A 230686-nucleotide genomic window follows, 5' to 3' on the forward strand; every position below is an offset into this window, starting at 1 on the left:
CAACATCATAATCGAACCAGTAATCGCTATCCTGGTGCGCGTTCATGCGGGTGATAGTCTCCAGGTCGATGCGGCGTCCTCCGCTTGCGCACTCCTCCATGAAGGCATCTGGCCATGTGGTTCGGATTCTGTCCCAGTATGCGTAAAGTCCCTCAATGTACTTCATCTCAGTTATGCCCTGGCGGTTCGGGGCATCGTTGAATCGCCAGAATGGAAGCGGATCCATATTGAAATCCTGACGGTAGACGCGAAATCCGGGCAGATCCATATACCCCTTCACGATGTCGAAGAAGTAGTCCTGCACATCTTTCAACCCGAAGTCGAGTAGATAGGTACCGTTCGGACCTGCCATGGCTCCCAGTACCCATTCCGGATGCTCTCGGTGGACGGTAGTATCTGCCATGACGCGCTCCGGCTCAAACCACAGGCCGTAGATCATGTTGTTATCTTTTGCAGCCTGTGCCACCGGATCCATCCCTTGAGGATATGCATCCTTGCGAGCATCCCAGTTGCCGGCACCCATTGGCCAGCCACCCGTGAACCATCCGGCATCGGTCATCAGTGCTTCCAGTCCGAGTTTGGCGTATGCCTTGATAAGGGATATCTGATTCTCCGCATTGCACTCATTCAGCCATCCGCCGCCGCGGGTAAAGCATGTGTTGCAGAAAGGCGTCGGGGGACTCGGTTTCCCGTTTCGAGGTGCCGAGTAGTGCTTGTAGATGAGCTGCCTGAACTGGGCATTGCTCTCCAGGGTGTCTCCCTGCCATTGGAAGACGAGGATGCGGGGGGTACGGACTCTCTCCCCCGGATGCAGGATGAAGTTGGTCTTCTCGAGTCCTGCCGTCATGTGGAGTGTCTCGTTGTCAACCGTCTCAATCCGCGATGCCCATTGCCCCGACCATCCAACCGCAACGATGATGGAGCCATCGCCGGTTTCCACCTTGTAGAACGGGAAGTCTTTGTTTGATGAGCGTCCACCTCCTCCACTGAGGGTTTGTGCGCCGTTATTGTCTAAAGGCTTGATACTCACTTCATAATCGGTGGGGGTGGATTGTGCGCCGTTTGTGTAGTGGAAGATGTATGGCGTCTTGGGTTTCATCGGCGACTTCATGCCGATATCCATCGCCTGTAGGTCACTGATGATCGGCGTATCAGACATGCCGGTGTTCTCCACATAGAGAAGCCATTCTGCCGCTGGGTAGTCGCTGAACTTCACAGCCTCCCAGGTGAGTCTCAATCCGGTAGATGCGTCGGTCCATGTGGTGATGAGTTTGGTTCGGTCTGCATCCAGCTTCTCCGAATGGGATTCTTTACTCCAGGTCGGGAGCAGGTCATCGCTGGATTTACCGCCATATGTGAAGGAGAACGGATATGCCGAAAGCGCCGCGGGGATGACTCCCTGTTTGATGTCGTCGAGATACAATTTGGATCCCTCCTGTGTGGTGATATATGCGTCAGCCCAGTCGGCGTGATCCCATGCAGGGCCATCTCCGCCATCGCCGACCAGCAAGTCGAGGATCTTGGCACCATTCACCTTGACATCGATGCGCTCCGGCTCTTCACCGACCTTCAGCACACCGGTCTTGTGCAGAACCTTGCCGTCGACTGACACAGCGAAATCCACAGAGCCGAGTCCGCCTTGTGCTGGTGATGTCTTGTTCACGCCGACCATTGCGCTGAAACCGGTAATCGGGATCGGCGAATAGATGCGAATCTGGCTGAACGAGTGCGTCCCAAGCCCGCGTGTGAACTCCCGTGAGCCGATCTTCAGCGGTGTCTTGACCACCGACTTCCCAACTTGCAGAGTTTCGTAATCCTGCCGAGTGAGTTGCAGTATCGGAGAATTGTCTACCCTTGGGATGTTATACGGTACCTTAAACAAGGTCTCCGTGATCAACTTCCCGGCAGATGCCCCGGTGACAGCGGAGCCCATGATGATTGGAATCAGAATCCCCGCGAGAATAAAATGCTTCATGTTTTTCCTCTTTTGTTGTTGATGAGAGCCAGTAAAAGTCGCTCCTCGGAAAGGTGAGGTTCTAGCTGCCTCTCAACCTGCGAAATGCGCCTTGATCTAAGTGATATAGTAGTGATGGCGAAGCTCCTTCTGAGCCGTATTAGTGATGACTGAAAACCCATATCATGACATTCAAAAACCCCGCGACGATAATCAACATTCCGACTATCGGGATGCCGACTTCCCAATCACCAGGTTTCCTTGGATGTTTGGGTTTATACCAGGCAAACGCCAGTTGCGTGACTCCCGGCAGAGTGTTCGTAATGAGAGTTACAAGCATAAAGAATCCTGGTTTCTCTTGCATGATCTTCATTTCGGACAGCCATTCATAGTCCGCTCCCAACCCGGCAACCAAGAACAAGATACCAAACATCCATCCGTAGGGAATACGCTTCATGATATTAGTCTTCATCGTATTCGACCTTTCTGTCATGCGGGTGGTATTCAAATTTAAAATCCATCTGCATGAACTTCACTATATCTTTCTCATGATGACGTCATCTGGGACAAATAGGACTTATAAGACCTATAGAATCCAAACCACCTCAGCCAGTCACCCCTTAAGCTCTCAGCCTTCAGTCTTCAGCCTGGCATACCACCCCAAAATCTCTACAGACTAAACCCCTAACAACCTCTTCAGCGCCTGAGATGCTCTTCGGAACTGGTCTGGGCCGCTGAATCCATACATCTGGCCGACATATGCCAGATGTGGTTCCAGTGACAGGAATCCGTTGTAATTTCGGGCACGCAGATCTGCAAGAAGCTCGGGGATGAATCCCTGTCCTTCACCTGCTGGAGTCACGATCGGCTTCCCTGCCTCTCGAGTGGCGTCTTTGATATGGACGTGCCGCACGTATTTTGAAACCAGATCGTATGCTGCCGGATAGGGTTCCACGCCGACGAATATGTAGTTCGCAGGGTCGTAGCATGCCATCAAGCTGTCCATCCCGACACTCTCGATGATGTCGAGGTTCCGCTCACCGGTGTCGCCGTAGATGCCGGATTCGTTCTCATGCACCAGTAGGACATTCTCCTGCGTGGCGATTTCAGCCATCGAAGTCATCCGGCGCATCACTTCGTCACGATGCTTCGCGGGGTCGTCACCTTCCGGGATGTAGAATGAGAAGACGCGCACCATATCTGTATCGAACGAATGCGCCATCCTGACGGCTATCCTAAACCGTGTCAAGTGCACGTCGAAGTCATCCAGCACACTGACCTTCCCAATCGGGGAGCCGATCACCGCAATCCCGATGTTGCTCCCCTTGATGGTCTTCTTGATGCGTGAAACTTCATCATCAGTAAAGTCCAGCACATTCTTTCCCCAAACCCCTCGAAGTTCGATGTGTGTTATTCCTTCTGACTTTAGAACATCGACCTGCTCATTCAGGTCGGGCGATATTTCATCGGCAAATGCAGATAGTTTGAACATAATTTTCACCTCGAATATACTATAACGGAAAGAGGATTGTGTTTGTCAAGCAAATCTTGAAACATGAATGCTTTATTTGACGTTATAATAGAAGGAATTCACTGAAGAAGCGGTGAATAATGCAATAGGAATCTACAGGAGGTTACCAGATGAGCAGAAAGATGATACGAACGATTCTACTATCGGTTACGCTTACCGCAGTATTAGCGGCATCACAGGTTTCAGCACAGTATAATTATACTAACAGCAGCAGTAGTGATAAAAAAAGCACTGCCAACATTTTCCTGGCGAGTGACACAAAAACAAATGAATCCGGTTATGGGGTGTCGCTTACATTAAAAGATGACCCAACCGCCGCGATGACTTATGTGCATTTTGAAAATTTTGATGTATTTCAAGTATCAAAGTCTCAATCAACACACTTGGGTGGATTTCCGGTAAATGTTGGAGTAGTTTTGGGTTATGCGAACAATCGAGTCGACAACACACCGGTTTTAGGCATTGAAGGGATAAAGCCACTTGCGGCAGGTGACAGTGCAGATCGTCCGAATGGCTTGCTTACAGGTATGGAAGCATCTGTGAGTCTTGGCAAACCTACGGGTGGTTTCTCTATTGACTTACGGGCAAGTTCGATGTCCAAAAATGCTAATCCGATAAAGTGGATTTCCGATCCGGATCTGTTATGGGTAGGCGCAGGAATTACTTTAAAATATTAACTGTAAATTGCATGTTGAATTGAGGGAGAGGAACTTGTTTCCTCTCCTTTTTTTTCGTAGAAGCAATCGATTTTCATTCTTTTATACGAGTATATACCTGAGACTGATTAGCATGTGCGGCAGCGCTGGTAACGCCTCGCATTTTCGAGTTCAGGCATAAAAATAACCTGCACTAGATTTTTAGCATCCAGTGCAGGTCAGATTGTTTACCTAAAACGAATAGGAACCGCCTATAATCGCTTTTCCATCTAGTAAAGCTGCATCAACTGTGAATGCATCTGAGATTTTTGCCGATGCGCCAACTGACACTAAAGATCCATCTTCTGCGCCAAGTCGGTAAACGCCGCCTCTCACAGTATATTTACCATCATTGAGTTTATATTCACCACCTAAACAGAATGATACATCCTGATTAGAAGCATTGAATAAATCATATACATCTGCTGTTAACACCAGTTTGTCAGATGCGTGATATGCTATACCAGGACGAACATTACGTACCCACTTGATTAGATCTTGCCCTTCTACTTTTTCTGTTGGTTCATTTACATCTTGAATTAATATTCCCCAACTGGTTTTATCATTAATCTTCTGCAGGAATGAAATATCAATCCCAATACCGCCATCAGTTTTTATTGTATTATCAGATATTGAGAATCTGGTGGAATGTTTTTTGATATTGGCGCCAACTGCTATTTTATCGCTTATTCTGTAAGCAACTGATCCCTGGATTAAGAACTGCTGCATTGAATCGTCTGCGCCATCAACGAACTTGTTGTATCCTATAATGTTTACTCCAACTGCGTATTTCTCTCCGGCAGGTTGCGCATAGGAAAGGTTGCTTTTATAATTGATTTCATCGCTAAGAATTAGCATTCCTTTTACTTCTTTCTTTTCAAGAAATGCTAATCCGGCAGGATTCCAATATGTCGCATCTGCATCATCTGCCAGACCGATGAATGCGCCTCCCATTCCAAGCTGCCGTGCGCCTACGCATGAAATTGCAGGCTGCATAATAACTAATAACAACCCTAACAACGCTAAACAAATAGTGATTCTCTTCAACTTACTCTCCTTTTTTATTATATGCACATGAGTGATATGCCTGTTTAATGGATCGCCCTGCGAATATTATATATTTGCATCAGAATAATTCGGTTTTCATTAGATTATTAGTTTACAAAATCATGTCAGGTGAAAATCTGTTTATCTATATAATAACCAACTGATATCTAAACTATGGTTTCAAGTAATTTTTTGATAAATCATTCTATGCAGCAATATATTATCACGATTCAGAAAAATGTCAATTGATAATATGTGAATATTTTAATAATTTATTGGTTAATTATACATAAATACCATGTAGGTGATTCGATTAGATACGAAAATGATTTAAATGCTACCTTAGAGTATCTTTCACCCCACTTCGGGGATTCTTAATATCCAAAATGCTATTTTGGACAGGTATGACATTCGCTGCCGCGAACACTCAGCATGAGACGGGTGGCTGATATCGCTGCTGGAGATATTTACCTCCTCAGTGAACACACACCTGTAAAAACCAACAATATTTGCACCTGAGCATCCCTCGTGGTAGAATACCTCTATATTGAATCAATGAGCGTATGAATGAAAACAATCACAATTGATCTGGATGAACGAAGCTACAATATCCATATAGGAACAGGTGCGCTAGATAATGCCGGTTCTATCATTGCAGAAGTATGCAATGGAAAAAAAGCGGCGGTTGTAACCAACACTGCAATCGGTAAACTGTATGCGGAACGATTGACCGGCGGTTTAGAGAATGCGGGTATCACTTCGAATGTTATCAGCGTCCCTGCCGGTGAACGGTTCAAAACTTTGAAGACGGTCGCAAGGATCTATGAAAAGTTCCTGGATGAGAAAATCGACCGCTCATGTATGGCGGTTGGTCTTGGCGGCGGCATTGTTGGTGATATGACCGGTTTCGCGGCCGCGACATGGTTGAGGGGGATTGACTTCATCCAGGTTCCGACATCGCTGCTTGCACAGGTAGATGCCAGTGTTGGCGGGAAGACCGGTGTTAACCTTTCAAGAGGGAAAAACCTCGCAGGCGCATTTCATCAACCAAAGGCAGTAATCATCGATGTATCGGTTTTGAATACTCTTCCACCCCGAGAATTCCGTTCCGGCTTGGCGGAGGTTGTTAAACATGGTATAATTCGTGATAGAAACTACTTTGAATATATTGAGAACAATCTTAACAGCGTAATGAGCCTTGATCCGGTTGCTCTTGAACATATTGTATCTGTGTCATGTATGATAAAAGCTGATGTAGTTCGACAGGATGAGCGTGAATCAGGACTGCGGCGTATATTGAATTACGGACATACTGTTGCACATGCTGTAGAGCGATTAACAGGTTACCGCAGGTACAAGCATGGAGAAGCAGTCGCAATCGGGATGGTAACAGCATCATGCGCGGCAGATATTATCTATGGATCTAGTACCGGAATGACTGACAGAATTGTAAACCTGCTTAAGGCGATAGGATTACCATATAGATGTCCGCCGGATGTAAGCCACGATGATATTCTTGCCGCAATGGGACTTGATAAGAAAGTGTCAAACGGGAAATTGAATGCGGTGATTTCGGTTGAAATCGGAACAGCGTATGTTGACGATTCTATATCGCAGAACCAATGGCTTGCCGCACTGGATCGTCAATCGCAGCTTTAGTTATCATAAGATTTTTGATGTTTCTTTGGAAGCAATGTGAATGAGTAAAGTAAAAAATAATCTAAAGATTGATAATACTAGCCGCAAATCATCAACAAGCTACATATGGGATGCTTTGATCACCTTCTGGCTGATCATCGTGATGATGCAATATATCACCAGATATTATATCTTGATACCGGACGTAGATTACAGCATCGCATACATCATAATGATGATTGTAACGGCTGTATTTGCTGTTGTTAAACTGGCAGCGTATGTCATATCAAGAAAACAGGATCGCGGCAAATAACTGATTTGCCCGGAGGTAATGAATTGGTTGGCGAATTGCTAAAGTATCGATACAGGATTCTAGAGAAAGAAGCAGATGAAGATCTATTTTCTGTATATAAATGCGACGATTTAATCGGCAAACGCACTGTAACCGCAAAAATACTTATTCCGCAATATGCATCCAACCGTGCCTTCGTCGACCAGATATTGAAAGATGCACAATCGCTTGAAGAAGTGATTCATCCCGGGATAGTGCGGACGTTTGATCATGGTGAAGAAAATGGTAGAGTTTTCATCATAACGGAGCATGTAAACGGCATTACTCTTGATGCGCATATCAAGAAAAGCGCGCCATACCCAATCCCTACCGTACTGGATATTGCATCAGCTATTTGCAGTGTTATCGATTATATGCAGAATCAGGGCTTCATCCATGGCGATCTAAGACCGGCGAACATTATGGTTACTTCTGAAGGGCAGATAAAGATCGCAAACTTCTGGCTCAGTAAAGCTGCCGCATCATCCCAGACAATAAGAACAAATCTCTTGATGCGTTCGGTACATTATATGTCGCCGGAGACAGCCTCGGGACAAACTGCTTCAACTTCATCTGATATATATTCACTTGGGGTGATAGTGTTCCAGCTGATTACGGGTAAACTGCCGTATGAAGGTGATACTCCCATGTCAGTCGCGATGAAGCATGCCGATGAACCAATTCCAAATATCAGAGTATTAAGTCCCGGCATATCTAAAGGCCTCGAATCGATAATCATCAGAGCGATGCAGAAAACTCCGGCAGGCAGATATAAATCGCCCAAAGAGATGCTCAGTGCGCTGGCAAATGAAAAGAATCCAAAGAAAACGTCGCTTACATCAAATAATAATAAGATTTCTCCTAAGATTGAACCTGAAGATGATTCAGATGAATATGAATATGTTACAGATCCTCCTGCGCTGCTTATTATTCGAAAGACATTACTCATACTTGTACTCATAATCATTGTTGCCGCAGCCGGAATTGGTGCATATTTTTATACAAAACCTGCTGATGTAATTGTACCGGATTTGGTCGGAAAAACGGTCGGGGATGCACAAGGGATCGCATCTCAATCGGGATTGAACGTTACCACCAACATGGAGCAGTATAATGAGAAATTCCCGGAAGGAACCATATACTTCACCACGCCTTTAGCAGGGAGAACAATTAAAAAAGGCAAAGATATTGAAATATGGGTGAGCAAAGGATCGAGGTATGCACAAGTTCCTGCTCTGGAAGATACACCTCTCGAAGATGCTCAGAAGAATATCATACAAGCCGGTCTCGCTGTTGGTGATGTAACTGATGAATATAATGATAAAGTACCGATGGGCAATGTGATCAAACAGAAGCCCGCATCAGGCACAAAACTGGATAAAGATTCAAAAGTAGATCTCATCTACAGTCTAGGACCTAAAACTCCTGATGAAACATCAAGCACAATTGAGGAAACACCTTCTACAAACGGTGGTTCGGATCAGTCATCAGGCAAACCAAGGTCGTTTGATGTGAAATTCAAAGTGCCGCCCGGATCAAATCAACAAAATGTAGAGATCGCTGTTGTTGACGATTATGGTGAAAACATCGTATTCACAGAAGTAAAAGCACCTGGTGATGCTGTAGATCAGACAGTCGAAGGCGTAGGAAGTAAAATAAAAATTCGTATTTACATAGACGGCAAGTTAGTTAAAGAGGAGCGTAAATGAAAATTCAGATATCACCGTCCCTTCTATCGGCGGATTTCAGCAACCTTGAACGAGATGTAAGAGCAGTAACCGCCGCAGGAGCAGATAGTCTTCATCTGGATGTTATGGATGGCAGGTTCGTGCCTAACATTACATTCGGCATACCTGTAATCAAACGGCTGAGAGATAAAACTGATATCCCGCTGATCGCACATCTGATGATCGTGCATCCTGAAGATATATTGAATGAGTTTGTGAAAATCGGGTGCGATTCAGTCGTGGTGCATGTTGAAGCATCAACACACCTTCACCGCACATTGCAGCAGATTCGTGAGGCAGGAGCAAAAGCTGGAGTTGCATTGAATCCTCATACACCGTTATGCATGATTGAAAATGTTATGGACTGCCTCGATGAAATCTTGATTATGAGCGTCAATCCTGGATTTGGCGGGCAGGCATTCATCACATCTGCGCTTCCAAAGATCAAAGCGGCAAGGCAGATGGTGGAGCAAAGCGGGAGAGATATCGATATATCGGTTGATGGGGGTGTAAACCTGGAAACATGTTCGCTCGTTGCATCAGCCGGTGCGAATGTCCTCATTGCCGGATCATATGTATTCGACTGCCCAACCGGCGTCGATTACGCGATTAACACCCTCCGTGAGAAGTGTGAAAGCTGAGGCTGTTTGAAAAAAGTGCATTTCCACAGAATGAGTAGATTAGGTCATTAGCCGTATAACACACCCGTCAAGTGCTGAGTGTTCGCCGCAGCGAAAGTATCGAAGCATGGAATCTATGTCACTAGTAGTACCCTTCGATACAATCTGCCTGCGGGCAGATCACTCAGGGTAGACGGTTTGAATTCATAACAAAAATCTACACCTAATTTCGATTTACTTGCATGATAGAAAACTGATAAACAAGAACCTGTATGAATCAGAAGGTGATCCAGATGGCCGAATATGAATATGGACGCATGACAGTGTTGGCACACGCGCTGGCAAAGGCTGGGATCGACAATGAGATCGCTGCCCGAATCATGGAGGGCGGCGAGAAGATCCTCAAGAGTTCTTCGTCAAAGAAGAAGGCTGAATGGATGAAATCCGCCATGGACCGCATGGATATGCTGCTGGATGAAGAGACACGGCATGCCGTCCGTGAGGGTTGTGCGTGCTGCCTCAAGGGGAAGCGTCAGGAGATCACCAAAGAGATAGCGGCGAAATATGAGACGCTTGATGAGCGGATTGCGGCCTCAAATGAAGCCAAATATGTTTTCGGTGATAGCGTGACCATGCTGGATGACGGGCAGATACTTGTGCGGTTCGCTCCTGAAGGCCTCGAGAGCTACCGATGCGTCTGCATCCCTCAGGCTAACGGACCTGTCTCTATCACCTACTGCTACTGCTGCGGCGGGCATGCGAAACATCACCTTCAGACAGCTCTTGGATGTAAACTCTCGCTCACGGTGCGGTCATCGGCTCTGGCCAGTGAAGGTAAAGAATCGTGCACGTTCCTATTCAAAATTGTCGAGTAAACCGCCGAATTGAATTCACAAGATATGGGTTGAGTGCCTTCGAACGCCATCTTTCGATACATCCGTCCGCCGAAGGCGGAATACTCAGGATTAAACGGGTGCTCTTGTATCCTCCACCTTATATTCAAAGTATGCCTATGGGCTGGAGGTCTTCTTGATTCCTCGATCTGCATTGTTCTCAATTACATGCGTACTACTCTGCCTATCGTCTGCATTGAGCATGCCCACTATCAGCTACACTGCGCTGTCAGATGCCGCGCAGAGATCAGGACAACTCAAGCTGTATGACAAGGTGCCGATGAAGAACGGCTCCATCGCTATCGGTGACTGCCGTCTTGATTATGCGATTCCGGCAAAGTCTCGTGCGTATGATGTCATTCCTATACACTACAAACTCTCCCAACCGGCAGCATCACGCCGGACTGCAATATCGGTAGTGGCATATGAAAATACTGACAAATCGAAGAACACTCCGCTGTATGATATGTCGATCCCCGGCGATCTCAAGGTGAAGATAGAGTATCTTGGCAGTGTGAGCGCCGATTATCAGCGTGACAAATACATCCCGCTTACCGCCGATCCCAAGACACCCATCAGTCCATTCCCCCCATTTAAACGAGATTCTATGGTGCGGTCGTCAACAATTCGAGAGGCTCATCTCATCTGGTTCAAGGTGAGAATCACAAACACTGGCAACACCATCCTCGATCCTGAAGGGTTCGGTGCAAGCTTCTCGCAAACCACAATCACAAAGCTGGATTCCGCCGGCAACCAGGAATGGGTGAACGGCACGGTTAACCTCTTTGAGCGCCAACTGAAATATATATACCCGGGTGAATCTGTTGAGCAGTGGGTAGCGTTGTGGTCGCCTCAATTTGGGGAATACAACCTCGGACTGAAGGAGGGAAGCTACCTTCTGAGGGTCCAGATGCTCTACCGATATCATAAGGAGTACAACTGGGGGACAAACATCTGGGCGGGCGGGGAGTTTGCGCGGCTCGAGGTGCCGATTAGGGTGACCAAATCCGGCGGATATACACCGGTTAAAAGCACCTGCACAATCACCGATACGGGCGAGAAGATGCCCGGATATGTGAACACCTTCGAAGAGTTCATGACATCTTTCAAAATATTTGAACCGGTTGAAAAACCGCTAACACAGCAGGGAACCATCTATCTGCAGGTTGCCCCATGGACGAAGAAGGTCGTCATTAAGCTGATGCAGACCAATCCTCAGCAGATATCGGTTGCCAAAATCCCAGTCTCGATTTCTGATGAAACCCTGGATGTAAAGTATAACCCCAAAAATGTGATGGTGATTAAAGAGAACGGACGTGAAGATCCGGTGTTTGTAGTTCAGGCGATGCCGGGGATGCGAACCGGATTCCAGCTTGGTCCTTATGTTGAGAAGGATTTGATGAAACAGATTCGTGAGATGAAGTCGCTTGGTGTTAACTTGATTGCAAACACAAGCGGCGGATGGTGGACCGGGGAGCTGACCGATCCGAAGAGCTTCAACATGTGTGCTGCCCAATACAAGTACTTCTATGACGTGCTGGCTCGCGAAGCAGGAATGAAACTCGAGGGATGGAGCGTATATCCGCCGTCAGGTGAAGGATGGTATACAAACGCCGAACCTCTTCTGGGTAGGAAGATAACATATTCGAAATCCTCAAATGCATCTGGTTTTAGTTCCGGCGTTGATATGGGCGATCCGATTGCGCCGGAAGTGCTCGCTGCATGGGTGAAATACCAGTATCAGCGATGGGGCGACATGTGGTTCAAGACATCGGATGGACGCGTTCCCGTTGATATTGAAGACTCATGGGGCTGGCTGAGGGACGACATCAACACCAGATATGCATCCGGACCGCTGGCTCTCGATAAATTCCGCAAATGGGTAGCGCAGAAGTATTCGAATATCGAGAATGTGAATACTGCATGGAAATCCACATACAAGTCTTTCGATGAGATCGACCCGCAGGCGAACCAGGGTATAGAAGGCGATGGCATCAATTATGGAACCGGGGTTTTCAACAACCCGAACAATCCCTTTCATGACTGGAGCACCGCGACAGAGGACTGGGATACTTTCCGCACTGAGCTCAGGATGCAGATCCTTGAGGAATCGCTCAAAATCATACGGAAGACAATCCCCGGAGCCGAATGGTGCATCCGGTCTGAAGGCGCGAATCTGCCTATACGCGGCGATGGGAAATCGGATGATATGCACTGGCGCCATGTCTACTACTCCCAGCGCAGAAACGCTATGGTCTATGATGTTGCGAAGAAATCCGATGCACTTGGCTTCTACAGCGACTACACGACCCTTCCATACACCGAAGCCGAGTGGCGTCAGGCGATGCGCGAGATGGTGGGCGACGGTATCATTCCGATGTTCCTGCCTCAGTTCGACCACATGCGCGACATCCTGCTCAACCAGTATTATGGCAGGGAATACAAGATGCACTACAACCTCGATGCACCCAGCAAGGGGATGATGATCCACTGTCTGACGGCAGCATATCCCTGGTGGAAGGCGACATATGAGGAAGGCGGAGCACCCGGCATCATCTGGTCGGACTACCTGTGCGACGGTTTTGCGACCGAAACCCAGAAGCGTGAACTCAAGCTTCTGAGAGAACATTTCAATTCTATGAAGCTTAAATAATTGTAAAATATGTATAATAGCAATAAGCCATACTTTTAGATTACCTAACTGATTAATTCAAGGAGATTTTAATGGATTTTTTACACAAATTCGACAAATTGATGGTAGAGATCGATACATCAAATTTTGCATCTACACCTGCATGTAAGCGATTTCGTCATGAACTTCATTTCGCACGGATGTTCAGTGATCTATTTGCAGATACCAGAGATCAATGGAATGATCTCATCATCAATGCGATGAAGAGTTTTACTAAGACAATCGCAAACGGCGGCAGTTTTGATCTGGACGGCGCAGTTGCACAGGCGGAATCAATAATGGCGCCGATTGGGAAAGCTGCTAAGGAGTATACAATACATTGTTGCGGTCATGCGCATATAGATATGGACTGGATGTGGCCATTTCCGGAGACAGTCAGCATCTGCCATGACACATTCTCTACTGTTGATAAACTGATGGATGAGTTCCCGGATTTTAAATTCAGCCAGAGCCAGATATCTGTTTATGAGGCAATGGAGGAGTATTCACCTGAAGTTTTCGAGAGAATCAAACAGAGGATTGCAGAAGGCAGATGGGAACCGGTTGCAACTCAGTGGGTTGAAGGCGATAAAAACATGGCATCCGGCGAGATCATATGCCGGCATCTCCTTTATTCAAAGCGCTATATGAATAAGAAGTTTGGCATTCCTTATGATCAGGTGAAAATTACATGGGAACCTGATACATTCGGTCACGCCTGGACTTTGCCGTCTATACTCTCCAGAGGCGGTGTTACAAGATATGGATATGGTAGAATGGCTCCTGATAAGTGGCTGTTCTGGTGGAAGTCGCCGGATGGGTCAAAACTCCTGAGCTTTTTCTACAATAAGCTGCCCGGATTCAGCGTAGATTTACCAATCGATTATATCTCCACATCGCTTGCAGATTATATCAAAGAAAATGGGTTGAAAGACTTCCTTGTGTTTTATGGAGTGGGAGATCATGGCGGTGGACCTACCCGTCAGATGATTATGAAAGCGCTTGAGGCAGATTCGTGGCCGATATTCCCAGCTTATAAACTCTCAACAATGGATGACTACTATTCATCAGTAGAGGCTCAAGACCTTAGCCATCTATTTGTTCTTGATGATGAGATCAACTTTGTCTTCGATGGCTGCTGGACATCAGAGAGCAGTATAAAACACGCAAACCGCGTAAGTGAAAACATAATCCCCGAAGTTGAGGCGTTATCACTGATCGCAGGTCGGTTGTCGGATTTCCAATATCCATCGGAGAAACTGGAGAAAGCCTGGCGCATGGCAATGTTCAATCAGTTCCATGATATCCTCCCTGGATCCGGAATACATGCTACATATCGCCGTGCAGAGGGTCAGTTCCAGGAGATACAATCGATCACTGAGATGATCCGAGCAAGAGCACTCAAGCAACTCGCTCGAAAAATTGACACCAGCAAGACATTCGGGATTGAACTGCCATCAGGAGATCAGGGTTCCGGCGTTGGACCTGGAATCGGTGGAGGCGCAGGTGATCTGGGTACAATGGGCGGAGTTTCAGCATGGGGTGCAGGGTCTGTCGCAGGCGATCCATTCCTGATTTACAACCAGATGCCGTTTGCCAGATCAGAGATGGTTGCAGCACGTGTCTGGAACAAAGAGATTCCTCATGATATGATCACTGTTCGAGGTTCAGATGGTTCATCGGTTGCTGGGCAGGTTATTGAGACCGGCAATTACTGGCTTTATCATAATTACATCACCGTCCTTTTCCCGGCAGATAATGTTCCCGGCATGGGATATAAAACATATATCATCGAACGCGATCCGTCTCCGAAGAAGCCGGAAGGAGTTAGTTTTACATCACCATCAGTGATGGAGAACGAATATCTAAAAGTTGAATTCGATATGAATTCAGGCGGAATCGTTCACCTAATCGATAAGGCTACCGGATATGATTATGTGCCTGATGGCGAGATGATGGGGATACTGGAATACTGCCATGAAGCCACAAATCCAATGTCATCATGGACCATCGGACCGCTTATGAGTGTTACTAAACTTATTGATGAAGGGAAGCTTATCGATAGATGGCAGGGATTTGATCTGCCTTGTGATGGAGGGTTACCGTTCAGCTTCGGCAGGACAGAGAATCCATTTCCACCAACCGATTACTCGCAGAAGGGACCGTATAGATGCTCTGCGAAATTTGGCCGCGATGTAAAGGGATCAAGAATCTGGGTGGAAGTTGGATTGAATGCCGGAAGCAGAATGGTGGATTTCCGAGTAATTGCAGACTGGCGTGAGATAGGTACTCCTGCATTGGGTGTTCCTATGCTCAGAATGGCATTCCCTGTCCAGATATCAGATTCTAAAGGCGCATATGAAATTCCATTTGGTAGTATTGAACGCAAACCTGATGGCAGAGAAGTCCCGGCATTGAAATGGGCGGATCTTTCAGGCGAGAAGATCAATGCGGACGGGCAATGCGGTATCACTATGGTAAATGCCGATAAATACGGTCATAATGCCGATGGAAATACGCTGCGGTTGACATTGATCAGATCAAGCTTCAATCCTGATCCTGTACCGGAAGTTAAACGACATGATATTAGATTCGCCATTATTGCACATGATGGATTGTGCGATGTTTCTGATGCGATTAATGAAGGATCGGCATTCAACTTGCCGATGTCCATACTCAGCACGGATATCCATACCGGTGATCTCCCAGGCGAAATGGGTTTTGTCGAAGAGTTAACGCCAAATGTAAAAGTCGCCGCAGTTAAGAAAGCAGAAGATTCAGATGCAGTAATCATAAGGCTGTTTGAATCGGATGGAATTGATACTGAAGGTGAAGTCCGGATTTCAAATCTGGCAGTCACTAACGCATCTGCTCAGGAAGTAGATATCATGGAATGTCCATTACCTGCATCATCGGCGAAGATGGATGGCGATATTCTGAAAGTGAGATTACCGGCACATGGGATTGTAACAGTCAAGATTGGCTGATAGAATGAAGATTATCAGATAATGAATTCGTATATCCTGATGATTAAGGTATCACGCCATTATCAGGAATATTAATAAGTGACAGATGAATGTAGAGACTGAAAAACTATTTTCTTGACTTTAATGTATTCAGTTAGATATACTCAATTTGTTCAAAAACTCATCATTCTGATATAATTTAGCTAGCAACGAATAACAGGAGGCGCTGGAATGACAAATCAGGTAGATTTAAAGGCATTATGGGAGAAAGTTGAAGATAATGTAAAACAAAAAGTCATTCATCCCACTCTTTGGCGTACACTTGAATTAGCAGTACCGGTTATCATCGAAGATAGCTTTTTTGTAGTTGGATTTACTCCAACGAATTTTAATATGAGCGGGCATCTTACAGTTCCTGAGCATAGAAACGCGATCGAATCTGCTCTGGAGGCATACAGTGGAACAAGGCTTTTCCTGAGAGTTATCGAAGGACAGACAGTAGCTGACTGGAAGAATGTAAAAATAAAGGAAGCTGATGCCGAACGACTTGCTGATGCAAAACAGAAGAAGCGCGAAAAAGAATCTGCAATCACTAAAACATGGGAAGGATTGTATGAGCAGGTCGGACGAGGTTATGCGAATCTGCCTCTCAGGCAGCTTCCTCAAGCCAGAGCGAGATTTATCGAATCTGTGATTGAAGATATTTCAGATGCAATGGATGATCTGATTCCTGAAGGCGGCCAAGTAGATGAGCTTACAGAGAGATCGCTTGCGAGAGTAATCGACCGAGCCGGTTCATTGACTGACGTTCCGCCTGCGATGATCGCTCTTGAGTTGAAACGATTCCGCGAGAGAAAATAGGCGTTTATCAAAAAATTCAATCAGTGGATAGATTCAAAAAGAGGGGCTAACGCTCCTCTTTTTTTGTTTGCCTGCTTATTCATTATTATTGCAATATGCACATTATTGAAGTATACTAAACACGTGAAGCCTGTGGTTCACGGGATTTAAATGCAGGAGGGCATTAGTTTGACTACAGTAACATCTGAAGAAGTAAGAGATGGTCTTGGAGAGTTAATCAACAGGGTTCATTATCTTCATGAACGATTGAAAGTTACGCGTCGAGGCGTTCCTGTAGCCGCGCTGGTCCCTTTAGAAGATCTGGAGTTTCTTGAACAGGTTCTTGATATAATCGAAGATACTCGAGACCTTCCTACAATCAGAGAACGCCTACAGCGATTCGAGGAAACAGGTGAGGGTATCTCCTGGAAGCAGATCAAAGCGGATTCCGGTTTATGAGTTACGAAGTGATCTTTGACCCGGACGCTGCCCGGGAGTTCAATAAGCTGCCTCATGCACAGAAAAAACGCATTGGAGAGCTTCTTGACGATCTTTCAGAGAAGCCAAGACCATCAGTATCTGAAAAGTTGACCGAGGTAGATGCATATAGAATTCGTGTGGGTGATTATCGGATTATATACGCCATCAGAGATGAATCTTTAGTTGTTCTTATTGTTAAGGTTGGAAATCGCAGAGATGTATACAAAGACATCGGTATTATCAATAAGCGATTGAAGAAATGATCGATAACAATGAAACCGTATTCCATTTATGAATAACTCTAAACGAAGGATAAGTGTTTGTTGTATCGCACTTATCCTTCGTTTAGATATGAACTGCTTTTAATGTCAATTGGTCTGAGAATTGATCTGCAATATTTCACAAAGATTTATTTTTGATCAGCTCCAGGCGCTCTTTCAATCGAGAAAGGTATTTCGGCGCAGGTTCAGGAAGAGCAAAGAGTGGTTTATCTCTTGGCACAATCCTCGCCAGTTTCGCGAGTGCCATATCTGCCGATTGTATGTTGCATTCATAATTGGGCAACTGCCGTTCTTTCGGAAGCTTTCTCTGCCAGTTGCTGTTGTTCTCAATGAATCGAAGAATCTGTGCAAGCGATGCCCATGTAGAGTCATCGGCAACGCATTTGGCATATTCATCGATAACCATCGCAGGTGTGGCGTCAGGATCGTTGCAGAACCTGCCGAATGCGTAGGTGTTCGGAGCTTTTGCCAGATATCCGGCATAACTCCAGCTCCCCATGATCCCTGTCATGCCGATTGCACGCATCTCAGACACCAGTTTATATATGTAACGCGTTTCTGACTGGGGTAAGGGTAGAATAGATCCATCCGGACCGACATCGCCGTCATCTGCTTCATCTAGAAGGAAGTATGGCCATGCCCAAATGCGGGTGGTCCCTTTATTTTTTAGCATCTTTACATCGTCTGCCGTGGGGAATGGTTCCGGATTAATTCCATCTCTGCTGTAGTTCCGCAATGCCATCGCCCGGTAGTAGTTATGACCTGCCAACTCTACTCCGATTTTTGATCCGATAAAGTCTTTCTCGTTGATGATGATTTTGGTAAGCTCTGTTTCTTTCAGCCACCATTCAGATGAACCGCACCCCAAGTCGGGATACTGCCACATTGTGATCGCCCATGGATTCACATTGAATACGGCATGAGGTGCCTCACGTTTTACAACTTCATGAACTCGTTTCGCCATAGTGATCCAATCCTGAACCGTTGCCGGACCCAGGTCAGACGGCACACCGCCGGGATCTCCACCCAGGAACGAGAAACTGTCTGCATTGTGGAGCGCTTTGACGGTTTTAGCTAAGAACATCAATCGTTCCTGCATGGCTGCTTCATCGCTTGGATGAAATTTTGTTCCTATGCCGCTTGGTTCAAGATCTTGAGGGCCTTTCCACTGGCGGATGTTCGCGAATAGCAGCACATTAGTTTTAAATCCATCTTTCTTTGCCTTATCTATACCTGCCGCCATACCCTTGTAGTAAGAGTCATGCAGATTGAGGTTGCGGCACCACCCCAAATCGCAGAACTGGAGTGTGTTTATTCCACATGACTTCCAGAACGCATGCTGGTCCGGAGTATCGGTCCAGATGTAAAGTCCAACAGTATCAAATCCTGATTTCTTGTTTGAATTGCCGATTTTAGATTCAGATCCCAAAACAGCGCCTCCTATAATAATTAGAAACAGTAAAACGAAAACAAAACGATTTATCAAAATACTTACCTTCTTAGATAATGTAGTTGCTTCGGTAGCTTGCTCCCGAAGCCTCTGATACCAGAACAGATTTTAACATGGATAGGCAGGATTGACAGGATACGAGACATCAGTTGTAAACCAGGTAACTTGTCCCGATGCTTTATAGAACCAGCCTTGGTGTGTTTAACCAGCTTTAGTGCGTTGAGCTTCGGGAGCGAGCTGCCGAAGCAATTGGGTCTTCTATATAAATATCCGTTCATGAGCGGTTCTCAGGGCTCTCACGGTCTCATCTTCAATTATATCGCCTGCCTCACCTACCCAAAGATGAGAGATATGAGTTGTCGGAGCGGCACCGTCTACCATACAACCGATTAGATTATCTACCTCGGATGTTGTTTTCCCTTCAACATCCGGCGCATTGACGATCATTGAGAAAGGTGTATCAGGAAATGCATCCCTGATTGCCTTGTAGTTGCTTCCTCCGCCGATATCAAGGCTGTCAGGTGTCAGTTCTTTGTACAACTCAATGTAGTTGTCGAACACGCCGCAGTGGTGCAGGTGGAAAGCCGCGACCTGGCTTCTGACCCATTTGTCGACCGGTAAAATGACTTCCCGATACAGTTTAGGTGAGAACATAATTGCGGGACAGTTGCCGTAACCGAAACTGATATTTTCCAGTGGAAATTCAACTGGTGCAACAAACGCTGATAGCTCTTTATACAGGCGGAACTCTGTCTCAGCTATGACCATCAGCACATGCTGAGCTGTTTCCGGTTCTGCGGCACATGCCATCAGGAACTCCTCGCCGAACACATTCACGGCTACATTAATCGGGCTTCCGGTGTTGATTCCTCCATGACAGAAACCGTATTTCCTAATCAAAACTTTCGCTTCTGAAAGAGATCTCTGAATGACGGGATTCGTATTGAAATCAGGAACCTGTAGATGCCGCATATCTTCAATGGTTGAATTCAATGCAATCGATGCAGGCGCCTGGTCTGAGTGATAAGATATCTCACAGCCAAACAGAGCTGGCATGAAGTAGTTCCCATATGCATCGCTGAACACAGGCGCAGGTCCCGGATCAGCACATCCCAATCCAACGTCACTGAATCTATCATATTGAAGACGTGTCATTTCACGATTGCGTTCCACCCGACTGATGGGGTCATCCCATGTTTCAGCAGAGAAGTCCATTCCGTAATAACGGTTGAACCATGTTGGGGCAAAAGTCACGATAACCGGTTGAATCGATCCTGCTTGTGAATTATGCATAATGCATCAGCGCCTCATAAAGGATAATTACCAATACGGTATAATACCATAAATTTCCACAGAATAACACAAGAAAATACATAAGACAACTAATGGCAATTAGCGCAAATAGGGATTATATATCGAAGAAGTATCCGTAAGCAAAAACACTCAAATTAAGACAGATTTTTCTCAATCCAACGAAATGAAATTCACATTCAAGGGAAAACTATCCTAAAAAAGGGCGATATTTGATATTTTATGATGGTTTGCAGTAATATATATGAGTTCTGCATATAAATACGGCGGGGTTTTATACCTGTTCGTAAATGAATTATTTTTTCGGGGTGGTCTGGTTGTACACCAAAGAGCAATTCTGCAAGTTAATTGATAATACATTCTTAAGACCTACAGGCACAAAAGAAGATATCATCAGATTTTGCGATGAGTGCAGGAAATATCATTTTGCGGCGGCTGTTGTTTTTCCGTTCTGGTTGCCGTTGGTCTCTAGCGAGCTTGAAGACAGTGATGTAAAAGTATGCACACCGATAGGGTTTCCATATGGCGCCATATCTCGTGCATCAAAAGTTCATGAAGCAAGGAACGCCGTTGCTAACGGAGCTGATGAACTTGATATTGTAATTAATGTTGGCGCCTTAAAATCCGGTGATTACGACTTTGTAAGGCGGGAGATATCTGATATCGTGAGCGCCGCAAATATATCCGGCATGACACAAGATGCAAAACGCACACTGATCAAAGTCATCATCGAAACCCCTTATTTGACAGACCGCGAAAAGATCATCGCATGCAGGATCGCCCTTGAAGCAGGAGCCGATTTCATTAAAACATCTACGGGTACCGCACCCAATGGAGCGACAGTAGAAGACATCAAACTGATACGCAGCATTACAGGACCGGCAATCGGTGTGAAAGCAGCAGGCGGCATAAGAACGCTGGATCATGCGATCAACCTCCTCGACTCAGGCGCCAACAGGCTTGGAACAAGCGCAGGAGTTGCGTTGGTACAAGCTTACAAGCCGGATGAGATATTGAAAACATCAAGATAGATTTGAAATAATTATCTTGTTTGAAACGGGTGCGACCGAGTTTTGTGGGTAGTAAGAAATAAAGGAATCTCCTTCTATAATGGAGAATTATATTGTAGCCAAACAAATAATTCCAAAGGAGATTCCCAAGGCTATGATTACACATGAGAAGCATAACTCCCTTCTTGAGGCGGTAAGAGATTTTGCGATTAATCATCTGAATACGACGGATATAACCACTGCCGAGAACGAGATACAGAATATCCTGCGAATCATCGGCAATACTATGATGCAGGAGGTAGCGGGGAAGATGAGTGGGAATCCCACATATAGAGGAGTCAGGATAAGTTGTGAATGCGGGAAAGAAGCCGATTTCAAGGACTACCGCAAGCGTTGGATAAGAACGCTCCATGGGGATGTGGAAGTGTTTCGGGGATACTACCGGTGCCGCGAATGCCATCGCACATATAATCCATGGGATATAGAGCAGGGACTGAATAATAGAGTATGGAGTCCCAGAGTGAAGGCATTTGTGGCAACTGTCTGTGCCGATCTACCATATAAAGCGGCTATGCATCTGGTGGAATTAGCCACAGGACTAGTGATAGAAGAGAGCAGCGGAGAGGAGATAGTGCGTGATATCGGCATTAGACTCCGCATTGAAGAAGAAAAGGCAATCATCGCAGCGGTAGATACGGGCGAAGAAGCTATTACTGATGCATCTCTAGACAGGCTCTATATCGGTATCGATGCTGCAAAAGCACACACAGATGGAGCCTGGCATGATATCAAGACCGCGGTGATATATGAAGGCAAAAGACTTGATGGCGCTGAGACAGACACCGTAAGCAACTCACGGTTTATAGCTGCGCAAGAGAAGAGTGAGGATTTTGGCAGACGGATATACACAAAGGCGATGCATGCCGGATATGACAAGGCTCGTGAGTGCGTGGTGTTGGCTGATGGAGGTGAATGGATATGGAACGAGGTAAGAAATCACTTTCCGAAAAGTATTAAGATCCTCGACTACTTCCATGCCTGCGAACATATATACAGTCTTGCCGCAGAGTTATATGGAGAGGGAAACCCAAAGGGGACTCGCTGGGCAAAGGAGCACTGTGAGAAATTGAAGAATCAGGGTCCCAAGAGCCTGCTCAATGCAATCAAGCGGCGTAAACCCAAAGATGAGTCGAGTCGGGAAGCATTACGCTTGGAAGGCGGTTATTTCAGAAAGTATCGCAAATACATGAATTACCCGGCATATAGAGCAAAAGGCATGATGATTGGCAGCGGACCTGTAGAATCCGCCTGCAAAGTAGTGGTGGGTCAAAGAATGAAGTTGGCGGGAATGCGGTGGACAAAGGATGGTGCTGATGTAGTGCTGGCCATAAGAACGGCGCTTCTTTCCAACGAGCTTGAGCGCATAGAAGCCGCTTCACGAGCAGCGTAGACCGTGTTCTACCCACTTTGTGGAATTCCACCCGTTTGAAACTCACATCTTGACACATTAACATATTTTTCATATACTAATCGCAGATCAGGCGGTCTTCAATTTTAAGAGGATGCGGCCGGGCGGTATGCAGCAGGAATCAAAACCCTGTGGGACAGTATAATGTCTCGCAGGGTTTTTTGTCGCATATTACATATCAAAGAGGTTTTTAATGACAGGTTCAAACCGCAAAGCGTCTGTGGCGATGCTCTCTATCATCTCAAATACGTCGCTTGTCATATTTAAGATAGTAATCGGTGTTTTCATTGGGTCTGTATCGGTTATTTCAGAGGCAATCCACTCAGGGGTAGACCTTGTCGCTGCGATTATCGCATATTTTGCGGTGAAAACATCGGGGAAAGCGGCTGACGAAGACCACCCATTTGGACATGGCAAGGCTGAAAACATATCTGGCACTGTGGAAGCTCTGCTGATATTCGTGGCTGCTTTATGGATCATTTATGAAGCGGTCCATAAGCTGATGAAACCAACAACCATCGAAGCGGCTGGATGGGGTGTGGGTATTATGCTGTTATCAGCGCTTGTGAATCTATTTGTATCATCACGTTTGTTCAAAGTTGGCAAAGCGACTGATTCTGTGGCGCTGCAAGCCGATGCTTGGCATTTGCGTACCGATGTATATACATCGGCAGGAGTAATGGCCGGTTTGGCGATATATATGATTGCCAAGAAGATATTCCCAGATGCCGATATAAGATGGATCGACCCTGTAGCTGCGATTGCTGTGGCGCTTCTTATCATAAAAGCAGCATATGATTTAACTGTAGAATCTGCTCGAGACCTAATGGATGTAAGTCTTCCGGTAGAGGAAGAAAAATGGATCCGCGATTATATGGCAGGCAAAGCAGGAGTCATCTGCGGATTCCATCACCTTCGCACACGCAAAGCCGGATCAAACCGGTTCATCGACGTTCATATCACTGTAGAAGCAAATATGAGCGTTGAGGAATCACACGCGATCTGCGAAGATATAACCGAACATATAACAGCACATTTCCCGGAATGCAGCGTGCATGTACATGTAGAACCGTGCAATTACACATGTACAGATAACTGTATAAGCGGATGCATGATGGGTAAAGAATATCGGGATAATAAATATCGGATTGGTATTCTCAAATAAAATGTCAGAACTGGTTGAGCAAATGTTTTGAATTATATATAATTGCGGTAGACAGAGTAAAGTAAGTGAAAGTAAATATATCAATGGAGGCAATTATGGATAAGCAGGTTATATTTGGAATAAAGATCAGCAACCGGATGAAAAACGTACCTCATATGCAGACGATACTCTCAGAATTTGGATGCAACATAAAAACGCGGCTTGGGCTCCATGATGTCTCAGAAACAAGCTGCTCTCCAAACGGACTTCTCATTCTGGAACTGCATGGTGAAGAAGAATCAATCATAGCAATGGAAGCTAAACTGAGAGAAGTTCCTGGTATTGATATCCAGAAGATGGTTTTCGATAAATAATTCAGAAATAAAAATCTTTGTAAAATAAAAAAGCCGGATACATTTTTTATTGTATCCGGCTTTAGACATTTATTTGGAAAGTATTACTCGTTGTTTACGGTATACTCTTTGTCTACATATACTACATTATCTGCACTCAGCCAATCCAGACTTACAGGACTCAACAAGTTTCTTAGTTCTTTGTTCAGAGTACCTGCTCCTGCAGCAGATGGTGTAATATCTACATGCAGATTTGAGTTCACCACAACCGGCAATCCAAAGTCTTTTGCAATTGATCTCAGCTCTGCATAAAGGTTGTTGTCAGTTTCAATCAACTGTCCCTGATTCAACAAATCAGATTGTGTTACATTCTTTGATGGAAGGAATACAAACTGACCATACTCATTACTATTTGTAGTCCATGTAATCAGCAGGTTTACAGTATCTGATGATTGATCAACTATTACCGGTATTGTAACCGATGAGTCATTAGTGATTAATCCCGTCCATGAAGGCATATCGCTCTTGATTGTGTCGATGTTGTATTCATTATTAGGCGCTATGTAAACACTAACTCTGATTGACTCTATCGAACTGCTGTTAACAAGAGCATTGTTGTTCTTGGTCAATTCGATTTTATACAGAGTTGCGTTCTGTCCATTCTGAGTACCGCTGATAGAAGTCCATACTGCATTCCGAATCAGTTTGCGTGACATCCACTTCTCTTTATCAATGGCGGACATGTCATACACAGAGGTCTGTGCTGCATCATTCACTGATGTGTCGCGGCTTGGCATTGTAACAGGCGCAAAATCAGGCCTGAATATACCTGCCGCATATCGATATGTATCTTTTGGCACGCTTACCAACAATGCTGTGAGAATTACTCCCGCACATACAGCCGCTACCTTACGCGATGCCCGTAACTGTCCAACAAAGTCGCTCCACTTCAGGCTGTACAGACTCCGTTTGGCATTCTGCTTATCGTTCTGGGCTTGTGCCAGTTTCAAAATCACATTATGTCTGAAATCGGCTGGCGGATCTATATCCGGCATTGTATTTAACGCAGCCCACATGCTTTTCAATCTGTTATATTCATGTTTACATGCCGCACATGAATCTATGTGACTGCGTACTGTATCAGTCAGAGCATAATCAATATTACCCTCATATAAATCAGAGAGCAGTTCTTTTGCTCTTTCGCACTTCATTTATACCATCTCCCCGGACAACTGCTTAATGTTACAGATACCCATCTTTTAACTATACAAATTTTATTCATCAGTTTTTGGACGGCGCTAGACGTCAAAAAGTTCCCTTACACCATCTAATTTTTGTCTGAGAGCAAGCCGCGCTCTGTTCAGTCTCGATTTCACAGTGCCAATCGGCAGATCTACAATCCCTGCGATCTCCTCGTATGATAAACCTTTGGTGTGGAACAGCAGAACCATCACGCGCTGGTAATCCGGAAGCTCATTGATTGCCTGCTGAAGGGCGGAATTACGCTCGGTCTCTTCAAGCATTTCAAGCGGATCAGGCGCGGGATCTTCATACTGCCTGGCGACGGAGTTTTCTTCCAGCTCAATATATTCGTCAAGCGGGATATTGACATGGGTCTTTGTGCGTTTGCGCTTGTCGAGGTATATGTTTGTTACAATGCGGAAAAGCCAGGTGGAGAAGTTTGAATCGCCTCGAAACTTGTCGATTGCCTGATATGCTTTGATAAATGCTTCGGCGGCAATGTCATTGGCGTCATCGTAATTCTGTGTCATACGGTAGGCGTAACTGTAAATCTGTTTCTCGTAGCGGCGCACAAGATCATCGAAAGCCGACAAGTCACCCTTCTTCGATCTTTCTATTAACAGAATGTCTTCTGATTTTGTACTGCCTGAGTCTTTAGGAGCGAACACGAAGCTGGTCTCCATTCGATCTGCTGACGCTAAATTGAATTCACATAAGTCCAAAGATAATTATACTGTCATATGATGAAGATTAGTTGATGTTTTTTGAAAAATTATTAATGAATAGGTAGACTCTGGGTTATAAACCGGCTTCTTTGATGACAGAGTCAGATATCTCCGGCACAGGCGCCAGAAACTCGTTTATGATATCTACAAGCAAGTCCGGCTTTGCTGCTTCAAACCTGAGTGTTATTACCGGTTCAGTTACCGATATTCTAGCTAAACCCCAGCCGTTAGTGAAGTTGATTTTCACGCCGTCGATTCGTGAAACCATCTCATCTGGGAATCCGGCTGCGATCTTCTCGATTACCGCCTTTCGGTCCCCATCATATGGAAGCCTGATATCAGGTGTAATGGCATACTCCGGTATAGAATCCGCGAGATCTGAGAGCGGCAATCCGGTTTCAGCCAGATATCCTGCTAACTTGAGGGCAGTATACAAACCGTCATCGCCGCCGTGCAATTCCTTATAGAAATAGTGGCCGCTGATCTCACCGCCAAAAAGCCCTTCATCTCGAATCATACGAGTTTTGATGAATGTATGCCCCGATCTCTCTGCAAGAGGTATTCCGCCTGCTCTGCTTACAGATTCCGGAACTATTGATGAACACTTCAAGTCGTATACAATCTTTCCACCCGGATTATCTGCCAGCATCATCCCGGCTAAAACAACGATGCACTTATCAGCAGAAAGCATCCGCCCCTTACTGTCGATAAATGACACACGGTCGCCGTCACCATCAAATGCTACACCCAGATCGGCACCTGACTCCACAACTGTTGATGTCAGGACCTTCAGATTCGCGGCAACGGCAGAGTTTGGACTGCGGTTAGGAAATGAACCATCCGGCACACAGAATAGACTCTCTGTAATGTATCCAACATTCTTAAGTATAGATGGCGCTATTTCGGAGAAACATCCATTACCGCAATCTACAACAACCTTAAGTGTTCCGGCATTCGAAGGTTTGGGTGATATAGATGCTATATATTTCAAATATTCCGGGATGATATCATACGTTTTCAATACGCCGATGTCATCTGGAAAAGAACCTTCGCGAACGATGGATAGGATGTTCTGTATCTCTGCTTCAGTGATTGGAAGCGAACCCAGTGCCGGCTTAAACCCGTTGAACTTTGGAGGGTTGTGCGATGCAGTAACCATTACGCCGGCTTCGATATTCAAAAGAGATTTAGCATAATAATACACAGGAGTCGGAACTATTCCCACATCAACAACGTTTGAACCACTTGCCAATAAACCTTTGATGAGAGCCTCTTTTAAGGCAGGCGTGCTTATACGCACATCACCGCCGACAACAACATCTTTGCTGCTAAGTATGGCCCCCATTGCCCTGCCGATGAGGTATGCATCGTTATCAGTGAGGTCTGTACCGTATATTCCTCTTATGTCGCATGCTTTGTAAATACTCATTTTCTTCATCTGCATTATATCATTTATCTATATTCTTTCCAATGATGTTATTTTGTTGAGGCAGACATTTGACATACAGGCTGGAAAATGATATAATTCCTCTGCTTTTGTTCAAAAAGCGGGCTCGTAGCTCAGCAGGTAGAGCAACGCCCTTTTAAGGCGTGGGTCGTGCGTTCGAGTCGCACCGGGCTCACCATTTTTCGTGAGTGAAAAAGGCGCTTAGTCATTTTGATTAGGCGTCTTTTTCAGTATGCCGGGTATGTGCCCGATCTCGGAGGCAGACGGGATATTCGCCGTCTGCCCTCATCAATCTCACACCCAGGAGCGGTCCCGCATGGATTCTACAACCTCGTTCACCGCGATGATATGCGCAGCAAGACGATGGCTGACATTCTCACGGCTTACAGTTTCGATCATCTCTTCAAATGCACGGGTGAGTTGTTTCTCAATCGCAGCATATGTTTCAGACCGCTCTGTAAGACTGCCGGATTTCGCCTGCCTCCACTCGATGTATGAGGCAATCACACCGCCTGCGTTTGCCAGGATGTCCGGTATCGCCGGGATACCGCGTGCCTGCAGAATACAGTCGCCTTCACGGGTTGTGGGATCGTTTGCGGCTTCTACTATCAGCTTAGCGCCGGTGTTTGATGCCACGCACTCCGTAATCACATTCTCAACAGCGGCGGGGATAAGTATATCTACAGGGAGAAGCAGCAGTTCATCATGGCTAATCTCAGGCAGCGATGCATCTGCAAGCGTCTTCATCGCCATCATCTCCGCGATGGGGAGTCCATCTTCCATATAAACTGCCTTGTTGACATCTGAGATCGCAACGACCTTGGCACCCCAGTCATTCAGGAATTTGGCGGTCCATCTTCCAACATTGCCGAAGCCTTGTATCGCCACACGTAACTCCGACGGCTGTTTCCCAAAGATGCTGGTTGCTGCCATTCGTGCGCTGGTTGCCACTCCATATCCGGTTGCTTCCTCACGACCGGGGAGACCGCCAATCCGCGGAGGTTTACCCGTCACGCATTCTGGCATGTGTGTGCGTCCATAAATGGTTGCCATGTCAGATGGTGTGGTACCCAGGTCAGGCGCCGGGATGTAGGCTCCGTTTCGCAGGAACGGCTCAAAGATGTGCACGTATTCTCTGATGAGAGTTCGACGCGCTTCTACGGGGAGAGTCTTGGGGTTTATACAGATTCCAGATTTTCCTCCGCCGAAAGGGATTTTCGCAAGGGCGCACTTGTATGTCATCAACTCAGCGAGTCTGCGCGTCTCCTCCATGGAAACGTTCTCAGACATGCGTATTCCACCCTTTGCCGGACCCCTTACCGCACAGTGAAAAACCACATAGGTATCGGCCTGTATGAGGCCGCCTTCCCATTTCAGGCTGAGGTTCGCGTAATGCTCCTGCTCGCTTTTGCCGAGGAGTTGCCGCGCCTCAACCCCGATGTCCGCATATTTGGACACCAGTTCCAGATCTACAACGCTCATTTTTCCATCTCCTTTGATGATTTGCATCTACATTGATGCAAGCAGCGTTTATTCATTGACATGATATTCATATCAATCCTGTCTTTCACAATATCAGGGTTTTGTAAATCCTCCTAATATTGATCTACTGTATTTTACACCAGATACTATCCCTGATGCCATAATCGCCTTTATGATGTCGACCAGCACAAACGGCGCTGTACCCATCAACCAGGCACTTTTCAGAGATGTGATCCATGTCCTGTTATCGGTTATACCCACCCATGAGGTCAGCCATAACACTCCGAATAAGTGGATTACAACAATTCCGGCCAAACCGGAAATAAGATATCCAAAACGTGATTTACTTACCATTCTTTCAGAGATTAATCCTACTGTGTAAGCGCTTGCAATGAAGCCGATGAGGTATCCGGCAGTCGGACCGGCAAGTATCGCAGGACCGGAAACCACTCCGGCAAAAACCGGGAGTCCGGACAGACCCATCATCAGATAAGCAACCTGGCTGAGAGCACCCAATCTGCTGCCGAGTGTCAATCCTGCAAGGAGGACAACGAACACTTGAAGCGAGACTGGCACGGGGGTAAACCACAAGTTTACATAAAGTTTCGCACATACCGCCGTCAACACTGCAAAGAATACAGTTGCCAGCATTTTCATCCGTGTATCTGAGACTGAGACAGTTATATCTCTGCCATATATAGTCATTTAGTTCTCCCTGAAATCATTTCATTTTCTATATTAATGATACATTATGAATGTTTCACTGTCAAATCATTCAGGGTTATATCAAAAGCTCTCAACAACACCTTCAGAAGTATTTCATCGCTCATTGTGAAATCTAATCGTAATCTAAGAGAAATACTAGATTAATTTGAGAGTAACGATATTGAAATGTGGATAGAGCATAATATAGCTGTTGAACACGAATTGTACTTTCAACAAATAATTGAAAAGTAGAGGACTAATTGAAATGAAGAAAACAAAAGTAATTTTGATAAGGAATACAAAAAAACAGGAAACCCAGAAATAGTATCCCTCAAAATCCTGTTTTAAGATTTATTTAGTTTATATTAGAAAAAGGAGGAAATCAATGAATCCGGAAGTTAGTAGTGAGAGAGTTAACAAGTTAGCCAGATTAGGCGCTCGTATACGCGACCCGGAATGGAGGCGTTATGGATACGCTCTACTTGGGGGTAAACTGATTGGAGTAATATTGTCATTAATGGCAATAGTAATAATTGCATCACTTATCGGTGGATCTGCAGGAGCAGCTTCTGATCCGGTAGTAAAAGCTAATGAAATAGTAAATCCATTGAACACTGTCTGGGTATTGATCTCGGCTTTCCTGGTTTTTGGGATGCAAGCCGGATTCACTATGCTTGAAGCTGGATTCTGCCGATCTCGTGAGACGGTTAACGTATTGATGGAATGTGTTGTAGACACTTGTCTTTGCGGACTCCTCTTCTATGCATTTGGATTTGCATTCATGTTCGGTACGGGAAGTCCCTGGATTGGCAAAGAGTTCTTCTTCCTGCAAGGAGCGCCTGATACTTATGGCGCAACGGGAGTATCGTTCCTGGCATTCTGGTTGTTCCAATTTGCATTTGCTGACACCTGTTCAACGATTACATCCGGTGCGATGATTGGACGAACGAGTTTTGTTGGAGACTTGATCTATAGTGTGGCAGTATCCGGATTTATTTATCCAATAATCGGTCACTGGGCATGGGGTCCTGATGGATGGCTTGCTCTTATGGGAAGCGCGGGTAATTTCTTACCGGCATTAGGTACAGGTTTCCATGATTTCGCTGGATCAACTGTTGTACATACAATCGGCGGATTCATAGCACTTGCAGGGGCAATTGCTCTTGGACCAAGAATTGGACGCAAGTTCAGGAAAGATGGCGGTGGACCTTTTCTACCACATGACTTAACGATTGCATGTATCGGCGGACTTCTACTCTGGTTCGGATGGTACGGATTCAACCCTGGCAGTACGCTTTCCGCGATGGATTTCAACGGCATAGGCCGAGTAGCTGCAAATACAACGCTGGCTGCCTGCGCAGGAGGTATGGCTGCAATGTTCTATGCTTATCCTATGGCAAAAAAATGGGATATGGGTTTCACGGTCAACGGATTCCTTGCTGGTCTGGTAGCGATAACTTGTCCATGCTATTGGGTATCACCCGGAGCTTCGATAATAATCGGTGCTATTGCAGGTATCATCGTAGTAGCAGCAGTCAATCTGCTTGAATGGCTTAGAATTGACGACCCAATTGGCGCTGTACCGGTTCATGGAATCTGCGGCATCTGGGGAACGCTTTCACTTGGATTGTTTGCTTGCGGTAAGTATGGTCTTGCGGGTCCATTTGGAGCAGACACCTCCGCACCGCTTAAGGGACTTCTATACGGCGGAGGAACAAATCTGCTGGCAGCCCAAGCAATTGGCAGTCTGGTAGTAACTGTAACTGTTTTCGCAATTGCTCTAGTAGTTATGTATTCTGTGAAGGCTATTGGTCGTCTCAGAGTATCCAAAGAAGGTGAACTTGATGGACTCGATATCCATGAGCATGGAGTTCCTGCTTATCCGGAGTATGCTCTAAATCATTGGGCTATACCATCAGCAGTTCCAACGATTCCCGGATATACCGAGAGTTCGATAACAACGCCGGTGTCGAAAAGCAAGAACTAGGAATTGAAAGCAAAATATAGAGTAATGAATATCTGAGATTCAGATTCCGAAATAGTTAGGTAAGATCAATGGAGGATCATAATGACAAAGATTGAGGCAATTGTGAGACCAGCCATGCTGGACGCGGTGAAAACCGCTCTGGATGATCTGGGATTGCATGGAGTAACAGTCTCCCATGTAATGGGAAGCGGTAAGCAGAGAGGTAGAACCCAGCACTACAGAGGTCAGGAATATGTAATAAACCTGCTGGATAAGATCAAAATCGAGACAGTAGTACCGGATGAAATCGTAGACTCTGTTATGAATTCAATCGCTGATGCGGCAGGTACGGGTGAAATCGGAGATGGCAAGATATTCGTCTACAAGGTAGATAATGCAATGCGCATCAGAACCAAGGAAACCGGTGAGGCCGCCATCTTATAGGAATGAAGGTCCGAAAGGACATACATAAAGACTGGGTTGAAAACAAACCCCCAGGTGGATATAATCCACCCCCATGGATTATATCTTGTGTTGCAGAGCAGAGCATCTTACAAGCGAGTAATCGCTCTGTGAGATGCTCTGCTCTTTTATGGTGTTATGTCATTCACAATTATTATTAACGTCAATACATAGATTGCTGATATGGCTTTGATGACCTGCATCAGAGCTGCAAATGCACCGTCTCCGCGTTCCATGCTGACACCTCGATCTCCATCTCGGAGATCGGCTTTCTCACTTGGGATGACATCAGGTCAAGGCCCGTCATGTCGGTGCGAACTAATCCCTCTACCGTGATCTTCTCGCCCGGACGGAGCCACAAATAGTTGTCCGACCAGATGACGGAGTGGGTATCCGGCGCGAGGTTCAATTCTACCGGGTATGCGGGATTCGATCCTGTATTATGCACTTCAATCGTGATCAAAGCTTCTTTATCGGAAAGCGCATGCACCGCCTTAATGGATGCCGAAAGGGCGGCAGGCACACTCTGTATCTGCGGTTTGAGCCATGGACCTTCAGGGGTCATCGCGCGTGCATCATCAGTGTGTATGCGGAAGTAATACATTTGCCTCGAGAGCCTCTTCCCGTCTTCCGCATTGAGTGTGAGCTCCAGGAAGTAGAATGACTTCGGAATATCAATCGACGATTTCCATGTGATATCTGTCGATTTGCCGGGATTTCCCCCCGCGGGGATCGTCGTCGTCCAACTCCTCTCCAGGACCGGCCGCATCTTCGAGTCCAGAATCCTGGCAGTGATCTTTGCGCCTGTAATCGGTTTCAGCGTGCTGTTGATGGCGCACACCGATGCCCGGAACTCATCACCAGGCTTCATGCTGTACCAGCTACCCAGAAACATCTCCCCCGGTTTGGTCCAGTTGGTCCTGATATTCGCCAGAACATGGACCGGCTCATGTGCGCGTTTCATGGTGTAATAGGCGGTCTGCGGCTGCCCGAACCAGTCGATCACATGCCACGCAGACGTCGGTGCCTGCGGATTGAATCCCCAGAAGGTTTGCCCGCCCACCTCAGGGAACCGCGCCCGCATCTGTTCGGCCGCGTATGCATTATTATCGGAGCGGAAAGCCTGCTGACCTTCCATGAATTCGGGTATCCCGGCTTTTGACAGGTCGACATACCACGACGCCGGAGTCCAATAGAACGGCATCAACCAGCTCCACTCAAGGAACTGGTCGCGGAACATCGGGTGCGCCTCCCCGAATTTGGCGAAGTCATAACCCACCGGATTCGAATCTAGCTCCTGCTCCGGCAGAACTCTCTTGAGTTGGGAAAGATTCGAGAAGCCGTAGCCGAAATGCCACTCAGCCGCGAATCCGAGTCCGGGTTGGTCGTAGTTGGGGTAATGCCATGAATCGCCGCTGGTCGATGACATGCGGAATGGCCGGTCGTCGTATGAAGCGAAGACATCCCGCGCGACGCCCAGGACCGCCATCATCTCGTTGCGGTACGGTACATACTCGTTCCCTCCGCAGTAGAGTGCAAGACATGGATGTTGTCTCAGTCTGAATGCCGTTTGGGTAAGCTGCTCCCGCCATGTAGAGAGCGGTATATCCGTCCCTCGGGCTCCGCATACATGGATATCCTGCCACACAAGGATGCCGTTCTCGTCGCACAGGTTGTAGAACTCCTCATCTTCATACAGCGCATTACCTCCGTTGAGCCTGAAAAGGTTGATGCCCGACATTGTCGCTGCTTTGACGCACCACTCCTGGCGAAGTTGCTTATACGCGAACAGACCTTCAGATGTGTGCCAGTTCGTGCCGTTGATATAGACTGGGACGCCGTTCACCACGAACAGGTAGCGGTGAGACTCGTCGGAGAGCTTCATGGCATCATAGACAAGCGGTTCTGTCGCCGGATCCGCGCCGAATGTGCAGCTCTCGGCTCTTGGGGAATCCGCAGGCTGGGGGTTGCGTTTGAGTTCGATGGTGCGCACGCCGAAGCGGGTGGAGATTCGGTCGAATTCTTTACCATCTTTTAACAGAGTCAGTTCAAGGCGGTACAGTGGTTGGTCGCCAAGTCCGTTCGTCCACCAGAGCCGCGGATTCCTCAGATTGATCCGCTGCTCCCAGAACGAGGTGCCTGATGCAACAGGTTGTGCTGTATTCGTCTCCCACATAGTCTTCGATGTCGTCAGGTCGATGATTCGCGCGCGGATAATTCCGTGGAAGCGTTCATCTGCATTGGTGATCATCGCCTGCGCCCAGAGCGATGCCTTCCCCTTGCCGATCGATTCGGTTCGCACATAGGGGGTCTCAACATACGCCTTGCCTGTCGATACGATACGAACAGACTGCCACATTCCGATGGTTGTGCACTTGTTCCCCCACAGGTTCCAGCCGTTGAGCGCCAGCGGTTTCATGGCTGGACCGGTATCATGGAAGAGCCGTATGAGCAGTTCATGCTCTTTGCCGGGAGTGAGCTTGCCGGTTAGATCAAAGGTTGGACCACCGAACATCCCCTCGTGATTGCCGATGAACTCGCCATCGAGCCAGAACGCCGCCAGATAATCGACTCCGTCAAACCGAAGCCTGATCTGCCGGCCGTTCCATTCCGCCGGAACCTTGAATCTGCACCGCAAGAACCAGTCGGTGTTCTGTATCCACTGAAGCTGTTTGTAGTTGTCCGCCCACCATGGATTGGGTGTCTTTCCTGCCAGATAGAGCGCATACTGGATGGTATTCGGCATCTTCACCGTGGTCCATTCGCCGTCTGTCGGAATATTTGGAGTAACAGAGAAAACCGATTCTGTCTTGGCCAGCTCCCAGTCGCCGTCAAGTCGTAGTTCACCCGATCCGTGCCTGTCCGCTACGGGAATCGATGTGTATACGCGCGATCCCATCTCTCTGCGCGAGCGAATCGCGTCCATATCAGGTCCGCTTTTCAATATCGCGGAGTAGCTGGCGATCAACCAGTCTCTGACATTCGCATCGAGTGGAGTCCAACCCGTGTAGTGGATGACAACTCCCTTTGATATGCTTGCGGCATAGAGGCAGGAATGCCCTGCCAGGTTATCGACATATGAATAGACAGGGAGAGCAGTCTGATCAATTGATCTGGTATAGGTGACAACATGCGATCCAAGGTTCGGTGATGGGATGCCAGCCTTCTCACCGGCCGGCGTCAGTTTCAATATACGGCCATCAGTTCCGGGATCGCTGACAATCCGCCAGGTGAGTCCGAGGAAGTCACGCTGACCTTCACCCGCTCCAACACCGACAGCTCCGGTATTCACATCGCGCCATCGGTAATGGGATGCCCCCATCGGCATGATGTATATGCCGCCGGATCGAACATACTCCGTGATAGATTTTGAGATAATCCCATTAAGATACCCCTCTTCAGGATAGCAGTGGTCGGTAGGGATCATGATCGCCTTGTACTCCTTGAGCTTGCCTGCATCCCTGAGCACATCCGCGCCGATAATCTCGGCTTGTATCCCGTGACCTTTGAACAGCGAGACGATCGTTCTGCTCTCCCAGTCGGATTTCCACTCCTTGATGAAGTCATCCTGAAGTAGGAGATGGTGATCGACTACTCCGACCTTTATTGGGATCTCAGCGCTGTTTACACTAGTTCCCATGCAGATCATCGCTGCAGCTTGTGCCAGAATATGTAAATGCATCAGTTTCATGATTCCACCTGTTAATGCTATGATTGTCACTGTCTATGAATGACTGGATCTCTTGACTCGCCATATTCTAGGACTCTCAGCATCAATTGTCAACGAATGGCAGGTATATTGCAGTTCTCCAGTGTTCAGATTAGAGTCATCCTTTGAAGTTAGCCGGATTTCCTGATAAACTATGAGCAGCAATCATTCATCTGAGGTTGAAATGAAAAGGTCTATCCAAATTCCGATACTTGCAGTTATCTTACTTGGCATGTCCACATTCGCCAGAGCCGATTTCACATTTGTGCAGATCACCGATACCCATACAGGACCTGCCGAAACCGTGTTCAATGCCCGATTCAACGAAACCATCAGGCAGATACAAGGCATCAAGCCTGCATTTGTTATCCACACCGGCGACGCACTTCAGGGATGGTCAGTCGAGAGCGCGAAACTCTTCAATAGTTTTACATACCGTATCCCTTGTCCCACATATATATCACCGGGGAACCATGATATCCCTGAGCTACAAAAAATCGGTGCGGAGAAGGCGTCCGCGCTGGTAACTGCCTGGAACAGGGCAATCGGTCCCGACAGGATTTCGTTTGTATACGAGAATTGTGTCTTCATCGGTTTGGATAGCAACCTTTGGAATACCGGATATGTGGAGGAGAAGGTGCAGCTACAGTGGTTGAAATCTGAACTTCGGAAGTCAAAGAAGAGGCGGATTTTCATATTCGAACACAGTCCGCTGTATCTGGATACCCCGGATGAGAAGAATGGCAACTACTTCGCAGTTGATAATCCGGTAAGAGATGAATTACTTAAGCTTTTCAAAAAGTATCAGGTTGAAGCAGTGATTACAGGTCATTATCATCGTATGAATTCCACCGTATTTAATGGAACCAGTTTCCTTACGTCACCCGCGATCAGCTTTTCGTGCGATCCTGATCAGGGATTGACCGGGTATACGGTTTTCAAAGTTTACACTGGTGGATTCTCGCATCGTTTCGTGGATTTCCGTACGGTTGGTTCACCTCCTGATTTTGGAGGTAAGAAATGAGTAAGAGTGATTCATTGGCAGATCCTCAATGTAGTATTGACATGCTTCGATTCTGGGAGTTGCTCGCAGAAGGCATATGTGCCGGTCGTCAGTTGATTACCACTCTTGATGAGATCCGGACAACGCTACATCCAGAACCGATGGGTGACGCAGCGGCATTCCTGATTGAAGGATTGGTCTCGGGTATGAGTCTGTCTGCATCGATGAAACGATGCCCAACAGTCTTCAGTAAGGCTCACATCTGTCTTGTTGAAGGGGGAGAACTTGTTGGTCGCCTTGACCTGCTGTTAGAGTTGATCGTCGTTCTGACGCGAAACTGTCCGACATGTTCAAATTTGTCTATACAGGGAGAACAGTAATGAAGACTATGATATTCACCATTGTCACTGCCGCCGCAGGTATGATGTTGATAGGCAACTGTGAAGCTGCAACCCAAAAGAACATCAAACTGCACCCTGAGAATCCAAGGTATTTCCTCTTCAGAGGCAAACCAACCGTGCTTATTACATCGGCAGAGCACTACGGTGCAGTGTTGAATCTGGATTTTCCGCAGAAACCGTATCTGGATGAGCTGAAGCGAAGCGGGATGAACTACACACGGATATTCAGCGGCGCTTACGTCGAGAACCCTGAAGAGTTCAGCATACAGCACAACACACTCGGATCGCTTCAGGATCGTCTGATCTGCCCCTGGGCGCGGAGCAACCAATCCGGATATGCTATGGGTGGGATGAAGTTCGATCTCGATAAGTGGGACGACGCCTATTTCGTTCGATTGAAGTCTTTCATTAAGGAAGCGGGACGGCGCGGCATTGTTGTAGAACTATCATTTTTCAGCCCGTTTTACAATGATGGCATATGGAAGATAAGTCCTATGAATATCGCAAATAACATCAATGGGATTGGTAACGCCGGTTCCGAAGAGGTTTACTCCCTGATGTACGATGACCTGACCAGACTACAGGAAACCATGGTGCGTAAGATCGTCACTGAGTTGAAGGATTTCGACAACCTGTTTTATGAGATATGTAATGAACCGTATTTCCATGGCGTCACCCTCGAATGGCAGAAACACATCGCCGGGGTGATTGCCGAAACCGAGGCTGGATTCCCCGCGAGGCACCTGATCGCCCAGAACATCAACAATGGCACAGAACGCGTAACCAATCCCGACCCGAATGTCTCGATCCTCAATTTCCACTACGCCTATCCGCCCGTTGCCATAGCCGATAACACAGCATTTAAAGGAGTCATCGGCTGTGACGAGACTGGGTTCAAAGGGCAGGACGATAGTCTCTATGTAGAGGAAGGCTGGGAGTTTATTCTGTCCGGTGGAGCGCTCTATAACAATCTCGATTATTCGTTCACAGCAGCGACACCTGATGGATCAGAAAAGGTCGTGGCTCCGACGCCAGGCGGAGGCGGAAAATCGCTTCGAGCAGGGCTGTCAGTGTTGAAGAAGTTCATCGAGAGTTTCGATTTCACAAAAATGCATCCAGACATAAGCATACATCCTAGTAATACTAATGATAGCATAACTGTATGCGCACTATCAGAACCCGGATGCCAATATGCCGTCTATATACGCGGAGGCACATCAGTAGTTCTATCTATGATTTTACCTGAAGGCAGATATAAGGCAGCATGGCTTAACACGAAAACCGGAACAGGTATATTAACCAAACATTTCACTCATGCTGGAGGACCAATAGAACTGAACTCACCGGATTATGAAATCAATATAGCTTTAAGCATAAAAAGAGTAAATTAATACCCTCTCATCAATCTTAAGAAATTATCATTATCGATTGCTCTGCTTGCGGCATCCTTATAAGTGATGCGGCCGTCTCGATATGCATCAGCCAAGCCTTTATCCATGGTACTCATCCCATATTGTGAACCGGTCTCCATCGCTGAGTATAATTGATAAGTTTTGTTCTCACGGATTAGATTACGAATCCCTGCTGTTGCGATCATGATTTCGGTAATCGCGCATCTGCCGCCTCCGATACGAGGTAAAAGCTGTTGGGCTATAACTGCTTCAAGCGTATTAGACAATTGAACTTTTATCTGCTCCTGCTGATGCGGCGGGAATACATCAACTACTCGATCAATAGTCTGAGGAGCATTTCTTGTATGTAGTGTCGCAAATACAAGGTGACCTGTTTCAGCTAATGTAACAGTAGTGGCAATTGTTTCCAGATCACGCATTTCGCCAACAACCAGCACATCCGGATCTTCCCGTAATACGGCTCGTAATGCGCTGTTGAAAGAATAAGTATCGCTTTTTAATTCCCTTTGATGCACCATGCATTTCTTGTGCTGATGAAAATATTCGATCGGATCTTCAATTGTTATTATGTGCAAATTCCGCTCGCTGTTGATTAAATCAATCATGGCGGCAATTGTTGTAGATTTACCGCATCCGGTTGGTCCTGTAACCAGAATCAATCCACTGTTTTTTCTGGCAAGTTCCTTTAAAACTATCGGCATTCCTAATTCTTCAAGTGTTGGAATGCCATCATGTATAACACGTAAAGCAGCAGCGATTAATCCTCTCTCAAGAAAAACATTGCATCGAAACCGTCCAATACCTGGAGCGGCATAACAGAAGTCAAGTTCATGAGTATGTTCTAAATTCTCAATCTGATCAGCAGATAATATACTATAGATCAGACGTTGCGAATCATTTATGGTTAGCGGGTAATAATTTGTTTTACATAATTCGCCATCTACCCTGATCATTGGAGGCAAATTTACAGATATATGGAGATCAGAAGCTTCCTTCGAAATAGTTAAATCCAACAGATCACTAATATTAATATCATCAGCATGAATCATTTCAATAGACGGTTCATCAGTAATCAGTTTAGTAAGATCTTCAACACCCATGATATATCCTCCACATTAAACTATGTTACTATTTCAGGTGATATGTTCGATTATTTCTAATATTGCGCCTTCATTATAACAGCTATAGATTTTAATGTATCCATTTTCAGTAAAAATTAACCAAACATTTTATAAATTTTAAACATATAGAGAAACGGTCACCAGCTTTTCAGTGACCTGGATTGTAAAACAGTAATTACAATCCGCATTAAACTCTTAAATATATACTGCTTATGATTTTATAAAAATTTCTGATTTCCAGATTTTATTCATTTGCTATTTTCAAATAAATAAATATATTGTATATCTATACCATACAGCGAAAATCATAGAATATGATATAATCGAATCAAAGCTAATCAGTAATCCTGCCATAATCTGATTTTAACGAATTCATCTTCTTTTGAAAGAAAGGTAACCTAAATCGCTATGAGCATGAATAACGATCAACATTGCAGCATTTTACAAAACATCGCACGCAGAGTGATGATAGAGCGAGGATTGCAGCCGGATTTCTCTGCTCAGGCGCTTTCAGAACTGAAAAAGATTACAATCGCTGCAACAGCATCAGATGAATCCATCATAGATCTTCGGAATCTGCTCTGGGCATCAATCGATAATGACGACTCAATGGATCTTGATCAGCTCACCGTCGCTGAATCGATGGAAGACGGCAGAGTGAAAGTCCAAGTTGCAGTCTCCGATGTAGATGCGCTGGTTCATCTTGGATCTGCAATTGACGAAGATGCAGCATTTAACACAACATCAATATACACAGCCGCAGTAATTTATCCCATGCTTCCTGAGAAGCTGTCGACCGACCTTACATCTCTGAGTCAAGGCGAGGATCGGCTTGCGGTTGTTGTAGAGATGATTGTAGACAGAGACGGAAAAGTCACCGACTCCGGCATATACAGGGCAATCGTACACAATCAGGCTAAACTCGCCTACAACAGCGTCGCGGCATGGCTGGATGGAGAAGGCGAGATACCTGAACCCATAACAAAGGTAGAAGGATTGGCTGAGAATCTTCGTCTGCAAGATGAGATCGCACAGGCGATGAAGAACTATCGCGAAGTCAACGGCGCTTTGAGTCTGGAAACGATAGAAGCCAAACCCGTCTTCGACGGTGAACAGCTAAGCAACCTGGAAATAGAAACAAGAAACCGTGCCAAAGAGATAATCGAAGACTTCATGATTGGAGCAAATGGCGTAACAGCCCGTTACCTGTCTGCACAAGGATTCCCGTCTATCAGACGAGTTGTCCGCAACCCGGAGCGATGGGACCGCATTGTTCAGCTTGCAGAAACGCATGGATACAGTCTTCCGGATGATCCAAACTCAGCCGCCCTTGAAGCATTTCTGGTAAAGGAGAAAGTCAAAGATCCATTAAGATTTCCGGATCTTTCTCTAGCCATCATAAAACTCATGGGCAATGGCGAGTATATGGCGCAGTTCCCGGGACAGACCGCACCTGGGCATTTCGGATTGGCGGTGAAAGACTATTCACACTCTACTGCACCAAATCGCCGTTACACCGACCTTATCACTCAGCGATTATTAAAAGCAGCTCTTAAAGGCGCTCCGGTACCATATAAAAATGATGATCTTGATGATCTGGCAAGACACTGCACAGAACAGGAAGACATCGTGAATAAAGTTGAACGGCAGATCGCCAAATCCGCGGCGGCTCTTCTGCTTCAGTCAAGAATCGGAGAACGGTTCAATGCTCTTGTTACAGGCGCTTCTCCTAAAGGCACATGGGCAAGGTTGATTGATATCCCTGTTGAAGGAAGGCTGATGCACGGGTTTGAAGGGATCGATGTCGGCGACAAGATACGCGTTGAGTTGATATCTGTTGATGTAGATAGAGGTTTCATCGATTTCAGACTCGCAGGGATGCCGAGACACTAAGCGTTAATAGGACAAAATACAATGTCTTACGGGAAGAAATATGCTGTCGTTGGAACAGGCGGCAGGTCAGGCATGTATATCCAGGCACTGACATCTACTCATAAAGATGATGGACAGCTTGTCGGCATGTGTGATTGTAATGCCGGCCGTCTTTCTATGATGCATGACTGGGTCAAAAACCAGGGGCTTGATATCCCAATATATACGCATGACCAGTTCGACCGGATGATATATGAGCAAAAACCTGATTGCGTGATTGTAACCACCAAGGATTCTGCTCATGATGAATACATCTGCCGTGCGATGGAATTCGGCTGCGATGCCATCACTGAGAAACCGATGACTATCGACGCCGGGAAATGCCAGCATATCCTGGATACCCAAAAAGGAACCGGTAAGAAATGCATCGTTACATTCAACTGCCGATACTCACCGCTTCACACCCAGATCAAGGAATTGTTGATGTCCGGCATCATAGGCAAAATCGTCTCCATTGATTTCCATTGGATGCTTGATACCAGTCATGGCGCCGATTACTTCCGCCGATGGCACCGCAACAAAGCGAACTCAGGTGGACTTCTGGTTCATAAGGCTACCCATCACTTCGACCTTGTTAACTGGTGGATAGAGTCAGTTCCTGAAACCGTGTATGCAACAGGCAAAAGGAGCTTTTACACTCCGCAAACCGCCAAAACATTTGGATTAAGCAATAGATCGGAACGTTGCCTTGACTGTCCGGAGAGCAGTAAGTGCAGGTTCTATTTGGATATGAAATCCAATGAAGGGATGCGCCGTTTATATCTGGATAATGAGCAGTATGACGGATATATCCGCGATGCATGCGTATTCAGCGATAAGATCGACATCGAAGACACTATGAATCTGACAGTCAGGTATCAGAACAAGGTCACTATGAGCTACTCATTGAATGCTTTCATGCCATTGGAGGGATACGTTATCACCTTCAACGGAATGAAAGGCCGCCTTGAGCACAAATATGAAGAGACTGTAAACATCAGCAACGATGATTCTCTTTTGGGAACACTCAAGAAAGAAGGCTCGTGGATACGCGTTTACCCACACTTTGAACCAGCTTATCAGATTGAAGCAAGCATAGGCGTTGGAGGTCATGGCGGGGGAGACGAACGGCTCCTAGACGACCTTTTTAATCCAAACCCGCAAGATGATAAATACATGCGTGCTGCCGACTACCGGGCAGGCGCCTTTTCCGCCCTCACCGGCATCGCAGCCAATACATCGATTGCAACAGGTAAAGTAGTCCGAATCAGCAACCTGGTTGAGGGTCTAGAGCTGCCTGATTACCCATAGTATTGGGATTGCTGGTAGGGGACGCTCGCTGAGCGTCCCGAAAGACTAGCTTGCAAGGCTGGTTTGGTAATCATGAAGATCAGGCGGCATGCGTCACATTGCGGATCGGAACGGCATCCACTCCCTACCCTATATTAGCCAATCTAGAGCTTCGCGATACTGGTAGGGGACGCTCGCTGTGCGTCCCGCAAGACTATCTGGTAAGGTTGGTTTGGTAATCATGAAGATCAAGCCGCATGTGTCACATTGCGGAGCGGAACGGCGTCCGCTCCCTACCGAAACCAATCCATTTTTAAATTAACATTAACAGTTAACGAAAGAGGCAAGATGAAATCCATTATGTTTACCATTATTCTCATAACAGCCATCTCCACAGTGACGAATGCTGAAGGCTTTGATGGCAGGAAGTGGAAAGTATCAACCGGTAATCTGAGTGTCACATACATCCAGCACTCGCCGATTGGGCATCTGCCGCAGCCGGGATACTATGAAGAACCTCCTTCTGTTGAATCACTGAAAATACTCAAAGAGAACGGTCTTACTGCATATGAGGACTATGTCGCATGGGGATCGGTTGAGCAGGAAAAAGGCAAATGGGATTGGACACAGCATGATAAGGTCTGCGATACCCTCAAGAAAGCAGGATTGAAATATGTAGTCTACAACTGGACACACTTCCCTCCTGTCTGGCTCCGTGACAGCGGAGAATGCACTCTGATGCGTTGCGTAGAACACAAACAGAATACCAACTACCTTTCGATATGTGACCCGAAAACAATCAGCTATTACGACCATTTCTACAAAGAGTTGGCAGCGCATTTTGGCGACAGAATTGATGGCGTTTATGCCTGCATCCTGGGTCCATATGGCGAGGGCAACTACCCGCTCTATGTGCCGGATTTCATCGACATGGGGCATTGCCATGAGGGTTATTGGTGTGAAGATCCATATGCCCTTTCGGCTTTCCGAGACGCGATGAGAAAGAAATATGACTCGATATCAACTCTCAATTCGGCATGGGGAACCGACCTCGAAAGCTTCTCGGATGTCCGACTACCTAAGGAGATTGTACCCGGTTTCACCCCAACACCAGAAGCATTCAAGACCGGTGCTGACCGGCGTAGATGGCTGGATTTCATTACTTGGTATCACCAGGCGATCATCGATTTTGCCGAAGAGTCAATCAAGACTACACTCAAATACTTCCCGAAGGAGAAAGTCCGCACTAAACCGGGTGGAACCGCTCACGGCGTCAATCCTGTTGCATGGGGAACATACTGTCCGGGATATGCGAAGATGGCAGCGAAATACGAGATCATGATGCAGCCTGCCGATTGCATCGGTGCATATTTCGGCGACAAATGGCTTGGAACAGCATACAGGTTTTATGGCGTTCCCCTTTCCACCGAACCAGCTGGAGGCGTAGAGAAAAACATCTTCGTCCGCAGGATGTTTTCCGATGCATCAATCGGGGCGACACAGCTTTTCACTTATGAATACGAACAGCATGCGCCGGAGATTAAATCATACATCCATCTTTTCAATGGAGAGTTTGCCAAAACAGAGTTGGCATTCCTCTGCCCTACCACAAACTACCGATTAGGCGCTGATCTGGGACCGACACTCCGTGCGTCATATCCGCTCCGCGAGCTTACAGACTTCGATGTGCTGGATGAACTGCTAATCCAGGATGGAGCTTTAAATAAGCGATATAAAACCTTGCTGATAACGCAGGGAGATTTCATCGACCAGCCGATTCTCGACAAAATTGAGAAGTGGATCCGCGCGGGTGGAACTCTCGTCATATGCGGTTCCGAGCCTATCCGAAATGTTGAAGGTGATGCATGGATTCTCACCAAATCAGAAGTTTTTGCAGATGGACATAAAACGAAAGTCGGAGCGGGAAATGTAATCCGATTTGCAAAGATCCCGACTGATAACGCCGGTTTCGAAAAGCTGTATCAATCTTTCCACCTGGAACATCCCATGGACGGCAAGTTCGATGGACTTGTTACAACAGTGAGAGACAGCGGAATCATGCTCTACAACGGTTCTGCGCAACCGTTGACCAGAATAATCAGAAGGAAAGAAATCGTCGTCCAGCCTAATTCAATTGTAAATACGGTTGGAAAGCTGTAGAGATTCGATCTGTAAGAAAAACAGATTTGAAATGAATATACATCTCATCATACAGCATTGTCATTCCAGGTTAGATCCACTAGCTTCTCATAGACCAAAGCAGATAACTCATGTAACAGATCTCTCGATTTAAGAATTGAACTAACGCCTATGTCATTCCGGGCGCTGACCCGGAATCTATGAAGGGCAACACTTGAAATTAATTGCATGAATAATGTAATTCTGTCCGAATATTTTAGATATTATCCTTAATTACTCGCATATAATCTAATTACTCATGCATCTTTCTATGGATTCCGGGGCGGCGCCCGGAATGACATTGTTAGATATTAGAGGAATGTTTGTGGAAGAATTATCACAAATGGAATCTGCTAGAGGAAATATATGACATTTCGTGAGCGATATCTTGAATCTCTGCTGTTCGGGAAACCGGACCGAATCCCACTGATGCCTGGCGGTCCGAGAGAATCGACGCTGCGTGCATGGCATCAACAGGGACTTCCAGAAGACGCCGATCATTATGATACGATGCTCCAAACTCTGGGACTTCCGCCATCAGAGATCAACATCGCACATCCGGGCGTTAACTTTGCGATGATTCCGACCTTCGAAGAGAAGGTGCTGGAACACATCAACGGCCACTACATCATCCAGGACTGGATGGGGAATATCACCGAGATATCAGATCAGTTCGACTACACATATATCAGATCCGCAAAAGATTTCGTAACCCGCAAGTGGCACAAGTTCCCGGTTGAAACACGGGACGACTTCGAGCGTATGAAGGAACGTTATCAACCTGATGCGCCTGAGAGATTCCCTGAAAATTTCGCCGAACGCTGTGCGTCGATAAAGAAAAACGATTCGCTGGTATTCATGACCGTAACTGGTCCATTCTGGCAGCTTCGAGAGTGGTGTGGCTTTGAACCGTTGTGCATGATGTTCATCGAAGAACCTGATTTTGTGCAGGAGATGATCAACTTCTGGAGAGATTTTGTCTTGAGCGTTATGCAGAAGATGCATAGGCACATTACCCCGGATCACATAATTATCAATGAAGATATGGCATATAAAGCTCATTCAATGATTTCGCCGGCTATGACCCGCAAGTTCATAATCCCGGTCTACAAAGAATGGGTTGCAGAATTAAAATCCGCCGGATGCCAATGTCCGTGTGTCGATTCAGATGGCTATATCGGGGAGCTTATACCCATCTGGATTGAAGCAGGAATGAATGTCTGCACGCCGATAGAGGTCGCTGCACACAATGATATCGTCGCCTACAGGGAGCAATTCAGAAAGAAGATGGCGTATACCGGCGGCATCGATAAACGCGCCATCTCGAAAAGCGGCAAAGCACTGGAAGATGAGATTGCCCGTGTAATTCCACCCTTGTTGAAAGAAGGCGGATTCATCCCAGGTTGCGATCACGGCATTCCATCAGATATATCCTGGCAGAACTACCTCGACTACTGCCGTCTGCTTGCCCATCACTGCGGATACATTTAGATTCCGACGCATGTTGAAACATTTTCGGTTTATCAATATAATTGGATTGGCTAGTTTAACAAGGAAGAAAAGTTCATGGGTTGCAGGGATGCAACAGGAGACAATTAATGTTGCTCAAACAGGCTCGATTAGATAATGTTCCTGAATCATCGAGAATAAAAAAATTCCGAGGAGTTGATCGATCTGTAGATGCACTGGCTGTTTTCGGCTCAATTAAAGATTTAACGCCGCTTCATGAATTTCGAAATCTGCGCCAACTGTTGATGAACCGGATAAACTACGATCAGTTGAAGCAAATCTCTAGCCTAGAACAACTAGAGAGATTGAGTGTATATTTGTCGCCAAGCGTTACAGACCTTTCGCCTATTGCCAAAATGAGTAATCTACAGATTCTTTCTCTTGAAAGCAGTTTCAAGGATGTTTCTCTTGAACCTTTACGCCTACTTACAAACCTTCGTGTGCTATCTATCTCAACGTTGATGAGTAAAGCCGTGAATGGCGGGACAGGTTGTTTCGATAGTTTTGATCCTCTTGGCGATCTGTGTAATCTTGAATATCTGGAGCTATTTGCGGTAAAACCACGTGAGTTGGGACTTGAACCACTCACTCGCTTGAAATCATTAAAAGAATTGGAGATTAATAATCTTTATAGTTTAGAAGATTATGCGCATCTCGCCGTTGATCTTCCAAATACGAAGGGATTATTTCAGACGCCATATTATCAAACAAAACTCGATGCTTGGAAGTGTAAAATGTGTGGAGGAATCGACTATTATGTTCTCTTTGGTACCAAACGTAGAGCATTTGTCTGCATACGATGCGAGAAAGATAAACTGGATAAACATCTATTACTTTTTGAACAATTTAAACAGAAATTCAAGATGACATCAAGCGATGTTGCAATATGAGTTAACACATATACGCCATCGCTGGCTAGGTCTTTGACCCTTCTACAGTTACATTGATGATACCTGTCAGCCAACATCTAGAAGATAGGTTCCCTCATGATATGCTCGATAATCTGCTTTATCTAGAGGTAACCTTTCTATAAATCTTTTATTATTATCTGGGACAGCTTCGGAAACAGTTACCGAAGCAATGGAGTTATCTGAATCTGCCATCTAAATTTATATTTCAGGAGTATCACAATTGAATGTGAAGAAACTCGGCATCACTAGAAGATCAATCATAATAGGATTTATCCTGGCTGTGATACACACATGCTGGATCGTATATGAAGAGACCGCCCTTGGGCATACAGGCGCAACTGCCAATATGCTGTTATCATCTGTGCTGGGCATACTCTTCTTTATATTGATTTTAAATTCAGCGTTCAAGCGATTTCTTCCATCATTTGTGTTGGCGCCCAGTGAGATGATGGTCATATTTACCATGACTACCGTCGCTGCCACTATATCCGGAAACGACTTGCTTCAGATACTCCTGCCCAACCTGATGTACCCGTTCTATCTGGGTGCACCAAGTATGGGATTCGACAAGTTCTTTCAATATATTCCACGATGGTTTATGCCGCAGGATAAAGAGTTGATCACCGGATTCTATCTGGGCAACGATGACTTCTGGCGATTCTTCCGTCCCGAGGTATTCAAGGCATGGGCTGGACCGCTGCTCTTCTGGTCGCTGTTCCTGTTCACGCTGGCATTTACAATGTACTGCTTCGGATCAATATTAAGGCGGCAATGGGTTGATCGTGAAAAGCTGACATTCCCTATTATCGAGCTGCCGATGATGATGGTACGCGAAAACGGCATCGGTTCATTGTTCAAGAATCGGTTGCTGCTGGGTGGGTTCGCGGTTACATCGCTGGCATTGTCATTGAACTATATGTCGTCCATATATCCATCTATCCCGTGTATTCCACTCGATATCAGGAATATCGGCGCCATGGCATTCACTAATCCGCCGCTTAGCGGAATGAATCCTATATGGATAGCATGGTGGCCTTTTGCGATTGGTTTATGCTACCTGATGCCTCTTGATGTAGCATTCAGTTGCTGGTTCTTCTATGTGTTTATCAGGCTTGCATCGGCATTCGCAACGGCACAGGGATGGCGTGATCCAACCGCTGGATTTGCACCAAACCAGTTTCCTCATATCTACCACCTTGCACAGGGAGCCTGGCTTGGGATGTTCTTTGTGGTAATGAGGAGCGCAAAAGGGCATATAATTGAAGTCTTTAATGCTGCATTCAGTAAAAAGAAGATGCCGGGAGATGAACGCGAACCACTCCCATATAAGACGGCAGTCTTTGGAGCGCTTATCGGATTCCTGCTTCTCGTAACCGCCATGACAGTTTCGGGGATGAGGCCGATGATCGCACTGTTCATCTTCACAGTATATTTCCTGGCAGTCATCGTCATCGTTAGGATTTACTCGCAGATTGCAGTCCCTATATTCGAGCTCTCTTTCTACCGATCAATTGACCTTGCCACCAACTTCAGCGGTACAAAGATGTATAATCAGAGGGAGTTGACTCTTCTCTCAGACCTTCACTGGATCGACCGTACCTACAGGTCTCATCCAATGGGACATGAAATGGAGTCGATGGCATTTGCAGAAAAACAGGGCGAAAACATGCGCCTCATGTCCAAAGTGGTTATGCTTGCCCTTGTAACCGGAATCGTGGTAGGGATGTTGACTACCTTCCAGATTTACTACCACAGAGGAGCCGCCACTGCCAATGTCGCCAACATGGGACAGGTGTGGGTCGGCGCTGAAGCTTGGGGTCGGCAGTTCAACTGGGTGACAAATCCAAAACCACCGCAGTTCCAGGATATACTAAAGATCGGTATCTCTACCACCATTGTATTGTTCCTGGCGTTTGCCCGTAATGTCTGGTTCAGCTTCCCATTGAATCCGATCGGATATGCGCTTGCCTGCAGTTACGCTATGGAATACATCTGGAATATCGTGTTTGTTACATGGTTAATAAAGCTGCTGGTCATGCGATACGGCGGATTGAACCTCTACAGGAAGTCACTCCCGCTCTTCTTTGGGATTGCCCTGGGGGATGCGGTTACCCAGTTCGTCTGGGCGTTGATCATGACCGCTCTCGGTGTTAAAGGCGCCACTCCCTACGGCCCACGAATGTGGTAGCCAGTGATGGGTATGCAGAAGAACCAGATAGATTTGTCATTCTGAACGAAGTGAAGAATCCTGTCCAACGCAGAGTTCGCTGTAAAACGGGATCCTTCACTGGCACTCCTAAAAAACAAGTCGGAGATAGAGGAGGGAGGGCGAAGCTCCTGTGAGCTTGGGTGTAATCATATGCCTTTGTTCTCCTTGACGTCTTTCAGGTTCGGCAGGAGCCTCACCCTCCCTGTCTATAACCATACATCTGTTTCTTACTTAAATAACCGCGGTTGACTGATCAAGATGACAACACTGGTGGTTGTGCGGATACAACTTCTCTTATTCCATCAGACATATAACAGCGAATGGCACATAAAAAATGAGATAATAGACAATCCTGTATCAAGAGGAATGCCTTATGCGTATGACTCTCCTATTATTTATAGTTTTTCTCATATCCAATATATTATCCGGTAGTCCTGCGGAAGCACGATCTGTAGATAATCATCCCTCTGTAGGAGCCATCCGATGGGATGGGTGGTTCGCCGGCAGCAGTTGGCAGAAGAATCTCCAATCGAAGGAGTGGCAGAATCGACTGCCATTCTACACCAAGACCGGTGCAGATGGCATCATCACTGTCATCGAAGATTCGCAGGAAGTCATGGATAAGGAGATCGTCTACGCAAGCCGTGCAGGGATTGACTACTGGGCATTCTGCTATTACCATCCCAAATCATGGTCAGAAGCCGACTCCTACAACTACGGCTGGAAGAGATATCTTGCAAGCAAATACAAATCCAAACTGAATTTCTGTCTTCTGCTTCAATGGGGACATCTAGGACCAAAAGATGAATGGGATGAAACCATCAAGCGGTTCATTAGCATGTTCAAAGAACCCACATATCAGCGAGTGAGTAATGGCAGACCACTCATCTACTTCTTCAACTGGGATTATATGGAGAAGCAATTCGGCTCGATCCCTGATGCACGTAAAGCGATTGACGAACTCCGGACAGCCAGTCTCAAGGCGGGCACCGGGAATCCATACATCGTGGCGCAGGTGTTCGCGGCTGCGGATGGGACGAAGTATATTGATGAGTTGGGCTTTGACGCCATCGGGGCATACAGTGCTCCCATGGGGAACGAACATAGAGAGTATTCATATTCCGAACTGGCAGATTCTAACAAATGGTATTGGAACAGCTTCAGGGCAACCGACAAGAAAGTTGTGCCGCTTGTGAATGCAGGCTGGGACGGACGCCCACGCGACTACCCAGGCGGATGGTATGCATCGCCGAAACCTGTCGAACTGGCACAAAACCTGCGATCCGCCTTCGATTGGCTTAAACAGAATCCTGATGCCACTGACGCCGACACGGTTCTGATATATGCATGGAATGAGACAGACGAAGGCGGATGGCTTGTTCCGACCTTATCAGAAGGCACGAAAAGACTTGACGCAATTCAGTCGGTGTTGAGCCGATATAAGCGCTAAATCATTGACGAGAACAAATTTGGAGTTTGTATTGAAGTTTACATGTATCTATAAAATAATCATATCTATCGTTATCACACTCCTGACACTTACATCATTAACATATGCAGCGGGATATCCTGTGCCTGAGCCAAAACCTGTAAAGGGAGATACCCTCGTTGGTGCTTATTATTTCCCAGGCTGGAGTCAGGAAGACCGATGGTATTGCCTCGCCGCCAACGATGCAGTTCAACATCCGCTGCTCGGGTACTATCGTGAGGGCAATCCTGAAGCCGCGGACTGGCACATCAAATGGGCGCTGGAACACGGCGTCGGGTTCTTCTCATTCGATTTCTACACCGAAGCCGGAAGCCAGTTTATCGAGACGGCGCTTGATGATGGATTCCTGAAGGCGAAGTACATCGACAAGTTCAAGTTCTGCCTTAACTGGTGCAATCATGCTCCCGCCGAAATGATGACAGCCAAAGAACTGGAACGGTTCGGCGACCTGGTGATCAAGAAGTATCTAGCGCATCCCTCATACCTGAAGATCGATGGGAAACCCGTGCTGTTCATCTTATCAGGGTATTCATTCGTGAAGAACCTGGGCATCGAAGGCGCGAAGAAGGAGTTCGAGAAGTTCGAACAACGATGCAAAGATGCCGGATTAAAGGGACTCTACCTCGTATCCTGCGAGGGTTACATCATGGGTGAAGATAACCTCAAAGATGGTTTCGCTGCCGGGATAGACACCTTCTGCCTCTACAACTACCCATACGCCGGAACAAAGGTGACCGGTCCGGGCAAGCATGAGGAAGCGTCGTATGCCGATCTCGTGGATCAAGGCACCGGTCTCTGGACGCATTGGAACAACCTGTGCAAGGGAGCCTTCTGGCCGACCGTCATGCCCGGCTGGGACAGGCGCCCGTGGTGTAAAGATGCCGACCTCCTTCGAACGGGAAGCACCCCGGCGCTGTTCGAGAAGTCGCTGAAAAGCGCGCGTGAGCATGCCAACAAAGACAAAGTTGTCATGATTGAGGCATGGAACGAGTGGGGCGAAGGCTCCGTTTTGGAACCGAGTGTTGAGTGGAAATTCGGATATCTTGACAAAGTCAGATCGGTGTTCGCGCCAAAAACTGGTTCGCACAAGGATGCCGATCCCAAGTCGATGGGTCTGCCGCTTCCGGATTTCGATCTCAGGTTCCCGAATACCGATACCTGGAAGTTCGACTACAATGCAGATGGGTGGCATGGAGCCAATACTTCCACAATAAGCGTTGAAGGCGGTGTTCTTTCATTCACAGCTCTCAATGGCGATCCTCAGATCAACAGCCCGATATCATACCTGAAATGTAGCCTCTATCCCAAAGTCAGGATTCGTATGCGTGTTGAGGCACCGGCAGACACGGGGGATAAGAGCATCGGGCAGATATTCTGGTCAACCATCAAGCAGGGACTCTCGGAATCCGCGAGTGAGAAGTTCGAGGTCATCCTTGATGGCAACTGGCATGAATATACGATCAACCTGAGAAACAATCCGATGTGGAACGGCACGATGGATCAGTTCAGACTCGATCCCCTCGATGTGTCCGACGCGAAGATTATAATCGATGAGATCCGGTTCTTGAAGGCTAAATAAATTTCTATTCTATTATATTAACTTAAGAAATCAAGACTAAGAACCTCACCTTTCCAAGGGGAGGCAGGTGGGGTGCTTTTGGGTATCGCATATTGCCCGGATTCACATAGGATGTGCCAGAATCTGATATATGAAGTAAGATATCTATCTCTGGCAGGCCCTCATCATCTTGATTCTTCTCCCAATTCTGGGCGAAGAAGAAGTCTCCAGGAAGTCGTTGCGATGAATGCGGAGAATATTGGGTAATGAAGCATCTCCCCTTTCTCCCAAAATTGGGAGAAAGGGGTTGGGGGATAGAGGGCAAAGCAGAAATATAAAGAAACTATCGTCTATCAAACTATCAACTAAGGACTAGAAAAATGCATCAGAATTTGAGAAAAGTATTCGACAAGACAGTAGAGATATTCGCCGATGACCTGCGCGTGATCGGCGCATGGATTGGGGGTTCTGGGAATGCGGCAACGGAGGATGTGTATTCGGATGTCGACCCCATCTTCATCATCCGCGATGAGGACTTCAACACCTTCGATGTGGAGATGCGTTCCGTATTCGAACCGCTTGTCGATGAGATCATCCTCTGGTGGCCTGAGCGCGGGAACAACGATATGGTGAAAAACTATGCCATCCTCTTCAAAGCGCCTGAATTGCTGCAATACGATATGAACATCATGCGGGAGTCGGCATTCAGCTCCGGATGGTTGGTCAGCACTCAGCCTGAGCAGATCCTCTTTGACAAGACCGGCATCCTGCGCCAGGCGATGGAGAACCGCATTAAGTCTGTGCACAGTCCGGAAAAGCTGCTCTACAACATTGAACTGTTCTGGGTTTACGGCTACATCATCCCGAAATACATGCTGAGGAACCAGACCTTCAAGATCGTCTACACGCAGAATGTCTTCTTCGAATGCCACCTCGAGATTCTGCACAACCTGATGCCAGAGGTGATCTGGGACTGGTGGCCAATCAACGTCCATAGGCTGCTCACCCCGGAGAAGCAGGTGGAAATGCATCGGTATTTCGCGAATGCAGATCGGGAGTCGGTAGCGAAGGTGCTTCCCGCTGAGCTCGATGCGTTCTCTGCCGATGCGAGGGCGGCATGTGCCAAACATGGCCTCGCGTACCCCGACAAACTCGAATCTGAGGTGCGCGCTTTCATCGAGAAATCCGGTTGTCTGGGATAGTGTTGTGGTGCGGGCGGATGATATCCGCCCCTACATTTTATTGATCCTCGAAAAATAATCCTCTTATAGATGAAACAAATTCCAATGATATGACAGTCATACATGTATATAATCTACACAACACCACCTTGGGAGGCTTGTATGAAGGCATGTTTACGTATCATTTTGGCAATCATTTGTATCTTTTCGGCAATGTGTGCTCAGGCAAAAATGAGTATCCGATCTATGTATGACGGTTCGCAGATCATCGAACTGGCGGAGATCAGGCAGCTCACAACACTTGACGATGGAATTGTCGAAGGTGCAGAATTCTCACCGGATGGCAAATCGATCGCGTATGCCAGCGCAATCATTAGTAGGTCAGCCAGTACCGACGACTTTGATGCTCAGGCACGGATTGTTGCAGTTCCATCCACAGGCGGACGTCCAACTGTGCTTCTCAATACGGCATTATCTGCCAATGGAGTCATCCCGCCAAACAAAGATGTGATCATCCCGGGTGGTCTTGCACAGTTTGTATGGTCGCCGGACAGTCGATCTATCGCATTGATTGTTGGTTTATGCCGTGACACGGTTGACAACCAATGGCAAGCGATCTTGATGGTAAACAGGAATGGAAGCAGACGGGGTTTGATTGATCTGCCGAAAGGTACATATATCATGGGACGGCTTGCCTGGTCCCCAAATGGCAGGAAAATTGCTATCCTTGTACAAAATCCGTCTAGAGATCCCAAAGAAAAACCTGCAAGAAACATCATATTATACGACACCATCTCAAATGTGCCGCTGATTCAAATTGACACCCCAAGCAATATTATCGAACTTGAGAAATTCACCGATGATGGCAAAGGACTTATCTGCCTGATGCATCAGGACAAGAAAGGTCCGGCGCGTGTAGAAGTGTCGCTATCCGGGGAGCCAATGAAACTGCTGGAAGAGAAGCTTTCACCAGATAGATTATCTCCTGATGGCGCATTCAAGCTGATTGAAAATAAACCAGGTATCACAATTGAGCAAATATCACCCAGGAAAGAGATATCGCTTTTACGAAAACCTGACTCTCATTTTATAGACTGGTCTCCGGATAGCAAGATGATCTCATTTTGGAAAGATATGGAGATCAAAGATGACTCTGAATCACGGAAAGACGGGTTGCCGGCTTTATGGATAGGACTCACACAAGAAGGCAAATACAATCATATGTATGTCACATCATTAGATAGTTACCCGCAAGTGAAATGGTCTTGCGATGGATCTATCCTCGCTTACATATCGCAGGATCATCTCTACACAGCCAGGCTGACCGCCCGTCCGGCGGACATGACAGACAAGCGCGATCTTGGCATTCCACTCTCTGAAGATGAGATGAAAATGACACTTCTTTCCAATTCCAAACAGATTGGAACTTCCATGCAGATGTATGCTGCTGACAACGATGGCAGACTTCCTGATGCGGCGACATTTGAGGATGATCTGACTCCGTATTCGAGGAATAATGACATCTTCCGGTCGCCAAATGGCGGGGCAGACTTGTATGAATATTTCCCCCAAGGGAATCTCAACAGCATCACAAATCCGGCAGAAACCGTGCTTCTCACCATGGACGCAGGCTACGGGTGGCAGGTTGATCTGTATGCCGATGGACATGCGAAGTCAGTACCGAAAAATTAGTGATTGCTGATTAGGGTTGAAGACTGAAGGCTGAAGGAAAGACAGGTAGGGTGCCTCTGAATACAATGCCCTTCGGATTTACGCTTCAACTCGCGAACAATGTCATCCCGGACTCGATCCGGGATCCAGGAAACGCTGTAAAAGAGTCATGGATAATCATCATACAATACTGTGGGTCAATCATCTATAAAGGTGCTTTTCTCGTAATATTATTCAAATACTTAGTGATAATGGCGAAATTATGGTTCTGTTTGTTACCTTCCTGGATTCCGGGTCGATGCCCGGAATGACATTAAACATGATTTAGTATTGGATTCCGATGCCTGAGCTATCATCGGAATCCTTCTGGACTCCAAGTGACTCTCCTGTAGAACTAATCTAATCTCAGCAAAACACCCCTCTTCCCAATATATGGAAGGAGAGGTGTTTGATTATCAATCAAGATTTAGCGGGCGGATGATATCCGCACCTACATTTTGGCGATATCCTGGAGTCTGATTTTAAGTCTGGCTATGTACTTTGATGCCGGTTCCGGAATTGGGAAGCCGGGTTCCATATTGGGAACTACATGTGAAAGAGCAGTCAATGCCTCATCTGCGGTCTTGAAGTCGCAATCGAAGCTCTTGATCCTGTATTTCGGCGGGATGCTTGATTCCCATGTGCTGTGGTTCTCGATGAACCTGAAGACCTGCGCCATGTCATGCACAGATCCCTCATCCGCGATGAATCCTGCATAATCATCAATCACCTGCTCTGGTGTCAGTTTCGGATTCTTGCAGAATTTGGCAAATGCGTAGGTGTTAATCGCCTCAATCGCAGTGTTGCTTCCATCGGTATTGCTATAGATGCCATTCAAGCCGATCCTCTGCGCATCCGATACAATCCTTCGCAGATATCTAGTCTCTGCCTGCGCCGGATGCCCTTTTACACCGCTGTAGCCGGTATATCCGTCATCTACCTCGTCAATCAGGAAGTGGGCCCATCCCCAGAATCGTTTGACGCCGCGGGATTTCAGGTTCTTGATATCAGAAGCAACCGGGAACACTTCAGGTGTTTTTCTGGCATCTTCATAAGATTTGAATGTAAGAGATCTGTAGTAGTTGTGAAGCGGGAACTCAACGCCGCAATATGGACTGATGAAGTCTTTCTCTGCAAGGACCATCTTCCCATACTGGACTTCCTTCTCCCAGAACTCTACTTTGAATGCGCTGGTATAGATATCATCCCAAGCCGCGATAGCCCAGATGTTAGCATTAAACTTGGCTTTGGGTGCGTTTTCCTTCACCATCGCCTCGACTTTGCGTCCCATCTCCATCCACGCCTTGATCCCGGCAGGACCGAGTTTAACCGGCGAACCACCCGGATCTCCTCCGAAGAAGACAAATCCATCTGCGGATGACAGTTTCTTGATGCCAATCTCTATATCCTGTAAACGTTCCTGCATCTTCACCGGATCGGTGGGATCATAAACTGATGGATATACCGAGTAATTCGGATAGCACGCAATGTTGGAAAGCTCGATGACATACACTTTGAATCCTGCTTTTTGGGCATCTTTGATACCTTTTTGGATTCCGGCATATATTGCATCATGCCTTTCTTTGGGTTCTGAAAAAGCATGGTCGATGAACTGAAGCGTATCATATCCGCAGGCTTTCCAGAATGTGTAGTTTTCCGGAGATGGACGGAAGGCATATAATCCCACCATCTTAATCGAGTTACTGGCATCTACAGTCTGACCTATCGATGCCAGAAGTGCACACGCACCAATAATCCCAAGCAATCTCATCATTTATAATCCTCCCAAATGGTAAAATGTTCATATGTTACATTATTACGCAATTATTACGTATATTCTACCATTCAAACGAAATTTCCTTTTGTTTTTGTAAATATTTGTTACTTATTTTGACATTTTACCATAATGTTGTTTGAACAGATCAAAGAAAGTGTAAAGATCAGCAACCTCAAATTGTTCCTCAGGATGCTGTTTCGCAAACAGATCGATGCATTCTTTCACTTGTGTTGGTGAAACCCAAACAGATCGGAAGTAGAAGAAACCCGGTTGATCTTTCGGCCTGCTCTTCACCATCTGGTTGATGACATCAGCGGTATTCTGCGGTGAATTAGGATCAATGTTATTTAAAAGCTGAGTAACAGGCATCCCTTTCCATACATGAGGATCCGGATGTTTACCAGATCCGCCATGCAGATCCATTACGATAGTCGCAAATCCATCAGGTGAGAATTTGGTGAATGCGTCCTTAACATCATCTGTAGGTTGATCCCAATCCAGAACCATTCCGGATATTGTCATATCCGTCTTTTTGTAGAATTTAAGGTTGTGCTCTACAAAGAGAGGCAAGTATTTCTTCTGAATCCTGTTTGGATTGAAATATCCCGCTGCGCTGGCATCAGCAACAAAATTATCTTTAGGTGAAGCGGTTTCGTAGAAATACGATATCAGGTCAGGATATGTTTCAATCAGGTTGGGATTTATACCCCATGCAAGCGGAAGGTCGCCTCTTGTCTTGTCATCCCAGTATTTGGGATAGAAATTGTAAAGCGGATATGCCGAATCATAATCAGCCATCAGTATGGCGATATACGATTTATTTTCGAGTTTACGTTTTACAGTCGGTCTAGATTGTTTCAACTGCTTCATTGGAGCATGGCAGTGGAATGACTGGTTATAACAGAGTTCGGTTGCTGTATTCTGATAGCAGTTGTAAGGAGAGATCAGATATACTGTTTCCCACTCTGTCGGCACCGGATCATGCTTGCTGGGATGTCCCGGCATATTGCTGTATTTCTGGAAGTTGAAGAATCCGGCAACTTCCGTCATATGCTTTCCTGCCGATTGTTTAAGTGTCGCGGCGAGAAGCATCTTGTATGTGGCAAGGTCTGTTCCCATCGGCTGATTGGGGTCATCACCGGGAACTTCGTCACCCCATGGAGACAGGTCGTAAGTGAAGGCACGGTTCTTCACTGCCCAGTCACGGACTATCAGGTATGTCATATTTCCCGGTTTACGGTCATAGAAGGCATCGGTATATAGGCACAGGAAATGTGGAGAACACTTGCCTGTATCGATGTATTCCCGGATTGCCCATCTGTAGGCATCATTCTTCGCGCTGCCTGTCTCTTTGCCTGTAAACATTCCGCGAAGGTCTTTGATGACTTTCAGATTCCACTTCTTCAGGTATTTATCTGCCATTGATGGACTGAAGATCACTGCATCTTCAACACCGGCGATTGTAGTTGCGACATTGATGGTCGCGGGAACTGCGGGATCCCATATGACAGCGCCTTTCAGCTTCTTTGCTGCCAGGTTGTAGACCGCGTCCAGATCAGTGATAGTCTGTCGCTTACGACCTTCTAGCCATCTGCCGTCTTTTGACATGATATTCAGCCAATATCCCGGTCTGCCATACACATCATTGTTGATATAAAAGATCGGTTTGTCTCTGTTGATGATCCCCTGCATTGAAACTAAAGCAGCGTATTCATCATAATCTTCAGCATTGCTAGATTGTTTTGTCATATTGTAGACATACATCATAGTTTTACTACCTCCTTTATCAACATTGGCGCATGACGCAAAAGAAATTGAAAAAACCAGCATTATGATGGTAAATCCAAGTGATCGAATTATGCTTCTTTGCATGTTTTCTCCATTCTGAGTATCTGTTGTCATAACTTCTCCAATCCTGCTATCTACTGTGAGATATACGGCCATTCACTCTACAATCTTCCAGATGATAACACGATCAAAGACTAGAGAGGCGTTCCCTGTCCAACTAAGGCGGGATTCGTATGCGCTGCCCGGCAGATTATAGTCGAAAATCAATGCAACTGACTTGTATTCACCAATCGGGAGTTCGTCTGCCTTTATCATCTTTGAAGCGCCAATAGGATGACCACCCGATACAATGTCGGCTTCTGCCGCATCACCTGATCCTTCACCAGTGCGTTTGACTCTGAATAACGCCAGATACCGGCCTGCATTAAGCGATGAATAAGGCCCATAAGCTAGAAAACCAGGCTTAGAATCACCTTTTTTCGCTTCTAGAGAAGTCGATCCATCACTGTTGGTAATCTGTTCACCGGTGTTATGAGGCAAAATATCAATCCCGGAATCACTGATAAACTGCAGCTTTGTATTCTTTGGGATGACGCCTGATATCTCCTGATTTAGCACTCGTCTTACTTTCGTAACTGATTGCCTCAAACCAAAAGGACCACGCGCTTCTACAGTGATCTTGTCTGAAACTGCGTTACCGGATATCACGACATTTACTTCTTTTCCTGGAGGTAAATCTGCATTAGCCGGAGTAACCACAGCATCTTCCAGCCCTGTTACAGTGAAAACAGCTTTCATCGGTTTGGATGTTACATTTTGAATTGTGTAGTGCGTATCAAAACGGGAACTGTATCCCTCAAGAAAAGCTGAAGATGCAGGAAGAGTGGTTATCACCTGATTATCAGAAATCCACTTTTCATTATATCGTTTGAACAGATCAAAGAATGTGTAGATATCGACAACTTCAAACTGTTCTTCAGGATGCTGTTTCGCAAACAGATCAAGCGATGCCTTCACTTGCGCCGGAGTTACCCATACACATCGGAAGTCGTAAAAACCCGGTTCGTCTTTCTTACGCTTCTTTACAGCGTTGTATATCTCACCCGCTGTGTATTCCGGAGAATTAGGATCGGCACCGAGGAGGTTCACGATCGGCATCCCTTTCCATACCTGCGGCTGAGGAGGTCGTCCACCGCTTCCGTGCATATCTGCAACTATGGTGGCATACCCATCCGGCGAAAACTTAGAGAATGCATCTTTTACATCGCTGCTGGGTTGATCCCAATCGAGAACCATCCCTGAGATCGTCATATCTGTCTGCTTGTAGAATTTCTGGTTGTGTTTTACAAAGAGCGGCAGGTATTTCTTCTGGATTCTGTTTGGATTGAAATATCCCGCAGCACTGGCATCAGCAACAAAGTGATCATTTGGCGTAGCAGTTGAATAGATATAAGATATGATGTCCGGGTATGCCTCTATCAGGTTCGGATTGATCCCCCAATTGAGAGGAAGATCGCCTCTTTCTTTGGTATCCCAATTATTAGGAAAAAAATTATATAGTGGAAAAGCTGAATCATAATCAGCCATCAGTATGGCGATGTACGACTTATTCTCAAGTTTATGTTTCACAACGGGTCGAGATTGTTTCAATTGCTTTACAGGGGCATGGCAGTGAAACGACTGGTTATAAGAGAATTCGGTTGCAGTGTTCTGGTAGCAGTTGTATGGTGAAATCAGATAGACGGTTTCCCATTCTGTTGGAACCGGATCATGCTTACTCGGATGTCCCGGCATATTGGCATATTTCTGGAAGCTGAAGAATCCGGCGACTTCAGTCATCTGCTTGCCTGCCGATTGCTTGAGCGTTGCGGCGAGAAGCATCTTGTAAGTGGCAAGGTCAGTCCCCAACCGCTGATTAGGGTCATCAGCAGGAACTTCATCACCCCATGGGGAAAGATCGTAGGTGAATGCCCGATTCTTAACCGCCCAGTCGCGGACTATCAAGTATGCAAGCTGCCCGGGTTTGCGGTCATAGAAAGCATCGGTATAGAGGCACAAGAAATGCGGAGAACATTTGCCTTTATCGACATATTCGCGGATTGCCCATCTGTAAGCATCATTCTTCTTACTGCCGGTCTCTTTGCCGGTAAACATCCCGCGAAGGTCCTTGATTACTTTCAGATTCCACTTCTTCAGGTATTTATCTGCCATTGATGGACTGAAGATCACTGCATCCTCAACACCGGCGATTGTTGTGGCTACATTGATAGTAGCAGGCACATCAGGATCCCAGATGACAGCGCCTTTCAGTTTCCCGGCAGCCAGTTTGTATACAGCATCCAGGCTTGTTAAGCTCTTGTGTTCGCGGCCTTCAAGCCACCTGCCGTCTTTCGACATGATGTCTAGCCAGTATTTTGGCCGTCCATATCTATCATTGTTAATATACAGAATCGCTCTGTCTCTGTTGATGATCCCCTGCATTGAGGCCAATGCGGCGATCTCATCATAATCATCAGCGTTAGCGGGTTGTTTTACTATATTGTATATATACACAATGGGTTTACCGCCTTTCTGAGTCTGGGCGCTGCCGCACATAGCAGGCAAGATGAATAATGCTTGAATTACAATGGTTAATCCTAATAACCGAATGATGCCTTTATACATTATTTCTCCATTCAAATTGATTTTCTGAATATGTATTTGATTAAGAAAGAGTCAACTAACAGGTTTCGAAGAAAGGTAATATGATTTTCGATATCTACCTCAAATACTTGTCGATTTGTTCGCCTAATAGCTTTTCAATATAAGGAGTCACTTTCCAGAAGTCTTTCAGTTCTTTATACTCCTGGACCGAAGGTTTATGACCCGGCTTCAGCTTTTTCTCAGCTCTGATCATGATATTTTTCGCTGAATGCTCAGGATCGACGAACTGAATCACATCTGTGCTGTATCCCATGATTCTGAGCACAATCGCACGGAAAGAGTCTGTAATGATATCGGCAAGACGCTCCTTAAGGATCCCATGCCGGATTATGGGTCGGAAGATTTGAGATGAGATCTGTGTATTAAGTTCATGCTGACAGCAAGGCGCAGCGAGGATCAACTTGCTTCCCCATAGTATACCTTGCGCGATGGCATCGTCAGTGGCGGTATCACAGGCATGCAGACTAAGGACTACATCCGGCGGCACAGGAGGCACGAAATCGGCAATCCGCATAGTCCAGAACTCAAGTCCCTGCCATCCCAGGTTATCACGAAGTTCAATGCACTTCTGAGTCAGCTTCTCATTGGCTTCAACCCCTGAAACCTGCACATTCAATCCTCGAACCATGTTCAGGTAGTAGTATGCCGCGAAGGTGAGATAAGCGTTCCCGGATCCGCAGTCAACTACATGGATCGGTTGCTCAGGAGACGTAAACTCCGATATGCTTCGATCTAGAATCAACAGGAATTCGTTGACCTGATGGAATTTACCCTGCATACCGGGACGCACATGACCTTCTCTGTTCATGACTCCCAGTGTGTAGAGTAGTTCGTCCGGGACGCCATCTGGAATTGGAAAAGCTTTTTTGCGGTCGTGAGAGAGGTCCTGCGGTTCTTCATTACAAGAAGGTTTTGAGGTTGATGTCAACACTTTGCCTTTATCAGTGATTCGGATATTCGTATCTGATGAGGTTGTCATCAATGTAATCTGGTTGAAAGGGATTGCAAGTAATTCATCCAACATGGCAACTAATTCGTCGCCGAAGTAATTCTTCACAATCACTTTTTTGGTGTCATAATAAGAAAATTGATGCTTTCTTCGGCCTTTAATCTCTACAGGACGAACTGCCACCTTAATCCATGGGATCATGTCGTTTTTCTTGCTGCTCAAAACAAGTCTGATAAACCCACTGTCTTTCAATACCGCATCTCTGATTGTGTCTTTATAATCGATCAAATTCTCGTTGCTATTCTTCATATATGATTACATTATCCTGATAATATTTTTCACTCATATACATGACAGTATATCTATGAATGGAGTTTTCACTCATATACTGTCATACACATCGGCTTTCATACTACGCGAATTGCAGATTCACGTCAACAAGAATTCATGTAAATATTGATGTTAGCAACAAATATACAGCATGATGCGGCATCACACTTGGGCTCCGTCCGGCAGCTCATCGATTGTCAGCACAAACTTGATGCGTTTACCGGCACGAACTGCTGTAATGGGAAGTTTATCGCCGACCTTTAACTTATCAACAATCGCTTTGAAATCCTCAGAGTTCTTCACAGGTTTTCCACCGGCTTCTACGATGATATCCGCCGAATACAATCCTGCTTTATCTGCGGCATAGCCTTTGTATATCTGAATGATTACCCCATCTACATATGATATCCCAAGCCTGTCTGCCAGTGCCTGCGACATATCGATATAGCGGAATCCGACCCATGGACGGATGATTCTGCCATTCTTTATCAGTTCAGGAACGACCTTGCTAATTGTCTCTGCAGGTATCGCGAATCCTAATCCTTGGCCATTAGGAACGATGGCGGTATTCATCCCGATTACATTGCCATTGATATCGCATAACGGCCCGCCTGAGTTGCCGGGATTAATCGCAGCGTCAGTCTGAAGCAGGTTTTCCATCTCTCTTCCATCCGGTGCCTTAAGTTGTCTTTCGGTGGCGCTTATGACTCCAACTGTCACAGTATTCTTGAAACCAAATGGATTGCCGATTGCAATCGCCCATGAACCGATTTCAGGTTCACCGCCATTCATCAACTTAGCAACCGGAAGATTCTTCGCAACGATCTTCACGATGGCGATGTCAGTCTGCCTATCTGATGCAATGAGTTTCCCTGTATATGATTGTTTATCCGGCAAGGTAACAGTAATCTGATCGGCATTGTGGATAACATGTTCATTTGTAACGATATATCCATTTTTGCTGTCAATTATGAAACCTGATCCTTGGCCTTTTTGCGGTTGAGGATCACCGAACATAAAATCGAACGGAGATAAGTCGTTTCTATCTGGCTGAGAGACTGTATCGATGTTCACAACTGCCGGACCGACCATCTTCACAGCCTTCACAACTGTATTCTGGGAATCTATACTCACATCAGGGACAGCGCAGAAAACTGCAGTGGTCAGAGCCAGAATGATTATAGCGAAAAAAATTGTTTTGTTCCGTATCTTCATATCATCTCTCCATCAGTTATATATAACCTTTTTACGGCTAATACCGCATCATAGTTTCATCTATCTGCGAAAAAAAAGGCGGTATCGAAATCTATCGATACCGCTTACAGAATGATGGAGGCTTTGGTAATAAAAATTACCCTAAAGGTTACATGATATTAATACCCGATTTGCAGAATTAATGAAACATTTCCAAGCAAAAATATTATAATAATCGAATTGTAAGATTATCATTAAAACACACTATCCTCCCATAAATAACGCAATAAAATTAACAACAACCTTGAGAAACCAAGCCAGGAACCTCACCTTTCCAAGGGGAGGCAGGTGGGGTGCTTTAAGGTCTCATATGTCACCATGATTTTCACAGAAATTGCTCGAATTGTTAATTGCAAACAGACATTTTCTGTACGGATGGCCTCATCATCTTGCTTCTTCCCCCAATTCTGGTGGAAGAAGAAGTCTCTAGGAAGTAATGGCGATGAATTCAGAGGTAATTTTACGACCTGAATTCCCCCTTTCGCCCAGAATTGGGAGAAAGGGGGATAGAGGGCGCACTAGGAATCGAGCATGGCTTTTCACGTCTAGTTTCGGGAGAAAGGTTTATTGCAACATTAATGATATTTCTACTTGACGTTTGGATATCAGTGTATTAAGATATATACATTCAGTGTATCAGTGAAAGGGTATATTAAATGAGATTTGCTTTCAAAGATTCTGACTTGGAAGAGATATATGACACTGGATTTTCTCCAAAATATCACCCTAACTTGATACACTCATTTTTTAGAACTGTAGCTAGAATTGCAGCTGCAATTGATGAACGCGATTTATATGCATGTAAATCGCTGCATATAGAAAAGCTGAAAGGCGGTCGAAAAGGTCAGTATTCTATGCGATTGAACGATCAATGGAGGTTAATCGCCATCCCAGAAATTGATGAGAATGGGAAATATATTATGATAATTGAAATTTCAGATTATCATTAAGAGTTTGAAAGGATATTAAGAATGATTATTCATGATGATTTCAATGCTGCAATACCTGTCCATCCGGGAGAAATATTGCTTGAGGAACTCATTGAAAGAAAATGGACCCAAAAACATCTGGCGGAGTTAATTGGCAGACCGATGCAGCTTATAAGCAACATTATAAACGGACATGCCGGCATATCTGCAGAGACAGCCCTTGATTTTGCAGATGTTTTTGGCACATCAGCACAGTTCTGGATGAATCTAGACAGCAATTACCGTTTATCCATAGCTCGCAGAAAGCGTTTGAAGACGGCATAGAATGTGCCTCAGAGTTAACACCGGGATCCCTGTGTTCTATCTGCCGTCTTTGAACCATTTATCAATCACGGTTTGGGCAATCTGATCGTCGCTTATACCGCAGAGTTCTCGAACCATCGGTTGAGCGCCGTGTTGGATGAAACGATCTGGCACACCGATCAGCTTCGTGCTGATGTCAGACAATCCTGCATCTGAAAGCATTTCTAGGACCGCGCTGCCAAACCCGCCTTGCAGCGAATTCTCCTCAACAAGCAGAAGTTTTCCGCATTTTGCTGCTTGTGATATTATAAGATCATTATCCAGAGGTTTCACATATCCGCAGTCTATCAATGCTGCAGATATGCCGTTCTCCTGAAGCAGTTTAATGGCTCTGAAAGCGATTGATACAGCCGACCCAATTGCAGCGATACAAACATCATCACCTTCTGCAAGAAGCTTTCCCTTACCGACGACCGGTTCTGATTCCTCAATCTGAGGCAACCCATTTGGTTCAGCTCCTCTTGGGTATCGGATGGCAAATGGACCGTTATGGTTGAATGCAAGTCTGAGCATTTTGCTTAGTTCCGATGCAGTCGACGGAGCAGCAACAACCAGGTTCGGGATGTGGCGCAGGAATGACAGATCGAATACGCCGTGATGCGTTGGACCGTCATCACCAACCAGACCGGCGCGGTCAATTGCAATCACGACAGGCAGGTTCTGAAGGCAAACATCATGCACAACCTGATCATATGCTCGTTGCAGGAACGTGGAGTATATGCCGATAACCGGTTTCATCCCAGCCGCCGCGAGTCCGGCTGCGAATGTAACTGCATGCTGTTCCGCAATTCCAACATCAAAGAATCGGTTTGGGAATTTTTCGGCAAACTTGCTTAAGCCGGTGCCATCAGACATAGCGGCAGTGATCGCCACAATCTGCTCATCCTGTTCCGCAATCTCGATCAACGTTCCGGCAAATGCATCGGTGAAAGATATGCCGTCCGACTTCTTCTCAAAAGTACCATTAGTTACTTCAAACGGTGGTGTACCGTGAAACATCCTAGGCTTGTTTTCTGCATGTTCATATCCTTTGCCTTTTGTAGTTAATACATGAATCAGAATCGGGCCTTTGATGTCTTTTGCACTGGCGAAAATCACAGAAAGGAGTTCGATATCATGTCCGTCAATTGGACCGAGATATGTAAATCCCATCTCCTCAAATACGATTCCGGTTTTGGCGCCGATAAGGTGGGTTACACCATGGAGGATTCCTTCAGCAGTTCTGGAGAGGGTTTTACCGCCCATCGGTAGGTTCTCTATGACGGTTTTCGCCTTATTCTCAACTCTACGATAGAGGGGCTGCATGCGGAGTTTGCTCAGGTGGGTTGAGAGGGCTCCTACATTTTTAGATATAGACATCTCATTGTCATTCAATATGACGGTTATATCAGTGCCAAGCTGTCCGGCGTTGTTCAGCGCCTCAAATGCCATTCCACCTGACAGGGCTCCATCACCGATGATCGCAACTACATGCTCATTGCTTTCCTTCAAGTCTCGCGCTTTGGCAAAACCTAACGCCGCCGATATAGATGTGCTGGAATGACCTGTACCAAAACAATCGAAATTGCTCTCAGCTCTTTTCGGGAATCCACTAATCCCGCCGAACTGGCGCAGTGTGCAGAATTGATTGAATCGGCCGGTGAGAAGTTTGTGCGCATAACACTGATGTCCGACATCCCAGATGATGGCATCTTCTGAAGGGTCATATACCTTGTATAATGCAGTCGTCAGCTCTACTACACCAAGGTTAGATGCTAGATGCCCGCCTGTTTTAGACACCTGTGCGATTATACATTCACGGATTTCGTCCGTGAGCTGCACTAACTGTTCTTTTGAAAGCCGTTTTAAATCAGACGGCTGGTTTATCGTTTCAAGTATAGCTATTTCGATTCACCTTCCGATTCAAACAGGGTTTCCATCTCTTCCAGTTGATCAAGCCTGTCGATATCAGCTCCGATTTCAGGGTATGGACTTCGAATCGCTTTGAGTCTGGCATTCATTGCGCGTCCAGCCGCCTTTTCTATCTGAGATAGATTCAAAGCGCCTCTCCAGATAGTCTGGGCAACAATCATACGCAGCAGCGTGCCAATCCCTATTACTTTTGCCATCTTTGAGATGCTCTTCCGTGCATTCATGACCTCCCGAAGCAGATCGGCGTTCTTATCGATAAAATCGGCGTTCATCATAACGATGTTCCCGCCGGTAACAACACCTTCTGCAAGCTTCACATACGTGCGTTTCACACCGGGGAACCGGCGGTCGTTGTCTTCCTTCAGTATGTAAGGATAATATAAATCTGCATCTATGCCAGCGCATCGAGTGATAAAATCATCAACTGCTTCTGATGTAAGGAACGGGATGTCTGATGTGGCGATTAACACCCGACCATCAGGTGAATCTGCGGCACATGCTTTGACTCCTGCAATCACATTCTCAAGCATACCCTCATTCGGCGGGATCGTCTCTGTTATGCAATCACACAGCGTTTCACCTACTACTCGGATTGTGCTGACAGATGAAGCTCCTGCGAGAGCATCTACAATGTGGATGATCATCAGTTTTCCGGCAAACGGCAGTTCAGCACGATATTCGATATCATATTCCTTCTGCATTTCAGGATCAACTGTACCGCCTGCGAGAATTACAGCCGGAATTTTAACATTTGTCGCCTTGCTGTCTGACATATATACCTCAAGTTAGATTAATTCTGAGTCAGTTTCTGTATCCGGATGAATCGTATAAGCAGTGTATACATCGCCATATTCGTTGAGTTCAGATGAAGCATTTACAGCTTCTGATTCGCTGCCGAATATACCGAATACAGCCGATCCGCTGCCGCACATAAGCGCGCCTTTTGACCCTAGATTTACCATCTGACGCTTGATTTCTGCAATAACAGGATGCTTCTCAATCGACGGCTGTTCCAGATCGTTTGAGATCAGAGCAGGTAATCGATCCCAATCTCCTGCATTAAGGTATTCTATCATACTGTTTGTTATCAAGATATCCGGTGCTCTTGCAATACTATCGTCTCGGATCTCATCAAGTCGTCTGTATGCCCATGCTGTGGATATGCCAAACTTCGGCTTTACAATTACCAGATGGCAAACCGGAATGGGAGGCAGGATTTCAATATGCTCGCCTCGCCCACCAACCGATACTGTTCCTCCATATATGAAAAACGGAACATCCGATCCAATTCCTGCGCCTATATTACATAATACCCTCTTTGTTAAGGGTTCATCATGCATTATATTAAATGCAGCTAAAACACTCGCCGCGTCGCTGCTTCCCCCACCCAGACCGGCTTGATGGGGAATCTGCTTATCAAGAGTAATCTCGAATTCCGGCATAATACCCGTTACGGCGCAGAATGATTCTGCAGCTCGATATGCCAGGTTCCTGCTATCGGATGGGATCTCCTTATCGCTGCATATGAGACGAATACCCGGTTTACCTCGACGCACAGTGATTACATCATGCAGGCTGATAGTCTGCATCACGCTACGAAGTCTATGATATCCATCAGCTTCTACACCCAATATATCAAGTGTAAGATTGATTTTCGCATATGCATTTCGAGTTATTTCAGTGTGTATATCCATTGTATATCAGTATATTCCGCAGGCAGATGACTGTCAAATATGTGCAGTCAGTATACCGGATGATTCACGAATCACACTGAAAATATTTCCTGAGATTAAACTCCTCATATTTTATGATTGTATGAAGGAATAACATTTGATACGTGGAATATATTTATCAGTTAATACTTGCAGGATATCAATTTTCAACATTTGGAGGACATCAACACATGGATTGCAGCGCACACCAAGGGACTCCCGCCATTACAAACTGCGCAATATGCGGCAAACCGATCTGTATGCAGTGTGAACGTCGATTAGGCATTCAGATTCTGTGCGAGACATGTATGACTCGCGAAAAAAACCGGCCTGCCGGAAATACAGATCAAAATCAGAATATTACAGTTACACCGGAAACAATTGTTGTTAACCAAGCTCCGTCTGAGATTGTGCAGCCTAATATCGGAATGGCAATTCTGTATGGATTGATTGCGGCTGTAGCCAGTGCATTCATTTGGGACAAAATTGTATTTTTCACGCATTACAAGCTAGGCCTGGTAGCAGTTATAATTGGGGTAATTGTTGGAATCGCCGTCTTGAAAGGCGCTAAAGGCGGACACAGTAAAGCACTTCCCATAATCGGCGCCGTTTTAGCAGGATTCGGCATCTTACTGGGCGAATACCTTCTGTTAGGCGATCTGCTTGGCAGCGAGGTTGCAAAAGACACTGTAAACGGTAAGCATCTTTCATATTCTGGGCAGCTTCTGGTTTCCATGTTTATCTTCCCAAAATATCTATTCGGCGGCGGGATGAGTCCAATGAGCTGGGTTTTTATACTAATCGGTATTTATGAAGGGTGGAAAATTCCATCAAGAGCAGCAGATGGCGCATTCAGCAGCGAGAAAAAGTAATCAAACACCGGAATGTTTATCGAGCATTCAGATACATATACAATGCATGGAGTTCACAATATGCGAATTAGAGTTTTAGCATCTATAATTATGATGGTTGTCATCGGAACCGCCGGACTACATGCATCAGTATTTCCAAAAATACCTGATGTGATCCTCGGTATTAACCAACCGGGACCATCAGGTATTCCAACAGATATTGAACAATCCAAATCTCCATGGCGTCTTACAGATGCTGATATCGCACTGTTTAAGGGGATCGGAGTCAATACGATCCGCATCCCTGTCTATCCAACTAACATCGGTCTTGACGGTACAAAACTGACATGGAAGCGCGGCGACAAGTTTGATGCCGCAGAAGCTGATAAGTGGACGGTCGACTGGTCGCTCCTTGATGCAACACTTGATCAGTTCCAGAGGAATGGGATCACTCCTTATATCTGCCCTCATCCATATCCACTTGCAAACTGGATGACCATCTACATACCTGAAGATGCAGATCGATGTCTGTGGTTCACCTCATTAATAGTGAAGCATGTAAGCGCAAAATACGGAAACAATGTGATTTACGGCTGGTATGAAAACATCTGGAAGAACTCTATGGAACCCTGGTATTCCGGCGTATACAGATATACGCTTAGTTCGATGTTTCCGGCTGAATGGCATCGCATGTTGAAAAATATGTATAAAGGCAAGATAAAGTCGCTTAACCTGGCATGGAATACGCATTACAAATCATTTGATGAAGCGCCTGTCTGGGATTTGGGCACGATACGCGGCATCCCGGCTGACGCATACAATAACAGGCGGACTTACGATCTCAGAACCGCAATCGACCTTCTTTCAAGAGAACGATTGTTATCATGGCGCACACGGTTAAAGCAAATCGCACCCGGAGCGATGTGGGCTGGGGCATGCCTTCACGATGGTTTCGATGGATACTACGACGCTCAGACTGGCAATCCTCCTGCATGTAACTGGGGAATCCGCACTCATGCCATCACCAGCGATGTGCTTGCGGCTGACAATTATCAATATCCGCAAAAAATGCTGACGGCATATCGCACTATTGCGAAGATAGCGGCATCTGAGAAAAAGTCGTATATGGCGGTAGAGATCAACGGGCAATCACCAGCAGCATTTGAGGCGATGATGAGTGCAAGCGGATCAATACGCGGCGCGCTTGTGTGGTGCGGCAAAGAAGACGCATTCGGTCTCATAAAAACGGATGATTCGACCAACAAAGCCAGCCTGGATGCAGTCAAGAAGCTTTTCACACATCTTAAAGACCGAAAACCTGAACAGACGCGGTACATTCCCGGAACTGTATATGTATACTTTCCTGAAGAAACGTACCGAAGCGCGGTCTTGAAATCCAGTCATCTTGATGCATACGATCATGTGTGCGACACCCTCTCTCCATCAGTCTTTGAGCCGGTGTTCACGTCTGAATTGCTGAAACTGCCTGGTGACGCACCGATCTATGTCCTGGAGAAATACCTTCCGACTAAAGCCATTAAAGCAATCAACCAACTAGGCAGCAGAATCATATGCCCGTATTCATACTTCGTCGATGAGAACGGCAGAAGGATTGAGCGTAGTTACGTGCCAAAGGACTTTTATGCCGATCTGCAGAAATCGAAGTATGGCGCTGAACTACTCGATGCATTTATGAGGGTTGAAGAAAAAGAGTTTAATGCAGCATACAAAGATGAAGGCGCAAAAGCATTTACAACATCAGAATTTAAGAGTGAGAATGAGATAAATCCCGGCGCATTGTATAATCCAATGGATCTGATAGACGGCGATCCTGTTGCAAGCCGCATAGTATTCGCAGACAAACTGCAGGATGAATATATCGATGTTGAACTGCCGGTATCAAAACTGGTATATGGCGCATTCATGGAGACCGCATTTGAAGATGCAGGCAGACGACTGGCAAATGTGACGATTCGTGTATCGGATGACGGCAAGTCATGGCAGGATGTATATACAACATCCGCGATTAAATCAGATAGAATCCATATCCGATTCAAACCGATGATGGCTCGATTCGTGCGGTTTGATCTAGGTCAAAGCACTGATGCCATCGGTACCCGCCTGATGGAAATCGGCGTTCTGGGTAGGTAGTTATTGAGCAACCAATCGCGAATAACCGCAGTTATTTCGGTAAGAAAAAACCTTGGCATGTGACAGGGAGGGTGAGGCTCCTGCCGAACCTGAAAGATGTAGAATGGAACATTTGATGTATAATTACAACCCAGGCTCAGCAGGACAGGCTGTCCGAAAAGGTAATAATTATATGTAAAAAAAGAAGGATATATCAAGAGTGGTGTAGAATATATAATCATACATTTACTTGGAGATATGCCTGCAATGAAGAAGACAAGAAAGATATTTAAAGACCCTCTATCACAAAAAGACCAATACATGCTTTTACCGTTATCGGTGAATGATTTTATAACAGAAGACTCAGAAGCAAGAATCATTGACGAGATCATAAATAGCATGGATCACAGTGAACTGATTGGAAAATACACTGGTGGTGGGGCTTCGGCATACAATCCGATAATGCTACTGAAGATATTGATATATGCGGGCTGCAATGGAATAAGAAGCAGCAGGGTGATAGAGAAACTGCTCCATAAAGACTTGGAATACATGTATTTATCAGAGATGAGCAAGCCCAATTTCAGAACCATATCGGATTTCAGGAAAGACAACCTTGAGGCACTGGAAAATGTATTCAGAGAAACAGTAAAAATGAGTATGAAGATGGGTATTGTGCTGCTCAAACATGTTTCTGTAGATGGAACAAGGCTGGAAGCGAACGTATCCAAAGACAACTCGTTCAATAAAGAGCGTCTTGAGAAAGCATTGGAACGGGCTGAAAACAGAATATCAGAGATAATGGCTGAATGGGATGAAGCAGATAAAGAAGAAGATAAGCTCTATGGAGATAGTAACGGCAGGGATATCAAAGATTCATTAAGGAAAGCGGAAGCCCGAAAGAAGAAGCTTGAAGAGATAAAAGCGGAAATGGAAAAGGAAGGTATAAACACGATCGGCTGGACAGATAAGGACAGCAGATTAATGAAGACCAAGGGCGGGGTCCGCGCAGGATATAATCTGCAGGCTGTAGTAGACAGCGAATCTCAGATTATAATCGCAAACGAAGTAAGCCAGGAGTCGGCTGACAATGGATTGCTGCCTGATATGTTGGAAGAAGCTAAGAAGAACACTGGTGAGAAACCGGAGATAGTAACAGCAGATGGCGGATATTACAGTCCAGAGTCATTAAAATACGCAGATAAAGAGAACGTCGACCTGTATATACCCAATAAGCGAGGGCAGGAAGAACAGAAGAACAAGTTCAAATATGATGAATCAAAGGACGTATATATATGCCCCGCAGGAAATGAGCTAACATATTACAAAACAAGGAAGCGCGGGGATTACACCTGCAGGTTATATAGATTGAAGTGTGGAAGCTGCCCTCTCTCAACCACCTGCGAGCATGCGAACAAAAGCAGGAAAGTAGAGAAATGGGTGAGACTGGACGGGCAGTTGCAAGATGCAATGGCGAAAAAGGTTAGTAGCCCGGAAGGCAAAAAGATATATAAGCAGCGAATGTCGATAATTGAACCGGTCTTTGGGAACATCAAACATAATAAAGGCTTCAACAAGCTGAGGTTAAGAGGGCTTGATGGAGTTGATATAGAGTGGAATCTGGGTTGTATATGGCATAATATCGGCAAAATATTGCGGTATTGGGCCGAAAGGAAGGTATTATTGGGAATATGAGGAAGAAAAGAGCAAATATACAGGCGAAATTCATAAAATATCGCTCTTGAAGCGGAAAATCGCCTGTTAATATTTGATGCCCTTGTTTATCTTGGCAAAATTGGGTTGAAAAAAAATTGAATCCCAAAAGTCGCCAGATTCCCATTACCTTTTCAGACAGCCTGAGGAGCTTCGCCCTCCCCACTCTCTCTCCGACCTATTTTTAGGAGCTGAAATATAGATATTTACATTCAGATTTGATTATCACCGCGAAGATCATGACGATATTTGATACTTTGAAGCACCCCACCTGCCTCCCCTTGGAAAGGTGAGGTTCTTAGTCTGGTCCTTTGAAGTTAATTGTGATTTCCTGGTACACATTGACACCTCAACTTCTTTTCAGATAAACTATGATATAATTAGAATCGCTATATCTATGTTACAGAGGGCACAAAGAAGATGCTTCTTATATCTAGAAGATCAAAACTTACCGGGCTTGTACGCATTCCCGCATCGAAGTCACATACAATCAGAGCGATTGCGGCTGGTTCTCTGGCAAATGGATCGTCCATAATCAGAAATCCGCTGATATCGGCTGATACAACATCCGCCGTTGACGCTTATAGATTATTCGGAGCCGGCATAAGTACCGGAACTGATCTACACATTGATGGCTTATCCGGTTTGCCTGTAACACCCAATGATGTGATAAATGTCGGCAACTCCGGCACGTCACTGTATATTGCGATGGGAACGGCAGCCTTGAATAATTCGTGGTCGATATTTACCGGCGACGAACAGATCCGCAACAGACCAGCAGGTCCTCTTCTAGAAGCCTTGACCAGTCTGGGGGCAAAAGCATTTTCAACACGAGGTGATGGACGACCGCCAATCGCAATAGCCGGTCTGTTACAAGGTGGAAAAATCACTCTGGATGGAAGCAAGACCTCCCAATACCTGACAAGTCTGCTGATGAACTGCCCACTAGCAGGCGGTGAAACTGAAATCACTGTAGATGGCGCGGTTGAGGTGCCATACATCAACATGACGCTTCAGTGGCTGGACGACCTGGGTATTCGATACGAACATGAAGGATACACAAGATTCATGATTCCAGGCGGACAGACTTACAAATCGTTTGATAAACGTATTCCGGGTGATTTCTCATCGGCGTCATTTTTCCTGTGTGCAGCCGCGATAACCGGATCAGAAATTGAGATATACGGTTTGGATATGAATGATACCCAGGGTGATAAGGGTATAATCGATATATTAGTCAGTATGGGTGTCAAAATCACACCGATTATGAATGGCGGAATAAAAGTTTCAGGCGGTTATCTCACCGGCGGAGAGTTTGATCTGAGCGATATGCCGGATACGCTCCCCGCACTTGCGGTAGTTGCATGTTACGCGGAAGGAACGACGAGATTAGTGAACGTCGCACAAGCCCGGTTGAAGGAAACCAACCGTATCCGTGTTATGCGCGAAGAGCTTACCAAGATGGGTGCGCTGGTTACGGAACTCCCTGATGGGCTTGAAATCGTGGGATCTCCACTTTATGCGGCAACACTCAGCGGTCATGGAGATCATCGCGTTGTAATGGCACTGTCAATCGCGGGAATGGGGTGCGATGATTGGACTCAGGTAGATACCGCTGAATCAATAAATGTTACATTCCCTAATTTCGTTGACCTTATGCAAGGAATTAATGCAGAAATCGGCAAAGAAATAGACAGGTTTGATCTTTTTGGTGGAGGTATTGGTTAGTTGTTAGGAAACACTTACGGACGGTTATTCAGAGTTACCGCATGCGGCGAGTCATACGGTGATGCTCTTATGGTGATAGTTGACGGCGTTCCAGCCGGACTTTCAATTTGCGATGCAGATATTCAGAAAGAACTGGATCTGCGGCGGCCGGGACAATCGCCTATCGATTCTCCACGTATGGAGACAGATCAGGTAAAGATCGTCGCCGGATTGCTTGAGGGGAAGACGACCGGCGCTCCGATTGGGATGGTCATCTACAATGTAGACCGCCATGACATCCATGTTCAGCAGTATAAGGATGTAAAAGACCTTATAAGGCCCGGACATGCTGAATACACATTCTTTGTAAAATACGGTGAATTCGCTGATTGGTGCGGAGCGGGTAGAGCAAGCGGCAGAGAAACCTGCATGCGCGTTGCGGCAGGAGCCCTCGCGAAGATCATCCTTCAGAGCGAAGGAATCGAAGTCGTAGGATACACAAAATCGTGCATGGGCATCGAAGCAAAACCGATGAGTTTTGATGAGATAAAGGCAAAGAAGCACAGCAATATGATCATTTGCCCGGATGAAGAAGCCGGTGAGAAGATGATCCAGAAAGTGCTTGAAATCAAAGATGAAGGCGAAACCGCAGGCGGTATCGTAGAGATCATCGCACGCGGTGTTCCAGCCGGACTTGGCGAACCAGTATTCGACAAACTGAGCGCATGCATCGCACATGGACTGATGAGCATCGGCGCAGTAAAAGGTCTGGAGTTTGGCGCAGGTTTCGAGGTTGGATGTATGAAAGGCTCAGAATGCAACGACATCCCGTACCTTGATGAAAACGGCAAAGTCCGCTTCAAGACAAACAAGGCAGGCGGATTCCTGGGCGGGATATCGACCGGCGAAGACCTTGTGATGAGGATCGCCGTAAAACCAACTCCCACTGTCTCAGTCGACCAGATGACGGTTGACATGGAGGCAAGAGAAGAAAAGATGCTTGGCGCCATCACCCGCAGAGATCCCACGCTGCTTGCACGTTTGATCCCTGTTGCAGAATCGATGGTAGCTATGACGATACTCGATCACTTGATGATGTGGCGCGGCTATGACAGCGTCCAGAAGTTCGAACATAAGTGGTAATATTCCTATAGAAATCAGTAAATGAAAACGGATGCTTTCTTAATAGTAGAGAGCATCCGTTTTAACTTAGTCTGTTTGGTAGAATATTTTTACAACACGATGACCGGTTCTATCTCTTCCATTTCAAAACACTTAATATGTTTGAATAGTCGTCAGTCCACACCGGTTTGTTGGAATGATATATCGTTGGCGACCACCGAGGATCATTTGCAAGCGCAAGAAAATCTGATGACTGTCTAGCAACAAGCAGCCAGCACGATGTAACTTTACCTCTTATTTTATCTTCTAATGACACATTGGAATCTTGACCGACTATTCCATGCAAACCGGAATCCTCAACCAGATTGCTGAACACAGGCACAAGATCTAGATATCGATTAGATAAATGGAAGATGACTACTCCATGGTCTTTCAACTTAGTCAGATACAATGCAAGTGCCTGTTTGGTAATCAGATGCATCGGAACGGAATCACTGCTGAATGCATCAAGGATGATCATATCGTAACTCTTAACAGGCGCATCAGCGATGGAGAGCCTTGCATCTCCTAATACGATATTCACATCAGCGCCGCGAGCTCTGGCGTCAGATACATATGTGAAGTAATCCGGATTCAATGCAATTTCTTCAATGCTTTTGTCAATCTCATAGAATGTGAAATGCTGGTCTCTGTTTGCATAAGCAGCAGTCGTACCCGAGCCAAGTCCAACAACAGCTACATCTTTCAAAGTGCCAGTGCTGTTTAAAGCGCTAAATGCCTGCCCAAGCGGTCCGGATCTAGTGTAATATGTCAAAGGCTCACTGCGGTATACAGAATCTTTACTCTGCATACCATGAAGCGTAGTTCCATGTATGAGCTCATCCATATTGGTGTATGGATTATATCTTACACGCGCAACTCCGAAGAAACTCCGTTCCTGATAAAGGGTCTGCCCGTTGATTATGGGACTTAGTTCAATAATGATCAGCAGCATACTCAAAATAACGCCAAATCTAAATGGCTTCTTAACAGTTAAGTAACACGCAATACCAGCTATACCAAGAGTTACTGATACAAATGTTGAATCATACGAATATGCATGTTTCATAGCATATCCGAGAGCTATCATCAGTGGTATCGATATACCGATAATCCACACCGAATCCATATATGTTACCTGGAGCGCAGCTTTCTTCTCCGCTTCAGTAGCATTCGGACGCGGGAGTAGAAGGACTACACAAGCAAGCACCAGAACGATTGGATATTCAGCAATCGATTTAAACACTTGAGGGGCAAGGAGCGCATTAAACATCCCGCCAAGCATTCCTCCAACAGACATCAACAGATAGAATTCGGTGAGATGTTTTGATGAAGGCCTGTCTATAACCAACTCTCTGTGGCATGCAATCGCGGCGATGATAAACGTCGGCATTGGGATGATGATCATCCATGCCAGATCAAGATTCACTTTTGCAAGTCCGACTGTCTGGATCAGCACGAGGATCGGCAGGAGCTGAATCAACCACTTTTGTGGGATATATTCACGCCTTGAGAATGCGATAACAAATGAGAGTAGATACAACCCGAGTGGAACAACCCACAGCAGTGGAACTGATGCTATATCGGTTGTCAGATGAGTGGTAACACCAAGCATAAGGCTTGATGGTATAAACGCCAGCAGCAGCCACCTTAGCCGCCTACCGGTTGTAAGTGGAATTCTTGAATTGGGTGCATCCGAATCGTTTGCATCATTTTGTGTAGATGATACCGGCATGGCAGCTTTCTTCTGAATCCCCTTCCATACTGCAAATCCGCACAACGCAGTCAAGATTATCAGAACCTCATATCCATATTTCCAGATTAGATTCTGTGTTGAAATATGGAGATTCGGTTCCAGAAATGCCAGATATCCAATGAGTCCTGCAAAACTTCCGGCGTTACTTGCCGCATAAAGGAAATAAGGATCTTGACCTGCGGGATGATCGGTATATGTGAACCATCGCTGTATCAACGGCGCGCTTGTTGATACAATCACAAACGGGAGTCCGACTGTCACCGTCATCAGCATGAGCAGCCAGGGGATGGGATTTCCGCCTTTTGGAGGCTGCCATCCAAGCGGAAGCACAATGGGGAGCAGGAGGAGCGGAATCACAAATAAAGCAATATGTAGAATCACCTGGGTACGCGGTTTCAATTTAGTCGCTGAAAGGTGAGCGTATGAATATCCTGCCAGTAGCGCGATTTGAAAAAAAACGCTGCATGTATTCCATACTGCCGGAGTTCCACCAAGTAAAGGGAGTACCATCTTGGCGTATAATAGCTCCATCACGAATAACATACACGCGCTTAAGAAAAGAGTTATAGAAAACAGGAAAAGCATTATTCCTCCAGATATTAGTACCAGCCGTATTCGTAACCGGCTTCATATAAAGCAACGACATTCTCTGCCGGACCAACTGACTGTATATTGTGGCATGGTGCCAGGATATATCCTCCGCCATCACCCAGTATTCTGATGTTATCCTGCACTTCCTGACGCACTTCGTCAACTGTGCCGAATGGAATTGTGTATTGATTATCAACGCCGCCATGAAACGCAATCCTGGAACCGAAATCACGTTTCAGACCCTCGCGTTCCATACCCGGACATCGCCATTGAATCGGATTCAGCACCTCGATGCCGGTTTCTACCAGATCCGGTATGATCTCCCTTGCCGCTCCGTCGGTATGATGGAAGACAAATGATCCATGCTGCTTTGTAAGTTCCATCATCTTTTTCATGCGGGGAAGCAGATACCGGCGGATATGTTTCGGCGAATACATCAATGTTGTCTGTCCACCCAGGTCTTCAGCTACATAGGTAATGATCACTTTTCCGGGAATAGTCTCGAAGATTCGGAGAGTATCTTGATATGCCAGACTAAACAGCTTATCCAGACAGTAATCCACAATCTCAGGATTCTCAACCAGATCAACAAAGGCCTGTATCTCGCCTCTAAGGAGCTTATAGAGAAGAAACGGTTCAGAGCCCCCTCCGCGTATAGGCCGATGCTCCTTGCCTTTGACATCCTCAGGAAGATGCGAGTAATCCCAGTGATCAGGATCAGGCCAGACATAGCCGGCTTCTATCTCTTCTACAGAGTTGAAATCTGCCAGCGGAGAGCTTATCGGTTCACTGTATACACCGGTTGCATACTCAATCTGCCGATATTTTATCCCCCAGATATTGCATCCTTCTTCCGGCGGTGGACCAATATATCGACCCATTACCGTATGAGGTATATCGATATGCAGTTTAACAAGCATTTCATCGAATGTGCAGTTCAGATGTGTAAGCAGTTTCTCAGTTGCTTCACCTGTTCCCCAGTAATCCATCGGAACTCTGTCAGGTATCCTATGTGAGATCACCGCCAGCCATCGCTCTCTAGGACTCATTGTATCTTTTTTCATAACACTCTCCTGAAATGCAGATAACATACTGATTTATATTAAATATTTAAGACAAACAATCCTCCATAACAATCGGGATTTATGAAACCGCGAATACACGCGAATTTACGCGAATTGAAATGCATATGATATGAGGACATGTAGATATCTTGTTGATAAATCCTCAGGGAGCTTTTCATATCACAAGTACACCATCGTTTCTATCATTCGCGTGTATTCGCGTTCATTAGCGGTTAATAAAAAACACCGGATTCAAAACTTAATCGCAACTGGTGCACGTCCTTCACTGAATGATCCTGCGATATCATATTTGGGTTCTACAACCATCTTCCCGGTTTTATCGATAAATCCCCATCGTTTTGATATACAAACCGCTGCCAACCCCTCATGGAATTCAAACGCATCATCATATTCCGGCTTTATCACCCATTTGCCAGATTTATTAATATATCCAAATTTGGATAACTTGCCTCTCTTATATAATGGCATAACCGCTGCCAATCCTTCAGAGAATCGCCTGCTTTCCCGGAATTGGGGAGGTATGACCATTTTACCTGTTCTATCGATATAACCCTGACCGGTATCTGTCTGCACTCGTCCCAAACCCTCTGAGTATGGATATGCCAATTGAAATGTTGGTTTAATTACTATTTTCCGGTTTCTGTTCATATATCCGCACTTTAGAGAATGAAGATCGATTATAGGAACAAATCCTTCTGATATAAACACCTGACTAGAAATGCCGCTAATTTCAGATGAAGGTATTAATTGTTCAAATATTTGAAATGATGTTGTGGAATTAATGATAATTTTCTTTGGCAAGATCAGTTTCCCTGCTTTGTTAATCAAACCAGCATCAGTCAATGCAATTCCATCATTAAATGGAGTTGTCCTGTTGCTTCTGAGTTTTATCACCAGTTTACCAAGTTTATTAATATAACCGGCTTCTGATGTAAACGGTATTTGCTTTATACATACCGCAGCTAATCCTTCCGAAAAGCTACTTTCTTCAGATCCGCTAGATAATTCATATTTATACCCTATTTTTAGCTCACCTTTTGGATTTATATAACCGATTCGTATACCATTGTCTCTACTATTACTTTTAGCTGGTTTGATTCGAGTTGAAACAGCAGCTAATCCTTCATTGAATGATCCTGCTGATATGTATTTTGGTTTAATCACATATTTTCCGGATTTGTTTATATAACCAAACAATTGCTTGTCACCAGACTCAATCTCTACCGCTGCCAAACCTTCTTTAAATCTACTTGCCTGAGAGAATTTTATCTGAATCACCAGTTTACCGGATTTATCGATATATCCCCAAAATTGTTTGTGGAACCCAGATGACTCAACGGCAGTTGCAGGCTCCTCGTGATTCTTAACCTGCTGTATATATTCTGCTTTATGAATGCTGCATGAAATCATGAATTGGGGTAAGATAAGTAACAGCAAAGTCAAACAGATTTTTCTCATTTATATCTCCATGTGATTGCGGCATTGGTCAGCTTGATATAATATCTATGTTAATATAATACATGATCTTATATTATTCCTCCTGTCATTATCTGTAGTAACTAATATTTTCCTACCAACGATTTATCATATGTAATTCAAATATCATAAATATATCTGCACTTCCGTCATTCGCGTGTATTCACGTTCATTAGCGGTTAGTAAAAGAAAAAACAAATTTATGTAATCTGCGTAACAATCCCACGTATGAGGTGTTGTCTTTTGGAAGAATATGTGTTATTCTTGACGATATGATGTCAAATATTACCATTACATCATCAAAACCTTAAAATACAGAAAGCTTGTGTAGATGTGAACAACGGCGATTTCATCACAAATGACCATGAACAACATGAGTTGACTAAGATACTGAGAGCGCAAGCCCTCAGTATCATAAGCACAAACCTGGATGACGTGCAAACACATAGTCCTCTAAATCTTCAACAAATCATGGAATACTCCCGGCCTTCACTTGGAGGAACGGTCCACGTTGGATTATACCGCACCGCAAGGCTACTGGCGTTTCGTGAAGTCCTGGGTGACAAGATATCATCATCTATACTGGCAATCTCCGGTAGATCAATAGCCGAAAAGATGGAGATCGGCAGCATCAAGGATATGTTCGATATACTCGAAAGCATGTCGATTGGTAAACTGAAACTCGAAACACAGTCAAACGACCTGGTGGTTATATCGGCTGAAGAATGCGCCACATGTTCCGGATTGCCGAATGTCGGCACCCCGTTATGCTGCTTCGAGGGTGGATTCATCGCAGGTGGTTTGGGGAAGATCAGCGGAGACAGTTTCAAAGCGGTTGAGACACAGTGCTGGGGATTGGGCGACACCATCTGCAGATGGCAGATATCCAGAATGGATGGCAAAACAAGCGACGGATGTGAATCTATGCAACCGCTTGATATGATAATCGCACTTGCAGATAAGGCAGCGTCATCAGTAGACGCAGCCATTGCAATGCGAAGTAAAAATCTCCAGTTGCGTGAAGCAAACAAACGAATACAGGAATCCGATCAGTTGAAGAAAGACCTTAATGACATGATTGTGCATGACATGAGGGTACCACTGACAGCGGTTATGGGTTCACTTGAGATGCTATCCAATATGATAAGCACTAATCCATCATCGCAGGAAACCAAGCTGATAAGAATCGCCCTGTCAAGCAGTCAGATGCTGGTGAATATGGTCAGTGATCTTCAGGATATCAGCCAGATAGAAGGCCGGAAATTGAACCTCACTCTGGCGCCGGTATCACCTGTATCTATCATAAGACAAGCGATAGACGGGACAGAAATCCTCGCAGGTAAGAAGAGATTGAAAGTCGTTACCGAGATATCTGAACCGCTTCCGGATATATCAGCAGACAAAGATCGATTAACACGTGTGGTTATCAATCTGATCAGCAATGCGATCAGATACACTCCTGCGAATGGTGTTATTATAATAAATGCGATTCTCGACAAAGATAATGACAAAGTGCGAATAAGTGTGAAAGATACAGGCGAAGGTATCCCGAAAGAATACCATGATCGGATTTTCGATAAGTTCTTCCAGGTAGAATCAAGCCGGGTTAGACGTAGAAATACATCGGGACTTGGATTGGCTTACTGCAAAACTATGACTGAAGCACATGGCGGAACGATTTATCTTCAGAGCGAAACCGGAATCGGAAGCACTTTCACCATCGAGCTTCCGCCATGCGCTTAGATTCCATTATCATTACTTCAAAAGCGCGATTACTTCAATCTCAACATTCACATCTTTCGGCAAGCGGGAAACCTGTATTGTAGATCTTGCAGGCGGATCGATATTGAAGTATTTCGAGTAAACCGCATTCATTGATGCAAAATCATTCATGTCAGCAAGAAAAACAGTTGTCTTCACCACATCCGCCAACGATAGGCCCGCTTCATCAAGAACACCCCTGATATTTGATATCACTTGTTCTGTCTGCAAGGCAGTATCACCCTGAATCACATTGCCTGATACTGCATCAACAGGGATCTGTCCGGATAGAAACAAGAATCCGCCTGCTTTTACAGCCTGCGAATACGGTCCAATAGCTGCAGGAGCCTTGTCAGTTTGAATTATCTCTTTCATTTCAGTCTCCATACCTGGTTTTTATGTTGCCTAATTCTAACTCAATGCACCTTTTGGATTCAACTATCAACCGAAAATATCGAATATTTCGCCAAATATTCCTTCTCGTTTGCGAGGTTTACCTGTCTTTGGATCGATCTTCTCATCTTTTCGTCTATACCGGTCATCATCATCGTCATCATCATGATCATAATGCTCTTTTTCTTTATGATCTCTGAAACGATCAGCATCTCTATCAACAGATGTAGTTTCAGACATGCGCCTTTCATCACTCCCACGGTTTTCGGATCTGTTGCCGTTCGCAATTTCCAGGATTTTATCCAGTTCTCCACGATCTAGCCATATGCCTTTACAGTCAGGACAAAGGTCAATCTCTACACCATGTCTGTCAACCGGTCTAAGTTTTGTATCACATACAGGACAATTCATAATCTATCTCTCCTTTGAAATAGCAAAATTATTAGGTTTGCTTTATTAAATACGGAATTAGATTTGAATGTGTCACAAGTTTTTATTTCACATTTTGTTATAATGATTTTCAGATTTTGATTTGATTTATTAATCCTCAAAGTTTTTTCATTGATACAACATAAAAATGAAATATTATGGCTATATATGTTATAATTGAATCTTCCACAAGTGATGAAAATAGTTGTAACTTTTTGATAGAAAAACAGTTTATATATATAGAAGAGAAATACACTCTAGATTAAGGAGGTTCCCGAAATGAGCTGTCATGAAATCGAAATACTTTTCTCTGCATATATAGACGGCGAACTGCGGGATAGTGATACCCAGATTATCAAGTCACACATCGGCAATTGCGCTGAATGTGCGAAGAAGATAAAAGAAATTCAACAGGTATCATTAATCGCCTCAACCATGCCTGAGGTAGATACACCGGCATCGCTTAAAGATAACATATTAGCCAAAACAGTTTACCGGCAAACATTCGCAGACAGATTGGTTGCAGTATTAAGTATAAATCGCATACCCAGGCTTGCAGGGGCATTATCAATACTAGTATTAGCAGCCGGCTTCATATGGATGTATAACCCATCAACATCGGACACAACGGTAAATGTATCGCCTGGTATCGTTCAATCAAACTTAACGCCAAATGTTATAAACAAATCAAATAATAAGACACCATCTGTGAATAATTCGCAAAAAACTATACAAATAGCAAAAATCAATCAAAATATTCGCGAAAACAAGATAATTAGTAAACAATATTCAACTTATAAACGTAAAATGTATATGAACAAGACAAATGTAGCCGCAACTATCGATGTTAAAAAGACCGGAAAAAAGGCTGATGTAAAAATCGCCTCGTCTACAACGGCAAAGAATTTAATGGATACTACAAGTATTCGTAAACAGAATACCGATAATGTAATATCAGACAACCCAATTATTGTTGCATCTGACACTAAAAAAGATGATACAGCTAAAATTGATATCGCAGTAAACGAAAAACCAAGTGAGCCTGAGATCAGAACCGCTAAGATACTTACAGCAGAGCGTGAAAACAGATTAGCTCAAGAAAAAGATGCTCTTAAAGAGATGCGCGACAAACTAAGATCACGCAACCTGAATCGAAGATACAGCGACTTCCATGCCCAGGACCTGGACGACAGGACGATAACTGTTCAAATAGCCAGTATGCGATTCTAGAATATTAGATAAATACCGCCCGAAGGCGGGGTGATTATAATGAAGGCGATAAAATTCATATATACCGGATGCATGACAGCAATACTTATCATGGCTGCTTTTAGCTCTGTATATGCCCAGTCATCACTTTTACAGGGTGATACCGGTGCAGGACTTACATCGCTTTCATCAACAGGATTAAAAGAACGTGGAGTCCCAGCAAGCGACCTCATCAAGGGAAATGGCGGCAAATCCGGGTACATGCTTAGTCATGGCGGAATTGTAGATGCCAGCGAAACAATCAGTGTCGGCGGAATCATGAAGCGCCGTAACAGCGATTATTCCATTGACTACCTTTCAGGTACATTAATGTTTGCAGAAGCAGTCCGCTCCGCAGATATTATCAAAGCAAATTACAGATATGTACCAGGCAAAGAAGGCCAGCGCAGCTCGCTTGGAATACCATCACTATCCTTCAGACTCGGTTCAAAGAATACTATTGGTCTAATGTATGCATCAAACGCAGCTACAAACAACCAGGCTTATGACATAATGACCTATGGGCTGAACATGAAAACCAGCCTTGGAAAAAAATCCAGCATGACCAACATGATGTATATGTCATCTGCGCAGGATTCAGGACGCATGTCGCTCTTATCGGCATTAGCTCCAAAGAGCGATAAACCCAAATCAGATAACATGTTCGTTCACGATTCATTGCTGCAATCAGGAAATCTATCAGTTAAACTGAACTATCAGGATGTAGGTAAAGATTTCAGCGGATTTACCGCCCTCAGACAGCAAGGTGCAGCTCCTGGTGATATACTCAATCAGCTTGAAAAAGAAAAAGGCCTCAAAAGAATGGGCTTGCAGGCTGATGTGAAAATGGGTGCGAAAACAACTACCGGTTTGGGATTCAGCAGGATCTCCGACACAGGTGGAGATATACTTAAACAATCACTCAATATCGGCAACGATAAGCTGAAATTTAATGCTAATTTACAGAAAATCGATAAGGGATTCACAAGATTTGCCGACCTTGCCGAGGGTGAACGCGGACAGTGGGCTAAAGAGCAGGGAATGAGCAGAACCAGCATGCAGTTGAGCATGGCGCCAGGTAAAGGGTCGGCAGCAAATTCTGCATGGAATTCACTGAACATGAATACCATAAGTGATCAAAGCGGACAGCTTTCAACAAGAAGCCTGAATTTCTCAACGAAGAAATTTTCTATAACATCAAGCCAATTATCTGTAGATAAAGGGTTCAGTCGACTGGCATCACTTTCAGATGCTGAACGAACATCCATGGCACTTTCAATATATCAACAATTTGATTCAAACGCCACGGCAGCGAATGTAAACGATCAAGACAGAGCGCAAATCCTTACAGAGGCCGGTATAGACCGCAAGAACACCCGTATGAATCTAAATATGGGAACTTCTGCAATGCAGCTTGGAATGTTGAACATCAGTGATACATCAGGCGGCATAATCCGGCAGTCGCTTTCATTGACTGGGAAGAAATTCGCTATATCAGGATTCACGCAGTCGATTGATAAAGGCTTCACCAGACTTGCATCGATGGCGAATGTGGAGAAAGCTAATTTCGGTAATGAAACCGGTATGAAGCGAACTAATCTGATCGGCAGCTTTACGGTAAATCCTAAACTTCAATTATCAACATCGATGTCTAAAGTGGCATCAGATAATGGCGGACTGACGAAGTATGGACTGAGCCTGACAAGCGCCAGACTTACAATGTCTGCCAATTACATGAACATGGACAACCAGTTTACCCGCATTGCAGATCTGGCTGATGCTGACAAAGGCAAACTAGCTACCGAACAGGGAATGAAGAGATACGACCTGACAACTCATCTGCAGGCAACCAAAAATGTAATCATTGACAGTTACCTGTATGACGCGAAGAACTCCATCACTGAGATGTTCAGACGCCAATTGTTGAACAGCCTGGTTTACAGTCCTGCGAAAGGTCCGAGAATAACAGCTTTAATGGATCAGTATTCAAACGGATTGCCAACAGTTGTTAGCGGATATTCACATCAGAAATACACATATGACCAGGTGCTTGGAAAAGGGAAGTTTACACTGAGTGCACTCCGTGATTCACTAACTAATACTACCCCAACCACTGTAGAAACAATAGAAACATCAATGTTGCATTTCAATACGGATCTGCAGAAACGAACATCATTTATTGGCGATATGAATTCAGTTAAGAACACAAATGGCACATTTACAGACACTCAGACGCTGAAGATGAATACAAAGCTGAACTCCAAGATGGCGTTTATCGGAACACGGTCAACAATTAATACAGACAAGATGTCGATTGCAAGTCAAGAATACGCTGTAACCGGAAAAGTTATGAAGCAGATCAATCTCGCTGCTAAATTCGGCGATACGCTTGTAAACGGTATTCAAGCCGCAAAAGTACGCGAACTTAGTCTGAATCCTGACGCGCCTAAAGATTATGGCGCATTCAAAAAAGTCAATTGGAAACTGGGTTATGGACAAGTGCAAACAGGCGGAAAAGTTCAGACTGAGAGTCAGTCGATAAAAATCGATACCAATTATCTCAAACATCAGTTAGGCGTCGAATACACAAGCGGTATAACAAATGCAGGAGTACCAAGTATCACCCGAACTGTTAATATCGCGAGTAATCCTAACCCTAAGAATAAAATCAATTACAATTTCGCATATAAGATGCGCGATACAGGCGCACCTCAAAATGTGTTGATTCGGAATTATAACGCAGATTGGCAGGTAACTCCTTTCGCCAAACTGATTTACTGCTATAACAGCAAAAAAGAAAATCCGGATGGAACGATTAATCCTGCAGACGCTGAAAGCATCAAACTTACAACAGCAGTAACCAAAACTTTAGGACTTCAAGGCCAATGGGATCGTGCATCTGATTCTAATACAAAGTACGATAAGAACACTCTCAGTCTAGGGATCGCAGGAAAATTATCGGCAAAAGGAACCGTTGAAGCAGGATATGGATTCGACAATGTTCTGGCTAACGGCATTAGAGCTGATTCAGTAACGTACAGACTGAAATACGATCAGCAACTGGATTCTGATCATTTCCTTTCATTATCAGGGTCGTATACAGATTGGCAAGGCGCAAAACCAGCCGCAGTAACAACTGATGATGTAGTATATCAGATTGATTTCAAGACGGTATTCAATTAGAAATACGATCTAAAATTGTTTCACAATAAGCGGGATGTTTACCAAGACATCCCGCTTTAATTTTAACTATCATTCAATTCTGTGATTGGAGAGATATTTGTGATAAAGATCAGACTTTTAATTCTAACTATTTTATTGGCGCTTTGCATAACTACAACAGTCGAAGCAATGGGTAGATGCCCGAAATGTCTTCGCCAATACAGCAACTCAGCCAGTTTCTGCATAAAAGACGGAAACCGACTTAAAGCCCCATCTACAATGAAGTTCATTCACAATAAACGAATTCAACATCGATCAACACTAAGACCCGGCGTTAAAATCGGCGATGTTCGGACCAATCCAAGAGATAACGCTATGATGGTCTGGGTGCCAAAAGGAAAGTTTTGGATGGGAAGCACCGACGCTCAGATAGCCAAAGTGTTAAACGAAGCCCCCACCCTCGTACGGGAATGGTACGATAATGAGCAACCACTGCACACTGTGTACCTTAGCGGTTATTGGATATACAAGTATGAAGTAACAGTGGCACAATATCGGAAGTTCTGCACAAAGACCGGACGACTGATGCCGATAGCACCGGACTGGAGATGGATCGATAGCCACCCCATAGTCAATGTCAGTTGGCAGGATGCTTCCGCCTATGCGAAGTGGGCTGAAGCTTCATTACCTACAGAGGCTCAGTGGGAGAAAGCCGCACGCGGTACAGATGGACGTATCTTCCCTTGGGGCAACCAGTTCGACACTTCGAAATGCAATGAATCATCCAAAGAACTGCTGAGAACTCAACCGGTAGGAAGCTATCCAGACGGTGCAAGTCCATATGGATGCATGGATATGGCAGGTAATGCATGGGAGTATTGTTCTGACTGGTATTCGGCAGACTACTACGCAAAATCGCCATTCCGAAATCCAACCGGACCAAAGAAAGGGATAGAACACAGTTTACGCGGAGGTTCGTGGTGGGACAATATGGTCAATAATGAACGCTGCTCACGACGGGCCCGTATCTTGCCAGCAAGCAGCGATTATCACAGTGGATTTCGTTGCGTAAGGGTACGGTGAGATCAGTCATCTTTATTCCATCATAAAGTATTATTGTTTCGTCCAGGAGTCACATTCTGGACGTTTTTTTCACATTGCACCATCAATTCTCACTATGAAATACATGAGAATGCAAACACATCATGCAATCATTGACATACGTATCTTGCATGATATATACTTTCGAGGTGAGACTGTGATATAGTCTGGAGTCTCATCCTCATCCAAATATGATGCCGCAGACCAATATAATCAATATTTGATTCTGACTGCGGTAATTTCCTTTTTAATGGCTTAAACGCCATATCTACAGGATGTGATTTACCAGACAATCATTATATCAAATCATCGATGCAATGTAGCGCCCCTGATTTCCAATATGATTAACAACAGAATACTTACACCATCATGAGCATAAAACTGATGGTTTATTCGCAATAGGAGGGATGATAATGAAAGTAATAATCCTGGGATGCGGCCGCGTAGGTTCCACACTTGCAGGAAATATGTCGGCTGACGGTCATGATGTAACAATTATTGACAAAAGAAGCGATTCATTTCGACGGATAAGAACCAGTTTCAACGGATGCACAATAGTTGGCAACGGCACAGATAGTGAAGTTCTGAAGAAAGCCGGGATCGAAAAAGCTGACGCATTCGTAGCCGTAACAAATGGCGATAACACTAATATCATGTCGGTACAGATTGCGAAAGTAACATTCAAAGTACCTAAAGTTATAGCTCGAATATATGATCCAATTCGAGCATGCGCTTATCAGCAGCTTGGAGTTGAAACGATCTGCACAACAGTTGTAGGCGCCAGGTTAATCAATGATTATCTACTTGGCAAGGAATGGGGTATGGCGGCAGATTACTGTATGGTAGAAGATATACAGAGTCAGCTTTAATTTTCGACAATTTTCTTTAGAATGGAGATAACATATGTATGTGATAATAGCCGGCGGTGGTAAAGTTGGACATTACCTTACGAGAGCGCTTGCAGATGCAGGACATGAAGTTTTGCTTATAGAAAAAGACCGGGCACGTGTTGACTATCTGGCAGAAGACCTGGGTGAGGCAGTTACATTCGGAGACGCATGTGAAGTCCGCACAATGCGCGAGACTGGCATGGAGCGGGCGGATGTAGTCGTCGCAGTTACCGGTGATGACGAAGATAATCTGGTTATATGCCAGTTATCTAAGAGCAAATTCCAGGTGCCAAGAGCGATATCAAAAGTGAACAACCCGGAGAATGACGGCATATTCAAAGCGCTTGGTATAGATACTACAGTGAGCAGCACAAGGATTATTTTCAATCTGATAGAGCAGCAGATCGAAACAGATCTGATCATCCCTCTGGCACCTCTTCAGAGGGGGAATATTGAGATTGTGGAGATCGACCTTGGTCCTGACTCCCCAGTTCTTGGCAAGAGAATCGGCAACATAGGACTTCCGGAAAACGCCCTGGTAATATCAATCGTCCGGGAAGGTCATGCAATATTGCCAAATATTGATGTAGAGTTCAAAGAGGGCGACAGTGTAATTGCACTTGTGAATGCTGATATGGAACCTGTACTCAGAGGCATATTCGCAGGCAACTAAACATCTTCTTTCATATGGGAGGTTAGATGAAGAAACGCAAGATCATCATTGTTATTGCTTCGATAATTGTTCTTACGATTATAATATTAGCAATTCTTTTGTTTCTGCCTTCATCTGAAGTTGGAAAGCCTGTTGTATTTTCATCAGATGATGAACGCACCCAAATCGCAACGACGCTCAATCAACATGCGATTTTATTTGAGAGTGCCCTGAGAAATCGGACAGCAAACCATGCATCACTTGATATTGATGAACGTGAACTGAATGCCTATATCCAGACATCGCCTGATATACAAAAGAAGATCCAGGATATCGGCGGCAAAGACGTTGTTGTGAAACTCCATAAAGACCGTATACTAGTGGGAATGAAAGTTCCGTATAAAGGAGCCATGTTTCCTTTATCAGCGATAGTCAATATACGGCAGGATTTGGGTAGAAAATTGATTGTGGATGTTACTGATGTCAAAATCGGTAGCTTTCCGGCACCTGAATCTCTGATAAACGCAGCATTAAGTAAGTCGATTAAGAATGGCAGCGTAGATCTACCGCCTGGAATTACAGACATAGAGTTTGGTGAAGGGAAAATCACGATGCAGGCAAATCCTGCCAGCATTCCTATGAGATAAAGCTTATTATAGTAAAATCCATATATTAGCAAAGAATTTAAAAAGGCGGGGGTTGATAATTTAATCAATCCCCGCCTTCACATTTCACATAACTCTACTTCGGTTTATTACTATCTTTACCTTTCGCTCCTCGTCTGCGTTTGACCTTTGAGTACTTTTCTCTATGTTCGCTATCTTGTGTGTAATCATAATTGTAGTAATAATAGTAGCTGTAATAGCTGTTATAGCCCTGCCGTCTAATCTCCATCCTGTTGAGTACAACACCGATGAGCGGCGCGTCAACCTGATTAAGGGCTCTCATAGCTATCTGCAGATGCGGTCGTAATGTTTGATCCATCGCGACAAGTAAGATCAAACCATCAACCAGTGTAGAGAGAACTTGGACATCACTCAAACCAACGCATGGAGGACAGTCAACAATTATAGTGTCATACATATCCCGAATCTGTTCGAAAATTTGATGACTTCTCTGAGAGTTAAGAATTTCGGTCGGGTTTGGCGGAATCGGGCCTGCAGGAAGCAGGAACAGATTTTCAACGCTTGTTTGCACAATCGCATCTTCCAGTTTGCATGTATTCGTAACTACATTGGTAAATCCAATATCCCTAGATACAGCTAACTTTCTATGCGCCGATGGACGTCTGAGATCGCAGTCTATCAAAAGCACTCTTTTGCCATCCATTGCCATCGCAACCGCCAGGTTTGTGGCTGTTGTCGATTTACCTTCACCTCGCCCCGGACTTGTAACTGCCAATAATTTAATCTCTCTATCAACCGATGAGAAAGATATATTGTTTCTTAGGATTCGATAACTTTCAAGCAGCAGCGAATTTCTATCGATATCACTGATGATGTTAGTTTCGCCTTCCGCTATCTCAGGAATCACTGAAAGAGTAGGAACCCCGGCAATCCGTTCTGCGGTAGCCTGGTCATGTAATCTAATATCGAGTTTCTCAGCGATAATTGCTACTGCTACAGAGAGCATACATCCAAGCAAGAAGAACAATACAGCATTTTTGGACTTATTTGGATATGTAGGACCTGTAGGCGATTTTGCTGTTGATATAATCTTGCCATTCTTCAATGTAGAATTTTGACTTAGTAAAAGCGTGTAATATTTTTGGGATATTAACTCATATGTATTATTTAATAAAGAAACTTCCTGCATCAGATTAGCAAGTTTACTTTGCTGTTCAGGTAACGCGGCTAACTCTTTCTTGCGGCCTTTGTATATAGAATCCATCGCGTTTAATCTTGCAGTATTTGCAGCAAGCATTGATATAGAGTCGGAATACTTTGCGGCTAAGGCACCATATATAGGATTATCAGACTCAGTTTCAGAACTGACTAATTTTTCAGCGATCTCTTTGAGTCTTGATTCTTCTGCCTTAATTTCGCCGTTCAGTGCTATCATCTCATCAGATGTAGGACGATATTCCTGCATCATTGATGCTCGTTTACTATTCAATTCATTTAGTTTAGCGATAACACCCTCAAAATCTGGATTGCGGGTTATCGTGCTGCTTGAAATGATCTTTTTCGACTGGCCGTTTAACTGAGTTTCAATATTGCCAATCTCTTTCTCATTTGCAGCTATATCTACTTTTACAGTATCAGTATCTGTCTGAAGTTTAGCCATATGTTCTGCAATTGCAGAAACCTGGGTTGATGCATCGATAATGCCGTTTCTCTCTTTGTATTTAGAAAGTTTTTCGTTTGCTACATCTAGAAGCTTTCGGAATTTCTCCATTTGAGAATTGGCATTATTCATAGCCTCTTCATTAGCAGACTGGTTATTATCTAAATCCTCTTTAAGATATGAGTTTGCGATATTGTTAGCAAATGCCGCAGCGGCAATTGGAGTATATGCCATAGCGGTAATTGATATTACATCCGTGTTCTTCTTTGAATCGACTCTATATGACCACTCTGGAGCATTCTTTTCCGAGGTGAATCCGTCATACAGCATCTTGTTATCATCGGTGCCGTTCTCAATTGCATAACCTGCTGCCAGGTTTTCGATTGAATCAAGATGCTCATTCTTACTATAGATGAGTGTTGCTACATGCTGACCGTTTTTGCCTAATAATTCATCACTGATCAGGTTGCCTTTTGAATCTTTGGTATGCTTCTTCTCTACAGTGCTATCCGCAACCAGATTACCGTCTAGATCATAAACTCTCTCATAGAACACTTTTCTTCCATCAGTGGTAATGATTTTTTCGCCCATCCGCATACTATGATAGGCTTTATCTATAAGGTCATGACTGGAAATAATCTCAACTTGTGTGTCAGTTGAGCGGCTTTTAGTAAGAGCTTGAAGATCATTTAGAAGGGGAATGCTGCTGCTTGATGCTGAACCGCCAGTATTGCTTGTTACAACTACAATTTTAGCAGTTGTCTGATAAATATGGGTTCTGGTCAGCGTGTAAATAGCTCCTAACATCAAAACTATTAACATTACAGCTATCATCAATCGATATCTTCTGAAGAGAATTCCTATGTATTCCTGGATATCAATTGTCTCGTATTCTGCGCCTACAGCGTCATCATGTACGACAGTTGTCTGAACTTGCTGATTCGTATTCCCGTTTTGTTCTTTTCGCATATTTTTTACACCACATTAGCTAATAATTTGATTACTATAATTCAAATGGATCTATACATTAACTACCAAACAATTATATTTACAAAGATAAATTCAAAAAGTAAAATAAGAATAAATATATTCGCCTTATGGCAAAATATTAACACTATTGTATTCTGATTGTCAATAAAATCTTATGTCAGAAGTATTGTAATGCCATTTACATCTAAAGACTAATTTTCCCAAACTCTCAATCCATGACGGCTAAGATATATTGTTATATTCCGATATAGCTTGTTTTCCTGTTCGATCTCTTTAATCAGATCACGTTTTGTAAAGCTCATTGAACCACACAGTAAGGTGATTGAACCGCCGTCACCGCCTGCACCGTTGACCTTCCATCCCACAGCACCATGATCTTTCGCAATCTCAATGATCTTTCGAGCATCTTCACCAACAAGTGCCGGATTGAGATTCTGTTGGGCTTCGGTGTTCTGGATCATAGATTGCCCAAGTGCCAGGAAATCACCTTTGTATAACGCATCTCTTGCTATTGGAGCAGTCTTCCGCAAATCGCACATCTTCTTGCAATCCGGACCTTCATTCTCCAAATGTTTGATAACCTGCTCATGCACTCTAGATGAACTGTGCGACTTCCCCAGGTATATCAGAACAAGTCGTCTTTCCAGTTCCCACCAGATCGAGTCAGGCACATTGATCTGAGATACACTTGCATAAGGATAGTCAAACATCTCAATGTAGTTGATACCGCCGTATGCGGCGCTTAACTGATCCTGTATGCCGCATTGCTGATTGAGCATCTCTGTTTCAACTTTATGAGCCAGATGCGCAACCTCATGCGGAGTCAGACGTCCCGGAGTAAGCCGGTCTAGAGCCCCAATTAAAGCTACCGTAACAGCCGCGGATGTTCCGGTAGATCCGCCGGCAGGTGCTTCAGAGAAAATTGTTACGCTGATAGATATATCAGTTGGCACATTCATCTTCTCAATAGCCGCTGCAATAAGCGGATGTTTATCATATCCGAGCCGTTCTCTGTTTACAATGTATTGTTCGCCATAGTTTTCGGCATATATCGATATATCAGGTTTACCATCCTGCAGAGGCATAACTTCAATCTGCACCTCGGCATATGGGTATACAGCAATATTAAAAATATTCCCGTATTTGGCGAACCAGGTATCAGTCCACCCGCCGTTATCACATATGCGAATAGGAGCCACACTGTTAATAATTCTACGCATGATCTCTTTTACACCTGATAATATTCTCTATACCAGCTTATAAACCTGGAGATTCCGGTTTCTATGGAAGTATTCGGTTTGAAACCTACATCTCGAATTAACGCTTCTACATCAGCAAAAGTTGCCGGGACATCACCGGGTTGAAGCGGAAGCATATTTTTTTCCGCGGTTTTACCCAGACATTTTTCGATAGTTTCGATGAAATGCATCAAATCTACCGGGCTACTGTTCCCAATATTATAAACTTTATACGGTGCGCTGCTCGATCCGGTTGAAGATGATTCGGCAGACCACTGCGGATCGGGTTGGGGTATATTATCGAGAACGCGTATTACCCCTTCTACTATATCATCAATGTATGTGAAGTCACGCTTCATCTTGCCATAATTAAAGACATCGATTGGTTTGCCTTCAAGAATCGAACGAGTGAAAAGGAAGAGTGCCATATCCGGCCGTCCCCATGGACCATATACCGTGAAAAACCGCAATCCTGTGGTAGGAAGGCTGTAGAGATGGCTGTATGTGTGCGCCATCAGTTCGTTTGCTTTTTTAGTCGCCGCATATAGGCTCACTGGATGGTCCACATTGTCATCTACACTGAACGGCATCTTAGTGTTAGAGCCGTATACTGAGCTTGATGACGCATATACAAGATGCTCAACGTTATTATGCTGGCAACCCTCGAGGATGTTTGTGAATCCAACCAGGTTAGAGTTAATGTACGCATATGGATTGATGAGCGAATATCGAACTCCGGCTTGTGCGGCAAGGTTGATAACCCGTTCTGGTTTGATATCGGCAAAAAGCTGAGTAATAGCGCTTGTATCTGAGATATCTACCTTATGAAAACTGAATTTATCTCTTCCGTTTAACATAGATAGACGTGTTTCTTTGAGATTTACATCATAATAATCATTCAGGTTATCAATCCCGATAACCTCATCGCCGCGTTCAAGCAGACGTTTTGTTGTATGATAACCAATGAAACCGGCTGCTCCGGTAAGTAAAACTCTCATGTACAACCCAATCTATCAATATATTTTCGGATGTCTATTTGTAAAAACGATTATCTATTAAAAGTCTGTACTGATATTATAACACAATATATAAGCAATATCAGTCAACTTTTCGTTATCTCAAGCCCTGTATCAGATATATATGGCTCAACAAATCTTGATAGCTTATTCGGCGGGGAATCCAGCAATTGTTTTCGAACTCTTCGGGCGGCTTCTTCATCTTTCGCAATCATGTAGATGTATCCGCCGCCTCCGGCGCCTGGCAGAGCTGCGCATGACAGGTAGTCAGATACACTATTGATTATAGACTCCACTTGAGGCGGATTTGTTCCAGAATCAAGAGCTTGTTTTAGTTCCCAGCAATGGTTTATAGAACGGCAATATGAATCCCAGTCGTTTTTCTGGATGCAGTCAAAGGTATCTATCGCATGATCACCGATGTCTTTCAAGATGCTCAATTGCCTTCTTGAGTTCAGGAACATCCCTCTTACAATATCTTGAAGGATATTCTTCGCCATACGGGTCAACCCGGTATAATACAGCATCGATACGTCTTGTGTGTTACGATTTTTAAACATCATATCAGGAAGCCATTTTAGTGTGGGATTCTGGATAATCCCCGGAACCGTCTCACTCAGTTTTATACCCGGAAACACCCCGCCAACCTGGTCCTGCCATCCGCCGCCTGTTGTAAGCATCTGTTCAAGGGCAAGTGTCCGTATAATGATATCATGTTTATTCCAGCCTGATCTGCATAGTTCATTAAGCGCTCCAAGTATCGTTGCCGCCAGGATGCTGCTTGTTCCCAATCCTGAACCTGCTGGGATTGCTGACAGGAGTGATATTTCGATTCCGCCGCCGAAATCACTCAACTGACTTTCTAAATTGGGGTACCGGGTTCCTGTATGGAATTCGGGTAGAAATCCAACGATTGCCAAAGCTGCCTTCGCAAGGGCAAACTCGCTGCCGGGCTGGGCAAAAGTGCGGATATCATCATAATCTTCAATCCTCTGGTCGACACCCATATCGATTGACCGTATCACGATTTCCATCTTTTTGCTAAGTTTTGCGAATACCTGAACCGGTGGCTGGCCATTCAGGTTACAAGCCAGATTCACAACCCGACCACCATGTTCGATGCAGTATGGAGGCGTGTCGGTCCACCCGCCGGCGATGTCTATTCGCACCGGACTTCTGCCCCATACAATCTGATCTTGCTGGATGCCGCATACAGGGATACTCATCGGAGTGGAAGTCGCAGAGATTATCGACTCACGAAGTTCTTTGAAAGCATAACTCTCAAACTCATGCCAGTTTGTATTACCCTGATATCGACTAAAATAAGCATGGAACATATTTATGTGAATGGACTTTAGAGCATTTGTGGATTTAGCTTTATAATCGACGACATCATCTGTATGAGAGATCGTTTCTGCTGTATCTGCAAGATCCAGCCTTGAAAAGATACTGCTATCAGCATTTCGATAAAGATATGATATGGCTGATTGCCGATATTTAGATTGCTGTTCGATAAGGCGTTTCACATTGGCGCCGGATCTAAGATCCTCAGACGACATTTTTTTACAATGCATATAGAGATCAGCATGAACAGCATCAGTCATTGGTTCAGAAGATATCAACCAGTTAATGAATTTGCCACTGATATCTTTATACTGTAGAACAGGAAATATACGAGCGGATATGATATCTCCAGCATCGATGGCGTTGTACGAAAGCCCATGATTATCGAGCCAAGAAGCAATCGGATTGCCCATGAATCCGGTTGCTGGATCTGCGGTATCACCTCGGAATTCATCATCAATATGATAAAATCGGATACAAAATTTATCGTCATAAACAGGTACAATATCGAGACAGATGCCTTCTGCTAACGAAATATCCCATGAGTTTACGGGGATGCCGGTAATCACATGTTGATTCTTTATGTGCCATGAATTGTTAATGGCTGAATTCTCAATCCACAGAGTATGATTGGCGCTGGATCTGTCAGCAATACGATTCGGTGTATTGAGGATGAATTGATCCGGATGGGCGTTCGGATTCCATCCTGATGCCATCCCTCTGTTCTGGATAGCCGTCATAGACTCTATCAGTTGCCTGCTTGTACCAAGATGATAGAATTCCGGCGACGGCAGCGATACTACGCGAGATTTAAGCTGTATGATATCATCATCAGCCTTATGTGGATGATTGCCAAGAGATAATCCAAGTCCTGAATACAGTTCATATTTATCCGGGAAATCATTGGTGAATTTCTCATTTACTGAATCCCACCCGCATTTAGACATAAGCGTCATCACAGCGTTCTCTGAGAGCAGCCATATACCAGTATCAACCAGAAAATCATACTGATCCACTAACTGTTCAATCTCAGATGAATCCGGTTTTTGAAGGAAGAATTCAACATCAGAAGAACCGATTTTATTAGTGAAGAAGACACCGAAGCACTCTGCCTGTTGAGGTGATACAGTCATTCCCATGGCGATTACATCGGCAGGTTGAAGCGAAGGGATGTCTTTACCAAATTTTAGCAGCACATCACCGCTTGTTACCATTGCGACGATATTATCAGGTATATGGTCCAAAATGCGCTGATAATCAGGAAGTTGAACATCAATGAGTGTTTGGCGTAGAGACTCCCCGATCGAGTTACGCGAGACAGGCATCGGTATGAATGGCTTCCCTACCGGCGAATATGCCGGAAGGCGTCTGCTCTGTCCACCGCCGTGGACGATCAGCTTTGTTGACATATGTAGCCAATCAATGAATGAGATATCCGGGTCTGTCTGCCTCCAGCATTCAGCCAGGAGGTATGCTGTGCCGCCGCCCGATCCCAGTTTCTTGCCGGAAGGATCGCTTGCAGTGAACCATTCAGCCTTATCCGGAAACAACTCTTTAAACTCGGAATTAAGAGCTTCAGGCAGCGATACCAGAACCTCATGTTTTTTATTATTCATCCATACCATCCGGTTCAAACATTCTAAAATGTTGTCTGTGCGAGAGTCTTTTTACCCCACCTGCCTCCCCTTGTAAAGGGGAGGTTCTAGTCTTAGTGCTTATGGGAATAGAGACCTGCGTTATGAGTTTTACAGTGTTCAATAAACTAGTTTTTTGGCTCTTGAACTAATTTTTTGAACATAATCTTTAAAAGTTGCCCAGTCAAAGAACCTCCCCTTTATAAGGGGAGGCAGGTGGGGTACAACTCAGCTGCCTCCAGTCTCAATATGCTTCGAAATATCTCTCAAATTATCTAATAATATGCTTTCCATAAGCAGCCAATAGACATCTATTATACATGAGCTAACTTCATATTGACGAAAAGTTTTCCATCAAACCTGTTGTAATACGATGTCATAGATTGACCTAGTGCGAAGGTCTTTTTACCCCACCTGCCTCCCCTTGTAAAGGGGAGGTTCTAGTTTTGGTGCTTATGGGAATAGAGACCTGCGTTATCAGTTTTACGGTGTTCAATAAACTAGTTTTTTGGCTCTTGAACTAATTTTTTGAACATAATCTTTAAAAGTTGCCCAGTCAAAGAACCTCCCCTTTATAAGGGGAAGCAGGTGGGGTACAACTCAGCTGCCACCAGTCTCAATATGCTTCGAAATATCTCTCAAAATATCAAGTAATACGCCTTCTAGATTATCTCTCACTTCTTCATTTTTATATCTTAGAAAATGTATCGCGAAATTCTCGATGTAATTTTGTCTTCTTATATCTTTCTTTGGATTATCATCTTCACCATGACTATCACCATCAATCTCAATAGCAAGCTTAATAAGTGGACAATAGAAATCTATTACATATGGACCAACTCCATATTGTCGGCGGAATTTCACACCTAATTGGTTTCGATTGATCTTGCTCCAGATGATTTTCTCGAAATCATTGATCTTTGATCTCAATGTACGTCTTAAAGATTTTCCATCAGACCTGTTGTAATATGATGTCATAGATTTGCCTAATGCGGAGGTCTTTTTACCCCACCTGCCTCCCCTTATAAAGGGGAGGTTCTGGTTTTGGTTGCTTATGGGAATAAAGACCTGCACCATGATTATTTTACCACGTTAGGAAAACTAATTTTTTTACTTCAAAGCTGCATTTCAGAACATATTTTTATCAGTCACCCAGCTAAAGAACCTCCCCTTTATAAGGGGAGGCAGGTGGGGTAAAACTCAGCTTCCGCCAAAAGACTAAAACTAACATATCAAGTGCTCAACATATGAAATCGCAAACTAGAGACTATTTTTGTACCACTCAAAGGCTGATGCTATTCCATCACGCAATCCAATCTGCGGACTCCAGCCAAGAGCTTTGATTCGTAACACATCCAGAAGTTTTCTTGGGGTTCCATCCGGTTTGGTTGAGTCAAATACTATCTGTCCACGGTAATCAACAACATCAGCGATCATCTCGGCAAGTTCTCTTATGGTGATATCTTCGCCGGTTCCAACATTCAAGAACGAATCACCGCTATATGTCTCCATCACATGCACTGCCGCCGATGCCAGATCATCCACATGAAGGAACTCACGCATTGGCGTTCCTGTGCCCCATATCACGATTTCCGATGCGCCATTCAATTTGGCTTCATAGAACCTGCGAATCAACGCCGGCATTACATGTGAGTTTTCAAGATCGAAGTTATCGCCCGGACCATAAAGGTTTGTCGGCATGAGAGATACAGTATTGAAGCCATACTGGAATTTGTATGCATCGCACATCTTCATCCCGGCAATCTTCGCGATGGCGTATGCATCATTGGTTGACTCAAGCGGTCCGGTCATCAGGTACTCTTCCTTGATCGGTTGAGGCGCCATACGAGGGTAGATGCACGATGACCCAAGGAACATCAGCTTCTCTACGCCATTCCTGTATGCGGCATCTATCACATTTGTCTGGATGAGTAGATTATCTCTGATGAAATCAGCGGGAAAGGTACTGTTTGCCTTTATTCCACCGACTTTCGCTGCGGATAGAAATACGTAATCCGGTTTTTCAACGTCAAAGAACAGATCGACATCGGCCTGGATTGTGAGATCAAGTTCATGATGAGCTCGATGAATCGTGTTTGTGTAACCATCTGCAATGAGTCTGCGCAATATCGCCGATCCAACAAGACCTCTATGTCCTGCTACGAATATTTTCCCATCTTTACGCATATTATCTCTTCTTTCTGGCTTCTAACACGATTTTGTCATTGTGTGCGATCTCCAGATCGTTTTCTACCATCATTTTGATTAATTCTTCAAATGAGACTTTTGGTTCCCAGCCAAGGGTTTCACGAACTTTGGAGTAATCACCTTTCAAATAATCCACTTCCGCCGGACGGTAATATCGAGGATCTATCTCAACATACTCTTTCCAGTCCATATCCAGGATCTTGAAAGCAAGCTCAACAAGCTCTTTTACTGTATGGGATTTCCCGGTTGCCACAACATAATCATCCGGCGTATCATGTTGAAGCATCATCCACATAGCCTCAACGAAGTCACCTGCAAATCCCCAGTCGCGGTAACTATCCAGATTCCCCATGTAGAGCTTATCCTGAAGCCCCATCTTGATTCGAGCGGCAGCCCTGGTAACTTTCCTTGTGGCGAAAGTCTCTCCCCTACGAGGAGATTCATGATTGAACAAGATACCGTTGCATACAAACATGTTGTAGCTTTCACGATAGTTTACCCCATACCAGTAGGCAGCAACCTTCGAAACAGCATATGGACTTCTAGGATGAAACTGCGTATTCTCGCTTTGAGGCGGAGGCGCCGCACCAAACATCTCAGATGACGATGCCTGGTAGATGCGGACATCCTGGCCGGAGATATTTATGTAGTCACGCGCGGCTTCAAGCAGTCTTAGAGCGCCGGTTGCCACTATGTCGGCTGTATATTCCGGCTGATCGAAACTGACGCGCACATGAGACTGTGCACCGAGGTTGTATATCTCATCCGGCTGGACTTTCTCAATCACCCGCCTAAGGTTGGTTCCATCTGCCAGATCACCGTAATGGAGGAAAAATTTGTTATCAGGGGTATGGTCATCAGTGAACAGGTGATCTACCCGTTCAGTGTTGAATACTGAAGAGCGTCTCTTAATCCCATGGACTTCATAGCCCTTATCAAGAAGTAGTTCTGCCAGATATGAACCATCCTGGCCTGTTACGCCGGTTATTAATGCTTTTTTCATATATATTACCTGTTGTTGTTTATTTTAAGCCGATCAGACAGATTTTACTTGTTTCCTTTGGCTGTAAATATAGTTGTAAATGTTCGTATAACGATAATAAAATCGAACAGGAAGCTGACTTTCTTCGCGTATTCAGCATCGAGTCTCACTTTAGTTTCAACACTGATATCATCTCTGCCGTTGATCTGCGCCCAACCTGTAATACCCGGTTTCAGCCATTCTACATCACATTGCTTTCTGAGATCATTTACATCAGTCTGAGTAGGAAGTGCAGGTCTTGGTCCAACAAAACTCATCTCACCTTTAATGACATTGAAAAACTGAGGCAGTTCATCAAAGCTGCCCTTACGCAAGATTGGTCCAAGTTTCGTGTATGGATCTATTTCAAGTTTCTGAATCTCTTCTGTAGGAAGCACCGGAGCATCTATCTTCATTGTCCTGAACTTGTATATCGTGAACGGTTTCTCATTCACACCAACCCGCAATTGCCGATAGATAACAGGACCACGTGAATCAAGCCTGATCATCAGGGCAATCAGTAGCATTGGGATACCCAGGATGATCAGCAATATAACAGCCATGACAAAATCGATTATGGCTTTGATTATTAGATAAAGCTTTTTACTTGTTTTATGCATTATTATTTTTCGTTTGTTTGAGATATGCCATCGCGATTTTCTCTGCGGCGGCATCTAAATTGAATGGCGGAGTATAACCGGTTGCCTTGCGGAATTTATCTATAGAATATGAAACTGTAGTTGTAAGCGTATGAAGTCTTCCTCTATCCAACAACGGAGTTCCATGTCTTAATGAAGCTGCCGTTTCTGCCAGTCTTGCCGCAATATAAGCAACAGCATAAGGAACAGGAATTATCTTTACATTTATTCCCGCTGCTTTTGCGATTGAGCGAACGATTGATTTAAGAGTGTAGGATTCAGAATCACCGATGATGAATATCTGCCCGTATGTGCTGTCCCTGCCGATGCACAACTCTACACATCGAGCAATATTGCCGATATATGTGAATGGTATCTTTGCGGAACCACCCATAGGAAGCGGAACTGTCTTTTTCGATATGATACGGCAGAGAGTGTTAGCTAATCCACGGCCTTCGCCGAATACCGACGTCGGCCTAAGAATCGTTATCGGGATATCATTCATGAATCCGGTCAGGATTTTCTCGCCTTCGAGTTTACTTTCGGCATACGGCGAGTCTACCGGCTTCATCATCTTCTCGGTGATACCTTCGCCTTCAAGGCGTCCCATTGCCGCTACACTGCTGATATGTATCAGTTGTGCGGCTTTCATCTCTTTACAGACTTCGGCAAGGTTTCTAACACCATCGACATTAATGGATTGGAAAAGCGCTCTTCCATGTTCGGTTGTATCAGTGGCGTTTGCATATCCGGCGGCGTTGATCACCACATCACCCGGTTGAATAACCTGACGCAAGCTGTCAGGATTGGTAAAGTCAGCCTGTTCCAGCGTGGGTGCGATGATATCCTGTTTAATAAATTTCAACAGGTTTGATCCAACAAATCCACATTCGCCAAATAGTATAATTCTAATGGTAATATTCCTTTGAGTTTTTTAATAGTTCTACACAATGCCTGGTAATTCAGCTTTCACACGATACTTTGCTTGCACCCTCTTTTGGTAAGTAATGCTCAATCTATAAACGATGTCATTCCAGACTCCGATCTGGAATCCAGGAGGGTAACATACAGAACCATATTTCCGCCATTATCACTCATCTACAAGTGATTTCACGAGTAAAACCGCTTATACGGGTTATCCAACAAGTATTGTCTCTACGATGATTATTTAAAATTCTTTTACTGCCTTTCCTGGATTCCAGATCGAGTCTGGAATGACAATACGCGTCAATTGAGACGTACATACACACAGTTTCACCACTCGTTCACATTGTCTCATCAAACCCATTATCATGCTAACATGCAGGATTTTCATTGTCAATTAGGCGATGTTATCGTTAGCTTTCAGTATACTGAGAAATGTTTCATGATACTGTTCTGCGATTTTAGGCAATATATATTTCTCAAGGAAGATGGATCTTGCATTTTTACCCATATCACTACGAAGGGTTTCATCTTCATAAAGTCTTGAAAAAGCATCAACCAGCGCTGACGGATTTCCGTGATCTACCTGGATGCCGCATTTGGCTTCATCCAGAACCATCGCAACTTCAGAGTCTTTACTCAACAAAGCAACTATGGGTCTACCTGAAGCAAGGATGTTATACATCTTGCTTGGAACTCCCAACCCTTCCATTCCGGGTTCAAGCGATATTATCGACACATCGGCTGAACAGAGAAGGTCGCCCAGGTCTTCCGGCGGCACATGAGTAAACATGCGGATATTATCAAGCTTCATTTCCTCAGCGCGGGTTCTGATGTAATCTTTTTTTGCACCTTCGCCTACAAAAGCGAAAGTGATGTCTGGATGTATTTTTGATAGAGTAGATGCAGCATCGAGTAGATCATCAAAATTCTGGAATTTGCCAAGGTTTCCGGCATACAGAATGACGAATCCATCGAGTGTGTTCTCTTTGCGGAATTTCGTGTTGGTGTCAGTTGGAGTTACCGTATCAGGATCCGACCAGTTGGTGATTACTTCGATTCTGGATTCAGGCAGATGATACGCTTTCCCCAGATACTTCTTCATGCAGCGCCCCAGAACAACTACTCTATCGGCGGCATGAAGCCATTTATTCTGAATCAACCTGCTTAATCCGGCGATCAAGCCGTCAGCCGGTAAAGAGCCCAATCGAACAGGTACATCCGGATGCAGATCATGTATCAGATATACAAAAGGTGTATGTTTGAAAAGTTTTGTCCACCATGCGGCTTCGGCAAGCATCGGCGGATTTGTAACAACGAAGACGATATCGTACTTGGTTCTGAAAAGCAGTTTCCAGAATGCTAGTTTGGTAAACAGTATGCCATATAAAAGCCGCTTTACCGTAGATTCCTGTTTAGTAGGAGGGCAGTTGATTCTTGTGATGCGTATACCGTTCCAATCCTCTTTCGGTATGCAGCATTCTCCACCTCGATAAAGGTTCTTGCTTGTAATGACATCAATATCAACATCCTGATAATTATCTTTTAGATATCTACACAAATTTGACAGCACTGTTCCGGTGCTGCCCATGTTATCAGGATAGAAATATTCAGATAGCAGGCATATTTTCATATTGGGTCTTTCAGTAACTGGTTATGTTCATAATCCTGGATAAAACTTCTTATTGTAGTCCTAAACACTACCAGATCCAGCGTTATTAGATCTGGAAATCGCTGATTCATATATAGCCATCAACTGCTTATAATTTATCTCTGAAGTATAATGATTTAAATATTGATTATAGGCAGATTCAGACATGACTAACCATTCTTCATGAGATAATCTGACTACTTGCTCTAACTTACTCTTTAACGAGTCATTATCTCCGCTATTAAAGAAATATCCGGTAACATTATCTTCAACAATATTCAAGAATGGACCATGATTGGGAATAACAACCGGAATCTTTGATGCAAATGCTTCCAGTATTACCATTGGGAATCCCTCATACCAGCGTGAAGGTAAAACCAGAAACTGACTTTCATTAAGCAGACTTCTAACTTCATCATGAGGAATAAAACCAAGCCATTCGATATTTTCGCAATTTTTACTCAATTCCTCTAGTTTTGATCTGTCAGGCCCATCGCCGATAATAATCAGTTTGTAATCTCCAGGATCCATCTGCATCCATGCATTAATCAGCAGATCTACTCCTTTGTGAGATTGAATGCGTCCAACAAAAACAACTTTGTGTTTTCTATTACCAGACATATCAGGCACACAAATATCAGAGATGAAATTCGGTTTAACAAAAAGATTCGTCACCGGCAGATAAGTTCGAGCAAAAACTGATTTTGCGAAATCACTTAGAACTATGATTGAATCAACTTTTCTATTAAATGTTTTTAATGCTCTATGAAATAACTGAGACGCAATTATAAATATGGTTATAGTAAACGATTCTGCGTATTTACAATTATGCTTTATTGCTGCAAACGGCAAATGACCAACACACAACTCACATGGTTTGCCATCGCGAAGCAACATAGCGTTTGGACAGATCAAACGATAATTATGGAGCGTCATAACAACAGGAACACCAGCTACCTTAGCAGCCCACAATATACTTGGACTCAATAGTGGGAAAAAGTTATGGACATGTATTACATCGGGGTGAATTTCATTAATGATTTTTTTTGCTTTTGAATATGATCCGGTAGACCAGATGAAACCCATCAACGCTAGCAGTTTTCTTAATGGTGATGCATTTTTCAAACCACCAGTGTTTTCTTTCCATTGATACACATTATGACCATGGTTACGCATCAATTCAAATTCTGCATCGAGAACGGTATCTTCACCGCCACGCCCAGACATATATTCATTGTGGATTTGTAAAACTTTCAATAACAATCCCCTATAAGGTTGGAACTGGCTGCTATACTAAATGTCAATCTTTTCGATGCGCATATCTAACTGCATCTTCAAAGGCAGATGCCATATTAGCAAGATTGTATTTTTCAGATATCGTCTTTAGCGCATTAATACTCATATTACTTAGCAATGGAAAATTTACGAGCATATCAATTATCGTATTTGCAAAGTCCTCAACATCGTCAGAACGAAATATTCTACCGTTATAATGGTCTTTGATGGCTGAGAACTCTGGGCCATGAGGCTCGTTGTCTGCAACGATGACCGGTATTCCATAACCGAAACTATGCATACAACTCAATCCGATACCACCTGGTGATATTGAGACTAATGATGTATTGAATAGTTCCGACAATGATTTCTGATCATACAACGCGCCGATAAATTCAACTCGATTGCTTATATTAAGGTCTGCTGCAAGATCGATAAGCGTCTGTTTCTCGGGACCATCACCTATTATCGTCAAAATTATCCGCTCATCCAGCCTGTCAACAGCCTTTGCGAATGCCTGAATTGCCAGATCGACTTTTTTCATCTTGATGAGTCTGCCAATATACAGGATTCGGTATCTATCGGAAGTAAATTCCTGCCGCAAGCTTTCAATATCACTCATATCAATCGAGTTCCAAGCGATAAATACTTTTTCCCTCGGTACACCCCATGAGATAAATTTTTCGCCGCGTTCAGCATCATAAAGTATCAGCGCAGATGATTTCCTCAACGCTGCCAGACGTATTTTCCTGCTTAGTGAAGATTCTCCATGACCAATTCCATGCCCCCACCATATCCACTTTATCCCAAACAATCTTGCTATCGGGTATGCTAGCATACTTGATATAGCTCTTATCTCAAAACATGCGATTATTGTATCATAACGCCTGCTCATAATGGCGCTCAAAAGTCCAAATTGGAGATAGAATGGATATTTTGGAGAGTAAAATAGGTTCTTCAGCTTACGAGTTCTAAAATTTATACCGCTGCTTATGCTTTGGAGAGATGCATTTTTATCCGCTTCACCATATGCTACCGTTACATCTATATAATCAGATGCGGCAAGCAGCCGGAAGAATGGTTCTCTGTAATGAGGCACAATTGGTTGTATAATCAAAACTTGTGGCTTTTTATGTTTCATCGTCATTTATCAGAAATAGCTTTATTCGGATTGTGCATCTCCGATTATAGTATTTTCTTTCAATCTGGATTTTACCACTCGTGCCGGATTACCTACCGCAACAGAATATGGAGGAATGCTTTTGGCCACCACAGCGCCAGCTCCAATTACACTTCCTTGCCCGATTGTAACTCCCGGTAGAATGATGACTCTTTCACCGATCCAGACATCATCTTCGATGGTAACCGGTTTTACAACATCAAATCCTTGTTTCTGCATTATTATTGTGGGATCATCAGTTTTATGATTGCGAGTGTGAATCAACACATCCGGACCCATATTCACATACTTACCGATGATAACCGGTCCAATTAATTTAGCTCTAACACCTATTCCTGAATAGTCGCCTATTTCAACCTGGAATCCAAATATTGATCTTGTTTCAATATTAACATTTTTACCACATTTTGCCAGAAACCTTGATGCAAAGAATACACGTATGCGCTTGCTCAGTATACCAATCCACCTTATCGAATAACATGATTCAGGAAGAAATCTTACTGTCATATAACACATTCGGAAGATATATTTTTTCAATCTAGTCATATATTCGTCCTATTATCAGTTTATACTCTTGTGCAGAGATTGTCTTATTTGATTGGCACACTCAATGCCTGCTTGTATAAATCGTAAATTTCCAGCGGGTAATTTTCTGCGTTAAAATGCGATTCCATATGTATTCTCGCCGCTTTTCCCATGTTACGATATCGATCGATATTTATACAGCAATCCTGCATAGCTTGCTGCCAAGTGATTTGTTCTCTGTTATCAAGCAATATCCCTGTTTCATTATTAATAACAATCTCTGGTATTCCGCCAACATTAGTAGCTATTGTCGGTAGTCCACCTGCAGCCGCTTCCATTACTACATTTGGCAACCCCTCCATCAAACTCGGCACCAGGAGTACATCTGCGCTACCAGTTGTTTTTGGAATGTCATCTGGATCAACAATACCAAGTAATCTTACGCGTTCTGGGTGTTTCAATGTAATCAGCCACTGTTTGTTTGCTGCATCATCTGATTCAATCCCTGCAAGAGTTAAGAATGCATTATGCTCTACAAAAAAATCCTCATTAGCCTTCCAAATGCTTTTTATTAACTCTCCACCTTTGTCATTGCGAATAACCGATAGAAATCCTCCAAGAAACAAAAACTCTATCTTGTTAAAATCTATACGCTGGTCTTTATCAATTTTATTAAAACGATTTAAATCTACGCCTCTGTAAACAGTCCGCATATTAGGAACATTCGGGTAGAGCTCACGAAATTTCTCAAGCGTGTCCTTGCTTACCGATGCAACCGCATGAACATTACGTTCCCATCCATTTAATGCCTTATTTGCATGATATTTTTTGAGAAATATGTTCACATCAGAACCCACAAGCTGTACGAGATGATGCTTCCCGGCTGATTTGCAAATTTGGCTGAATAATATACCGGTTTGTATAAAACAACCTACTGTATGAATTAAATCGAAATCTGCAATCAGTGGTTTAATGAATCTGATAGATGCTTTTGAGAGAGCATATGAAATCAATTGATTACCCGGAACTTGCGGGATAGACAGATGAATCGTAGGGATGCCATGAATCTCTGTCTCTTCAATAAATTTCCTACCTGGTTTCATTGCTCTCAGATTTATCAGTTTTATATCTGCATAATTCTGCAATTTCTTGAAGCCAGCAACGGCGAAATTTCCGGCATATGGTTTTGATGGAGACCAAAACGTGCCCACTCCTACAACTCGCATGGTTATTTCGTTTCACGTTCCTTTAGATTTGCGTATATCTTGAATTATAACAATACTGGATAGCGCAAATGCCAATATAAGCCATAATGTCTTTTTCTGAAAATTATTAGATGACATTCCACATATTAGCACTGTTGTTGCCAACATTATCGGTAAAGGATCATGAAGTTTGGTTGCTGCAGATATTGAGTTTTTTACACAACCCCATACACCGAAAATCCATGGTATACCGCCCAGAAGTCCAACTTCCAGGATTACCCAAAGCAGTATATTATGCGTATCTCTTGATTGTAAACCTAGCCTTGATCCCAGTTCTCGAGTTAAGGCTACAGATCCCCATCCATATATAGGTTTTTCGAGAAACATATCTGATGCAGCGTAGAAAATATCTGTACGTTCACCTGTATCATACGTTTGAAATGTTAAATTCCACCGATACTGGGCAACATCAGAAAACTGGTATACTGCGAAAATTCCTATTCCAACAATAAGTATCACTGCGATTTGTTTTATCAATGATGTTTTGTTTTTTTTCAATACAAAAGATGAAAAAATAAACCATACAAAAAGTCCTGATAAAAGACCAACCAGACTGCCTCTTGAACCGCTGTTGATCAATGCCCACATGCAGAATGGAGCAGAAATTAATGAACCAATAAATACTAATAGATGGTATTTTTTTCGCTCAAGCCAGATAGACAAGAACATTATGATACTTATAGCCATTAACTGCCCGAATTTATTTGCATTTTCACCAAAAGCGCTGACACGATCTCCATAATCTGTTTCAATATTGGTAGTGGCTAAACCGAAGAATGTTAATATTGCAAGAAGACCACAAGACAACCCGAATGCGGCAATGAAATCTTTACGTAAATACTCATGTTTAAACAGATCATATGTGATGAAGGTCATCGCAATCATCTGTAGCATAGTAAGTAGAACCCTGTATTGTTCGCTGTAATCTACAACATTTGTGAAAGTGATTCTAAGCGTTACGAAAAAATAATATACTGCAAAATATATTAAAGCTTTGGGTATTTTACCATAACGTCCTTTGGTAACAATATATGAAGCAAACAGTATCATGCCAATGATTCTAGATACCGTTGATCCTTTATCTGAACCCAACACATTAATAGATTCAAAAGGGATAGCAAATAAAAATACGATCAGAAGTATTTCTACAATCCAAGGAATCTTTTCTGTTTTTTCAATTTTTACACTCATAATTTGGTTATATTAGTTAATTGTTTACGCATGTTAAACCTATATTGTAAAAGGCAATTATAAACAACTCTCTTATTTTCTACATCTCTTAATTACACCTTTTGCTTTGTTGATTATACACCAATTTCGCAATCTGTGTCTAATGAATTCTGAAAACGAAACATACCCAGCCTTAAGTTCTGCATCATCAGGATATTTTTGGCCTTGCAATATTAGTTTATTATATATATCAGTATATTCTTTTACGGCAATATTAACATCAAGATTCTCTTTGATATATCGAACAGAAAAATCAACCACACGTTTCCGATATTCTATATCCTCTAATAATCTGCTAATATCTTTATGCAGCATCATCACGCCGGTTTCCAGCGGAACAGCAGCCTTATTATTCCTGCCTGAAAAGTTGTAATAAGCAATATCGTCTACATTTTCTGCAGATACAATTCCTACATACCCGTTTTCTCCACACACGAAAGTAGGGATTCCTAACACCATTGGTTCATAAGCTGAGCGTCCAACACCTATGGCAAAATCCGCGATGCCGGTATAATCAGCTCCTCTGATTGCTTCGTCTTGTACTGAGATGACCAGATTTGTCCCTGCACGGGTATTGATTTCCTCAAACAAACTGGAGATTTCATTAAATTCATCATATGAATTAATTGTGCCGATGTGTATGAACCGTATTTTACATCCGTCGTTATACAATTTTTCGACAGCCAGTGCGCCTATTTTAATACTCTGCGCATATGAACGATTTACTCTGGCTATACGCAAGACAATCTTAACATCATCAGGGATATTATATTTATGACGAAATGTATTGTAGAGTAATTCGCTATTTGAATCTACCCTGTAATCTGTTGTAATAATCCTTGCCGGTAGAACAACGATGTCATCTTTTTGCAGCGATGAATTTGCAAGAGCCGCATCTTTGAGTTCATTGGAAAATACAACCAAGGGACTGATGTTGATTAGCCTTGTGTGAAGTTTTCCTCCGCATATTGTCAGTATACACGGTATACTGAGTTTCTTGCACGACATAACTGTCTCTGCATAGCCGGTAATAGCAAATGAATGGATCACATCCGGTTTTACAGTTTTAATCTTATCTGTAAGTTGTATATAATCGCCCTTAATTCCACGCTGGATCTTTATAGATTGGAAACCTGCTTGATCAACTAAAGAGTTGTTTTCAGTAGCATCTAGAAAAAAGGTAATGCTGTTACCGGCAGATTCCAGCGCCTGGGCGATTGTGATCGCTGAGCGTACATGGCCTCCTAATCCAGCATACAACAATACTATACCGATTTTCAAATTAGTCTCCTACTTGTATTATTAGAATATCATTATGCTAAAGTTGATCAACATGAAAGATACAGATTCTCAACTACTCTTATTCAGCATTCCACCGAATCTGGCAAATATCTTGAACTTTTTCAGAAACTCAAAATCTGATGTTTTGTATGTTATTAGAGTCTTAACCGGTACCCCTACAACCTTCGCATATGCGGGAAGGTAAATGATTGACGCCAGACTGTAGCTGATCGTAGATGAGTAAGATGCTCCTATTGCGCCATATTTCGGAACCAGATAAATATTCAACACAACATTCAAGATAACTGCCGGTATCATAACAAGTATCGAAACCCAAGGCTTGCCTTTACCCGCAATATCCATTCCTAATACTTTATAGATAGTGAAGAAAACAACACCCGGCATTAATGTTTGCACAACCAGAGCCGATGTATCAAAAGCTTTCCCGAACATCAACGGCACAATAAATGGAGCAACGATGAAAAGCGCTGTGCCTGCTAAAAAGACGGCAATGAAAGAGACTCTGAGCAGTTTGCCGATCTTTATCGAAAAAGCATGATCATCTTTAGCATTTACACTTTTTGAAAATATAACCGTTCCCAACGCTGTAGGCAGGAACCACAGCAATTCTACCATTGATACGCCGGTGTTATATAATCCTATCTGCACTTTATCAGTTAACCGCTCCATAATCATTATATCAATTCGATAATTCATCTGCATGACAAATAGAGAAAGCGCATAGATTATACCAAGACTGAGCATCTTCTTGATAATTGCCCAGTCAAATCTCAGACGAATATTTTTTACACTTTTCACTACCATCGATACTGCATATGCCGCTGTAAATCCGGTTGATACAATTACGGCTATCAACCCGCCGATTACTCCTGTTTTAAGATACCATAATAGAAGACAAATCATCGCAAGATAGAAGAGCTGCGATATCCACTGTACCCTGTTGAATCTACCAATCTGTTCTCTGCCCAGGAAATATGCGCTTGAATAAGAAATACAGAGCTTCACTGGGATAATTAGTATCGCTGTTAACTTTAACGGAAGAGTAAAATCAGGGTTATGCAGCAGCGTAAGTATCCCAAAACATATCCCCATACCGGTAACACTGGTGAACAACAAAAGGAAATAGATTATACCAATAATAACATTTTCGCTGTGTTCTTTTTTACCGATATAATACACCGCTGCCTGACGGATTCCCATTTCAGCGATTGAAAATATTGCCAACGGATAGACCATCAATGCGGCAATAAGACCTCTTCCGCCCGGACCCAGATTACGGTTTAGGACTATACCAGCAATCATGCCTATAGCATAGACTGTCACTTGTGTAATGAACACACCTGTAGCATTAGACAAGAAGCTTTTTTTTATTGCCATTCTAATTGCTTACCACTTTCATCATAAATACAGGAATCGCTTGTTCCGAAAAATTGTTAACTTAAATATATTCATCAACTGACTGTAGTTTTCTTCTGCAAAATAATGCGTCAGATATTGTTCGTAGGCTGCCCTGGATAATGCAAACCATTCCTTATGTGATTGATCCCAATATTTGAAATGCAACAATGCTACTCAATACTTGGGCAGTTCCGGTTTAGCTCCCCAAGATGCAGCCGGTCTGGTCCATCACCGGCAATAATCATTTTGCAATCACCCGTCTCCATCTGCATCCAAACGTCAATCAGCATGCCAACACCTTTATGGGATTTAATACGTCCGGCAAATGAAAATTGTTTTTCTGTTCACATTAATTTCATGAACTGTATCAGAGATGAAATTGGACTAAATATAAGCTTTATCAGCGGGGAAAGAAGTTCGGACTATGATCGATTTAGCAAATCCACTAAGTATGATTACTCCATCAGGTTTGCAGATCTATGCAGGGATGATATGCACTTCTTTATCGAGCGTGACATTAAACTTGTTTTGAACTACCTCGCTGACATGATCAATCAGTCTGATGATATCATCTGCGGTGGCTGTTCCTTCATTTATGATCCAGTTCGCATGCTTGGGACTGACAACTGCGCCGCCTATACGGAATCCTTTCAAGCCTGCCTGCTCGATATACCATCCGGCTCCGAATTCACCTTCCGGACGTCGGAAAACACTGCCGGCATTCCATGTTCCATGAGGCTGTTTTGCCTTACGTCCCGCGATTATCTCTTTATGCCTCATTCGGATATTAGCCGGAAGGTCTCGTTTTTCACTGGCAAATTCGCCCTTCAACGCCCAAAGCTTCCCAGATGACATGCACGTGTGTCTGTAGTGCATGTCAAGATCAGATTTGCTTTTTACGCATATTTCACCTGTTACGCAATCTAACAATGTAGCGCGAACCAGCACATTACGAATTGATGGTCCGTCATGTCCACCCATCCCTGCGTTCATCACCATTCCGCCGCCGACTGTACCGGGTATACCAACAAGAAATTCGAAACCGCTGATACTGTTATATTCAGCCAGATGTGAAAGCGCAGGAAGCGAACACCCAGCCTCAGCCGTAATCAGTCCGGATTCGGTATCTATCTCGGCTTTACGGAAATATCTCTTCATACAGACCGTTATGCCTGGGATACCAGAATCCGCTACAAGGATGTTAGATCCATAACCTACTATGGTTATTGGGATACCCTTATGGGAGGCAAAATTGAATAACACGGAAATGTCATCAATTGATTTCGGTTCAACCAGATATTCTGCCGGACCACCCACATGCCATGTAGTGTACCTGTACATTGGTACATCGGCATGAATGTTACCGGAGAAATCCGGAATAATTAAATCTTTATACATTGCAGATTTTTCCGCCAAGAGCTCTTAGTTTATCGGCAAATTTGTCGTAGCCTCGTTCAATCTGCCATGCGTCAGATATAATGGTTTGGCCTTCTGCAACAAGAGCGGCAAGAGCCAGTGACGCACCGCCTCTAAGGTCGAGAGCTTTAACTTCCGCCCCTTTGAGTTGTTTTCCGCCTGTTATTGTTAACATGTTGCCGTCTATTTCTGACACCAGACCCATCTTATTTAACTCAGCCACATACCTGTATCGATCGGAATATCTGAGATCGACGATCTTGGATACGCCATTAGCACATGCTCCAAATGCAGTAAACAAAGGTTGGATATCAGATTTTATCGCCGGATAAGGACCTGTAGTAATCTCAAATGGATAGCACCGTCCACCTCTTACAATGAGGCTGTTTTCGTTACGGTAGAATCTGGCGCCGCTTTCTCTAAGGAATACAAGAGGTACTTCAGTATCTGAAACTGGGAAATTGTGGATTTCTATGTCTCCGCCGCTGATTACAGAAGCTATCAACCAGGTAATTGCCTCTATGTTATCAGGGATAATGGAATGATTGGTTCCGCGAAGTTTTTTAACGCCTGTAATCTCAATATGCTCTTGACCATAAACATTGATCTTTGCACCCATTTTCTTCAAAAAACCTATAAGATCAAACAGCTCCGGCTGGATGTGAGGATTCCAGATACGCGTAATTCCCTCTGCAAGGCATCCACATATAATGCCATTTTCTGTGGCACCGGTAGACCGCATCGGAAGATGAATATCTGTACCTTTCAAACGACCATCTGTCTTTGCGAAGAGCATATCATTCTCTTCCCACACTTCAGCGCCCATAGCACGAAGCAGCATAACATGGAAGTCGATCTTCCTGTCACCCAGCTTACATCCTCCGGGTAACGGAACAGCCCCCATACCGGTTCGGGTCGTCAGCGCGCCTAGTATCAGAAGAGTGTTACGAATCGAACGTCCATCCCAGTTCAATACAGACGGTGTATCAAAGACTTGTGTGATTTCTACTTCATCTTCTTTTACAACGCATTCTTTACCAAGATTTTTAAGCATCTCCAGATGAACCTGCGCATCAAGCAGATATTTGGGGTAATTCATTATATTGACGCGTTCATCAGTTAGGATCGACGCCGCCAGAAGCCGAAGAATACTATTCTTCGCGCCGCTGATGTAAACTTCACCTTCCAATCTGGATGGTTCGATGACATAAGACGATGCTTCATCAACGTTAACAGGCAGCAATTCCTGATTATCAGACATTATTTCCCTCCACTATGCTTGAGATGAATCTATTCAGCAGAATCATACCACCTGCGTTTGTTACGCCGCCTGATGCTGTGTCAGATGATCTCGTCCAACCTCTCCACATTACAAGAGAGCCATTATATATTCAGTTTGTTAAAGTTTGTAAACATGAAAGCCATCAGGTATCAGGCTGTCATCTATAGCAGATTTGATATCTATAAACGCACCATTGGGTTTCAGCTTATCGAATATGCTCTTGATATCCATTTTCATATAAGCCTTATGAGGAACAGCCAGAATCAGTCCATCCAGGTCATGGATTTCATCAAGTTCAACTGTGCGGATGCCGTATTCATTGAAAGCTTCTTCATGATCGACAAGTGGATCGTGGACTTCAGGAGATATTCCGTATTCTTTCAATTCATTTACAATGTCAGGTACTCGGCTGTTTCTGAGATCGGGTACATCTTCCTTAAATGTAAGACCTAAAATCCCAACCTTCGCTTTTTTCACAGAACAGCAATCAGCTTTGATCAACAGTTTCACCAGCTTCTCGGCGATATACCTGCCCATGCTGTCATTTATCCTGCGGCCTGCAAGGATGACTTCCGGCCTGTAACCTAACTCCTCAGCCTTTGTAGTGAGGTAATATGGGTCAACACCGATGCAGTGCCCGCCAACAAGTCCGGGAGTGAACTTCAGGAAATTCCATTTGGTGCCTGCCGCTTTCAGAACATCATTGGTGCATATACCCATAAGATCGAATATCCTTGCTAGTTCGTTCATCAGCGCGATATTCAAGTCTCTCTGGGTGTTTTCTATCACCTTTGCCGCCTCTGCCACTTTTATGGAAGGCGCTTTGTGTATTCCTGCATCAACAATTGAGCCGTATGCCGAAGCTACACGATCAAGGGTTTCTGCATCTTCACCGGATACGACTTTGATAATCTTAGTGAGTGTATGTTCTTTATCACCGGGATTGATCCGTTCAGGCGAATATCCCAACTTGAAATCTATGCCCTGTTTTAACCCGGATTCCTCGGCTATTATGGGACCGCATATCTCTTCTGTTACACCCGGGTATACAGTGGATTCATATACAACAACAGCGCCTGGTTTAATGACTTTGCCTACAGTCTTGGATGCGCTGCGTACCGGAGTGAGATCAGGTCGGTTCGCTTTATCAATTGGAGTAGGAACTGCTACTACGAAGAAAGTTGCATCACGAAGGTCGTTGATATCTGATGTAAAAGTTATTGTGGATCTGCCAAGGTCTTCTGCTGAGCTTTCTCCGGTTTTGTCGATCCCTTGTTTCAAAGCAGTTACCCTGGATTTGTTTATATCAAATCCTATCGCACCCGGGAATTCAGCAGCAAATGCCAGAGCAACAGGCAAGCCTACATAACCGAGTCCAACAACAGCAACTTTTTCTTTCATTTTTTATCCCTAACTATAATAGATTTTAAGATACACAAATATTCATTCATGTGTCGATTTTATAGATTAACGCTATTAGATTAATATTTCACAGACTTTCCCATATTCTCATAAATACTATCATTCACCATGTCTATTGTCAACTTTGAGGGCATTTCGAGGATCGTGAGCAAGGTTTCCAGAGTGGAACGGCACGGAGGCATGTTCCCTACGTCTCGATATATCAATATGACTCATATTGATATACCTAATGGCATCATAATGTTGATTAGAACAAGGAAAACACCCCTTTCTCCATCAATCGGGAGAAAGGGGTGTGATGTAAAGCAATCTACGTCTACACAACTTCGCCATTTAAGACTCGAGTGAAAACCATCTCGCTGTCAACTGAATCGACTTTGATTGTGTCGCCGTCATGGAACTCACCCTCAAGGATCTTCATCGCAAGAGGATCCTGTATCCTTCGCTGGATGGTTCGCTTCAATGGACGCGCGCCATATACAGGATCGAATCCCTCGGCGGCGATTTCACTTTTTGCACGGTCTGTAACATTGATGGTGATTTTCCGTTCTTCAAGCCGTTTCCGCAGATATTTGAGCTGGATATCAACAATCTGCTTGATGTGCTCCGCGCTGAGCGAATTGAACACAATAATTTCATCCAACCGGTTGAGGAACTCAGGCCTGAAGTGCGACCTCAAGGCATCCATAACCCGGCTGCGCATCTCGGTATCATTGGTTCCTGTAAACTCCTGAATCCACTGCGAGCCGATGTTGGAGGTCATGATAATCACCGAGTTCTTGAAGTCCACCGTGCGTCCCTGGCCATCTGTCATGCGTCCCTCATCCAGTATTTGAAGCAGCACATTGAATACATCCTGATGCGCTTTCTCAATCTCATCAAACAGGAGCACGCTGTATGGCCGACGTCTGACTGCTTCTGTGAGTTGTCCGCCCTCTTCGTAACCCACGTAACCCGGAGGGGCGCCGATCATCCTTGCTACGGAGTGTTTCTCCATATACTCGGACATATCCAGGCGGATCATCGCCTTTTCATCATCAAACAGGAACTCTGCAAGCGCTCTCGCCAGTTCTGTCTTTCCTACTCCTGTAGGCCCAAGGAAGATGAAACTTCCTATCGGCCGATTGGGATCCTGCAATCCTGCACGAGCCCGCCGAACCGCATTAGAGACTGCCGATATCGCATCGTCCTGACCGATCACTCTCATCTTCAGGCGTTCATCCATATGGACGAGTTTCTGCATCTCGCCCTCAAGCATCCGAGAGATCGGGACGCCGGTCCACTTGCTCACTACCTCTGCGATGTCCTCCTCGTCAACTTCTTCTTTCAGCATCTTGCGGTCTTGTTGAACTTCGGCCAGTTTGGCGTTTTGATTCTCAAGCTCTTTCTGCAGACCAAGTATGACGCCGTACCTTAGTTCCGCCGCCTTCTGCAGATCGGCTGATCGTTCTGCAGCTTGTTCGTCAATATGCGCCTGCTCTATCTGTTGTTTGATCTGCTGAATCCGCTGGACTACCACTTTCTCATTCTGCCAGTGCGCCTTCATCTCTGAGCTCTGTTCCCGAAGATCAGCCAGTTCTTTCTCCAGCTTGTTCAGGCGTTCAATAGCAGCTTTATCGGTCTCCTTCTTCAACGCTTCCCGCTCGATCTCCAGTTGCCGGATACGCCGTTCGATGGTATCTATCTCTATCGGCATACTGTCTATCTCTATCCTGAGCCTTGATGCCGACTCATCAATTAAATCAATCGCCTTATCCGGAAGGAATCTATCGGATATGTAACGATTGGACAAGAATGCCGCCGCTACGATCGCTGAATCGTTTATCTTCACACCATGATGAACTTCATACCGCTCTTTAAGTCCTCTGAGGATAGCAATTGTATCTTCAACATCCGGTTCGCCGACGACAATCGGTTGGAAGCGCCGTTCAAGTGCAGCATCTTTCTCTATGTGTTTGCGATATTCATCAAGAGTGGTCGCCCCTACGCATCGAAGTTCGCCTCTTGCGAGCATCGGTTTCAGCATGTTTGATGCATCCATCGAGCCTTCTGCCGCGCCTGCGCCTACTACTGTGTGCAGTTCATCAATAAACAGGATGATTTCGCCTTCAGCTTCGGTGACTTCTCTGAGAACTGCTTTCATACGGTCTTCAAACTCGCCGCGGTATTTGGCTCCTGCAACCATCGCTCCAAGGTCAAGTGCGATGACTCGTTTGCCTTTAAGTCCTTCAGGCACATCGCCGTTTATGATACGCTGGGCAAGACCTTCCACGATAGCTGTCTTTCCGACTCCCGGTTCACCTATTACAACCGGATTGTTTTTGGTCCTTCTTGAAAGCACTTGAATCACGCGTCTGATCTCATCGTCTCTGCCGATGACCGGATCAAGTTTCCCTTTGCGTGCCATCTCGGTCAAGTCGCGGCCGTATTTCTCTAACGCCTGGTATTTTTCTTCAGGATTCTGGTCGGTTACACGTGCTCCCCCTCGGACTTCCATCAACGCTTTATATATCTTGTCTTTTGAGGCTCCCATTTCACGAAGTATGGTGCCTGCCTCGCTCTGAACTTCTGATATCCCGATTAGAAGATGCTCTGCGCTTACATACTCATCTTTAAGCCGCTGCGCCTCTTCCCATGCCAGATCAAGCACGGATTTCATAGTGGTCGACATATACAGTTGTCCACTCACGCCTGATATTCTCGGGACTTTCTCCAGGACTGCGGCAATCCGGCTTTTAACTGTTGCAGGATTTATCCCGATCTTTTGCAGTATCGGTTTTACAATCCCTTCATCCTGGTCCATTAGAGCTAGAAGCAGATGGTCGGCGCTGATCTCCTGATGTCCGTTTTTATCAGCCAGGTTCTGAGCCTCCATTACGGCTTCCTGGGCTTTTATCGTAAATTTATCCATTCTCATTTTAATCACACTCCTGTGATATGAATTTTCATATCCTGGATTTCTAAAATATAACACTAAGGCAATCATACTACTTGATAGCATTATTGTCAAGTGCTGCTGGAAAGAAAATAATTCGTCTGCATTAGTATACCTTTGAGACGGTAGATTCAATCATTCATAACGAAGAAATATGTGTCTTTAGTGAAATATATTCCATCATATCTGTCATCATCACAGGAAATCACTCAGCTTTGCATATAAGCTTTTCATAGAAGGCAGATTTTTGTTATAATTGTTACAATACATTAAGTTCACGATTTTCCACAGCAGGAGTTAGAAAATGATAATAATTATGCAAACCCAGGCAGCGCCTGATCAGGTTCAAGCGGTTGAAGATGAAATAATCAGGATCGGCATGAAACCGTTTATGAATCCGGGTGTAGAACGAAAAGTTATCGCGGTCCTCGGAGCTATCGATGCCAAAAAGGCAGATCTGGTTGAGCATTTTTATTCGTTTCCAGGCGTGGAACGCGTGGATCTTATCTCTCATTTATGGAAGCTTGCCTCCAGAGAATATCATCCTCAAGACAGCGTGATTGATGCATCAGGTGTGCTGGTCGGCGGGGTGCAGGCGGTTGTAGTAGCAGGACCATGCAGCGTGGAATCTGAAGCGCAAATCATAGACATCGCATTCAAGGTCAAGGAATCCGGCGCAACGATGCTCAGGGGCGGCGCATTCAAACCTCGGACGTCGCCATATGCATTCCAGGGACTTGGCGAAGAAGGCTTGAAGATGCTGGCAAAGGCGCGCGAAGAGACAGGTCTCCCCATTGTTACCGAAGTCATGGATACCACCGATGTCGATCTTATCGCCGAATATGCCGACGTCATGCAGATAGGCACCCGCAACATGCAGAATTACTCGCTTCTCAAGAAAGTCGGCTCTATACGAAAACCGGTTCTACTTAAACGCGGTCTTGGATGCAAGATACGGGATCTGCTGATGTCTGCCGAATACATAATCTCTGAGGGAAACCAGGATGTCATCCTTTGTGAGAGAGGTATCACTACATTTGAGGATGCCACCAGGAACACCACCGATATCAATGCGATACCGGTGTTGAAGTTATGGACACATCTCCCCATCATGCTAGATCCCAGTCATGCTACCGGCGACTGGCGATATGTGGGATCTGTGGCAAAAGCGGCAATTGCGGCAGGAGCAGATGGAGTCCTTCTTGAGGTGCATCAGGATCCTCGACATGCTCTCAGTGATGGACCACAATCGCTGCGTCCTGAGCAGTTCACCGAACTGATGGGACAGCTCAGAAGAGTGGCAGAAGCAGTAGATCGGACGATTTAACCAAAATCATTTGCACTGAACGGCTCAATCTATATTCGTAGTCTTAAATAGCATATTGAAGAAGGATATTAGATATCTGGCATCTAACATTCGTATTAATTGGTAACACATACTATTAATACGAATGTTTTTTGCAATTAGAGATGGACGATGACAACAAATTTATCTGAGCCAATCTACAATATCAGGGCAAGAACCGCATACGAATACCAGGCATCTCTGGCAGTTGGTATTCCTATGGCATTGATCCTGTTCCTGGCAAAAATCCTGGTTCCATATGGCACAAAAGTATTGATGACATCACTCTGGGTTGGGATCAGCTTATCTGTTGCATCAGTCCTTCTTTTGGAACCATGGTTCAAACGAAGAAGAATGCTAGAAATGCGGCCATTATTGATAGAGCGATGTAAGCACCTGTATGATAGAGACTTATCACAAGCCACATTCGTTGGAGTATCTTTGAATCCAACCCCCCAATCATATGGCGGAGACACCGTATTTGATATTGGATTTATCGTTGTTGAAGCTGATAGGATATACTATTATGGAGATAGCATGCACTTTGAGATCAGCTATAACGATATCATTAATGCAGATTTATACACACAAGATAAGCACAAACTGAAAAATAGCATTTCAGGCTATCCAAATATCTTAGTGACATGGCGAAAAACACCTGTATCTCATTGGCATCAATTTCTGATAGAGATACGCGAACCGGTTTCCAAACCGAAACAAAGATCAATGGCAACATCTATGATTAAGAATATCGAAACATATAAACAAAACATTACCTCTGAACCAGAAAAGACCATATTACCGAGTTATTTAAGTTTGAATGAGATGCCAGATTATGCAATTGCACATTTTACCCACTCATGTCTGCTTAGCATCATAGTTATAGTTGTGACTGCTGTTGTTATTTCAAGTCTAGTGATATTGTTATATGGCAAACTCTACTCCGAAATCAAAAGTTTATATTTTATTACAAACATTACGGTACTTCTCCTAAGTAACGGCATAGATAAATTTCTTCGGTTTGGCATCTTACAAAATCCGAAGCGAAATCAAAATGCTCCGGATGATTCACATCACTGAAAATTCATCATTGCGCGTCACAAGTATAAGATGCATTTAACAGGATTATCACCGAACTTCTATCTTCACAGGATGCAGATCAACCAGCACAGATACACTGCCATTCTTCAACCCGTTTATAATCACTGACTGGTGCTCCATCTGCGTATATCCTGGATTTATCGGATATGCTACGCATAGTAATTCTGGCTTTCAACCCAGTTCCATTAGGAATCTCGCTTCCAACAAGGGAGACATAGTTTCGGCCTGCTTCGATTTTCAGATGGTTTCCTCTGAAGAAGACGTTTGATATGCCGATTTTATCTAGTTCTGATGGAATGGCAGGCTTGATTTCAATAATGCCGTCTTCTTTAGAATCAATTCCCATGAACGCGTAGAACAGGAATTCTGTGCCCAAACTTGCATCCGACAGGAACTCATGATCAAGCCCTAGACCTCCGGGCATGGGACTCTGCTGCTTGCCACGCTCCGGGTGTCCGTCATAATACTTTCGAAAAAAATCAAAGCCTTCTCCGCCGGCAGATTTCACGTCCGGTGAACCACTGCTGAACCTCTTTTGTTCCAGTATATGCCGCATCTATCTGCTTCTGGCTTCCATCGCTGATACGAAGCATCAGGTCGAATAACGATGTAAGCGGTATGGCGCCTCCATCCTGTATCTGATTGCCGAATTCACGGGTCCACATCAGATCAGGAGTGGCCTCTCGACCTCCAATCACCCACGGCCAGAAGAAGTAGTCCTTGTTTGCCAGTGTGGTTGTTCTGGGTGCGAACCTCCAATGATAGATGTCCTTTCCGGTGGAGGTATCGCCAGCCACAATCCGATCTCCATCAAGCCATGAGAGGATCGACGTGCGCTGCTTTTCCGTCCCTATACCGAACGCCAGCGCAGTGAGATTGTGATGCAGGAATCCGAAATCGTGCTTCACACCGTTAATGTCGATGTTTCGCACGAATCGTCCGGTTTTCTCATTCCAGAAAGATCTTTCGATGCGTGATTTCACATTCGATGCGAGTGATTTCAAGGATTCAGGAGTCTCGATATAAGATATCTGAGACATGTTATTCGGTGCGATTACCTTCACATCCGGCACTGCAATCTTCTTCTTTTCAACAACCCGCTCAAGTTCCGACATCGCTTTGAGTGCCTGATAGTAGTTGTAGCTGCTTTCCAGATCGAAGCGTCCTACTGGAAGCAGATCCCAATAGCAGCCGATCAATCCATGTCCGGGTTTATCTCCGCCTAATCCATCATGCCCCACAAACCAGTCGAAGTTCAACAGTTTGTCCTTTTTCCCCTGTAGATGCTCATTCATAAAGATGATCGATTTCCGCAGTCTGGGCATCATCTCCTTGAGGAATTGATCATCGCCGTTCCACATGTAGAACTTGTATGATGCATTTATTAAAGTTGCGTTTGTCGTGCTCATTCGGACATCATAGGATGCGCGGACATAGTTGATCGAGACATCATCACCGATGCTGTCATCGCCGCCAGGAACAATCTTCAAGCGAGTGATCCGATGTCCGCCTTTGTCCCACTCCTGATGCAGATACATCGGGAAGTAGAGCGCGTATCGAGCTTCGGAGCTGCTCATCCACGGCGAATAGTCAGCAGCAAACGACTTCGGCGGCATCACGGAATAATCAGCAGTCACCATGCGCGATTCGGAGAAACGGGGATTGGCATCGGTAGTCCAATATATCTTCAGTCCGTCAATACACTTTGAAGCATCTTCACCCGGTTTTGGCTTGTATGTGATATCCAGCTCAATGATTGGGATCTGAAACGAATCACAGTCGAATTTCGGCGAGATCAGCTCCGGCTTGGATCCGGTTATTCTCCCAGCAAGACTGAAATCCGCATATCCGGGTTGAAGCTCCATATCGTGCGATGTCCACTTATCGCGGAAACCATCGTTGATGTCGTTGAACTCCCAACCGGTCGGCTGGGTGACAGTTCTGTTCCAGTTGTATTTCGGCCACGGCCAGCCGAATGTGGGGATAGAACTCCCCATTGTGTTCTTTGCCTCGGGATATGGTCTGGCACCCCATGTGTAACCATACTTGTCGACCGCACATGTAACCAGCGTCGAAAGCGGCACATCAGATGGACTCCCGCCCTGCCTGGCCAAACCCATCGCGCCTCTGTCGATCCATGGCAGCATCCACCAATCCCACTCAACCACCCACATGTGATTCACTGCGCCAAGCATCACACCATCATTATAAACACCGCTTTTATCGATGCTGAGATGCCTCATGAAGTATTCATTTACAAACTCATCATATGAAGAATCAGATGTGTAGAACTTTGGCAGATGACTGAGATCAGGTTCGTTCTGAGCATTCCTGATTTCAGGCATATAACCTGTTTCGGCAGATGACGAGTTCTGCATCATGACAGAGCATATGACAATAAGAACTGCCTGCATCAGCATACCGGCACATTTCCTGGGGAACAACAATAGAAAACCTCAAGCCTGTAAATTCGAATATCGCCTAATCTACCGGGAATGTGTCGTATCCGGCGCCTTCTATTAACTCTTTGATTTCATCCGGTTTTATCCCGGATTCATCATACACAACGGTGACGATTTTGCCGGGAATGTCTACATCAACAGAAGATATCGCCGTTGAGACGCTCAATGCGCGTTTGATGGTCTTTGCACACCCTTCACACATGATTTCAGGCGCGTTGTATTTGATTGTTTTCATGGTGCATATCCTTTCATTGGAAAATATCTCACATCCAGATTATTCAGCATGTTCCCATAAGCATATGAATATGAATCATATTGAAACGTAAGGAACGTGCCTCCGTGCCGTTCCGCTCCGGAAGCCTGGGTATCAACCTGCGGAATGCCACGGCGGGCATTCCCTACCGGCAGATGCCAAGGCTGATTTATAAATTCGCAAACTGAGTGCTGATTACAGCCATCCACCCTCATTTGCCGCAACCTATTGGGTTCATGATTATGTAACGCATGCACGAAGGGAACGGTCGCCGTGCCGTTCCGCTCCGGAAGCCTGGGTATCAACCCGCGGAATGCCACGGAGGGCATTCCCTACGTTCTCTATCAGAGTTTTGTCGTCATTTGGTTGAAATGTCACTCCAACCTGCCATCTGATATCTCGGTTCTGCCATTCTGTATATTGTGTATCTGAATCTTCTTACCCAGATGGATTTTCAGGGTGAACTCACCATCAGATTCAACCGTTAACCGTACCGAATCATCTGCGGATTTTCGAGCCTCGCAGATCAATGATACTGTGTGATTCCCAAAATGCAGGTTCTTCATGCCGTGACGCTCGACCTGACGGATATCCCAATCGATTGTGTTCGACGGCGCATCCGGCCTGATTCCAAGCATCTCTTCGATGAGGAATGCGATCGGTGCCACACCGCCCCATCCCACAAACGAACCCATACCATACATCTCGGATTTATCCGGCGCCATGAACTCAGTGATGTCGTTCTTAGCTTTGAAAACGGTCAGGAACGCGTTGTAATATCGGGATGCAGAATAATACGCTGCATCATCAAGTCCTGCACGATGCAAGCCTTCCACTGTTACATACTGCACAGGAGGCCAGACCGCTCCACGCCAGTATGCGCCGGTATCCTTGTTATACCCAAAACTATCGGCAGAAAGCGATGCAGTCCCGCTCAATCTGCAGAATTCCGTCTTATCCAGGATGTGTTCTGCAAGGTAACCAAACCGCTCTTTAGTTGCGATGCCTGTAAGCAGAGGCCAGAATGAGTGCCAGTGTTTACACAGATGCCCATCCGGCGTCAGGGTGATCGGCTGACCTTTCACATTCAAATCGTTGTAGAGGCGAAATCGTTCATCCCAGAACAGATCGTTCGCCAGTTTCGACAGAGTCTTGTATTCCCCATCGAACCATGATGCCATATCCGGTCGTCCAACGATTTTCGACATCTTCGCCATGATCTCAGCAGACATCCCCTGCACACAGGTGGTTGAGATGAATGAGTGCGCATATTGATTGCGGGTCAAGTCATCAGACTCATTTAAGCCGTTTGTCCAATAGGCGCCGTTCATCCTGCGTTGATGCAGCATATACCACTCATATTGCTTCACCAGAGGGAGGTAGACCTTCTTCAACCTTTCGACATCGCCGGTAACCTCATAATACCGCCACTCCGACCAGGCAAGCAGCGGAGGATTTACCGGCCATCCTGACAGCACTTCCCAGTTGTTGTTGTCTGTTTCCCTGCAGATGAATCCGTTCTCATGCTGACGCGCATAACAGTTATCCAGCGATGTAATAAATGGATATGCCGTATCTCCATATCGCGCGAACTGCAGGATGAAGGCTGTATCCAGGACCATCGTGCTGCCCCACCCCGCCCAGGTCGGCATTCCGATAACGTTTGAGACTGCCAGATTATCTTTACTCGGAGGCGCATACAGCCATGTGGAGAATAATATATCCCAAGCAGACCAGTACATGTCGATAGAGTCCTGATGTCCATCCCAGATTGGAATGGGGAGTCGGGATTTGGCCTGGATGAATGATGGAGGTGCGTCATCGAACTTTTTCTTTGAAAACCAGGGAGAAATCACCGCAGATCCATCTGCTTTAACCGGTGCCATTTCCACCCAATGAGCATTTGGGAACATCCCGGCGAATAGAACGTTGTTGTCGGTAACTTCTGCTAAAACTGGTTCAGCGACACTGAATGTCGATTCTTTAGATTCGGCTACACAGATGCCTTTGCCGTCAACCGCAGCGACGTTCCATACATATGATAAACCAGGTTTCACGGCAAGACGCAGTTCTGAATCAATGATGCCCTTCGCGGTGATAACTGGTTTCCGTTTGCCGGATTGTGTAACAGTTACATCATATGAGGCGGCTCCATCAATAGCATCCCATTTCAGGATACATGTCAGCGGAGTTTTAATGACCGTCTTATCCACAGGCGAGACGAGAGATATAGATTTCAGTTCGTCTCCCTTTCCATAAGCCAACGAGATAGTTGAAGCAGCACACAACAAAATCATAAAGTATCGCATGAAATACACTCCATTGATGCAGTAATGACCACATATTCCTTATTATCCGGCATATTATGCGTATTATCAAGTAGTATTATACACTTTTTGTTTTGGTACAATTCAACACATAAATCAGAGCAAATAATGCCTGTATAACTGTATTGATCATATGTGGCTGCTATTGTCTGCTTTCATACTCTCTGAATACCAGCGAACTGTAGCATTAGTAACTTCTATTGGTAATCGATTCAGATCATACAATCCGCTTCCATCCATCTGGAAGCAATCGCCATTGATCAGTCCCTTTGAAATACCCGCTAGACTCTAAATCACTAATCGTACCAGCATCATAAAGCATGATTCCCATCTTGTCTGCTGTTTGCCGGCAAAGACTTCTGGTATCTACAACGTCAATCTCAGATAAACTGATGAAAACATCGGAATATTCCACACCTTCTAGAGTAGCAATCAATTCGTAGTTGCTTAATTCGTTCGAAACGACTTCTGGTTCTGCATGAACTCTTATCCAAAAGTGATCTAACATTTTAATTACATCAATTCCAGATTGACCCCCATCTATTATAGTCCGCTCAAGAATGCTAGAACATTTCTTTAATGATATTAAACTCGTGACACCTGCAGGCCAAGCACCAGTGAGCCAGTGCATATCGTGTATAAGCGATCCTTTACCTAAGCATACGAGATCGTCTTGGGACTCAATGATCTGAAATCCGATATTAAGTGCTGCTTCAAGTAACTTTTGGCGCCCACTCCTTTTGCCGCTGTAGACTATAATAACATAACTATCTGGTTTTACTAATTGCGCTACAATATTCTCAGAAAACTGCTGATTGCCCATCTGGAGTAGACCAGCAGGCATAATACGCGTATGTTCTCCAGCATTACAATCAGTTTCAATGTAGCCGCTACTAATGACTAGATCATTCTTTGAAAATCGGTAGTCTGCTTTTGAACATGATGAAATCGCACCGCCAGCATGCACCCTTGATGAAAGAGTCGGTGATTCTATGGCAAATACAATGAATTCTTCCATATTCCAGTTAACCTCCAAAATACGAACTCCACGGAAATGTAATTTCCTGCTCCAAAAGTGAGCATATCGATTATTTCGAGAACCCGCTGGTATTCCTCTAAGGCAATCATGTGTCCAGAAACTATTACACCATCAAAATTCCAATGCAATGCTCCTTTGCAAAGGTCCAATCTGAGTTGATATTTTCCAAATAATTCCCATTCGTATTATACTATACTATTATATACCTTTGTTACAACATTTTAGCTTCCTATAAGATCAATCAGTTCGAAAAACATTGCATTTTTCATGTTTACACAACAAAATTCATGGTATAATCTCTCAGCATTAATATTTCTTCATACGACTTGACCAAACATGATGCACTCTGTATTATTAATGCAGTCTTCATTATTTATTCACAGAAAATTCACGGAGTCATTACTTTATCAATGAATTGTAACAACCAGTTGTGCTTAACTCGTCTCAATAAAGGCGAACCGATTATTCAGGCTGACCCGGATAGTTGGGATAGCCGATTCACTCTTAACCCTACAGCTCTATACCTTGAACGTTCACCGCACAATGATGAACTTATCAAAGGTCTGCTGGATAAACACTCGATAGATGATCCCCTGCTCGAAAACGGCGTTGTTGTAATCTTCTACAGAGGCATACCGATTGATGTACCGGGATTACCTTCGTGCAGATCGGCAGTTGGATTATCGGTATTTACTCCTGATCTTCATTTCATCAAAAAATTCGATCATCCTGTACTAAAACCGTCAGATGATCCAATGGAATATGATTATAACGGCGTTGAAGATCAACGGATAACAAGAATCGGTGACACATTTTACCTGCTATACTGTGGATTTGTAACATACCCAAACGGTGATTACAAAGTTCAGGTGTGCATGGCTGTGTCTGAAGACCTGATAAGCTGGCAGAAACTGGGTCCTGTTAAAGGCGATGTAAACGTCTGGCCAAATAAAGATGCAGTCCTTCTGCCGGAACCGGTGGATGGACACTACATAATGATGCACAGACCATGTGCCGGCAAACAGAGCGATTTCAGCATATCACTCGCTATCAGCGACTCACCGACCGGCGTGTGGAAAGACTGCGGGATGATTATGAAAGCTGTTCAACATCCGCTTTATATTGAGTCATGGGTAGGGATGGGTTCAACTCCGATAAATCTAGGCAACAACATTTATCTGGCTGATTATCACACCGGCAACTATCTGGCATCAGGCGCGAGAGATTATTTCGCGAATTACGCCCTGCTGGATTTCAACAAATTCGATATCGCGCATCCTGAAAAAATTGTTGAATGGCGGACTGAAGCCATATTGTTTCCCGAAACAGATTACGAGGTGGAGTCGCCCTGGCCTCATGAGCAGCGGTTGAATTGCGTGTTTCCATGCGGCAGTTACGAGTATAAAGGCGATATATACCTCATATATGGCGGAGCAGATGCCTATGTACTTGCAGCGAGGTTGAATAAAGAGGAATTACTCCACCATAATGAGGAGTTGCTTTCAAGCGACAGCCGTCATGTATGGGCAGCAGATTATCTGAGGGAGTTCTACACCCGTTCCTGATTAGTCACTTACCAGTCAGTTTCTAATCAACCATCATAGAATAATTGGATAAGCAGTTCTAGGCAAAGAATTCACTACCGCCCCATAGAGAACTCTGTTGATTCCGCAATCACCTTGAGAAACCAAGCCGAGAACCTCACCTTTCCAAGGGGAGGCAGGTGGGGTGCTTTTGGGTATCATATATTGCCACGATTTTCATAGAGATTAATCATATTGTTTATTGCAAACAGAAATATTTGATGTATGTAAGGGCGATTTGTGAATCGCCCTTACATACATGTTTTTCGTATTTACTTTACACGTCCTGAGCAGCCAAGTTCATCCATCCAACGGCCTACTACTTCACTTACCGCATCTCTGGCTTGAATGAGCGCCCATGCATACCACAATCCTGGTTTCCGATCATCAATCGCTTTCAGATATGCACGAGCCAGTTCGCTTGCTACATTGACTTTACTCACACCCAGGTCGATCGCCTGATGGAGCTGATCTGCAGGAGTGCCTGATCCGCCATGAAGCACAAGCGGAACTGTCACAACACTTCGTATCGCTTTTAGCCGCTCGAAATCCAATACGGGTGCCTGCCGATACATCCCGTGACCGTTGCCGATCCCCACCGCAAGAGCATCAACACCTGTCAGATGCACAAACTCTGCTGCTTGAGCCGGATCGGTAAGCAATGCATTGTCGTTTACTTCAGGTGATTCGTCATCTACGCGTCCGACGGCACCTAACTCGCCTTCTACAGTGATGCCATATGGTTTTGCGATCTCTACAACCGCTCGTGTAAGTGCAACGTTTTCCTCATATGTGTCGCAATGCGACCCATCTATCATTACTGATGGGAACCCGGCATCTATACAGCGTTTCACCGTGTCTATGTCTGTTGCATGGTCAAGATGAAGACATACGGGAGAACCTGCCTCATCAGATAATATATCAACCATCCGCGCCATCATGTTTGGACCGACGAGATCCAGCTCCCATGGTCCACAGATCATCATGATGGGTGATTTCTTCCTGCAACCCTCATCAATTATGGCTTTAGCAGTTTCAGAGGTGCAGTAATTGAAGGCTCCTACCGCATAATGATTTTCCTCTGCATCTTGCAGCATCTTTGTGATATTAACAAAACTCATCAAATACCTCGATTTTCTATTTTGTAACCCAGTAGTCCTTATATTCTACGCAAGCACTAAGCAACGCGTCAATGTTCTCAAGCGGTACATCCGGATACATATCGATAGATAGTATCAATCCGCCTTTTGGAGAACCAAGTTTCGTCACCATCTCAGCGATGTGATCCTTAACCTGTGCAGGCGTTCCAACAGGTAGGATGTACTGCCGATCGACGCTTGCCACGATGCACATTTTGCCCTTAAGCCGATCTCTTGTTACATCAACACCCATGCAGTTTATCTGCATGTTGAAGGCTGTGAGTCCCGCTTCAAGGAATTCCTCCCAGAGATCGACCGTATGCCCATCAGAATGCTGAGTGGTAAGCGCTCCATACTGCTTGCACAACGAATACATCTTTGTATAGCCGGGTTTGAAGTACCTGCGGAATGTCTCCGGACTGATCATGCACCGATCCTGACATCCCCAGTCATCACCAAAACCGACCAAATCGACAGGAGATCCAAGTTTCAGCGCGTGTTCCAGATACTGCAGGTTGTATTGCAACACCAGATCAACGATTTCATCGATTTCGGGAGAACCTTCCGCCATATCAGACAAGGCGTTCTCCATACCACGGATGAAATGCACTCGCTCGAAGAAGCGCTCTCCGCCGATTGTCACCATCTCGCCTGCTGCATTTGCCGCACGACATGCCCGCGCGAATGCTCCCCAGTTATGCATCCCGCGTTCATTATACAGAAGAGGATCAGGTGCCTTGTAATGCTTCAGATTCCTGATATCATCCAGTGGATGATTCATAATCTGTCCCTCCATACCATGCCGGATGCAATACCACAGGCATCCCCAGTTATCGAGGCACTCTTCATATTCCCGGTTAGCAGGACCCACAAGCGCGGCGAAATCGGTTCCTTTTTCCGGCAGCCACCAGTGAAGCTCGGGGTATCTGCTCATGACATCGATAAGCGCGTCGCCGTATTTAATCCATGTAGCCATGGAGAATCCACCCCACATCGGGACCTCGCCGGTGCCGTTCAGTGTAAGCGTATCTCTCAGTTTTTGTCCGTTGGTTCTTGTGTCAATCGGCATCTCAACTCACTCCTATGATCAAAAACTAGCAATCTGTTGTTTCATATATGAACGCAATGATCACATAATGATTTTAGATTATGCATGAATCATCATTATAATCACCACATGCTCATATATTCGCCAAAAGCCAGGGAAATCCTTCATTGATAAAAAATACGCATATGAGTTTAATATTCTACCTTCTATATTGTTGCATTTTATCTGCATGTTGTCTGAACAATGATTAGAATGATTGAAATGATTTTTATAAGAGACCTGAGTGATGAGACGAAAAACATGTAATCCAATCCTATCATTTAGATCACAGTTTAGATACTAGCATTGAAAACACATTCTATAAGTTGACAAGAAACATATAAAATGGTAATTTATGAATATGAGGAGGCGATTTATAATGCCTGTTACACCGCGTAAAACAAAACGGGTGAGTATACCTATAGATGATTACGAATTGCTGCAGAAGATAGCCGCTCGAAAGAAGACTTCTGTATCTTCAATATTACTGCAAGCAGCAAAAATTGAAATTGCTGAAGAACGTGAATGTAAAGCTAAAATGCTGAGTATCATAGGTATGGGTGATGGCGTGAATGAGAATGGTTCTACGAATCACGATGAGATTCTCTATGAACGCTGATTATGTATTCATTGATACCGGTGCATTTATCGCATTGAGCGCAACAAGAGACAAATATCATAAATCCGCTGTGAAGATATATTCAGAGTTATTAGATACCCATTCAAATCTGCTAACAACAAATCATATACTTGACGAAGTATATAATTATCTACTTTGGGATAATACATTGGGTCATAAAGCAGCAGTGAAATTCGGTAATATGATTTATGATGTATCATCACCAGTTTATCTGGGAACCGAGATTTGCGATCTTCCCATATCTGCTAATCTAATAATAGTTTATTCTACCCATGAGATTGAAAAACGTGCATGGGAAATATTCAATCAATACAATACGGCAGGATTTTCTTTCACAGATTGTGTAAGCTTTGCTGTAATGCAAAAACTCGGCATGAAGAAATCATTTTCATTCGACCATCATTTCGATATTTTGAGTTTTGAACGTTTATAAAGACAGTTCTAGAAATCCTTTCCCCCATTGATACTAACTCTATTCCTCAAACCCAGAAAGAATCCCTCTCCATGTTCTATGAGATCAGCTTTTTCATATGTATGCTGCAAGACAATCTGTAAGACTTGAAGGTTCCCCATACCGCCTGGGGGCAATTCTCGATCAGAAATGTGGAGAGAATATTCATCTCTTTGATCAATAGACTCGTTACCCGAGAGCATCTCCTTGCGTTTATCAACTGACAGCAATGGCACTTCAGTTCCATCTAATATCACTTTGATATCTTCAAGTATCAACTCCGGTGAATATCTGCCACTAATCCCTTTATCTGTCAATGCTGATAAAACACAAGATAATGACATTGGCAAAAAATCCATTTTTACACCCAGGAAACCTCGCCACGCTCGCAATTCATATATCTCCAGTTCACCTATTCGAAGATCCAGTTTCAGATCCTCCTTCGGAAAATAATCATAAATCCAGCATTCCAGAGAAGTTTTCCCATAACCGGCATCATAAGCTTGTAGAGCTCGGATATGAACAGATGGAAGCCAAAGATTATACATTCCTTCTTCATCTGTCATAGTTGCCACTCCCTCAAGTCCGATTGCATGTACGATAGACTTGACGGGATTGCCTGCGAAATTCGTCACTTTACCAGATAGATGATATTGATGCAGGCTCACTGTTTCATCGAAACAAACAGCATCTTTCTTTATGCTTAAATTGACTCTGCTAGGATTCATCAGAGGGGATTCTAGATGCCAGATCTTTTCGATACATCTTTCAATCAATAGCACATCAGAATTGAATGAAATAAGTTCGCGGTCATCAAAATCTAAGATGGAAGCAGTTAGATTCCAAGCTCCAGTTTGTGGAATATTTTCAATAGAGACTACCAGTGAAGGATATGATTCACCATAATCAGTGGTTCCGTTATCAGCATGCATCCATGGTATCATTTCACATTTGGGATTGTTACCGAGATATGCGTTGAATACAGGACGGCGGGAGAAAGATTCTCTATGAACTGATTGAGGATTATCCATGATATACACTCCACAAAATTTATCTAGACAAATTCAAAGCAACAAACTTGATATTCAAAAAGCCCTGCTCCAAACACTGGGAACAGGGCTTTGTATTGGCTTTATATGCGGATGACTTAGCCTATCGTGACTTCGGTCTCTTTGTCGAAGAGGTGGGCTTTGTTCATATCGAAGACGATTTCCATCTCCTGGTTCTCAACAGCCTTCGTATCTGAGTCAATCGTCGCTATCATGGCGTTCGTGTCGCTTGTGAGATAGACGGTTACAACTGAACCCATCGGCTCGATTACATCAACCATTACTTTTATGGTGTTCTCTTCGGTAGGGGTAACCATTGAGCTGATTGCTTTATCTGCGATGTCCTCAGGTCGGATACCGAATACAACAGGTTTGTCTACATATGCGTCGAAGCACGGTTTGCATTTATCTTGAGGTATCATGACTTTGAAGCTGCAGGCATCTACGATTATTCTACCGTTCTCTTTTTTCAACGTTGCGTTCACGAAGTTCATTGAAGGTGTACCGATGAATCCGGCGACGAATACATTTGCCGGTGTGTTGTAGAGGCCCATCGGTGAATCTACCTGCTGAACGATGCCGTCTTTCATGACAACGATGCGGTCGCCCATTGTCATAGCTTCTACCTGATCGTGGGTTACGTAGATGGTTGTGATACCGAGACGCCTATGCAGTTTAATCAGTTCTGCGCGTGTCTGTACGCGGAGTTTTGCGTCCAGGTTGGAGAGTGGTTCATCCATAAGGAAGACTTTTGGCTCTCTAACGATTGCTCGTCCAAGTGCGACTCTCTGCCGCTGACCGCCTGAGAGCTGCTTAGGCTTCCTGTCAAGGAGGGTTTCCAGTCCCAGAAGTTTTGCCGCTTCTTCTACACGGCGGCGGATCTCCAGTTTCGGCACTTTCCTTAGTTTCAATCCGAACGCCATGTTGTCATAGACGCTCATATGCGGATAAAGCGCGTAGTTCTGGAATACCATCGCGATATCACGGTCTTTGGCGGATACATCGTTCACCAGTCGGTCGCCGATGTATATCTCACCGGATGTCGCTTCTTCCAGACCGGCAACCATTCGCAGAGCGGTGGTTTTGCCGCATCCGGAAGGTCCTACCAGTACGAGGAATTCTTTATCATTGATTTCAAGACTTACATCATTTACAGCAATTACGCCTTTAAATGTTTTATTCAGATCTTTTAAAATTACACCGGCCATGTCCTGCTAAGCCTCCTAATGTTTTCGGCACAGATTATGGTAGATAAGCTGATACTATTACGACAAGTGCTGTTGTATCTTTTCTATTATCTTCTGCTTAGTCTGATTACCAATTATCTGTTCGGCTATGGTTCCGCCCTTGAAAATGATCAGGGTCGGGATACTCATTACGCCATACTTCGATGCAATCGCTGCATCTTTGTCTATATCAAGCTTGAGTACCTTCAGTTTACCTGCAAACTCTTCAGCGATGGCATCAACTGCAGGAGCAAGCATCTTACATGGTCCGCACCATTCAGCCCAGAAATCTACCATAACAGGCATATCTGATTTTAATACTTCCTGTTCAAAAGTCTGCGTTGTTACTTCTGCGGCGCTGCTCATTAGATGAACTCCTCCCCGGAATCGAATGGTTTTACTCAAAGCACGAATCTCATTTTAATAGGTGAAGAGATTATTGTCAAGGAATGTATGAGTTATTATACTAATTGCGAACCTTTTTCTTATCTATCGCGTTCTAATAGTGTAAGGAGCGGCAGATGACATCCGGTATTCTATACAACCAGCAGTCCGATATTGACTTGATGGTGCGTACAAATGGCGGCGATATAGACGCATTTGATGCGTTATGCGGCAGATATCGACGCCGTATGGAAGGCTTCTTCTATTCGTTATGCTGGAACTCAGATGCCGCGCAGGATTATACACAGGAAGTATTCTTGAAGATATGGCTGCACAGAGAAGCATATAAGCCGACAGCGAGTTTCTCCGCATACATCTATCGGATTGCGAAAAATCTATGGGTGTCTGCGGTCCGTTCCGGGAAATGCCGGCCAAACACAATCCCGCTAGACGATTTCCGCATTGAAGATGACAACTCCAATCTGGAGAAACTGCTGATAAGCAGATACAGAGACAGACGGATCAGGATGGCGGTCGATGCGTTGCCGGAACACTACCGGTTTGTGTTTATTATGTGCCACTTCCAGGATATGCGGTATCAGGAGATCGCTGAGGCGCTTGAGATACCGGTCGGCACAGTCAAATCACGGATGTCTGCGGCAACGAGAATACTTCGAGAGACGATTTCTATCGAAATGAGGGATGAGCAATGAAATGCGAAGAGATAAGAGATGAAATGGTGGCATATCTTAAAGGCGAACTGTCTGACGAAGCCAAACAGGAGATCGATGAACACCTTGCACGTTGTCAGGGGTGCAGACGAGAACTTGAGCAGGCACAGAAACTCCTCGCCAAAACACTCTCTGCCAATGAGAGTTCGATTGTCGACCTGGCTGATTCGATTGTCCAGGAAGCGGTTAATACATCTGCGAGCGATATACACATAAATCCAACTAGAGATGGTGCCGATATTCTGCTAAGAATCGATGGCGTGCTTAAGCACATCAAACATTTGTCTATTCAGGAAAGAGATGCCTTAGTTACAAGATACAAGATGATGGGTAGTATCCCCACATCAGAATGCCGAATACCACAAGATGGACGAATGCTGGTAAAATTGAACAACATCGATTATGATCTACGGATATCCGTGATGCCGTTTTTATATGGTGAAAAAGTTGTTGCGAGAATCCTGGATAGAGGGATATCGTTGCCATCCCTGGATCGCATGGGGTTTCTACCTGAGCAACTAGATCAGGTTCGGATATTGATCAAACAGCCATGTGGCGCGCTGTATGTCTCCGGACCGACCGGAACGGGCAAGACCAGCATTCTATACTCAATACTGCAAGAGCTGATAAATCCAGAAATCAGTATCATGACAATAGAAGATCCGATTGAAATGGTATTGACAGGTGTGCAGCAGGCGTCGGTAGACAAGAAAGAGGGCCTGACTTTCGCTTCGGCGTTAAGAGCATTTTTCAGGCAGGATCCAGATATAATAATGGCTGGAGAAATTAGAGATTATGAATCACTTGAGTTATTGATTGCAGGAGCCATTACCGGTCACTTCATGCTCAGCACTTTACACACCCAGCATGCCGTCGATGTACCTCAACGACTATTGAATGTAGGCGCCGATCCATTTATGGTTAGCGATAGTACAATTGGAGTGATCTCTAGCGTGCTGGCTCGTATTATCTGTCCGCAATGCAAAGAGGAGTATGAACCTTCAGCCGAAGCATTAAGATGGCTGGGTCTTACAGACATGATTGGAAAGACCAAATTCTACCATGGAACCGGTTGTGATGCATGTCGAGGAGTTGGGTATAAGGGACGAATTGGTCTTCATGAAGTTCTTGTGTTGAATAATGAGATGTCCCGTATGATCAGCGCAAGACAGACTGATCCGAATATGATACTTCGCTGTGCGATTGAACATGGTTTTATCACAATGATCGAAGTTGCACGAAAAAGGGTTCTGGAAGGCATCACAACTCCGGAAGAGCTGTTTAGACTGGCACATCTGATCACGTCAGGTCCGGTGTGACACAGTATTAGTGGAATGATTGAAAGATGATGGGAACTCGTTTAGGCAAGCTTCCATCATCTTTCTAATGTTAATAAGTTTCTAAATCGCACCTTCTCTATTAAGAAAAGACTTTTATTGACAACTTAATCAAGATAATCATACCTATAGATTTTTGATTCACTGAATGTTGTAGGCATATCACCCATTCCTGCGATCCTTAGTGTCATTGTCATTGTCCTACTTACTTCATCGGAGTAAATCAGCATAGTTGACGGATCTATAATTCGTGATCCTTTGCCGCTTATAGTTGCATTAATCACCTGTGGCGCTGGATAACCTGCAGGAATTGTCTTTGATATTGTTTCCATGATTTTAGTCATAAGTTGTTTAATCGAATTTTTATCTCCGACATAAGCAAACCCAATCTTCAAACAATTGTGTTTATTTGCTATTACAGGATTTCCAAAATAAGTTTTCATTGTTACATTGACATTGCCAAATGATGATCCTATCTCTTGCTGTGATTTCCATATATCGCCTGCATTAACAGTTTTCCCCGTAAATCCAACAATGCGGTTATTCCAATCTGATGCGATATTATCTACAACTCCTGTTTTGATAGATTCACGAAGTTCAGCTAGTTTATCGGGAGTTGAAAAATTTTGATCTTTCAACATAGCATCTATGACTTGATATAGCTCATCAGTATTATTAACAGAAGTAAGCTTTCCATTTGCATCTAAGCTACAAGGGAGAGATATCTTCGCTAATGCCTGCATTGATGCTTCCTGAGCAGCCGGTAGTTTTCCACCATTTCGAGTCATTTCTACAGAGAGCGTTTTAGGGACAAGTAAATATCCATTTTCAGTTTTAGTTATTTGAATTTGTTCTTTAGATATTGATACATCGACTTGCTTCCCAGTTGCACCATTATCAACCACTTTTGTAGACTTGCAAGTTGTAATGTATGAAATTCCGTTAGGCGGATTGAATTGGAACTTGTATTGAACCTTAGGAGCTGTTGCACCGACAGTAGATATTATACAAATAAAGATACTGATGAACACAAGTCTTACAAGAATTAAATTTTTGCAGTAAACTTTCAAATCATTCCTCACATTTTGTTGAAATTCATAATAATATGATAAGTAAGAACTGAAATTCTTCTATTTCCCAGCCTTCTTATCCGTAGCTGCTTTCATCACTTCGATTCTAGCTTTCAATGCAGCCGGAGCGCCCGGACTGTCAAGCACTCTCACCATTGCGCCGAAAAGTTGGTTATGCAGTTCTGTCTGTGATTTCAACGCGCCTGCCAGCTTGTTCAATGCAATCGGAAGAACCTGTCTGTTGGCGCTGCGGACACTCTGTAGAAGCTGTTCTGCATCTGCCTGCATCTGATCAAGTTCCGCTTTACGGGAGCCTTCCAGATTCTGATACGCCTGTTCTCTTTCTGATGCAGGGAGATTCTGAACATTATCTACCTGTGTTTGCCAATCGCCATATCGGTCGGATTCTTTTACTTTAATTATCTCAGCCGCCAACGACGCCATAGTCTTCGGCCATTCATCTTCAGAGACTGATTGTATCTCTTGTATCATCTTCTGAGCTCGAGAAAGAACATCTGCGGTACGTCCTAAAACTCTGCGCTGACCGTCATCAAGCATATCGACGCATGAGTTTGCAGCGTCATTGAATGCCGTCTGCATATCCTGGCGGGTTTGTTTGATCGGTTTCAGTTTGGCAAAAGCGGCATTTCGAGCTTCAGCAGGAACATCTTTACCTGCGATAAAAGCATCCCTCATTATCATTAAAGGTTCTCTGATCTCCAGTTGAAGAGCCTTTTCCTTTTTCTGTGTCTCATCACGCTTCTGGCTCAGGAAATCGATTCTTGCGGCCATGAAGCTTAACTGATCAGGTTTCAAGTTCATGTCGGTAACGATCTGTAAGACATCGACCTGCTCTACAAGGTCTTTGATATCTAGTTTATCTCCGGCAGTTGGCGTATCGGCATCAGCCGCAAAACTCACACTGTATACGGCAGTGAGTAGAATCATCGATATTACGATACATGCGATACAAAATATTTTTTTCATTTCGACACCTTTCCCATTTTTTTAGATTTAAAATTGACAGCGTTACAAATTAAACGAATAATATAATTCGCAAAAAGATAGTGTTTTTGTGATTATATCACATTCGAATGAAAGCAGGTAAAAAAATCGTATTCTCCATATATCATTGACATCAGAATCGATGAGGAATACAATTATCTCAATAATTGTCAGTTATTGATAGGAGATATAATCAATGATAAGTCTGGCGGATAGGAATATTCTCAGAGAGTTAGCGTCTATGGTTGCCGGATATGCGGCATTACCGATACAGGCTGAACGCCGCGACTTATGGTATAAGCATAACTCGCTAGAAAAAACCCGGCCTGTAATCTTCTGTGATCCTGAAAACAGTTGGAATGAGATAATCCCTCAAAGCAGTCTGATATGCGAGGATCCTCTTGCACGCGCATGGGAATTCGGACTGCGCGTGTCACTCTTCCGATGCGAGAAGATGAAAGATGATGTCGTGATATCTCCTTATTTCGATGTAGCTCATGTGCATACGCAGAGTGACTGGGGAATGCATGAGAATATTATCGGCGGTGGGGCAGGCCGTGCATACACATGGGATTCACCTCTGAAAAGTTATGATGATCTGAATAAACTCCGGTATCCCGAGATAACCGTCGATTATGCGGCAACCGATAGACTATTGGACGAAGCGTCTGGCATATTCGGGGATATTCTTACAGTCAGGTTAAACTCCCGATGGTGGTGGTCGTTTGGCATGACTTGGACCCTTGCCCAGATTCGCGGTCTTGAGCAGATGATGCTTGATATGATAGACAATCCGGAAGGTCTGCATCAACTCATGGCAATCCTCCGCGATGGAAATAATGCCAAGATGGATTTCCTGCAGGAAAATGGACTTCTTTATCTTAACAACGATGGTTCATATGTAGGATCGGGCGGATTCGGCTGGACTCACGAACTTCCTCAACCTGATTTCGATGGTAAAGTGCGGACCCAGGATATATGGGGATTTGCAGAGAGCCAGGAGACGGTTGCAGTATCGCCTGATATGTTTGAGGAGTTCATCTTCCCATATCAACTGCCCTTACTGAAAAGGTTTGGATTAAATTGTTACGGATGCTGCGAACCTGTAGACACCAGATGGCGTATAATAAAGCAGATACCAAATCTACGAAGGATATCGGTATCGCCATGGTCATCAATCCCGAAGATGGCGGAGTATCTTGAAGATAAATACATTCTCTCTTTGAAACCCAATCCCAGCATGCTGGCAATGGAGTCGTTCAATGAGAATCTAGTAAGGGAGAATCTCCGTCAATCAATGGATCAGGCAAAAGGTTGCTGTCTGGAGGTTGTGATGAAAGACAACCATACACTCCGCAACGAACCTGAACGTGCAGTAAGATGGGTTGAAATCGCCCTTGAAGAAGCAGAGAATTTTTCAAATTAGTCTAATTGGCGATACATACGTCTAGTAGATAGACACTCAGGATTGTTTGGAAGAAGCGCGACCGAAATTTGCAGGTAGATTTTTTACGGATACAATCCGTGTACCCTGAGTGACCTGCCCGCAGGCAGATTGTATCGAAGGGCACACGCAGGTCAGGTGCCTGGATTCCATCCTTCAATACATTCGCTGCGGCGAACACTCAGCATCAGACGGATCATTGGCATCTCAACTGATGGTATTTACCCAAGTTATCGAAATGCACCCGTAAATGAGGCGTGTATTGTTTGTGGGTATGCATTCCTGATATAATGTCAGTAAGCAATCCGGCTTAAAGCGCTGGTATCTTACAATAATCAGATTACTTTATCGAAAATGGCGGGTATATTGAGGACAGGTAAAAAAACAATGCGTGGTTTTGCATCAAAACTTATGACGTTAATATTGATAGGATTACTGATCTATGGCATTTGGCAGATATCGGTATTGCGCAAAGAAGTGGCTTCTCTGAGAACTGAAGTGGCTCAACTCAAGATAATGAGTGCCGCAAAGCCTTCATCAGCATCTTCATTGAACGAAATCAGGAGTCATGTTGAGCTGGCAAGAGAATTTGCAGTCAAGGGAAACTTTGAGAAAGCTCGATCTGAACTACAGAAGAGTCTTGATGGGCTGGAAAAAGCCGGACGCGATGCAAGCGCTCCATCGTTGAACGCGCTTCAATCTGTACAGAAGAAGATGCGCGACACAGCAGATAACATTCAGAAACTTCTTGAAAAAATCGGCGCAGAACCGAAAGCAACTAAAGGCAGTAATGGGAAATGAAAGTAACCGCTGTTATACCGGCATATAATGAAGAGAACCGTGTAGGCGCCGTAATCGATGTCGTCAAACGCTGTTCTATGGTAAATCAAATCATCGTTGTAAGCGATGGATCTACCGATAAAACAGCCGAAGTCGCTTCATCATATGACGGCGTTATGGCGCTTAAACTCGTCCGCAACCTGGGAAAGGGCGGGGCGATGCTGGAAGGCGTAAAACATGCAGACTTCGAAGTGATTGTCTTCCTTGATGCCGACCTAATTGGATTACTTCCTGAACATGTAGATGCCCTTATTGCTCCGGTATTAGATAAAACTGCAGGGATGAGTATCGGCGTATTCAAAGGCGGTCGGAAATGCACCGACTGGGCACAGTTTATCACTCCATATATCTCCGGGCAAAGAGCGCTCCTGAAAGAAGACTTTCTATCTATACCAAATCTTCAAAATGCGCGTTATGGTGTCGAGGTAGCTCTGGGCCAACATGCAAGAGAAAATGGGATTGCCATCAAGATGGTAACATTCCGTGGAGTTACTCATCCTATGAAGGAAGAGAAACTGGGCATATTCAGAGGCTCATTTGCACGCAGCAAGATGTATTGGGAGATCGCCAAGCTCATATTTCGCACATCGCCGCGGACGATTAGGCTGAAACGTAAACTTGGTATCGCCACAGAAGACCGCATATCCAGACCTTAACTCTTCTATTGTGATTTTAACACATGATCTCAGCAACCACACCCTTTTCGCAGAATACCCTCATCATCTTGAATGATTATCTCTATATTCAGTTTGGAGTAATTCAATGAAATCAAAAATCATCGTTGTAGGTTCAACAAATACTGATATGATTATCAATGTGCCGATTCTGCCTGCTCCAGGTCAAACTGTCGTAGGGAGTGATTTTAAGATCTTGCCGGGGGGTAAAGGCGCAAATCAGGCGGTGGCTGCGGTACGATTAGGCGCTGATGTAACATTTATCTCTTCGCTTGGGTGCGACTCATTCGGTGACGAATCTATGAGCCGGCTTTCGTCAGAAGGTATCGACACCCAATATATCGTTCGGAAACCTGATGTACATTCCGGCACTGCGATGATATTTGTTGATGCATCCGGTGAGAATGTGATCGCAGTTAGTCCCGGTGCGAATGGTCTTCTTACTCCAAATGATGTAATCTCCGCTAAAAACGCATTTACTGAGAAAGCACTTGTCATCCTTCAGCTTGAAATCCCTATGGAAACCGTTCTGGCAACCGCAAAGATGGCAAAACAGATGGGGCATACTGTTGTGCTGAATCCGGCACCGATGTCATCTGACGGTCTGCCTGACGAGTTGCTTCAGTATGTTAATATCTTGACCCCCAATAAAGGTGAACTGATGCAGATCGCCCCTGATGCTGATAATGTCGATGTTGCGGTGCACCTTATACTGACAAAAGGGCCGAGCGCTGTGGTTGTTACGATGGGCAAAGATGGAGCGAAAGCCTTTGACAGCAGCGGATCTGTTCATGTGAAAGCGATCGAAGTGATGGCAATCGATACTGTTGGTGCCGGTGATTGCTTTACAGCGGCACTGGGTGTCTCAATTGCAGACGGCGCCTCTCTGGAAGATGCGTTGTTGTTCGGCGTTACAGCCTCCGGTCTCAGCACACTCGTCTGTGGCGCCCAGGAAGGGATGCCGACTTTGATCAACGTTGAAAGCCGAATCTCCCGCTGATTTTCCTGATCCAGACCACATCCTTACTGACTTGGTTTATATCTTCAATACGATTCTAGATAATCGATTTCTAAAATCCCCATTTATGTCCTCAATCGAGTTGATGTTTGATTATTCGATATTAAAGTGGTAAAGTACATGCAGCTTAATCTCATCAGATACATCATATAATATGATGATTGGTGAAGGGAGTGCAATGGATACACTTGTTTATGTGCTTTATATTCTGACAGGATTTGGACCGTCTGCCATTATCGTATATTTTGGAATACGAGCTTTGTATTCACAGACTGGCGATATTCGCGCAGATTATGGAGATGCTTCGAGTATACTAGACTGGCTGATGCCGGCCTTTGCAGTTACCGCTGTTGGAATAAAATTGCGTATCGGTACACCTGTTGAAGATACCGCAGTTTTATCATTTTTTCAAATACTTCTTACATACTATGCAATCCGATTTATATTGGATGTGCTTATATTGCGTTCAAGTAAATCACCTGATAAAACCACTTTGAAAGATGTCGTCAGACATGCGTTCTTGTCACAGGGCAAGTCAATCGGAATCCTGGCATGTGTGATGTTTTATAGACTATCACAACCCAACAGCTTTCCACTTGAGCCAAGTATATATCTGTTTGTTGCAATCTATTTCGCCGGATATTGGGGAATGTATTTCGCTGATCAACTGAGAAGGAACAGTTCACGTGTCAAAGTAATCATTCCAAAATCGCTGGAACCAGGCGAATTACGTACCCGAATTGGTGAGATCGCTTCATCAATGGGCCTCCAATTGACAGAGATATCAATCATAGATGATAGAGATTTCCCTATGACTAATGCTGCTGCCATCAATTTATACAATGATTCCCATGTAATCTTGACACACTCTCTTGTCAAGAACCTTTCTAAAGATGAAGTCGATGCTGTAATCGCACATGAAATTGGACATTGTGTAGACACCAACTGCTGGGAGTTATCCAACCTCTACAAATTCGGACTGATGCTGGTTTTTCTGGCGGTAATGGTTGTCGCAGAAAGATACATCAATGCGCTTCCTGCATCATTTTTATGGCTGCAATATGTAAAGTGGCTCTCGTTATTCATACTGCCGCCTCTTGCAGTGATGTGGTATTCAAGACAGAGAGAACATGAGGCAGATGCGAACTACGGTATTCTGGCAAATCCCCAGGCGTGTATCTCCGGTTTGTATAAACTCCATCTGATCAGCGATACCCCGATGAGCCGTCCAGTATGGTCGAAGTTGGTGTCGACACATCCTTCGATGGATCAGCGGATTAAACAAATCGCATCACAATACAAACTGACTGAATCTGAACTGGAAAATCTATTTGAGAGTGCAAAAGCAGATATTGAAGATCAATCAGATCCACGGTACGAACTTACGAGTTTTGCTGAAAAGTCATCCGACGAGGTATCTGAAAAGCTTGATCTGCTGAACTGTGATATTGATCCATTTCCTAATGTTAATGTAAGAATTGGATTCATGATCGGCGGAATGATCCAATTCGTAGTTTTTTTATTCTTAACAATGTTAAATATAAGCAAAGCTACTCCTTATATCATCATCTTAAGCTTTGCCCTTATGCTGGTAATGATGATTGCCCCAAATATCCTGCATTCGATTAAAAGTAAAAGAATCTATGCTGATTTTTACAAGTTGTTACTGAGCAAATTAATTACAAAATATGGCGATATGACCGGTGAATCACCAATAATTGTATATTATAAGCCTGATAGTGGTGAATATTGGCAATTCGCATGGTTAATAATTGAGAATGAAGAATTGCATCTGTTTGGAGAGATCAATGATTTAACAATCACAAAACACGAAGTATTGCGGGTTAACATTTACAACAATCCTGAAGATCAAGATAAGACTGTCATTTCATTAGATTTTATCGGAAATCTTAGTGCATACAGGCTGTTAATAGATAATCCTGTTACTGCAATCAAAGACGGCAAGACGCCGCGATCAATCTTTCAGCTTCAGAAATATATTAAGCAGAGAGTCATAGAGACTGATGTAAATCCTTATCAAGGAAATAAACCTCCTATAAAGCAGTTATTGATTAGAGGATCAATCGCTGTAGTGATACTTACTGCATCTCTATATCTTGTAAACCTGATCATTAAACTGAGCGGACTCGATCAAATTGACAACTTAAAATCTGCTCCTTATATCTGGGCAGTGATAATCATTGGAGGGGTATTGTTATCCTGGGTATTCCGCACAACAAGCACAACCCAGATTATAAGGGATGCAAAACCGGCAGAATCAGATGATGATTTAGACAAAGAAACCGGGCCATGAAAAGAGGAGATTGACACAGCCGCATAGTATTTACTTATCAAGCTAACTCAACAATCAAAATAACAATTATCATTTAAGTCATAAGGAGACAGCATTGAAAGTAACAGCAGCATATATTCAGACTCCTTTTCAAATCAGTTTGAAGCAGGTTGATCTTCCGTCACCTGGGAGTGATCAAGCGCTTATCGAAGTCCTGGCATGTGGAGTCTGTGGGCACGACATCGAAATCGGTGAATCACTGGCATCTGAACCGAGAGCATTCGGACATGAAATCGCAGGAGTTGTGCGTGAAATCGGCGAGAACGTAAAACATGTGAAAGTCGGAGATCAGGTTGCGTTGGAATCCAGCTCATTCTGCTGTGACTGCGATTTGTGCAGAAACGGCAGAGTCGATCTTTGCAATAAAGGTGCAGGATTCTGGACCGGCTTAACCATGGGATTCTCTGATGCTATGCTCGTTCCCGGACGATGTCTTGTTCCGGCGCCGGATATGGATGTGAAGTCAGTAGTTCTGGCTGAACCATGCGGTGTGGCAGTTGATATGATCAAGACCGCAGAGATCGGCCTTACCGACAAAGTGCTCGTAGTTGGCGCAGGGATCATCGGGTTGATGGGTATCGCAATCGCCCGCAGATTAACAACAGGCGCAGTCGTCGCCGTAAACAGAAGCAAGGGAAAACTATCCGGCGCCATGGAACTTGGCGCAGATGACGCGTTTTCCTCAAATGAGATAAGCATCCCTGAGATAGGAGCGCGTTTCGGTGGATTCGACAAGATCATGATAACCGCCCCGCCACAAGTCATACCGGACTGCATCTCAGCCGCGGCATATGGCGGATACATTGCCTTCATTGGATCTGACTTCAAAGGCGGAGGAGTCGTCCCAATTGATACTCATGCCCTCCATTTCGGTAAAAAGCAGCTTCGATCATCTTTCGCTTCACCGGCGATGTATTTCCCTCAAGCGCTTCATCTTCTGAAAACCGGCGTTGTTCCAGCAGACAAAATCATCTCACACACATTTCCATTAAGCCAGATTGATGAAGCAGTCAGAGTTATGCGTGAAGACAGAGAGACAGTCCGCAAAGTAATAGTAATCCCTGACAGCAAATTCAAAGCATAAATGTTTCTAGTGCAACTCAGATTTGTTTTCACTGAACAGCTATCAAAAGAAGACAAGCTAAGAACCTCCCCTTTTTTAAGGGAAGGCAAGTGGGGTGCATTTAAGTATGGTATATCACCCTGAGCATGAATATTTCCAAGGTAACTCAGATTTGTTTTCACTAAACAGCTATCAAAAGAAGACTAGCTAAGAACCTCCCCTTTTTTAAGGGGAGGCAGGTGGGGTGCTTTAAAGTATGGCATATCACCTTGATTTTCATGATGCATTGGAGGACAAGAATGGTAAAAGTAGGAATTATCGGATGCGGTAATATATCGCATTTTCATTATGAAGGTTATGAAAGAGCAGGCGCGAAACTGACTCATTTTTCTGACCTAAGACTGGAAGCCGCAGAGCATATGGCATCAAAATACGGCGCCAAAGCAAGTTCTGATTACAAAGTCCTGCTGGCTGATCCTGATGTTGACCTGGTGAGCATAACAACGATCTCATCTGCACACAAGCAGTTGTGCCTCGATGCGATAAAAGCCGGAAAAGGTGTTGTATGTGAGAAAACTCTGACAGAAAATCCGACTGACTCAGCCGAAATCGCAAGAGCAGCAGATGAAGCAGGAGTCTTCTGCGCGACTGCCTATATGAAGCGGTTTTTCCCTGGTATGCAGCAGGCAAAAGAGATGCTTGCTGATATGGGCGACATCATCAGTATTCATGCACGTTCATGGCAGCCAGGCGATTATTGGAATTGCGAGATAAACGAATGGCTTTTACAGCGCCCGTCACAGGTGGTTCGTAATTATGGTGGAGGAGTATTAGTCTGCGGAGGGAGCCATATTCTCGACTTGATACACTGGCTTGCCGGGCGACCGGTTGAACTCAGTGGAGATATGTTTGTGCGTGAAGGTCTGGATTTCGATATTCGAGCTAATGCATTAATGAATCTGGAGAATGGCGGTATCGTCAACTTTGAGGTATGCTGGCATCCTCTTACACGCGCCGGATACGAGCGGAACGGTTGGGATGAACGTCTGGAGATCAACACAACAAAAGGTCGCCTAGATATTTACACCGTGAAATGGGACACGCCGCAGAACAACGGAATGCTTCTTGTGCATCAGGATGCATTCACAGGCACATCTACCGAATACAGATTCCCCGCATATAACCCGTTTGATTTCGAGATGGCAGAGATGGTCCGTAGGTTTGAGGCTGGAGAGAAGCCATCACCGTCTGCCTGGGATGGATATGTGGTTGACGAGTTGATCGCTCACATTATCAAGAGTTCAAAGAAAAAGACGCGGCTCCCCATTAAGTGGGTCGACCGAAGCTGAATTGCATTAGTTGAACAAGGCAGCCTGTTGCTCTTATTGCGCTGCCTTGTTCGCACATTTTTCACTCATTGCGACCCCAGAATAACTTGAACCTCTACACGCCTTATTGATCCAAAAAATTCCTTATAACAAGCTGTATCATGATAACAGAATAAATGCGGAAAATATTTTACATCAACAAAGGAATATCAAACCTCAACATATAATTGTACAACAGCAATAAAACAAATATATGATTCTAATCCTCCATACCTTGATTTATTCATCGATGGAGCAGAGGAGGCTGTATGTATCGTGCTTGTTGTTTTATGGTATTTGCTATTTTACTGATGCTCTCTTCAGCATCACTGTTTGGTCAGGGCGAATCGTATACCCCTGAAGAAATTCACAGTAAATCATCTCAATTCTTCTTTGAACACATGATGCCTCCTGAAACCGGACATCACCAGTTCGCTTCACTTCAAGCGCTTGGTCAAAAAGCAAAAGATGGCGATGCCAAACTGCGCCGGGAGATCATCTACAAAGCAACAGTAATCATCAATGACAAATCTAAAGATTTTCAATATCGATGGCAGTGTATATATGTCCTTGGCGATACAGGTGATGTTGAAGCCGTGCCTGAGTTAGTTCGCATGATACAAGATAGCGAATCAGGTTTGAGTCCTTTTGCTGCCGAAGCTTTGGCCACGATATACAAAGATACCAAAAGTATGGCAGCAATCGACGCTTTACGAAAGGCGGCTGCCACCGATTCAAGCGTACGTGAAGTGCTGCATCGCCGTTTGGGCGAAACTGTCCCAGTCGGCAATCCGACTCCTACCCCTGCAATGGAAGACGTCAAAGAATTGGCTCCATCCGGTGCGCCTGTACCTCCAGCAGGACCTAAACCGCCGGTCTCCAAACCGCTGCCATGGCCATTTGCAGGAGATCAGAAAGCACAAAATATCTTCAATAACTATCAGCAGGCAACTGATACATATATCCATTGTGGTTTGGATTTCATACATCCGGCTGGAACACCTGTCAAAGCTGTCGGAGCCGGATATGTGGCAGCAATCTATACTAATTATCCAGAATGGAACACACATTATTTTTTTATCGTAACTCCTGTAAAGGGCGGCAAGAAGGGGTGGTGCTACACTCATATTGATCCCCGCACATATACATTCAAAGTGGGTGATTATATCCGCCGGGGTCAGAACCTGGGTTCGCTTGTTGACTTCTCCTTAGGCAAAGAACCTGGAGTTGCTCATTTGCATCTTCAGTATGCAAGTTTTACTAAAGATTCATCAGGAAAGGTAACATTGCACAACCTGCTAGATCCGCTATACTTTTTTGACTGGAAAGACACTGTGCCTCCGACTTTCAAACCACTGATTTTTGTTTCTGAAGGCTCTACGCGTCAGTTTGATGCTGATGATTCGGGCGTAGCATCAGTGAACGGCAAGATTGATATTCTGGCAGCAATAGCAGATAGCGGATATCCTGAACATATGGGTAATATCGGGACGCCGGTGGTGATGTACTCGATCAGCGATGGGACACATACCAAACAGAGACTTGTACTCGACCATCGTGGAGATGTCGGAAATGAGATGCTGACTAAACCGCTTTATCTAACCTATGAAGAGAAAAAAGTTTTTTTCAACCCTGATGGATTTCCTCGATATCAGATGCTGCGGGTAACCAAAACAGACGGGGACGGCTTGATCACATCGCGGGATGCATCCGAATGTTGGGACACAACCGGTAGAGATTCAACCGGCAACGCTTTGTGGCCGAATGGTGTGTATTCAGTGAATGTATATGCATGGGATATCGCCGGCAACAGATCAGTTGTTGGTGCAAGAGTTAAAGTAAATAACTAGACTGATACGTCTAAAACTTCCATAGTTGTCGAAGCAAACGATATATCAATAATATACAGCTCACGAAATAAACATAAATGGAGGGTGAAGTTTTTGTCGAACATGGTCAGCAGAACTACACCCTCCCCATTTCAATCGAATTTTATTCCAATCTCACTATCATCTTAACCAAACACCGGAAGCTTTATTTCTTTGCCGTCGTTCATCGCCGATTCATGTGCGCAGATGCCGACTGCTGTCCAGTTTGCCGCGGTAACAGCATCGATCGATGACGGACGGTCTTCGATGCACGCCCGGACGAACTCATGTACCATGTGAGGATGTGATCCTCCGTGTCCCCCACCGTGCATGAATGATGCATGGGGATTTTTCTCATCATAGACACCGTGCCTGGTGAATCGTCCAATCTCAGGAGGCAGCAGATCGGCTCTATCCGGTGGTGTGATGCGTTCCTGTGTGGTCTGGCGCGGACTTGTGCCTTGACCTAATGGTGATAGATGAAACAGTACCGGATTCTCAGAATCAAGCTGCTGCCATTCGAAACAGACGTCCTCTCCGTAGACGTTGAAACACTCAGTATAGGCTCTTGCACAGTTGAAAAGAGCGCGTGTAACCTCAGCTACAAATGGTCGATTTTTGAACTTCACCAATGCTGTTTCTATCGGATAAGGATTTCCATATTGCTCGTGGAGTTCTTGGCGCATCACCCCTGAGCCGAAGCACTGCACTTTCTCAGCTCTTGTTCCCGCAAGCGCCATCAAGGGAGCCACTGCGTGGGTCGCATACCACATCGGCGGCAATCCGAACCAATACGGCGGCCAGTTTTCCATATCCTGGTAATGAGCGCCTCTGAGCATCTGTATCTTGCTGAAGACTCCTTGTTTCATCAACTCTTTGACATACAAGAATGTCCGATCATAGACTGTTGTCTCCATCATCATGTAGATTTTTGAGTTTCGATTCTGCGCTTCTACAATCTGATGAAGGTCATCCAAACTGGTTGCCATCGGTACCGTGCAAGCGCAGTGCTTGCCTGCATTCAAAGCTGCAATTGTTTGTTTGGCATGTTCCGGTATGCTTGTGATGAGATGAATCGCATCGATATCAGGATCATTAAGGATATCATCGAACCGCGTTGTAGAAGGCACTTCTCCAAAATGATTGACGGCGTTCTCGATCCGCTCGGGATGCAGATCGCATATGGTGACCTTACGCACATTCGGATGATGTATGTATATCGGCACAAACTCAGCTCCAAAACCCAGTCCTACTACTGCTACATGCAATGGTTTGTTCATTATTTCTCTCCTTTGCGTTATCAACAATGTGTTTAATGGAATGTATTACTCATATATCTGTTTGTGGTATTTCATATCCTGGGTTATAATATCACGTTGATTCTTTTAACTGAATGTGTAGCGAGGCAATTAACATGCGTATTTTGGACAATAATATACCTGTTGACATAGCGCCTGGGTCAAGACTCGCATCCGGTATCAATGGGATTGGAGCGATCCCCCTTGCCGGATATTCTCCAAACAGCAATGGAGTACCACGAAGAAGAAAGTTTCCATATTTCGCCTTGGTCTACACGGTATCCGGTTCAGGGTATTACGAAGATGATCTTGGGAGACGCGAGGCTCTTTCGCCTGGAGACCTGATAACGCTATTTCCTGATGTCGGGCATATATTCGGTCCGCAACCAGGCTGTGAGTGGGGAGAGACTTTTATCGGTTTTATAGGACCTCTTTTTCAAGTGTGGCGAGATGCCGGATTGTTGATCCCTGAGCGGGCCATAAACCATCTGGAACCTGTTGAATGGTGGACAACACGTTTCGGACAGATGATTAAGCCAGGCGCAAACCTTCAAGAAGAACTAAATCGTATGATGTTGCTGCAGCTTTTACTCTCGGATATCTTTGGCAGGCGCGAGGGGATGATACAGAATCAGGAACGGATGGATTGGATCGAACGCGCGTCAGAATCAATCCGCACCCAGGCGGATAGACCATTTTCAGGATCAGAAATCTCAAACAGCTTAAACACCGACTACGATGCATTTCGCAAACGTTACACCCGTCTTGTCGGAGAATCTCCGCGCCGAACTCATACACGTCAGCAATTCGAATTGGCTTGCAGATTGCTTGAACAGTATTCTGTTCAAGAGACTGCAGATCGACTTGGTTTCTGCGATCCGTTCCACTTTGCTCATCGTTTCCATCAGTGTGTGGGGATGTGGCCTTCAGAATATAAACGCAGGATTGGGTAATTAAATCGAAGAACATTGGAGTTACACATCTACATTACTTTCCTTGCGACCTGCCAATCCACACATTCGTCAGAACCGCTCCATCCGGCGAGTCAGACACCGACGGTTTACCATCACGGACGGCACAAACAAACGAATCCGAACCCAGGTCCCACAGTTGTCCACGAAGGCATGATAACACCCCAAATTGTATACCCGTGCCTGAGATGCGTCCTGGGAGTGTGTATCTCTTCCAAGCCTCAAATGAGGTGATCTTCTCTGGGTCGGTGGGATTCACATCAGATGGAGTCTTGGCATTGCTGTATCCCTTCCAGATCTCTCTGAGTGAGCTATCTCCGCCGATGAATGACGACACCACGACCAGCTTAGCCTGCTTCTGACTCAGAACTCTGAAAGCCTGCGGGAACCAGGAGTCGGCGCATATCAGGACACCCAGCTTACCGGATGGTGTATCGAAGACTGGCAGGTCGTCTATCTTACCGGGACTGACGAAGTCCTTCTCATCGGCCGTTACGAACACCTTAATGACGAGTTCCGGATACGCGTTCCCATCAGGACGATACACAGGTGAGACGTTGTATAAGGGACCTTTGCCGGTTGTGCGTAGATGACCATCTTCCACATACGGCGATGGCAGGATCACCGAACCGCCTGCGATGGTTATATGGTACTTGCGTGCCAGGTATGACAGTGTCTTATCGTAGATCGAAGCCGACTTCTTCCCGCTGCTCCGGAATATGGCGTATTTGGTCCTGTCTGCGCATGGAGCCAACACCGCACCAGCGATGATTGAGGGGATGTTTGATAGTACCTTCATCTTCATGGCATCCATAATGGTCGGCGCTTCCCAGACTGAACGCTTCTCTCCGGCACAGAGCAGCCACGCGCCGAGATACTCTGGCAACACCACAATGGTGTTCTTCCTGAGCCAGCCCTTCCTGTCAGCCTCGCGGAAGTACCCATCGAGTTTGCTGCGAAATGCTTGCGCGCTCGAATAGTCAGCACCAAGTATCCACGGCTGTATGGCGACGATGTTTCCATTGCCGAAGTCTTTGCCATACTCGTATGTAAGCTCGATGTTGAGCTGGGGATCTCCTGTGTACCCTTCCCGCCCGGTCATCCGCCAGACATGGTATCCCCCGCATATGAGGAGGATGATCCCAATGGAAATCGTCCATTTACGATGTTTTCTATTGGTGAGGAACATGGTGGTGTATCCTCCATTTCATCGGTTGCATGAAGGTGCTATTTAATATACCCATTTTTGTGATCGGATATCTCGAATTCTCGCAAGCAGCTCATCGAAATAGTTGCTATCCATCTGATTGTCTTAACTGCTCTGGTTAGATGTTTTATATCAGGGTTGAGTTTTCCTTGTTTTTTGTGTAAATATCTCAGATGATGCTTTTTCGATCATCTGCCGGGTATTCTCGGCGGTTGCCTTCATTAATGCGGTGTTTACACCATTGATGCGTTCCGGCTGCCATGGATAATAACCAAGAGTTGCCTTGGAGAAGATGCCATGGACCATCAGAATGAAGAGCAAGAATATCATCTGAGCCGCATACATCCGCGCGAATGACCGGAAACCCCACTCCTGCACATCGACCGGCATATTGAAGAGGAACCTGAGCATCCCGGTCTTTACGCCGATATGCTGCGAATATCGACATCGAAGCTGGCGGATTACAACATATGCTGTGATAATCTGGATGAGAACTGCACCTAATCCTCCCAGGTTGTAAAAAAGCAGAGTGTTATCATCGATACCCGTACAGAATATGAAAGGTACGATTGTTATGCTCAGATAGGGAGCCAGTTTCGTCACTCCTAATATGGTTAAGGCGATTAACATGTAGATGATAACGAAAATCCTGGTGAGCCACCCCTCATCCCATGGCGAGAACTGCAAAATTTCCAGCCTCCTGCGCTTGCGAATGACTGCTAGAATAAGCCATGATACTGCGAACAAGAAGATACTGCCGGTAATCAATATGAAAAGCCATGAATAGCCATAAAATATATCATATCCAGATGTTTGTACGAATAATTTCTTGAAATCGGGATTAAGATCTTTTACAGCATGAGAGAATGCGTTGTTCGTATTTTTATAGGCTGCCAGTTTGCCGGAGAAACCAAAATCCTTATATATCGGTTCTAGTTCATTCCATCCCTTGGAATAAATCATGGCGCCTGTAGAAATATGGTAATCGGTCAATGGCTTCTGAAGAGCATATCTGATTCCATACTGACAACAGGTTTCGTATACTCCAATTGCTTCATCTACTTTGCCTTTGCGTAAAAGTTGATTTCCGTAATTAACTAACCCATCAGTTGTTCCAGAATAACCAAAATTATTACCGTTTATTTCGTATTCTACCATAGTTCCTTCAAAGCTTTGCGGCAATTCAGGGGATGTATAATCGAAAACATCCATAGAGTTGCCCTTACGAATCATCGATAGCATCTTATCGTATTGCGCCATTTCACTGTAAAATCCAGCGCGTTGATAATATATCCTGCCATTTCCAGGATCTGAGGCGGCAAGCTCATCCAGATAGCGGAAACAATCCTGCCAAAATATTTTAGAGTATAACCGCCTTCCATTTATTGGATTGATATCTATCTGTCCTGTTCTGTTTGCTTGGGCTGTTATAACATTATCAGCTTGCTCTCTCAAAGCTTGGGATCGATATCTGTAATATCGATAACTCGTCAGTTTTATCGCTCTTTCACCGAGTTTGCTCTTCTTAAGCAAGATCGGTAATTCTGACGAAGGGTATTGCCAGATGAGTGCCTGCTCGTAGAGGGAGTTCCCCGGCGACAGCTCCAGTGCCTTTTCAAGTTTCGTGATTGCTAGTTTCCTCTGCTCTTCCTGGTACACGGCACCATTACTTACAAAAGGTACCATCCGCAATATAAAACTGCTTCCCTCAAACCACGAATCAATGTAGAGTTTCTCCGCTCTTTTTTCGCGGTTCAGGAGCGGTACTCCGGCTTGTATGAATATTGTGAGTAACACAAGTGCAGATAGACCGATCTGCACTCGTTTCCATCTATTGCTTCCAGTGATGGTGTTTGGTGATTGGCTGTTCATTTTGCGCCTCTTCTCTTAAGGAGAAAGTCCGGTGTTATTATCGGTGGCATTGTACTTATTCTGGCATATTCCACCTTCTGAGGTTTCTGTCCCTCAGAAACACACCATTGATTTTTGGAGCCAAAGCCGTATCCTTGCAAGTTGTGATTCATGTAAATTGTGTAATAGAGCGTTGAGGTCGTTTCATCATATTTATCGAGTTGGATGGCGGCTATATCGAGGTTTGTAACCAGTAATGTATCTTTGGAAGTCTTAATGTTGAACAAATGGATTGAGAGATGCTCATATTTATCCGGAATCACATAAGCGATCAGGTTGAGTCCAACCCACTTGTTTTTGATGTTCCGCCGGTTCGATGCGATTTTCCAGAGTTGCTTCGTTTCGATGTCTACAGCATTCAGGTTATACAAATCCATATCGCCATATTCATCTTTGGTCCTTCTAAGGAAAGCGAATTTACTGTAATCGTTGGATTCGCTGAAACCGAATACAATACCGGTCAAGGAATATTTCTTTTTAATGGTTTTCCTGTTATAAAAAACTACATTAGTATATTCATCATAACTTTGTGATCTTTTTCCGCTCTGCCCATACGCAACATATTGTGAATATGAGATTATATTATCTACCTCTCTGATGTCACTGAGTGTTTTTTTGAGACCGTGAGCAGAGGGATCATATACATAAAGGCTGGAAGGTACTGATCCAACCCAGGAAGAGTAAGTCGTGATAAGTAGACGCTGTAGATTGTCACTGTAATATATTTTATCAATACTTCCCGGTAGCTTGATTCTGGTGAGGATCTTACCTTTTGAATTCTTCCCCAGGATGATATTTTTATGCCATCCGACTTTCATTATGCTGTTGATCTGATCCGAAGACTGCATTGATTTTGGATAATCACGGGTGACTATTATTTCAGTATAGGAGGTTTGATACCAATGATAACCAATCGAAAGCAGTATGATGAGGGAAACGGCGATGATCAACAACTTCTTCATTGTTGGCTCCCTTGATGTTTTATTGTATGATAAAATCTGTAATTATAATATATTCGACTTATGCAAGCATTATAATGTTTCCCACATTTGATAAATATTTTCTAACTTGTTTGCCTAGATGAATGCAGGTTGGAAGCCTGCACCACAATTAAAAAAGGAGAAAGGGTTTCCCTTTCTCCTTTCAAACAACAATTCCAACATCACCGCGGAAACCCAACCTCGTGAATCGAGTATTCCGGCATCACCACAGATCCCTTCAGGCGTTTCCCGTCCGTAAGGGGTACATCATACATCGCCGTCACAGGGAACGGGTTCGCGTTCAGGAGCATGAAGCTCTTCTGCATCAGGCACCCGTAAAGCTCAGAGGAACCTGATACCCGCGGCGGGGAGGTGAATCCATCACCCAAGCTCCCGATGTCGGAGAGCAGCCTGTCCATCACCCCGGCGATCTCCTTGCGTGTGCGATATGCATCCGGTATCAGAAGGGTGTATCCCTTACCGACACGTTTCGCCTGTGTCCATGAGGCCGATGAAGGCGTCGATGCCATACCAAACAGCCTTGACTGCCACTCCTTCGAGCCGTCGATCGTAGTCAGCGGTTCCGGTCTGATGCGGATCAGCACACCGCCTGCCTCCACCCACTTTTCGATATGGCTGAGGATACGTTCGTCTTCGATGGAACCCGCGCCCATCACAAGTACCTTGTACCGGTCGAGGGCGCCGTCCTGTATCAGAACATCGTCTACCGCGTCGAAGTCGACCGCATCACGCAGACCGCGCATATCCCAGACGTAATCCACATCACCGGCGACCATCATATGTGTCCGCGGCATCCAGTAGGCAACTGAGATTGTCGGTGTGTCTGGTTGCAGGTAGCGCATATTTTCCAAAAGTTTTGTGTAAGCCTTTCTGTTACTCAATCCGGTCTGGTAGCAGAACAGTTCTCTGGCACCTGATGTGCGGACGTTGAATACCCTCTGCGCGATGCTGTCATACTGTATCTGGAGTGATGCCGGCTCCATACCGAGCCATGCTCCGTAGGTGCGCGCTGCTGTGCTGATCCATCGGGTCATGGCGATGTTCAGCGAGTAGTCAGGACTCTCGTTGGTGATGCGGATTCCGGCGTGATACTTCGCTGCCAGTTTCGCCGACCGCGAGAAGTCGGTCCCGACCCTTTGTCTGCCCTCGCCTCCCACACAGAGCTGGATGTCTCCTTTTGGCATGTATTTCCGCGCGGTTTTCAACCAGAACTCGGTGTAATCCGTCATTGAGCCGATGTACCAATCCATGAAGTCATACTTAGCACGAGGTGTTCGGCACTTTTCAGGGGTCTTGGGTTCCAGTTCGGCGAACGACGGGTAACTCTCGCCCCATGCGTTATTCAGGACTTCGATGCTTGTGTATCGGCGCTTCATGTAGTCTCGGAAGCTCTGCCGGGCGTATTTGTCGCCTGCCCACCAACCCGAGTGAGAGTGGTAGTCTCCGGTAGCGTTGGTCGTCCAGTCCTTGTCGGATTCATGCGGATACAGGTTCTCGCCGAAGATGCCCGTGACGCCAAGCATCAGGTTCTGTATGATGCCATCCGATCCGCCGTAATGCTTGATGAACGCCTTGAAAAACCTGTCGATATATGGCTTCATCTTCGGATCCCAGAGCGACACCACAATATTGTCTTTGTCATGTTCAAGGCATCGATAGGGAGTATAGTCTGTTTTGCGGAACCAGTCCGGGAGGGTGTATGCCGGTCCCGCGAGTAGAAGCGGCGACCACTTGAGGTTGTTTTTCCTGAACATCTTTTCAAATTCATCAAATAACGAAAAGTCGAACTGCTCCGGCTTATCTTCAATAAGATTCCAGCGGACGTATATCTCCATCGACCTGGTACCCATGGCGGAGTAATACGGCAGCGATTTTGAATAAGCCTGTAGTTCGCGCCAGACTGTGCCTCGCTCCTTCGTATATCGGCTGAGTATGCTGCCTTCACCCTGAGGAGGCGGCGCGGAATACTCGACACCGCCGCATATCATGGTGAGGTAGGAGTCCTTCGGCGAACCATACTTCCCGCGGAGTGCGGTGATCTCGTCAATCGACAACCATCCCTGCCCCGGCGTGTAGACGAATCCCTGAAGACTAGACCTTACAACATCCGGTGTAGCGCTGTATACCCCGATGTCGGATATACGCGATCCACCACCGCTGTCCCGAAAGGAGAGTCGGACGAACCGTGCCTCAGATGGGTTTCCCACAGCAGCGAGCGTCCTGTCTGCATGGATGTCATCGACCGAGGCAGCCGGTTTCCAGGAGCCATCGGCACCGGTCATCGACAACTCGACCGTGAATCCGGATGACACCCGCACCGTGTCCTCATACACTGTCGAAACCACCACCGACCTCACCATCACCGGTTTCGGCAGTTCTACGATGAGGGTCTTTTCCAGGCTGCGTGGTCCATGGCGGAATATCAGCCCGTTTCCGGTGGCGAATTGCGCGAGGTCGTTCGGCGGCAGGAACTGGGTCTTCGCACCGGCAGATATCCGCGCGCCGTTCGCGGGTGATGCCCAGTTCGTCATGTCGGCATCATCCGCGGACCATGCGGCGGGCACACATACGCATGCGAGGATAGATAAGGTGATGAGATGGCTAATAACAAAGATTTTCATCAAGATGCTTCTTCGGGTATTACCGACTCCAGAATGACTATTAGTGCTGGAAGGTCATTTTGGACAGTACGCCAGAGTATATCAAGATTGATATCGAAATATGCATGAACTAACCGATGACGCATGCCGATTATATCGTCCCAAGGGATATTATCTAGTTCGTGCCGCATTGACTCAGAGACTTGATTGGCAGCTTCACCGATGATTTCGATATCTTTAACTAACGATAATACGAGCATACGATTGCTATTCAAAGCCTTTCGAGACTCAGATTGAGCAAATCCCACAGCCTCACGTGCTGCATCAAGCATATGTCTTAATCGAACGACATCATCATTGAACATATTGAACCTCAGCCTCATCCATTACTTTTTGGCGGAAATATTTGCTTAGATCCTCAGGCGTACGAAGATCCACTTTTCGACCTCCCAGTATCGCAGACAGATCGCGTTCCATGCGTGCGATTCCAAAGAGTCCGGGTATCTGTTCTGGATCAAACTCAACCAGCAGATCAATGTCGCTGTTTGGGCCGAAATCCGGTCGCAAAGCCGATCCGAAAATCGCCAGACGTATGATATGTTTATCCCGGCAAAAAGCAGCTATCTGCTCCTTGGGAAGCTCTATTTGTGCCATCATTCCACCTCTATCATGCTTGATATCCTAATCTCATTATGAATTAGCATGCGGACTTTGTCAAACACCTACCACTCAAATCCCCCGTGAAGCGGGATGTCCCTCGATGAGGAGCCCACCCAGACCTTGAACCTGCCCGGTTCTGCGACCCACTTGTGGGTTTTCACATCGAAGAAAGAAAGGTCTTCTTTGGTGAGTGTGAATGAGACGGGCTTCGTTTCGCCGGGATTCAGGCTGACCTTGTCGAAACCTTTCAACTCGCGAACCGGTCTTGGGACGCTGCATTTGACATCGCCAAGGTACAACTGAGCGACTTCCATGCCAGCCCGTTCGCCGGTATTCATAACATCGCATGTAACGATGATGTTTCTTGCATCTCCAGTTCCAGTCTTTTTGATCTTCAGATTGCTGAACTCGAAGGTTGTGTATGACAATCCGTATCCGAAGCAGAATTGCGGTTCGACCTTGTTTTTATCATACCCTCTGTATCCGCCGAAAATCCCTTCTGTGTAAGGTGTCTTCTTGTTAGTCTTGATGCTATAGTATGGGAATGATGGATTATCTTCGGCGCGCTTCTCGAAGGTTGCCGGGAGTTTACCTGATGGATTCACATCACCGAAGATGATCTCTGCGGCAGCGCGTCCGATCTCCTGACCGGAGTACCAGGTCTGCATAACCGCCGGTACCCTATCGAGCCAACCGGCCCATGCCACGCCTCCGCCGGTGTTGAGTGTAACAATCACCTTTGGATGGACTTTCGACAAGGCGCTGATGTATTCCACCTGCGCTTTTGGAAGCTCAAATGGGCGGTCGAAGCCCTCTCCCTCGGTGGTGTTGTTGAATCCGGCGCAGTATACCACGGCATCGTATTTCTTGAGATCGCGCATCTCCTCTTCAGGAGTTACATATGGCTTCCACTGGAATGCGATGATCGCTTCTCCACCACCCTGATAATATTCCACTTTCACATCGTAATCACGAGCTTCAAGTTCCATCGCTTCATCGGTTGAGCGAACCAGATGATCAGTCCAGTCGTCAAGGATGAGTTTTCCGTCCAGCCACACGCGGATTCCGTCATCATAACGGGTATTTAATCGATATTTGCCAGCTTTATCAGGATGAATCTTACCGGTCCACCGCACCGAGAAGTTGGCGGGGCTTGCAAGTCCTTCAGGCGCCACTGTGGTCCAGATGTTGTTGATGTGTTCTACATCCGAGACCTTCACGGGTTCGCCGCTCAACTCTTTGTTGTTGAAGACTTCCATCTTGCACTTCACGAAACCCAGATCCTGGAGAGGAGTATAGACATCTACTCCCTTACCTGCGACGCTCTTGATCCCCTCAAGGATGCTGACTGACTTGAAGGTTGTGGTGTATGCGCTTCCTCCCCCGCAATATACGGCGGGATAAGCGTTCGGGCCAAGCACGGCTATTGATTTGATTTTTCTCCTGTTCAGAGGGAGAACCTTATGATCGTTCTTCAGCAGGACTATCGATTCGCGGGCGCCTTTCAATGCCGCATCGTCACTTTTCGGGTCGTCAAGCGGGATGTTCGAGAGGGTCTGCGGTCTGTCCAGGAACCCGGCTTTAATGATGGTGCGGAGTATACGCGTCACCTTTTCATCAATGGTCGACTCCTTCACCAGACCGTCTTTAATTGCCGGTAGGAGGTTCTTTTGATTCATGTAGTCTCCGTTCGGCATCTCGAGGTCAAGGCCGGCGTTTGCAGCGTTCACACCGTTGTATGTCGACCACCAGTCTGACATAATGATGCCGCCGAAACCCCAGTCGCGTTTCAGGGTTTGGTTCATCAAGTAGTCGTTCTCAGAGCTGTGGACGCCGTTGACCAGGTTATAGGAGATCATCAGACATCTGCTCTTCCCCTTCTGGACGGCAGCACGGAAAGCCGTGAAGTATATCTCATTCAGGGTGCGTTCGTCGACTTCTGAGCTGATGCCGTTACGGTCCCATTCCTGGTTGTTGCAGGCAAAATGCTTGATTGTTGTAAGGACTTCCTGCGATTGGACGCCGTCAATGAGCGGTACCACCATGTGCGATGCCAGGTAGGGATCCTCGCCCATGTATTCGAAGTTCCTGCCGCAGAGGGGTGACCGGTAGATGTTGACCGCCGGCGCCAGGATGATATGCACACCCCGTGCCCTGCATTCTCTACCTAACGCGATCCCGATCTCATCTGCCATGGTGCGGTTCCAGGTTGCCGCGAGAGCGATCCCAGCTGGAAACGCCGCCGCTTTACCGTAACACCGGCAGCCCATTGGACCGTCAGACATCACGATTTCCGGGATGCCAAGCCGCGGAATCGCCCGGATGCTGATACCGAGTCCGCCGATGTAGTCGATCTTCTCTTCGAGGGTCATCTGTTTCAGAAGCTCAGAGGCGCGCTTCTCTGCCTGGTCTGCGTTGACCGTCGCCGCGGAACCCACGGCGGTCATGCACGCACATGCACAGGCGATTGTGATGATAAAGTTTTGGGTATTGATCATTGGGTGACTCCTTAGTTGGGTCGATATATGTCTTTGTTATCTGAACTGTGATTTATATGATTGGAATGATTATCATGATTCAGAATAATCATATTATGGGTTTGCAAGGAGGGTTTTGTCAATCCGATGATGATGCGTCGACAACTCCATCGTGATCTGCGCATTTGTACACGAGTGCCATGCGGAAAAACCGATGCTTGTGTAACTTGCATTCCGACAAACCAGTGCGGCTGGCAAAGGTGTTAAGTTCAGAGGGGGTGTATGCGCGGTAGATTGAGATCGCGCCGTCATGCAGGGTTACAGGGCTGAAATGCAAAATGCGGGTGATGAGGCAGAAGCCCAGGTGAGCCAACCGTGAACGCACAATATCCACTGCGATCACATGTCCCCTACTTATTTTACGTGCCGCCTGTAAGGCCGTGATCACTTCTTCCGGCTCCAGATGGTGTACTACCGACGTCAGAATCACGATATCAAAGTTGCCTGCTTCATATGGAGGATTCAGCATATCCGCTTGAATGAAGGTGATCTCCGGGTAATCCGAGGAGCTCCGTTTTGCGTAATCAAGGACTTTAGCGCTGAGATCCAGTCCGATGACATCCACAAGTTTCCCCAGCTTCCGAGCCTCGTCCACTATGCGTCGGGATATATCTCCTCCACCGCAGGCGGCATCCAGCACCCTGATAGGGTCGGATGTACAGACTCTGAGTAAGGGTAGTATATGCACAAGGACAGCCTTAGCTCCCCCAAACCATTTGTTGATCAGCGCCATATCCCGCAGGTTGTCACTGATATCTTCAGTCGACGTCTCCGGCTGATCGATCAGCTCATCTCCGGATATGCGTGATCTCATGGAACGGAACATCAATCGTTTCTCTTCAATACCAGACAGGCGTTTATCCCTCCGAACCCAAAGCTGTTTGAGAGGACGGTCCGCAGTTCTGATGAACAACCTTGATTCGGCATGTAGTTGAGATCGCATTCTGGATCAGCAGAGTCCAGATTCAGAGTCGGTGGTATGAAGCCGTGCTCGAGTGCGAGGGCGCATGCTGCTGCTTCGAATGCACCGGTGGCTCCAAGTGCGTGTGCATGGTGTCCTTTGGTGCTGCTTATCGGAATACAGTATGCTCGATCACCAAAAACGGTTTTTATGGCTAGAGTCTCGCTCTTGTCATTCAGCGGAGTTGAACTGCCGTGTGCACTGATGTAGTCGATATCTTCCGGGGCGACACCCGCGTTTGAGAGTGCCAACGACATCGCCCGAGATGCGCTTTTCCCATCTGGACGCGGCGCCATCATCTGGTAGGCGTCATTTGTCAGGCTGTGACCCGCTATCTCAGCGTAGATGTGCGCGCCTCGATTGAGAGCATGCTCCAACTCCTCGACTACCAGAACCGTTGCACCTTCTCCCATGACGAATCCGTCGCGGCCGGCATCGAATGGGCGGCACGCGTGTTCTGGATCATCATTTCTGCAACTCATCGCCTTGATGATGGCAAAAGCTCCGAAGCAGAGCGGCGACAGAGGCGACTCAGAGCCCCCTGCCAGAACGACATCCGCCTGATCGCTCCTGATGAACTCAAGCGCCTCGCCTAACGCGATTGTTCCCGATGCGCAACTATTTGAGTTTGCCGTCACCGGACCTGTACAGCCGACATCGATCGCGATATTGCAACTCCCGGCCCCGCAGAAGACAGAGAGCGCCAGGGATGGATCAACCGACCGCAGTCCCTCGGTATGGTAGACACCGAGTTGTTTCTCAGCGAAACCGATCCCGCCCAGAGCGGAACCAATGGACACGCCTAGTCTGTCGCTGTTGAGAGAGCCGATATCCAAACTGGCGTCTTCGATAGCCAGTCTTGTCGCCACAACCGCGAACTGGGAGAACCTGTCCATCCGTTTCAGAGCCTTGCGTTCCAGATAGTCAGTCGGATCGAAATCCCTCACCTCGCCTGCGATCTGCGACTTGAATGGCGAGGGATCGAAGAGTGTTATGCGTCTCACTGCCGATTCGTTCCCTTTCAAGCCTGCCCAGAACCGCTCAACACCGGTGCCAATGGGTGTCACCGGGCCCAAACCTGTAATTACTGCTCGCTTCATGTTGTGATCCTCTCTGCCTCTGAAAGCTCTTTGATCTTCTTTAGTGTCAGGCTTGCTATGTGGTGGACGAAGAATTTGCCAACGATCCAGCGCCCGATCAGCGACCGAACCACTGGCATTGTCAAAGTCATCTCATGGATGATGGTTACGCGCACGCCGTCGCCCTCTTTTGCCATATTCCACTCGACGTCCATTCCGCGTGTTGCCCCGCCTGTGTGATGGTAATGCACCGTATGATGCTCCGGATCCACCACCTGGACGGATGTCCATTTGACCGGAATCCAACCGCGTCTGGCAGCCATCTCTACGGTACTAGTTCTATCATGCTGTTCGAGCGTCCGAATCCACCGGTAGTGCGGGAGGATCTTCGGCCAGTTCTCAATATCGGATGCATAACGGAAGATGGTGTCCTGGTCTGCATGCACCAGGATATCATCCACAGTTCTCTCAAACATCATGCTCATACTCTCAAAATCCTCCTGATGCGGTTTATCGTGGGCAGCCCTCGCCAGTATGGAGGCTGCATGCCGATCATAGCGGCCAATCGTTGGAGCGCCGGTGCAAGCGGATGGCTGCAATCAGTGATTGTGGCGATGTTAGATGCGGGAAACGAGCTATCTCCCAGGATTTGGTTCACCTGCTCAGGAACCACATGCGGCGAGTAGTAGAACCGCGGCTCCAGAAGATTATCTCCTGCATCGATCTGCTCATCATTCACCAGCCTCTGTCTCAGCGCGGTTCCCGGGAGCACCCTGATCCCATGGGTGATGAATACAAGAGCGTCATGAGGCAGGCTCTCGATGAAACCGACGGTCTCACGGGCTGTCTCCATTGTTTCACCGGGTCCGCCAAACATGAATATCCACATCCTCTGCGCGTTCAGTTTGTTCAGATTCTTGACTGCGCGCCGGAGATCATCAGTCCTGAAACCTTTGTTCATGCCCTGAAGGATTGTGTCAGAACCGCTCTCGGCTGTCACACCGACGGTCGTAAACTGTGCCAGATTCATCGCATCGACCATTTCCGGGGTGCATGCAAGCGGATTGAGATCGGATGTTCCGACGGATATGCCTTGTCCCAGGACGCAGGCCGTTGATTCGCAGCACGCGATGGCATGTGCCTGCGGGAATCCAAAAATGCTGTCGACGAACTCTATTCCTCTCATACCCGCAACCCGCGCCATCTCAATCTGCCTCGATACTGCATCGGGTTCGTAGAGGCGATAGGCATGTCCCTCCAGGAGCGGATAGCTGCAATAACTACAATTGAACTCGCAGCCGCGTTTGGTCTGGATCGGCATCGATGTATCGCTGGCGGCATATCGGCGCAGATCAAGCCATTTGGCCGGATTGGGATATGGTAACGATCCTGGATTATTGGTTCGGACGGGGATCGGAGCACTGTGATCGCCTCCTCCTACCGCAACGACGCCTTGCACCGCCGATGGATCCGCCCCGCTCTCAAGCGCCTGAAGGAGCCCGATGAAGGGGATCTCGCCCTCCCCTATGACCGCATACTCACACCCCAGATGGAGCGCAACTTCTCTTGGCGATATGCTTACCGCCGGACCCCCGAGCACTATCTCCGCCTTGCTGTTTCTCCGGCAGGCATCGACTATCTGTCTGATCTCTGGGAGGTAACTCTTCGAGCTCCGGGAATCACAGTTGTCGAGATTGCGTACCGACAGACCGATCACATCCGGCCGGATTCTCCTGACAGCCGATTCGACATCAATTATGTGGCGACGGGAAAAGCCCAGGTCAAGGAGATAAACCTCATGGCCTGCAGACTCAGCGGCAGATGCGATACAGCAAGCGCCCAATGGAATCAGTGTTTGTGGAGATCTCTCTCGATTTGTTGCGACGATCAGGATTCTCATTTGGGATTCTTTACCCGCCTGTCACGCAGGGTAAACATGAGGAGGAGTAGAACGTCCAGATGATGTTGGGGGATGTATGCTATTTGATCAAACGGGCATTTTATAGCAACAATAGTCGATAGCAGAATAAGGAAATGTTTCACTAGCCTCTCATGGTTTAGCAGTAGATTCATGGTCTAAAGCATAGTTTCCATGTGCTCTGTTAAAATCCCCACCTGCCTTCCCTTGGAAAGGTGAGGTTCTGGCTGGTATTCGGTCTAACCTCTAACATTCAACTTCTAGATACGACTCATCTCTGGTTTAATTAAGTGATAAATAATCAGATACATGATTTCCTTGTGATGTAAAATAAATGCTGACTATCCCACTCATAAAAAAGTGATGGCTGACACGATGAATCATCATCATATCAACCATCAGATTCAGCTTTCAATGCTTAGTCAGATCGGTGGTTCCCTACTCGCCGGGTGCTGGAGGGAGAACCCTCGGATGTCCGAGGAAGAGCGGCCATCTCTTCGCGGCGGGATCAACACTGACTACCATATTACCCAGCCAGTTGAATGTCAGCTTTAGGTCAGGAGTAGAAGTCGCCTTCCAGAGACCCTCGACCTCCTGGTTGAACTTGATCAGCGGATAGGTGATTGTGAGTTCATCCTCGGGTTTCGCGGCAAACTTCACATAGGCGCCTGACCATTCCACCGGAACCGGTTTCGCATTTACGAAGGCATGCACCTGACCACGCATCGCCCAGTGTGGAGGACGCAGGAAGAACGCATCCTTCACCGAAGCTTTAACCGTGAGCCTCCCCTTTGCAGGCATGAATGAGACCACACTGCCCCACTTCGAGTCGCGGCTGAAGCTCATGTTCACATAGACACCCGCAGATCCCAGGGGTGACTTCGGCAGCCGGTTGATGGTGTTGATCCATGTGGTGTATATCGCCCGCATCCCCTCCGGCGCGCAGCATCCGGCCATGAACCAGCCTCCCACTCCACCGAACAGCTCGTTGTCGATATCGTTCGGTCCGGTGATTGCCAGAATCCCTCCCTGGAACTTCTTGATCACTTCAAGAGACTTGTCCACCTTATCAACAGGCTCCGACTTGTGAGCCTCCCGATAGTATGCCTCAAACTCCGGTGTGCAGATGAACTGTGCGTTGCTGACGTAGTTTCGCAGGTAGCGCTCTACATAGTCGAAGTATTCCGGGTGTCCGGATTGAGCAATCAGCGCCGCAATCGACATCATATCTGACAGGTTGCATGTCTCATCCTCAAAGTCGGCGACGTGTGCGGCGGCGGAGAACCAGCCTGTGCCGGTTCCCATATGCTGCCTCACGAAATCCCAGATGTTCTTCGCGAAGTCCTTATACTTCTTCTCGCCAGTAACCAGCCCGAGATCGGCGATTCCCCAGATGGCATGCATGGTGGCATGGGTGTGTCCGTGGTACTCGCCGCTGAGGAAGAAGCTGCCGTCTGAATTGAAGTGAATCCCATCTGGTTGAATGCTGTCCATGATTCCGTCCGCATAAGCTTTCGCGAATGTCAGCCCTTCCGGGTCACCAGTTGCTTTCCAGTAGGTGACGAGAGACTCCACGATCGGCGCAGGTTCCGGATTCCAGCCGTTGGGAATCACTTTGCCATTCCTATCAAATGCTCCCATCCCGCATGCCAAGTAGCATCGTCCCTTGTCATCCCAGGTTGCCAGCTTCTTGAGGGCAAGCATCACCTTATGAGCAAACGTCTTCGACTCAGGATTCTTCGTGCGGATGTAGTCCTCGCTTAGGCTCTTGAGTATCTTGGTCGCGCCCCAGATGTGGATTACATGATCTTTCTCTGTGTAGACCGCCGTAGTCGCTCCTTCGTTGAATGCTCCGGGAGCACTCCACACTCTACCCTCAGGGTCGATGTACTGCTTCATCCGATTGTGGAATGCGGTCTCGATATCCAGTCCCCGCTTTGAACCGGTGATATCGCGCATGTAGTACCATTCCCAATCCATGCGTGCGTCTGTATCGCAGGAAACAACCGGATCTGTGCCTTCGGGAATAGGAGGACACTGCATAAGATAGCACTGGAAGACCGGTTCGTAACCGAGATCTTTCCGCGGCGTCTCTATGAGGTAGTTGAGCGCCCATCCTGCCATCCGCTTCATGTTGATGTCTTCGGGTGGTCTAGAAGCATTCAACATCGTCACCTTCTCCGGTGTGGGGACAGCCGTCTGGATATCGGTGACAGTTCCGGTCAATCCGAGAATTGGCGTTCCATGCTGATCAGCACCGCATGCCTGGCTGGTCAATCCAACCGCAAGCGCGATCACAGCGATACTATATCGAATATTGACGATGTGCGTTAACATTTCCATCAACTCCTGAGGTAGATTTTGTAGTTTATACAGATTAGTTCCGATATACGTAAATCGGTTTAATAGAAAATTATCACATTTATTTCATTATGTCAACAAGTATCTGAACAATTTGGGCATGAAGGTAATCTGCAGAGAATTCCTGTCACAAAGGGAGTAGAATCTGCTGTGACTCATCAGATTTCATTCGAAGCGCAGATTTCCGCTCTTCAACCAAACCCTTGCCGTGACGATAAATCGCTGCAAGGAGCGCAGGTGCTTCTGAGATGAGTGTATCCTGATCAAGAGCTAGTCCTTGTTCTGCAAGCTCAAAAAGCTGCTGTTGAACCTTCTGCTTCGACCATTTGCGATATTTCCGCACATTACCGGGATCTATTCCAGCCTCAGCAAGAGCGTCGTTCCATGACATATAACGTCCGCCATGCAAGACGGCGGCGGCAAGCGGAGGATCTAGTTTCAGGCTTACATTTCGCCAGCTCAAATCGGCACCTTTTCTATACCATTCCTGAATCCGGCTTATGATTTTATCCTTCGACCATGACTGGTAGAGGCAGATGTCGCCATAGTCAATACCGGATGCTGCCACTGCGGCACCCCAGCTTCCGAAAACCCGTTGCGCTGACCTTAATAATGCAGGTGTGCGTTTTTGAACTGCTGTGTAATTCAGTGGGTTGCCGGAAGTAAACTCCAGCAATATGGCGGAAATTACGTTCGCCTTTGTCCATAACCGTCCGGGCATATCTGTCCTCCTGTAATTAACAAATACAGTAAACTATATGAATGGCAGCATGTCAAGAAAAAATGTGTAATGTATATAAACCGGGCACATAGGTTACACTATGCATGAAAGTGAAATGCTGACATGAAAGTAAATATTCCAGCCCGGTTGATTCAACTATTCCAACCTCCCATTCGTCATTCATACAGGAAACGAATACACATATAATGGAGATTCTGATGTCTGGAAATTCCCGTTCACATACCTTTCTGAAATGGATTCTACCTTTAATTCTCACAATCATCCTGATAGCAATCGTGAAACCTTTTGGCGGATGGGCAATCAATTTCGTATTTGCCGCAATGATCATCTACTATGAGGTGATCATCATCAAACGCCGATTTGCCGCACCTGCGATACTTCTATTCTTCCTTGCGCCTGTCTTTGGAGAACTGATATCAAGCTCATCCCCACCTCTGGAGTTTTTCAGCATATTCGGCGTCATCATACAACCCCTACTATATGGACTGGGCGCCATCATAGTCCGAGAACTGACATTTCGATGGAACAAAGGGTGGCCAACGATACTCCTCCTTGGCGCCGCATATGGAATTGTGGAAGAAGGATTGGCATGCAAGAGCTTCTTCAACGCAAACTGGGGTGATGTCGGTAATTTGGGTGTATATGGACGCACACTCGGTGTAAATTGGGTCTGGAGCACCCAGCTCACGATCTATCACATGCTGTTCAGCATCTTCATGCCGATACTACTCACATATCTGATATTCCCGGCACAAAAATCGGTTCAATGGATTCCATCGAGAGCCTTCAAATGGGTATGTGGAGTGTTTGCTGCCAATGTCATCCTGATGTTCTGCATCATGATGCCGCCTCACATCTACTATCCGCCTATCCCTCACATAATCATCACTCTGATTGTAGTATTTCTGTTCGGCCTGCTTGCACGAAGGATACCGGCGCCAAAACCTGCATCGTCAGATGACAGATTAAAAGTTCGAGGTCCTTTATCATTCTGCCTTATCGGAGCCGGAGCCACTCTAAGTTATGCGTTATCATCTTTCATTGTGCCTGAGATCGGGCTTCCACCCATCCTGGCGATATTGATACTCACAACCTGGGCATATGCCGCATGCCTGCTGATCGTCCGGATGTCTGCTCAAGGCAGATGGACAGATAAACACAAATTCTCTCTTGCTGCGGGAGTATTACTGGTATTTGTATTCATAGATTTAGTCCGGGAATTCAAACCCGGCCAAGCAGATAATCCATCAGGAATGGCGGTTGTAGGAATCGCAATCCTGGTTTTCCTGTATATCATCAGAAATCAGATTATAGCAAAGAATATCTCAAATCTGCATACTGAGGATACCATAATTATGCCGCATGAAGGATAATTCATAAATTATATAGAAACTATTTGCAGGTATTATTGTCAAATATGTAGATTCGCCAATCCAGGATAATATACCAGACGAGTGAGGATAAATATATGGTGAAGATAGATTTCAACAAAGCATTCAATTCATCAATGAACTATATGTCTAGCATTTTGTTTAAGCCGTTTATATTCAGAAAGTGGCTTGCATTGGGTTTTGTAGCTATGCTTGCCGGATTTGGCTCAGGCGGATCTGGAGGTGGTGGTAATAGCGGCAGTAATACATCATCCTGGGGCCGCAGTGTAGATAAGATGTCACCAGACATCGGCACATATCTCCATCAGTATTTATGGTTGATCTTGCTGGGTGTTGGCTTAATTATTATTTTATGTTTCATCTTCACATGGTTGGCATCAGTATTCAAGTTTGTATATACAGATCAACTAGTCCGGAATTCAATGGAAATAAAAGAACCATTTGCACGGTTAAAGGGATTAGGAACATCGTATTTCCTTTGGACAATTGCATTTGGACTGGCATTTTTATTGTCATTGCTGGTCATTGTTGGCATACCGGCGCTTATCGCTTATAAAACATATTATACATCTACTGCATTGAGTATTGGCTGTATTGTCATCGGCAGCCTGCTTTTCATCATGTTGGCAATCGTGGGTGGTGTGATTGATATATTCGCCAGGGATTTTGTCATCACTACGATGTATGTGAAGAACCTGCGGATAATAGAAGCATGGCGAACTGTGATACCGGTGATCAAAGCAAATAAGGGACAGATTGCTCTGTATATACTGTTGTTGATTGTCATTGCTATCGCCAGCGGTATCATCTCTATATTTATAATGATTGCTGCTGTCATCATAATGGCGATACCGGTTGGCATACTGGTTGGATTATCTTTGTTGATAGCTCTTGCCGCAAGTCTGACATGGAATGCATTCACCATTGCTTCTGTCTCAATATTAAGTGTAATCATGTTATTCGTGTTCTCAACATTATTAGTCTGTCTGATGCAGCCGTTATTGGTCTTCAGACGGGTTTTCGCATTGCAAGTCCTCGGGCAGCTAGATCCTGATCTTGCAACAATTGATGTTATAAACACCATGACGCCATCATCTCAACCCCCAATTTCATAATATCTCCGTAAGTAGTATAATATTGGCATAACATGGGTCGGGAAACATACCGGCCCTCTTTTTATACCCAGACAATCAAGCGGGAGGCAGCATTCATGACACTTGATGAGCAGTTCGCCAGATTGATAGAAATGCATAAGTTGATTGAAGATCAACCTTACAAATGGGATGTAACAGCGTTTGAATTAAGATTCAGCCTGGGTCATGCTACGGTAGAGCGCGATCTGAGAATTCTACGCAAATGGGCAACCATCAAACGGAAAAAAGGGTATCTGGCGATTGAGGAGTCCAGGTTTCTGCCGGTATCACTTACTCCCCGGGAAATGCTTGCTCTTTCACTCGCAGGGCAACTGGGATCAGAACGCATAGGTATGCCGTATTCAGATGCATTAGAGAGCGCGTTGATGAAAGTCAACGATCATTTGCCGAAACAACTAGCTTCATCGCTGAAAAAAATGAAAGAACGCGTATCCATCGGGATTGATGTCATAAGAGAATGCAACTCCGATTTTCTGGATGCCATAAGCCGTGCGATAACAAATCACAATCCGGTCGATATCAAATATTTCGTTGTAACCCGTAACGAACTTACATCACGAAGGATTAATCCATATGGACTCACATTTAGATTTGGCGCCTGGTATCTGATCGGATGGTGCCATCTTCGGAAAGAAGTACGCACATTCGGAGTAGATCGGATCAGAGAGATAAAGATCTTCAACGATCATTTTGCTTATCCAACTGATTTCAATCTGAATGATTATCTATCGCATGGATGGTCACTTCAGGCAGATGGAGAACCTGAACACATAAAACTTAAGTTCAGTAAAGAGATAACCCCATGGATTTCCGGGTGCAGGTTCCATCCAAATCAGAAAGTCACCGCTCAGCCGGATGGATCCTCGATATTTGAGGTTACCGTTGCAGGCATTGAAGAGATCAAGCATTGGATACTGAGCTATGGTCGAAATGTCGAGGTTATCGGTCCTGAGACATTGCGTAAATCCATTGCAGATATCTGTTCGGAGATGGCAGGAATATACGAAAAACACTAGAGTCTAAGACTAAGTGATTAAGTGTAACAACAGCAGCACACAAAACGTATAAAATGTAAATGATTTGTCACAGAGAGGATAATTTGCGTTCAAATGAAATATTGTATCATCATGCGCTGCTTAGTAATATTGGCAGTTTTTATGTTTATATCCAGTGTATCAGCGAGTGTTGTTGGAAATGATTTGAAGATTAGAGCCGAACAGGCAACGCAGGGATTGAAAGACTTAAGCCTGACATGCAAAGTTACATACTGCAATATGCAGGAACTGAAGAAAGTCAGCAAAGACTTCACACAACGGTACGAGATCAAAACATCTACCCTAATGTATAAATCACCTGATAAGATAAAGATGGAAGGGAAGCTTGGCCTGATAAAAATGAAGATGGTGATCAATGGCGATAAGAAAGCTTTCATCATCCCAGCAGTAGGTTACAACAAGAAAGAAAATATCAAAAACAAGCCTCATAAACGCCAATCAGACCTTGATATCGGTATGTTCTCCGATTCTTTGTGGAGAGATTACATTGTAAATAAAGTAGAGATTGAAAAAGGTGAGAACGGCTCGGTATATAAACTTACATTCTGTAGAGAAAATGCAAAAAGCAGAAAGATGATATGCTGGGTCGATGCCGATTCATTGAAACTGCTAAAACAGGAAAATTTTGAATCCGATGGAAGAAGAATTGTTAGATATGTCTACTCGAACCATAAGAGAGTCGACAACTGCATCTGGGTTCCATCGAAAATAGACGTTTACAATAATGACGAAAAACTCGCCGGAACGATTGAATATGAAGATATCGAAGCAAATACCGGCATCAGTGATTCAGAATTCAAACTCTAGATTCATTTAACCGATTACAAGATTTGAAAAAGATACCATTTCTCCAAGTGGTATCTTTTTTCTTGCCGGTTATATATAATCAAGCAAACTAATCAATAAGGATTCATATTATGCGCTTACTTTTCAAACTGCCTCGAATTTTTTCATATGCGATATTGCTTTGTGTTATAACCATACTCATCCCAAATGTTTCGACTGCAAATAACATATCGAAACGGAATATCATCGTCGGACTAAAAGCAACACCAAAGGAAGTATACGCCGCCAAAGAGCTTCAACGATACATCTACCAGTTAACCGGCGATCTTCTTTCCATCGGCGATGAGAAGGATATGAATGAAGCTGGTTCATTCATCATCGGTCAGACCGGAACAAATACCATCATCAAAGATCTGGCAGATTCCGGCACAATTAAGATTAGTCAGATAACTCTCGTTCATGAAGGTTATATACTGAAGAAACTTAGAATCTGGAACTCTGATGCAATCATAATCGCCGGTAGTGATGAAACCGGATGCCTATACGGCGTTTATGGTCTGCTTGATGACTGGTACGGCATTGGATTTTATCTAGGCGGAGATGTGCTTCTAGGGAAGAAGATCTCATTCCGGCTGCCGGATGTAGATGAAAGCAAGACTCCCAGCCAGCAGATACGCGGGTTCCTTCCCTGGACAAACTTCCCGCAATCCGCCGGTGTATACTCCTTCAACGATTACCGATTCATCATCGACCAGATGGCTAAAATGAGGATGAATTTCCTTGAAATCCACAACTACAACGGTATGGGTGTTCACAATGAGATGTTCCACAACTTCACATATAACGGAATCACATCAAGAGTTTATATGAACTCTACATCAACCGGTCATGGATGGGCCGGACCATCGTGGCAGGTGAAAGATTACTTGTTCAAAGGTGCTGATCTGTTCGACGACTACGATTTTGGCTCAGATTGTACACTGCATAATAAATCTCTTACCAATGAGCAGGTGTTCCGTAAAGGCGCCTCCCTTTTTCAACAAGTCATCGAGTATGCTCATTCGAGAGGTGTGAAAATCGGGCTTGGAATAGAGCTGGACATCATCCCTGCCGTCTACAAAACGAAGCCAAATAACCCGGATGTGGTAAATGCACGTATCAATCAGATCATAAATGACTACCCGAACCTGGATTATCTTATGTGCTATCGATCAGAAGTGATCGCAGCCGAATCACAGAATATATGGCAGGAGATATTCGATCAGTTTTACAAGCGATTCAAGGCAGAGGCGCCTGGCACCAGGCTTACAGTTTCAGGATGGGGATTGTCTGCAGATCATGTGGCTCATCTGCCGGCTGATGTGATCGCCGCACCAATCGCGCCTTATTCGGCAGCATTTGAAGACGGCAGCATTTACACTCTGCATGAATACTGGGGATGTCCCTGGCTTGAACGCGATTTCAACAGTTCGGTCCACTACTACCCATACAACATGAATCTATCTGACACCATTAAAGCATATACAAAACAAGCACCGAACATGACCGGCTTTATGTGCCTGACATGGCGACTCACAGATGCAGTCGATGCAAAGATGTCATATATCGCAAAAGCTCCATGGGATATAGATAACAAGCTTGATTCATCTCGAGCAGTATATTATGAATACGCAAAGAAGAATTACGGAGTAAAATCGGCATCAGAGATAACAGATATCATCAACGAAAATGAGCCATATGCCAACAACACGAGCGAGTGCGAGGGAACAGCGGAGTTCACCGGCAAAGACAGATCTACAGACATACAGAAGGCGGTGGCTCAACTTGCGGTAATTGATGACTACATCCTCAAGACTGATGATCCCGGGATGAGGCACAGGCTTGAACTTCTCCGCAATCGCATCGCATCTGTGAAATACTGGTGCGAACTCGATCAGAGCTTCAAAAACGCAGGTTGGGATGGTCTCCCAGGCGCATTCCCGGCATGGGCGAAGACATTTCGAGATAGAGTGACGGATATATCATCTCTAGGAAATGTGGTCAGCACACAAAATCGTCTGGTGCAGCTTAGATATCTCGCCAAAGAGAACGAATTGAGGAAGCAGCAGGTCGTGAAAGCGCCGTCATATGTGGAAACAAGAGGAACAATCAACGGCGCGGAGATCACCTGGCGAAATATGGAACCGAATGCAAGGAGTTTCAATGTCTATCGGGATTCCGTGAAGATCAACAAATCGCAGTTATCGCCAACACATCTATCATTCAAGGATACAGTGAATGGCATCCATTCATATTCAGTAACGGCGATAAGTAAATCTGGCATAGAAAGTGCGAAATCCGTTCCCGATATATGTGCTGCTGGATCTGCAGATGCAGGCGCTCCGAAGATCGTTGTTGTATCACCACCGATGTCGATCGCATCAGGCCAATCACCGGAAATCAAGGCTCGCATACTTGACGACCGCACATACGGGAGCATATCAGCTTCGATCCACTACAGAACACCCGGAGCAACTCAGTGGAAATCCAGATCGATGAACAGACGCGTGAGAAGTATATTCGCCATCAAGATACCTGCATCTGAGATATCATCTGAAGGTCTGGAATACTACATCACAGCGTCAGATGGATCGAACACAGGCTTCTACCCCATGACAGCACCCTATGTGAATGCGGCGGTAATTCGATGTGATTCCATTCGGAGCAAAATTGAATTTTCACAGATTCAATTGCATGCATCAGATGGCAACCTTGTATGGAATGCTGTATCAGGCGATGTTTTGTGGTATCGAATATACCGGAGCAGATCGAAGTCGTTCACGCCCGGACCTGACAACCTATTAACATGGGTAGACAAGGGTACTCATCAGTTCAGAGATATCGAACCTGGTTTTGATGGTGAGAAAATACATGGGAGATACTATTACCGCGTATCAGCCGTGGACAGGTTAGGACATGAAAGCCGTCCTTCAGGTTGTGTATCGCTGATCCAACCTGTAAATCCAGTATCTAAAAATGGAGCAAAGATATATGAGGCTGAATCTGCCGTATTGAGTAATGTACAGGTATACTCAGATCCGAATGCATCAGATAACAATGCGGTAGGTTACTTCGGTGAAGAGGTCGGCGACTCAATCCTGTTTGAGAATCTCACTCCGTCGAAAAGCATGAGCATCACCTACTCCAATGGAACCGGTAAAGATACCAGGTGCAGCCTTTACATCGACGGTAAAGATGCCGTAACCATCGATTTTCCCAAAACTGCCGACTGGTATTCATATGAGAAAATCAATATATCACTACCGGTCCGTTCATCAGTTGAACTCCGGGTAGATGCAGATGATTATGAATACAACAAAGGATTCTGTGCGAATATAGATTTCCTTGAGCTTTATGGTCCTTAAATAATAAATAATAACAGGAAGGATTAACTATCCAAAACGAGTAATTTAGCTATAATACAATTTCTGGAGATTATAAATGGATGACAACAAGAAGAATCAGGAAAGAGAATTGCCGTTAGCTGAACCACCGTCGTCGAAATCATCGTCATCAACGACTAAAATCGTGTGTTTGAGTTGTCTAGGAATCATGTTATTTATATTCATAGCGATCACAGTAGTCACATACCCAGTATTCTTTCGTGCGCGTGGTGCGGCAAAATCTACATCGTGCCTGTCAAATACAAAGCAATTAGCCATTGCTTTCATGATGTATACGTCTGAGTTTGATGACCGGATGCCGCTTCGGAATAACTGGCAGGCTGCCTTAGATCCATACATCAAATCCAGATCAATTTGGAAATGCCCATCTGCCCAGACTACCGACCCATGTTACGCCTTCAATTCGAAACTGGAGAAGGCGAAGCTTTCAGACATAAACACGCCGCAAGACACAGTGATGGTCTTTGAGTCAGTCCCAGGCATGAACCAATGCGGCGGGAAAGAATTGTTTCCATCACCGCCGAGACATCCGGAAGGTCACAGCATTGCATATGCTGATAGTCATGCTAAGAGTGTGAAACCACAGGAGATCGACTCACTCGTCTGGAACATCAAGACTCTTGCCAAATAGGCAATTTAAGGAAATTGGTAGTGTCAATGAATATTAATGGGACAGAACCAAATCTCAGATCACCTGAACCACCGTCGACTGTGCCGTTAACAGGAACGAGAATCGCATGGCTGTCTTGTATTGTTATCATATTCCTGACATTCGCCGTAATGGCGGCGATTCTATATCCGGCACATCAACGAGTGAAGGCTAGATCAATGATTTGCCTGTCAAACACCAAATCATTGGGTATGGCTTTTCTCATGTACATGGCTGATAGCGATGACCAAATGCCTTCAGGTAACAACTGGCTGTGGGAGGTAGATCCTTATATCAGATCAAAGGCAATACTAAAGTGCCCCTCAGTTTCTACATTAGATCCCTGTTATGCTTTTAACTCGAAGCTGGAGAAGACCAGAAATTCAGATATAAAAGAGCCTGACAACACAGTGATGCAATTTGAGTCAGTTCCCGGCATGAACCAATGCGGCGGGAAAGAACTTCTTCCATTACCGCCACGGCATCCCCAGGGACACAGCATCGGATTTGTTGACGGGCATGCCGGTAGCGTGATGCCAACTGACATTGACTCTCTCATCTGGAATATCTCTAAGTAGGGAACGGATATCATCTGCTCCCCCGTTGAACCATTGTGGTGCGGGCTTCCAGCCTGCATGTTTTCTATACCAGATTATGCCTCTGAGGTAAACGGAACGGATGATATCCGTTCCCTACATAAGAAAAACATGCAGTCAAAATGCCTGAATCACACCTTCCCTGCGAAGAGGTATTTTAGCCCCTCAATATTGACACTCATCCTTCACGGATGGTATACTCAACTCATAAATTCACTGTGGGGGATTGTGTCATTCAGGCATCCAATGGTTGAGTTTTAGTATTGAGGTTTACGATGGGACTTTGCGAAAGACGGCGCAGTATATTGAAGGCCGTTATCAATGATTATGTAGAAACGGCAGAACCGGTGGGGTCGGAGACACTGGCACGCAAGTATGACTTCGGAGTGAAACCCGCCACCATCCGGAACGAACTCGCCGCGATGTCGGAACTCGGATATCTCAGACAGCCTCATACATCAGCCGGACGCATACCATCTGATCTCGGATATCGCTTTTATGTCGATGAACTGATGCCCGAACCGCATCTTGGTCCGGATGAGACCGCGCATGCCCGTCGAAGTTACGATCCCTTTGAGAGTGAAATCGAGGAGATCCTTCAACGCACATGCCGCATCCTCTCCGGGCTCACTCGATATACATCGATAGCAACCGCACCGCAGATGGATACAATCAGCATAAAGCAGGTCGCGCTTCTGTTGATCGGTGCAGGTAAGCTTCTCGCGGTTATCGTGATGAATAACGGACGGATAGACCATCGATCGGTTGATTCGAATATCGACCTGAAGCTTGATAAAGTCACCGCCATGACGAACTTCATCAACGAACGCTTTCAGGATGCCGACCTGCATGAGTTGATCCGCAAAACTGATATGGAGCTTCCATCTGAAATCGCAGGCATGCATGATTTATACAGACGCGTGATCTATGTCCTCAAGCAGGCACTTTCCATGAACGATGAAGATGAGATATTTGTAACTGGGACAAGCAATATCCTCAAGCAACCGGAGTTTACCGGTAGCGATAGATTAGCCTCATTACTGGATGCTCTTGAGAGCAGGAGAGACCTTTTCCAGGTCTTCAGCCAATCATTATTGGGTAAAGAAGTAACGGTTGTGATCGGCGCTGAGAACCTGGTTGATGAGATGCGTGAGTGCAGCTTCGTCACCTCTTCCTACACGATCGGCAAACGCGTATGTGGAAGCATCGCGGTAATTGGCCCCACCAGGATGGACTATCGCCGTGCAGTTGCAGCCGTCGAGTTCATGGCGATGAACCTGAGTGGATTGCTGACCTCGCTGAGCATAGGATAAAACTTTTTATTTATAAACCGCGAATGAACGCCAATGAACGCGAATAGTATAATAGAAATATAAATGTTTTAAAATAAAAGTAACACATAAGTATATCTCTGCTTGAATGTTGATAAACTCTCGTATATATTATGTATTCATTCGCGTTAATTCGCGTGTATTAGCGGTTAATAATTCTGCAAAATAGAGTATTTTAAGGCAACGACTCATTAGGTCGAGGGTAACAACTCGGCCTTTTAGATTGTCAGGTGGGATATGAACACAAATTCGAAACAACCTGCAAGAACAATTGATGCCGATGACAAAATATCGGCGCTGATATCGAATTCCTCCGCCATACAGGCGCTGGCATCTGCCGTAGAAGGAACACTGGGACCAAAGGGATTGAACTGCATGCTGGTCGACAGATTTGGCGATGTTACGATCACCAATGACGGCAGCACCATCCTGGACCGGATTGAGGCGAATCATCCTGCGGCAGGGATACTCATCCGCGCCGCGAAGTCGCAGGACGCTGAGGTTGGAGACGGCACTACCACTACAGTTGTGCTGGCATCTGCACTTATCACCGAAGGGATAAATCAGGTCTCGCGCGGCGTACCCGTCACTAAGGTCATTGAGGGGATGTCTATCGCTGTTCAAAAGGCGCTGGATGTGATATCGAAGGCAGCCACCCCTATTACGGGTCTTGACGATCCTATACTGCGTCAGGCGGCATATATATCAGGCAGAGAGTGCGCCGATATATCTGACCTAGTTGTGAGTGCGATTCAACTGATCGGCAAAGATATCCTGATGGATCCTGCTTTCCGCCTTGCAGATGCGATCGTGGCTAAAGAAGGCGCCGAGAACGAAGTCTTTATGGGTTTGATAATCGATAAAGAGCGTATGAACAGCCTGATGCCGCACGAAGCAATCAATCCGATCATACTGGTTGTAAATGACGCGCTTGAACCTGAACAGATGGAAGATGATGCGCTTGGCACCGAATCCGGTTTCGCAAGGTATCTGCATCTTCAATCAGAGTTCAAAGCTGGCATCCAGAAAATCATCAATATGGGCGTCAAAGTCGTTGCAGTATACAAATCCGTGTCAGATATTGCAGAAGAGATGTTGACTGATGCCGGAGTAATCGTGCTTAGACGATTGTCATCTGCCGACCTGACCAGGATCGCCGAACATACAGGTGCCAGAGGCATTAAACGCACAAGTCTGAGCAAACCTGCTGATGAGCTTTTGAGGTTTACCGGCCGTTGCCAGAGGGTATACGAAGATGAAAGACTTGAACACACGCGGATAATCGGAGGCGCAGGGAAACCGGCTGCCACGATACTTGTTGGTGCTTCCACAAGAGAAGTCAAAGATGAGCGCAAACGCATCGCCGACGATGCCGCATCTGCAGCTCAGGCGGTGGTTAAAGGCGGATCGACTCCCGGCGGCGGATCGATAGAGATCGCAGCCGCGCGCGAGGTGTATGCGCTCCGTGAAAGCATCAGAGGGATGGCTGCATATGGCGCCATCTGCGTGGCACAAGCATTGAAAAAGCCATTATCTCAAATAGTAACAAATGCCGGATTCAATCCGCTTGAGAAAGTCGAGGATGTTATCACCGCCCAATCAAGCGCAGACAGCATCTCTCTGGCGATCAATTGCGATACCGGCGAAGTCGCAGATATGTGCAAACTCGGAGTTTTTGATCCCGCATTGGTAAAAATGCATGCATTAAAAACAGCAGCGGAAGTCGCTGAGGCAATCCTGCGAATCAACACCATCATCAGGAAACGGGAAAGCGATCAACCCGCAATTGGAGGTATGTAATAGTGAAAAAGAAAATCAAAATAGATAGCGACGAATATATTGTAGATCCGGAAACCGCAAATGATTCACCAACTGACAATGCCGATGTTAAAACAGATACCTCGGCTGCGGATACAGCAGATAGTCCCTTGGCTGTGTTGGAAGCACGCTGCAAAGAGGCTGAAGATAAAGCTGAAGCAGAACATGACAATTTCCTTCGCACGCTGGCAGAGTACAACAATTTCAAACGCAGATCCCGCGAAGAGCTGACAATGGCGAGGAAGTATGGCTCAGAAGACCTGATAATCAGACTCCTGCCCTTGCTGGACAACTTCGAGAGGGGTTTGAAGGCATCAGAAGAATTGAAAGACTTCGATGCGCTTCATGGAGGCGTTCTGTTAATAATGCGCCAGCTTTTTGATATACTCGAAAAAGAAGGCGTTAAAGTGATTGAAACATCCGAGCAGGCATTCGATCCTAACCTGCATGAGGCTGTTATGCGTGAAGAAACATCTGATCTGCCTGATGGAACAATCGTTGACGAGTTCCAGAAGGGCTATACTCTGGGAGATAAAGTCATCCGCCCAAGCATGGTGAAAGTCGCGCATACACCATAGATTTCACAGACTTATTTGTAAATAGACGTTGAAAAGGCAGACATGATAGTCTGCCTTTTTCAATTAGATACACATCAATGTTTTCGGTTTTGTAAAGAACGCCACTTCTTCACATAAAAGAAGACTATCATGAGTAGAGAAACTCTAACTTATACCCCAAGTTCCCAATAAAACATCCCCTCCGGCGAGTGATGTCATTCCAGACCCCCGATCTGGAATCCAAGAGAGTGACGCATAGTAATCAAACATCCTGGTCATTCAAACCATTACTTACCAATCGCATCCACATCTCCAACTACAAAATTCAGTCGAATACTCTATTTAGGTGTCAATCTGATCTTTACGCCAGTTTTTGCAATACCCGATGCGTCACATAAACTGCATAAACATTTAATAAAATTATCTGAGCTACGATTAATTTCCAAATACAGTTCTTTATTACCAATCTGGAGTGTACGATATCTGATTTTCTCACCATTATCATCAAAAGGGGAGGAATTGATAAACCACATTTTACCATTTGTGAGACCTTTGAAAGGGATAGTTGGCAGTTTATTCATGTTTCCGATATATTCTGCAATCTTTACACTTGCATCACACCAACTCTTTGCATCCAACTGATTACCGTCAGGGAGATATAATTTATCAACACTATGCCCCCACACTTTTTTACCCATATCACTCAATTCAGTTAAGCTATATATGCTTGATTTGGGATCACCATTAACAGCTTCTCCACCTTGTAGAATAGACAGACCGACAGGAGGAGTTTCAATCGAGATATCAAAAACTGCAGCGAAAAATTGTACAATTTCTACAGCTTGAACATTTGAAAGGCCAGTTTCTGACTTTATGACTTTCTGCATATTTTTAATCAACGAACTATCTTTTGTTACAAGCAGCTTGCGTAAAACATTATGTAAACGCCATTTACGTGCATATAAATCAAGCCCATCAGACTGGATAGAAGTTTTACTTAAAGCTGAGATAAATTCTATGAAATCCGGACTGTTTATATCAGAGCGAGCCGATATCCGCTCATTAATTAGAACTCCATGAATGTGGTTGTCGAACAATATCCACTCTCTTCCGTTTGATAGAACAACCCATCTATGCCCTTGAGTGTTTGCATAATTCAATGCTTGAACTGCCGCTGCCGGAATATTATCCAGATTGATTTTCCAGTCTTTTGCTTCCAGATACCAGGTATAGGCAGTATTTGACAATAGAGTGTAGTCCGGAAATTGATTCCCGGCATTACCCATTTGAGGGATAATATCTGTCTTGTTGTATCCAATAGCATGTAAAATTGGAAGTATTACCCAATCGCAGGTTGCAGCTTCATTTGGAGGAGGATTATCAAAGAAACCACGAGCTTCTTCGATTTCTTTGCTTAACGCGCATTTTAAATCTTCAGTCATCCTTTATGGCTCCATGATGTAATCATTTGAGTTAATGTATCGCATTAGACACGTATTTGTCAATAACTATAATTATTAATTATCAATTATTCAAACACTAGGATTATAATTGCAACCATATCTCAATAATTCCACACACCTTCAACCACGAAAGTATTCTTTGTAATATATCCATGATTTCATTTATAATGGCAGATAGAAAATTTGGTTCACAACTTTCAAACAGGAGATATTAAGTGGCATCAAGAAAACAACCTATGCTGCATGAAAATGTTCAGGAAATGCTCTTTCATAAGATCAGAGCGCGCTTCGGCGAGATCGGCACGAAACGATACTGGGGAGTTAAACCGATCCAGAACATCACAATGCGTCAGACGACCGATTATGAGAAGTATGATGACGCTGTAAAGGCGGACGGCTGGCGTGAGATCAAAGCCGGGGATGAATGGGGTGGAAACGGCGAATTCGCATGGTTCAAACTCTCATTCACCGTGCCAGATGAATATGCCGGCAAACCGTTAGTCGCGATTATGAAACTAGGGTTGGCCGGATGGCTTGGCGGTGAGGGCTGTCTCTTCATCGACGGCGTTCCATACCAGGGGATCGACCGCAACCATCCTGAGGTCATCCTCACGAAATGCGCGAAACCGGGTGAAACATATAATCTGGTGGTAGAGTGCGTATCTACCGAGGTATGGCAGTACAAAACAGGCAAAGTAAAACTTGAGCAGGCAGATATCGCGGTTATCAATCAGGATGTATGGGATTACTGGTTCGACCTTGGACTGCTGATCAAGATCGCCGAGGTGCAGAAGCCGGATTCCAGACGACGTGCGACTATCGTGCGGGAAGTGAACAAGAGCGTCGACCTGTTCAACATGGATGCCAAGAGCTTCGATGATGTCTCCGCCACCGCAATCGCCTCGAGAGAGATTATCAAGCCTTTATACGACCTTCCTGCCGAAGCGAGCGCCCTGGAAGTGGCATGCGCCGGTCACTCACACATCGACGTCGCTTGGCTGTGGCCTTATGCAGAGACGATCCGCAAATGCTCCAGGACATTCTCAACCGTTGACCGGCTGATGGAGGAGTATCCCGAGTACAAGTTTACACAGAGTCAGGCGCAGGTCTATGAGTTTACCAAAGACCACTATCCAGCCCTGTATGAAAAGATCAAGAAGCGCGTGGCAGAGCGAAGGTTCGAGCCTCAGGGAAGCATGTGGGTCGAGGCTGACTGCAACATCTGCTCCGGTGAGTCGCTGGTTCGGCAGATACTCCTGGGCAAGGGCTACTTCATGGATGAATTCGGCATAGAGACCAACTGCTTCTGGCTGCCGGATGTCTTCGGATACAGCGCTGCCCTCCCGCAGATCATCAAGAAAGCCGGGATCGACTACTTCATGACGATCAAGATAAGCTGGAGCATGTTCAACCGGTTCCCGTATTCATCATTCTGGTGGGAAGGGATCGACGGCACGAAGGCGCTTGCACACTTCCCGCCTGCAGATGACTACAACGCCCGAAACGATCCTGATCAACTTTGGAAATCCGCAAACGACTACATCGAGAAAGACCGATCTGACATCGTCCTCCACTCCTATGGATGGGGCGACGGCGGAGGCGGCCCAGACAGGACTCATCTGGAGAACCTGAGGCGCGCCGCGAACGTAGACGGTCTGCCCCCATGTACTCCAATGTGGACAGCGGACTTCTATCAGGAACTTGAGAAAAGAAGCGAAGGGCTTCCCACATGGGTTGGCGAGTTGTACCTGGAGTTCCATCGTGGAACATACACAACCCAGGCGAAGAACAAGCTCTACAACCGCAGGTCGGAATTCCTGATGCACGACACGGAGATGATCGCCGCATTGGCATGGCTCATGTCAGGCGCGGAATACCCGTCCGATACGATCACAAAGGCATGGAAGCTGATCTGCAAGAACCAGTTCCATGATGTCATCCCGGGCTCGTCAGTCACTGAGGTGTATAAGGACTCGACTGCCGATTATATGGCCATCTTCGGCATGGGTGACTGCATGCGCGACACTGCACTCAAATCGATAACAGGCAAGAAGTCGGACGGCAGCAATGTGGCGTTATTCAACACCCTTTCATGGCGAAGGATGGACTCATTCCGAATCGGTGTTGGCGGAGACGCATCGAAGCTGCATGCGGTTTCGGCAGATGGGATCGCGCTTCCAACACAGGTGGTCAGCGATGACCCGTCATCGCTGTGGATCACCCCTGATTCAGTCGCGGGCATCGGTGTCGATTCAATCAAGCTGGCAGAAGGACCCTATGAAGTCGTGGTGCCGGAGATCAAGATATCGACCGGATGCATGGAGAATCAGTTCTATAATATCAAACTGGATGAGAACGGGTTGATATCGTCGATATACGACAAACGTGCCGGCAGGGAAGTAGTTCCTGAAGGCGCTAAATCGAACCAGTTCCAACTATTCGAGGACAAGCCGATCCATCCCGACGCATGGGACATCGAGTTCTACTATCCGGACAAGCGCACGGATATCACCCAGTTGGATGAAATCGTTGTTGAGGAATCTGGACCGGTGCGGGGTTCAATCAAGATGCGCCGTTCGTTTGGCTCATCTGTGATCGAGCAGCGGATCGTCCTGTGGAATAACAATCCCAGGATCGACTTCGAGACGAAGATCGATTGGCACGAACACAAGAAACTGCTGAAAGTGGCGTTCCCTGTGGATGTCCATGCAAACAGCGCCAGGTTCGAGATACAGTTCGGCAGCGTAGACCGTCCGACACACTCAAACACAAGCTGGGATTTCGCTCGGTTTGAGGTGGCGGCGCAGAAGTGGGCTGATCTGTCTCAAGCGGATTTCGGCGTCAGTCTGTTGAACGACTGCAAGTATGGCCACGATGTGCATGAGAACGTCCTGCGTCTCACCGTGCTGCGTGCTCCAACCGATCCTGATCCATATGCGGACAGAGGCGAGCACACCCTCACATACTCACTGCTGCCGCATCAGGGCGACTGGCGATGCGCAGAGACAGTCCGCCGTGCATACGAGCTGAACGTCCCGATGGTTGCATCCGTCTCAGACACAGTCGCACCATCCAGGAGTTTCATCACAGTCGATGCACCGAACGTGGTGGTTGAGACCGTGAAGAAAGCCGAGAAGGAAGACGCGATGATCGTCCGCATGTACGAGTGTTCCGGCATAAACGCCAAATTCGACATGCAGGTGAATCTCCCCGTGACTAAAGCATCCGAGTGCGACCTGATGGAGCGTGACATCGAACCACTCGATATGCAGTGCGGAGTCATCCCCCTCACACTGAAGCCCTTCGAGATCAAGACGATCAAGTTAGGGATTTAGGCTGTAGGGATATAGGAAAGACCTTCATATGGAGAACTTATAAACATCTGTGAAGGTTTGAGAACAGATGAAGAGACGCAGGTTTAATTGCGTCTCTTCATTTTTTGCTTTAGTATTTTTTCGCAGATGCGGCGTTTTTCTGTTTCAGCAGCCACGCACGTCTGTCATGATTTATTTTTGCTTGTTTGATACGTGCTTGTTTTGCTCTGTAGATACGCGCACGCTGGGCTCTGGTTAGTCTGTGTGCTCTTCTATATGCATCTCTTCTATGCCGTGCTCTTATCGTTTTATTAAGTTTCTCTGAAGCGATAACTGTTCCAGCCGCTCCTAATATGGTCCCGGTTTTGTTACCTTTGACAGCCATGATTACTGTCGCGGCACCCAGGGCATTTCTTGTGTTCTTCTGGCCTGTTTCGCCGGCAAAAACTATTCCACTTGTGCCGAGCGTTGCAGCCAGCAACACTCCAACTACGATTCTCTTGGTATATTTCATATATTCTCTCCTGAGGATAGATCTCCAGACACTCACCGCTATCCACTCGATTTGCAATATATATACCCGGAAATGGGAAGTTTGAATCAGAGCTTGCAATTTCCTAATTTAAATATCTGAGAAACAGATCGAATATTAATAGGCCCGACTGCAGAATTCGTGGTTATCTGGGTAAAATAAAGTAATGCAGCATTTCTTCGAGATGGAATTAATATTACAATTGACTATTTAAATGACAGTAGTATAATGTAAAATATTCAGAAGTCTGGCTGATGTTGCGTCTGATTCTCCTGATGTTAATGGTGTCACTGTAAAGATATACTGACATCAGTGTTGTTGATAACTGAAATGTGATTAGCTTTACACCTCATAATACGGAGGCGGTTCTCTGAGATACATCTATAAATCAGATACTTGCAGCAGTAGAATTGCAGGATAATAATGAAGTTACCCTGCATCATTTTTCTGAATCTAAAGTAAATCTTGAAGGGAGATCTGATCATGAAAACCGTACCAAATGTATTTGAACTTCCTGATACATCAAAGAGATTGATGTCGCTCCCACTGATCCAACGATTGTTCACCAGCATGATTATCTTGGCATTAGTATTATGTACTGCCGGTGGATCAATCGCTCAGTATCTGATGCCGCCCAGTCCGCATCTGCCTTCTGATGTGCGTGCGGCGATGCAGCGTGAAGAAGGACAACGCACCGGACAATGGAAACACCAATCCCATCCTGTGCGTGATGCCAGCAAAAAAAGTATAGTAAATAACCCACTTGCTGCACCGGTACAATTATTAGTAAGCGGCACGAAACAGATGCCGTGTATCTTAATGAAATTCCCGGATTATGCTAACACTTACTCAACCACTGATTTCAAAGATCTTCTTTTTACACCCGGAGGTGTCCCTACCGGGAGTGCCGCAGATTATTACACTGAAGTTTCCTTTAACAAACTGACGCTATCCGGTAAGGTACAGGGCTGGTATACCACTGATTATCTCAAGTCCCATTATGGTGATAGAACCGGACGCTATGCTGATTGCGCCTATGAAGCCGCAAAAAAAGCAGATGCAGCAGGATTCGACTGGGCTCCCTACGATAACGATCATGATGGTTATGTTGATACTCTTTGGGTTGTCCACAGCGGACTAGGTGCTGAAGAGACCGGCAACACTCGCACAGACATCTGGTCTCACTCATGGGATTTTGCTTCTGCCGGTAAAGGTGTCTTCACAACATCAACACCAGATTCTTATAACGGCGGATATATCAAAATCAACAACTACATCATTCAACCGGAAACAAGTTTCTGGTCCGGTGGAGATGGTTTGTCTCAGGGCATTGTCGGCATAGGTGTGTTCTGCCATGAATTCGGTCATGCGCTGGGATTACCCGATCTATATGATACAAGCGGCACCGGCGAAGGTTTGGGTAATGCCAGTCTGATGGCCGCCGGCAGTTGGGGCGGAGACGGCAACGATTCCCGCTACCCAGCCCATATGGATGCCTGGTGTAAAGTTGATCTGGGGTGGATCAGTCCCTCTGTGGTTACATCTGATGGACCTTATTCCATAATGAATACTGAGCTTAACTCGACGCAGTCCTGTTATCTGGTGAAACCATCAGGCAGTGCAGTTAACCAGTATTTCCTGGTAGAGAACCGTCAGCATAACGGGTATGACCAAAATTTGTTTGCCACCGGTTTATTCATCTACCACATAGACACAGATATCATTAACACCTATATGTATGCAAATACCGTGAACTCGAATACGCACCCATATGGTGTTGCTCTGGAGGAGGCTGACGCTGTCACAGACAGCTATGCAGCTATGCACCTGTTTACCGGCAGCAATCGTGGACTCTCATCTGATTCCTGGCCGAAAGGTTCATCAACTGCATTCGGTGCCGCATCAATCCCAAGCACAAAAACAAATGCAGGTGCAATTCAGAAATGCAGCATCGCCAACATTTCAGCCAAAGGTGATGAGATGACTGCAACAATATCAGTGACTCCATCAGCAAATGCAGCTCCAACAGCTAACTCTGACAGTTACAAAGCGACGGTCAATAAAACTCTGACAGTACGAGCACCTGGAGTGTTGTCCAATGACACTGATTCAGATGGTGATCCTCTGACAGTCGCAACATTCACCCAGCCGGCTAACGGAACACTGGTGATGAATACAAACGGCTCATTCACCTACAAACCTAACACAGGTTATACAGGTACAGACACTTTTACCTACAATGCTAGTGACGGCATAACTTTATCTAATGTTACCACTGTAACGATCAGTGTGACGAAAAAAGGGAAGTAACTTTAACTACTTTGATCTTGAATGAAAATCCCCGGGACTGGTTCTTAATCTGGTTCCCGGGGATTTGTAATTCGGACCATGCGAATCATTATTTTACCACTCATCTAAAATCCGAATTGATACTTGCGAAATACCATGGAGTGCATTTCATACCTGAGTTTTATGCGATTCCATACGTGGAAATCCAATGTGCTATTTGCTATCCAGTATATTCTTCAATGCCTGATTAATCCACTCCTCAGACTTTGGGAAATCGGCGTAGTCTTTGATTCCTGCCAACATCGGGTCATCCGGTTTGATGCCGGCGGTCTGAAGCATTGCGTAGTCCTGCAGTGACTCGGCGAATATCTCCCACCTGATCGAGTCGATCGGCCCATCGACGCCCGGGTAGACCATGAATGGATCACCCGGCGGAATCATCGGCCAGCATGCGGCGGTAGCATCGGAGAATGGATCGATCAGCTTCTCCTGCTCCAGTACATGCCAGTAGTTGTAACCCCAATGGAGGAATCCTTTTGCACCTAGCCGGTAGAAGAGCCACCCCGACATCCTGACTTTGGGCAGCGGAGTATCAAGCAGACGTTGGAGGTATGAGCCTCTCGGTTCGCAGCAGAAATAGACCCAATGAGGAATCTTCTCATCGATATACGATTTCGCCGTATTGATGATCGGGATGGGGATGTCGGTCAGATGCTGCCTGCCATACTCGATGCTGCTCAGCGCGTCGATCACTTTGCCTTTCATCCAGGGAGCGTTCTCGGCAAGGAAGTCGCGAGCCTTCTTGTAGTTATCCAGCGATTCACCTTCACCGGGTTCATCGGAGATGTGGAAGAACGACTGCTCTAGAATCCCTTCGGAGAGCAGGAACTTGTGGAACTCCGGAAGGAACTGTTTCAGGAAGTTGTGGAACATCGGTCCATGACCATCGGCATCGGGAGGCCAGAGCATCACAGCCTTGCCATCGGCCCACTTGTAGACACGCAGTGGATTCTTCGCACCCCAGTAGATCCAGAATGCCGACCACTCGTAATGCTCAGTCCCGGCATCCCTCGCGAGCTTCACGAAGCGCTTCACATCTGTCCAGTCGAACTCATACTTGCCGGGTTCGGGTTCAGTGACCTTCAGGAGCTGGCACGGGCGCTCGAAGGTTTCACGTCTGAAGAAGAAAACAGGCACATAGATACTGTTCGTCCCGTGCTCGATCATATCATCGATGTACTTGCGGGTGAGTGTCCACCATCGTTCATCCTCAGCCATACCGGTCTTGTAGTAGTCCCAGATACACTCGCCGCGCCACCAGTGGATGACCGGGAAGTCATGCATCTTCTGGATGGTGAACGGTTTCACATCAATGGTGGCTGAGAGTTCGGCCTTCTGCGACGGCTCGGTGCCGAAGCTGTATTGGATGATCATCTTCCTTGGTCCGGGTTTCGCCTCAGTGGGGATGGTCAGTGTCACCCAGAACGACACGTTCTCATACGGCCCTACATCAGCTTTCCTGTCGTTGAACAGCGGATCAGGAACGAGTCCCGGAACATGGTCGGCGCCATCGATCTCCGCACACGGGACACCCGTGGTGCAGAACCGCATCGGCACGTATCCGACCCGTCGTATCTGCACATATCCGCCCTCGACGCCGTTTGTCGTGCCGCATTCGATGGTGAGAGGGAGTGAGCGCTGGTTCCGCACACAAGCCTGGAAGGAGACCTTGCTGTTCCTCGCCGAGGAGATTGTGATCGTCTGGTTCCTGCCGGGCTTCGATGTGGGATAGACTCGTTTTAGCGAGGATTCAAGCCAGAAGAGCATCTTTGAATTGGATTTCGCATCCGTCTTGAGCACAAGCGGCCCATCTGCCGACACAGGATCAGCCAACGCGAACATCAAAACCGGTATGAGCGCGAGCGCGCCCAAGTGCAGCGGATTTGCCATTAATCGAACCTCCCAAGCAGGATTATTTGCATGAGTTTAGCGTATTTGGGGGACGAAGGTCAAATCAATAGATTCGCTCATAAGAAAACCAACGGCAGACAATATCCTTCATCATCACGCAAAAACTATCAGATATATGTAGGGGCGATTCACGAATCGCCCTCAAGGTATCATGTAAGGCAGAATGAATATTTTGAATACATAGGTTATGACTGTTGTTTCACAATCCAGGAAGCCGCGTGTCATTTATCACCTGGTTCAGGGCGATTCGTGAATCGCCCCTACAATCGACAGGAAGATGATCGATTTCATCTGACATATGCTATCAATGAGGTTAGACCAAAGAGGAGCTAGATCATTCCCGCCTCAACGGCAACCAATATTTTTCATTGTCTGATGCTCGATCCAGAAATTGTACTAACTCTTGTGGATCAACAGGTGTAAACATAATGCAGGTCAGTAGATTTCCATAGCTTTTCATCGTATCAGGTTTCTCAATCTCATTACATCCTGGGAAGATCACGAGCAGATTCACATTTCTTGTCATACGAGCTGTTCCGTAGATGTGCAGGAAGTCGTCAAATCCCTTGATGCTTGTTGGCTCATATAACGTCGACATCTGATCTGCAATCACGATGACTCGACCGGGTTCGGCATCAATGGCGGGGACGATCTCCCCAACAGAGCGAATCACAGATAATGAATACCCATGTGCACGGATCGCCAGCAGAAGGGCATCCTCGTTACCAAGCCTACCCTTGCGTGATAGAAAAACAACTCTCGGTAATGATGTTGGCATGTCTTGAAGCTCCCATTAATTGACTGACCTATCTCCCGGATAACCGTCACGCCGTCAAGCGTAAAATCGGTGCTGGTGCCGTTTGTTATGGATGCACGCCTCCTACCGCTTTGTTTTGAGTTTAGCGCAGATCCATTTCTTCTGCCAACTCACGGGCGGCGTGGTCAACTTGCGCGCGGTAACGATCCAACAACGTCATACGCTCTTCTTCCGATAAATCTGTGCTCTCAACGTAACATCGTCATGTTACATCGAGGGCACTGTCGATCTCACAGTTAAGATAATCCAACCGAGTTAGTATTAGCCTTCTTACGTTCAACGCCTTGGCCAGCCTGCCTCTAACGACGGACGGAAGAGCAGATAACGCCACATCTGGATCGATAGAATGCCGGTGACATATCGCTTGCAGGCGTGTCTCGGTTTCCGAGAGAAACGCCAGGCGAGTAGCTACGGCAGTGCATCCTGACACCTTAGCCAAGTCTGGATCTAGATGCGGCAGCAGTTCGCCATTAATCCTCTGCGTCTTGATACCCAACACCAGAGCAGGAAATGGGAGGGTTTGATGTATGATCCTTCCAGCGAGAATATACAACTCGGCCTGATCCTTTGGCGATCCTCCCACAGTAGCAAGAATTAGTGCGGCCTGATAGATCCTGCGGTAGAGTTTAGTCGATGGATCATCAGCCCATATTCGCTTGAGTGTACTCTCGAACTCGTCAAAGATGTTTTCGTCCTCCATGTAAACCTCCATAGTCTCTAGGTAGACCGCTCACTCAAAAGTAACGTATCGCCGATAACGCTTAAGATGCAATCGGCAGTATGCACCATAACTTCACCCATCTCCCAAAACCAATCCCAGCGGGATCTCGTCCAACCTCGGGAATACGAGGGGCGCCTCGCGCTGTATCAGCAGGTCGTCCGGGCGGGGGATGATGATGTAGTCCATCCCGGCGTTCTGCGCCGCGCGGAGCCCATGCAAGCTGTCCTCGATCACCAGTGCGTCGGAAGGCGCGCAACTCATCCGCCGTGCTGCCTCAATAAAGACATCCGGCGATGGCTTCCCCTTCGCGACCTCTTCGCTTGAGATGATCTGCTTGAAATACCGATCCCAACCGAGACGGTCAAGCACACTCCTGATCCCTTCTGCGGGAGAACCAGATGCTACCATCATGTCTATCCGTCCATACAGGCTGTTGAGAAGGCTATCGGCTCCGGGCATTGGGTTCAGGGTACCATGGAACTCCTCCAGAAGCCACCCGCGAAGCATCAATCCGCATTCGTCTTCGGTAAGATTGTCAGGTCGGCAGAATCGGCAAATACTTCGTCCCACATCTATCGCGTTCATCCCTTTATAACCGGATGCCGCCTCTGCGCTGTATGGATGTCCAAGGTGTGCATACAGCTTCAACTCCGCATGTACCCATGTGCTTCCGCTGGATATCAAGGTATCGTCCATATCGAAAATGACCAGTTTGTATCGATTCAATTCAACTCCAATACTACTTTACCTTAGAAGAGAAAGTTTATAATGATTATTATGCCATTCCGGGCGCCGACCCGTAATCCAGGAAGGTCTGGCATGATACCCAATCTTTCTGTTTATTCAGACCATCACCTGAACATTGCATATATATATGATAGTAGTATGCAAAGAAAGATCGCCGCACCTTCCCATCGGACCTTGAGAGGCGACATGCGGAATGCCACGGAGGGCATTCCCTACGTTTCATAGAGACAGTTAGCCAATTCCTAAGTGAAAACCAGACTACCTTGCCTGCAACCTAGACAACTATCCCTACGACCGAGCATGGACCGCTGTCCATCCCTGAAACCAGCCATGGACTGATGCGGACCTCCACAAGTTCGACAAGGTCGTCATCCAGCTTCATGTCTTCAATTACCAGGAACCGGCAACCGGCGCCTTCCAGGAGACGATTGTGTGCCGCCATAGTCACATCCAAATGGGCGATACATGCCAGCGATGGTACATCTATCCCGATCGCACGCAGATTCGGACAGTTGTCTCTCAACCATTTAGCCGATTCCGCTCCGAACCCGGGTGATCTCAGACTGAACCGCTGGGGGTCATTCAACCTTATATTGCCGCATCCAAACCTGAATAAGGCGATATCAGCATTATTCAGAACATCTCTGAATGGTTCCAAATCAAGAGGCTGCACAATGCATGCATCCGGTATCTGAAGATCGATAATCACAGGTTTTGTGAAGATGAACTCATAAGGCGAGTATTCAGTTATCTCTACGCCGTCTTTTACTACATGCGCGGGAGCATCTACATGGGTTCCGGTATGACTCGCAACCTTGATGATCTGCACGGCAGCATCATCAGCATCAACAGTATACAGATTGGTAAGCTCAGGCGCAGGAATCGCAGGGGGTCTGGGATCATTTATTCCAAGCGGATAAGAAAGCCATCTTAGTTTTTTATCAGAATTATTCATAATGTTTATAAATCCCTTGAAGGTGAAATAATACTTTTGTTCAATTATACATTAATATACTTTGAACTGGTATAGGATTTTCATGAATGGGTGAATTTCCAGAAATGGTTTATACTATCAGTAGATATATCAATCACCCGACTAATCCTGAGTATTCGCCGCAGCGAATGTATCGAAGGATGAGATTCAGGCACTTAACCCACGTGTGCCCTTCGATAATATCTGCCTGCGGGCAGATCACTCAGGGTACACGGATCTAGTGCATGATGAAATCCTACCCGCAAATCTCGGTCGTACCATTATAAAATATCCGAACGTTGAAGTGGAGGTTCGTAACTTGGGACCTGTAAATGAAGCTCTTGCATCGATAAAAGAAAAAGCAGCATCGGTACGGAAGCAGGCGTTGGGCGGCGCAACATCGCGAATAATTGTAGGAACTGCTACATGTGGAGTTGCTGCCGGCGCGCAAGGCGTTGTGAATGCTTTCAATCAGGAGATCGCTGCCCGTAAGCTGAGCAGTGTGGCTGTTACCGAAACAGGATGCTGCGGCAGATGCGATCTGGAACCGCTTGTACAAGTGTTGAAAGATGGAGAAGCGCCGATCATGTATTATCATGTAACACCTGATATGGCGCGGCGTATCGTCCAGCAGCATGTTGTGAACAATGAAGTAATTGAAGAATGGGCGCTCTTATGAGGAGTTGTGAAGAATGACTGGAATAGAAAAACATGTATTGATCTGCGGCGGAACCGCATGTACCGGCAAAGCGAAGTCGATACAGCCGGAGCTTAAGAAACAACTGGAAAAATACGGTTTAGCCTCAAGCGTTCGAGTTATGGAAACCGTATACTTCGGCTTGTGCGGCAAGTGTCCGCTTATGCTTATATATCCTGATGAAACAGTATATGAGCATGTAACAGGCGGTGACCTGGAAGAGATTGTTCGCGATCATCTGAGAGATGGCAAACCGGTTGAACGCCTGCTGAGTAAAGGCGGATTTGACAGATCAAGAATCAGAGTGCTTGGCGATGCGGATTTCTTCGGCAAACAGCTCAGGATCACTCTGAGAAACACCGGCATCATTGATCCCGAATCGATTGAAGATTACATCGAAGTCAAAGGTTATGACGCTCTCGGAAAAGTATTGAGCATAATGAAACCTGATGATGTGATTGAAGAGATCATTAAATCAGGACTTCGAGGCCGAGGCGGAGCCGGATTTCCTACAGGTATGAAATGGCGCATTACGGCAGATTCCGAAGGCGAAACTAAATACGTGATCTGCAATGCAGATGAAGGCGATCCCGGCGCATTCATGGATCGAAGCGCCATAGAGGGCGATCCTCACAGCATCATAGAGGGGATGATCATCGCCGGTTACGCGATCGGCTCATCGACTGGATACATCTACATCAGAGCAGAATATCCGCTTGCGATAAAACGCTTGAAAGAAGCCATTATGCAGGCAGAGTGTTATGGTCTGCTTGGTGATAACATCTTGAACAGCGGATTCAACTTCAAACTCGATCTCCGGTTGGGAGCAGGCGCTTTTGTATGCGGCGAGGAAACATCCCTGATAAACTCCATCGAAGGTCGAAGAGGGATGCCGCGTCCACGTCCACCATACCCGTCCGTATCAGGTTTGTGGGATCATCCAACGCTCATAAACAATGTAGAAACTTGGGCGAACATACCAGCAATCATATTGAACGGTTCCGGATGGTTCAAATCTATCGGCACTGAGACCAGTAAAGGCACAAAAGTCTTTGCACTTGCCGGGAAGGTTAATAATACCGGACTTGTAGAAGTCCCGATGGGCACTACCCTCCGGCAGATCATCTTCGAAATCGGCGGCGGGATTAAAGACGGCAAGGCATTCAAAGCTGCTCAGACCGGCGGTCCATCCGGCGGATGTTTACCGACTCAATACCTGGATACGCCGGTCGATTACGAGACTCTGCGTCAGGCTGGATCCATCATGGGTTCGGGCGGCCTTATCGTAATGGATGAAGATACCTGCATGGTCGATGTCGCGAAGTTCTTCCTTGGTTTCACTGAAGATGAATCATGCGGCAAGTGTACTCCATGCCGTGAAGGCACGAAACGCCTTCTTGAGATACTCACCCGCATCACCGAAGGCGAAGGTGTACCAGATGACATCTGGAAGCTGGAAAGGCTCTGCCATACCATTCAGCGGGCTTCACTCTGCGGTCTAGGGCAGGCAGCTCCTAGTCCTGTTCTCAGCACACTGAAGAACTTCCGCGCTGAATATGAAGCTCACATCAACGAGAAACGATGTCCGGCAGGTGTGTGTTCCGCATTGCTGAGATACTTCATTGAACCTGAAGCTTGTGTAGGATGTACACTCTGCGCCAAGGTTTGCCCTGTAAGCTGCATAAGTGGAACTCCCAAGAAGGTGCATGAAATCGATCAAAGCCGATGCATCAGATGCGGTCAGTGCATGGCAAAGTGCCGCTTCGACGCGATATATAAGAAATAATCGACGATGGCAAGGAGTAATGTTGTGCAGGCATCCTGCCTGCAATCTCTGGTTACATAGCTGTTTATGAAACGTAGGGAATGCCCTCCGTGGCATTCCGCTGATACGATAAGTTTATGGTATGGGGTGAAATAACGATTGTTCCATACTCGGATGATATATCATAATATAAGCACACACTGGGTGAAAAGCACCACCCCTGCCCCTCCTTGGAAAGGAGGGGTGTAATACAAAAACATAATCAGTAACTTCTGAAAGGCGGTATTATGGAAGAAGTCCGCATGATAAACCTTACGATAGATGGAAAACCGGTCTCTGTACCGGAAGGAACATCAATAATGAAAGCCGCAGAAACAATCGGCGTGAAAGTTCCGCGGTTGTGTTACCACCCTCGACTCAGCATCGAAGGCGCATGCCGCGTATGTGTCGTCGAAGTCGAGGGGATGCGAAGCCTGGTGGCTTCGTGCGCATATCCGGCAGCCGACGGGATGAACGTGAAGACGATCACTCCGGAGATTCGAGAGATTCGCCGCGACATCGTTGAACTCCTGATAGACAACCATCCTATGGACTGTCAATGCTGTGAACGCGACGGTAACTGTGAGCTCCAGGATCTGGCATACACAACAGGTGTCCGAGAGCGGTATTTCAAAGGCGAACGGAAGAGATATGAAATAGACAATTCATTCGTTGCCGTTACACGAATCCCCGAAAAGTGCATTATGTGCCATAGATGCGTCCGTATCTGCGGCGAAGTGCAGGGTATCCATACGCTGGGATATACAGGCAGGGGATTCAAGACGGTTGTTACTCCCGCATACAACGTGCCTTTTGATGAGAGTATCTGTTCCGCATGCGGGCAATGTATCAATGTATGCCCAACAGCGGCATTTCTGGAAAAAGATGCAGTTCATGACATCATGAAGGCGCTTGCTGATCCCGATAAGCATGTAGTGGTGCAGTTTGCACCATCAGTACGGGCGGCAATCGGTGAGGGGTTCGGCATCAAACCCGGAACACCAATGCAGGGAAAAACAGTCGCCGCGCTTCGGATGATCGGCTTCGATTCGATATTCGATACAGAAGTAGGTGCTGATGTAAACATCATGGAAGAAGGGATGGAGTTTGTTGAGCGTGTGAAAAACGGCGGACCACTTCCGCTTATTACATCATGTTCATCAGCCTGGATGAAGTTCGCTGAACATTTCTATGCCGATCTCATCCCTCACATCTCATCTACTAAGTCGCCAATGAGTATTTTGGGTTCTCTTGCAAAAACTTATTATGCAGAGAAGCAGGGAATCGACCCTTCGAAGATATTCAGTGTAGGCGCTATGTGCTGCACGGCAAAGAAATTCGAAGCCGCAAGACCGGAATACTGGTTGAATGACCAAACAATGCCTGCGGTAGATAGAGTCATGACCACCCGCGAGCTTGTGTGGCTCATTAAGAGCAACGGCATCGACTTTATGAATCTACCGGATGAAGAGTTCGACGATCCTCTAGGATACTCAACCGGCGCAGGTTCGATATTCGGGTGGACCGGCGGTCTGGCTGAATCAGTTCTCAGGTCAGTCTACTACTTCCTGACCGGCGAAACCCTTACAGATATCGAGTTTGATGAACTCCGCACTATGAAGCGGATCAAACGGCAGACGATTCCAATTGCCGGACGTGATTACAACATCGTTGTGGCACACGGACTGGCAAACGCACATGAGGTGTTGCAGGCAGTAAGGAACGGCACAGAGAAGATCGACTTCCTTGAGATAATGGGATGCCCGGGTGGATGCATTGGAGGCGGCGGACAACCGTATGCCCGCGCCACCGGATCGCTTCCCCTGGACGAGAATTTGCTTATCCAGCGTGCAGCCGCACTTCGATCTGAAGACCGCAGCAAAACTATCCGGCGTTCATATGAGAATCCGTGGGTGCAGCGGCTTTATCGTGAGTACCTGGGTGAACCGCTATCAGAGAAGGCACACCATCTGCTTCACGCCACCTATGTGCCCAGAGAGCCGGTTGGAATATACAGCAAGGAGGCACGCCCATGAGCTGCGCATCATGCACAGATAAATCAGAGAATATGCAGAAATTATGCAAATATATATCGGAACACCGCGATCCCGTCAAACCCCAGGGAGCATTGATCGCAGTACTTCACAAGGCGCAGGATACATTCGGGTTCCTGTCTCCGGAAGTGATGAGCGTGGTCGCACATGAGTTACAGGTCCCTGAGTCATACGTCTGGGGTGTTGCAACTTTCTACTCGTATTTCACGCTGAAACCAAGAGGGAAGTATCCCGTTGCGGTGTGTATGGGAACCGCCTGCTACGTAAAAGGCGCCACGGCGATATTGAGCACAATCAAAGAGCAGCTTAACATCAAAGTGGGCGAAACTAGCGATGATGGCCTCTTCAGCCTGGTGGAGACCAGATGCATCGGTGCATGCGGTCTCGCACCGATCATGACCGTCGGCGACGAGGTGTTTGGTCGCCTTACCGCAGACCAGGTACCAGAGATCCTCGCGAAGTACCAGAAGATGAAGTAGCCGTTGCAATTCACACTAGAAGAACCGATATCAGGAAAAGATTTCCTGATACATCCTGCAAATAGAGAATCTATCAGAGACAAGCATAACTGTCCATCAAAGATCAGGTATGCTTGTCGTCTTTATTAAAGTGAAATATTACTTTAATGAAACACTCGCTACAATAGGCATCTCAGTAATTTTCACAACTACCTTGAAAGACCAAGCCAAGAACCTCCCCTTGGCAAGGGGAGGCAGGTGGGGTGCTTTTAGGTACCAAATATCGCCATAATATTCACAACAATAACCCAATCATTTACTGCATACTACATCTACATCTCTATGCTCAGTAAGCTCTGGTGGAAGAAGAAGTCCCAAGGAGAATATGGCAATGTATTCAAAGATATTTGATTTCATAGACATAATGCAACATGATCTGATTATCTAAAACTTGACTTGAACACTTAATATACTTATTATGTGAATTAACTTACTTAAGCATCTGCCAACATTACTGAATAAATGGAGATCATGATGAGAACAGTAAAACCTCCAAAAACATACCAGCTCAAGATTAGCCTTAAGGATGTCAAACCGTCCGTATGGCGCAGAATCCAGCTACCGGGAGATACTAATCTGCATCAACTTCATCTGATTCTGCAGGTTGTGATGGGCTGGACGAACAGTCATCTCCATCTGTTCAACATCGGACCCGCGACATACAGCGATCCCGATGCAGACGAAGAATGCGAGAAGAACGAGGCTAAATTTATTCTCAGCAAAGTAGCGCCGGCTGAAGGAATGGCATTCATCTATGAATACGATTTCGGCGATGGGTGGGAGCACATCGTGAAAGTTGAGAAGATACTCTTCGCTGATGAAAGATTGGTGCATCCGGTCTGCCTTGCGGGAAAACGCGCATGTCCGCCGGAAGACTGCGGAGGACCATTCGGATACATGGAACTGCTTGATACCATAAATGATCCCGAGAGCGATAACTATGACGAGATGCTGGATTGGATCGGTGAAGACTTTGACTCCGAACACTTCGACTGCAAAGAAATCAATGAGATGCTCAGTGATCCTGATGCGATCAAGAATGCAGGAATTGATTGACGCTTATATACCCGATTATTGTCATCTCGAATGCAGACTACTAGTGTTTCATAAACTAGTATGCATATGCTTCTCAACCTACACATATCGTCATTCCGGGCGGCGACCCGGAATCCATAAAGGATGGATGAGCACATAAATGATATGCGAGTGATCAAAGCTAGCATCTGACATATTAATAACAGAATTACTCTATTCACATAATTGATATAAGAGCTACTTTTTATAGATTCCGGGTCGGAGCCCGGAATGACATTGACGTTAGTTTGATTTATAAAACGAGAGATGTGTTTTCATCAGCTATCTTTGGACTATGAGACAGAAGTGGAAATACGCCTGTGTAACTCCTTCTCTTATACTTCCGGTATTATTCGCAAAGATTACAGGACGGTTTATCAAACTTATAAGAGCACATATCAAAACGTCTCACATCAATCTTTGATTGAGTATGAGAAAGGCAAATTCATGTTGAGGAAATTTCTAGCTGTTATTGGTGGTTTGGTTGTGGCTGTTGCTATATTTATGTCCTATCCATATTTTGAAGAATCATGGATTTCTAAAATAGGGATGTGGTGGATCTGTGTTGGTGCAATACCAAGTGGCATCATAGTTGGCCTGATTGCCAATAATAAATATTGGATTCCAGGATTAATTGTAGGGATTATTACAGGTGCAGTCATGCTTTTCTTTATCGCCTGGAAAATGGGTGTTTCCTATTATCTCGCAGGATTCGAAGAATACGCAGGCGTAACTCTTTCTCTCATTCTCCCAGTAATATTCGCAGAGATCACAGGACGTAGCATTGCACATCTCAGAACGAACACCAAAAAGTCTCAAATCAATCTCAAACAGAAAGAAACCTTATGACATCAGGTAATCCCAAGTTCATGAAACACGCACTCACACTGGCATGGCGCGGACACACAAGTCCGAACCCGATGGTTGGGGCGGTCGTCGTGCGTGACGGAGCCATCGTCGGCGAGGGGTACCATCCGTGCGCCGGAGAACCTCATGCCGAGGTATTCGCCCTCAACGCAGCCGGTACTCTTACTGAAGGCGCCGATCTCTATGTTACGCTGGAGCCATGCAGCCACTTTGGACGAACGCCTCCATGCGCCGATGCCGTCATCAAAGCGGGTATAAAACGTGTCTTCGCCGCGATGGTTGATCCGAATCCGCTGGTTTCCGGCAACGGCATAAAGAAACTTCAGAATGCAGGGATCATAGTTGAAGTCGGCATGATTGAATCCGAAGCGCGCGAATTGAACAGAGGGTTCATCAAGCGCGTGACCACCGGGAGGCCGTTCGTCCTCTGGAAAGCCGCGATGTCGTTAGATGGCAAAATCGCAGCCAATTCCGGAGACTCCAGGTGGATCACAGGAGAGAGATCGCGCAAAGAAGTTCACAAGCTCCGAAACACACATGATGCAGTCATCACGGGAGTCGGCACGATTCTGGCGGATGACCCGGAACTGAATGTGAGGGGGATTCGAGGAGCAGTGAATCCCATAAAAGTGGTGGTAGACAGCAAAGCATCTACACCCCCAACTGCAAGGATTCTGAAAGGTGATGTACCGATCTACATCGCGGTTACAGAACTGGCAGATCGTGAGCGGATGAATCGCCTGCAGGATGAAGGCGCCACAATTGTGATGATGCCTGCTGTGGATGACCGAGTGGACCTGAAGGCGCTGATGATCAAGCTGGCAGATTTAGGGATAAACACAGCGATGCTAGAGTGCGGCGGCGAACTTTCAGCTTCGATGCTTAAAGCAGGACTTATCGACCGCGGGATGATCTTTGTGGCGCCGAAAATCATCGGAGGCAGAGACGCGAAATCCATCGTTGAGGGTGCCGGCATCGAGATGATGGCAGATGCACTCAATGCCTCGAACCTGAGGACACGCCGTTTTGGCGACGACATCGCCCTTGAGTTTGATTTCTTGAAATATGAAGAGACTGTAGATCCTTCATAAAAGTCTCAAACCGCTTACCCTGAGTTATCTTAATGGAAACCATGGCGATTTTTGGCACCTAAAAGCACCCCACCTGCCTCCCCTTGGAAAAGGGAGGTTCTTAGCTGAGTTTATTAAGGTAGTTGTTGATTCTATTAAGTTATCTATGGGATGCTTGTGAATCGAGTCCGGAAAACATCGTCTTGGAAGTTAAGCGTTAAATGTGAAAAGCTGAACACTCTTCAGGCACCATACCGTTTTTCCTTCAGCCTAGCAGACTTCAGGCTTCAGCCTACAAAAGGAGTATACCATGCGAAACATCATACTGATTCTATCCGCAATTTTGATTCTGGCATCGAATGCCTTCACAAGTGCGATGCCGACGAAGACCGTCATCGGGTGGACATTCAATGGCAAGACGGGACTTCAAGGGTGGCAGCCGAACACTCATCTCTCCAAAGTGAAGCTCGATGCCGAGGGACTGAGTGCGCTTGCGTCTGACTGGGATCCGTTCATCGAAAGCCCAAAGTTCGACGTAACGGTTAATCCTAATCAGTGGATTGAACTGCGGATCAAATGCAATAAACCGGGAAGCGGACAGATCTATTGGTCAAACACAATGGTTTCTCCTTATGGCGGATATCTTCCTGATAAGATGACGCCGTTTGTATTCCCAGGTGGGAACGTCTGGAAAACAATCGTCATACACCCCTTCTGGCATGCAGAGAAGAAGATCATTCATATAAGGATTGACCTCTTCCAGGAAGCAGATTTCACATTGAAATCTATTAAAATCGTGGAACCGGCAAACCAGTCCAAACCTGTAACCGGATCGAAATGGGATTTCACCAAAGGCTCCGGCAGATGGGATCCACAGTCTGATTTCAAGATCAATGAAACCTCCAGCGGATTAGCTTTCAGAACTGATGCGAAAGATAATATGATCTGGTCTCCGGTCCTCTCGATCCCCATTGCAGACAAGACATGGGCTGCCGTGAGAATGAAAGCGTCGAAGAGCGGGAAAGCGTTCCTCAACTGGGTTACCGACTCTACGTCCGGACTGCAAGCCTCGGGTTTTGCGGTAAACGGTGATGGCAAATTCCACACATACAATATCGATCTTGGCAGCAATCTGGCATGGACCGGCAAGCTGGTTCTCATGTCGTTGACTCCATCAGATGTGAGCGGCAATAATGCGGTAGTCAGTTCGATATCGTTGGAACGCGAAATGACCGGCGCTCCCGACCTCGTTCAAGATTACATCGGGATGGAAGATGCGGTTAACCGGATTGGGAAACCGTGTAAAATCATGGCCAGATTCAACAATCAGGGCGGAACAGATACAACCGGCATTAAGGCTGAGATCACGGTACCAAAAGGAGTAACCGCAAAACTGATTGAATCACCTGGTAAGTTTGAGCCTAATACCCCGGCAGCATTCAGATATGAGTTGATCTCAAAAGCGCCTGTAGATGGCGAGTTCACCATCCGACTAAAAGGACGCGGAGCGTCGGATACGGTATACAAAAGCAAACTCGTCATAACAAAAGCTCCAACTTTCATACCAAACGGCTATATACCGGAAGTCATCCCTGCAAAGACAGCTTACAACATCGGATTATACTACTTCCCGGGATGGGATACTGCCGGCAAGTGGGAACCGATCAGTCGCGTGGCGCCGATCCGCAAACCGGTATTAGGGTATTACGATGAAGCCAATCCCGAATGCGCAGACTGGCAGATCAAATGGGCGGCAGAGCATGGGATTTCGTTCTTCCTGGTAGACTGGTATTGGAACCAGGGGAACAAAACTCTTGATCACTGGATTCACAAAGCATACATGAAATCCAGGTATAAAGGCAACTTGAAATGGGCAGTGATGTGGGCAAACCACAATCCGCCAGGATCTCATTCGATGCAGGATTGGAAGAACGTAACGCAATACTGGATCGACAACTACTTCGGCATGAAGGAATACCTGCGCATTGACGGCAAACCAGCCATATTCATGTGGTCGCCAGCCGGTCTGCGTAATGACGTCGGCGGAGCGAAGGAGTCGGCGAAACTGCTGGCAATGTCTCAGCAGATGGCAAAGGATGCCGGATATCCGGGCATCACATTTGCAAGCATGAATGAAGGCGGATCTCCAACCACCGCATCTATGATGGCTTCAGAGGGATACACTTTCAACACAGAATATCACTGGTTCGCCGATGCAATGAGCCTCGCAAAAGATCCCAATAGCTTCCCATACTCGCTGGTGGTAGACCGCAGTAAACAGGCATGGGAATCTCGTGCGAAGGTCATGAATGCAGCGGGAATCAAGTTCCTCCCGGTGCCTGATACCGGCTGGGACGCACGTCCATGGCATGGCGACAAGTCATTCATCATCACCGGTAGAAATGTACCGCAGTGGGAGCGTCTTTTACGGGAAGCGAAGTCGTACCTGGATGCGCGGGGTGAGAAAACCGTCATACTTGGTCCATGCAACGAGTGGGGTGAAGGGAGCTACATCGAACCGAACACAGAGTTTGGATTCGGCATGTATGACGCTGTGCGCCGTGTGTTCTGCGATGATACCCCTCATCAAGATATCGCACCGGTTGATGTCGGCCTTGGCCCATATGACCTTCCTGTACCAAAGCTTGAGAACAAGACTATATGGCAATTCAACAAACCCGGTGACACCGAAGGCTGGTTCTCGATGATGAACCTGTCTAACGCAGAAGCCATCGACGGTAACTTGTTTGCGAATGTAACAGGTTCTGATCCGGCATTCAGCGGACCCAATATGCGGGTTATGGCATCGAAATACAAGAGTGTGTCGATCCGTATGAAGACGAGTTCTGCGATAGGGATAAAGGATGTCGTCCAGTTGTTCTGGAGCACATCCACAGCCGGAGTATCTGAGGCTTCAATGATAGGTTTGCCATTAATCCCAGACGGTGAATATCACACATATGTTTTCCCGGTAGGTGACAGTCCAAGATGGAGAGGCACGATAACCGGCTTCAGACTCGATCCATGCTCAAACCTTGGCATGAAAATCTGGATTGATGAGATCAAGTTGCAGTAAGCGGAACGGGACGGTGCGGCGACCGTCCCCTACTCTCTCAAGTCAGATGATCTTGGAGACGGTAACTAAACACAAATGAGAGTTTAAAGCTCTCTCATCATCACGGCGAAGCGGCGGGTTTCGTGGAAGCCGAATTTCGCGTAGAGGTGTGCGGTTTGGTCGTTGGTCCACATGAACCAGGCTCGGTCGAACCCCTGCCGCACCATCGACTCCAACCGGTTGCCGAGAAGGACCGCACCCAAACCCTTGCCCCTCTCAGATGCCGCAACCCCAAACGGTCCGAAGCGTTCTCCATCGTTATGGGCGAATCCAACACATACACCATCTTTCATCATCACAGATAAACGAGAACCCGGATGGCTACATTCAACCTCAGATTCCATGGAATCGCGGATGATGCGCTGCCAGGCGCCGGGGAACTCGGTCTTGAGGAATTGTGTAAGGGATGTCGGAGCGGAATGCCACGGAGGGCATTCCCTGCGGAGATCTAGCAAGGTATAACCGTCATCAAGAAGCTGGTGTGCCTTTTCGTATACCCAGTCTGGGATCACGAAATTCGTGAGGTCTGCTTCCATACTCAGGGGACGGAACGCTGTTCGGAAACCATGTTTCTGGAGGAATCGGATCGCATTGGGGTAGGCGTGCTCATCGATCCCCGGTGTGAAGTAGTTCGGCGCATATGGCGACACCCAGACTGACCCGGCATGATTCACTCTCATAGAGTCCATCACCATATCCAACATCGTGGACCCTATGCCGGTGCGCTGATACTCCGCGTCGACTGCCATCAAGGTGATCCAGCCTCTGTGACCATCGAACGGCGCATCTTCGAGCGGATGCCTGCGCATGATCCCAAGCATGAACCCAACGACTTTGCCATCTGCTTTCGCTGTAACCGCCAGATCCTGGCGGAAATTAGGATCAAGCAACACTTTGAGAGTAAATGCTTCCGGTGTGATTGGATCAGCATGCAACTCACGCTGGAAAAGACGGACAACATCATTCGCCATATCAGATGTAAATGGTTCGAAGCTGATTGAGGTCAAAGATTCATCTCCGATACCTACTCCTGGATAATTTCCACATTCGCGCGCGGAACGGTGACGAGTTCACCGCTGTCCAGTTTGGCTTCCAGGATGCGGACCCTCGCACCTGATTCGATCACAGCCGGTTGCGACGGGAGGTCGGTCACGACACCCAGCATCCCGAAGTTGGGTTCGCGGATGATCCTGATCCTGGCGCCGATATCGAAGGTCTGCTCCTTCTCGACGAAGCCCACCGATTCATCGCCGGCAACAGGGACAATGATCTCCGGCCTGATGACTCCCGCGCGAATTTGGGTCGCTCCGTTGATCGAGGCGATCTTCCCTTCAAGGGACTTCAGCAACTCGAAGGTTCTGCCTGCCATCCGAATGATGCCGAATCCCTCCGTAACGATGATCGAAATATCGATCTTCTCCTGCCCTGTGATAGCTACCCCGATGTCGTATCCCAGGAAATCCACCAGATCGCGGTCGATGATCCCCCCGGTGATGATCCCCTTCACGCCTATCTGCGCCGCTTTCCTGATTCCCGCGCCGGTGATATTCGCTCCTGCGACAATGATCTTCCCTGCCATCTCACCGGTGATATGGTCGGCATCAAGTATATCATCAGGCGACTTCGCAGCCATCATGATCTCACCAAGCCGCTCTCCGCCGATCCCGAATATCCCTTGAATCAGCGCGCCGGATGTCTCGATGATGACACCCTCTTCAGGGATGATCTCTGTCACCTTCCCCTGAATGTACGCCTTCACCTCGACGGGGGTCGGCTTGAACCTAATCCCCACATGCCCGGATGCAGGCGATATCAGCTCCACAATGCCGGCAATCGGCGATTTGCAATCGTTCTTGAGCAACCCAAACAGCGACTTTGTCTCTGCGATGATGGTTCCCCGCTCAACAGAGTCTCCAACCGCGACCTTCAATCGCTCAAGCACCTCGGCTGGTTCGATGCCCAGCACCTCGGCGACGCGTACGGTTTGCATGATCCCCGGCAATTCGGTTCCGGCAACGACGGAATCCGGCTCTACACGATCACCGATCTTCACCATCACGCGCCCCTTCAGAGGCAGCCGCCGCGTCTTCGATATCTTAGTCCGGGCAGTGACTTTCAATCCCGGCGTATAAGCTGTACCCATCATGAACTCCTTGTTTTGTGGTGCTACATTCAATCCACTCCTTCTTGTAAAGGAGGAATTCCCGATTCCCCTCTGTGGAGGGGCAGGGGTGGTGCCTTTCACCTAAAGTCTAAAATGATACATTACCCATTACTTTGGTGATATTACTATCAATGAGATGCTGTTGGAGGCTAAAAGCACCCCTCCTGCCTCCCCTTGGAAAGTGGAGGTTCTGGGTTGGTACTCCATTTGAGACAATTACACTACTTCATAACTATTTTCGTGTGTGCAAACATTAATCGCATCCCAGCAACCCTATAATTTCGGTCAAACGTGAAATCCACGGACCATCCCACTCCTCGATATCGGTGTGGACATGTTTGTCGACGCAGTCGCCCTTCATGCCTCGATCGATCATTATGGAATGCATGCCTGCTTCCTCAGCACCCGCCAACTCCCGGTAGCTGCCATCCCCGATATACAGGCAATCGCCTGGCTCAACCGATAGCCGATCACATACCAGTTGGTAGATTCGTTTGTCAGGCTTGATCAATCCCTCAAGACACGAAAACACACAGGCATCCATATATTCAGCAAGAGGCGATTCATCCCAGACATGCGGAATTTCCCTTGCGCACATAGATATAAGACCAACCTTATATCTATGTGATTTCAACCATTCAATTGTCTCAATCGCACCAGACCGGGGTTCCAGATAATCGGTGAAATACCTGATCCGCAACCGTGTGGCTTCACCAACCTGATCAGGATTCAGACAGATTCCTAATGCTTCGGTGATGACTTGCAGGTCACCTTCAATGCTGCCGGAATGACCAAGATCGCGGATCAGCCTCGTTTGATGCAGCGCCGGTCCGAGATCAACTTCATCTACACCCAGGATCGATGCCAGTCTTCGTCGGTGATTCTTATGTGATTCTTCAGACTGCAGATCAACAATTGTACCGAAAAGATCGAATATAACAGCTTTGTATTCCAAAATCAAAATCCTCTGGTCTATCTCTATTTCTCGAAGTCCTTATAAAGCATGCTTGGCTGCACTCCGCGATTATTTTGATATTTACCACTGCAGTATTTATCGTATTGACCCTCAATCCCATGATAATAGATCTGGCATATCTCAACATTGGGATAAACGCGGATCGGCTGAACGCAGAAAATCTCAACCGTCCAGAAACCACAGAAGCCGACATCACCGAATCCTGCCGTCACATGGACCAAGCCGTCCAATAGACGATCTGCCTTCCAGCATCGGGACATAGTTATGAGTCTCTGTGTATTCGACGGTTCTGCCCAAATACAGTTTTCCTGTTTCCAGAATCAATCCATCTTCAGGGATGATGATCACTTCTGTGGCATGATCCTTCTTCATGTCCAGCACAGCATCTTCATACACGAGAAGCTTCTCATGCAGGCGCAAATTGTAGCTGTTGGGATTAAGTTGCGACTCATTGAATGGATCAATGATGATCTCATTCCCCATCTTCGATTTTATCTCTTTTCCGGATAATATCATTTCAACTCTCACACAATGTGATTATTTAACTTCCGCCAAACCAAACGCCGCGAACCACTCCTTGAGTTTGGCCAGTCGCTGAGAATCATCGGATGGGATCTGGAGCGGACGACCACGTGCATCGATCACCACGCCGACCTCGCCGCCTTCGACCTCCACCGTGTGCGGATGACCCTTCCCTGCACCGACATCGAAACCCTTCGAGGGGGTGATCAGCATTTCAGCCTTCTCACCAGCCTTGAGGGGTATCACCCGGATGCTGCCGAATGGGATGGAGATGGTCTCGCCGTTGATTTCGATCTGGCAGGCGGGTTGTCCCTCCTTGCCGACTCCCATCGGTGCGATGGATGTACCCAGCTTGATCAGGCAATCGCGGTTGAACACCTGCGACGCGGCTTCCGGCATGATTGTGGAGAGAATCCCCAACTGCGGCATCATGAAGATGGAGTCGACCGCCAGCATCGTGACACCCTCCGGCTGATAGGCATCAAGCATCATCATCGCCGCCTGCTGTCGCAAAGGGGCATGACTCAACACGCCGCCGCTCCCCACGATCATATCCAGGTCGACCATCTTGACCAGCGTCTTGCCCGTCGATTCCTGCGACAATGCATCGCCGATGGTCCTGCTCTGCTGCACACCCTTCAGCTCTCTCGCCAGCGATTTGTGGTGGTCGAATGCCAGCCTCAGAGCCTCGCGTGAGACCGCCTGTTCGATATAGAGATCGCGAAGGGTTTGGGGGATCGTCGTCGGGCGGATCATCTTGTTTCGGAGTTCATTCCGCACGTATCCCTCGTCCGTCTGGAATGGTATCCATCTGCGGATGTTGGCAATCCCCGATTCGGCGAGTACGTTGCAGATGGAGTAACTCATCCCAAGGTTTGCGCTCACGGTGCGGGTGAAGACGCCGTCGAAGACCGAGAAGACATCGGTGGTCGCGCCGCCGATATCGACCGCCAGCACGTTGATCTGATCCTGTTCCGCGATCGCCTGGATAATCTTCCCAACAGCGTTCGGGGTAGACATGATCCCGGCGCTGGTCCAGGTCATCAGCTTGCCGTAGCCGGGAGCCTGCTGCATGACATGCTGGAGAAACAACTCATGTATCGCCTCACGGGCAGGGAACAGGTTCTCCCTGTCGATTGCCGGCCTGAGGTTATCGACAACCTTCAGATCGACGATCTTCTCCACGATGTCAGACACCGCGCCAACCGCATCTTTGTTCCCGGCATAGATGACCGGCAGTTTCATCCCGATTCCCAAACGGGGACGGGGATCAGCCGACAGCAGCATCTCGGCGATTTCGACCAGATGGGTGGTGGTGCCGCCGTCCGTGCCGCCGGACATCAGGATCATGTCCGGACGAAGTTCACGGATACGCTGGACCTTCTCGTACTCCTTGCGTCCATCGTCTACCGCGATGACGTCGATGATGATCGCACCGGCACCAAGAGCGGCCCGCTCCGCACTCTCCGCACTCATCGACTTCACGACCCCAGCGACCGTCATCTGCAAACCGCCGCCCGCACTGGAGGTCGACAGATACAGGTCAACACCCTCCCCGCCATTCGATGGAACCAGGATTTTGCCGTCAACCAGAATCCGTCTGCCGGACAGTTCATCTACCTCGCGGACAGCGTTCAGCACACCGACTGTGACGTCATCGAACGGAGCCTCGACGGTAGTCGGCGCCTCCCCCCGCACGATGAGGCGATATTCGTCGCCCTGCTTTTCGATGAGAATCGCCTTGGTCGTTGTACTTCCGCAGTCGGTAGCGAGAATCGTTTTGATATCAGTCATATAAAAAGCCTCTCAGGCATGTATTTCACAGGTTATTCTATCACAAGGCGTTGGGCTGTGCAATTGGGAAGGTGTTTAGGCTGTAGGAGCGACGGGTGTAGGCTGAAGACTGAAGGCTGAAGGCTGAAGGAGCTATAGGCATAAATTGGCTGCCAATTATCATATCAAGACCAGACCAAGAACCTCACCTTTCCAAGGGGCGGCAGGTGGGGTGCTTTTAAGCATCACATATCGCCATAATCATCATTCGGAAGGAGATTAGGCTGTAGGCTGAAGGGGAGACAGGCATAAATTGGCTGCCAATTATCATTACAAGACCAGACTAAGAACCTCACCTTATCCAAGGGTGGCCCATGACGGGCCACGTTTTGATATACTCAGCGTGATACTTTTATCGTCGCAAGGCCGTTAGCCTGGATGGGGATCTCTATCTTACCAGCAGATATCTTTAGTTTTTTCTGCGGATCTTCTACCAGGTTGCATAACCAGGCTTCCTTGAATTCGAGCGATGGGATCGACAATCTCGCGATAGTCTGTTTGCCGGAAACCTCTCGCAGACGGATCACCAGTCCGTCTCCTGACTCGGCTTTCTTGATCGATTGAATCAGCAGATTCGCAGGTTCCACACTCAGAAATGTTTTTTGTCCTACACTCGATGTGGCAGATCCGCCTGCTGCTACCGCTGAGAGGAGCGGATTTCGCACCGATGCGCCAAACTTCGAGGCTGCAACCGGGTCGTAGTCCTTCATACTCGTGAGCGAGAACCGGAACCGGAGCTTCCCGCCCTGCGATGCCTTATAATTCGTGAACCAGTAGTTATTGAAAACGTATGCAAAGAGATGTCCATTAGTAATCGGAACTGGCCACTTCGCTCCGGCGGTATACCATGCTCCCTGCGGAGTTTCACGATTGATATCACTCAAGGTGACTAATGGGCTGTCGACACTCGTCCACACAATGGAGCAATTGTTATCGGATGCTGCCACAAAGTCTTGTGTGCAATACCATGCCATACAACCGCCGTCAAGCATTTCGCGATCAGGACGGACGACGCCGTCGGGCAGTTGGATTCGAAATACAGGCTTGTTAAGAGCAAATGGAAATGCGAAGTATCCGGCTTCTTTTTCGTAAGTCGAAGTCTTGTCCAGTGTGTTATCGAAGTCTATACGTTTGATCTTGTCGTACAATATGACTTCTGATATGCACTCCGGAGTATTGAAAGCGGTGCCGCGAACTTTCATCGAAGATCCATAAGGCAAAGTGTGTTTGACCAGTGTCACCGGCGGATCGCTGCCAGGACGAGTAGTCTCCCGCAAATCTTTACCTTGTCCGGCGTAATACAGATACTGGTTTGCTCCGTATGGAGAGGTTGGATCTATGAGATCACGGTTCAGATCTTTATCAAATAAGTGCTTTACTGCACCGGTCACTGCATCAAACTCCACACGGTAGAAGCGGTTCTCTAGAACAGTCTCACCAGGCTTTTCGGAATCAACACTACTGCTGTTTGTCTGTGCGATGGGATATATCTTGTAACTCATTGGCGCAATATCCTGAGCCCAGAACCGAACCGGCTTTCCATCCTTTGACTTCACGTCCACCACACCGCTTACCGTCCAACTCATTGGATTGAATACGACTATAGAAGGTTTTTGTACCTGCACCTTCTTTATCAACCCGTCAACTGCTCTGTTCAGTAACGCTTCCGATGAACTATATGCAGACTTGGCGAACTGAGCTTTCCGTTTCCACTGTTCTACTGTCTGAACAGATTCGGGTTCGGATATACTACCAGCAGCACCCCAGATATGCTCGTTGTAGATGATGATGTTCTTCCAGGCTGCGTTGATATCGGTTACCGGATATGTTTTGGCAGTGAGCGCCAAGAGTTTCTCCGCGTTGGTCAGGTTTTGGGAAGCGTTGCGGACCAGCGATGTCTCATGTGCAGACGACCCGGCTCCGTCCTCCCAATAAACGCCGGCATCACCTGAGATTGTCGGGATGCTACCTTTGAAGCGCGATTCTACATACTCAAAGAAATCCGTTCCACGGGAGAAGATTATCTTCGGATATGCGTAAGTCTTGTTCCATTCTGCTACTACCGGTGCAAGCTGAGCATTAAGTGGTCGATTATCTGTGTATCCTCCGAATGCCAGAACCGCATCATACGGATAATCTTTCCGATCGAAGCCTCTTATGAAACTCTCGACAGCATCGCCAGCGCGGTCCAAATTGCTGTCCAGACCTAGCGTGAAGGCTTGTGCATAAGATGCCGCAAACCATGTAAGTACCTTTGCGCCATCCGGACCTTGCCAGTAGAATGGAGACTTGCTGAAAAGCTTGTTGAACGAGTCAGCTCGGATCATATTCAGACCGGCGCTGAGATATCGGATTCCACTGCCGGCAAGTATTGTGGGAAGCGTCCAGACAAGTGTAGGCACGTCGCTGCTCATAGCGATGTCGAATGGTATATCATACTTGTGAGCTGCAGCGTGTGAAAAATACAGTGTCCGGATGAGCTCCTCATGTGAGCAGAGACCCGTCAGCATGCTACCGTAAAGAACCGGACAGCCTATACGGCCTTTTTTAGCCATATCTATGAACTCTGATTTGCGGTCACCCGGCATCATGGTCAGATAATTGTCTTCCACCCAGGCTGCCTCAGTATTCCATTTGAAATCAGGATACTTCTTGCATAGATCCAGAGCAAGTGATGTGTTCTTGTTGTGCAGATCGGCAACCCGCTCCTGAAGATCAGTATAGCCGATATCAACATGAGAACTCGCCTGCACATAAAGATTCCAATGCTTCTCTGGGTGAAGCTCACACGAAACACTCTTCGTCTGACCACCTGATGTCACTGAGGCTTCCATAGGAACAGGTTTTGTCACCTCATCGACTTCTATGTCAGTGAACAAAGAATTCGGACGCAATTTCACTTGTGTCGATGTATCGCCGATCTTCACAGTTGCGAATCGGTTCTCGGCATCAAATGAGAATGCTGCGGACAACCGGACAATCTGTTTCAGCTTGGATCCACGTCGTACAAAGCGAAATGTCGGGGTCAGACTGAGTTGGATGCAGTTAGGCTCAACAGATAGCACATCAGGATCATTTGTTAGCTGAAGTGAATCATATTGCACCCATGAACCCTCGGTGCATTTTAGCACTATCTTGTTCTCACCCTTGGAAAAGAATGATGCCGGCAGTGCAGAATCAATCGAAAACCCGCTGCCGCCGGGAATCGGAATCACTCTGAGAGAACACTTATGGTCATTTACGCTTATCTCATATGTTGTGGTTTCCGAAGGGAAAGCGTTCATGAGGTTGATTGACAGGCGCATAAGTCCGCGTGGTTCATCAGAAAGGTCAAAGAGGATGGTGAAAGGATGTACCCGCGCGCCTGCCCAGCCATCCATTGGTCCCGGATGAAAATATGGCCAGGACTTCGACGGATCGTCCTTGTTGATCCTGAAGGTGACATCGTTAGGGAATACACTTGTATAGGATGAGAAGTCTTGTGTGATTGCCAACTCCGCATAATTGCGATCGAGCATACCAATTTGCCAGACGACCTTCTCGTTGGCAGACAGGGATCCGACCTGTACAAATCCGGCTAATACAACAAACAACATGGTTATCAGAATTACAAATCTAGATCCGCTGGTCATGTAGGTACCCCTCTATCTGCGATTATCTTCGATAATCATGTAGTGATGATTTAAATCGTTTAATGTAGTAAATTAGGTAGAAAAAACATCGATGATGGCTGGATTTTCAAATACCATATGGTTGCCTTACATTTATGATTATCATGCGGATTTGAGATAGTATACACATGAAGCGTCATTATTACAAGAATGGTATTCGCAGTGTATGTAATTTCTACAATACAATCCATCATTTACAACTCCACCTTTTATCTGTTATAGTTCAACAGAAACTATGGAGGACCAATGATCGAAATCGCTGAAATAACTTCCCAAGCTGAGATGAATATATTGCGTGAGGAATGGAATTCCCTGCTCACGAAATGCCCTAAAGTTGCAATATTCCAGACATGGGAATGGATAAACTCCTGCATGAAGAACTTCGGACGCATGAAACGATTTGTGGTTCTATGCATACGAGATGAGGGAAACCTGGTCGCTATCGCTCCAATGGAGATCACCCTCATGTATGGACTCCCATTCCGACGACTGCAGTTCATCGGCGTCGGGGTTTCTGACTACATGGATTTCGTAATCGCAATGGGATTCGAGGATCAAGCATTGAATGCGATATTCGGTTGGATTAATGCGAACACCTCCAGATGGGATCTCCTTGACCTCCAGCAGATCCCCGAAGGTTCTACAACATTGGAATTCTGCAGCCGTGATACAAATCATCAAGGGGTGTTAATCCCGGGAGAGAAGTGTCCATTTCTCCCGCTTGCCGAAAACTGGGATGCCATGCTTGGGGTATTCGGCAAGAAGATGCGTTTTAATCTGGGATATTACGAGCGCCTGATGCGTCGAGATTTTGAGAATGTAGAGATTTGTTTACTGGGTGAAGATGAGATTGCTGAGGGGATGGCAGCTTTCTTCGACCTACATACCAAACGGTGGCGCAAACGATGGCTCCCGGGGATGCTTGCTGATACAGGTCGGCAGCGGTTCCATAAAGAGATCGCTAAGGAGTGCATCAAAAATGGGTCACTCAAACTCCATGCATTGAGGGTAAATGGGAAGATCAGATCGATCCTCTACTGCTACATTTTTGGCGGCAGATACTTCTACTACCTGGGCGGATTCGATCCTGAGCTGTCGAAATACAGCCTGGGGACAGTCCTTACGGGGCATGCAGTCAGAAGCGCAGTGGAAAATGGGTGTGCTGAGTTCGACTTCCTGCGCGGTGACGAACATTATAAGTCGAGGTGGACTAAAGAGTTTCGCTTAAATACACGGCTTGTAAAAAGCAAGCAGAATACTCGATCCAAAATGGCATATTCGATCTGTAATCTGGAGCAACGGATTGAGAACTACGTTAAACATGAGCTTCACAAGCGCATCGGTGCCGGCAATTGAATCGTAATTAGTTAATATTGGATCCGTTCATCAATAAAATTCCAAATTCTGCTAAAAAAAATAATGCAAAAAAAATATTTTTAAACTATGTTTGAAAAATAATATAAAAAAGGTATAATACTACAATTAAGCATCAGCAGGAATTCCGTTACGTATAGTTCATCGCATTTGTAATCCTGATGTAATTCTTCGCATTAATCTTTCTGATAATTCAAGAGGTTGTTTTGAATCTGAGTTATATAAATGATGATCCCGCCGTTATTCGCATTACCGGTGAATTGGATTATGATAATTGCCATGAAATTGAATCATTGATAAAGGCATCGCTTGCACAAAATGAATCAGTTACACTCATGTTGGATTCGCTGGATTTTATCGACAGCAGCGGATTGATGTCGCTTGTTTCAACAGCGATGGCTGCCAGGAAAAATGGATCCTCAGTAAAGATTCACTCATTAAACTCCCATACCGCTCATATTCTTAACGTATCAGGATTTTGGAATCTTTTTGAGATTAATAAAGATGTAGAGATCCGACAATCTATAGATTTGATATCGTGTAAAACAGGCGTTATCAAACTGGAGATTCACCCTACAAAAGATGATTGCAGATCAGCCCGTATGAAAATCGCGGAGTTTGCAGAAAAAATGGGTTTTGCCAGTGAAGATATAGATGACATAAAACTGGCATTAGGCGAAGCACTTTCAAATGTAGTGCGTCATGGCGCAGTTGAATCACAATGCATCAAGATTCAATGTATGGCATCTGAAGATAAACTCCAATTGTCAATCAGATACCAAAGCGAGGAATTCGATCCGGATAGCGTACCGATTCCTAATGTTGAGGCACCATGCGAAGGCGGAATGGGGATTCACTTCATGCGTCTTGTAATGGATTCAATAAGGTACAGATTCAATGCTGGTTACGCTTCTGTAATGATGGTTAAGCAGCGTCAGTGTTCGGAAGTAGCTATTCACTGATTATCTGCCTCCCGAATCAGGCTGCACAGCATTCTTATCCTGACCCGCATTGTCCGATGATTCAATATGAACAGTTGCTTTTATTAAAACAGATCCAATTATATTTACTCCGGCAGGCACATCTAATTCAGCGTCCTCAGTAAAAGTTTTCACATGACCTGCAAGATTTATCGGTTTGGTATTGATAATATTCATGCCAGCCAATAACTCAGGTTTACCGCTTATCACAACAGTCTGCGGCTCAATATCAATGCTGGTAACCTGATACGGGTAAACAAGCTGTCCAACTAAATCAGGCGAGATAAATGCAATTTTACTTGACGGCGACTTAATCATCTTCATGACTAGATGAACTTTTTCCGGAGCGATATCTACACCTTGGACTTTCTTCCCGTTTTTATCAAGAGCCTCCACAGTAAAATCGCCTTCGATATTACTGGCTGAATCTTTAGGATCTATAGATACAACCAAATTACTGATTGAATTCACCAACTTAGATGGTCCGCTGACATTCGCCTTATTTCTCGATATTATAGGTGCTCCAAATTGGTATCCTTTTGGAGTTTCTGATAACATCCGTAAATCTATCCACAGCGAACGTCCAATTTTGTCTTCCAAAACAACAAATACTTTATCCGGTAAAATTTCCTTGTTTACAAGTGAGGAATAACCATCAGGCATTGTAAGATGTACCGGTAAACTATATTGTCCCTTTTTCAAACCCTGAAGATCAATATAAGCTTTAATCTGTTCCGCTTCATCTGTTAAAGCATTCAGGTTAGCTCTACTACCTTTAAATGTGATATTTACTGTATTCGGTCTGCAGGAGGCAAGAAAATTCGGATCGATATTCTTCAATTGAATAGTTAGATCTGAAAGCTCTTTAACGGCGTTCCTGTTCTGTCCGGCGTCGGCGTATCCCCAGATAATAATCGCCAGTATTAATGCTAACAGCTTGTATTTTAAGTTCTGCCTGATCATTTCTTTTTATGCTCCGGCTTGTTTCCATTGCCAGTACGTATCTTCCTCATGGTATCATGCATAACTCTGCGGATTTGCACTCTTCCTTCAGTTGATTCTTCCACCTGCAGCAAAGCGGTGAGTTTCGCTCTAAGTTGATCTGAGGTTAATCCTCTTTCCAGAGAACCCTCCGTTGAGATCGAGATTGTTCCGGTTTCCTCTGAAACGACCAGAACAGTTGCATCGCTTTGCTCTGTAACACCGAGAGCCGCCTTATGACGGGTATGGATCATTGTACCGAGTTTGGGATTATCGCTGAGTGGTAAGGTGCATCCGGCAGCGACTATCCTGTTGCCGCGGATGATTACGGCTCCATCATGCAAAGGTGTACCCGGATAAAAGATAGTCCTTAAAAGGTCAGATGATACATCTGCATTCAGATGCCTTCCGTTGGCGATTATATTATCTAATCCTACTTCACGTTCAATGACAATAAGGGCACCGACGCTTACACGCGACATCTCAGTAACCGCTTTTGTGAGTTGATCGATCAGGTTGTTGATATCCTCTCTACCCAGAAGCACAAACCCCTGTCCGAAAAACTTCAACCTGCCGAATTGCTCAAGGAGATTACGCATCTCAGGGAAGAATAGAATGACTAATGCTACAGGTCCTAAAGGTAGAAATATCCGAAGGAGCCCGTTAAGCGCCCTTAGATGAAGCATATCGCTGACCTTAACTAGCAGTAGATATACTCCAAGCCCGACAATGATCTGCCACGCTCGTGTGCCCTTTAAGGACATTATCAACTTATATATAATGAATGTTACAAGAGAAATATCAAGCAGCCATGCCAATACTTCTACATAATCGATACTGCCAAACCATCTAAGTCCAGATATTATGTTCACTAGATCCCAACCCCCATGCAGGAGCGCACAATTCGTTTAATATTCAATACAAAAGTATAACACAGCGTAGTAGTAGAATCAATAAATCTATTGTTTATCAGCATATATCTGTGAAGGAAAATAAGTGGAGTTGATACAAATTTGTTTAAAGAGAGCAAAAATATAATTTTTTATTCTTTCAAGAATCGAAATGATAAAAATCTCAAAGAACAGACGCGCTCCGAATCAATAATAGTCAACTTGATCTTATTGAACCTCTGATCATATTCTCTTCAACTTTATGATATAATATTTTTGAAATCTTTCTGCAACTATTTCCCGTATTCCTGGTCTAATATAAAGGCGCTTGATGTGATAACAGATCCCAAAACTCATATACTGCATGTAAACCCTGACGAACTGAACCTGACGCATACCCTTACACCCGGGCAATCGTTCAGGTGGAAACAGGATGAACAAGATCGCTGGGTTGGGGTGATAGGCAACAAGGTCATCAGAATATGGCGCGATGGGCCGGATATCGCATATCAGGTCTTCCCTGACGGCGATGGTGAGTCGATGCTGTATGACTACTTTCGACTGGATGTAAAACTTGCCGACCTGTACCAAAATTTCATTGATGCTGATCCGCGGATGGAACCGATTATAAACCGTTTTAAGGGACTTCGCCTTCTGCGGCAGGAGCCGGTTGAAACGCTGCTGTCATACATCTGTTCGGCAGCTAATTCAGTACCGCGGATATCGAACGCTGTTGAGATCATCTCAAGCATGTATGGAAATCTAATCGCTGTGATTGATGACAAGGAATACTACTCCTTCCCCACAATTGAATCGATATTGTGGATGGATGTAGCACATACGGCTAAGCTCTGCGGACTGGGTTTCCGATGCAGGAAACTCCATGCTGTGGCAGAACAACTCTCTCAAAAGCCATGCGGATGGCTGAACTCGTTGAGAGATGCATCCTACGATGAAGCCCGTTTGGAACTCTTGAAGATAAATGGCGTAGGGATGAAAATCGCAGATTGTGTGATGCTCTTCTCACTTGATAAAGACCAGTCATTCCCGGTAGATACGCATATTCGAAAGGTAGCTGTAAATCATTATATGCCGGAGTTCAAGCAGAAGACTTTGACACCGGCCGTCTATGATCAAATCATCAGCTACTTCCAAAACAAATTCGGACGATATGCAGGTTGGGCACAGGAATACATATTTTACGATGATCTGCTAAAACGGCAGAAAGAGGTTGATTAATGCTTTCGATTAACTCTTTAGTAAAGAAATACAAAACCACATTAGCTGTAGATGACATAAGCTTCACCGTGGCAGATGGCGAGATATTAGGTCTTCTTGGTCCCAACGGAGCAGGTAAAACGACTATTCTACGCAGTATTGCCGGTATCATACAGCCTAATGCAGGAAATATATCAATTAGCGGATATGATCTCTCAAAAGATGAACAGAACGCTAAACGGAATATCGCATTCGTACCTGAGACTCCAAACCTGTATGACATGCTGACCGTCTATGAACATCTACGCTTCATCGCGATGGCATACAACACACTGGATCATCTTGATGAGCGGGCAACCGACCTTCTGGAGAAGTTCGACTTAATCGATAAGAAGAATGAACTGGTACTGTCTCTATCTAAGGGGATGAAGCAGAAACTGGCGGTTGTGTGTGCATTCATCCATGATGCGCGGGTTCTGCTGTTCGATGAGCCGCTCATTGGAATCGACCCTAAAGGAGCGCGTGAACTGAAAGACATGATGCTCGCTGCCAGAGAATCGGGTTGCTCTGTGTTGATCAGTACCCACATGCTGGATACCGCCGAACGACTATGTGACAGAGTGTTGATAATTGACGAAGGGCATAAGATCTTTGAGGGAACACTGGATGAGATTCATGAAAAAGTCCAGATGAGTGAAGATGCCAGTTTGGAAGACATGTTCCTGAAACTAACAGAGGATGATAACGTAAATGATAACGTTGCTGTATCTTGATCTTTGGCAGTTAATTAATCTGATAAAAATAACTTTAAGATCGCCTAAACGATTAATCCCGATAGTTGCAGTTCTACTATGGATGGCGCTTATTTTACTTCCGCAACGATTAGCGGGCAACCCACAACTCCCGCCGCAAATGAATATCGCTGGTTTCATCATGCCCCAAAACTTATGGGCGATTATTTTCTTTCTCTTATCTGCACTCACTATTCTCAACATCTATAAGGCATTCTCAGAGAGTGTTCTTGTATTCACAATGCCTGAAATTGACATGATATTCCCAACTCCTATCAGCAGAAGACAGGTAATGTCGCTAAAATTGTTGAAAGTATACGCCAAATATGCTGTTATGACGTTGTTTTTCACGATAATGATTTTCCCGAGCCTTAGGTTATTCGGATTCATGCAGGCCGGAATGCAGCCCGCGTCGATTTTTATCTCCATAATGCTGTTCGTTATTCTCACCACAAACATCAGCATAACAATTAATCTGATTTCATCGTATCAGAAAGAGAGCAGAATCCAACCTATTGCAATCGTTAGAACTGCCATCTACATACTGATAGGAATTGTTCTTATTGGAGTGGGGATTCGATATACATCAACTCACGATATTGTACAGAGTGTAGTCGGGATTCTAACCCACCCACTCTTCACAACAATTCTAACTCCGATAAAATGGGTGGCCGACCTTCTTGTGGTGCCTTTTCAACTATGGTTTACAACATATCTAGTAGAATTCATCCTGCTTACATTGCTCACAATTGCTTCTTATCTCCTTGTGCTTTCACGAGATGAAAATCCTTATGAGCCTTCGTTAATGGTGAGCGCCCGTTTTGCTGCAATGCGAACTGCATTCAAGGCAGGCAATATGTATGCCGCAAGAACAGCGCTGATGAAAGAACGCATGAAAAATAAGCGCGTAAGTTACGGACTCCCGCCATTTGGGGGAGGAGCGCTTGCCATACTCTGGAAGAACCTGAACATCACATTTCGCTCATCGTTCAAGGGGTGGATTGTCAGTGGGATTATATTGGCGGCATTAATGATGATTGCCAGGAATTCAGGTATAATCGGCAAAAATGATATAACTCCATTTGCCATGATCGGCATCGCATATCTTTTGTTCCTTGGTTCGCTAATGATGTCGCACAGTCTTCGCAACGACATGAAGCAGGTGAATATCCTGAAACCGATGCCCGTATCTCCATGGAAGCTCATAGCCGTTGAACCAATACACGGCGTCCTGGTGATATCGATCATGTGCGCGGTAGTGATCGGAATGATATACTTCATCATAGGACTGAAACCCGGAAGTCCGTTGTTTGCTACTCTTTACTGTCTACCGTTTGCCGCATACTCGTGCTTGAGCGCACAGGTCGCGGCAGTAGTTTTGTATCCTAACTGGGACGACTTGACTCAAAGATACCTGAGCCAGATGGCATCAATGGCCGCGAGCATATTCGGACTCCTTTTACCTATAATCGTCTTTGTGGTTTTTCTGCAAATGAAGCTGCCGACTACTCTAACCGTTGGCATTGTTGGAGCCATATGCCTTGTTCTTTCAGTTGTTGGGATCGCACTTGGGACCTGGGCATATCGCACACATGACCCGTCTGACGAGTGATTACGATCAATAGAATATCGAGGAAAACACACCCATGCAATCCACACCACAGCAACGTTTCATCAACTATGTCCGCGATCCTGAGCATTCACGGCGGATTGTCTCTCCGTTTCTGCCGTATCCTGATGTTATACGAGGCAGTCTGGAATTGCTTGGGATCAAACCGCCCGATGATCCATTTACCGCGGAAATTGCACTGTCACAAGCACTAGATTACGAACCGATGTTCATGACATCGTGCAGCGATCTGATATTTCCATGGGTGCTTTGTCCGGACAGATCTACTGATGAAACAGACTGCTATGTGATAGAAACCTGCAACGGTGAATGGGTTCGCAATGTGTCAAAACGGCTTGGCATATGGGGCGATGAATCCGGTTTCCCGGTGAGAACCGAAGAAGACCACCAAATGCTGTGGGATGTATGCGCACAGGTAGGAGATCGCACAGATGCAATTCGGGAATACTACCGCAGCTTCAGGAAGATGATCGGCGAAAACGGCGTCATTGTTATCGGACATCCGAACCCTTCATGGCTGGGATTTCAGATTGGCCAATCTAACGCCTTCCTGCACTGGATGGATTTCGAAGATGTGTACCGACGCAGTATCAAGGCTGTATACGATGCCTCGCTGGTGGTGATGAAAATCGCCATTGAAGAAGGGATCGACTTCATGAGCAACTGCACCTATGGATTGGAAATCACATCCATGAAGCTCTATCAGGAAATGGATATGCCGGTTCTTCAGGATTACGCCGAGTGGACGCATCAAAATGGCGGATTGTTCTGGTATCATAATTGCGGCCAGACCAGCAAGTTGATTATGAGCGGTTTCTACAATAAACTTGGCGCTGATGTGATTGAAACGATTTCCCCTCCGCCATCCGGTGATAATGACCTGGCAGAATCACGGCAGTATATAGATAGGTCGATCTGCACTAAGGGAAACCTGGATCTTGGTCTGTTGAAAGACGGAACTCCCGATCAGGTGATAGAGGCAACTAGGATGATGGTCGAGGCAGTGCGTGGATACCCGCATATCTTCTCAACGGCTGATGCAGTTCTTCCCGGCACTCCACCTGAGAATTACATCGCGTTTGTAAAAACCGCAAGGGAGTATATTTAGTTGCTTAATGTGGTCATTAACAGATAAGGTTATTTACGGTTAGGAAGAAGACGTGCGAACCATGATTTCTTTTTTTCGTGGTAAGGGAGCGGATCAGAGGACACGATTCCATTGTTCAACACTTTGAGACCATTGATTTCTGTCAGATTCTTCGCTAGGGTCTCACCATAATCGGATTCAAGCACCTCATATGCCTCTAAAAGCATCGGGCGTCTGTGCCTAATCGAATGCGCGTCTGATGCAACGAAATGCACCCAGTTGTGATCCAGCAGAATCTTTGCAGTCTTCATTGATTCACCGACTCTTTTACTGCAGAGGCTGGACGCATTCACTTGCAAAAGCAAACCTCGGCGTACAAGCTCCTCAAGCAGTCTGGGATTACATTGAATCGGTTCTACCCGTTCAGGATGTGCGAGTATCGGTTTGTAGCCTCTGGATTGCAGTTCAAAAATAAGGCTGTCAAGTCCATTCGGCATCTGTGTGAGAGGCGAATCCAGCAGTATGAACTTGCTATCACCCAAAGTAAGAGGATATTTCTCATCAAGCCAGCGCAGTATATCCATCGTAGGATAAACTTCAGCGCCGGCAACTAATCGCAGATTCACATGTTTTTCATCCAGGATAGACTGCAATTCAGAAGTTTTCTCCTGAAACTGGCGGGATGCAAGAAGTTCATTGTGTGATGCTACATGAGGGGTGGCAAAGAGAACAGTAATATCTTGTTCAACTGCAATCTTACATATTGTAACTGATTCATCTATTAATTTTGGTCCGTCGTCAACAGCAGACAAAATATGGTTGTGGATATCAATCATTATAATTCCGATAACACATTTGAACTATTTTTCTTTTCTGGGGATGCTGTCATCTCTATTTTTAGTTAAGGTATCGCCAACTTTTAAATCGGAAAATCTTTCCTGAAAAGTTGTTTCGGTTAAATTCACTTTACCTTTTTTGCCGTTACCCATCAAATAAATTACAGTTACACCTTGCCTTGGTATTTTTTCAGCATCTTCATAGGTATACGGCCTTATATCTGTAACCACTACATGATGCGCCTTTTTATCAGCATTTGCTGACTTGGCGGATTTTATGAATCCAGGCACATAAAGCATACACAAGTATACGACAGCGGTGATTACCACCATCCATCCTATATATCTCTCTGAATCAATATAATACACAATTCCAAGAGCCAACAGGATGACGAACATGATAATTCGAATAATTAAGAATGTTTTTTTTCTGTCCTGCATTGTCATTATTACTCTCACTGCAAAAAAATTATTGATTTATGGGTAAACGTATGTAGAGTGGGTATCTTAAAGTATCTAAGAATGCTTACTCTGATTTAATGAATTCGAGCTTTTCTATTAACAAATGGATAATATCAAAGAATAAGGTGTTTTCTGCGCATCATTGCTCGAATTTACGACCCAATCTATTTGCAGATACAGCGATGGGATAATAATGAAACAATCTGTTTTACTCTATTAAATTCACAGCCGATTGTATAATAATTGAACAGATGATAATATAATTCGATTTAGCTGTAGAATATCAAGCGGTATTAGAATTATTATGGGAATTTTACAATAAAATCTAAAGCAATACAATAGCCATTTACTGACATTACCAATAAATTTTTCGAATAATTGAGTTAAATTTGAAAAAATGAAGCTTATAATAACATAGAGGAGTATTATGAATAACCTGAATGAAGCACTGTTAACAGCATTGAAAATGGAGAAAAAAGGATATGAAGAGTATATTAAAGCGGCTGACAGATGTGAAGATGATACATTAGCTGCAATCCTTCTTTCATTGGCAAACGATGAAGAAGAACATGAAAGAGTAATAGGCAGCTTTTATCACGCGATGGTTGAAAGCAAAGGGTGGCCGGTGGTAGATACGTCGCTTCTACCGATTCCTGAAGCTGCTGAACGCATCGAACTGATTATGAATGAGACTGCAGCAAAGATTACAGATGGCACAACATTCATCGGGATATATGAAGTAGCTCATGATCTGGAAACCCGCAGCCGGGAGTTTTATCTTAATGAAATGGGGAAAGCTACCGATAGAGAAGTCATTGAGATGTTCCGTTTTCTCGCCCGTATTGAAGGGATTCATATGGACATGCTGAATCTGCTGCTTCAGGCAACCCGCGGCGAAGCATAGTTTACGTATAAAGCGAGGTAACAATCATAATTCGGTCTACGTATTAATCATATATGCAACGTCCATATAGAATAATTGAAGGCAAACTCCTGATATTTGCCTCATTTCTGATAATCTCCGGCTTCGCCTTGGTTTTCCTGGCGAAGCTGCAAGGTATTGTTACGAGTGGATCAATCAACATCAATACCGCATCTGCAAACTCAATAGCCGCAGCATTGAAAATTGATGAAAATCTAGCCAAACGAATCATTGATTACCGAAACCAGAATGGATTTTTTGAAAACACATCTGCAATAAGTGATGTGAGGCTGCTAAAACCGGTTCAATGTGAAAAACTGGTTTTGCTCAAAATAAACAAACTAACACCTAGAAAGATATCCAACCAGACCGGGATTGACCTGCCGTCAGTCAACAGAGTGCTTGATGTTATATCTGGCAATTCATCTTCGAAATTAGATGCGAAACATCTGGCGAAAATTCCTATCATCAGCGATAACGTGCTTTCAAAAGCAGAACCGCATATACGCGTTCGAGATCCAATTACAGTTATACTCTCATTCTGGATATACGCTGTTCTGGTGATGGCAGGATTTTTATTGTTTCATACCGTTCTTCGAAGGCGCGCACCTCAAGCCGATTTCTATATCCTACCATGCGTTATGATGCTTGCCGGTTTGGGCATGATAGCACTTTTCTCAATCAAAGATCCATTACGCGATTCTGATGTTTATTCGCGCCAGGCTCAAGGCATATTGTTAGGGTTAATCGCAGCAAGCATCCCCCTCGCTGCATGGCACCGCAATCTGCGTCTTTGGAGATATACATACGTCTATGTCCTTTTTGCCGTCTTCACTACATTGATGCTGGCTGTTTTTGGTTCCGGACCAGGAGGCGCCAAACTTCGGCTTTTTGGACTCCAACCTGTAGAGATTGTCAAGATCGCTCTGGCATACTTCGTAGCGAGTTACCTTGCCGATAGATGGATGCTCCTTACAGATAAGAGCGCTCCCGCAAAGGGACGTTTCCAGATACCGCTCTTCCATGATATCGCGCCTCTGCTCGTGATGTATATCCTGTCGATTGCCACATTCATTCTAGTCAAAGATTTGGGTCCAATGCTCCTGCTCTTTGGGATGTTCGCGGCGATGTTGTATACCTCTACAGGCAAATCGGCATTTATCAGTATCGGCATCGTAATTGTTGCCGTTACCGGATTGGTGGCGTATTTCCTGCATCTGGGTGTTTTCGATGTCCGTGTCGACATGTGGTTGAATCCATGGCACAATTCACATCCAAACGGGATGCAGTTAGGGCAGGCGTTGTGGGGGATGGGTTCCGGCGGTATATGGGGCAGCGGATTAGGACTGGGACAGCCGTCATTGATGCCGCGTTCAGGCTCCGATCTCGTCTTTGCGGCTCTGGGTGA

The 230686-nt window shown here is 45.6% G+C and carries 177 protein-coding genes, 1 tRNA gene, 1 pseudogene and 1 riboswitch (1 of these 180 cut by a window edge); of the genes and pseudogenes, 89 read left to right on the forward strand and 90 right to left on the reverse strand.

What is annotated here, in order from left to right:
- From ACHZCX_RS04630 to ACHZCX_RS04640, 3 genes are all read right to left on the reverse strand, one after another.
- Positions 1-1975: NPCBM/NEW2 domain-containing protein (locus ACHZCX_RS04630; protein WP_319586064.1), on the reverse strand; the 1975-nt coding region annotated here is incomplete at its 3' end.
- Between the two features lie 139 nt (positions 1976-2114).
- Positions 2115-2426, reverse strand: a complete 312-nt coding sequence (locus tag ACHZCX_RS04635; protein ID WP_319586065.1) for a hypothetical protein — start codon at positions 2424-2426, stop codon at positions 2115-2117.
- Between the two features lie 204 nt (positions 2427-2630).
- Entirely contained in the window at positions 2631-3446 is an 816-nt protein-coding gene (locus ACHZCX_RS04640; protein ID WP_319586066.1) for a sugar phosphate isomerase/epimerase family protein, read from the reverse strand.
- Positions 3447-3595: 149 nt separating this feature from the next.
- On the opposite strand from ACHZCX_RS04640, the gene ACHZCX_RS04645 reads away from it, so the two are divergent.
- Positions 3596-4162, forward strand: a complete 567-nt coding sequence (locus tag ACHZCX_RS04645; protein ID WP_319586067.1) for a hypothetical protein — start codon at positions 3596-3598, stop codon at positions 4160-4162.
- A gap of 210 nt (positions 4163-4372) precedes the next feature.
- Here the strand turns inward: ACHZCX_RS04645 and ACHZCX_RS04650 are convergent, their stop codons facing one another.
- Positions 4373-5227 (reverse strand): hypothetical protein, encoded by an 855-nt coding sequence (locus ACHZCX_RS04650; RefSeq protein ID WP_319586068.1) that lies wholly within the window; start codon positions 5225-5227, stop codon positions 4373-4375.
- A gap of 567 nt (positions 5228-5794) precedes the next feature.
- On the opposite strand from ACHZCX_RS04650, the gene aroB reads away from it, so the two are divergent.
- The 10 genes from aroB to ACHZCX_RS04700 all read left to right on the forward strand — a co-directional run bounded on the left by aroB (position 5795) and on the right by ACHZCX_RS04700 (position 17656).
- Positions 5795-6886 carry a 3-dehydroquinate synthase gene (aroB, locus tag ACHZCX_RS04655; protein WP_319586069.1) on the forward strand — a complete coding sequence of 364 codons (1092 nt, stop codon included), beginning with the start codon at positions 5795-5797 and terminating at the stop codon, positions 6884-6886.
- A gap of 40 nt (positions 6887-6926) precedes the next feature.
- Positions 6927-7178 carry a hypothetical protein gene (locus ACHZCX_RS04660; RefSeq protein WP_319586070.1) on the forward strand — a complete coding sequence of 84 codons (252 nt, stop codon included), beginning with the start codon at positions 6927-6929 and terminating at the stop codon, positions 7176-7178.
- Positions 7179-7201: 23 nt separating this feature from the next.
- Complete coding sequence (locus ACHZCX_RS04665) at positions 7202-8905, forward strand: protein kinase (RefSeq protein WP_319586071.1); 1704 nt, start codon at positions 7202-7204, stop codon at positions 8903-8905.
- On the forward strand, positions 8902-9564 hold the full coding sequence (gene rpe, locus ACHZCX_RS04670) for a ribulose-phosphate 3-epimerase (protein WP_319586072.1): 663 nt from the start codon (positions 8902-8904) through the stop codon (positions 9562-9564). Before ACHZCX_RS04665 ends, rpe begins: the two co-directional genes overlap by 4 nt.
- Positions 9565-9815: 251 nt before the next feature.
- Entirely contained in the window at positions 9816-10418 is a 603-nt protein-coding gene (locus ACHZCX_RS04675; RefSeq protein ID WP_319586073.1) for a DUF6144 family protein, read from the forward strand.
- 220 nt (positions 10419-10638) lie between these two features.
- Entirely contained in the window at positions 10639-13089 is a 2451-nt protein-coding gene (locus tag ACHZCX_RS04680) for a beta-galactosidase (RefSeq protein ID WP_319586074.1), read from the forward strand.
- Between the two features lie 71 nt (positions 13090-13160).
- Entirely contained in the window at positions 13161-16094 is a 2934-nt protein-coding gene (locus ACHZCX_RS04685; protein WP_319586075.1) for a glycoside hydrolase family 38 C-terminal domain-containing protein, read from the forward strand.
- A 210-nt stretch (positions 16095-16304) separates the two neighbouring features.
- On the forward strand, positions 16305-16934 hold the full coding sequence (locus ACHZCX_RS04690; RefSeq protein WP_319586076.1) for a hypothetical protein: 630 nt from the start codon (positions 16305-16307) through the stop codon (positions 16932-16934).
- 168 nt (positions 16935-17102) lie between these two features.
- Positions 17103-17372 (forward strand): type II toxin-antitoxin system Phd/YefM family antitoxin, encoded by a 270-nt coding sequence (locus ACHZCX_RS04695; protein WP_319586077.1) that lies wholly within the window; start codon positions 17103-17105, stop codon positions 17370-17372.
- Positions 17369-17656, forward strand: coding sequence for a type II toxin-antitoxin system RelE/ParE family toxin (locus ACHZCX_RS04700; protein WP_319586078.1), 288 nt, complete (start codon positions 17369-17371; stop codon positions 17654-17656). Before ACHZCX_RS04695 ends, ACHZCX_RS04700 begins: the two co-directional genes overlap by 4 nt.
- 136 nt (positions 17657-17792) lie before the next feature.
- On the opposite strand, the gene ACHZCX_RS04705 is transcribed toward ACHZCX_RS04700, so the two are convergent.
- Both ACHZCX_RS04705 and ACHZCX_RS04710 read right to left on the reverse strand, forming a co-directional pair.
- Complete coding sequence (locus ACHZCX_RS04705; RefSeq protein ID WP_319586079.1) at positions 17793-19103, reverse strand: hypothetical protein; 1311 nt, start codon at positions 19101-19103, stop codon at positions 17793-17795.
- 279 nt (positions 19104-19382) lie between these two features.
- A complete protein-coding gene (locus tag ACHZCX_RS04710) occupies positions 19383-20417 on the reverse strand; it encodes a uroporphyrinogen decarboxylase family protein (protein ID WP_319586080.1) in 1035 nt (344 codons plus the stop codon).
- A gap of 335 nt (positions 20418-20752) precedes the next feature.
- On the opposite strand from ACHZCX_RS04710, the gene deoC reads away from it, so the two are divergent.
- From deoC to ACHZCX_RS04730, 4 genes are all read left to right on the forward strand, one after another.
- Positions 20753-21466 carry a deoxyribose-phosphate aldolase gene (gene deoC / locus ACHZCX_RS04715; RefSeq protein WP_319586081.1) on the forward strand — a complete coding sequence of 238 codons (714 nt, stop codon included), beginning with the start codon at positions 20753-20755 and terminating at the stop codon, positions 21464-21466.
- 79 nt (positions 21467-21545) lie between these two features.
- Positions 21546-22895, forward strand: a complete 1350-nt coding sequence (locus ACHZCX_RS04720) for an ISKra4 family transposase (protein WP_319586082.1) — start codon at positions 21546-21548, stop codon at positions 22893-22895.
- A gap of 73 nt (positions 22896-22968) precedes the next feature.
- Positions 22969-23055, forward strand: a riboswitch (NiCo riboswitch).
- 51 nt (positions 23056-23106) lie between these two features.
- Entirely contained in the window at positions 23107-24078 is a 972-nt protein-coding gene (locus ACHZCX_RS04725; protein WP_319586083.1) for a cation diffusion facilitator family transporter, read from the forward strand.
- A 95-nt stretch (positions 24079-24173) separates the two neighbouring features.
- Positions 24174-24431: a hypothetical protein gene (locus ACHZCX_RS04730; RefSeq protein WP_319586084.1), complete on the forward strand. Its 258-nt coding sequence runs from the start codon at positions 24174-24176 to the stop codon at positions 24429-24431.
- A gap of 83 nt (positions 24432-24514) precedes the next feature.
- Here ACHZCX_RS04730 and ACHZCX_RS04735 read toward each other — a convergent pair whose 3' ends face one another.
- From ACHZCX_RS04735 to ACHZCX_RS04745, 3 genes are all read right to left on the reverse strand, one after another.
- Positions 24515-25621, reverse strand: a complete 1107-nt coding sequence (locus ACHZCX_RS04735) for a zf-HC2 domain-containing protein (protein ID WP_319586085.1) — start codon at positions 25619-25621, stop codon at positions 24515-24517.
- Positions 25622-25708: 87 nt separating this feature from the next.
- Complete coding sequence (locus ACHZCX_RS04740) at positions 25709-26335, reverse strand: sigma-70 family RNA polymerase sigma factor (protein WP_319586086.1); 627 nt, start codon at positions 26333-26335, stop codon at positions 25709-25711.
- A gap of 115 nt (positions 26336-26450) precedes the next feature.
- A complete protein-coding gene (locus ACHZCX_RS04745; RefSeq protein WP_319586087.1) occupies positions 26451-27815 on the reverse strand; it encodes a phosphomannomutase/phosphoglucomutase in 1365 nt (454 codons plus the stop codon).
- Positions 27816-27926: 111 nt separating this feature from the next.
- Between ACHZCX_RS04745 and ACHZCX_RS04750 the strand changes: the two genes are divergently transcribed.
- A tRNA-Lys gene (locus tag ACHZCX_RS04750) sits at positions 27927-28002 on the forward strand.
- A gap of 116 nt (positions 28003-28118) precedes the next feature.
- Here the strand turns inward: ACHZCX_RS04750 and ACHZCX_RS04755 are convergent.
- Together ACHZCX_RS04755 and ACHZCX_RS04760 are read right to left on the reverse strand one after the other, a co-directional pair.
- A complete protein-coding gene (locus ACHZCX_RS04755) occupies positions 28119-29306 on the reverse strand; it encodes a Glu/Leu/Phe/Val dehydrogenase (RefSeq protein WP_319586088.1) in 1188 nt (395 codons plus the stop codon).
- A 93-nt stretch (positions 29307-29399) separates the two neighbouring features.
- A complete protein-coding gene (locus tag ACHZCX_RS04760) occupies positions 29400-30011 on the reverse strand; it encodes a biotin transporter BioY (protein ID WP_319586089.1) in 612 nt (203 codons plus the stop codon).
- Positions 30012-30396: 385 nt separating this feature from the next.
- Between ACHZCX_RS04760 and ACHZCX_RS04765 the strand changes: the two genes are divergently transcribed.
- Positions 30397-31998, forward strand: a complete 1602-nt coding sequence (locus ACHZCX_RS04765) for an ammonium transporter (RefSeq protein WP_319586090.1) — start codon at positions 30397-30399, stop codon at positions 31996-31998.
- 81 nt (positions 31999-32079) lie between these two features.
- Positions 32080-32421 carry a P-II family nitrogen regulator gene (locus tag ACHZCX_RS04770; protein WP_319586091.1) on the forward strand — a complete coding sequence of 114 codons (342 nt, stop codon included), beginning with the start codon at positions 32080-32082 and terminating at the stop codon, positions 32419-32421.
- A gap of 220 nt (positions 32422-32641) precedes the next feature.
- Here the strand turns inward: ACHZCX_RS04770 and ACHZCX_RS04775 are convergent, their stop codons facing one another.
- Entirely contained in the window at positions 32642-36130 is a 3489-nt protein-coding gene (locus tag ACHZCX_RS04775) for a sugar-binding domain-containing protein (protein ID WP_319586092.1), read from the reverse strand.
- Between the two features lie 172 nt (positions 36131-36302).
- On the opposite strand from ACHZCX_RS04775, the gene ACHZCX_RS04780 reads away from it, so the two are divergent.
- The 3 genes from ACHZCX_RS04780 to ACHZCX_RS04790 are packed head-to-tail and all read left to right on the forward strand — an operon-like array spanning position 36303 to position 38943.
- On the forward strand, positions 36303-37172 hold the full coding sequence (locus ACHZCX_RS04780) for a metallophosphoesterase (RefSeq protein WP_319586093.1): 870 nt from the start codon (positions 36303-36305) through the stop codon (positions 37170-37172).
- Positions 37169-37531: a type II secretion system F family protein gene (locus ACHZCX_RS04785; RefSeq protein ID WP_319586094.1), complete on the forward strand. Its 363-nt coding sequence runs from the start codon at positions 37169-37171 to the stop codon at positions 37529-37531. Before ACHZCX_RS04780 ends, ACHZCX_RS04785 begins: the two co-directional genes overlap by 4 nt.
- Positions 37531-38943: a cellulase family glycosylhydrolase gene (locus ACHZCX_RS04790; protein WP_319586095.1), complete on the forward strand. Its 1413-nt coding sequence runs from the start codon at positions 37531-37533 to the stop codon at positions 38941-38943. Before ACHZCX_RS04785 ends, ACHZCX_RS04790 begins: the two co-directional genes overlap by 1 nt.
- Here ACHZCX_RS04790 and ACHZCX_RS04795 read toward each other — a convergent pair.
- On the reverse strand, positions 38940-40013 hold the full coding sequence (locus ACHZCX_RS04795; RefSeq protein ID WP_394708809.1) for a type IV pilus twitching motility protein PilT: 1074 nt from the start codon (positions 40011-40013) through the stop codon (positions 38940-38942). The two genes, ACHZCX_RS04790 and ACHZCX_RS04795, sit on opposite strands and share 4 nt — an antisense overlap.
- A gap of 486 nt (positions 40014-40499) precedes the next feature.
- Between ACHZCX_RS04795 and ACHZCX_RS04800 the strand changes: the two genes are divergently transcribed.
- From ACHZCX_RS04800 to ACHZCX_RS04845, 10 genes are all read left to right on the forward strand, one after another.
- Positions 40500-41978 (forward strand): RNB domain-containing ribonuclease, encoded by a 1479-nt coding sequence (locus ACHZCX_RS04800; RefSeq protein WP_319586097.1) that lies wholly within the window; start codon positions 40500-40502, stop codon positions 41976-41978.
- 21 nt (positions 41979-41999) lie between these two features.
- Positions 42000-43307, forward strand: coding sequence for a Gfo/Idh/MocA family oxidoreductase (locus tag ACHZCX_RS04805; RefSeq protein ID WP_319586098.1), 1308 nt, complete (start codon positions 42000-42002; stop codon positions 43305-43307).
- 327 nt (positions 43308-43634) lie between these two features.
- Complete coding sequence (locus ACHZCX_RS04810) at positions 43635-45446, forward strand: family 14 glycosylhydrolase (RefSeq protein ID WP_319586099.1); 1812 nt, start codon at positions 43635-43637, stop codon at positions 45444-45446.
- A gap of 384 nt (positions 45447-45830) precedes the next feature.
- The gene (locus tag ACHZCX_RS04815) at positions 45831-46955 is read left to right on the forward strand and encodes a uroporphyrinogen decarboxylase family protein (protein WP_319586100.1); all 1125 of its coding nucleotides are present in this window, start codon (positions 45831-45833) and stop codon (positions 46953-46955) included.
- Between the two features lie 107 nt (positions 46956-47062).
- Positions 47063-47863: a hypothetical protein gene (locus ACHZCX_RS04820; protein ID WP_319586101.1), complete on the forward strand. Its 801-nt coding sequence runs from the start codon at positions 47063-47065 to the stop codon at positions 47861-47863.
- Between the two features lie 247 nt (positions 47864-48110).
- Positions 48111-50072, forward strand: coding sequence for a DUF6785 family protein (locus tag ACHZCX_RS04825; protein ID WP_319588716.1), 1962 nt, complete (start codon positions 48111-48113; stop codon positions 50070-50072).
- A 394-nt stretch (positions 50073-50466) separates the two neighbouring features.
- The gene (locus ACHZCX_RS04830; RefSeq protein ID WP_319586102.1) at positions 50467-51543 is read left to right on the forward strand and encodes a glycoside hydrolase family 99-like domain-containing protein; all 1077 of its coding nucleotides are present in this window, start codon (positions 50467-50469) and stop codon (positions 51541-51543) included.
- Positions 51544-51562: 19 nt separating this feature from the next.
- Positions 51563-53161, forward strand: coding sequence for a glycoside hydrolase family 99-like domain-containing protein (locus tag ACHZCX_RS04835; RefSeq protein WP_319586103.1), 1599 nt, complete (start codon positions 51563-51565; stop codon positions 53159-53161).
- Between the two features lie 359 nt (positions 53162-53520).
- A complete protein-coding gene (locus ACHZCX_RS04840; protein WP_319586104.1) occupies positions 53521-54342 on the forward strand; it encodes an aminoglycoside 6-adenylyltransferase in 822 nt (273 codons plus the stop codon).
- Between the two features lie 141 nt (positions 54343-54483).
- Entirely contained in the window at positions 54484-56013 is a 1530-nt protein-coding gene (locus ACHZCX_RS04845) for a hypothetical protein (protein ID WP_319586105.1), read from the forward strand.
- A 469-nt stretch (positions 56014-56482) separates the two neighbouring features.
- Here the strand turns inward: ACHZCX_RS04845 and ACHZCX_RS04850 are convergent, their stop codons facing one another.
- The 5 genes from ACHZCX_RS04850 to ACHZCX_RS04870 form a co-directional block, all read right to left on the reverse strand.
- Complete coding sequence (locus ACHZCX_RS04850; RefSeq protein ID WP_319586106.1) at positions 56483-57805, reverse strand: hypothetical protein; 1323 nt, start codon at positions 57803-57805, stop codon at positions 56483-56485.
- 111 nt (positions 57806-57916) lie between these two features.
- Entirely contained in the window at positions 57917-59710 is a 1794-nt protein-coding gene (locus tag ACHZCX_RS04855) for a GxGYxYP domain-containing protein (RefSeq protein ID WP_319586107.1), read from the reverse strand.
- 42 nt (positions 59711-59752) lie between these two features.
- Positions 59753-62260 carry a GxGYxYP domain-containing protein gene (locus tag ACHZCX_RS04860; RefSeq protein ID WP_319586108.1) on the reverse strand — a complete coding sequence of 836 codons (2508 nt, stop codon included), beginning with the start codon at positions 62258-62260 and terminating at the stop codon, positions 59753-59755.
- A gap of 94 nt (positions 62261-62354) precedes the next feature.
- Positions 62355-63557, reverse strand: a complete 1203-nt coding sequence (locus tag ACHZCX_RS04865; protein ID WP_319586109.1) for an SAM-dependent methyltransferase — start codon at positions 63555-63557, stop codon at positions 62355-62357.
- A 183-nt stretch (positions 63558-63740) separates the two neighbouring features.
- The gene (locus tag ACHZCX_RS04870; RefSeq protein WP_319586110.1) at positions 63741-64793 is read right to left on the reverse strand and encodes a trypsin-like peptidase domain-containing protein; all 1053 of its coding nucleotides are present in this window, start codon (positions 64791-64793) and stop codon (positions 63741-63743) included.
- Positions 64794-65488: 695 nt separating this feature from the next.
- Between ACHZCX_RS04870 and ACHZCX_RS04875 the strand changes: the two genes are divergently transcribed.
- Together ACHZCX_RS04875 and ACHZCX_RS04880 are read left to right on the forward strand one after the other, a co-directional pair.
- A complete protein-coding gene (locus tag ACHZCX_RS04875; RefSeq protein ID WP_319586111.1) occupies positions 65489-65782 on the forward strand; it encodes a type II toxin-antitoxin system RelE/ParE family toxin in 294 nt (97 codons plus the stop codon).
- Between the two features lie 21 nt (positions 65783-65803).
- A complete protein-coding gene (locus tag ACHZCX_RS04880) occupies positions 65804-66085 on the forward strand; it encodes a HigA family addiction module antitoxin (RefSeq protein ID WP_319586112.1) in 282 nt (93 codons plus the stop codon).
- Positions 66086-66121: 36 nt separating this feature from the next.
- Here the strand turns inward: ACHZCX_RS04880 and dxs are convergent, their stop codons facing one another.
- Genes dxs through ispE form a run of 3 tightly spaced genes read right to left on the reverse strand, consistent with a single transcriptional unit; the run spans position 66122 to position 69729 of the window.
- Positions 66122-68008: a 1-deoxy-D-xylulose-5-phosphate synthase gene (gene dxs / locus ACHZCX_RS04885; RefSeq protein WP_394708810.1), complete on the reverse strand. Its 1887-nt coding sequence runs from the start codon at positions 68006-68008 to the stop codon at positions 66122-66124.
- Positions 68005-68808, reverse strand: coding sequence for a nucleotidyltransferase family protein (locus ACHZCX_RS04890; protein WP_319586113.1), 804 nt, complete (start codon positions 68806-68808; stop codon positions 68005-68007). The genes dxs and ACHZCX_RS04890 overlap by 4 nt, the downstream gene beginning before the upstream one ends.
- 12 nt (positions 68809-68820) lie before the next feature.
- Positions 68821-69729 carry a 4-(cytidine 5'-diphospho)-2-C-methyl-D-erythritol kinase gene (gene ispE, locus ACHZCX_RS04895; RefSeq protein ID WP_319586114.1) on the reverse strand — a complete coding sequence of 303 codons (909 nt, stop codon included), beginning with the start codon at positions 69727-69729 and terminating at the stop codon, positions 68821-68823.
- Between the two features lie 326 nt (positions 69730-70055).
- On the opposite strand from ispE, the gene ACHZCX_RS04900 reads away from it, so the two are divergent.
- The 5 genes from ACHZCX_RS04900 to aroC all read left to right on the forward strand — a co-directional run bounded on the left by ACHZCX_RS04900 (position 70056) and on the right by aroC (position 77291).
- Complete coding sequence (locus tag ACHZCX_RS04900) at positions 70056-70619, forward strand: hypothetical protein (RefSeq protein WP_319586115.1); 564 nt, start codon at positions 70056-70058, stop codon at positions 70617-70619.
- Positions 70620-70709: 90 nt separating this feature from the next.
- Complete coding sequence (locus ACHZCX_RS04905) at positions 70710-72749, forward strand: discoidin domain-containing protein (protein WP_319586116.1); 2040 nt, start codon at positions 70710-70712, stop codon at positions 72747-72749.
- 246 nt (positions 72750-72995) lie between these two features.
- On the forward strand, positions 72996-74423 hold the full coding sequence (locus tag ACHZCX_RS04910; RefSeq protein WP_319586117.1) for an IS1182 family transposase: 1428 nt from the start codon (positions 72996-72998) through the stop codon (positions 74421-74423).
- A 438-nt stretch (positions 74424-74861) separates the two neighbouring features.
- Positions 74862-76169: a 3-phosphoshikimate 1-carboxyvinyltransferase gene (aroA, locus tag ACHZCX_RS04915; protein WP_319586118.1), complete on the forward strand. Its 1308-nt coding sequence runs from the start codon at positions 74862-74864 to the stop codon at positions 76167-76169.
- On the forward strand, positions 76170-77291 hold the full coding sequence (gene aroC, locus ACHZCX_RS04920; RefSeq protein ID WP_319586119.1) for a chorismate synthase: 1122 nt from the start codon (positions 76170-76172) through the stop codon (positions 77289-77291).
- Between the two features lie 109 nt (positions 77292-77400).
- On the opposite strand, the gene ACHZCX_RS04925 is transcribed toward aroC, so the two are convergent.
- The 3 genes from ACHZCX_RS04925 to ACHZCX_RS04935 form a co-directional block, all read right to left on the reverse strand.
- A complete protein-coding gene (locus ACHZCX_RS04925; protein ID WP_319586120.1) occupies positions 77401-79650 on the reverse strand; it encodes a hypothetical protein in 2250 nt (749 codons plus the stop codon).
- 14 nt (positions 79651-79664) lie between these two features.
- Positions 79665-80720 (reverse strand): uroporphyrinogen decarboxylase family protein, encoded by a 1056-nt coding sequence (locus tag ACHZCX_RS04930; protein ID WP_319586121.1) that lies wholly within the window; start codon positions 80718-80720, stop codon positions 79665-79667.
- 252 nt (positions 80721-80972) lie between these two features.
- Positions 80973-82199, reverse strand: a complete 1227-nt coding sequence (locus tag ACHZCX_RS04935; protein WP_319586122.1) for a WG repeat-containing protein — start codon at positions 82197-82199, stop codon at positions 80973-80975.
- 351 nt (positions 82200-82550) lie between these two features.
- Between ACHZCX_RS04935 and ACHZCX_RS04940 the strand changes: the two genes are divergently transcribed.
- Positions 82551-83960 carry an ATP-binding protein gene (locus ACHZCX_RS04940; RefSeq protein WP_319586123.1) on the forward strand — a complete coding sequence of 470 codons (1410 nt, stop codon included), beginning with the start codon at positions 82551-82553 and terminating at the stop codon, positions 83958-83960.
- Between the two features lie 12 nt (positions 83961-83972).
- Here the strand turns inward: ACHZCX_RS04940 and ACHZCX_RS04945 are convergent, their stop codons facing one another.
- Positions 83973-84353, reverse strand: coding sequence for a RidA family protein (locus ACHZCX_RS04945; RefSeq protein WP_319586124.1), 381 nt, complete (start codon positions 84351-84353; stop codon positions 83973-83975).
- 66 nt (positions 84354-84419) lie between these two features.
- Positions 84420-84782, reverse strand: a complete 363-nt coding sequence (locus ACHZCX_RS04950) for a zf-TFIIB domain-containing protein (protein WP_319586125.1) — start codon at positions 84780-84782, stop codon at positions 84420-84422.
- A gap of 297 nt (positions 84783-85079) precedes the next feature.
- On the opposite strand from ACHZCX_RS04950, the gene ACHZCX_RS04955 reads away from it, so the two are divergent.
- The 6 genes from ACHZCX_RS04955 to ACHZCX_RS04980 all read left to right on the forward strand — a co-directional run bounded on the left by ACHZCX_RS04955 (position 85080) and on the right by ACHZCX_RS04980 (position 92500).
- Complete coding sequence (locus ACHZCX_RS04955; RefSeq protein WP_319586126.1) at positions 85080-86030, forward strand: zf-HC2 domain-containing protein; 951 nt, start codon at positions 85080-85082, stop codon at positions 86028-86030.
- 39 nt (positions 86031-86069) lie between these two features.
- Entirely contained in the window at positions 86070-89231 is a 3162-nt protein-coding gene (locus ACHZCX_RS04960; protein ID WP_394708763.1) for a hypothetical protein, read from the forward strand.
- Positions 89232-89585: 354 nt separating this feature from the next.
- The gene (locus ACHZCX_RS04965; protein WP_319586128.1) at positions 89586-90293 is read left to right on the forward strand and encodes an SUMF1/EgtB/PvdO family nonheme iron enzyme; all 708 of its coding nucleotides are present in this window, start codon (positions 89586-89588) and stop codon (positions 90291-90293) included.
- Between the two features lie 431 nt (positions 90294-90724).
- On the forward strand, positions 90725-91180 hold the full coding sequence (locus tag ACHZCX_RS04970) for an NAD-binding protein (RefSeq protein WP_319586129.1): 456 nt from the start codon (positions 90725-90727) through the stop codon (positions 91178-91180).
- A gap of 34 nt (positions 91181-91214) precedes the next feature.
- Positions 91215-91874 (forward strand): TrkA family potassium uptake protein, encoded by a 660-nt coding sequence (locus ACHZCX_RS04975; RefSeq protein WP_319586130.1) that lies wholly within the window; start codon positions 91215-91217, stop codon positions 91872-91874.
- Positions 91875-91900: 26 nt separating this feature from the next.
- Positions 91901-92500: a hypothetical protein gene (locus ACHZCX_RS04980; RefSeq protein WP_319586131.1), complete on the forward strand. Its 600-nt coding sequence runs from the start codon at positions 91901-91903 to the stop codon at positions 92498-92500.
- A 94-nt stretch (positions 92501-92594) separates the two neighbouring features.
- Here the strand turns inward: ACHZCX_RS04980 and ACHZCX_RS04985 are convergent, their stop codons facing one another.
- The 21 genes from ACHZCX_RS04985 to clpB form a co-directional block, all read right to left on the reverse strand.
- Entirely contained in the window at positions 92595-95108 is a 2514-nt protein-coding gene (locus ACHZCX_RS04985) for a polysaccharide biosynthesis tyrosine autokinase (RefSeq protein ID WP_319586132.1), read from the reverse strand.
- Between the two features lie 212 nt (positions 95109-95320).
- Positions 95321-96349, reverse strand: a complete 1029-nt coding sequence (locus ACHZCX_RS04990) for a hypothetical protein (RefSeq protein WP_319586133.1) — start codon at positions 96347-96349, stop codon at positions 95321-95323.
- A gap of 8 nt (positions 96350-96357) precedes the next feature.
- Positions 96358-97365, reverse strand: a complete 1008-nt coding sequence (locus tag ACHZCX_RS04995) for an NAD-dependent epimerase (protein ID WP_319586134.1) — start codon at positions 97363-97365, stop codon at positions 96358-96360.
- A gap of 104 nt (positions 97366-97469) precedes the next feature.
- Positions 97470-100343, reverse strand: a complete 2874-nt coding sequence (locus tag ACHZCX_RS05000; protein ID WP_319586135.1) for a bifunctional fucokinase/fucose-1-phosphate guanylyltransferase — start codon at positions 100341-100343, stop codon at positions 97470-97472.
- Positions 100344-100961: 618 nt separating this feature from the next.
- Positions 100962-101438, reverse strand: coding sequence for an endonuclease domain-containing protein (locus ACHZCX_RS05005; RefSeq protein WP_319586136.1), 477 nt, complete (start codon positions 101436-101438; stop codon positions 100962-100964).
- A gap of 183 nt (positions 101439-101621) precedes the next feature.
- Positions 101622-102548, reverse strand: coding sequence for a GDP-L-fucose synthase (locus ACHZCX_RS05010; protein WP_319586137.1), 927 nt, complete (start codon positions 102546-102548; stop codon positions 101622-101624).
- 1 nt (position 102549) lies between these two features.
- Positions 102550-103572 (reverse strand): GDP-mannose 4,6-dehydratase, encoded by a 1023-nt coding sequence (gene gmd / locus ACHZCX_RS05015; RefSeq protein ID WP_319586138.1) that lies wholly within the window; start codon positions 103570-103572, stop codon positions 102550-102552.
- 44 nt (positions 103573-103616) lie between these two features.
- Complete coding sequence (locus tag ACHZCX_RS05020) at positions 103617-104210, reverse strand: sugar transferase (protein WP_319586139.1); 594 nt, start codon at positions 104208-104210, stop codon at positions 103617-103619.
- A complete protein-coding gene (locus tag ACHZCX_RS05025; RefSeq protein ID WP_319588718.1) occupies positions 104203-105147 on the reverse strand; it encodes an NAD-dependent epimerase/dehydratase family protein in 945 nt (314 codons plus the stop codon). The genes ACHZCX_RS05020 and ACHZCX_RS05025 overlap by 8 nt, the downstream gene beginning before the upstream one ends.
- A 402-nt stretch (positions 105148-105549) precedes the next feature.
- The gene (locus ACHZCX_RS05030; RefSeq protein WP_319586140.1) at positions 105550-106785 is read right to left on the reverse strand and encodes a glycosyltransferase family 4 protein; all 1236 of its coding nucleotides are present in this window, start codon (positions 106783-106785) and stop codon (positions 105550-105552) included.
- A gap of 60 nt (positions 106786-106845) precedes the next feature.
- Complete coding sequence (locus tag ACHZCX_RS05035; RefSeq protein ID WP_319586141.1) at positions 106846-108060, reverse strand: glycosyltransferase family 4 protein; 1215 nt, start codon at positions 108058-108060, stop codon at positions 106846-106848.
- Between the two features lie 43 nt (positions 108061-108103).
- Positions 108104-109219, reverse strand: a complete 1116-nt coding sequence (locus tag ACHZCX_RS05040) for a glycosyltransferase family 4 protein (RefSeq protein ID WP_319586142.1) — start codon at positions 109217-109219, stop codon at positions 108104-108106.
- A gap of 21 nt (positions 109220-109240) precedes the next feature.
- Complete coding sequence (locus ACHZCX_RS05045; protein ID WP_319586143.1) at positions 109241-109804, reverse strand: DapH/DapD/GlmU-related protein; 564 nt, start codon at positions 109802-109804, stop codon at positions 109241-109243.
- A 44-nt stretch (positions 109805-109848) separates the two neighbouring features.
- On the reverse strand, positions 109849-111009 hold the full coding sequence (locus tag ACHZCX_RS05050; RefSeq protein ID WP_319586144.1) for a glycosyltransferase family 4 protein: 1161 nt from the start codon (positions 111007-111009) through the stop codon (positions 109849-109851).
- 12 nt (positions 111010-111021) lie between these two features.
- Positions 111022-112239, reverse strand: coding sequence for an O-antigen ligase family protein (locus ACHZCX_RS05055; protein WP_319586145.1), 1218 nt, complete (start codon positions 112237-112239; stop codon positions 111022-111024).
- A gap of 72 nt (positions 112240-112311) precedes the next feature.
- Positions 112312-113559, reverse strand: coding sequence for a hypothetical protein (locus ACHZCX_RS05060; protein WP_319586146.1), 1248 nt, complete (start codon positions 113557-113559; stop codon positions 112312-112314).
- Between the two features lie 69 nt (positions 113560-113628).
- Entirely contained in the window at positions 113629-114957 is a 1329-nt protein-coding gene (locus ACHZCX_RS05065; RefSeq protein ID WP_319586147.1) for a polysaccharide biosynthesis C-terminal domain-containing protein, read from the reverse strand.
- 498 nt (positions 114958-115455) lie between these two features.
- The gene (murB, locus tag ACHZCX_RS05070) at positions 115456-116376 is read right to left on the reverse strand and encodes a UDP-N-acetylmuramate dehydrogenase (RefSeq protein WP_319586148.1); all 921 of its coding nucleotides are present in this window, start codon (positions 116374-116376) and stop codon (positions 115456-115458) included.
- Complete coding sequence (locus ACHZCX_RS05075; RefSeq protein ID WP_319586149.1) at positions 116369-117655, reverse strand: UDP-N-acetylglucosamine 1-carboxyvinyltransferase; 1287 nt, start codon at positions 117653-117655, stop codon at positions 116369-116371. The genes murB and ACHZCX_RS05075 overlap by 8 nt, the downstream gene beginning before the upstream one ends.
- Before the next feature lie 138 nt (positions 117656-117793).
- The gene (locus ACHZCX_RS05080; RefSeq protein ID WP_319586150.1) at positions 117794-119077 is read right to left on the reverse strand and encodes a nucleotide sugar dehydrogenase; all 1284 of its coding nucleotides are present in this window, start codon (positions 119075-119077) and stop codon (positions 117794-117796) included.
- A gap of 337 nt (positions 119078-119414) precedes the next feature.
- Positions 119415-122015 (reverse strand): ATP-dependent chaperone ClpB, encoded by a 2601-nt coding sequence (clpB, locus tag ACHZCX_RS05085; protein ID WP_394708811.1) that lies wholly within the window; start codon positions 122013-122015, stop codon positions 119415-119417.
- Between the two features lie 322 nt (positions 122016-122337).
- Between clpB and aroF the strand changes: the two genes are divergently transcribed.
- Together aroF and ACHZCX_RS05095 are read left to right on the forward strand one after the other, a co-directional pair.
- Positions 122338-123360: a 3-deoxy-7-phosphoheptulonate synthase gene (gene aroF / locus ACHZCX_RS05090; RefSeq protein WP_394708764.1), complete on the forward strand. Its 1023-nt coding sequence runs from the start codon at positions 122338-122340 to the stop codon at positions 123358-123360.
- 150 nt (positions 123361-123510) lie between these two features.
- Positions 123511-124458 carry a hypothetical protein gene (locus ACHZCX_RS05095; RefSeq protein ID WP_319586153.1) on the forward strand — a complete coding sequence of 316 codons (948 nt, stop codon included), beginning with the start codon at positions 123511-123513 and terminating at the stop codon, positions 124456-124458.
- Positions 124459-124537: 79 nt separating this feature from the next.
- On the opposite strand, the gene ACHZCX_RS05100 is transcribed toward ACHZCX_RS05095, so the two are convergent.
- From ACHZCX_RS05100 to ACHZCX_RS05120, 5 genes are all read right to left on the reverse strand, one after another.
- Positions 124538-124903: a glycosyl hydrolase family 65 protein gene (locus ACHZCX_RS05100; protein WP_319586154.1), complete on the reverse strand. Its 366-nt coding sequence runs from the start codon at positions 124901-124903 to the stop codon at positions 124538-124540.
- 55 nt (positions 124904-124958) lie between these two features.
- The gene (locus ACHZCX_RS05105; protein WP_319586155.1) at positions 124959-126899 is read right to left on the reverse strand and encodes a hypothetical protein; all 1941 of its coding nucleotides are present in this window, start codon (positions 126897-126899) and stop codon (positions 124959-124961) included.
- A 61-nt stretch (positions 126900-126960) separates the two neighbouring features.
- Entirely contained in the window at positions 126961-127176 is a 216-nt protein-coding gene (locus ACHZCX_RS05110; RefSeq protein WP_319586156.1) for a heavy-metal-associated domain-containing protein, read from the reverse strand.
- A 392-nt stretch (positions 127177-127568) separates the two neighbouring features.
- Positions 127569-129503, reverse strand: coding sequence for a trehalase family glycosidase (locus ACHZCX_RS05115; protein ID WP_319586157.1), 1935 nt, complete (start codon positions 129501-129503; stop codon positions 127569-127571).
- Positions 129504-129738: 235 nt separating this feature from the next.
- Positions 129739-130539: a hypothetical protein gene (locus tag ACHZCX_RS05120; RefSeq protein ID WP_319586158.1), complete on the reverse strand. Its 801-nt coding sequence runs from the start codon at positions 130537-130539 to the stop codon at positions 129739-129741.
- 347 nt (positions 130540-130886) lie between these two features.
- Here ACHZCX_RS05120 and ACHZCX_RS05125 point away from each other — a divergent pair, with 347 nt between their 5' ends.
- The gene (locus ACHZCX_RS05125; protein WP_394708765.1) at positions 130887-132125 is read left to right on the forward strand and encodes a hypothetical protein; all 1239 of its coding nucleotides are present in this window, start codon (positions 130887-130889) and stop codon (positions 132123-132125) included.
- A gap of 290 nt (positions 132126-132415) precedes the next feature.
- On the opposite strand, the gene ACHZCX_RS05130 is transcribed toward ACHZCX_RS05125, so the two are convergent.
- Together ACHZCX_RS05130 and ACHZCX_RS05135 are read right to left on the reverse strand one after the other, a co-directional pair.
- Positions 132416-133264 (reverse strand): class II fructose-bisphosphate aldolase, encoded by an 849-nt coding sequence (locus tag ACHZCX_RS05130; protein ID WP_319586160.1) that lies wholly within the window; start codon positions 133262-133264, stop codon positions 132416-132418.
- A gap of 16 nt (positions 133265-133280) precedes the next feature.
- Complete coding sequence (locus tag ACHZCX_RS05135; RefSeq protein ID WP_319586161.1) at positions 133281-134351, reverse strand: uroporphyrinogen decarboxylase family protein; 1071 nt, start codon at positions 134349-134351, stop codon at positions 133281-133283.
- Positions 134352-134748: 397 nt separating this feature from the next.
- Between ACHZCX_RS05135 and ACHZCX_RS05140 the strand changes: the two genes are divergently transcribed.
- Positions 134749-134988 (forward strand): hypothetical protein, encoded by a 240-nt coding sequence (locus ACHZCX_RS05140; RefSeq protein ID WP_319586162.1) that lies wholly within the window; start codon positions 134749-134751, stop codon positions 134986-134988.
- The gene (locus tag ACHZCX_RS05145) at positions 134978-135442 is read left to right on the forward strand and encodes a PIN domain-containing protein (RefSeq protein WP_319586163.1); all 465 of its coding nucleotides are present in this window, start codon (positions 134978-134980) and stop codon (positions 135440-135442) included. Before ACHZCX_RS05140 ends, ACHZCX_RS05145 begins: the two co-directional genes overlap by 11 nt.
- An 8-nt stretch (positions 135443-135450) precedes the next feature.
- On the opposite strand, the gene ACHZCX_RS05150 is transcribed toward ACHZCX_RS05145, so the two are convergent.
- From ACHZCX_RS05150 to trxA, 3 genes are all read right to left on the reverse strand, one after another.
- Complete coding sequence (locus ACHZCX_RS05150; RefSeq protein WP_319586164.1) at positions 135451-136491, reverse strand: hypothetical protein; 1041 nt, start codon at positions 136489-136491, stop codon at positions 135451-135453.
- 116 nt (positions 136492-136607) lie between these two features.
- A complete protein-coding gene (locus ACHZCX_RS05155; RefSeq protein ID WP_319586165.1) occupies positions 136608-137717 on the reverse strand; it encodes a sn-glycerol-3-phosphate ABC transporter ATP-binding protein UgpC in 1110 nt (369 codons plus the stop codon).
- Between the two features lie 57 nt (positions 137718-137774).
- Positions 137775-138101, reverse strand: a complete 327-nt coding sequence (gene trxA / locus ACHZCX_RS05160) for a thioredoxin (RefSeq protein WP_319586166.1) — start codon at positions 138099-138101, stop codon at positions 137775-137777.
- 155 nt (positions 138102-138256) lie between these two features.
- Between trxA and ACHZCX_RS05165 the strand changes: the two genes are divergently transcribed.
- Both ACHZCX_RS05165 and ACHZCX_RS05170 read left to right on the forward strand, forming a co-directional pair.
- Positions 138257-138832 (forward strand): RNA polymerase sigma factor, encoded by a 576-nt coding sequence (locus ACHZCX_RS05165; RefSeq protein ID WP_319586167.1) that lies wholly within the window; start codon positions 138257-138259, stop codon positions 138830-138832.
- Complete coding sequence (locus ACHZCX_RS05170) at positions 138829-140169, forward strand: ATPase, T2SS/T4P/T4SS family (RefSeq protein WP_319586168.1); 1341 nt, start codon at positions 138829-138831, stop codon at positions 140167-140169. Before ACHZCX_RS05165 ends, ACHZCX_RS05170 begins: the two co-directional genes overlap by 4 nt.
- A gap of 125 nt (positions 140170-140294) precedes the next feature.
- Here ACHZCX_RS05170 and ACHZCX_RS05175 read toward each other — a convergent pair whose 3' ends face one another.
- On the reverse strand, positions 140295-141257 hold the full coding sequence (locus ACHZCX_RS05175; RefSeq protein ID WP_319586169.1) for a hypothetical protein: 963 nt from the start codon (positions 141255-141257) through the stop codon (positions 140295-140297).
- Between the two features lie 60 nt (positions 141258-141317).
- Positions 141318-142244 carry a hypothetical protein gene (locus ACHZCX_RS05180; RefSeq protein WP_319586170.1) on the reverse strand — a complete coding sequence of 309 codons (927 nt, stop codon included), beginning with the start codon at positions 142242-142244 and terminating at the stop codon, positions 141318-141320.
- 214 nt (positions 142245-142458) lie between these two features.
- On the opposite strand from ACHZCX_RS05180, the gene ACHZCX_RS05185 reads away from it, so the two are divergent.
- The 8 genes from ACHZCX_RS05185 (at position 142459) to ACHZCX_RS05220 (ending at position 152871) form a co-directional block, all read left to right on the forward strand.
- Positions 142459-143688 (forward strand): hypothetical protein, encoded by a 1230-nt coding sequence (locus ACHZCX_RS05185; protein ID WP_319586171.1) that lies wholly within the window; start codon positions 142459-142461, stop codon positions 143686-143688.
- Between the two features lie 405 nt (positions 143689-144093).
- Positions 144094-144507 (forward strand): hypothetical protein, encoded by a 414-nt coding sequence (locus tag ACHZCX_RS05190; RefSeq protein WP_319586172.1) that lies wholly within the window; start codon positions 144094-144096, stop codon positions 144505-144507.
- A complete protein-coding gene (locus tag ACHZCX_RS05195; protein WP_319586173.1) occupies positions 144504-145202 on the forward strand; it encodes a glycosyltransferase family 2 protein in 699 nt (232 codons plus the stop codon). Before ACHZCX_RS05190 ends, ACHZCX_RS05195 begins: the two co-directional genes overlap by 4 nt.
- 106 nt (positions 145203-145308) lie before the next feature.
- Positions 145309-146220 carry a ribokinase gene (rbsK, locus tag ACHZCX_RS05200; RefSeq protein WP_319586174.1) on the forward strand — a complete coding sequence of 304 codons (912 nt, stop codon included), beginning with the start codon at positions 145309-145311 and terminating at the stop codon, positions 146218-146220.
- A gap of 196 nt (positions 146221-146416) precedes the next feature.
- Positions 146417-148552 carry a M48 family metalloprotease gene (locus ACHZCX_RS05205; protein ID WP_319586175.1) on the forward strand — a complete coding sequence of 712 codons (2136 nt, stop codon included), beginning with the start codon at positions 146417-146419 and terminating at the stop codon, positions 148550-148552.
- A 94-nt stretch (positions 148553-148646) separates the two neighbouring features.
- Positions 148647-149675, forward strand: a complete 1029-nt coding sequence (locus ACHZCX_RS05210; RefSeq protein ID WP_319586176.1) for an alcohol dehydrogenase catalytic domain-containing protein — start codon at positions 148647-148649, stop codon at positions 149673-149675.
- A gap of 278 nt (positions 149676-149953) precedes the next feature.
- The gene (locus tag ACHZCX_RS05215) at positions 149954-151003 is read left to right on the forward strand and encodes a Gfo/Idh/MocA family oxidoreductase (protein WP_319586177.1); all 1050 of its coding nucleotides are present in this window, start codon (positions 149954-149956) and stop codon (positions 151001-151003) included.
- 287 nt (positions 151004-151290) lie between these two features.
- The gene (locus tag ACHZCX_RS05220; protein ID WP_319586178.1) at positions 151291-152871 is read left to right on the forward strand and encodes a HEAT repeat domain-containing protein; all 1581 of its coding nucleotides are present in this window, start codon (positions 151291-151293) and stop codon (positions 152869-152871) included.
- Between the two features lie 164 nt (positions 152872-153035).
- Here the strand turns inward: ACHZCX_RS05220 and ACHZCX_RS05225 are convergent, their stop codons facing one another.
- Entirely contained in the window at positions 153036-154169 is a 1134-nt protein-coding gene (locus tag ACHZCX_RS05225) for a Gfo/Idh/MocA family oxidoreductase (RefSeq protein WP_319586179.1), read from the reverse strand.
- A gap of 134 nt (positions 154170-154303) precedes the next feature.
- Between ACHZCX_RS05225 and ACHZCX_RS05230 the strand changes: the two genes are divergently transcribed.
- Complete coding sequence (locus tag ACHZCX_RS05230) at positions 154304-155140, forward strand: AraC family transcriptional regulator (RefSeq protein WP_319586180.1); 837 nt, start codon at positions 154304-154306, stop codon at positions 155138-155140.
- 34 nt (positions 155141-155174) lie between these two features.
- On the opposite strand, the gene ACHZCX_RS05235 is transcribed toward ACHZCX_RS05230, so the two are convergent.
- The 13 genes from ACHZCX_RS05235 to ACHZCX_RS05295 all read right to left on the reverse strand — a co-directional run bounded on the left by ACHZCX_RS05235 (position 155175) and on the right by ACHZCX_RS05295 (position 172114).
- Positions 155175-156347: a nitrilase-related carbon-nitrogen hydrolase gene (locus ACHZCX_RS05235; protein ID WP_319586181.1), complete on the reverse strand. Its 1173-nt coding sequence runs from the start codon at positions 156345-156347 to the stop codon at positions 155175-155177.
- Between the two features lie 150 nt (positions 156348-156497).
- Positions 156498-158237, reverse strand: a complete 1740-nt coding sequence (locus tag ACHZCX_RS05240) for a hypothetical protein (protein ID WP_319586182.1) — start codon at positions 158235-158237, stop codon at positions 156498-156500.
- Positions 158234-159238 carry a hypothetical protein gene (locus tag ACHZCX_RS05245; RefSeq protein WP_319586183.1) on the reverse strand — a complete coding sequence of 335 codons (1005 nt, stop codon included), beginning with the start codon at positions 159236-159238 and terminating at the stop codon, positions 158234-158236. The genes ACHZCX_RS05240 and ACHZCX_RS05245 overlap by 4 nt, the downstream gene beginning before the upstream one ends.
- Before the next feature lie 200 nt (positions 159239-159438).
- Positions 159439-161808: a family 14 glycosylhydrolase gene (locus tag ACHZCX_RS05250; RefSeq protein WP_394708766.1), complete on the reverse strand. Its 2370-nt coding sequence runs from the start codon at positions 161806-161808 to the stop codon at positions 159439-159441.
- A gap of 89 nt (positions 161809-161897) precedes the next feature.
- On the reverse strand, positions 161898-162242 hold the full coding sequence (locus tag ACHZCX_RS05255) for a HepT-like ribonuclease domain-containing protein (RefSeq protein ID WP_319586185.1): 345 nt from the start codon (positions 162240-162242) through the stop codon (positions 161898-161900).
- Positions 162232-162531 (reverse strand): nucleotidyltransferase family protein, encoded by a 300-nt coding sequence (locus ACHZCX_RS05260; RefSeq protein ID WP_394708812.1) that lies wholly within the window; start codon positions 162529-162531, stop codon positions 162232-162234. Before ACHZCX_RS05260 ends, ACHZCX_RS05255 begins: the two co-directional genes overlap by 11 nt.
- 68 nt (positions 162532-162599) lie before the next feature.
- A complete protein-coding gene (locus tag ACHZCX_RS05265) occupies positions 162600-165035 on the reverse strand; it encodes a glycoside hydrolase family 3 C-terminal domain-containing protein (protein ID WP_319586187.1) in 2436 nt (811 codons plus the stop codon).
- Positions 165036-165153: 118 nt separating this feature from the next.
- Positions 165154-165900, reverse strand: coding sequence for a methyltransferase domain-containing protein (locus ACHZCX_RS05270; RefSeq protein ID WP_319586188.1), 747 nt, complete (start codon positions 165898-165900; stop codon positions 165154-165156).
- The gene (gene fabF / locus ACHZCX_RS05275; RefSeq protein WP_319586189.1) at positions 165900-167135 is read right to left on the reverse strand and encodes a beta-ketoacyl-ACP synthase II; all 1236 of its coding nucleotides are present in this window, start codon (positions 167133-167135) and stop codon (positions 165900-165902) included. The genes ACHZCX_RS05270 and fabF overlap by 1 nt, the downstream gene beginning before the upstream one ends.
- Entirely contained in the window at positions 167132-167599 is a 468-nt protein-coding gene (locus ACHZCX_RS05280; protein WP_319586190.1) for an SRPBCC family protein, read from the reverse strand. The genes fabF and ACHZCX_RS05280 overlap by 4 nt, the downstream gene beginning before the upstream one ends.
- Complete coding sequence (locus ACHZCX_RS05285; protein ID WP_319586191.1) at positions 167596-169014, reverse strand: B12-binding domain-containing radical SAM protein; 1419 nt, start codon at positions 169012-169014, stop codon at positions 167596-167598. Before ACHZCX_RS05285 ends, ACHZCX_RS05280 begins: the two co-directional genes overlap by 4 nt.
- A gap of 456 nt (positions 169015-169470) precedes the next feature.
- On the reverse strand, positions 169471-171369 hold the full coding sequence (locus ACHZCX_RS05290; RefSeq protein ID WP_319586192.1) for a beta-L-arabinofuranosidase domain-containing protein: 1899 nt from the start codon (positions 171367-171369) through the stop codon (positions 169471-169473).
- Positions 171370-171520: 151 nt separating this feature from the next.
- Positions 171521-172114 (reverse strand): hypothetical protein, encoded by a 594-nt coding sequence (locus ACHZCX_RS05295; protein ID WP_319586193.1) that lies wholly within the window; start codon positions 172112-172114, stop codon positions 171521-171523.
- A gap of 218 nt (positions 172115-172332) precedes the next feature.
- Between ACHZCX_RS05295 and ACHZCX_RS05300 the strand changes: the two genes are divergently transcribed.
- From ACHZCX_RS05300 to grpE, 10 genes are all read left to right on the forward strand, one after another.
- Positions 172333-173508, forward strand: a complete 1176-nt coding sequence (locus ACHZCX_RS05300) for a hypothetical protein (RefSeq protein WP_319586194.1) — start codon at positions 172333-172335, stop codon at positions 173506-173508.
- 95 nt (positions 173509-173603) lie between these two features.
- On the forward strand, positions 173604-174641 hold the full coding sequence (locus ACHZCX_RS05305) for a hypothetical protein (protein ID WP_319586195.1): 1038 nt from the start codon (positions 173604-173606) through the stop codon (positions 174639-174641).
- 95 nt (positions 174642-174736) lie between these two features.
- Entirely contained in the window at positions 174737-175696 is a 960-nt protein-coding gene (locus ACHZCX_RS05310) for a WYL domain-containing protein (RefSeq protein ID WP_319586196.1), read from the forward strand.
- A gap of 93 nt (positions 175697-175789) precedes the next feature.
- Positions 175790-176542, forward strand: coding sequence for an outer membrane lipoprotein-sorting protein (locus ACHZCX_RS05315; RefSeq protein WP_319586197.1), 753 nt, complete (start codon positions 175790-175792; stop codon positions 176540-176542).
- 110 nt (positions 176543-176652) lie between these two features.
- Complete coding sequence (locus ACHZCX_RS05320) at positions 176653-179925, forward strand: alpha-glucuronidase family glycosyl hydrolase (RefSeq protein ID WP_319586198.1); 3273 nt, start codon at positions 176653-176655, stop codon at positions 179923-179925.
- Between the two features lie 76 nt (positions 179926-180001).
- Entirely contained in the window at positions 180002-180595 is a 594-nt protein-coding gene (locus tag ACHZCX_RS05325) for a hypothetical protein (RefSeq protein ID WP_319586199.1), read from the forward strand.
- 26 nt (positions 180596-180621) lie between these two features.
- Positions 180622-181191, forward strand: a complete 570-nt coding sequence (locus ACHZCX_RS05330) for a hypothetical protein (protein WP_319586200.1) — start codon at positions 180622-180624, stop codon at positions 181189-181191.
- A 293-nt stretch (positions 181192-181484) separates the two neighbouring features.
- Entirely contained in the window at positions 181485-182522 is a 1038-nt protein-coding gene (hrcA, locus tag ACHZCX_RS05335) for a heat-inducible transcriptional repressor HrcA (RefSeq protein ID WP_319586201.1), read from the forward strand.
- 255 nt (positions 182523-182777) lie between these two features.
- On the forward strand, positions 182778-184340 hold the full coding sequence (locus ACHZCX_RS05340; RefSeq protein WP_319586202.1) for a TCP-1/cpn60 chaperonin family protein: 1563 nt from the start codon (positions 182778-182780) through the stop codon (positions 184338-184340).
- A 2-nt stretch (positions 184341-184342) separates the two neighbouring features.
- Positions 184343-184936: a nucleotide exchange factor GrpE gene (gene grpE / locus ACHZCX_RS05345; protein ID WP_319586203.1), complete on the forward strand. Its 594-nt coding sequence runs from the start codon at positions 184343-184345 to the stop codon at positions 184934-184936.
- 317 nt (positions 184937-185253) lie between these two features.
- Here grpE and ACHZCX_RS05350 read toward each other — a convergent pair whose 3' ends face one another.
- The gene (locus tag ACHZCX_RS05350; protein ID WP_319586204.1) at positions 185254-186357 is read right to left on the reverse strand and encodes a hypothetical protein; all 1104 of its coding nucleotides are present in this window, start codon (positions 186355-186357) and stop codon (positions 185254-185256) included.
- A 257-nt stretch (positions 186358-186614) separates the two neighbouring features.
- Here ACHZCX_RS05350 and ACHZCX_RS05355 point away from each other — a divergent pair, with 257 nt between their 5' ends.
- Positions 186615-189713, forward strand: a complete 3099-nt coding sequence (locus tag ACHZCX_RS05355) for an alpha-mannosidase (protein ID WP_319586205.1) — start codon at positions 186615-186617, stop codon at positions 189711-189713.
- A gap of 109 nt (positions 189714-189822) precedes the next feature.
- Here the strand turns inward: ACHZCX_RS05355 and ACHZCX_RS05360 are convergent, their stop codons facing one another.
- Positions 189823-190206 carry a hypothetical protein gene (locus ACHZCX_RS05360; RefSeq protein WP_319586206.1) on the reverse strand — a complete coding sequence of 128 codons (384 nt, stop codon included), beginning with the start codon at positions 190204-190206 and terminating at the stop codon, positions 189823-189825.
- A gap of 501 nt (positions 190207-190707) precedes the next feature.
- Here ACHZCX_RS05360 and ACHZCX_RS05365 point away from each other — a divergent pair.
- The gene (locus ACHZCX_RS05365; RefSeq protein ID WP_319586207.1) at positions 190708-192534 is read left to right on the forward strand and encodes a M6 family metalloprotease domain-containing protein; all 1827 of its coding nucleotides are present in this window, start codon (positions 190708-190710) and stop codon (positions 192532-192534) included.
- Between the two features lie 192 nt (positions 192535-192726).
- On the opposite strand, the gene ACHZCX_RS05370 is transcribed toward ACHZCX_RS05365, so the two are convergent.
- The 5 genes from ACHZCX_RS05370 to ACHZCX_RS05390 form a co-directional block, all read right to left on the reverse strand.
- Positions 192727-194463, reverse strand: a complete 1737-nt coding sequence (locus ACHZCX_RS05370; RefSeq protein WP_319586208.1) for a DUF4091 domain-containing protein — start codon at positions 194461-194463, stop codon at positions 192727-192729.
- Between the two features lie 355 nt (positions 194464-194818).
- Positions 194819-195262 carry a hypothetical protein gene (locus ACHZCX_RS05375; protein WP_319586209.1) on the reverse strand — a complete coding sequence of 148 codons (444 nt, stop codon included), beginning with the start codon at positions 195260-195262 and terminating at the stop codon, positions 194819-194821.
- A gap of 241 nt (positions 195263-195503) precedes the next feature.
- Positions 195504-196001, reverse strand: coding sequence for a hypothetical protein (locus tag ACHZCX_RS05380; protein WP_319586210.1), 498 nt, complete (start codon positions 195999-196001; stop codon positions 195504-195506).
- A 93-nt stretch (positions 196002-196094) separates the two neighbouring features.
- Positions 196095-196748, reverse strand: a complete 654-nt coding sequence (locus ACHZCX_RS05385; protein ID WP_324292477.1) for an HAD family phosphatase — start codon at positions 196746-196748, stop codon at positions 196095-196097.
- Between the two features lie 295 nt (positions 196749-197043).
- Entirely contained in the window at positions 197044-197724 is a 681-nt protein-coding gene (locus tag ACHZCX_RS05390; RefSeq protein ID WP_319586211.1) for a cyclase family protein, read from the reverse strand.
- Positions 197725-197983: 259 nt separating this feature from the next.
- Here ACHZCX_RS05390 and ACHZCX_RS05395 point away from each other — a divergent pair, with 259 nt between their 5' ends.
- The 8 genes from ACHZCX_RS05395 to ACHZCX_RS05430 all read left to right on the forward strand — a co-directional run bounded on the left by ACHZCX_RS05395 (position 197984) and on the right by ACHZCX_RS05430 (position 208902).
- The gene (locus ACHZCX_RS05395; protein WP_319586212.1) at positions 197984-198421 is read left to right on the forward strand and encodes a (2Fe-2S) ferredoxin domain-containing protein; all 438 of its coding nucleotides are present in this window, start codon (positions 197984-197986) and stop codon (positions 198419-198421) included.
- Between the two features lie 13 nt (positions 198422-198434).
- Entirely contained in the window at positions 198435-200225 is a 1791-nt protein-coding gene (locus ACHZCX_RS05400; protein ID WP_319586213.1) for an NADH-quinone oxidoreductase subunit NuoF, read from the forward strand.
- A 266-nt stretch (positions 200226-200491) separates the two neighbouring features.
- Complete coding sequence (locus tag ACHZCX_RS05405; RefSeq protein ID WP_319586214.1) at positions 200492-202279, forward strand: NADH-dependent [FeFe] hydrogenase, group A6; 1788 nt, start codon at positions 200492-200494, stop codon at positions 202277-202279.
- Positions 202276-202776, forward strand: a complete 501-nt coding sequence (locus tag ACHZCX_RS05410; protein WP_319586215.1) for an NAD(P)H-dependent oxidoreductase subunit E — start codon at positions 202276-202278, stop codon at positions 202774-202776. Before ACHZCX_RS05405 ends, ACHZCX_RS05410 begins: the two co-directional genes overlap by 4 nt.
- Positions 202777-203286: 510 nt before the next feature.
- A complete protein-coding gene (locus ACHZCX_RS05415) occupies positions 203287-203871 on the forward strand; it encodes a plasmid pRiA4b ORF-3 family protein (RefSeq protein ID WP_319586216.1) in 585 nt (194 codons plus the stop codon).
- Positions 203872-204195: 324 nt separating this feature from the next.
- Complete coding sequence (locus ACHZCX_RS05420; protein ID WP_319586217.1) at positions 204196-204738, forward strand: hypothetical protein; 543 nt, start codon at positions 204196-204198, stop codon at positions 204736-204738.
- Between the two features lie 20 nt (positions 204739-204758).
- Positions 204759-205847 carry a bifunctional diaminohydroxyphosphoribosylaminopyrimidine deaminase/5-amino-6-(5-phosphoribosylamino)uracil reductase RibD gene (ribD, locus tag ACHZCX_RS05425; RefSeq protein WP_319586218.1) on the forward strand — a complete coding sequence of 363 codons (1089 nt, stop codon included), beginning with the start codon at positions 204759-204761 and terminating at the stop codon, positions 205845-205847.
- Positions 205848-206136: 289 nt separating this feature from the next.
- Positions 206137-208902, forward strand: a complete 2766-nt coding sequence (locus ACHZCX_RS05430) for a glycoside hydrolase family 99-like domain-containing protein (RefSeq protein ID WP_319586219.1) — start codon at positions 206137-206139, stop codon at positions 208900-208902.
- An 83-nt stretch (positions 208903-208985) separates the two neighbouring features.
- Here the strand turns inward: ACHZCX_RS05430 and ACHZCX_RS05435 are convergent, their stop codons facing one another.
- The 6 genes and pseudogenes from ACHZCX_RS05435 to ACHZCX_RS05460 form a co-directional block, all read right to left on the reverse strand.
- Positions 208986-209948 (reverse strand): GNAT family N-acetyltransferase, encoded by a 963-nt coding sequence (locus tag ACHZCX_RS05435; RefSeq protein WP_319586220.1) that lies wholly within the window; start codon positions 209946-209948, stop codon positions 208986-208988.
- Between the two features lie 17 nt (positions 209949-209965).
- Entirely contained in the window at positions 209966-211117 is a 1152-nt protein-coding gene (locus ACHZCX_RS05440; protein WP_319586221.1) for a hypothetical protein, read from the reverse strand.
- Between the two features lie 241 nt (positions 211118-211358).
- Positions 211359-212060, reverse strand: a complete 702-nt coding sequence (locus ACHZCX_RS05445) for an HAD family hydrolase (RefSeq protein WP_319586222.1) — start codon at positions 212058-212060, stop codon at positions 211359-211361.
- Between the two features lie 23 nt (positions 212061-212083).
- Positions 212084-212597 (reverse strand): annotated as a pseudogene (dcd, locus tag ACHZCX_RS05450) (dCTP deaminase).
- A gap of 21 nt (positions 212598-212618) precedes the next feature.
- On the reverse strand, positions 212619-214397 hold the full coding sequence (locus tag ACHZCX_RS05455) for a glutamate mutase L (protein WP_319586224.1): 1779 nt from the start codon (positions 214395-214397) through the stop codon (positions 212619-212621).
- Between the two features lie 377 nt (positions 214398-214774).
- Complete coding sequence (locus ACHZCX_RS05460; protein WP_319586225.1) at positions 214775-218068, reverse strand: polysaccharide lyase family protein; 3294 nt, start codon at positions 218066-218068, stop codon at positions 214775-214777.
- A 285-nt stretch (positions 218069-218353) separates the two neighbouring features.
- On the opposite strand from ACHZCX_RS05460, the gene ACHZCX_RS05465 reads away from it, so the two are divergent.
- Both ACHZCX_RS05465 and ACHZCX_RS05470 read left to right on the forward strand, forming a co-directional pair.
- Positions 218354-219463 carry a GNAT family N-acetyltransferase gene (locus ACHZCX_RS05465; RefSeq protein WP_319586226.1) on the forward strand — a complete coding sequence of 370 codons (1110 nt, stop codon included), beginning with the start codon at positions 218354-218356 and terminating at the stop codon, positions 219461-219463.
- 224 nt (positions 219464-219687) lie between these two features.
- The gene (locus ACHZCX_RS05470) at positions 219688-220443 is read left to right on the forward strand and encodes an anti-sigma factor antagonist (RefSeq protein WP_319586227.1); all 756 of its coding nucleotides are present in this window, start codon (positions 219688-219690) and stop codon (positions 220441-220443) included.
- Here ACHZCX_RS05470 and ACHZCX_RS05475 read toward each other — a convergent pair whose 3' ends face one another.
- Together ACHZCX_RS05475 and cdaA are read right to left on the reverse strand one after the other, a co-directional pair.
- Positions 220444-221424 (reverse strand): CdaR family protein, encoded by a 981-nt coding sequence (locus ACHZCX_RS05475; RefSeq protein WP_319586228.1) that lies wholly within the window; start codon positions 221422-221424, stop codon positions 220444-220446.
- Positions 221421-222314 (reverse strand): diadenylate cyclase CdaA, encoded by an 894-nt coding sequence (cdaA, locus tag ACHZCX_RS05480; RefSeq protein ID WP_319586229.1) that lies wholly within the window; start codon positions 222312-222314, stop codon positions 221421-221423. Before cdaA ends, ACHZCX_RS05475 begins: the two co-directional genes overlap by 4 nt.
- Positions 222315-222665: 351 nt before the next feature.
- On the opposite strand from cdaA, the gene ACHZCX_RS05485 reads away from it, so the two are divergent.
- The 4 genes from ACHZCX_RS05485 to ACHZCX_RS05500 are packed head-to-tail and all read left to right on the forward strand — an operon-like array spanning position 222666 to position 227079.
- Positions 222666-223571 carry a DNA glycosylase gene (locus ACHZCX_RS05485; RefSeq protein WP_319586230.1) on the forward strand — a complete coding sequence of 302 codons (906 nt, stop codon included), beginning with the start codon at positions 222666-222668 and terminating at the stop codon, positions 223569-223571.
- Positions 223571-224323 (forward strand): ABC transporter ATP-binding protein, encoded by a 753-nt coding sequence (locus tag ACHZCX_RS05490; protein ID WP_319586231.1) that lies wholly within the window; start codon positions 223571-223573, stop codon positions 224321-224323. Before ACHZCX_RS05485 ends, ACHZCX_RS05490 begins: the two co-directional genes overlap by 1 nt.
- Positions 224301-225953 (forward strand): putative ABC exporter domain-containing protein, encoded by a 1653-nt coding sequence (locus ACHZCX_RS05495; RefSeq protein WP_319586232.1) that lies wholly within the window; start codon positions 224301-224303, stop codon positions 225951-225953. The genes ACHZCX_RS05490 and ACHZCX_RS05495 overlap by 23 nt, the downstream gene beginning before the upstream one ends.
- 34 nt (positions 225954-225987) lie before the next feature.
- Entirely contained in the window at positions 225988-227079 is a 1092-nt protein-coding gene (locus ACHZCX_RS05500) for a uroporphyrinogen decarboxylase family protein (protein ID WP_319586233.1), read from the forward strand.
- 29 nt (positions 227080-227108) lie between these two features.
- On the opposite strand, the gene ACHZCX_RS05505 is transcribed toward ACHZCX_RS05500, so the two are convergent.
- Both ACHZCX_RS05505 and ACHZCX_RS05510 read right to left on the reverse strand, forming a co-directional pair.
- Positions 227109-227894, reverse strand: coding sequence for a CpsB/CapC family capsule biosynthesis tyrosine phosphatase (locus ACHZCX_RS05505; RefSeq protein ID WP_319586234.1), 786 nt, complete (start codon positions 227892-227894; stop codon positions 227109-227111).
- Between the two features lie 24 nt (positions 227895-227918).
- The gene (locus ACHZCX_RS05510; RefSeq protein ID WP_319586235.1) at positions 227919-228341 is read right to left on the reverse strand and encodes a hypothetical protein; all 423 of its coding nucleotides are present in this window, start codon (positions 228339-228341) and stop codon (positions 227919-227921) included.
- 442 nt (positions 228342-228783) lie between these two features.
- On the opposite strand from ACHZCX_RS05510, the gene ACHZCX_RS05515 reads away from it, so the two are divergent.
- Both ACHZCX_RS05515 and ACHZCX_RS05520 read left to right on the forward strand, forming a co-directional pair.
- Positions 228784-229260 (forward strand): ferritin family protein, encoded by a 477-nt coding sequence (locus tag ACHZCX_RS05515; protein ID WP_319586236.1) that lies wholly within the window; start codon positions 228784-228786, stop codon positions 229258-229260.
- A gap of 53 nt (positions 229261-229313) precedes the next feature.
- A protein-coding gene (locus ACHZCX_RS05520) for an FtsW/RodA/SpoVE family cell cycle protein (RefSeq protein ID WP_319586237.1) crosses the window boundary here: on the forward strand, positions 229314-230686 show its 5' portion. Its footprint extends 1837 nt past the window's final position; the window shows 1373 of its 3210 coding nt (coding positions 1-1373); its start codon is at positions 229314-229316; the stop codon falls past the right edge of the window.

Source organism: uncultured Desulfobulbus sp. (assembly GCF_963662935.2).
Lineage (GTDB): Bacteria > Desulfobacterota > Desulfobulbia > Desulfobulbales > Desulfobulbaceae > Desulfobulbus.

Coding starts and splice junctions, on each gene's coding strand:
- ACHZCX_RS04635 (WP_319586065.1), bottom strand. CDS start 2,426: ATGAAGACTAATATCATGAAGCGTATTCCCTACGGATGGATGTTTGGT.
- ACHZCX_RS04640 (WP_319586066.1), bottom strand. CDS start 3,446: ATGTTCAAACTATCTGCATTTGCCGATGAAATATCGCCCGACCTGAAT.
- ACHZCX_RS04645 (WP_319586067.1), top strand. CDS start 3,596: ATGAGCAGAAAGATGATACGAACGATTCTACTATCGGTTACGCTTACC.
- aroB (WP_319586069.1), top strand. CDS start 5,795: ATGAAAACAATCACAATTGATCTGGATGAACGAAGCTACAATATCCAT.
- ACHZCX_RS04660 (WP_319586070.1), top strand. CDS start 6,927: ATGAGTAAAGTAAAAAATAATCTAAAGATTGATAATACTAGCCGCAAA.
- rpe (WP_319586072.1), top strand. CDS start 8,902: ATGAAAATTCAGATATCACCGTCCCTTCTATCGGCGGATTTCAGCAAC.
- ACHZCX_RS04675 (WP_319586073.1), top strand. CDS start 9,816: ATGAATCAGAAGGTGATCCAGATGGCCGAATATGAATATGGACGCATG.
- ACHZCX_RS04680 (WP_319586074.1), top strand. CDS start 10,639: ATGCCCACTATCAGCTACACTGCGCTGTCAGATGCCGCGCAGAGATCA.
- ACHZCX_RS04685 (WP_319586075.1), top strand. CDS start 13,161: ATGGATTTTTTACACAAATTCGACAAATTGATGGTAGAGATCGATACA.
- ACHZCX_RS04690 (WP_319586076.1), top strand. CDS start 16,305: ATGACAAATCAGGTAGATTTAAAGGCATTATGGGAGAAAGTTGAAGAT.
- ACHZCX_RS04700 (WP_319586078.1), top strand. CDS start 17,369: ATGAGTTACGAAGTGATCTTTGACCCGGACGCTGCCCGGGAGTTCAAT.
- ACHZCX_RS04710 (WP_319586080.1), bottom strand. CDS start 20,417: ATGCATAATTCACAAGCAGGATCGATTCAACCGGTTATCGTGACTTTT.
- ACHZCX_RS04720 (WP_319586082.1), top strand. CDS start 21,546: ATGGAGAATTATATTGTAGCCAAACAAATAATTCCAAAGGAGATTCCC.
- ACHZCX_RS04725 (WP_319586083.1), top strand. CDS start 23,107: ATGACAGGTTCAAACCGCAAAGCGTCTGTGGCGATGCTCTCTATCATC.
- ACHZCX_RS04730 (WP_319586084.1), top strand. CDS start 24,174: ATGGATAAGCAGGTTATATTTGGAATAAAGATCAGCAACCGGATGAAA.
- ACHZCX_RS04735 (WP_319586085.1), bottom strand. CDS start 25,621: ATGAAGTGCGAAAGAGCAAAAGAACTGCTCTCTGATTTATATGAGGGT.
- ACHZCX_RS04740 (WP_319586086.1), bottom strand. CDS start 26,335: ATGGAGACCAGCTTCGTGTTCGCTCCTAAAGACTCAGGCAGTACAAAA.
- ACHZCX_RS04745 (WP_319586087.1), bottom strand. CDS start 27,815: ATGAAGAAAATGAGTATTTACAAAGCATGCGACATAAGAGGAATATAC.
- ACHZCX_RS04755 (WP_319586088.1), bottom strand. CDS start 29,306: ATGAGCGTTGTAGATCTGGAACTGGTGTCCAAATATGCGGACATCGGG.
- ACHZCX_RS04760 (WP_319586089.1), bottom strand. CDS start 30,011: ATGACTATATATGGCAGAGATATAACTGTCTCAGTCTCAGATACACGG.
- ACHZCX_RS04765 (WP_319586090.1), top strand. CDS start 30,397: ATGAATCCGGAAGTTAGTAGTGAGAGAGTTAACAAGTTAGCCAGATTA.
- ACHZCX_RS04770 (WP_319586091.1), top strand. CDS start 32,080: ATGACAAAGATTGAGGCAATTGTGAGACCAGCCATGCTGGACGCGGTG.
- ACHZCX_RS04775 (WP_319586092.1), bottom strand. CDS start 36,130: ATGAAACTGATGCATTTACATATTCTGGCACAAGCTGCAGCGATGATC.
- ACHZCX_RS04780 (WP_319586093.1), top strand. CDS start 36,303: ATGAGCAGCAATCATTCATCTGAGGTTGAAATGAAAAGGTCTATCCAA.
- ACHZCX_RS04785 (WP_319586094.1), top strand. CDS start 37,169: ATGAGTAAGAGTGATTCATTGGCAGATCCTCAATGTAGTATTGACATG.
- ACHZCX_RS04790 (WP_319586095.1), top strand. CDS start 37,531: ATGAAGACTATGATATTCACCATTGTCACTGCCGCCGCAGGTATGATG.
- ACHZCX_RS04795 (WP_394708809.1), bottom strand. CDS start 40,013: ATGATTCATGCTGATGATATTAATATTAGTGATCTGTTGGATTTAACT.
- ACHZCX_RS04800 (WP_319586097.1), top strand. CDS start 40,500: ATGAATAACGATCAACATTGCAGCATTTTACAAAACATCGCACGCAGA.
- ACHZCX_RS04805 (WP_319586098.1), top strand. CDS start 42,000: ATGTCTTACGGGAAGAAATATGCTGTCGTTGGAACAGGCGGCAGGTCA.
- ACHZCX_RS04810 (WP_319586099.1), top strand. CDS start 43,635: ATGAAATCCATTATGTTTACCATTATTCTCATAACAGCCATCTCCACA.
- ACHZCX_RS04815 (WP_319586100.1), top strand. CDS start 45,831: ATGACATTTCGTGAGCGATATCTTGAATCTCTGCTGTTCGGGAAACCG.
- ACHZCX_RS04820 (WP_319586101.1), top strand. CDS start 47,063: ATGTTGCTCAAACAGGCTCGATTAGATAATGTTCCTGAATCATCGAGA.
- ACHZCX_RS04830 (WP_319586102.1), top strand. CDS start 50,467: ATGCGTATGACTCTCCTATTATTTATAGTTTTTCTCATATCCAATATA.
- ACHZCX_RS04840 (WP_319586104.1), top strand. CDS start 53,521: ATGCATCAGAATTTGAGAAAAGTATTCGACAAGACAGTAGAGATATTC.
- ACHZCX_RS04845 (WP_319586105.1), top strand. CDS start 54,484: ATGAAGGCATGTTTACGTATCATTTTGGCAATCATTTGTATCTTTTCG.
- ACHZCX_RS04850 (WP_319586106.1), bottom strand. CDS start 57,805: ATGATGAGATTGCTTGGGATTATTGGTGCGTGTGCACTTCTGGCATCG.
- ACHZCX_RS04855 (WP_319586107.1), bottom strand. CDS start 59,710: ATGACAACAGATACTCAGAATGGAGAAAACATGCAAAGAAGCATAATT.
- ACHZCX_RS04860 (WP_319586108.1), bottom strand. CDS start 62,260: ATGTATAAAGGCATCATTCGGTTATTAGGATTAACCATTGTAATTCAA.
- ACHZCX_RS04865 (WP_319586109.1), bottom strand. CDS start 63,557: ATGAAGAATAGCAACGAGAATTTGATCGATTATAAAGACACAATCAGA.
- ACHZCX_RS04870 (WP_319586110.1), bottom strand. CDS start 64,793: ATGAAGATACGGAACAAAACAATTTTTTTCGCTATAATCATTCTGGCT.
- ACHZCX_RS04875 (WP_319586111.1), top strand. CDS start 65,489: ATGAGATTTGCTTTCAAAGATTCTGACTTGGAAGAGATATATGACACT.
- ACHZCX_RS04880 (WP_319586112.1), top strand. CDS start 65,804: ATGATTATTCATGATGATTTCAATGCTGCAATACCTGTCCATCCGGGA.
- ACHZCX_RS04890 (WP_319586113.1), bottom strand. CDS start 68,808: ATGTCAGACAGCAAGGCGACAAATGTTAAAATTCCGGCTGTAATTCTC.
- ispE (WP_319586114.1), bottom strand. CDS start 69,729: ATGGATATACACACTGAAATAACTCGAAATGCATATGCGAAAATCAAT.
- ACHZCX_RS04900 (WP_319586115.1), top strand. CDS start 70,056: ATGACTCGCGAAAAAAACCGGCCTGCCGGAAATACAGATCAAAATCAG.
- ACHZCX_RS04905 (WP_319586116.1), top strand. CDS start 70,710: ATGATGGTTGTCATCGGAACCGCCGGACTACATGCATCAGTATTTCCA.
- ACHZCX_RS04910 (WP_319586117.1), top strand. CDS start 72,996: ATGAAGAAGACAAGAAAGATATTTAAAGACCCTCTATCACAAAAAGAC.
- aroA (WP_319586118.1), top strand. CDS start 74,862: ATGCTTCTTATATCTAGAAGATCAAAACTTACCGGGCTTGTACGCATT.
- ACHZCX_RS04925 (WP_319586120.1), bottom strand. CDS start 79,650: ATGCTTTTCCTGTTTTCTATAACTCTTTTCTTAAGCGCGTGTATGTTA.
- ACHZCX_RS04930 (WP_319586121.1), bottom strand. CDS start 80,720: ATGAAAAAAGATACAATGAGTCCTAGAGAGCGATGGCTGGCGGTGATC.
- ACHZCX_RS04935 (WP_319586122.1), bottom strand. CDS start 82,199: ATGAGAAAAATCTGTTTGACTTTGCTGTTACTTATCTTACCCCAATTC.
- ACHZCX_RS04945 (WP_319586124.1), bottom strand. CDS start 84,353: ATGAAAGAGATAATTCAAACTGACAAGGCTCCTGCAGCTATTGGACCG.
- ACHZCX_RS04950 (WP_319586125.1), bottom strand. CDS start 84,782: ATGAATTGTCCTGTATGTGATACAAAACTTAGACCGGTTGACAGACAT.
- ACHZCX_RS04955 (WP_319586126.1), top strand. CDS start 85,080: ATGAGCTGTCATGAAATCGAAATACTTTTCTCTGCATATATAGACGGC.
- ACHZCX_RS04960 (WP_394708763.1), top strand. CDS start 86,070: ATGAAGGCGATAAAATTCATATATACCGGATGCATGACAGCAATACTT.
- ACHZCX_RS04965 (WP_319586128.1), top strand. CDS start 89,586: ATGATGGTCTGGGTGCCAAAAGGAAAGTTTTGGATGGGAAGCACCGAC.
- ACHZCX_RS04970 (WP_319586129.1), top strand. CDS start 90,725: ATGAAAGTAATAATCCTGGGATGCGGCCGCGTAGGTTCCACACTTGCA.
- ACHZCX_RS04975 (WP_319586130.1), top strand. CDS start 91,215: ATGTATGTGATAATAGCCGGCGGTGGTAAAGTTGGACATTACCTTACG.
- ACHZCX_RS04980 (WP_319586131.1), top strand. CDS start 91,901: ATGAAGAAACGCAAGATCATCATTGTTATTGCTTCGATAATTGTTCTT.
- ACHZCX_RS04985 (WP_319586132.1), bottom strand. CDS start 95,108: ATGCGAAAAGAACAAAACGGGAATACGAATCAGCAAGTTCAGACAACT.
- ACHZCX_RS04990 (WP_319586133.1), bottom strand. CDS start 96,349: ATGCGTAGAATTATTAACAGTGTGGCTCCTATTCGCATATGTGATAAC.
- ACHZCX_RS04995 (WP_319586134.1), bottom strand. CDS start 97,365: ATGAGAGTTTTACTTACCGGAGCAGCCGGTTTCATTGGTTATCATACA.
- ACHZCX_RS05000 (WP_319586135.1), bottom strand. CDS start 100,343: ATGAATAATAAAAAACATGAGGTTCTGGTATCGCTGCCTGAAGCTCTT.
- ACHZCX_RS05005 (WP_319586136.1), bottom strand. CDS start 101,438: ATGGTGCAGGTCTTTATTCCCATAAGCAACCAAAACCAGAACCTCCCC.
- ACHZCX_RS05010 (WP_319586137.1), bottom strand. CDS start 102,548: ATGCGTAAAGATGGGAAAATATTCGTAGCAGGACATAGAGGTCTTGTT.
- gmd (WP_319586138.1), bottom strand. CDS start 103,572: ATGAAAAAAGCATTAATAACCGGCGTAACAGGCCAGGATGGTTCATAT.
- ACHZCX_RS05020 (WP_319586139.1), bottom strand. CDS start 104,210: ATGCATAAAACAAGTAAAAAGCTTTATCTAATAATCAAAGCCATAATC.
- ACHZCX_RS05030 (WP_319586140.1), bottom strand. CDS start 106,785: ATGAAAATATGCCTGCTATCTGAATATTTCTATCCTGATAACATGGGC.
- ACHZCX_RS05040 (WP_319586142.1), bottom strand. CDS start 109,219: ATGAAACATAAAAAGCCACAAGTTTTGATTATACAACCAATTGTGCCT.
- ACHZCX_RS05045 (WP_319586143.1), bottom strand. CDS start 109,804: ATGACTAGATTGAAAAAATATATCTTCCGAATGTGTTATATGACAGTA.
- ACHZCX_RS05050 (WP_319586144.1), bottom strand. CDS start 111,009: ATGCGAGTTGTAGGAGTGGGCACGTTTTGGTCTCCATCAAAACCATAT.
- ACHZCX_RS05055 (WP_319586145.1), bottom strand. CDS start 112,239: ATGAGTGTAAAAATTGAAAAAACAGAAAAGATTCCTTGGATTGTAGAA.
- ACHZCX_RS05065 (WP_319586147.1), bottom strand. CDS start 114,957: ATGGCAATAAAAAAAAGCTTCTTGTCTAATGCTACAGGTGTGTTCATT.
- murB (WP_319586148.1), bottom strand. CDS start 116,376: ATGTATAAAGATTTAATTATTCCGGATTTCTCCGGTAACATTCATGCC.
- ACHZCX_RS05075 (WP_319586149.1), bottom strand. CDS start 117,655: ATGTCTGATAATCAGGAATTGCTGCCTGTTAACGTTGATGAAGCATCG.
- ACHZCX_RS05080 (WP_319586150.1), bottom strand. CDS start 119,077: ATGAAAGAAAAAGTTGCTGTTGTTGGACTCGGTTATGTAGGCTTGCCT.
- clpB (WP_394708811.1), bottom strand. CDS start 122,015: ATGAGAATGGATAAATTTACGATAAAAGCCCAGGAAGCCGTAATGGAG.
- aroF (WP_394708764.1), top strand. CDS start 122,338: ATGATAATAATTATGCAAACCCAGGCAGCGCCTGATCAGGTTCAAGCG.
- ACHZCX_RS05095 (WP_319586153.1), top strand. CDS start 123,511: ATGACAACAAATTTATCTGAGCCAATCTACAATATCAGGGCAAGAACC.
- ACHZCX_RS05100 (WP_319586154.1), bottom strand. CDS start 124,903: ATGCCCGGAGGTCTAGGGCTTGATCATGAGTTCCTGTCGGATGCAAGT.
- ACHZCX_RS05105 (WP_319586155.1), bottom strand. CDS start 126,899: ATGCTGATGCAGGCAGTTCTTATTGTCATATGCTCTGTCATGATGCAG.
- ACHZCX_RS05110 (WP_319586156.1), bottom strand. CDS start 127,176: ATGAAAACAATCAAATACAACGCGCCTGAAATCATGTGTGAAGGGTGT.
- ACHZCX_RS05115 (WP_319586157.1), bottom strand. CDS start 129,503: ATGCGATACTTTATGATTTTGTTGTGTGCTGCTTCAACTATCTCGTTG.
- ACHZCX_RS05120 (WP_319586158.1), bottom strand. CDS start 130,539: ATGGAAGAATTCATTGTATTTGCCATAGAATCACCGACTCTTTCATCA.
- ACHZCX_RS05130 (WP_319586160.1), bottom strand. CDS start 133,264: ATGAGTTTTGTTAATATCACAAAGATGCTGCAAGATGCAGAGGAAAAT.
- ACHZCX_RS05135 (WP_319586161.1), bottom strand. CDS start 134,351: ATGCCGATTGACACAAGAACCAACGGACAAAAACTGAGAGATACGCTT.
- ACHZCX_RS05140 (WP_319586162.1), top strand. CDS start 134,749: ATGCCTGTTACACCGCGTAAAACAAAACGGGTGAGTATACCTATAGAT.
- ACHZCX_RS05145 (WP_319586163.1), top strand. CDS start 134,978: ATGAACGCTGATTATGTATTCATTGATACCGGTGCATTTATCGCATTG.
- ACHZCX_RS05150 (WP_319586164.1), bottom strand. CDS start 136,491: ATGGATAATCCTCAATCAGTTCATAGAGAATCTTTCTCCCGCCGTCCT.
- ACHZCX_RS05155 (WP_319586165.1), bottom strand. CDS start 137,717: ATGGCCGGTGTAATTTTAAAAGATCTGAATAAAACATTTAAAGGCGTA.
- trxA (WP_319586166.1), bottom strand. CDS start 138,101: ATGAGCAGCGCCGCAGAAGTAACAACGCAGACTTTTGAACAGGAAGTA.
- ACHZCX_RS05165 (WP_319586167.1), top strand. CDS start 138,257: ATGACATCCGGTATTCTATACAACCAGCAGTCCGATATTGACTTGATG.
- ACHZCX_RS05170 (WP_319586168.1), top strand. CDS start 138,829: ATGAAATGCGAAGAGATAAGAGATGAAATGGTGGCATATCTTAAAGGC.
- ACHZCX_RS05180 (WP_319586170.1), bottom strand. CDS start 142,244: ATGAAAAAAATATTTTGTATCGCATGTATCGTAATATCGATGATTCTA.
- ACHZCX_RS05185 (WP_319586171.1), top strand. CDS start 142,459: ATGATAAGTCTGGCGGATAGGAATATTCTCAGAGAGTTAGCGTCTATG.
- ACHZCX_RS05190 (WP_319586172.1), top strand. CDS start 144,094: ATGCGTGGTTTTGCATCAAAACTTATGACGTTAATATTGATAGGATTA.
- ACHZCX_RS05195 (WP_319586173.1), top strand. CDS start 144,504: ATGAAAGTAACCGCTGTTATACCGGCATATAATGAAGAGAACCGTGTA.
- rbsK (WP_319586174.1), top strand. CDS start 145,309: ATGAAATCAAAAATCATCGTTGTAGGTTCAACAAATACTGATATGATT.
- ACHZCX_RS05205 (WP_319586175.1), top strand. CDS start 146,417: ATGGATACACTTGTTTATGTGCTTTATATTCTGACAGGATTTGGACCG.
- ACHZCX_RS05215 (WP_319586177.1), top strand. CDS start 149,954: ATGGTAAAAGTAGGAATTATCGGATGCGGTAATATATCGCATTTTCAT.
- ACHZCX_RS05220 (WP_319586178.1), top strand. CDS start 151,291: ATGTATCGTGCTTGTTGTTTTATGGTATTTGCTATTTTACTGATGCTC.
- ACHZCX_RS05225 (WP_319586179.1), bottom strand. CDS start 154,169: ATGAACAAACCATTGCATGTAGCAGTAGTAGGACTGGGTTTTGGAGCT.
- ACHZCX_RS05230 (WP_319586180.1), top strand. CDS start 154,304: ATGCGTATTTTGGACAATAATATACCTGTTGACATAGCGCCTGGGTCA.
- ACHZCX_RS05235 (WP_319586181.1), bottom strand. CDS start 156,347: ATGTTCCTCACCAATAGAAAACATCGTAAATGGACGATTTCCATTGGG.
- ACHZCX_RS05240 (WP_319586182.1), bottom strand. CDS start 158,237: ATGAACAGCCAATCACCAAACACCATCACTGGAAGCAATAGATGGAAA.
- ACHZCX_RS05245 (WP_319586183.1), bottom strand. CDS start 159,238: ATGAAGAAGTTGTTGATCATCGCCGTTTCCCTCATCATACTGCTTTCG.
- ACHZCX_RS05250 (WP_394708766.1), bottom strand. CDS start 161,808: ATGACGAACTGGGCATCACCCGCGAACGGCGCGCGGATATCTGCCGGT.
- ACHZCX_RS05255 (WP_319586185.1), bottom strand. CDS start 162,242: ATGTTCAATGATGATGTCGTTCGATTAAGACATATGCTTGATGCAGCA.
- ACHZCX_RS05260 (WP_394708812.1), bottom strand. CDS start 162,531: ATGGCACAAATAGAGCTTCCCAAGGAGCAGATAGCTGCTTTTTGCCGG.
- ACHZCX_RS05265 (WP_319586187.1), bottom strand. CDS start 165,035: ATGATCAATACCCAAAACTTTATCATCACAATCGCCTGTGCATGTGCG.
- ACHZCX_RS05270 (WP_319586188.1), bottom strand. CDS start 165,900: ATGTTCCGTTCCATGAGATCACGCATATCCGGAGATGAGCTGATCGAT.
- fabF (WP_319586189.1), bottom strand. CDS start 167,135: ATGAAGCGAGCAGTAATTACAGGTTTGGGCCCGGTGACACCCATTGGC.
- ACHZCX_RS05280 (WP_319586190.1), bottom strand. CDS start 167,599: ATGAGCATGATGTTTGAGAGAACTGTGGATGATATCCTGGTGCATGCA.
- ACHZCX_RS05285 (WP_319586191.1), bottom strand. CDS start 169,014: ATGAGAATCCTGATCGTCGCAACAAATCGAGAGAGATCTCCACAAACA.
- ACHZCX_RS05290 (WP_319586192.1), bottom strand. CDS start 171,369: ATGTTAACGCACATCGTCAATATTCGATATAGTATCGCTGTGATCGCG.
- ACHZCX_RS05295 (WP_319586193.1), bottom strand. CDS start 172,114: ATGCCCGGACGGTTATGGACAAAGGCGAACGTAATTTCCGCCATATTG.
- ACHZCX_RS05300 (WP_319586194.1), top strand. CDS start 172,333: ATGTCTGGAAATTCCCGTTCACATACCTTTCTGAAATGGATTCTACCT.
- ACHZCX_RS05305 (WP_319586195.1), top strand. CDS start 173,604: ATGGTGAAGATAGATTTCAACAAAGCATTCAATTCATCAATGAACTAT.
- ACHZCX_RS05310 (WP_319586196.1), top strand. CDS start 174,737: ATGACACTTGATGAGCAGTTCGCCAGATTGATAGAAATGCATAAGTTG.
- ACHZCX_RS05315 (WP_319586197.1), top strand. CDS start 175,790: ATGAAATATTGTATCATCATGCGCTGCTTAGTAATATTGGCAGTTTTT.
- ACHZCX_RS05320 (WP_319586198.1), top strand. CDS start 176,653: ATGCGCTTACTTTTCAAACTGCCTCGAATTTTTTCATATGCGATATTG.
- ACHZCX_RS05325 (WP_319586199.1), top strand. CDS start 180,002: ATGGATGACAACAAGAAGAATCAGGAAAGAGAATTGCCGTTAGCTGAA.
- ACHZCX_RS05330 (WP_319586200.1), top strand. CDS start 180,622: ATGAATATTAATGGGACAGAACCAAATCTCAGATCACCTGAACCACCG.
- hrcA (WP_319586201.1), top strand. CDS start 181,485: ATGGGACTTTGCGAAAGACGGCGCAGTATATTGAAGGCCGTTATCAAT.
- ACHZCX_RS05340 (WP_319586202.1), top strand. CDS start 182,778: ATGAACACAAATTCGAAACAACCTGCAAGAACAATTGATGCCGATGAC.
- ACHZCX_RS05350 (WP_319586204.1), bottom strand. CDS start 186,357: ATGACTGAAGATTTAAAATGCGCGTTAAGCAAAGAAATCGAAGAAGCT.
- ACHZCX_RS05355 (WP_319586205.1), top strand. CDS start 186,615: ATGCTGCATGAAAATGTTCAGGAAATGCTCTTTCATAAGATCAGAGCG.
- ACHZCX_RS05360 (WP_319586206.1), bottom strand. CDS start 190,206: ATGAAATATACCAAGAGAATCGTAGTTGGAGTGTTGCTGGCTGCAACG.
- ACHZCX_RS05365 (WP_319586207.1), top strand. CDS start 190,708: ATGAAAACCGTACCAAATGTATTTGAACTTCCTGATACATCAAAGAGA.
- ACHZCX_RS05370 (WP_319586208.1), bottom strand. CDS start 194,463: ATGGCAAATCCGCTGCACTTGGGCGCGCTCGCGCTCATACCGGTTTTG.
- ACHZCX_RS05375 (WP_319586209.1), bottom strand. CDS start 195,262: ATGCCAACATCATTACCGAGAGTTGTTTTTCTATCACGCAAGGGTAGG.
- ACHZCX_RS05380 (WP_319586210.1), bottom strand. CDS start 196,001: ATGGAGGACGAAAACATCTTTGACGAGTTCGAGAGTACACTCAAGCGA.
- ACHZCX_RS05390 (WP_319586211.1), bottom strand. CDS start 197,724: ATGAATAATTCTGATAAAAAACTAAGATGGCTTTCTTATCCGCTTGGA.
- ACHZCX_RS05400 (WP_319586213.1), top strand. CDS start 198,435: ATGACTGGAATAGAAAAACATGTATTGATCTGCGGCGGAACCGCATGT.
- ACHZCX_RS05405 (WP_319586214.1), top strand. CDS start 200,492: ATGGAAGAAGTCCGCATGATAAACCTTACGATAGATGGAAAACCGGTC.
- ACHZCX_RS05410 (WP_319586215.1), top strand. CDS start 202,276: ATGAGCTGCGCATCATGCACAGATAAATCAGAGAATATGCAGAAATTA.
- ACHZCX_RS05415 (WP_319586216.1), top strand. CDS start 203,287: ATGATGAGAACAGTAAAACCTCCAAAAACATACCAGCTCAAGATTAGC.
- ribD (WP_319586218.1), top strand. CDS start 204,759: ATGAAACACGCACTCACACTGGCATGGCGCGGACACACAAGTCCGAAC.
- ACHZCX_RS05430 (WP_319586219.1), top strand. CDS start 206,137: ATGCGAAACATCATACTGATTCTATCCGCAATTTTGATTCTGGCATCG.
- ACHZCX_RS05455 (WP_319586224.1), bottom strand. CDS start 214,397: ATGACTGATATCAAAACGATTCTCGCTACCGACTGCGGAAGTACAACG.
- ACHZCX_RS05460 (WP_319586225.1), bottom strand. CDS start 218,068: ATGACCAGCGGATCTAGATTTGTAATTCTGATAACCATGTTGTTTGTT.
- ACHZCX_RS05465 (WP_319586226.1), top strand. CDS start 218,354: ATGATCGAAATCGCTGAAATAACTTCCCAAGCTGAGATGAATATATTG.
- ACHZCX_RS05475 (WP_319586228.1), bottom strand. CDS start 221,424: ATGATCAGGCAGAACTTAAAATACAAGCTGTTAGCATTAATACTGGCG.
- ACHZCX_RS05490 (WP_319586231.1), top strand. CDS start 223,571: ATGCTTTCGATTAACTCTTTAGTAAAGAAATACAAAACCACATTAGCT.
- ACHZCX_RS05495 (WP_319586232.1), top strand. CDS start 224,301: ATGATAACGTTGCTGTATCTTGATCTTTGGCAGTTAATTAATCTGATA.
- ACHZCX_RS05500 (WP_319586233.1), top strand. CDS start 225,988: ATGCAATCCACACCACAGCAACGTTTCATCAACTATGTCCGCGATCCT.
- ACHZCX_RS05505 (WP_319586234.1), bottom strand. CDS start 227,894: ATGATTGATATCCACAACCATATTTTGTCTGCTGTTGACGACGGACCA.
- ACHZCX_RS05510 (WP_319586235.1), bottom strand. CDS start 228,341: ATGACAATGCAGGACAGAAAAAAAACATTCTTAATTATTCGAATTATC.
- ACHZCX_RS05515 (WP_319586236.1), top strand. CDS start 228,784: ATGAATAACCTGAATGAAGCACTGTTAACAGCATTGAAAATGGAGAAA.